Below are 226,022 nucleotides of genomic sequence, written 5' to 3'. Positions count from 1 at the left end.
TGCCGGCGAGGGGGATGGACTTCGCCATCTGCGCGTAGGCCAGGGCCGTGAAGATCATCGCGACGAGGCCGACGATGTAGACGAGCGGCACCATGCCGCTCGATGCGTTGTAGACGGTGCCGAAGATCGCCCACGGGGCGATCGGCACCATGAAGACGAGCCCGTACACGAGCAGGTCGGTGGTGGAGACGGAGCGGTCGAGCTCCTGCTTGTAGCCGTAGGCCTCGAGCTGTTGCTGTGCGGAGAGCTCGCTGTGCTGCTGCGACATGTCGGTTCCGTTTCGGGGAGGAGGGACGGTGCAGGGGGTGGGTGTCCGGACGGGAGGCGCGGCACGGGTCGGTGTCGGGCCTCCTGTCCGGCGCACGGCCGGCCGGGGTGGTGCCGGCGGTGTCAGTCGGTGGGGTGGGCGTCGTGCTCGGCGAGGAACGCACCGATGACGCGGCGGAACTCCTCCGGCTGCTCCAGGTGGGTGCAGTGGCTGGCGCCGGGGAAGACGTGCTGGCGGGCCCCGGGGATGCGCTCCACGAACGGCTGCCAGGTGGCGGGGGTGGCCTCGTCGTGCTCACCGGCGACGACGAGGGTCGGGACGTCGACCTGGTCCAGGCGGTCGATGACGGACCAGTCGCGCAGGGACCCGATGACGTGGAACTCGTTCGGCCCGTTCATGGTGTGGTAGACCGTCGGCTCGGCTTCCATCTGCTCCTCGGACGCGACGAAGTCGGCGGGCATCGGGACGACGCGGCAGACGTGGCGCTCGTAGAACACCTGCGTCGCGGCGAGGTACTCCGGGTCCTCGGTGGTGCCGGCGGCCTCGTGCCGGGTGAGCGCGTCCTGCACGTCCTCGGGCAGGCGGCTGCGCAGTTCGGCGGCACCGTCGACCCAGAGCTGCATCGACGCGGGGGAGTTGCAGATCGACAGGCTGGCGATGCCACCCGGACGGCGGACGCCGATCTCGGCGCCGAGCATGCCGCCCCACGACTGCCCGAGCACGTGGTGGTCGCCGAGGCCGAGGTGGGCGACGAGCGCGCGGTACTCGTCGACGAACAGCTGCGGTTGCCAGAAGTCGGCGGGGGCGTCCGGACGGTGGCTGCTCCGACCGCAGCCGAACTGGTCCGAGTGGACGACGGTGCGGCCGGTCTCGTCGGCGAACGCCTCGAGGTTCCGCAGGTAGTCGTGCGCCATGCCGGGGCCGCCGTGCAGGACGACGAGGGGCAGCGCCCCCGGGACGGGGCGGTCGGGCTCGGTGATCCGGTACCAGGTCTCGCCGTCCAGGAACGGCATCGTGCTCTCGGTGATGCGGGACATGGGGTGAGCATGGCCCGTCGAAAGGTCCCAGGCAAGACCTTTTCTGCTCGTTTAACGTGGCCGTAACAGCGCCGGCTCACGGAGGGCCGTCGAGAGGGGTGCCGTGACGGATCGCGCGACGGAGACGCGGGTGGACGAGGTCGAGGACCGGCTCGTCACCGCGCTCGCCGTGGGGGAGTACCTGCCCGCGGCGCGACTCCCGCCCGAACGCGAACTCGCGGCGTTGCTCGGCGTCGCGCGTGTCACCGTGCGGAGCGCACTCGCCCGCCTGGTCGACCGCGGGTTGCTCGAGACCCGACGCGGCCGTGGTGGCGGCACGTTCGTCCGGACGCAGTGGCCGGCGAGCTCGTCCGAGTCGGTCGGCCGGACCCTGCTCGCCCGGTGGGCCGGCATCCAGGACACCGCCGACGCGATCGCCCTGCTGCACGGGGCCCTGGCCGCGGCGGCAGCCGAGCGGATCACCCCGGCGGAGGCGGCCGCGCTCCGGGACCGGCTCGACGCCTTCCGGCAGGCCTCGAGCGGCGCGGCGAAGCAGCAGGCGGACGCCGTCCTGCATCGGAGCATCATCGACGCGGCGCGCAACGACGTCCTCCGCGCGACCCTCGCGACCCTCGAGGCGCAGATCTCGATCGCGGCACCGGCACACCTCTGGGGGACCGAGGAGGGCATGGCGGACATGGAGGCACGTGCCACGCGGGACCACGAGGTCCTCGTCGAGGCGGTGTGTGCGGGGCGGGCGGCGGAGGCCGGCGAGGTCGCACGCCGGCATGTCGGCATCGACGTGGAACTGCTCGAACAGGCGATGCTGCGCGCGGGGCAGGTCCCGACGGCGGATCCCGCACCACGGTGACGGACGGGAGGCCCGCGGCGGACTCGCCACGGGCCTCCCGTCGGCAGCGACCGCTCACCGGTGTGCCGGTGTGCCGGTGTGCCGGTGTGCTCAGACGTCGCGGCGTCGCGCGACCACCATCGCGAGGGCGTTGACCACGACCACCTCGGCGAGGAGGACGCCCGCACCGCTCCACCCGTTCAGGTCGGAACCGCCCTCGGCCGTCGCCGTCGCCGGGGCTCCGGTCGCGCCCGCGGGTGCGTCGGACGCGTAGGCGTACAGCTGCCCGCCGGCTGCGTCGGGCAGGTACCCGGCGGCCGTGCCGAGCCAGTCGATGCCCGCGAGCACGGACACCAGGCTGAGCACGATCGGCAGCACCAGCAGGATGCCGAGCGTGATGGCGATGCCGCCGGCACTCGAGCGGACGAGCAGGCCGATGCCGAACGCGAGCAGTGCCACGAGCGTCACGTACACGGACGCACCGAGGAGCGGCATGAAGACCGCGGGGTCGGCGAGGTCCGGGTGGACCCCCTTGCCCGCCTGCAGCGCGGTCGAGATCGCGACGCCGATCCAGGTGGCGACGACGCTGACGAGGAACGTCGAGACGGCGAGCACGGTGGCCTTGGCGAGCAGGGCGCCGAGGCGTCCGGGGTCCGCGGTGAAGGTCGACCGGATCTGCCCGGTGGTGTACTCGCCGGAGATGATGAGGACACCGAGCACCCCGACCACGAGAGCGGACAGGTACACGCTGATCGTGTTCATCCCGACGATGGTCTCGTTCGCCGCGTCGGTGGTGGTGGTCGCGCCGGCCTCGGCCAGGGCACCGAGGAGGGTCGCCAGGCCGATCGTCAGCACGGCGATGACGGCGAAGCACCAGAACGTCGACCGGATGCTCCAGAACTTGATCCACTCGCTGCGGACCAGTCGGGCGAACCCGAGGCGCTTGCCCTCCAGGGAGGCCTTGCCGCGGTGGCGGTGCTGCTCGGTCCCGCGGTGGTCGGTCTGCTGTGGCGCGCTCATCGCGTGCCCTCCGATCGGTACTCGACGTCGTCGCGGGTGAGCGCCATGTAGGCCTCCTCCAAGCTGGCACCGGTCGGGGTGAGTTCGTGCAGGACGACACCGGCGCGGGCGGCGATGTCACCGACCGTCGGTGCGTCCGGCCCGACCACGAGGAACGACTCGTCCTCACGCTGGGTGACGGTGGCAGCCGGGCCGATCGCGGCGAAGAGCTGGTCCGGCATCGGGGTCCGGACGACGACCCGGGCGAGTGCCGTGCCGCCGGCGGGACCACCGGCGCCGGCGACGAACTCCGCGATCGGGGCGTCGGCGAGCACCTTGCCGCGACCGAGGACGACCACGCGGTCGGCGGTCTGCGCCATCTCGCTCATGAGGTGGCTGGAGAGGAAGACCGTGCGCCCCTCCGCCGCCAGACGGCGAGCGAGCTGACGGACCCAGAGCACCCCGTCCGGGTCGAGGCCGTTCACCGGCTCGTCGAGGATCAGCGTGTGCGGGTCACCGAGCAGTGCCGCCGCGATGCCGAGCCGCTGGCCCATGCCGAGCGAGAACCCGCCGACCCGCTTGCGGGCGACCGACTCGAGGCCGGTCATCTCGATGACCTCGTGCACGCGCTGCTTCGGGATGCCGTGCGTCGCCGCGAGCGCGAGCAGGTGGTTGTGCGCGCTGCGCCCGGAGTGCACCGCCTTCGCCTCGAGCAGGGCCCCGACCTGCCGGAGCGGGTCGCGGAAGTCCTGGTACGGCCGCCCGTTCACCGTCGCGCTGCCGGAGGTGGGGCGGTCGAGCCCCATGATCATCCGCATGGTGGTCGACTTGCCGGCGCCGTTCGGGCCGAGGAAGCCGGTCACCATCCCGGGGTGCACGACGAACGAGACGTCGTCGACCGCGGTCTTCGGGCCGTAGCGCTTGGAGAGGTGCTGTACTTCGATCATCGGTGGCCACGCTAGGGGAGCCCGTCCGGCCGGTGCCTCCCCCTCGAGGAGGAGATCGGCGCCTCCTGGAACGATCGTTCCGATGCAGGTGTCACGTCACACGGTCGTCACACAGGGGAAACGGGCGGTGCGACCGGGGTCCGTAGCTTCCTTCCCAGGCAGACGCCGACCTCACCCTCTCCCACTCCGGAGGACGTCATGGCAACCGAAGTCGCGGCACCCGTCGCACCGCCCCACGCCCCCGTCACGTCGACCGCCCCCGCGGGCGCCGGCCTGATCAAGCCCGGGTACGACCCGGCCCTCACCAACGAGGACCTCGCACCGCTGCGGAAGCAGACCTGGTCGAGCTACAACGTGTTCGCGTTCTGGATGTCCGACGTGCACTCGGTCGGCGGCTACGTCACGGCGGGGTCGCTCTTCGCGCTCGGCATCGCGAGCTGGCAGGTGCTCGTCGCCCTGGTCGTCGGCATCCTCGTGGTGCAGGTCTTCGCGAACCTCGTCGCGAAGCCGTCGCAGCGGACCGGGGTCCCGTACCCGGTGATCAACCGCGCGGTGTTCGGCGTGCTCGGTGCGAACGTCCCGGCGATCATCCGCGGTCTCATCGCGATGGCCTGGTACGGCGTGCAGACGTTCCTCGCGGCGCAGTCGCTGAACATCGTGTTCCTCAAGTTCATCCCGGGTGCCGCGGCCCTCCTCGAGCCGTCCTTCCTGGGCCTCGACGCGCTCGGCTGGATCTCCTACGCCGTCCTGTGGGTCGCACAGGGCGCCCTGTTCTGGATGGGCATGGACGCGATCCGGAAGTTCATCGACTGGGCAGGGCCGGCGGTCTACGTCGTCATGATCGCCCTCGCGGTGTACCTCGTCGCACGGGCCGGCATCGGCAACATCTCGCTGACGCTCTCGGTCGGCGAGCCGATGTCCTTCGGGGAGAGCATCCCGGTGATGCTGTCCGCGATCGCCCTGGTCGTCAGCTACTTCTCCGGCCCGATGCTCAACTTCGGCGACTTCTCGCGGTACGGGCGGTCGTTCGCGGCCGTGAAGCGCGGCAACCTGCTCGGGCTGCCGGTCAACTTCCTGTTCTTCTCGATCCTGACCGTGCTCTGTGCGAGTGCCACCGTGCCGGTCTTCGGCGAGCTCATCACCGACCCGATCGCGACCGTCCAGGCGATCGACGCCCCCTTCGCGATCCTGCTCGGTGGGCTGACGTTCGTCATCGCCACCGTCGGCATCAACATCGTCGCGAACTTCATCAGCCCCGCGTTCGACTTCTCGAACGTGTCGCCACGCCGGATCAGCTGGCGGGCGGGCGGCATGATCGCGGCGGTCGGGTCGGTGCTCCTCACCCCGTGGAACTGGTACGGCAACGACCAGGCGATCCTGTACACCCTGGGCGTGCTCGGTGCGCTGATCGGTCCGCTGTTCGGGATCCTCATCGCGGGGTACTACATCGTCGGGAAGCAGCGCGTCGCGGTCGACGACATGTACTCGATGGACCCGTCCGCGCGGTACTGGTACCGGAAGGGCTTCAACCCGAACGCGATCTGGACGCTCGTCACCACCGGGGCGGTCTCGGTCGGCAGCGCGGTGCTCCCGCCGGCCCTCGGCGTCCTGCCCTGGCTGAGCACCTACAGCTGGTTCATCGGCTGCGGACTGGGGCTCGTCGTCTTCTGGGCGCTGGAACGTCGGTCGCCGCGGATGCCCGCGCTCGCCGCGGACGACCCGACGGTCGACGACGGCGCCGCCTCCGGCCGCGCCTGACCGGGCGGCCTCTCGTCCACAGGGGCACCGGCGCAGCCCCCTGAGCCGGTGCCCCTGTGGACAGCCGGGAGGCCCGCCTCCGGTCCGTCGAGGATCGTCACCACCCAGCACCACCAGCTCCATCGGAAGGACCCGCGATGCGCATCCGTGTCGTCAACCCGAACACCACCGCGTCCATGACGGCGGCGATCGGCAGGGCCGCGGCCGCCGTCGCCGGCCCGGGCACGGTCGTCGAAGCCGTGCAGCCCACGATGGGGCCGGCCTCGATCGAGAGCCACTACGAGGAAGCGCTCGCCGTCCCGGGGCTCCTCGAGCAGATCGCCGCGGGCGAGCGGGACGGGGTCGACGCCACCGTCGTCGCGTGCTTCGGCGATCCCGGCATCGACGCGGCCCGGGAGCTCGCCAGCGGCCCGGTGATCGGCATCGCCGAGGGCGCCTACCGGACGGCGGCGCTGCTCGGGCGGCGGTTCGGGGTCGTCACGACGCTCGCGCGGACGACCGGGCGCGCACGGGAACTCGCCGAGCGCTACGGGTGTGCAGCGCTCCTGACGGAGGTGCGGGCGTGCGAAGTGCCCGTGCTCCGGCTCGAGGACCCGACGTCCGGCGCGCGGGACCTGGTCGTCGCCGAGTGTCGCGAGGTCATCGCGAACGGCGCCGACGCGATCGTGCTCGGCTGCGCGGGCATGGCTGACTTCTGCGCCTCCGTGTCCGAAGAGATCGGGGCCCCGGTCGTGGACGGGGTCAGCGCGACGACGCTGCTCGCCGAGTCGCTCGTCCGCCTCGGGCTGACGACCGGGAAGCACGGCGAGTACGCCCCGCCGCCACCGAAGCCGTTCTCCGGGGCGCTCGCGTCCTTCGCGCTCGCGGACGCCCGTGTGACGGTGGGGGCGGGCGCATGACGAGCCTCGGGTCCGTGACGGTGGACGAGGGCCTGGCGCCCGCCGACCTCGTGCTCCGCGCGCAGCGCGCCTGGATCGACGGTGCCTTCCGCCCCGCGTCGGTCGTCGTCCGTGACGGCCGGATCGTGTCCGTCGGACCGGTCGACGCCGCGGTGACCGGGCAGCGTGACGAGACGGTGCCGGACGGGCACGTCCTGCTGCCGGGCCTCGTCGACACCCACGTCCACGTCAACGAGCCCGGCCGCACCGAGTGGGAGGGCTTCGCCTCCGCCACGCGCGCGGCCGCACTCGGTGGTGTCACGACGATCATCGACATGCCGCTGAACTCGATCCCGGCGACGGTCGACGTGCCCGCCCTCGCCGTCAAGCGGGCGAGTGCGGCCGGCCGGGTGGCGGTCGACGTCGGCTTCTGGGGCGGCGCGGTCCCGGGCAACGCCGGTTCCCTCGGCGACCTGCACGACGCCGGGGTCTTCGGCTTCAAGTGCTTCACGGCACCGTCCGGCGTGGACGAGTTCCCGCACCTCGACCCGGGTGCTCTGCGGCAGGCGATCGGCGAGGTCGCTGCCCTGGACGCGTTGCTCATCGTGCACGCCGAGGACCCGGAGCACCTCGTCGACCACGACGCGCTCGGCGGCCGGTACCGCGACTTCCTCGCCACCCGACCCGCGCAGGCCGAACGCTCGGCCATCGCCCGGGTGATCGACGGCGCACGGGAGACCGGCGCCCGGGTGCACGTCCTGCACCTCTCCGACGCCGGCGCCCTCCCGATGATCCGTGCGGCGAAGGACGACGGCGTGCGCATCACGGTCGAGACCTGCCCGCACTACCTGGCGTTCGAGGCCGGGTCGATCCCGGACGGGGCCACCGCGTACAAGTGCTGCCCGCCGATCCGTGACGACGCGAACCGCGACGCGCTCTGGGCGGGGCTCCTCGACGGCACGATCGACATGGTGGTCTCCGACCACTCACCGTCGACCGCCGACCTCAAGGTCGACGACTGGGGTCTCGCGTGGGGCGGCATCGCCGGGCTCCAGGTCGGGTTCCGCGCCGTGTGGACCGAGGCCGTCCGCCGTGGCCTGCCGCTCGACGCGGTCGTGCCCGCGGTCACGACCGGACCGGCGGCGCTCGCCGGCTTCACCGACCGCGGTCGGATCGCGCCGGGCGCCCTCGCGCACTTCGCGGTGTTCGACCCCGACGCCGAGTCCACGGTCCGGGCCGACGCGCTCGCCCACCGCAACCCCGTCTCCGCCTTCGATGGGCTGTCGGTACGCGGTCGGGTCACGGGGACCTGGCTGCGGGGGAGGCGGATCACCTCCACCGCGGACGACGTCACGACCGTGGACGCGGTCGCCGGAGAGCTGGTGGACCGTGCCTGAGACGCTCGCCGCAGCCGACGTGCACCTCGGCTCCACGCCCGACGACGTCCTCTGGGGACGGCTGCCGAGTCGGGACGACGAGCCGGTCCGCACCGTCGCCCCCGGGACCGTCGTGACGATCGACACCGTCAGCCACGAAGGCCTGCTGCCCGACCAGGGGTCCGACCCGGTGGCGTTCTTCGGGCGGCACGGCGTGGCCGCGGCGGACGTGCTGGCGGACGCGGTCGACATCGTCCGGCACGTGGAGCGCGACGCGGCCGACGGTCCGCACGTGGTGTCCCGCCCGGTCGCCGTGCAGGGGGCCGAGCCCGGCGACGTCGTCTCCGTCACGGTGCTGGACGCCGTCCCGCGGGTGCCGTACGGCGTGATCTCCAACCGGCACGGTCGCGGAGCGCTGCCGGGGGAACTCCCGCGCGGGGACGAGCCCGTCTCGGTCTTCGCGGACGTCGTGACCCGTGACGGCGTCGACTTCGGGCGGTTGCCGGTCGTGACGGGCGGGCCCCGGGTGGTCACCTTCCCACTCCGGCCGTTCCCCGGCATCGTCGGCGTGACCGTCGACAGCGAGGTCCGGCCGCACTCCGTCCCACCGGGGCCGCACGGCGGGAACGTCGACATCGCCCTGCTCACCGCCGGCGCCACACTGCACCTGCCCGTGCAGGTGCCCGGGGCCGGCGTCTCCGTCGGCGATCCGCACTTCGCGCAGGGGGACGGCGAGGTCGCGCTCACCGCGATGGAGGCCTCGCTCCGGCTGACCCTGCGCCTCGACGTGGTCCCGCGGGCCGTGGCGCTCGCGCGCTTCGGCGCGCTGGTCGGACCCCTGGCGGAGACCACGGAGTACCTCGTCCCGACGGGCATGGACGCCGACCTGGACGACGCCGTGCGCCGGTGCGTCCGTGCCGCGATCACGCTGCTCCGGGCGCGGTGGGGCGTGGAGGAGCACCTGGCGTACGCCTACCTCAGCGCCGCGACCGACTTCCGGATCTCGCAGGTCGTCGACCTCGTGTGCGGTGTGCACGCGACGGTGCGGAAGAGCGACTTCCAGGCGGTACCGACGTGCGGGTGACCGGGACGTGGCCGGACGGACTGGAGACGGCGTTCCGGGCCTACGAGGACGCCCTCATGCGGGACGACACCGCGGTGCTGGACGCGCTGTTCGAGCCCGGCCCGGACACGTTGCGCGGCGACGGAGCCGGGTTGCTCCGCGGGCACGACCGGATCAGCGCGTTCCGGTCCGCCCGTGGCGGTGTCGCCCGCCGCACGCTCGTCGGCGTCGACGTGCAGGAACTGGCCGCGGACGAGGTCCTCGTCGTGGGGGAGTCGCGGTTCACGGACGGTGGGCGCGGCCTGCAGACGCAGCTCTGGCGTCGCACGGCGGGCGCGTGGCGGATCCGGACGGCGCACGTGACGGGCCGTGCGGTCGCCTTCGACCGGACGGTGTGGCGGGCCGTCGGGGACCCGCTCGTCCGCGGCGCCGGTGCCGGTGCCGCGTCCGGTGCGGAGGCGGTCGCCGGTGCGTCCGACGCCCGTCCGCTCGCCGGGGTCCGGGTGGCCGTCAAGGACCTCTTCGCCGTCGCCGGCCACGTGATCGGCGCCGGCAACCCGACGTGGGAGTCCGCAGCCCGCGTCGAGACGGAGCACGCCCCGGCCGTCTCGGTGCTCCTGCAGGCCGGGGCCGACGTGACCGGGATCGCCCGCACGGACGAGTTCGCCTACGCGCTCGCCGGGCGGAACGCCCACACCGGCCCGCCGCAGAACGGGGCCGATCCGGCGCGCATCAGCGGTGGCTCGACCTCCGGCCCCGCGACGGCCGTGGCGCTCGGGCAGGCGGACGTCGGACTCGGCACCGACACCGCCGGCAGCATCCGCGTCCCCGCCTCGTACCAGGGGCTGTGGGGTCTGCGGACGACCCACGGACTCGTGTCGCGCGACGGCGTCCTGCCACTCGCGCAGAGCTTCGACACGGTCGGGTGGCTGACACGACGGCCCGACACGCTCCGAGCGGTCGCGACGGTGGCGGTCGGTCCCGCGGTGCGGCGCCTCGCGACGCCGCTGCTGGTCTGCGAGGCCCTGCTCGCTGCGGCGGACCCCGCCACGAGACGCGCGTTCGAGGACTGGCTGGCACGGACCGGGACGGGCGTCGCGGTCGTCGACCTGCCGGACCTCGACGACCTCGCCGAGACGGTGCGGATCGTGCAGGGTGCCGAAGCACACCGGAACCACGGGGCGTGGGTCGCCGCGCACCCCGGTGCCCTGGGCCCGGACGTCGCCGATCGGTTCGCGGCGGCCGCCCGGATCACCGCCGAACAGGAGGCCGCTGCGCGGGACGGGCTCGGGCGACTGCGCTCCGCGGTCCGGGCCGTGGTCGCCGACGGCGCGCTGGTCCTCCCGACGGTGCCCGGCCCCGCGCCGCTCCGGACGGCCGATGGCCCGGCAGTCCTCGGCACACGGCGGTCGACCCTGCGGATGACCGCGGTCGCCGGCGTCGGCGGCCTGCCGGCGGTGAGCGCTCCGCTCCTGGTCGTCGACGGAGCCCCGGTGGGCGTCTCCCTCGTCGGTCCGGTCGGGTCGGACCTGGCGCTCGTCGACCGTGCTGCCGGACTGGCCGTCGCAACACTGCTGTAACAAGCGTTCCAATAGGATCGTGCAAGGAACGGAAGGTACGAACATGCATCCCGTCAACCCGCCGACACGGCTCCTCATGGGGCCCGGGCCGATCACCGCCGACCCCCGCGTGCTCCGCGCCCTGTCCACAGCGCTCGTCGGCCAGTACGACCCGTGGATGACCGAGACCATGAACCGGACGCAGGAGCTGTACCGGCAGGTCCTCGGCACGCGGAACGACGCCACCGTCCTGGTCGACGGCACCTCGCGCGCCGGCATCGAAGCCGCCCTCGTCTCCCTCCTCGCCCCGGGCGACGCGGTGCTCGTGCCGGTGTTCGGACGGTTCGGGCACCTGCTCGCCGAGATCGCCGGACGAGCCGGTGCCACCGTGCACACGATCGAGACCGAGTGGGGGCAGGTGTTCCCGACCTCGGTCATCGAGGACGCGATCGCCCGTGTCCGTCCGAAGGTGCTGGCGATCGTGCAGGGCGACACCTCGACGACGATGAACCAGCCGCTCGACGAACTCGGCGCGATCTGTGCCCGGTACGGCGTGCTCTACTACACCGACGTCACGGCCTCGGTCGGCGGCAACCCGCTCGAGGTGGACGCGTGGGGCATCGACGCGGTCAGCGCGGGCCTGCAGAAGTGCCTCGGCGGTCCGTCCGGCAGCGCGCCGCTGTCGCTTTCCCCGGCCGCGGTCGCCGTGCTGGACGCCCGTCGGAGCATCGAGGCCGGCATCCGCGAGCCCGGCGACGACGTCTCCGACGACCCGATCCGGTCGAACTACCTCGACCTCGCGATGATCCTCGACTACTGGGGTCCCCGGCGCCTCAACCACCACACCGAGGCGGCGTCGATGCTCTACGCCGCGAACGAGTGCGCCCGCATCCTGCTCGAGGAGGGCCGCGACGCCGTCGTCGAGCGGCACGCGCTCGCCGGGCGGGCGATGCTCGAGGGCGTCCGCGGACTCGGCCTGACGATCTTCGGCGACGTCGGCCACAAGATGCACAACGTCGTCGCGGTGGAGATCCCGGACACGGTCAGCGGGGACGCCGTCCGCGCCGCGATGCTCGAGGACCACGGCATCGAGATCGGCACCTCGTTCGGACCCCTGCACGGGCGCGTCTGGCGGATCGGGACGATGGGCTACAACGCCCGGAAGGACACCGTCGTGACGACGCTCGCCGCCCTCGAACAGTGCCTGCGGCGCGGCGGGGCGGCCGTTCCGCAGGGCGGCGGCGTCGACGCCGCGCTCGACGTGTACGCGGCAGCGGCCGACAGCGCACCCGCGGCCGTGCCCCCGATCCCGGACGCAGCGACGTTCGTCCCCGCCGGAGCGCCCGCGTGAGCGCCGTCGTGCAGGTGCCGCTGGCGAGCGATCGAGCGCGGGCCGCGGCGGACACCATCATCGCCCGCTGTGACGAGCTCGCGGACGTCACCGAGACGCCCGGGCGGATCACCCGCGTGTACCTGTCGCCCGAGCACGCCCGGGCGAACGAGACCGTCGGGGCCTGGATGCGGGACGTCGGGCTGCGCACCTGGCAGGACGCCGCCGGCAACCTGCACGGACGCGCCGCGGGGGCGACACCGGACGCGCCGGTGCTCCTGCTCGGCTCCCACCTGGACACCGTCGTGGACGCCGGTCGCTACGACGGCGTCGTCGGGGTCCTCATGGCCGTCGAGGTCGTCGCCCGCCTGGTCCAGGACCACGGGGCGCTGCCGTTCGCCCTCGAGGTGATCGCGTTCTCCGACGAGGAGGGAACCCGGTTCGGCAAGGCGCTGCTCGGGTCCTCCGCGGTCGCCGGCGTCTGGGACGAGGCGTGGTGGGACCTGCAGGACGCGCACGGCACCACCCTCCGGTCCGCCTTCGAGTCGTTCGGCCTCGACCCCGGCCGGATCGCCGAGGCCGCGGTCGCACCGGCGTCCCTCGTCGGGTACCTCGAGGCGCACATCGAGCAGGGACCGTACCTGGAGCAGGCCGACCAGGCGCTCGGTGTCGTGACGAGCATCGCGAGCGCCCGGCGCTTCACGGTGGAGGCGGTCGGGGAGGCCCGGCACGCCGGCGGGACGCCCTACGAACGACGCCACGACGCACTGCTCGCCGCCGCCGAGGCAGCACTCGCCGTCGAACGGATCTGCCGTACCGAGCAGCACATCGGCACGGTCGGCACCATGACGGTGGAACCCGGGGCCGTCAACGTCGTCCCGGGCCTGGCGACCTTCGCGGTCGACCTGCGCGGCGAGTTCGACGACGGACGGGACCGCGTGTGGGACGCCGTCGCCGACGCCTTCCGCGAGATCGGGGAGCGCCGCGGGGTCGACGTGACACCGACCGAGGTGCACCGTGCCCCCGCGGTGTTCTGCGCGCCGCGGCTCATGGACGCCGTCCGGGCCGGCATCGTCGCGACCGGCGAACCCGCACCGCTCGAACTGTTCTCGCGTGCCGGACACGACGCGATGTCCCTCGGCCTCGTCACCGACGTCGCGATGCTGTTCCTCCGCAACCCGGACGGCATCAGCCACCACCCGGACGAGTTCGTCTCCGCGGCGGACGTCGCCCTCGGCCTCGACGCGCTCGCCACGGCGGTCGAACGGCTCGCTGACGAGCACCTCCTCGCCGACGGAGCGGACGCGTGACCGTCCCGGACGTCCGCGGGCGGATCGACCGGGTGTGGGAGCGCCTCTCGCCCGCGGAGCGCCGGGTCGCCGCGATGATCCGACACGACCCGGAACTGCTGCTCGTCGGTACCTCGGCGCAACTCGCCGCGGAGTCCGGGACCTCGAAGGCGACGGTCTCGCGGCTCGTCCGGTCCCTGGGCTTCCAGGACGCCGCCGAGGTCCGGCAGAACCTGATGTCCGCCCGCGGCACCGGGTTGCCCTGGGCCGCTGAGGACGCCGCCCACGTGGACCAGCGCGCGGTGGAGGCGCGGAACCTCGACGCCGCCTTCGCCTCGCTCGCCCGGGCCGACCGTCCCCGGCTCGCCCGCCGCGTGATGCGCGCCCGCCGGGTCCTGGTGGTCGGCGAGCGCGGTGCGTACCCGATCGCCCTGCAACTGCGCGCGCAGCTCGCGCAGGTCCGTCCGGACGTCCGCATCGGTCCCTCGCCGGGGCAACGTCTCGGCGAGGAGGTCGCGGACCTCGACCGCCGGGACCTCGTGTTCATCGTCACCGTGCGACGGCACGCGGCCGGGGTCGACCGCGTGGTGCGGCACTGCGTCGGGACGGGCGCCGACGTCGTCGTCCTCGGCGACCCGACCGCGGCGCTCATCGCGGCACCGGCGGCCACCGCGGTCCTGTGCCCGGTCGACTCGCCGTCGGCCTTCGACTCCATGGCGGCCCTGTTCGCCGTGGTCGCGGCGATCACGAACGACGTCTACGAAGCGTCCGGACCAGCCGGACGGACGCGGGTCGAAGCCGTCGCGGACGCCTACGACACGCTCGGCGAACTCGCCGGGTCCTGAGGGCCGCGCTCCTGTGCCTCCCGCGGCTCCTGCGTCTGCCGGGACTCCCGTCCGGCTCGGAGCTCCGCCACGAGGGAGCGGTTCCGCTCGACGATGAGCGCCCGGAGGTACCGGCGCAGCACGAGCCCCTCGGCGATCGTCCCGAGCGGCCCGAAGGGGGCACGGAACGCGATCTCGTCCACCATCCGGGTCCCGTCCGCCGTGCGCTCGAACCGGTGCTCGTGCCGGAACCGGGCGAACGGCCCACGCACCTGTTCGTCGACGAACCGGTGCGGCGCCTCCAGGACGGTGACCTCGTTCGTCATCCGCCAGACGATGCCGAGGTGACGCGCGCGCCACGTGACCGACTCACCGAGCCCGATCACGCCGCTCGTCCGTCCGGCGACCGCCTGCTCCCCGCTCGCGGCCATCGACCGCAGGTGCGCGCCGATGTCGAGCGAGAGCGCGAAAGCGCGCTCCGGCGGCACCGGCAGGTCGGTCACGATCCGGAAGACAGCGCTCACGCGACGATCCTGCCGTACGGGCGGCAGGATGGTCACGTGACCGAAGCCGCCGTGCGCCCGCTGGACCGAGCCGGGAGGCTCCTGCCCGGACTCGCACTCGCCACCGGCATCGCCTTGGTCGCCACCGTGATCGGGCGCTTCCTGCCCGTCGTCGGCGCTCCGGTCAGCGGCGTCCTCATCGGGGTCGTCATCGGGACGATCCGTCGTCCGGGCGCGGTGTTCCGGCCGGGCATCTCGACCGCGAGCAAGACCGTCCTGCAGTGCTCGGTGGTGCTCCTCGGCGCCCAGCTGTCCCTGCTGCAGGTCGCGCGCGTCGGGGTGGCGTCGTTGCCGGTGATGCTCGGCACCCTCGTCGTCTGCCTGCTCGCAGCGTGGGGCATCGGTCGCGCGCTGGGCGTCGTCGGCAACCTGCGGACGCTGATCGGGGTCGGGACGGGGATCTGCGGCGCCTCCGCGATCGCCGCGGTGTCCCCGGTGATCGCCGCGGTGTCGATCGAGGTGGCGTACGCCGTGTCGACGATCTTCCTGTTCAACGTGGCCGCGGTCGTCGTCTTCCCCGTGGTGGGGCACGCGCTCGGGATGAGCCAGCACGCGTTCGGTCTGTTCGCGGGAACCGCGGTGAACGACACCTCGTCGGTCGTCGCCGCGGCGAGCACCTACGGGGCGGGCGCTGCGGACTCCGCGGTCGTCGTGAAGCTCGTCCGCACCCTGATGATCATCCCGGTCGTGCTCGGGTTGGCCTGGTTCGTCGGGCGTCGTTCGGACCCCACGACGGCCCCGATGACCACGCCGCCGCGCTGGTCGCCGCGTCGGGTGACCCGCCTCGTGCCCTGGTTCCTCATCGGCTTCGTGCTGGCCGCCGCGGTGAACTCCACCGGTCTCGTCCCCGGTCCGGCGCACCCGGTGATCGCCGCGGTCGCCGCGTTCCTCATCACCGTCGCGCTCAGCGCCATCGGGCTCTCCACCGACCTGGCCGGGTTCCGCCGGGCCGGGTTCCGCCCGCTGCTGCTCGGCGGCGCCCTGTGGGTCGTGGTGTCCCTGTCCAGCCTCGGCCTGCAGGCCCTCACCGGCAGCCTCTGACCCGCCGCCGAGCTGCCGCTGACCTGGCGCTACGGTCGGGGGATGGACCTCGACGCCCTCGCCTTCCCCGTCATCGACGGACACAACGACCTGCCGTGGGAACGCCGCGACACGCACGCATCCGGTCTGGACGGCATCGACTCCGAGACCGACTCCCTCCACACCGACCTGCCGAAGCTCCGGGCCGGTGGGGTCGTCGGACAGTTCTGGTCGGTCTACGTACCCGTCGAGGAGCCGGACCCGGTCCGGACGACCCTCCAGCAGATCGACCTCGTGCACCGCATGGTGGACCGGTACCAGGACGACCTGGCGCTCGCCCGCACGGCGGACGAGGTCCGCGCCGCCGTCGCCTCCGGCCGCATCGCCTCGCTCCTCGGCGCGGAGGGCGGCCACTCCATCGGGGACGACCTCGCGGTCCTCCGCGACTTCGCCCGGCTCGGCGTCCGCTACATGACCCTGACGCACACCGAGGACACTCCGTGGGCCGACTCGGCCACGGGAGCGCGGGCGCACGACGGACTGACCGATCGCGGACGAGAGGTCGTCGCCGAGATGGAACACATCGGGATGCTCGTCGACCTGTCGCACACCGCCCCCGCCACGATGCGGGACGCCCTCGACGTCGCCACACGACCGGTCGTGTTCAGCCACTCGTCGACCGTCGCGGTCGCCGACCACCCGCGGAACGTCCCCGACGACGTGCTCGCCCGCCTCGCGGACAACGGCGGCGTGGTCATGGTGACGTTCGTGCCGGCGTTCGTCTCGCGGGCGTGGGCGGACTGGGAGGAGAGCGGGTCGGTCGGGGAGCCGCCGCACGTGACCGTGGCTGACGTCGCCGACCACGTCGAGCACGCTCGGGACGTGGCAGGAGCCGCGCACATCGGGCTCGGTGGCGACTACGACGGCACCCCGGTGCTGCCGCCGGACCTGCGGGACGTGTCCCGGTACCCGGTGCTGGCCGAGGAGCTGCGCCGCCGCGGTTGGGGCGACGCGGACCTCCGGGCACTCGCCGGCGGCAACGTCCTGCGGGTACTCGAGGCCACGGATGAGCGCTTCGCGCGGACGGCGCACCTCGCGGTCGCTCCGCGCTGACGGACGGGAGGCGCGGGTCGTCGGTACGCTCGGCACCGCTCCGCGCAGCGTGCCGTCACGGAACAGGGCCGCCCTGGGTGCGGTCGCTAGGATCGCGAGCGCACCGCGCCTCCACGGGAGGGGCTGCGGCAACCGACGTGAGGACGGAACCGATGAGCGGCACCATCTACGACGACATCACCCAGGCCTTCGGCAACACCCCGCTCGTGCGGCTGAACCGTCTGCCGCAGGAGGGTGGGGCCGAGGTCCTCGCCAAGCTCGAGTTCTACAACCCCGGTGCGAGCGTCAAGGACCGTCTGGGTGTCGCGATCATCGACGCCGCCGAGGAGTCCGGCGAGCTGAAGCCCGGCGGCACGATCGTCGAGGGTTCGTCGGGCAACACCGGCATCGCCCTCGCCCTCGTCGGTGCGGCCCGCGGGTACAAGGTCGTCATCACGATGCCCGAGACCATGAGCGTCGAGCGCCGGGCCGTGATGCGCGCGTACGGAGCGGAGATCGTCCTGACCCCGGGCTCCGAGGGCATGAAGGGCGCCGTCGAACGCGCCGGTCAGATCGTCGACGAGACCCCGGGCGCGATCCTCGCCCACCAGTTCGAGACGACCGCGAACGCGGCGATCCACCGCCGGACCACGGCGCAGGAGATCCTCCGCGACACCGAGGAGCACGTCGACGTGTTCGTCGCGGGTGTCGGGACCGGCGGCACCATCACCGGTGTCGGGCAGGTCCTCAAGGAGCGCGTCCCCGGTGTGCAGGTCATCGCCGTCGAACCGGCCGACTCGCCCCTCCTGACCAAGGGCACGGCCGGGCCGCACAAGATCGCCGGCATCGGGGCGAACTTCGTCCCCGAGGTGCTCGACCGTTCGGTGATCGACGAGGTCATCGACGTCGAGCTCGACGACGCCCTGCGGGTCGCCCGCGCGCTGGCCACGGAGGAGGGCATCCTGTCCGGCATCTCCTCGGGTGCCATCATCCACGCAGCCCTGCAGGTCGCGGCGCGGCCGGAGAACGCCGGCAAGCGCGTCGTCGCGATCGTCTGCGACACGGGGGAGCGCTACCTGTCGACGGTGCTCTTCGAGGGGCTCTCTGCGTGACGACGGCCCCCCGCCGCGGCGTGCTGCGGACGGTCCGGGAGGACCTCGCCGCAGCACGCCGCGGTGACCCCGCCGCGCGCGGGGACCTCGAGAACGCAATCGTCTACTCGGGCCTGCACGCCGTCTGGTCGCACCGCGTCGCGCACCGGTTGTGGCACGCGCGCGGCCTGCCCGGCTCCCGCACCGTGGCGCGCATCCTGGCGCAGGCCACCCGGACCCTGACGGGGATCGAGATCCACCCGGGTGCACGGATCGGACGGCGGTTCTTCATCGACCACGGCATCGGCGTGGTGATCGGGGAGACGGCCGTGATCGGTGACGACGTCCTCGTCTTCCACGGCGTGACGCTCGGGGGTCGAGGCGGAGGTCCGGGGCCGGGTTCCAAGCGCCACCCGACGGTGGGCGACCGGGTCGTCCTGGGGGCGGGCTCCGCCGTCATCGGCGGGATCACGGTCGGCGACGACTCGGTCGTCGGAGCCGGCACGGTCGTCACGAAGGACGTGCCGCCCGGCTCCGTCGTCACCGGCGTCGCCGGGACGGCCCGGCCACGTTCCGGTCACGAGGGCGTGCCGGAACTCTGAACCGTCCCGCCCGGCCGGCCCCGGTGCGCGTCGGAGCGGTCAGCTCTTCTCGCAGGCGATCCCGTCGGCGTCGCGGTCCATCTTCTTGTTCGCGTTGTAGAGCGCGTCGTCCTTCTTCACGGTGCCCTTGAGTGCGCGGTACGACGTCTTCCCGGCGGAGGTCACCTTGTTCTTCGTGACCGACTTCTTCGCGATGCCGCCCGAGTACACCTTGTGGACGGCGGTGCAGTTCGCGTAGGTCTTCGGGGCCGCGGAGGCGCTGGTCGCGGTGCCGACGACGCCGCCGACGGTGAGCGCGAGCGCGAGGGCGGTGACGCCGAGGGTGCGGGTGGTCTTCATGGCGGTTCCTCCGGAGCGATGACCGGCGTCGGGTACGCAGGCAGGACGAGGGTACTGCGAATCGATGAGGCATCTTCACCCCCCGATCGAGGCATGCACCGACCCGGCCTCGACACCGCGACCCGTTCCGTCCCGTCGGTGTCCCTGGTCCCCGTCATCATGGGTGCATGGAAGGCAGCACCCTGCAGTCGGTCGCCGCACGGACGGCGATGGCCCTCCCGGCAGTGACCGAGACGCAGCCCTTCGGCGAGGGCACGGACGTCTACAAGGTCGTCGAGAAGATGTTCGTGATGACGACCGAACTCCGCGGCGTCGCGATCGTCACCCTCAAGTGCGCGCCGCCGCACGGCGCCGCGCTGGTGCGGGACCTCGCCGAGGTCACGCCGGGCTGGCACATGGACAAGCGCCACTGGATCACGCTCTCCCCGGGACCCGGACTCGACGAGGCGTTCGTCGAGGACCTCGTCGCGAACGCGTGGGACCTCGTCGTCGCAGGCCTGCCCCGTGCCCGTCGTCCACTCGACCCGACCCGCGGTGCTCAGCAGCCCTGACCCGGCCGTCCCCGGTCAGACGGCGGCGCGCCGGAGCGCGAGCTGGGCCTCCCGGACGACCTTCGGAGCGAGCCCGTCACCCGAGGCGAGTACGGCAGCTGCCTGGTCCGCGCTGAGTCCGGCGAACATCTGCCCGATCGTGACGCCGTGCTCGGGGCGCGCCAGCACCGTCACGGTGTCGCCCGCGGCCACGGGGCCGGAGCGCTTGACGCGGAAGTACGCACCGGGGCGGCCCTCCTCCGCGAAGCGCTTGACCCACTTGTCGACCCCCATCCGCCGGGCGAAGGTGCCGCACGGGGTCCGCGGGATCGTCGCCTCGAGTTCCAGGACCTCGCCGATCCGCCACCGCTCGCCGATGACGAGGCCGGTGACGTCGATGCCGGAGGTGCGCAGGTTCTCGCCGAAGAGCCCGGGCGGGATCGGTCTGTCGAGCTGTCCGGCGAAGTACGCGGCGTCCTCGTCGGCGTACACGTAGACGGCCTGGTCCTCACCGCCGTGGTGCTTCCGGTCCGCCTGCACGTCGGCGTGCAGGCCGAGGGGACGGACGCGGACCGGACCCGGCACCGGTCGCTTGTCGATCGCGGTGATGCCGATCGTGCCGGAGTCCCGGAGCAGCTGGTCGACGCGGCAGACGGCGGTGACGACGGACATGGGGACAGCCTGCCGTACGTCGGCCCGGGCGCGCACCCGTGCGCATCGGGCACGCCGGATCCGGTGTGACGATCCGGCGCCGGCGTCCGTCTCATCGGTGTCCGAGCGCTCCGGACCGCCGACACGCGGGCCGTTCGCAACCGCTCCCAGTAAAAGGAAACTGTGCAGCCGCAGCAACACCGGACGGATCTCGTCGACCTCGACGACGAGGTGCTCGCCGACCGTGCCACCGACGGTGACGTCCGGGCGTTCGAGGTCCTCATCCGACGACACACGCCGCTGCTCCGGGCCTACGCGCGACGCACGCTCGGGTCGACGGACGAGCTCGACGACGTGGTCCAGGAGACCTTCATCACCGCCTGGAACCGACTCGACGGGCTCGAGGACCGCCGGCGGGTCAAGGCCTGGCTGATGCGCATCCTCAGCCGGAAGTGCCTGGACCGCATCCGGTCGCGCCGGGACCACGACGACGTCACCGAACTCGAGGTCGCTGCACCGTCCGACGCGGCCCCCGAGCGGGTCGCCGAGGCGCACTCCCGCGAGGACGCCGTCGACCGCGCTCTCAGCGCACTGCCCGTCGACCAACGCCGGTGCTGGGTGATGAAGGAGGTCCTCGAGTACCGCTACGAGGACATCGCCGAGGAGCTCGGCCTGCCGACGTCGACCGTCCGCGGGATCCTGTCCCGCGCCCGGAAGAACATGATCCGACTCATGGAGGGATGGCGATGACCGCCGCACCCGAACCGACCGCCGCGTCCGGACCGGACGGTGCGCCCGGACCGGACGGCGCGCCCGTGCCGGACGAGCCCGGCCTCGCGACCCTCGAGCCCGAGGACCTGGACGGGCACACGATCGACGAGCTCTCCGACTACCTCGACGCCGGGATGCAGCCGGCGGACCCCACCATCGACGACAGCCCCGCGTGCCAGAACGCCCTCGCCGCCATCCTGCGGGTGCGACACGCCTCGCTCGCGTCGCTCGACCAGGCGGCCGAGGCCGAGCCGCCCGCCGACGAATCCTGGATCGGCGGCGTCCTGGCGAACATCTCGCTCGAGGTCCGCGCCGGACGGGACATCCCGCTGCGCGCCGCGGCCCCGACCGAGCGCCCAGTCCTGACCGAGGGTGCCGTCCGGTCACTCGTCCGTCGTGCCGGCGACGAGGTCCCCGGCGTGGTCGTCTCCCGCTGTCTGCTCGACGGTGACGTGACGGCGCTCGCGGCACCAGTGCGGGTCTCGGTGGAGATCGCCGTGGTCGCCGGCCACCGGCTCGTCCCGACCGCGGACGCCGTGCGGCTGGCCGTCGAGGAGGCACTCGCCACGCAGACCGACCTGACCGTGGTCGCGGTGGACGTCGTCGTCCGTGACCTCATCACACCCCGGACGACGGACGAGCGGACCACGGACGAGGAGACCTCGCGATGACCGACCAGACCACCACCGGCGGCGACGTCACCGACGAGACCGCCACACCCTGGACCGCGGAGACGCTCCTAACGGTCGAGGCCGCCGTGCTCGCCGTCCCCGGCGTCACCGACCTCTACCGGCCGCGGCCGACCATCGGCAGCGCCGTCGCGGCCGTCCGGCGCCTCGCCCCCGGCGCTGCCGGTGCGGGCCCGGCCGGTGCGCGCGTCGGCGTCGACGGTCCGGTGCTCCACCTGGTCATCGGGACGGACGGGAGCGCGCCGGCCCCCGCCGTCGCACATGCCGTCCACGACGCCGCGCTCGCGGCCGCGTCCGCCGCAGGTCGGACACCGACCCGCATCGACGTGCGGGTCGCGCGCATCGGCTGACGGTCGTCCTCGGCCCGGGCTGCGCCGGACGGGAGGCCCGACACCGGCCCGTCGCGTCGCTCGCTCGCCACCCGGTCGGCCCGGGTCGTCTGGCGGTCGCGTCAGCGGGCTGCCCGGTTCAGTACCAGTTGACCGCCTGCGAGTGCGACCACGCGCTGCACGGGGTGCCGTAGGAGGCGTCGATGTAGCGCAGGCCCCAGGTGATCTGGGTGCTGGCGTTCGTCTGCCAGTCGGCGGCGACCGAGGCCATCTTCGAGCCGGGGAGCGCCTGCGGGATGCCGGTCGCGCCGCCGTCCGGGTTGACGGCCTGGTAGTCCCAGCCGGACTCCTTCGTCCACAGGCTGTCGAGGCACTGGAACTGGTCCGCGCCCCAGCCGTACTCGGACGCCGCCATCGACGCCGCCACGGTCTTCGCCCCGGCGGGGGTGTTCGCGCGGGCCTGCGCTTCGGCGGCAGCCCGTTCCGCCGCGGCACGAGCGGCGGCTGCCTCCGCCGCGGCCGCCCGGTCGGCAGCCCGCTGCGCTGCCGCCTGCCGGTCGGCGGCGTCCTGCGCGTCCTGGTCGGCGCTCGCCTGAGCGACCTCCTGCGTGGTGTCGACGGTCGCGGCGATGCGTTCGGTCAGCGCCGAGCCGGACAGCGAACGGATGTCCGCCAGCGATGCGATGTGCTGCTCGAGCTCGGCGGTGTCGGTCTCGTCGTTGGCGTCCTGCACGACGGTGCGGGCGGTCGCGACCGTCGCTGCGGCCTGGGCCCGGCCGAGGTCGGTGCCGCTCAGGCCGGAGGTCGCGGAGGCGCTGGGCACGCCGAGCGCGTCGCCGAGTGCGGGCTGCGTCACGGTGAGGGCGCCGCCGGCGATCGCGACGACCGCGGCCCCGCCGGCGAGGAGGACGCCGTGCTTGCGCAGGGTCCGACGCATGCGACGGGAGGGGGTGTCGAGGGCGGCACGGCGGGTGCCGGGTGCCGGGGCACCGGTGCGGGGAGTGGTTCGCGTCATGGTTTCCGGGGATCGGCCGGCTCGTGGTGCGGGTCCTCGGTGGACGGCTGTCCGGACGGGTGCGCGGGTCGGGCGCACGCCGGACACCGGTGCGGCCGAGCGTCGGGGACGGTCGGGCGCACCGGGGAGACGACAGGGGTGGGGGCCCTGCCGTCCGCGTCGTCGCGTGGACCCGCGAGCCGGGGGAGGAGCGGACGGTGGTGTGGGGCCCGTCCGTTCCGCCGCGGCGCGGTGACGCTCAGGTCACCCGCGGGGCGAAGCCGCCACGATGACCCGTGATCCTGGACGTGTCGTCAGCACCTGCGCACCGGAGACCGGCCGGAGGCCCGGTAACGGTTCGGTAACGAGGCGCGAGCGCTCAGGAGGACCCGGCCGCCCGGGCGGTCGGACTCTGGGCGACGCGCTCCAGTGCGTCGAGGGCGCGGGCGATCGCGTCGACGTCGTCGGGGGACAGTTCCGCGATGAGGCCGGCGACGATGCCGGTGCGCTCCGAACGGGCCGCGTCGACGGCGTCCACGCCGGCGGGTGTCGCACTCACCATGAAGGCCCGGCCGTCGCGCGGATCGGCGTCGCGCTCGATGAAGCCGCGCTGCTCGAGCTCGGTCAGGATGCGGGTCATCGTCGGCTTGGTGACGACCTCGATCCGCGACAAGTCGCCGGGGCGGAGGGGGCCGTGCTGCACGATGGAGGCGAGTGCCGACACGATGCCGTAGCCGAGTGACGCGGAGTCGGTGCGCGCCCGCCGGTTGATCCGACCGACCGCCGCGGCGAGTCGTGCGGCGACCTCGGTGCGGTCCGGGTCGAGGTCGGTCATGGCTGCTCCGCAGGGATCGGTCGGGTGGTGAGCACGATCGTAGCGGTCGCCGGGGCGGTGCAGATCGGGGGACACGAGCGTGACCGCCGGGATCGGCGGGACCGTGTCCGGTGACGAGGCCAGGCCCTGCTCCCGGTCGGCCCGCCCCGACCCTGTGTGGACGTTCAGGGAATCGACGGCGACGGGGTCACCGCTTCTCGCCCGGGAGGAGGTGGATGGCCTCGGTGGCGAGCTCCGCGGCGACGTTGTCCCCGTCGGCCGTGGCCGTCCGGAGCCGCCGGAAGTCCTCGGTCATCCGGTCCCAGTCGACGAGCCGGTCGAGGTCCGGCAACCGCAGCCGGAAGGCCAGGCCGTCCATCGTGTCGCGGCAGACACGCTGCAGGTCCGCGTTGCCGCACTCGTCGACGTACAGCGCGAAGACCCCGAGGGCGCCACGGTTCACCGCCGGGACGTCGTGTGCCTCGAGCTCGGTGACGGTCGTGTCGAGCGCCGACAGGATCCGCTTCCGCGCGGCCACCGACAGACGCGGCACGGCCAGCCGGACGACGCCGCCGAACAGCACGCCGAGCGTCTGCATGGCCTCGACGACCTGCGCCGGGTCCGGGGTCGTCACGCGCGTGTACCGGTTCGGTGCCATCTCGATGAGCCCTGCCCGGGCGAGCTGGCTGAGGGCCTCGCGGATGGGGGTCCGGGAGACGCCGAGCCAGGCGATGAGCTCCTCGTCGTTCAGGCGCTCCCCGGGCTCGAGGGTCCCGTCCATGATCGCCTCGTGGATCTTCTGCCGGACGGTGTCGCGGAGCAGCTTGTGCTCGGTCGGGGCGGTGCTGGGGATCGGCATGCGAGGACCTTCCGGATCGGGGGCGGGGGCCTCCTCACCGTACCTGATGTGCTACCGGCAGGATGTGGTCAGCCCAGGTCGAGCAGGCGCAGCGTCGCGGGGTCCTCGTGGCCGTCGAACCACCGCTCCAGGACGGCCCGGAACGGTGCCGGGTCGTCGGCGGCACGGGCGAACAGGGTCATCGACGACCGGGCCTTCACGGCGTCGATGCCGCCGAACAGGTCCTCGGCCGAGTCCGCCGGCGCGTCGACGGCCGCGGCCGCGGCGTCGAGCAGTCGCGGTCCGAGCACCGGGTGTGCGAGGACCGCCCGGGCTTCCGGCAGGCCGGTCACCGCGTAGTGGCGGGCGGTCGAGCTCCGACCGAGGCCGGCGACCTGCGGGAACACGAACCACATCCAGTGCGACCGTTTCCGCCCGGACCGGAGCTCGGCGAGCGCGGTCTCGTGCACGCCGTGTTGGGCCGTCACGAAGCGGTCGAGGTCGAACGGGTCGTCGCCGTCCGACCCGTCGTGCACGGTGCTCATCGGACGACGTCCCCCCAGGCGTAGCGGACAGTGGTGCCGTCGACGACGAGCACGGAGTCGGGAGCCCGGTCGAACAGGCCCGGCAGGCCGACCGCGTCGGGCAGGTCGCCCTCGAGCCGTTCGAGTCGGGCGGACCGCACGGTGAGCGGCGGGTGCTGGCGCTGCCAGAACAGGGTCTGCGCGAGCAGCCGTGCGTGGATGCCGGCACGGGTGGTCAGCTCGGCGGCCAACGGTGAGCGGTCGACCTCGCCGGCGACGGCGCGCACCGAGGCGGCGTGCCGGACGGTGGACGGGCCTGGCGTCCGGCGGGCCGCGCGGGCCAGGCGGACCGCACGGATCGGGTGCCGCACGCGCCCGGGGTGCCGGACGGACCGGTGGCCGACGGTCTCGCCGCGGCGACGGGAGCGTGCCCAAGCGAACGTGTACGGCACGCCGAGCAGCGCGTGGGCGGCGACGATGGCGGGGACGTTCGGCGTGTCCACGGTCAGGTACGCGATCCCGCGGCGGCCGGCGTCGTCGACCGTGAGGACCTCGATCGTGACCTCGGTCATCCTGCCGAGGCGGGTGGACGGCGGGAACGGTGGGACCTGCGTCTCACGGAACACGTAGGCGACGAGCCCGACCCAGGCGCTGCCGTCGACGACGTCCGGACGGGTGCCGCGCGGGACCAGCCGTGCGAGCGTCTCGGGTTCGCAGCGCCAGTGCGCGAACACGATGTCGTCCCAGGCGTGGACCGTGACCGGTCGGTGCAGCAACGCGACGGAGGCCCGGGACCGCGGTGCACCCCGTCCCGGCGCCGGCGTGGGCGCGGCCTCGCTCATCGGCGTGGGGCGTGTCGGGCCACCCGCACGGCCCACGCGACGAGCGGGGCCTGCAGGGGCAGACGGAGGACGGCGACCAGGCGTGCGGTCCGGCTGGACCGGGGGCTGTCGAGCAGGTCCCCGGCCATCTTGAGGTTCGCGGGGAAGACGGCGAGGAAGAGCGCCGCAGCGGCCCACCCGGCACCGCGTCGGGTCGCCGGGACGAGGAGCCCGGCGGCGATGCCGAGCTCGGCGACGCCGGACGCGAGGGTGGTCGTCCGTGGCGGGAGGGCGTCCGGCACGATGCGGTCGTACCCGCGGGGCCGGAGGAAGTGCGTCACGCCCGCACCGCCGAGGATGAGGGCGAGGACACCGGCGGTCCTCGTCGCACGTCGTGCACGTCTGGTCCGCCGTCGCATCGCTCCATCGTGCCCGTCGTGCCCCGGCGCACGCCCAGGTCGGTCCGGGGTCGGCATCGCGGGTCGGGAGGCGCGCGTGCCCCGGACGGCGGCACCACTCAGGTCAGCGCGGTCGCGACCAGGTCGAGGACGGCCGTGGCGACGTCGGCCTTCGACCCGGAGGTCTCGCGGACGACCTCGCCGCCGGGCACCAGGACCTCGATCGCGTTCTCCTCGCGCTCGAAGCCGTGCGACCAGCCGACGTGGTTGACGACGAGCAGGTCGGCCGGCTTCCGGGCGATCTTCGCGCGCCCGAGCTCGATGCGCGCCTCGCGGTCGGGTTCGGTCTCCGCGGCGAAGCCCACGATGACCTGCCCGACCCGCCGGGCGGCGACGAGTTCGGCCAGGACGTCCGGGTTCTTCACGAGTTCGAGCGTCATCCGGTCGCCCTGCTGCTCCTTCTTGAGCTTCGACTCGAGCACCTCGGCCGGCCGGTAGTCGGCGACCGCCGCGGTCATCACGACGACGTCGGCTGCGGGCGCGGCGGCGTGCACGGCAGCGGCGAGCTCCTGCGCCGACCCGACGCGCACGACCTCGACGGGCAGGTCCGCGGTGAGCCCGGGGTCGGTGTTCGCGGCGACGAGGGTCACGTCCGCGCCCCGGCGCGCGGCCTCCGCGGCGAGCGCGATGCCCTGCCGGCCGCTCGACCGGTTGCCGACGAACCGCACCGGGTCGAGCGGTTCGCGGGTCCCGCCCGCGCTGACCACCACGCGGACGCCGGCCAGGTCGCCCTGCTCGCCGCGGGCGCCGGTGTGGAGGCTCGGTGCCGCTCCGGCCATCTCGGCACCCCCGTGCGCGTCCCCGCTGTCCGTCCCGTCGAGCACGGCGAGTGCGGCCCGCACGATGTCCTCCGGTTCGGACATCCGGCCGATGCCGGCGTCGTCGCCGGTCAGGGCGCCGACGACGGGACCGACGACGTGCACGCCACGGGCGCGGAGTGTCGCGAGGTTCGCCCTGGTGGCCGGGTGCTCCCACATCTGCGGGTGCATCGCGGGGGCGACGACGACGGGTGCCTCGGTCGCGAGCAGGGTCGTGCCGAGCAGGTCGCCGGCCAGGCCCGCGGCCATCTTCGCGAGGCTGTCCGCGGTGGCGGGGGCGATCACGACGAGGTCGGCGCGACGGCCGAGTGCGACGTGCCGCACCTCGGCGACGTCGTCCCAGACGCTCGTGGAGACGGGGTTGCGGCTGAGCGCCTCCAGGGTCGGCAGCCCGACGAACCGCAGCGCGCCCTCGGTCGGGACGACGTGCACGTCGTGGCCGCGCTTCACGAGGTCGCGGACGACGCCGACGGCCTTGTAGGCGGCGATCCCGCCGGTGATGCCGACGACGACGGTGCGGGGACGGACGGTCTGCGGGGCTGCCTCGTTCACGGCGCTCACGCTACCCGCCGAGCGGACGCGTGCGGCCGTCGCACGGGCGACCGGCGGGGGAACGTGCGAGCAGCGACCCCGGAGAGCGCCGGCGGTGGCGGGGAACACCGACGCCGGGTGGCAGGATCACCGTCATGTGCACCGTCGTCGTCCGTGTCGATCCCGCCGCGGCCTGGCCCGTGACCATGCTCGCGCTGCGGGACGAGTCGCCGAACCGGCCGTGGGACCCGCCGGCGGCGTGGTGGCCGGACCGCGATCCCGGGGTCCGGGGCGTCCGCGACCAGCAGGCCGGGGGTGCGTGGCTGGCCGCGTCGGACCGTGCCGGGCTCGCGGTCGTGCTCAACCGGTGGGAGGACACCCCGGGAGTCGACGGGTCCTGGACGACCCGTGGCACGCTGCCGCTCGACGCCGTGGTCGACGGCGTCCTGCCGGGCGCGGCCGGCACCGCGCCGACGAGCCGGGCCTTCAACCTCGTGCGCGCGACGGCCGACGGGGCCGAGGTCGTCACCTGGGACGGGGCGGCCGTCCGCACGACCGTGCTCGGGCCCGGCGTGCACATGGTCACGCACGGCGAGCCGGACGACCCGGCGGCGCCCCGGATCGGCCGGTGGCTCGCCGCGTTCCGCGCCGCGCCGGCGCCGACGGGTCCGCCCGCTCGGGACCCCTCCGACGAGGTGGACCGCACGGGGCCGGCTGCCGACGAGGACGGCTGGGGTCCGTGGTTCGACGTGCTCGACGGGTCGACCGTCCTGCCAGCCGACGACCCGGACGCGATCCTGCGGGACACGGTCGAACCCGAGGGGCACTTCGCGACCCTGTCGATCGTCGCCGCGGCGGTCGGACCGGAGCGGACGGTGCTGCGTCACACCCGGCTCGCACAGCCGGGGGTCCTGCACGGGCCGCTGACGCACGACCACGCGTAGTTGACCGTCCTCGGAGGGCTCAGGACGGGCCTCCCGGCGGGGGGCGGTTGGTGCGGTGTCCGCCGGGAGGCCCGTCCCGGGTCCCGCGCGCCGGCGTCAGTCCGGCAGTCGGGTCCCGGTGAGGTCCTCGGCGACCGCCCAGAGCGAGCGCGCGAGGTCGACGCCCCGTGCCGAGCGCGGGATCGGTGCGAGCGTCGTCGGCCCGGTGAGGCCGAGCGGCCCGGCCGGTCCGTAGTAGGCGCCGGACACCGCACCCGGTCCCACGGCGGCGTAGAGGAGCGGCTCAGACCCCTGCTCGACGCCCTGCGTCCAGGGGAACGCCCGGTCGCTCGCGTGGACGGGGCGGTCGCGGCCCAGGGAGCGGCCCGCCGCCTGCAGGTTCGTCCGCGTGAAGCCGGGGTGCGCGAGCGTCGAGCTGAGGCCCCACTCCCGCGTGATCGCGACCTGGTGCAGGTGCAGCCCGAGGAGCAGGTCGGCGAGCTTCGACTGCGCGTAGGCGAGCCACGGCTGGTAGCCGCGCTGCCACTGCAGGTCGTCGAAGTGGATCTTCCCCGGCACCGCGGCGATGCTCGACATGGTCGTCACGTGGGGCGCCTCGGCGCGGAGGAGCGTCGGCAGGAGCAGGTTCGTCAGGGCGAAGGGGCCGAGGAAGTTGGTCCCGAACTGCAGCTCGAACCCGTCGACGGTCTCGAAGCGCTCCCGCGGGGCCATCACGCCGGCGTTGTTGACGAGGACGTCGAGCGGTCGGTCGTCGGCGATGACGCCGTCGGCGAAGCGGTGCACGCTCGACAGGTCGGCGAGGTCGAGCTCCCGGACCTCGAGGTCGGCGTCCGGGTGCTCACGACGGATCTCCGCGGCGGCGTCCTCGCCCTTGGACGGGGTGCGGACCGCGAGCACGACGCTCGCGCCGGCCCCGGCGAGCCGGCGGGCGGCCTCCTTGCCGGTGCCGCTGTTGGACCCGGTGACGACGATGCGTCGGCCGGTCTGGTCGGGGAGGGTCGAGGACTGCACCATGGGGTGGACCGTACACAGCGGCGCTGTGCCCGGCTCGCCCGCGGCAGGGGGTGCGGTCGGCGGCCGATCGTGCTAGTTTTCATGCGTTCGCATTGATCGACTGCGAGATCCGGGAGGGTCCCATGAGCAACGCCTTCGGCACGGACCGACCCTCGGACGTCCCGCCGCCCGCACCCGATCGGGTCGGCCCGGTGCAGCTCGGCCTCGACACGTTCGGCGACGTCACCGACGGTCCTGCCGGCAGCCCCCTCACCCACGCGCAGACGCTGCGGAACCTACTCGACGAGGCCGTCCTCGCCGACCAGGTGGGCATCGACTTCATCGGCGTCGGCGAGCACCACCGCGCCGACTACTCCGTGAGCGCCCCCGAGGTCGTCCTCGCAGCGATCGCCGCCCGGACCGAGCGCATCCACCTCGGTTCCGCCGTGACCGTGCTGTCCTCCGACGACCCGGTCCGCGTGTACGAGCGCTTCGCCACCGTCGACGCGATCTCCAACGGGCGCGCCGAGGTCGTCCTGGGCCGCGGGTCCTTCACCGAGTCCTTCCCGCTGTTCGGCTTCGACCTGCAGGACTACGAGGTGCTCTTCGAGGAGAAGCTGCAGCTCTGGAGCGCCCTCCGTGGCGGCGACACCGTCACGTGGCAGGGCACGAAGCGCGCCTCGCTCGTCGAGCAGGACGTCTTCCCGAAGCTCGAGCACGGCCCCATCCCGACCTGGATCGGCGTCGGCGGGTCCCCGCAGTCGGTCATCCGCGCCGCGTCCTACGGCATGCCGCTGTTCCTCGCGATCATCGGGGGGCAGCCGGCGCAGTTCGCCCCGTACGCCCGGCTCTACCGCCAGGCGCTCGACCAGCTCGAGCTCCCGCAGCAGCCGATCGCGATGCACTCGCCCGGGTTCGTCGCCGAGACCGACGAGGAGGCCGCCGAGCGCTACTGGCCGTTCGACAAGGCCGTCACCGACCAGCTCGGTCGTGAGCGTGGCTGGCCGCCCCTCGACCAGGTGGGTTACCGCGCCGGGCTGTCCGCGGGCGGGTCGCTGTACGTCGGGTCGCCGGAGACCGTCGCGCGCAAGATCGCGCGGAACATGCGCATCCTCGGCGTCACCCGGTTCGACATGCGGTACGCGACCGGTCGCCTGCCGCACGAGGACATGATGCGGTCGATCGAGCTGTACGGCACGCGGGTCGCGCCGCGCGTCCGCGAGCTGCTCGCGGAGCCGGTCCCCGTCCCCTGATCCACCACCGGACGGGCTGACCCGTCGCCGGACGGGCTGACCGGTCCGCCCGGCGGTTCCCGGGCTGCTCCGCGTACCGTCTGCCGCATGTCGCCGAGCAACGAGACCACCGAACGACGGTTCCGCGGACGGATCCTCGGCGCCGGGAGCACCTCCGGCGTCCGGTTCGTCGTCGGCATGTGGGAGTCGTCCCCGTTCGGCGCGTTCACCGACGTGTTCGTCGAGCTGCCCGACGGGTCGAGCGTGCTCCTCGCGCCCGACGAGATCGTCGCCGCCTACGTCTCCGGCACCTACCGGTTCGACGCGGTGTCGGTCGTGGACATCAGCGCCCGACGCACCGCGCGCGGACTCGAACTCGACGCCGGGCCCCTCGTCGCCTCGGTCGACGTCGGCACGATCTCCCCGCTCGGTCGGGTGCTCCGCATCGTCCCGAAGCGCATCGCCCGCGACCCGCGGTGGCTCACCGTGATCGACCCCGTCGCGAAGCTCGTCGCTCCCGGAGCGGGCACCGCCGGCACCGCGGGGGGCGGCCGCCGCGAGTACTACGGCGTCACCGGGGCGCACGACGTGGTCGGTGTCCGTGGCACCTGGGCGGGGGAGCCCCTCGGGGAGCTCGCGCCCCTGGACCCGCCGGTGCGGTTCGGCTTCGCGTCGCTGCCGCGGATCCCGCAGGTGGTCGACGTCGAGACGACCATCCGCGAGCGCGCCTGACCGCTGCCGTCCGCGCCGACGCGGCCGGAGCGGCGTCGCGGGGGTGGGACGGGCCTCCCGGCAGATGTCCCTCGCGCATCCCGAGCCGATCGGGGCAGACTGGAGGGAACGGTTCGCGTCACGGAGCCGGCCTCGTGCCGGCAGTCGGGGCGCACGACGCAAAGGAGCATCATGACCGACACCCAGACCGACCACCGCGCCGCCATCTCCGACATCGTCCACGGAGCACGGACGGCACTGCTCACGACCGTCAGCGAGGACGGCCAGCTGCACGCCCGACCCCTCGCCGTGCAGGACAAGTCCTTCCACGGGACGCTGCGGTTCCTCGTGCAGGACGGCAGCGAGAAGGTCGAGGACATCGCCCGGAACCCGCACGTCAACGTCGCCATCGAGTCGCAGGGCGGGTACCTCTCCATCGCCGGCACGGCGACCGTCACCGAGTACCGCGCGGTGGTCGACGAACTCTGGTCGCCGTTCGCCGAGGCGTGGTTCCCGGACGGGCGCGACGACCCGTCGATCCGGCTGCTCACGGTGCAGGGCGTCTCGGTCGAGTACTGGACGCAGGACGCCGGTCCGGTCGGGGGTCTCGTGCAGACCCTCAAGGCCGCGATCGGGCACCAGTCCCAGCCGGACGTCGGCAGTCACGGCACGCTCGAGGTCTGACGCACGTCGCCGCCCGGGTCGTGTCCGACACGAGCCCGGGCGTCGGCGACGGTCCCGTCAGGGCGGGCCGAGCAGCCAGAGGAGCGCGACGAACACCGGCTGCAGCACCAGGGCGCCGGCCACCAGCGTCCACCGCAGTCCCGGCTTCGCAACCAGCTCCGGCGACCCCATCAGCGGCGCGAGGGGCATGAGCAGCCGGGGCGTGGACGCCATCGGCAGCGACACCGCGAAGACGTACAGCGCGTACCCCGCGGCGAACATCACCGTGGTGGTCCCGAGCTGCCGGGTGGAGCGGCGCGACAACCACAGCGGGTAGAGGACGAGCAGGAGCACGACGAGGAGCACGCCGCCGACGCCGAGCCACTTCGCGGTGGTGAGGAACCACGGCGACAGCGGCACGAAGTGCACCCGGCCGATGAAGTTCACCCACCAGGACATCTCGGTCGCGAGGTACGCGTCCGGACGACCGGTCGCCCAGGCCGCGATGACCGGCCACGCCGATCCCGCCGCCGCCATGACGAGCCCGGCGACGACGACCTTGACCCGCTCCGCGACCGGGAACCCGTCGAGCGACCGGGCGCCCGTCCGCCGCGCCGCGAAGTACCGGAGGAGCGCGAGCACACCGAGCGTCAGCGGGATGGCGAGCGCACCGGGACGGGTGAACGCGGCGACGACCCCGAGGACGGTGAGCAGCCCGTACCGCCGTCGTTCCATCGCCAGCAGCGCCCCGAAGGTCAGCGCCAGGAAGGCGGTCTCGGCGTACCCGACCTGCAGCAGGAACGACAGCGGACCGCACGTGAAGAAGAAGACCGCCCACAGTGCCGCGGTCGCACCGGCGTGCTCCTGGACGAGGCGGTGCAGCAGGAACGTCGCGACGAGGCCGGCGACGATCGCGACGGTCGGGGCGCCGATGGTGAACGGCAGACCGGTCGACACGGTGAGGAGCCGGATGGTGAACGGGAACGCGGGCAGGAACGCCCAGGCGTTCTGTGCGACGTGTCCGGTGGCGTCGATCGGCAGGACCGAGGGGTACCCGTGCAGCGAGATCGCCTCGTAGTACTGCCCGTCCCACGACGTCAGGAACGCCGTGAACCCGTGGTCGTTGCCCCAGATGGCGTTGTCCGGCTGCACGCGCGAGACGAGCGGGTAGACGACCATCAGCCACATCGTGGAGACGAGGCGCCCGACGGTCCAGAGCAGCAGGACCGCCGACCACGCCGGCAGGCTGACGACCGTGTCGACCACGCGGCGACGACCCGCGGCGACCGAGCCGGTGAGGACCCCGTCCAGGCGGCTCATGCGCGCGGTCCGCAGAGGTCGGGGTGGGCAGACGGCACGACTCCACGGTAGTCGTCACTCGCTGGGGAGGGGGGACACCTCGCGTCACGGATGACGCAGCGGTCGGACTAGCATCCGGAGCGATGACGACGACGACACGACGGACGAGCAGCACGGCGGTCGCCGTGCTCGTGGCGGGCACCTTCTTCATGGAGCTCCTGGACGGGACGATCCTGGCCACGGCGGCACCGGCGATGGGGCGCGACCTCGGCGTCGACTCCGCCGCCGTCGGTGTCGCGATCACCGCCTACCTCGTCACCCTGGCCGTGTTCATCCCGGTCAGCGGGTGGATCACCGACCGCGTCGGGTCCCGCACCGTCTTCGTGGGCGCGATCGCGCTGTTCACGCTCGCCTCGGCGCTCTGCGCCGCCTCGACCGGACTCGTCGAGCTGACGCTGTGGCGGATCCTGCAGGGCCTCGGCGGTGCGCTGATGGTGCCGGTCGGGAGGCTCGTGGTGCTCCGGAGCGCGGGTCGCGACCAGCTCGTCACGGCGATCGCGATCCTGACGTGGCCCGCGCTCGCGGCGCCGATCATCGCGCCCTTCCTCGGCGGGGTGCTCGTCGACACGCTGTCCTGGCACTGGATCTTCCTCGTCAACATCCCGTTCGGGGTGGTGGCCGTCGTCGCGGCGCTCGTCCTCGTCCCGCAGGAGCGTGCGCCGGAGCGGGTGCCGTTCGACTGGCGCGGGTCGGTGCTCGCCTGCCTCGGGCTCGGCGCGCTCGTCGTCATGGCGTCGTTGCTCGCCCTCGAGACCGTGCCCGTCGTGCCGGCCGTCGTCGCCGGCGTCGTCGGTGCGGGATGCACCTGGCTCGCGATCCGGCACTTCCGCCGGGCACCGCACCCGATCATGGGGCTCGACGCGTTCCGGCTCGAGACCTTCCGTGTCTCACACGCGGGCGGCAGCCTGTTCCGCCTGGCGGTGTCCGCGGTGCCGTTCGTGCTGCCGCTGCTCTTCCAGGACGCCTGGGGGTGGACCGCACTCGAGGCCGGGTCCGCCGTCCTCTGGGTCTTCGTCGGCAACCTCGGCATCAAGCCCGCGACCACGCCGTTCCTGCGCTGGTGGGGGTACCGTCCGGTCATCGTCGTGTCCTCCGCCCTCGCGGCGCTGTCCGTCCTGGCGATGGTGTTGCTCACACCGGAGACGCCGTTCTGGCTGCTCGCGGTCCTCCTCGTCGTCAGCGGCGCCGCACGGTCGGTGGGCTTCACCGCCTACAACACCATCGCGTTCGCGGACGTGGAGCAGCCGGACATGACCGCCGCGAACACGCTGTCGTCGACGCTGCAGCAGACCGCGGCCGGGTTCGGGGTCGCCGTCGTCGCCGTCGTGCTCCGTGCCGCGTCGGGCCTCGGCGGGGAGGGTCTCGCCGGTACGGCGCCGTACGCGGTCGCCTTCGGCGTGATCGCGGTCCTGCTGCTCGTCGCCTGCGTCGAGGGGCTGCTCATGAGCCGGACCGCGGGGGAGACCGTCCGTCCGACCCGCCGGGTGCGGGAGCCGGCGGGGCGCTGACGGGGCGGTGCGGCGCGCCAGCGGCGGGGTCGTCCGGCACGCGGTCGGGTCGTCACCGATCGTCCACCGCCACGTCACGTGTCCGCGATCCGCACCGCGCTACAGTCTCAGCAACCTGCTGCGGTGTCCGAGTACCGTGACCGCCGCAGGAGAGAGGGCCGATCGGGCCCGGAACGGAAGGCAGCATGGCGGCGCCACAGGAACAGGCAACGACAGACTCGACCACCGAGGTCCGGCAGACCGCCCTGCGCGTCGTGAGCTACAACCTCCGTGAGCACACCGCGAACAGCGAGCTCGCGGCCCTCGCCGAGTCCTCGCAGGCCGACGTGCTCTGCGTGCAGGAGTGCGACAGCACCGACCTCGCCACGTCCGTCGGCGGCCTGACCCTCGCCGCGTCCACCCAGGCGAACCGGCTCGGCCTCGCCATCTACAAGCGCGACGACCGGTTCGACGTCCGCGACCTCGGCATCCACTCGCTGCAGAAGTCCCTGCACGACCGGGTGCTGTCACCCGCGCACGAGCGCCTCATCGCCATGCACCTGTACGACCGGGAAGCCGACACCGAGGTCATCGTCGCGTCCTTCCACGCCTCACCCCTGACGGCGACGAACTCGCTGCGCCGCAAGCAGATCGAGGCCGCGCACGACTTCGTCCGCGACCTGTCGAGCGAGGCCCCGGCGATCATGGTCGGCGACTTCAACTACCCGTGGTTCCAGACGAACCTGCGCCGGAAGATCGAGGAGTCCGGCTTCGCGCTGTCCCTGTCCGACCAGCCGACGTACCTGCGCTACCGCAAGTTCACCGGGCACTTCGACTTCGCCACGAGCGTCGGCCTGCACATCGCCGGTGTCGAGACCCTGCCCGCGGGCATCTCCGACCACCGGCCGATCCTGGTCCGTGCGGACTACGAGGAGCCCGCCGCGGTGGACGCTCCGGCCGCGGAGGACGCGCCCGCCGCGTAGCCGCACGACGCGCTGCGCACTTGCGCGGGGTCGCACGACCTGCCGCTGCCCCTGCCGGTCGGCGGCACATCGTGCGACCCCACCGGTCCATCTGGCGGGCCGACGGCGGTCCCGTGGCGGAGGCGGGGCCTCCAGGCCGCGTCAGCGCCCGCGGAGGTCGCACGACATGCCGCGCGCGTGCCGCCGAGGTTCCGGGATCCCGGCATCTCGGCGCGCGAGATGCCGGAATCGCGGAACCTGGCGGGCCAGCGAATCGGCTCAGCGGCGGAGCGTCGCCCGCGCCAGCCGGTTGCCGACGAACTGGCCGAGCTGGACGATCACGACGATCGCCGCCACGGACACGTAGACGACCCACCAGTCGTACCGCTGCGACCCGTACGTGATCGCGTACTCACCGAGGCCACCGCCACCGACGAGCGCACCCTGCGCGGTCATGTCGACGATGCCGATGTAGATGAACGTGTAGCCGAGGATGAGCGGCCCGAGGCCCTCGGGGATGAGCACCGTCAGCAGGATCGACACCGGGTGCGCCCCGGAGGCCCGTGCCGCCTCGACGACGCCGGGGTCGACCGCCAGCAGGTTCTGCTCGACGATGCGCGACACCGCGAACGCCGCCGCGAGCGAGATCGCGAACGTCACCGCGGGGACACCGATCGTCGTCTGCACGACCACGCGGGAGAGCGGGGCGATCGCGGCCAGGAAGATCACGAACGGGATCGGTCGCACCAGGTTCACGACCAGGTTGATGACCGTGTACGCGCCGCGGTTGCCGAGCAGGTTGCCCGGTCTGGTCGCGTAGAGCAGCAGGCCGAGCGCGAGTCCGATGACCCCGGCGATGACGAGTGACACGAGGGACATGACGATCGTGTCGCGGATCGCGGCGAGGAACACGTCGAAGGTGTCGATGACGCTCTGGAACGAGTTGTTCATGCGCGTGCCTCCTCGTCGACGGTGATGCCGCCGGCTCGCAGTGCTGCCACGGCTCGGTCGGTGGCGGTGTCGGACCCGCCCAGTTCGTAGGTGAGCGACCCGATCCGGCGCTCCCGGATCTCGGTGACCCCGCCGAACACGAGCTCCGCGGTGACCCCGGCATCGCGGAACGCCTGGTCGATGCGCGCCTGCAGACCGGTCTCGTCGGTGATCCGCACGGACACGAGGCGTCCCGGGTGGCGCTCGCGCAACCGTGTGACGGTCTCGGCGGACGGGCGGTCGTGGAGTGCGGTGCGCACGAAGCGCTGGGCAGCGCCGGTGGTCGGGGCGGAGAACACGTCGTACACGTCCCCGACCTCGACGACCCGGCCCTGCTCCATCACGGCGACCCGGTCGGCGATCCGGCGGACGGCGTCCATCTCGTGCGTGATGACGATGATCGTCACGCCGAGCTCGCGGTTCACGCGGCGGAGGAGCGCGAGCACCTCGGACGTGGTCTCCGGGTCGAGGGCGCTCGTGGCCTCGTCGGCGAGGAGCAGCTCGGGGTTCGAGGCGAGGGCCCGGGCGATGCCGACGCGCTGCTTCTGACCGCCGGACAGCTGTTCCGGGTAGGCGTGTGCCCGGTCGAGCAGACCGACGAAGTCGAGCAGCTCGGCGACGCGGCGGTCGCGTTCGGCCTTGGCGACGCCGGCGACCTTGAGCGGGTACGCGACGTTGCCGGCGATCGTGCGGGAGCGGAACAGGTTGAACTGCTGGAAGACCATCCCGATCCGACGACGTGCGGTGCGCCGGTCGCGCTCGGGGATCGCGGTGAGTTCCTGACCGGCGACCGTGACCGTGCCCGAGGTGGGCAGCTCGAGTGCGTTGACGAGTCGGACCAGGGTGGACTTGCCGGCACCGGAGTAGCCGATGACGCCGAGGACCTCTCCCTGGTGGACGTCGAGGTCGACACCCTCGACCGCGGTGACGGTCTCTCCGGTGTCGGCGCGGCGGTAGCTCTTGGTGACGCCGCGGAGTTCGACGAGGGCGGCCACTACTCCGCTGCCGCCTTCGCGTCCTGCTCGACCGTGGCGAGCTCGTCCTGCAGCTCGGCGGCGTCCTGGTCCCGGGAGACCGCGTCCGGGTAGTCCTGCTTGAACGCCTTCTGCACGGCGTCGTCCTGGAACAGCTCGGCCAGTTCGAGGTACGTCTTGTTCGTCTTGTCCTCGTTGCGGACCGCGAAGACGTTCACGTACGGGGCGGCGGATGAGCTCGTCGGGTCGTCGGTGAAGACCTTGTCCGACGCGGGGAGCCCGGCGGCGGTCGCGAAGTTGTTGTTGACCACGGCGGCCTGCACGGAACCCTGCTGCAGGGCGTTGGCGGTCTGCGAGGCGTCGAGCGGCTGCACGTCGACCTTGGCCGACTCGATGTCGTCCGTGGTCGAGAAGGCGCTGCCGCCGTCCTGCAACTCGAGCAGCTTCGCGGCCTGCAGCACGAGCAGGGCGCGGGCCTCGTTGATGGCGTCGTTCGGGATGGCGACCTTCGCGCCCTCGGGCAGGTCGGACGGCTCGTCGACCTTCGTCGCGTACAGCGGGAGCGGGTAGACGGCGGTGGAGCCGATCGGCTGCAGGTCGTCCTTCGAGGTCACGTTGTAGTTCGCCAGGTACTGGATGTGCTGGAACTGGTTGATGTCGACCTGCCCGTCCTTGAGCGCGGGGTTCGGCAGCGAGTAGTCGGCGAAGTTCGTCAGCTCCACGGTGACGTTCAACCGTTCCTTCGCGAGCTCCGTGTAGGTCTTCCAGTAGGGCAGCGCCTTGTCCGCGACGCCGATGGTGACGGTCTGGGCCTTCCGGTCGGACCCGGACCCGGCGGCTCCGGCCTGCTCGGAGCCGCCACCGCGGACGGCGACGACCACGAGGGCGACGACGATCGCGACGACGACGACTGCGGCCGCGACGATCCACCCGATGGGGCGCTTGCGCTTCGGACGGTCGGGCAGGACGGGTGCGGCGGTCATGGGTGCTCCTCGTGAGGGGGTCGCCCTGGTGGCAGGGACGGGTGCTGTCGGGTCCTCGGTCCGGTGTCGTCCGGCGGGGACTCCACGAGTGTGCACGGCGACGCGGACACGGTCGATTCGCGTTCCGTCGTGTTACGGGCGGCGTCCCCGGCGGGCAGGCTCGGAGTGTGCGCAGCATCGAACTCGTCCTCGACCCGGCCGCCGAGCGGGCCGTGCGCGACCTCTGGGATGCGCTGGTCGACGCCGACCTGCCGAGCATGGGCCGCCACACCTCGGCGACGAACGCGCCGCACGTCACGCTCGCGGCCGGGGACACCCTGCCCGTGCCGCCCGGCTTCGACGTGGCGCTGCCGTCGACCGTGCGCCCCGCCGGGCTCCTGCTCTTCCCGGCCGGCCCCGGTCGGCACGTGCTCGGGGTCGGCGTCGTGGTCGACCGCGCGCTCGCCGCCTTCCACGAGGCGGTGCACCGCGTGGCCCCCGGTGGCGTCGACACCTCGCTGCCCGGCCGGTGGGCACCGCACCTGACGCTCGCCCGGCACCCGCGGGACGTCGACCTGCCCCGGATGCTCGAGGTGCTCGCGGCCGTGCCGCTCCCCGAGGAGCTCGGCGTCGCCGGGGTGCGTCACTGGGATGGGGAGACGAAGACGGTCACCACCGTCGGCTGACGCCTGCGACCGGTCGCAGGCGCTCCGTCAGGTCGCCGCAGCCGACGCACCGGTCGCGCCACGGGCCTCCCGGGAGGCACGGCTCAGGTCCCGAGCACCCGCTCGCCGAACGCGGACGCGAACTTCCGGTCCGGGTCGCGGGTCGCGACCAGGGCGCGGAAGTCCGGCAGTCGTGGGTACAGCGCCGCGACCGCCGTGGCGTCGAGGGAGCTCATCTTCCCCCAGTGCGGTCGACCGCCGAACGCGGCGAGTCGCGCCTCCAGGTCGGGCAGCAGGGCGGCGACCTCCGCGGGGTGCTTCTTCCAGGTGAACGCGATGCAGAGCACGTCCTCGCCCTGTGTCGGGCTGAGCCAGAGGTCGTCCGCGGCCATGGTGCGGAGCTCCGACACGTGCAGGTGCGGCTGGATCCGGTCGGCCAGCCCGCGCAGGGCGTCGAGGGCGGCGGCGGCGTGCCGGAGCGGGACGAAGTGCTCGCTCTGCACCTCGGACCCGACGGAGGGCACGGCGTCGATCGGGAAGTGCGGCAGGCGGTCCCACCACGGCCCGACCGAGCCGTCCCGCGCGGTGTGGTGGCCGTCGCCCGGGGCACCCGGCAGACGTGGGGCACCGAGGAGGTCGGCGGGGACCCCGACGTCGTCGGCACCGTCCGGCACGCGGGACTTCACGAGCACCTCGGAGACGGTGTCGCCGAACACCGTGTACGCGCAGACCGAGTACCCGGCGGCGAAGACCTCGGCGGCACCGGCCGTGAAGGTGTCCCAGGCGATCGGGCCGTACGTGTCCTGCCGCATCCGGTACGAGGGCTGCACGTCGACGGTGACCCGCGTGACGATGCCGAGCAGGCCGAGGTGGATCGCGGCGCCCTGCATCGCCGGGTCACCGCGACGGATCGTGCTCGTGGTGCCGTCCGGTCCGACGACCTCGAGGGCGGCGACCGCGGTGCTGAGCGACCCGAGCGCGGTGCCGGAACCGTGCGTCCCGGTCGCGACCGCACCACCGAGCGAGATGTGCGGCAGCGAGCCCTCGTTGTGCAGGGCGACGCCGGCGGCGTCGAGGTCGGGTGCGACGACGCCGTACCGGGTGCCGGCTCCCATGGTGGCCGTGCGGCGGTCCTCCGCGACGACGAGGTCGGTGGGCACGGCGGTGAGGTCGAGCAGGACGCCGGGGGTGTCCGCGACGTCGTTGAACGAGTGCCGTGTGCCGATCCCGTGGACGCGCGGGCTCCGGGCGACGAGGTCGGCGACGTCGTCCAGCGAGGTCGGCCGGACGACGCGCTCGGCCGTGTAGGTGACCGTGCCGGACCAGTTCAGCTCGCTCGTCGTCGACCGCATGCGCCCACGATGCCACGGCGTGACCCGGCATCGCGCCCCCGGACGCACATCGCGCCCCGTCGGGACGGGGCGCGATGTGCGTGCCGGGGCGCGTGGTGCGCCTCGTGTACGGTCGGGAGCGTCAGTGCATGACGGGTGCCGGGGCGCCCTCGGGGGTGACGGGCTTCCGGACCATCGACGAGGCGACGATCCCGAACAGGGAGATCACGGCGCCGACCAGGAAGGCCAGGTGCACTCCGGACGCGGTGGCCGTCGCCGTGTCCGCGGCGTCACCGCTCGTGGCCGCGCTGGTGGCCCCGATGGTGAGGAGCGTGACGAACAGTGCCGTGCCCGCGGCGCCCGCGAGCTGCTGGGCGGTGCCGAGCACTGCGCTGCCGTGCGAGTACAGCCGCGGCGGGAGTCCGCCGAGCGCCGAGGTGAACAGCGGCGTGAAGGTGAGCGCGAGGCCGAGGCTCAGCACGACGTGGGCACCGAGCACGAACCAGACGCTGGTGTCCGCCGTGACGGTCGAGAGCGCCCAGAGCACGGCGCTGATGATGACGGAGCCCGGGACGAGCAGGACGCGCGGTCCGTGGCGGTCGTAGATGCGACCGACGATCGGGGACAACAGGCCCATGAGCAGCCCACCCGGGAGCAGCAGCAGGCCGACGCTGAGGACCTCGAGACCGAGCACGCGCTCCAGGTAGATCGGCAGCAGGATGAGCGTGCCGAACATCGCCATGAAGCTGATCGCCATCGCGACGATCGGGATCGTGAAGCCCTTCGTGCTGAAGGTGCGGAGGTCGAGGAGGGCGGCGTCGCGACGCTGCAGTCGGGTCTGGCGGACGATGAACACCGCGAGGGCTGCGAACCCGACGACGAGCGAGGTGATCGGCAGCGCCGGGCCGGTGGTGCCGCTCTCGCCGATGCTCGACAGGCCGTAGACGATCCCGCCGAACGCGAAGGCCGACAGGATGACCGAGGCCACGTCGATGGCCGACTTGCGGGGTGTCGAGACGTTGCGCACCTTGACCATGCCGAGCACGAGCGCGGCGAGCGCGATCGGGAGCACGAAGCCGAACAGCCAGCGCCACGAGAAGGCGTTGAGGATGAGGCCGGAGATCGTCGGCCCGATCGCCGGGGCGACCGAGATGACGATGGAGATGTTGCCCATCACGCGGCCGCGGTGCGCGGGCTCGATGAGGGTGAGGACGGTGGTCATGAGCAGCGGCATCATGATCGCCGTGCCGCTGGCCTGCACGATGCGCCCGACGAGCAGCATCGTGAATCCCTGCGCGAGCAGCGCGACGAGGGTGCCCGCGGAGAACAGGCTCATCGCCCAGACGAACACCGGGCGGGTGTCGAACCGCTGCAGCAGGTAGCCGGTGACCGGGATCACCACGGCCATCGTCAGGAGGAAGCCGGTGGTGAGCCACTGACCGGTCGCGGCGCTGATGCCGAGGTCGTCCATGAGCCGCGGCAGCGCCACACCCATGATCGTCTCGTTGAGGATGACGACGAACGCGGAGACGAGCAGCAGCCCGATCACGAGTCGGGTGCCGGCGGGGGAGGGGGCTTCGAGGCTCCCGGTACGGGGCGCGGAGTCGACGGCCTGGGTCAAGGGGGCTCCTGGAGGATCGTGGTGTGGCGCGCACCCGGACGGACGGGTACCGAGGCTGGAAGCACTGGCGGGTCCCGATCATTCCCGAGTCGGGGAACGTCGGGTGGAACGGCGTGTGGACGGTCAGTGCAGGATGCGGAAGCCGTCCTCGTCGCCGTGCGGCGCGACCTCCCGCACGGCCACGTCGGTGACGCTCGCCGAGGGCGGGCCGGAGCGGAGCATGACGACCAGCGCGTCGACCGCGGGAGCGGGGCCCTCGGCCTCGACCTCGACGGTGCCGTCGAACAGGTTCCGGGCGTACCCGGCGAGTTCGAGTCCGTCGGCCTTCCGCGCGGTCCACCACCGGAACCCGACGCCCTGCACCGTGCCACTGACGACGGCGTGCTTCCTCGTGGTCGTGCTGCCCATGACGCGATGCTAGGTGCGGCGTGTTTCCCTCACGTTCCCGGTGCGTTCCGGTCCCGTGACCGCCGTGATACGGTCATCAGTACCCGAACAGATCGGGTCAGCATGACCTGAACACGAGGAGCGGGGATGGCAGAGCACGGCATCCGCGTCGCGGTCTCCACCGTGATCGTCGCGCTCCGCCCACATCCCGACACCGGCGTCCCCGCACTCTGGATGCCGCTCGTCCGCCGCGTGACCGAACCGCACGAGGGCTCGTGGGCGCTGCCGGGCGGATGGGTGGGCGCGGACGAGGGCCTCGACGACTCCGCGGCCGCGCGCCTCCGCGAGACGACGAAGGTGCAGCCGCGGTACCTCGAGCAGCTCTACGCGTTCGGGGACGTCGGCCGCTCCCCGAGCCGGGTGGTGTCGGTCGTCTACTGGGCGCTCGTGCACCCGGACGAGGCGAACGTCGTTCCCGACGACTGGAACGTGCGGTGGTTCCTCGCCGACGAGCACCCGCCGCTCGCGTTCGACCACGACCGCATCGTGGAGTACGCCCTCTGGCGGCTCCGGAACAAGGTGTCGTACTCGCGGATCGCGCAGGCGTTCCTCGGCGACCGGTTCACCCTCGCCGAGCTCCGCGGTGTCTACGAGGCCGTGCTCGGCCGGACGCTCGACCCGGCGAACTTCCGGCGGCAGGTCGCGCAGAGCAACGCGGTCCTGCCCACCGACGAGACCACGAGCGGCGACCGGCACCGACCGGCCCGCCTGTACCGCTCGAACCCCGACCTGTCGTACGCGGACAACGGCCCGCTGACGACCCGACCCACCACCGCGCACTGAACGGGGACGGAACCGTGTCCATCGCGACCACCATCGAACTGATCTCGAACGGCCGGGCGGCCGGCACCACCTGCACGCCCGACCTCGCCGCTCCCACCTGGGACTTCGACGCCGTGCCCGGGTACGGCCCCGGGTCGTCGATGTCCGACGTCATCCCGACGACGGCGCCCCGCCAGGGTGTGCTGCCGGACGAGTACAAGCACGCGCCCGACGAGGAGCTGCACGAGCGGATCGAGCGGGCGAAGGCGACCCTCGGCGACCGGGTGGTCGTCCTCGGGCACTTCTACCAGCGGGACGAGGTCGTGCGCCACGCGGACTTCCTCGGCGACTCGTTCCAGCTCGCGAACGCCGCCCTGACCAAGCCCGACGCCGAGGCCATCGTGTTCTGCGGTGTGCACTTCATGGCCGAGACGGCGGACATCCTGGCGCGGGACGACCAGCGCGTCATCCTGCCGAACCTGGCAGCCGGGTGCTCGATGGCGGACATGGCCGACATCGACAGCGTCGAGGCCGCCTGGGCGGAGCTGACCGCGCTGTACGGCTCCGAGCCCGACGCCGACGGCCGTGTCCCGGTCATCCCGGTCACGTACATGAACTCCGCCGCCGACCTCAAGGCGTTCTGCGGTCGGAACGGCGGGATCGTGTGCACGTCGTCGAACGCAGCGACGGTGCTCGAGTGGGCGTTCGAGCGGGGGCAGCGCGTGCTGTTCTTCCCCGACCAGCACCTGGGCCGGAACACCGCGAAGGCGATGGGGATCAGCACCGACCGGATGCCGATGTGGAACCCGCGCCTGGCCGGGGGCGGCAACACCGCCGCCGAGCTGCTCGACGCCCAGGTGGTCCTGTGGCACGGGTTCTGCTCCGTCCACCGCCGCTTCACGGTCGACCAGATCGAGCAGGCCCGCCGCGAGGACCCCGACGTGCGCGTGATCGTGCACCCGGAGTGCCCGATGGCCGTGGTCGACGCCGCGGACGTCGCCGGCAGCACCGACCTCATCCGGAAGACCGTCGCCGCGGCCACCGAGCCGACGTCGTTCGCGATCGGCACCGAGGTCAACATGGTCAACCGGCTCGCCGCCGAGTACCCGCAGCACACGATCACGTGCCTCGACCCGGTGGTGTGCCCGTGCTCGACCATGTACCGCATCCACCCCGGCTACCTGGCGTGGGTGCTCGAGGCGCTCGTGGACGGTGTCGTGCTCAACGAGATCGTGGTCCCCGCCGACGTCCAGGTCGACGCGAAGGTCGCGCTGGAACGCATGCTCGCCGCGAAGCCCCGCCCGCTGGGGACCCGGGCCTGATGCACGTCGTCGTCGTCGGGTCGGGGATCGCCGGCCTGACCGCCGCGATCCGCGCGAGCACCGAGCACGACGTCACCCTCGTCACGAAGGGCACCCTGACCGACGGCGCCACGGCGTCCGCGCAGGGTGGCATCGCGGTCGCCCTGGGGGCCGACGACACCGCCGCCCTCCACCAGCACGACACGCACGTCGCGGCCGCGGGCACGGCGGACGCCCGCGCCGTCGACGTCCTCTGCACCGACGGTCCGGCCCGCGTGCGCGACCTGCTCGCCCTCGGGGTGCCGTTCGACCGGACGGCGGACCCGGCCGCACTCGACCGGTACGGCGACGACCTGGCGCGGGGGCGCGAGGCCGCCCACGGGCGCTGGCGCATCCTGCACGCGGGCGGCGACGCGACCGGGGCCGCGGTCGAACGGACCCTCGTCGCCGCACTGCACCGCCGGCACGTCACCATCCTCGAGCGGACCTGCCTCACCGACCTCGTCGTCCGCCACGGACAGGTCGTCGGCGTCGACGTCCTCGACCTGCTCGGCGAACCGCGGCGGATCGACGCGGACGCGGTGCTGCTCGCCTCGGGGGGAGCCGGCCACCTGTACCGCGAGACGACCAACCCGCTCGTCGCCACCGGGGACGGTGCCGCCGCGGCCTGGCGGGCCGGCGCCGTGCTCGCCGACCTCGAGTTCGTCCAGTTCCACCCGACGCGTCTCGCCGTGCCCGGCGGTGGGCTGGTCTCCGAGGCCGTCCGCGGTGAGGGAGCCGTCCTGCGGGACGAGCGCGGGCACCGCTTCATGCGCGACGTGCACCCGGACGCCGAGCTCGCGCCGCGGGACGTCGTCGCGCGGGGGATCGCGAGCGCCATGCGTGCCCAGGGCGGGCGCCCCGTGCTCCTCGACGCGACCGGGCTCGACCCCGCGTTCCTGCTCGCCAGGTTCCCCGGCCTCACCCGGGCCACACGGGCGGCCGGCGTCGACTGGACCCGGGAGGGCGTCCCGGTCGCACCCGCCGCGCACTACGCCATGGGCGGCGTCGCGACCGACACCGAGGGCCGCACCAGCCTGCCCGGGCTCTCCGCCGTCGGGGAGGTCGCCTGCACCGGGGTGCACGGCGCCAACCGCCTCGCCTCGAACTCGCTGCTCGAGGGCCTGGTGTTCGCGGTCCGCGCCGCCGACGCACTCGGGTCCCCCCGCCCCGACCGGCCGCGGCTGCGCGGCGACGCGACGCTCGCGCCGACCGTCGTCGCCGATCCGCCGGACGGCAGGCGGGCCTCCCGTCCGGTGGACGGCGTGCGTCTGTCGGTCGGCGACCGGCCGGGAGGCCCGGGCCGGGTCGGCACCGACACCGCCGTCCGCGACACGGTCCAGGCCGTGATGACCGAGCACGTCGGCCTGCTGCGCGACGCCGCCGGGTCGGCGGAGGCCCGGCGGGTGCTCGCCGCGGTGCCGGCGCCGCTGCCGACGACCGTGCGTGGTGCCGAGGACCGGGCGCTGCTCGACCTCGCCCGGGTGACGGCGCTCGCCGCCGAGGCCCGGACCGAGTCCCGCGGTGCGCACGCCCGGACCGACCACCCTGACACCGACCCGACCGCGCCGATGACGACCGCATGGGTCCGGGCACGACCGGCCGGACCGTCCGACGCCGCGCCCACCGCCCTGCAGGAGGTACTCGCATGACCGCTCCCACCGCCCAGGCCGCTCCCACCGCCCCCGCCGACACCGACCCCGGCACGGTCCCGCCGCACGTGCTCCGGCGGGTGATCGACACCGCGCTCGAGGAGGATGCGCCGTGGGGTGACGTCACGAGCGAGACCCTCATCCCCGCGACGGCGACCGCGGCCGCGACCCTCGCGGCGCGCGAGCCCGGCGTGCTCGCTGGCGGCGAGGTGTTCATCGCCGTGATGCACGCCGTCGACCCCGACCTCGCCGTGTCCGTGGCACTCCGCGACGGGGACGTCTTCGCCGCGGGGGACGTCATCGCGAGCGTGACCGGGTCGGCGCGGTCCGTGCTCCGTGCCGAGCGGGTCGCCCTCAACCTCGTGCAGCGCATGTCCGGGATCGCGACCCTCACCGCGCAGTACGTCGCCGCCGTCGCCGGGACCGGTACCCGGGTCGTCGACACCCGGAAGACCACGCCCGGTCTCCGCGCGCTCGAACGACACGCGGTGCGCTGCGGTGGCGGCCACAACCACCGGACGTCACTGTCGGACGCGGTCCTGGCGAAGGACAACCACCTCGCGGTGCTCCTGGCCGGCGGCACGGACATCGGCGACGCGATCCGGGCCGCACGACGGCGTCTCGGGCACACCGTGCACCTCGAGGTCGAGGTGGACCGCATCGACCAGATCGAACCCGTCGTCGCCGCGGGCGTCGACACGGTCATGCTCGACAACTTCACCGTGCCGATGCTCGAGGAGGGCGTGGCCCTCGTGGCGGGCCGCGCGCTCGTCGAGGCGTCGGGCGGGGTCTCGCTCGACACGGTGGCCGCGATCGCCGCGACCGGGGTCGACCTCGTGTCCGTCGGCGCCCTCACGCACTCGGCGCGGGCGCTCGACCTCGGGCTCGACGTCGACGTCCGCCCGGTCTGACGCCGTGTTCTACCTCGACCGGGCCGCGACGACGCCCGTCCGCCGCGAGGTCCTCGAGGCGATGTGGCCGTACCTGACCGGCACCTTCGGCAACCCGTCCTCCACGCACGAGGTCGGGGACGCCGCGGCCCGGGGCCTGGCAGGTGCGCGCTCGGCGGTCGCCCGCGCCCTCGGCTGTCGGCCCGGCGAGGTCGTCTTCACGAGCGGCGGCACCGAGGGTGCGAACACCGCGGTGAAGGGCATCGCGCTCGGTGCACCCCGCGGGCGGCACGTCGTGACGAGCGCCGTCGAGCACGAGGCCGTCCTCGAGAGCTGCCGGTACCTCGAACGGCACCACGGCTTCACGGTCACGGTCGTGCCGGTCACGGCGGACGGCACCGTCCTGCCCGAGACCCTGCGCGCCGCACTCCGCCCGGACACGACGCTCGTGACCGTCGCGCACGCGGACAACGAGATCGGCACGGTGCAGGACGTGCGGGCACTCGCCGAGGTCGCGCACGCCGTGGGTGCGCGGTTCCACACCGACGCCGTGCAGTCCGCACCGTGGCTGCCGGTCGGGCTCGACGTGCTCGGGGTCGACGCGGTCTCGGTGTCCGGGCACAAGCTCGGTGCGACGAAGGGCATCGGGGCCCTGGCGGTCCGGGCCGGTGTCGCGCTCGAGCCACTCCTGCACGGCGGTGGACAGGAGCGCGGCCGACGTTCGGGCACGGAGGACGTCGCGGGTGCGGTCGGTCTGGCGGCGGCGTGGGGGAGTGTCCTCGCCGGACGGGACGCAGCCGCGGGAACGGCCACCACGGTCCGGGACGCCGTCGTCGCCGGGGTGCTCGCCCGGGTGCCCGGCGCCGTGCTGACCGGGTCGCCGGACCGCCGACTGCCGGGACACGCGTCGTTCTGCTTCCCGGGCGTGCTCGGCGAGACGGTGCTGCTCGAACTCGAGCGCCGGGACGTCGTGTCGTCGTCGGGGAGCGCCTGTGCCGCGGGCAGCACCGAGGCGTCACACGTGCTGACGGCGCTCGGCCTGCCGGAGGACGTGGCCCGCTCGGCGGTGCGGTTGACCTTCGACGAGACGCTGACCCGGGCGGACGGCGAGCAGGTGGTGGACGCCGTCGTGGCGGCCGTCGCGGCGGTCCGGATGCTCGGTTGAGCGGGTGTACTAGACGTTCTACTCCAGCTCTGGGGCCGTGTCCCCCCTTCTGCGGACAGGAGGTGTCCGGCAGAGTGGTCACATGGCCAACGTGACGATCCGACCGGCGACGCAGGACGACCGCTTCCGAGCTGTCCAGCTCCTGCCTGCGCCCGCCACGGTCCTCGCGCTGGCAGTCGGCGCAACACACGGTCTCGATGCGCTGCCCCTCGGCGTCATCGCCGTCGTCGGTGCCCTCGCCACCCTCGCGAGTGCCCTGCTGCCGGCGCACCTGGACCGGGCTGGACGGTCCATGGCGGCGCCGACGGAGGCCGACCGGTACCGGGAGGGCCGGCTCCACCCCTGACCACCCGAGGTCTGCACCGCCGTGCTGGCGGTGCGCTGGACCGGACGCACCCCCTGATGCGCGTCCGGCCGGGACGCCGGCCCCTGCCGTGCTGCTCCCGGAACGACCGGGCCCGCTGCGGATCCGGGACGATCGACCCCTGAACGATCGCTCCCGTTCCCCCTGAGATCTGCGGCGGGTCCGGTCCCGTCAGGCCGAGGTGCGGTGCGCCACGGTGCCGGGCCAGTGGTAGTCCAGGTCGTCCGGGACGTCGGGGAACAACGGTCGGTAGTGCTCGGGCGCCTTCTGCACGAGCTTGGACCGGTGCGACAGGTGCACCCGCTCGTCGGTGTTCCACGACGGGACCTCGAAGTCCCCGCGTTCGTACGCCACGAGGTCCTCCGGCACGAGGGCCAGGTCCGCGAGGGTCTTCTCGAGGCACGTGTCCGCATGGCCGCGCTCGAGCCAGACCCGGCACGTCGCGTCCTGGTACGCCATCAGCGCCGGCCGGAAGCCGCGCCACATCGCCGTGACCGGGTGGTGCTGCCAGCCGTAGTCCGGCAGCGTCAACGCACGCATGACCTGCAGCGTCTCGACCCGCTGCTTGCCGAGACGCTTGTCGTCGAGCACCTCGGCAGAGGCACGGAAGTCCGCGAACGGCAGGAAGGTCTGCATCTGTCGGACGGTACGCCGGCGGGCCGGGAACCGACACAAGTCGTCACAACGACACCCTGCTCGGCGGGCACGTGTGAGCATCGAGCGCATGAGCGGAACCCTCGTCGTCGGTGTCAGCGGCAGCCCATCGGACCCGTCCCGTACCTCGACGCTCGTCGGGGCGACGGTGGAGCGGCTCGTGGCCGAGCTGCCCGACGCCGAGTCCGTCACCGTGGAGATCGGGCCGCTCCTGGCCGACCTCGGTGCCGCCGCCGGGCGGGAGCAGATGGCCGCCGAGACCCAGGCCGCACTGGCGGCGGTGGAGGCGGCGGACGTGCTGGTCGTCGGGAGCCCGGCGTTCCGCGCCGCGTACTCCGGTGCGTTCAAGCTGTTCTTCGACTGGATCGGCCAGTACGACCTCGTCGACACGCCGGTGCTGCTCACGGCGACCGGCGGCAGCGACCGCCACGCGCTCCTCGTCGAGCACCAGATGCGACCGCTGTTCGGGTTCTTCCAGTCGACGACGCTCCCGCTCGCGGTGTTCGGGAACGAGCGCGACTTCACGAAGCGGGCCGGCGGGTACGACATCGCGAGCGTCGACCTCGAGCTGCGGATCGACCAGGCCGTCCGTCGGGCGCTGCCGATCATCCGCGGTGGCTTCGTCGCCGCCGGCGTCGACGACGTGCGGCGGCCGGCCGACTTCTGACGGGCCTCCCGGCCGGCTCGCGGAACGCCCCCGTCACGGTGAGACGCCCCGGGAGGCGCGAAACGGCTCCGGATCCGGCGGCGCCGCGACGACGTGGCGGCGTCTCGGCGGGACGCCGCCGTCAGCGGGGCAGCAGCGACGCGAGGTGCGCGACGGCCAGCCGGTACCCGTCGGCGCCCGCGCCGGCGATGACGGCGGTCGCCGCGGTGGCGACGTGGTCGACGTGCCGGAACGGCTCGCGCTTCCACGTGTTCGACAGGTGCACCTCGATGACGGGGACGCGCAGTGCCTCGACGGCGTCGTGCAGTGCGATCGAGGTGTGCGCGTACGCCGCGGGGTTGATGACGACGCCCGCGAAGTCGTCGAGCGCCTCGTGCAGCCACTCGACGAGTTCACCCTCGCGGTTCGTCTGTCGGAAGTCGGCCTCGAGCTCGTGCACCGCGGCCTCGGTGTGGACGATCGCCTCGATCTCGGCGAGCGTCACCGTGCCGTACTGCTCCGGGTCACGGCGGCCGAGGATGTCCAGGTTCGGGCCGTTGAGGACGAGGATGCGCATGCTCCGAGCCTAGCGAGCGGCCGTGGCCGGGGCGGTTCCGCCACGGAACGGTTGCGCGAGCGGGCACGAGGGGTCAGGTTGGTCTCGACGAAGGGACCGCACATGTCGACCATGGTGTTCATCAACCTGCCGGTGTCCGACCTGGACCGGGCGACCGGGTTCTACCGGGCACTCGGCTACCCACTGAACCCGGTGTTCAGTGACGACACCGCTTCGAGCATCGTCATCAGCGACACCGTGTACGTGATGCTCCTCACGCACGCGAAGTTCTCCGAGTTCACGGACAAGACCATCGCCGCGTCGGACACGATCGAGGTCATCAACTCCCTGAGCGCCGAGACGAAGGACGAGGTCCACCGGATCGTCGACGCCGCGGTCGAGGCCGGCGGGACCGAGGACCGACCGGAGATGGACCTCGGGTTCATGTTCCAGCGCAGCTTCGTCGACCCGGACGGCCACCGCTGGGAGTACGTCTGGATGGACCCGGCCGCGGCCGAGGACGGCCCGCACGCCGACTGACGCCGCACCGGTCGTGCCGTCCGCCAGGATGGGACGATGACGACGGATCTCGTGACCGGCGAGGACGGCCGCGCCCGACCGCTGTGGGCATCGGTCGACCCGATGCTGCGGGAGTACTACGACACCGAGTGGGGCATGCCCGTCCGGGACGAACGAGGCGTCTTCGAGCGGCTGTCGCTCGAGGCGTTCCAGTCCGGCCTGTCGTGGCGGACGATCCTGGCCAAGCGCCCGGCGTTCCGGGCGGCCTTCGCGGACTTCGACCCTGACGTCGTCGCCGGGTTCGGGGAGGACGATGTCGCACGGCTGCTCGGTGACGCGGGCATCGTCCGGAACCGGGCGAAGATCGCCGCGACGATCACGAACGCCGGGGCGACCATCGCGCTCCGTGCGGACGGCGGACTGGCGGACTTCGTCTGGTCCTTCCGGCCCGCCGACACCCCGAGGCCACGGACCGTCGCCGAGGTCCCGACCACCAGTCCCGAGTCGACCGCGCTGTCGAAGGCGCTGCGGAAACGCGGGTTCGCCTTCGTCGGACCGACCACCATGCACGCGCTCATGGAAGCGCTGGGGATCGTCGACACGCACCTCGTCGGCAGCCACCGCCGGGGGACGTCGGGCGTCTGGCCCGACTGACGAGCCCGTCCGCACCGGCGTCAGCCGAGCGGGAGCCGCATCTGCAGCGAGGCGACCTCGTACCCCAGCTGTTCGTAGAGCTCGCGCGCGCCGGTGTTGTAGCCGAAGACGTTGAGACCGATGCTCGTCGCGCCCTCGCTGCGGGCGACCTCGTGGGCGAGCTCGAACGCCCGTCGCGCGTGCCCCTGCCGGCGGTGGTCGACGTCGACCTCGATGTCGAACACCCACCAGTCGCTGCTGCCCGGGGTGAACGGGCCGATCCAGAGGTGCCCGACGACCGTGTCGTCCTGGTCGGTCAGCTCCCACACGTGGTGCCCCGCCGCGGGTGACCCGCCGGGGAACCAGGTGTCGAGGGAGCGCTGCTTGTTGGCCTCGGCCTGCTCGCGGCTCTCACCGGACCGCACGCGGGACTCGACGTACTCCGCCATGGAACGGTCGAGCCACCCGGGGAGTCGGTCCGCGGGCATCGGCACGAGGCGGACGGCACGCATCGGCCGCTCCGCTCGCCCGTCGTCCGGGGCCGTCACCGGTTGCCCTTCGAGCCGCGCTTCGGCTTGCCGGACATGCCGCGCGGCGTCCGGCCGCGTCCCGTGGAGTTCTTCCCGCCGCCGCTCTTCGCGCCGGTGCCCTTCGTCGCACTCCGCTTGGCGACGGTCTTCGCGTTGGACGCCGTGGCCTTGCCACCGCCCTTCGCCGGGCGGGCACGGTCCGCGGTGTCGGGATCCGGGCCTCCCGGCTGGTCCGCCTGGTTCCGAGAGCTGTTGGCGGTGCGGCCGCGGACCACGCCGATGAACTCCTCGGTCAGCTCGGAGGCGTCCTCGTCGCGCCAGACCAGGGCGACGCGGGTGCCGGGGGAGCCGGCCAGCGGTCGGGACACGAGGTCCTTCCGGCTCGCCGCGCGGAAGAGCGACTGCGGTAGGACGACGACGCCGACGTTCGCCTCGACCAGGTCGAGCGCAGCGGACACGTCCGGCGGCACCGGGCCGGCGTCGAGGACCGTGACGTCGGCGAGGTCCGCCTCGGTCACCTCGTCGAGGTCGGCGAGCGGGGAGTCCTTCGGGGCAGCGACGACCGCGGTCTCGGTCCAGAGCGGGATCGCGTGGTGCTGCTCGGGCACGGGCATCCGGGCGAACACCATGTCCGCGTCGCCCTCGATCGCCGCGGTGACGCCGTCGGCCTCCACGGGCAGGAGCACCAGGTCGACGTCCGGACGACGCTCCCGCCACACCCGCACCCACTTGGCGGGGGAGACCCCGGGTACGAAGGCGATGGCGAGCGCGGTCATGCACCCGAGCATACGGGCCGTACCCTTGTCACCATGGCCCAGGAACAGACCATGAAGCCCGAGACCGCTGCCAAGAAGCTCGGCGTCCTCCTCTCGGCGACCCCGGAGTCGTTCCGCGCGGGCCCGATCGCTCGCACGACGTTCGACGAGTTGCAGAGCGAGCCGCCGACGTGGCTCCAGGACCTCCGTCGCGACGGGCCGCACCCCCGCCCGGTCGTGGCCGCGCGCCTCGGCGTCTCGATCTCCGGACTCGCCCGCGCCGGCGTCGACGACGTCCTCACCACCGAGCAGATCAAGCAGCTGCTGCAGGAGATGCCCGAGTGGCTCGTCCGCGAGCGCTCGACGCAGGCCGCGGTCCGCTCCGAGAACGTGCGCGTGAAGCAGGAGCGCGCCGCCCGCACCGAGGGCTGACACCCCCGATGCACGCGACCGTCGCCGACGCGGTGCTCGTCGTGCCGCAGTTCGCCTCGGTCTGCTGCATCGTCGGGGACCGGTACCGCCCGCGGCCCGGGGTCATCGTGCCCGCGGCGGTCATGCTCGTCGCCATGCTCATGCCCGTGGTCCAGGCCGGGCCGTCGTGGACGATCCTCGCCGCGGCGCTGCTGCTGTTCCTCGCGCCGCTGCCCGTCGTGCGACGGCGTCGGGGTGACGGCCGTCGCGCGGAACCGATGGACGTGCACCGGGCGCTCTCGGCGGTGGTCATGGCCGGCATGCTGTTCATGGGTCACGCCTCCGAACTCGTCGGCGGTGCCGTGCACGCGCACGCGCTCGTCCTGACGGCGGTGCTCGGTGCCGGGGTGATCGGGTACTGCGCCTTCAGCGGCTGGCTGCTCCGGTACGAGTGGGCCCGGGAGGACCGCCGTGCCGTCCGCAGCGGCGAGGTGTTCGCCATGACCGTCGCCGTCGTCGGGATGACCCTGGCGATGTGACCCGGTACCGCCGACGCGGTTGCCCGGCGTCACGGGAGCACCGCGTTACGGTTGCGTGGTGTCCGACCGCATCGTCCGCCGCCCCGACGCTCCGTCGCCCCGACTCGACGAGGTCGACGAGCGGATCCTCTGGGTGCTGGCGGCCGATGCCCGGATCCCGAACAACCGGCTCGCAGCAGCGGTCGGCATCGCACCGTCGACGTGCCTGGTCCGGGTCCGAGCGCTCGAGGACGCTGGCGTCATCGCGGGCTACCGGGCCGACGTGAACATCGCCCGACTCGGGTTCTCGATCGAGGCGATGGTGTCCGTGCGCGTGCACGCGGCCGCACGCCACGAACTCCGGGAGTTCGCGAAGCGCCTGCTCCGGGTGCCGGTGGTGCTCGACGTGTCGTTCCTGGCCGGCGACAAGGACTTCCTCGTGCACATCGCGTGCACGTCCACCGAGCAACTGCGGGACTTCGTCGCCGACGAGCTGAGCGGTGACCCCTCGGTCGCGACGACGCAGACCTCGATCGTGTTCGAGCGGTTGGTCGCCGACCGGGAGCACCAGGCCCGCTCGTACGGCGAGCTGCGCCGCTGGCAGGCCTAGCGCCGCAGCCGCTCCGGCCGGGTCAGCGCGTGCGGACCATGGGGGTGTGCGGGATGGCGTCCTCGAGGAAGTCCTCGCCCGAGCGCACGAAGCCGAACTGCGCGTACCACTCGCCCAGGTGTGCCTGCGCGTTGATCGCGATGCTGGGGGACCGGCTCTCGGCGATCGCCGCCGTCATCAGCGCCGCCCCGAGCCCCTTGCCGCGGGCGTGCGCCGCGGTCGCGACGCGGCCGATCCGCTCGGTGCCGTCGGGCTCGCGGAGGAGTCGCAGGGTGGCGTCGACGGACCCGGTCCCGGCCCAGAACTGCACGGTGCCCGGCTCGAGGTCGCGGCCGTCGATGTCCGGGTAGGCGCACTCCTGCTCGACCACGAACACGTCCTGCCGCAGACGGAGGATCTCGTGCAGCGTGACGATGTCGAGGTTGCGAGTGGGGGCACTGAAGGTCGAGGTCACGCCGTTCCTGACTGTTCGATGTGAATGAGGAGCAGGGCACCGGTGCTGGTCTACCGTGCCGGTCAACCACTCTACGTGCGCAGCCGAGATCAGGAGGTGAGCGCATGGACGCGATGATGCGTGCACCCTGGCGCACGGTCCTGCGATGGGCGCTCATGGCCTGCGGGATCGTCGCAGCCGTCGTGCTGCTCTCGATCGTCCTCGGCGCCCGACCGGCTGCCGCTGTCGGTGGTTCCCTGCTCGGGAGCGGGGCGCAGACCCAGGCGGCACCGCGGCCCGACGGCCTGGTCGGCGGAGTGGTCTCCGGCGTCGGCAGTGCTGCCCAGCGCGTGACGAGCGGGGTCGGCGACGTCGTCGACCGCGCCGTGGCACCGGTCCGCAGCGCCGTTCCTGCCCCCGTCCCGCCGGCTCCGCGCCCGGTCACCCCGGCACCGGCCGCTCCGGCTCCTGTGGCCCCGGCCCCCGTCGCGCCGGCCGCTCCGGCACCCGTCGCATCCGCCCCGGCGGCACCTGCGCCGGCTCCCGTCACGCCGGCCCCCGCTGCCCCCGTCACGACCCCCGTGGCCGAGGCGACGCCTGCAGCACCGACGACCTCCCGGCCGGTCGGGGACGACTCCGGGCCCGCGCCAGTGGCACCCGTGACCACCGCCGCCGGCACTCCGGCGGAGCACACGAGCCGTCCGGGCCCGTCCCGTCCGGACCCGTCCCGTCCGGACCCGTCCCGTCCCGACACGTCGCTCGTCGACGGCCTCGTGTCGGACGTGACCAGTGCCTCCCGGCCGGTCGCGGACGGCGTCTCCGGGGCACTGGCCCCCGTCACCGGGACGGTGCAGACCGTGACGGCCGTCGGCCCGGTGACCTCCATCGTGGCGACCGTCGACCGGGTGGTCGGGAGCCTCCCGGTCGTCGGCACGCTGCTCGGCGACGACGCCTTGGGCGGGGTGACCGACCCCGTGACCGGCATCGTCGACGGGACCCTCGGCACCGTCGGGGACACCGTCGGCGTCGTGCCGGACGTGGTGGCCGGGGTGCCCGAGGTCGTCGGCGGGCTCCCGTCCGTCGGTGGTGGGCTCCTGCCTGGAGGCCCGCTCCCCGTCGTCGACGTCCCCGTCCGCCCGGTGCTCCCCGGCTCCGGCGGTGCGCTGCCGGGGGCCCCGGTCGTCGGGCCCCGGCCGGCCCCGACCTCGGCCCCGACCCTCCCGGTCGACCGCGAGGGTCCTGTCGGCCGCGACGGCGGCGAGGTCGGGGCCGTCGTGCCGTCGGTGGGGACGACGGACGATGCGTCCGTGACACCCGCTGCGGGACAGCGCTCGGCGACCGCCGTCGCCGTCGCAGCAGACAATTCGTCGCGGTCGATGGTCGGGACGGTCGCTGACGAGGTCCTCGTCCCGGCTCCCGCGACGGCGACGTTCGGCGGCGAGGCCCTCGTCCTCCCCGAGGGCGGCGCACCGGCGCACACGCCCTTCGACGGCGGCACCGTGGGCGCCACGGGCGGCAGCACCTCCGGCGGCTCCGCCGGCGCGAACATCCTGGGCACCGTCGGTGTCGAGGACCACACCACCCCCCTCGCCGCGGGCCTCCGCGGCTCGGTCTCCGACGACGCCGTGCCGGCTTCGCTCGTCGGCGACCACGACGTCGCTCCCGATTGAGATCGGCGCACCTGCCCGTCACGGCAGGACGCGCCACCGACCGCCTCTGTGTGCGGTCGACCATCCATCTCGATCAGGAGTGAACGACCATGAACAAGAACGTCTCCCGAGGGCTGTGGTTCGCCCTCTGTGTGGGCGGGCTGACCTTCGGTGGAGCCGTCGCGGCGAACGCGGCGACGACCACCGGTGAGGACGGCACCGTCTCCGGAACCCAGGTCGCGCCGACCGTCGACGCGCCCGTCTCCGTCACCCGCAACGCCTTCGGCATCGTCGGCGACGCGGTCTCCACGACCGCTCCGGCTGCACCTGCGCCGGCTGCACCTGCACCGGCGGCACCTGCGCCGGCACCCGCGGAGCCCGCGCAGGCAGCACCAGCGCCCACCACCAGCGGGGCCGACGGCCTCGCGTCCGGCACCCGGGTCGTACCCGACGTCAGCGCTCCCGTCGACGTGACCGGCAACGCGGTCGCCGTCGTCGGGGACGCGGTGGCGGCTCCGGCCCCTGCGCCGGCTGCCCCGGCTCCCGCGCCGGCTGCTCCCGCTCCCGCGCCGGCTGCTCCGGTGGCCTCCTCGCCCACCACGTCCGGCGAGGACGGCGTGCTCTCCGGCACCCAGGTCGCCGGTGCGGTGGACGTGCCGGTCACGGCGACCGGCAACGCCGTCGGTGTCCTCGGTGACGCTGCCGCCACCGGCACGCGTTCCGGATCGTCCTCGGCTCCGGCAGCTCCGGCCGGTGACACGACGACCGCCTCGACCTCCGGCGAGGACGGCGTGCTCTCGGGCACCCAGGTCCTGCCGGACGTCACGGTCCCCGTCACGGTCTCGGGCAACGGTATCGGCGTGCTCGGAGACGGATCAGCCACCGGGACCTCCGCGGCCCCGGCAGCTCCGACCAGTGGCACGACGAGCGGCTCGACCTCCGGGTCGGACGGGCTCATCTCCGGCACGCAGTTGCTCGGGACCGTCTCGGTCCCGATCACGGTGACGGGGAACGGGATCGGTGTCGTCGGTGACGGCACGAGCACCGGTGGCTCGACGACCGGCTCGACCCCAACGACCGGTACCGCCCCGACGGCTGGTGGGACGACCTCGGGCGAGGACGGCATCGGTTCCGGCACGCAGGTCTCGCCGGTGGTGTCGGTCCCGGTGACGGTCGGCGGCAACGGGATCGGTGTCGTCGGTGACGGCACGAGCACCGGTGGCTCGACGGGCTCGACCCCAACGACCGGTACCGCCCCGACGGCTGGTGGGACGACCTCAGGTGAGGGCGGCATCGGTTCCGGCACCCAGGTCTCGCCGGTGGTGTCGGTCCCGATCACGGTCGGCGACAACGGGATCGGTGTCGTCGGTGACGGCACGAGCACCGGTGGCTCGACAACCGGTTCGACCCCGACGACGGGTACCGCTCCGGCGGCTGGTGGGACGACCTCGGGCGAGGACGGCATCGGTTCCGGCACGCAGGTCTCGCCGGTGGTGTCGGTCCCGGTGACGGTCGGCGGCAACGGGATCGGTGTCGTCGGTGACGGCACGAGCACCGGTGGCTCGACGGGCTCGACCCCAACGACCGGTACCGCCCCGACGGCTGGTGGGACGACCTCAGGTGAGGGCGGCATCGGTTCCGGCACCCAGGTCTCGCCGGTGGTGTCGGTCCCGATCACGATCGGCGACAACGGCATCGGTGTCGTCGGTGACGGCACGAGCACCGGTGGCTCGACAACCGGTTCGACCCCGACGACGGGTACCGCTCCGGCGGCTGGTGGGACGACCTCGGGCGAGGACGGCATCGGTTCCGGCACGCAGGTCTCGCCGGTGGTGTCGGTCCCGGTGACGGTCGGCGGCAACGGGATCGGTGTCGTCGGTGACGGCACGAGCACCGGTGGCTCGACGACCGGCTCGACCCCGTCGACCGGTACCGGTCCGGCGGCTGGTGGGACGACCTCGGGTGAGGACGGCATCGGTTCCGGCACCCAGGTGATCCCGGTCGTGGACGTCCCGATCACGATCGGCGACAACGGCATCGGCATCATCGGCGACGGCTCCACGACCCCGATCGTGACGGCGCCGGGCACCGACCCGGGCACGACGCCCGGCACCGACCCGGGTACGACACCCGGCACCGACGCGGGCACGACGCCGGGCACCGACCCGGGCACGACGCCGGGCACCGACCCGGGTACCGTCCCGGGCTCGACGCCGAACACCGGCACCACCCCCGGCGGCACGGGCAGCACGCCCGACGTCGGCACGGACCCGGTCGTGGGCACCACTCCCGGCGTCCGCACCACCCCGGTCACCGACACCGTCCCGATCGTGGACGCCGGCACCACCCCGGTCCTCGTGACCGACGGGGTCCGGTCGACCGCGACGCTGGTCACCGCAGGTCCTGCGGCACCGGCAGCGACGGCCGACCGTGCGACGGCGGACGCCGACGGTGCCCTCGCCTACACGGGCGCGGACGACCCGGCGTTCCCGGCACTGGCGGCGCTCCTGCTGCTGCTCGCCGGCCTCGGGACGCTCGCCCTGCGACGCCGCCACTGACGGCCCGATGAGAGCGGGTGCGGAGCGCCGGGTGACCGGCGCTCCGCACCCACTTGCGCTCCGGCCGATGCCGCGTCCGGTGCATCGCGACCGAACGTGACGCCGGGTCACGTCGTCCGGAGGCGCGACCCGGGTGCATGGCAGCGGGTCGCGCCTCCAGGACGGTCGCTCGGACCGGCGCACGTGAGGCGGGACACACCTCGAGGACGGCCGCTCCGGCCGCCGCCCGCGACGCTGTGTGACGTCCGGTGCAGCGCCGGAGGCAGCGGTCGGGAGCCTGGGGTATCGTCGGGAGCACGCAAGCGCTCCGGGGTCGGTGCAAGTCCGAACCGGTGGTGACAGTCCACGAGCGCCGCGCCGGGTCCGCCCGGTGCGGGGTTGACCTGGTGCAATCCCAGGACCGACGGTGAGAGTCCGGACGGGAGGAAGCGCTGACGGAAGGTGACGGTCGTTCCGCGACCCCAGCCTCCCGTCCGCCGATGACCGTCGCGCGCACCCGGAGTCCCGTTGAGAGGACACCAGTGTTCACCGGCATCATCGAGGAACTCGGCACCGTCACCGCCGTCGACGAACGCGGCGACTCCGTCGCCCTGACCGTCCGCGGTCCGCTCGTCGTCTCCGACGCTCGGCACGGCGACTCGATCTCGGTCTCGGGCGTGTGCCTGACCGTGGTCGAGCAGACCCCGGAGACCTTCACGGCGTTCGTCATGAAGCAGACGCTCGACATGAGCGCGCACGGGTCGTTGCGGTCGGGCGACCGCGTCAACCTGGAGCGAGCGGCCTCGGTGGGGGACCGGCTCGGTGGACACATCGTGCAGGGACACATCGACGGCACCGCGACCGTGCTCGGGACCGACGACGGCGACGGCTGGCGACGGGTGCGCTTCGCGCTGACCCCGGAGCTGAGCCCGCTCGTGGTCGACAAGGGGTCGGTCGCGATCGACGGCGTCTCGCTCACCGTGAGCGCCGTGTCCCCGGAGTCGACCGCTCCGGATGCCGCGTGGTTCGAGGTCAGCCTGATCCCCGAGACGCTCGCGGCGACGACCCTCGGCGCACGGGTGCCCGGCGACCGGGTCAACATCGAGACCGACGTCCTGGCACGGCACGTCCGCCGCATGCTGCGCCTCGACGCCGCCGCGGCGGCACCAGGCGTGGTCGGCGCCGGAGCGGAGGCCCGGTGATGACCGCCGAGACCGCCCCCGTCACGAACGCCGGGCCGACCACGGGTGCGCGCCCGACCGGATCCCGGCCGACCTCCGGACTGTCGACCGTCGAAGATGCCCTCGCCGCGATCGCCGCAGGCCGACCGGTCATCGTGGCCGACGACGAGCGCCGCGAGAACGAGGGCGACGTCGTCCTCGCCGCCGAGCTCGCGTCCCCGGAGTGGATCGCCTGGACCGTGGCGCACTCGTCCGGCTTCATCTGCGCGCCGGTCAGCGCCGCGATCGCCGACACCCTCGACCTGCCGCCGATGGTGGAGCACAACGAGGACGTCCGCGGGACCGCCTACACCGTGACCGTGGACGCCGCCGTCGGGGTCACCACCGGCATCAGCGCCCACGACCGGGCGCGGACGCTCCGGGTGCTCGCCGACCCGGCGTCCGTCCGGGACGACCTGCACCGCCCGGGGCACATCGTCCCGCTGCGTGCGCGACCGGGCGGCGTCCGCGAGCGCGCGGGGCACACGGAGGCAGCCATCGACCTGGTCACCGCCGCGGGGTTGCGGCCGGCCGCGGCGATCTGCGAGATCGTCGACGAGCGCGGGGACATGATGCGTCTGCCGCAGCTCGTCGGACTCGGGGAACGCGAGGGCGTCCCCGTCATCACCATCGCCGCGCTGGCCTCCTGGCTGGACGCGGCCGACCGGACGGCGGACGACGCCGCCCACACCGAAGGGACACACGCATGAGCGGAGCAGGAGCGGCGGAGCGCGAGCACGTCGACGGCAGCGGCATCCGGGTCGCGATCGTCGCCGGCCAGTGGCACGACGTCATCGCGGCGGGGCTGCTCGACGGCGCCCAGCGCGAGATCGAACGGCTCGGAGCGACCGGCCAGGTGTTCCCCGTCCCCGGGAGCTTCGAGCTGCCGGTCGTCGCGAAGGCCGCCCTCGAGGCCGGCTACGACGCGGCGGTCGCCCTCGGCGTGATCATCCGCGGCGGGACCCCGCACTTCGAGTACGTCTCGGACGCGGCGACGAGCGGCCTGACCCGGGTCGCGATCGACACCGGCAAGCCCGTCGGATTCGGGGTGCTCACCCTGGACGACGAGCAGCAGGGGATCGACCGCGCCGGGCTGCCCGGGTCCAAGGAGGACAAGGGCGCCGAGGCCGCGCACGCCGCGGTCGCCACGGCCGTCACGCTGCGCGGGCTGCGCACGCCCGCGTAGCGCCGCCGGTCCTGGCTCGGACCTGATTCCGGACCTGGACTCCGGTCCGGACGACGCAGAACGGCCCCGCACCGGACGGTGCGGGGCCGTTCTGCTGCGGGAGGTGACTACCGCTTGCCGAACACGTGGATCGGCAGGAAGAAGGAGAGGCTCATCAGGAGCACACCGGCGATGAACACGAAGCCCTGCCCGGAGTCGAGCTGGAACGCGAACCCGAACAGGTACATCGACACCAGCAGCAGCAGGATCGAGAAAACAGCGGCGAGGACGCGGCCCACGGTGGTACCTCCGGGAATCAGCGGGTGGATCGCATCCAGTCTATCCCCAGGACCGGGCGCGACGGTTCACCGGGACGGTTTCGTCGCGATCAGGCGGTCGACGACCTCGAGCAGGGCGGCCATGTCGACGGTGCCGCGGTCGGGCCGGACCTCACTCGCCGCCCCGAGTGACGCGGCGTGGTACAGCCCGTCACCGAGGAGCTTCACCGCCTGCGCGGTCGGCACGTCCCCGAGGGCGTCGACGAGGGTCGCGAGCCAGGCGTTCTCGGTCTCGTCGAGCGTGCGGCCGGCTTCCTCGTACCCGGCCTGCTGCAGGCGGGACGCGGCCAACAGCGCGAGGTCGAGTTCACTGCCGACGAACTGGCAGTTCTCGACGAAGTAGCGGGCGGGTCCGTCCTCGGCCGCACGCATGCGCTCGACGTCGAGTGCGGAGAGGTCGGCGAGCCGCTCGCACAGCCCCTCGACCAGGGCCGCCTTCGACCCGAAGTGGTAGAGCAGTCCACCCTTCGAGACACCGGCGCGTGCGGCGACGGCATCGAGCGTCGCGGGACGTTCACCCTCTTCGCACACGATGGCGACGAAGCTGTCGAGGACGCGGTCGCGAGCACTGGCCATGCGCTGAGTCTAGGGACACCCGGCGCTCCGCGGCGCCCGGAGACGGACACACGCCGTGGCCGTGCCGGTCGGGGGCGGATAGCCTCACCGAGACCGTCGAGGTCCACCACGAACAGGAGCCGCATGTCAGCGCAGACCGCGACCACCCCGAGCCCGACCCCGCCCGCGGACCCCCGATGGGCCGTCCTCGGTCCCGGCAGCATCGCCCGACGTTTCCTGTCCCAGCTCTCCGCGAGCGGCGGGGTGCTCGTCGCCGCCGGGAGTTCCTCGGTCGAGCGTGCCCGGGCCTTCGCGGCGGAGGCCGGGGAGCACGGCTTCCCGGACGTGACCGCCGGCACCTACGACGAGGTCCTCGCCGACCCCGACGTCGACGCCGTGTACATCGCGACCGTGCACACCGGGCACGCCGACCTGGTGCTCGCGGCGCTGCGGGCGGGCAAGGCCGTGCTGTGTGAGAAGCCGCTCACGCCCGACCACCGCACGACGACGGTGCTCGTCGACGCGGCCCGCCGTGCCGGGCTGCCGCTCGTCGAGGCGTTCATGTACCGCTTCCACCCGCAGACGGCGGCGCTGCTCGACCTCGTGCGGGACGGCGCGGTCGGTACGGTCACCCACGTCGACGCCGCGTTCGCGTTCCGGGTCGAGGAACGCTCCGGGCGCCTGTTCGACGTCGCCACCGCCGGCGGCGGCATCCTCGACGTGGGGTGCTACCCGGTGACGATGACGGCCGCGATCGTGCAGGCCGCCACGGGGACGGCGGCCGCCGAGCCGGTGGAGCTCTCCGCCGTCGGGACGATCGGTCCGACCGGGGTCGACGAGTGGACCGTGGCGAATGCGACGTACGCGTCGGGCATCACCGCGAGCCTCCGCACCGGCATCCGCGTCGAGGACGCGAACGCCGTCGTCGTGCACGGGAGCCGGGGCACCATCACCCTCCGGGATCCGTGGACCATCGGCGGGGAGCCGGTCATCGTCGTGCAGACCGTCGACGACGCCGGCACGGAAAGGTCCTTCCCGGACGTGGCCCCGTACGGACTCGAGGCCGCGGCCACGATCGACGCCCTGCTGGCCGGCCGTGTCGACGCACCGCAGATGACGACCGACGAGACCCTGGCCACCGCGCGGACGCTCGACCGCTGGCGCGCGGCGATCGGGCTGCGGTACCCGTTCGAAGCGGAGGCGGCGGAGGACACCCCCGCGGACGGGGAGGCCTGACGGTCCGCTGACGCCGCGGGCGCGACCGCCTGCCGGACGGGAGGCACGGGACGGCTCGCCACCGGGCCTCCCGGCCGTCAATTGGTTGCATTTGCAACCGTCACCGTCCGGACGGTACACTAACGGGACCCTGACGGGACGCGTGACGACTTCCGCGTCCCGTCTCGTCTGCGCCGGTCCGGAGGACCAGCGGCGCGACATGCTCGAAGTCCTGGAGTCCGCCATGTCCGCACTGCTCACCAGCCCCGTCGCCACCCGGATCACCGCGAGCCGCGCCTCCCGGTTCGCGGCGCTCGCGGTGCTCATGCTGCCGGTGCTGCTCATCTCGGTCGACAACACCGTCCTGAGCTTCGCGCTGCCCTCCATCGCGCGCGCCCTGCACCCCGACGCGACCACGCAGCTCTGGATCGTCGACGCCTACCCGCTCGTCCTCGCCGGCCTGCTCGTCGTCATGGGCAGCATCGGTGACCGCATCGGTCGCCGTCGGATCCTGGTGACCGGAGCGACCGGTTTCGCGGTGCTCTCCGTCGCCGCCGCGTTCGCGACCGAGGCCTGGATGCTCGTCGCCGCCCGGCTCGCGATGGGCGTCTTCGGCGCGATGCTCATGCCCGCCACGCTCTCGATCATCCGGAACGTCTTCCCGGACGCGGGGGAGCGGCGCCTCGCGCTCGCCGTCTGGTCGACCATGTTCGCCGCGGGCAACGCCCTCGGCCCGCTCGTCGGCGGCGTCCTGCTCGCGCACTTCCACTGGGGCAGCGTGTTCCTGGTCGCCGTGCCGATCCTCGTCGTGATGCTCGTCGCCGTGCCGTTCTGCGTGCCGGAGTCCCGCGACCCCGAGCCCGGGCCCGTCGACGTCCCGAGCATGCTGCTCTCCCTCGGCGCCCTCGGCCCGCTCGTCTGGGCCATCAAGTCGCTCGTGCACCCGGAGGAACGCGGTCTTGCCGTCGCCATGGTCGCGGTCGGTGTGCTGTGCGGCATCGCGTTCGTCCGGCGGCAGCTGCGTACCCGCACGCCGATGCTCGACATGCGCCTCTTCCGCAGCACGGCCTTCACCGGCAGCGTGCTCATGAACATGGCCGCGATGTTCTCCCTCACCGGCTTCCTGTTCTTCGTCGCCCAGCACCTGCAGCTCGTCGCCGGCCTGGACCCCTTCGCGAGCGGGCTCGTCCTCGTGCCGGGTGCGGTGCTCACCATCGTCGCCGGGCTCGTCGTCGTACCGGTCGTCGCCCGGGTCGCGCCGCGCTGGGTCGTCTCGGCGTCGCTGCTGTTCTCCGCGGTCGCGTACGCCCTCGTCGCCGGGCTCGGGCACCACGCGACCATCGCCGCGCTCGCCTTCGCCTTCGTGTTGCTCGGCATCGGCATCGGTGCGTCCGAGACGGTCACGAACGACCTGATCATCTCCACCGCCCCGGCGGACAAGGCCGGAGCGGCATCGGCCATCTCGGAGACCGCGTACGAGATCGGCGCCGTGCTCGGGACCGCCGTCCTCGGGACGATCCTCGCGTCGGCGTACCGGGCGAACGTCGTCGTCCCCGAGGGGCTGTCGTCCACCGCGCACACCGCGGCGGGGGAGACCCTCGGCGGAGCGGTCGCCGCGGCCGCCGAACTCGGTGGACCGGCGGGGCAGGCGCTGCTCGAGTCCGCGCGGGCCGCCTTCGACTCGGGCGTGACCACGACGGCGGGCGTCGCCGCGGCGCTCATGGTCGTCGCGGCCGCCGGTGCGGTCGTGATGCTGCGGCGGCACTGAGCTCGTCGGCTCGTGCGGGCCCGAGCCGGCAGCCCGAGCCGGCAGCCCGAGCCGTCGGCCCGCGCCGCGCCGCCGTCCGGTGCGGTCCCGAGCGGGCAGCCCGAGCCGTCGGCCCGCGCCGCGCCGCGCCGTCGTCCGGTGCGGTCCCGAGCGGGCACGGCCGCGTGACGGCACGCCCGGGATGGGCCGAACCTGTGAATCATGGACCCGCACCATGCCGCAGGTCCTACGTTGGGGGATGGCTGCGACGTCCGCGGCCGTCCCCCCGAACGAGGAACGACCACGACTGACATGCCCGACGCCGCCGACCTCCCGCAGGCAGACGTCCCCCAGGCCGACATGGCCGCCGCGTACAAGGCGGCCTTCCGCGGACACCCCGCCGGTGTCGCGGTCATCACCGCGGAAGGCCCGGACGGTCCGACCGGTCTCACCGCCTCGAGCGTCGCCTCCGTCGCGGTCGACCCGCCGGTCCTGGTCTTCTCGCTCTCCACGAACTCCGGGTCCGCCGGCGTCGTGCTCGGTGCCCCGGTCTTCGTGGTGCACCTGATGGACGCCCGCGGCGTCGCGCTGGCCAAGCGCTTCGCGTCGACCGGCAGCCCCGCCGCGGACGACCCGATCTGGGGTGCCCTGCCGAGCGGCGACCGCTACCTGCCCGACGCCGCCAGTGCCCTGCGCTGCCGTCCGCTGTCGACGACCCCGATCGGCAGTTCGACCGTCGTCGTCGCCGAGGTGCTCGACATCGTCGTCGGCCTCGACCGCGGCGAGCCGCTGGTCTACCACAACCGGGAATTCCACTCCCTGACCGATCGTTCCCGGCTCTCGTGAGCCGCGGAACCCCGCACCGCACATCACCGATCGAAAGGACCGCACATGGCTGAGTACACCCTGCCCGAGCTCCCCTACGACTACGCCGCCCTCGAGCCGCACATCAGCGGCAAGATCATGCAGCTGCACCACGACAAGCACCACCAGGCCTACGTGACCGGTGCCAACACCGCGCTGCAGCAGCTCGGCGAGGCCCGCGAGTCCGGCAACTTCGCGAACGTCAACAAGCTCGAGAAGGACCTCGCGTTCCACCTCGGTGGCCACGTCAACCACTCGATCTTCTGGACCAACCTCGGCCCGGACACGAAGGTCCCGGAGGGCGAGCTCGCCGCCGCGATCGACGAGTTCTTCGGCTCGTTCGAGAAGTTCCAGGCGCAGTTCGCCGCGGTCGCCAACGGCATCCAGGGCTCCGGCTGGTCCGTCCTGGCATGGGACGTCGTCGGCCAGAAGCTGACGACCTTCCAGCTGTTCGACCAGCAGGGCAACATCCCGTTCGGTCTCGTGCCGATCTTCATGCTCGACATGTGGGAGCACGCCTTCTACCTCGACTACCTCAACGTCAAGGCGGACTACGTCAAGGCCGTGTGGAACATCGTCGACTGGGAGAACGTCGCCGCCCGCTTCGAGAACGCCAAGTCCCAGAGCTTCGTCACGCTCTGAGCACCACCACGCTGAGCACCGGGACCTCGTGGACCACGTGCTGACGTGACGGTGCGGGTCGTGGAATGCGACCCCGCGACGGACGGGAGGCCCGGTACCAGCTGGTACCGGGCCTCCCGTCCGTCGTCCTCGTCCCTGCGCCCGGACTCAGGAGCGGACAGCGCCGACCCGGGACGCCACGGTCTCGCCGACGTGATCGGCCTCGTTGGGACGGGTGCACGGGTCGAGGGCGCCGATCTCGGCTGCCAACCGGCGCGCGGCCTCCCGGAGGGTGACCTCGACGGCGGTGACGTCGCCGTCGAGGACGGCACCCCACTGGGCCCCGCGACAGGCGAGGACCGCCGCGCTCGCGGCCCGGAGCGCCGTACAGCCGTCCGCTCCGTGTGCCCGACACCATGACGCGATGGTCTCGACGTGTGCCCGGTGCTGGCACCGGTGCCGGTCGTGCCCGGTCAAGGCCTCCACGGCGCCGAGTTCGAACGTCAGCCGGGCTGCGAGGAAGCGGTCCGGGTCCTCGAGGCCGCCGAAGACCGCGAGCAGGTACTCCGTCAGCACCTGCTCGTCGGCGTCCGGGTCGAGGCCGATGCCGGACACGTGCCGGCTGAGGTGCTCCACCACGGCGTCGATGAGGCCGTCACGCGACCCGAAGTGGTACACGATCGGGTACGCGCTCGTCCCGAGGACGCGACCGAGGCTCCGCACAGACACGTCCTGCAGACAGGTGCCGTGCAGGTGGTCCGTGACCTTGGCGACGATCGCCGGCTTCAGGGACGGGTCCGGTTGACGAGGCATGGTCTCTCCCGAGCGAGGAACAGGCGGACGACCGCCACGAGGCCGAGCGGACATGCAGCATGTTACCGGACACGTCCGCGGCCGCGTTCGAACCGGTTGCGGGAGGGGGGGCTCCGAGACGACGGGATCAGGCCGTCGGGTCTGGTGCCACCGGCTCGGTCGGCGCTGCCGCCGGGTCGGTCGGTGCTGCCGCCGGGTCGGTCGGTGCTGCCGCCGTGTGCGCGGGTACTGCCGCGGCCTCCGCGGGCACCACCTCGTCCGGTTCCGCCCGCACGACGAGGGTCTGCACGAGGCCGGACGCGAGCGGGGCGAGTCGGATCTCCACGCGGAGCCGGCCGCGGGCGCCCGGCACCCACCAACGCAGGTGCGTCGGCGTCACGGATCGTTCGGCCAAGGGCGGTGCGGACAGGTCGGCGGCGACCTCCGCGACGGCGCGGTCGATCGCTGCTCGTCGACGGTGCCACGGGACGTCGAGCGGGACGTTCTCGGCGCAGACCGCGCCGGCCTCCGCATCGGACCAGTCCGCCAGCAGACGCGTCACGGACCGTTGCGCAGCACGCGTCGACGGCAGGACCGGTTCGCTGCCGGGAGCTCGTTCGTCGTCCCGCGACCGGGTCACGGGCGCGCCGGTCGCGGCGGGGACCGCGTGCGGGACCGCGACACCCGGGACGGCGTCCGCGAGGAGGAGGTCGAGTGCCCGCGTCGCGGCCACGGAGACCTTCGCCTGCGTGGCGTTCTCGAACGCGACCACGCCGAGTCCGGTCGAGACCGACCAGCGCATGTGGGCGGAGAACCCCGGGTAGCCGCCGGAGTGGGACACGATCGGGCCGACGGCCGGGTCGTGCTCCACGAACAGGCCGAAGCCGTAACCGGCGGTCCGGGTCGACCCGGGCAGGCTCCCGGGCGGGAGGACCCGCATCGCCTGCTGCATCGCGCGACGCTCCGCCGTGGTGAGGGGTCCGACGTCGGATCCGGCACTGCCCGCCTCCGCGAACGGTGCGGCGGTCCCGTCGAACGCCGCCGCGAGCCACCGACCCCACCGGGCCAGGTCCCGCACGGTCGAGAACAGGCCGCCGATCGGCGAGAACGCGCCCGGGCCGGTCGTCGTCAACGCCTCCCAGTCGTCGTCGACGCGGCGGTGGCCGGTGACCACGAGACCACGGGCGTCGGCCGCGGCGAACACGGTGTCGTCGAGCCCGAGCGGGCGGAGCACACGTTCGGTCGCCGCGGTCGGGAAGGGCGCCCCGGCGACGACCGACACCGCCCGACCGAGGAGTGCGTAGCCGAGGTTCGAGTAGGCGAACCCGGTCCCCGGCACGGAGTCGAACAGCAGACCGCTGCGGAGGACGTCGTCCAGGTCCTGGTCCCGGAGCGCCTCCTGTCGGTCCGCCCACGGGTCGTCCGTCGGGAAGCCCGCGGACATCGTGAGGAGCATCCGGAGGGTCGGGACGGGGGAGTCCGCGGTGGGCAGCCGGACCGCGGCGAACGCGGGGACGAACTCGGTGACCGGGGTGTCGAGGGACACCAGGCCGTCCGCGACGAGGCCGAGCAGGGTCGCGGCGGTGACGCTCTTCGTGCACGAGGCGATGCGGTAGACGGTGTCGGCATCGGGTGCCCGGGCGTCCCCGCGGTCCCCGTGTCCGCCCGAGGCGACGAGCCCGTCCCGGTCGAACACGCCCCAGACGCTGCTCGGCGCGATGCCGTCCAGGACGCGCTGCCGGTGCATCGCGTCGACGGTGCCGAGCACGCCCGGACCCGGCCGGCTCATGCCCGGCGCATCTCGGCGTAGGCGTCGAGTGCCCGCTGCCGACTCGTCTTGAGGTCGAGCATCGGCTCCGGTCGGTCCTCGTCCGCGGGCACCCACCGGCGGACGTACTCGCGGTGCGGGTCGAACCGTTCGAGCTGACGGTCCGGGTTGAACACCCGGAAGTACGGCGCGGCGTCGAAGCCCGAGCCCGCCACCCACTGCCAGTTCGCCGCGTTGTTCGCCGCGTCGGCGTCCACCAGGGTGTCCCAGAACCACTGCTCGCCGATGCGCCAGTCCACGAGCATGTTCTTGACCAGGAAGCTCGCCGTGGCCAGGCGCACCCGGTTGTGCATTGCGCCGGTGTGCCAGAGCTCACGCATCCCTGCGTCGACCAGGTCGAAGCCGGTCGTGCCGTGTCGCCACCGGTCGAGTTCGGCGTCCGAGGCCTCCCGCCACGGGAACGCGTCGAACTCCCGCCGCACGTTCGTCCGGGCGATGTCGTCGCAGTGGAAGTACTCGTTCCAGTTGAACTCCCGCCAGGCGAGCTGCCGGAGGAAGGCCGGTGCCGCGCGGCGCTGGTCGGGTTCGAGCGTCTCGTGCAGGCGGTGCCAGACCTGGTACGGGCTGATCTCGCCCCAGCGCAGGTGCGGGGAGAGACTGCTGGTCGCTGCCTGCGCGGGCTCGTCCCGCTGGTCGTAGTCCGCGAGCGCCTCGTCGATGAACCGTTCCATGCGGTCCCACGCGCCGTGCTCGCCGGGCGTCCAGGCATCCCGCATGCCACCCGCCCAGTCCGGCGCGGTCGGCAGGAGTGCCCAGTCCTCGAGCGTGTCCGAGGCGACGTCCGCAGGCGGGGCGATCGTCTCCGGCTCGGGCCAGGGGTGCCGCGGCTCCGGCATCGCCTGCGCGGCGCGCCAGAACGGCGTGAACACCTTGAACGGTTCGCCCTTCCCGGTCAGGACCGTCCACGGTTCCCAGAGCAGGGTGCCGGCGGAGCTGTGCGCCTCGACGCCGCCGGCGACGAGGCCGGCCTTGATGCCCGCGTCGATCTCCCGTTCGACGCGGCCGTAGCGACGGTTCCAGAACACGGCGTCCGCGCCGGACTCCGCGACGAGGTCCGCGATCACGTCGGCCGCGGCACCCCGCCGGAGCACGAGCGCGGTGCCGTGCGCGCGGAGGTCGGTGTCGAGTGCGGCCAGGGACTGGTGGAGCCACCACCGGGCCGCGGCGCCGTGCGGGCGGATCCCCTCGCTCTGTTCGTCGAGCACGTAGACGACCGTGACCGGGCCCCCGCGGTCCACCGCCGAGCGGAGCGCCGGGTTGTCCGCGATCCGGAGGTCGTCGCGCAGCCAGACGACCGAGCCGCTCATGCCGACGCCCGATCCGGCACGGTCGCGACCGACCTGCGCGTCGCGGGTGTGGCGGCGGCGGCGACGCGGAGCTTCGTGCAGAGCTCGGTGAGCGTCCGCAGCTCGGCGTCGTCGAGCCCGGCGCCGACCTGCGCCGCGATGGTGGCCGCGTGCTGCACGGCGACGGTGCGGTACACGTCGTAGCCGTGCGCGGTGAGGGCGACGATCACCCCGCGCGCGTCGGTCGGGTCGGGCTGCTTCTCGACGATGCCCTTGGACGCGAGGCGGTCGACCAGGCGGCTGACGCTCGGCTGCGTCAGGAGCAGGTGGCCCGTCAGGTCGCGCATCCGGCAGCGGCGGCCGGGTTGGGTCGACAGGTTGAAGCAGACGTCGTACTCGTTGAAGGAGATCTCGGCCGAGGGGAACTCGGTGTTGAGGTTCCGCATCACGGTGACCTGGGCGCGGAACAGTGACTCCCACGCCGCGACCGCGGTGGCCTTCTCGCTGCGGTGATCGCTCACGGTTGTGTCCCTCCGGTCGGTGGACCCCCACCCTACCGAGGGGTACCGACGAGGAACGCGGGCCGGCCGCCCGAGTGGACGACCGGCCCGCTCCCTTGCACCGGGAGATTCCTGCAATCACATTCCACAGCCGGTGCCACAGCAAACACCGACTGCACGTCCGACTGTATAACGAAGCGGTAACGCCAGGGAAGGCGGCCACGCCGCCTGTTCCTGCGAGTTGCCCGAGCGCTCGTCGAGCGTCGGTTCAGAAGAGGTCGGGCGACGGCGTGGAGGCGTAGCGCACGGAGACGTCGGCGTGCCGGTCGAAGCGGTACCCGACACCGCGGACCGTCCGCACGATCTCCTCGAAGGCGCCGAGCTTCGCCCGCAGACGGCGGACGTGGACGTCGATGGTGCGCTCGTTCGGCGTCTCGTCGTCGCCGGCGGACCAGAGGCCCTCGATGATCGCCGAACGGTCGACCGTGCGCCCCTCGCGGAGGACGAGGAACTGCAGCAGCTCGAACTCCTTGAAGGTCAGCGGCGCGGTCTCGCCGTCGAGGACGACCCGCTTGCGCGAGATGTCGATGACGACACCGGTCTCCTCCGGTTCCGGCTTCTCGGTCTGCTTGCGCGCGGCCACCGCCGACCGGTCCTGCAGCGCCAGCCGGACCACGTCGACGTCCCGTCCGCCGGACCCCTCCGCGGCGACGGCGACGGCGGCGTAGGTCTCCGCCGACGGCACGAGCTGAGCGGTGAGCGCCTTGAGCTGCTCGACGACGGCAGCCAGGGTCGTACCGGCTGCAGCTGCCGCGGCCTCGTCGAGTCCGACGTACAGCGCGAACCCGCGGGCCTCCGTGCCCTCCGGCAGTGCGCGGTTGCGCTGCGGGGCGACGACGGGGCTGGTCGGGACGGCCGTCCGGTCGGCGGCCGGCCGCACGGGCTGGGCGACCGGAGTGCGACGTGTTGCGATCGGCGTCACGCTGCCGAGGTCGGTGGGTGCGGACGCGGTCGTCCGGAGCCCGGCGACGCTCCGGTCACGGGCGGCGTCGGTGTGGGCGGTGCGGGGCTGGGCGATGGTGAGCGACATGGTGCGGTCTCCGGGTGGTGCGGCCGAGCGGAGTGGTGGAGCATCGGCCGGTGTCGAATGCGTCGGCCCGGGTCGGCGGTACGCCGATCTGCCCTGCGGTCCCTGTGCGGGACCGGGGCTCATCCGGGGGAACGGGGTCCGACCTCGTGACGGTGGTGCGCGTCGTCGACGGGGTCGTCACCGCGGGATCACGCTCGCGCGACGGGGGTGGTGTCGCGGAGGATCCGGCTGGAACGGGTACCGATCAGGCACACATTCGACAACGCATGACCGCCGTGGTCGGCATCATCATGCCGACGGTCCCCTTGGCCTCGCGGAGGGCTCGGGTGGACGGGATTGCAGTCATGGCCCGAGTATCCGTGGTGTACCAACGCCGTGTCAACCGTCCGCACGGACGGTGACGTGCGCGGACAGTGCCGCCACGTGACGGACGGGAGGCCTTCCATCCGTCCGATGGAGTGCCTCCCGTCCGTCAGGTGGTGCGGTCGCTAGTCGGCCAGACCGTAGAGGCGGTCGCCCGCATCGCCGAGGCCCGGGACGATGTACCCGTTCTCGTCGAGGCGCTCGTCGAGCGCGCCGAGGACGATCGTGACGTCACGGTCGCCGACCGCCTTCTCGAGGGCGGCGAGGCCCTCGGGCGCGCCCAGGATGCAGACGCACGTGACGTCGACCGCACCGCGGTCGAAGAGGAACTCGATCGCCGCGGCGAGGGTCCCACCGGTCGCGAGCATCGGGTCGAGCACGAAGCACTGGCGGTTCGACAGGTCGTCCGGCAGCCGCTCGGCGTAGGTCTGCGGCTCGAAGGTCTCCTCGTCGCGGGCCATGCCGAGGAAGCCGACCTCGGCCGTGGGGACGAGCTTGACCATGCCCTCGAGCATGCCGAGTCCGGCGCGGAGGATCGGCACGACGAGCGGACGGGGCTTCGCGATGGCCACGCCCATGGTCTGCGCGACCGGCGTGCTGATCGGCGTCGCCGTGACCCGGACGTTGCGCGTGGCCTCGTACGCGAGGAGCGTGACGAGCTCCTCGGTCAGGGCACGGAACGTGGGGGAGGGAGTGGTCCGGTCGCGGAGCACCGAGAGCTTGTGGGTGATGAGCGGGTGGTCGGCGACATGGACTCGCATAGGGTCGAGCGTACCGCGCCGCACCCCGACCGGCGGTCGCGGCCGTCGTCGGCGTCGGGGTGGAGGACGTGTGGAGCACCCGGCCGGACGACCGTTCGTCCCCGCCATGGAGCTGGCGCTGGCGGAGGCGCGGGCGTGCCTGGCCACCGGCGACGTCCCGGTCGGTGCCGTCGTGCTCGACGCCGCGGGGGACGTCGTCGCCGTGGGTCGCAACGAACGGGAGGCCCGTCAGGACCCGACCGCGCACGCCGAGGTCCTGGCGTTGCGCGCGGCCGCCGCGGTCACGGGGGACTGGCACCTGACCGCGCACACGCTCGTCGTCACGCTCGAACCGTGTCCGATGTGCGCCGGGGCACTGCTCGCCGCGCGCGTGCCACGGATCGTCTTCGGAGCGTGGGACCCCAAGGCGGGCGCGAGCGGCAGCGTCTACGACATCGCCCGTGATCGTCGGCTCCCACACCGCGCCGAGGTCGTCGCCGGGGTGCTCGAGCAGGACTGCGCGGCGCTCCTCGACGCCTTCTTCGCCGGGCGCCGCTGACGAGCCCGGGCGGCCGCCGGGACCGGTCCGTCAGTCGGCGGCGCGGAGCACGATCGCCTCGGTCGACGGGTGCGGCCCGTCCCGTCGGACGTCCGGCTCGATGTAGATGACCCGGGCGATCGGCACCGCGGCGCGCACGCGCTCCTCGACCGTGTCGATGCCGGCGGCCACGTCCCCGAGACGACGGTCGCCGTCGACCGCCACCTTGACGCCGACCATGAGCTCGTCCGGACCCAGGTACAGGGTCTTCAGGTGGATCACCGAATCGACCTCGGGGCCGTCGAGCACGGCCTGCTTGATCCGGGCGACGTCACCGGAGCTGGCGCCCTCGCCGACGAGAAGGCTCTTCGTCTCGACACCGAGCACGAGCGCGACGGCGATGAGCAGCACCGCGATGAGCACCGTGCCGATCGCGTCGAAGACCCCGTTGCCGGTGAGCACGGTGAGGCCGACGCCGAAGAACGCGAAGACGAGGCCGATCAGGGCCGCGGTGTCCTCGAGCATGACGACCGGCAGCTCCGGGGCCTTCGCGCGGCGGACGAACTGCACCCACGACTGGTCGCCCTTGTGCGGCCGTGCCTCCCCGAGCGCCGTGCGCAGCGAGAAGCCCTCGAGCCCGATCGCGATGACGAGCACGGCCATCGGCAGCCACCAGTTCTCGAGCGGGTGCGGGTGGGCGAACTTCTCGATGCCCTCGTACAGCGAGAACACGCCGCCGACCGAGAAGAGCACGATCGAGACGACGAAGGCGTACACGTACCGCTCACGGCCGTGACCGAAGGGGTGCTCCTCGTCGGCGGCCTTCCTCGCCCGCCGGCCGCCGAGCAGCAGGAGCAGCTGGTTCGCGGAGTCGGCGAGGGAGTGCACGCCCTCCGCGAGCATCGACGCGGACCCGCTGATCGCCGCCGCGATGAACTTCACGATCGCGATCCCGACGTTCGCACCGAGTGCGGCGAAGATCGCCTTGGTCCCTCCGGAAGCGCTCATGTGGCTGTCCGACCCCTTCTCGTACCGACCTCGACCACGATACTGGGCCGCCGGCCGTCGAGACGGTCCCGGTCGTCGGTAGGGTCGGGCCATGACCATCGCACTGCCCCGCGTCGCCATGCTCGGCGTCGGTTCCATGTCCGGCGCGGTCCTGCAGGGGCTCCTCGCCGCCGGGGTCTCGCCGGACTCCGTGGCCGTCACCACCCGGTCCGAGGCGTCCGCGTCGGCACACCGGTTCACCGGGCTGCACGCCGTCGCGTCCGAGGTGGATCCGGACGCGAACCGGGCCGCCGTGCGCGGGGCCGGCGTCGTGGTGCTCGGCGTGAAGCCCTTCGGCGTCGTGGACCTGCTCGACGAGGTCGCCGCCGACCTCGAGCCGGACGCGGTCGTCGTGAGCGTCGCCGTCGGCGTGACCACCGCCTCCATGGAGGCCCACGTGCCTGCCGGCGTCCGTGTCGTCCGTGCCCTCCCGAACACGCCGATCGGGGTCGGCCTCGGGGTCACCGGGATCAGTGCCGGCGCGTCGGCCGACGCCGAGGCGGTCGCCCTCGCATCGTCCGTGTTCGCCGTGTCCGGGGACGTCCTCGACGTCCCGGAGGCGCAGCTCGACGCGCTGTCCGCGGTGTCCGGGTCGGGCCCCGCCTACGTCTTCCTGTTCGTCGAGCAGTGGCAGCGGTCCGCGGAGGCGCTCGGGTTCAGCCCCGACCAGGCACGGACGATGGTGCAGGGCACGGTCCGCGGGGCGGTCGAGCTCCTCGCGCGGTCCGGCAGCGAGCCGGCCGACCTGCGCCGCGCGGTGACCAGCCCGAAGGGCACGACCGAGCGTGCCGTGGCCGTGCTGCAGGACGCCGACCTGGCCGACGTGCTCGAACACGCCGCCCGGGCCGCGATGGCCAGGGCCGAGGAGCTGTCGCGGCTCTGAGCCCGACCCCCGGCGGGGCTACTCGAGCGCCGCGAACCGTTCGAGGTCCGTTTCCGTGCCCGAGACGATGATGACGTCGTCCTCGCCGATGACACTGTCCGGCGTCGCCGGCACGAACGCCTGACCGGGCGGCTTGATGCCCAGCACCGTCAGACCGTGCCGCGTCCGGATGACCGTGGTCGCCAGGTCCCGCCCGCGGACCGCCCGCGGCGGGAACATCTTCACCACGGCGAAGTCGTCGTCGAACTCGATGAAGTCGAGCATCCGACCGGACACCAGGTGTGCCGTGCGCTCGCCGGCCTCCCGCTCGGGGTAGACCACGTGGTTCGCGCCGATGCGGCTGAGGATCGTGCCGTGCGACCGGCTGATCGCCTTGGCCCAGATCTGCGGGACGCCGAGGTCGACCAGGTTGGCCGTGATGAGCACGCTCGACTCCAGGTCCGAACCGGTGCCGACGACCGCGATGGCGAAGTCCTGCGCGCCGATCTGCTTGAGCGCGTCCATGTCGGTCGCGTCGGCCTGGACCGCGTGCGTCACCCGGTCCGACCACTTCTGCACGAGCGCGGCGTCCGTGTCCACGACGAGGACGTCACGCCCCTGCCGTTCGAGCTGCCCGGCGGTCGCGGCACCGAACCGCCCGAGACCGATCACGAGGACCGGGGCGTCGTGGCTGACGGGACCCTGCTGGGCGTGCGGACGGTGTCGGTCAGCCAACGATCGGCCTCTCCTCGGGACGGCGGAACAGCTGCCGGCTCTGACTGGCGGCGAGCGCGGCGGCGATGGTCACTGTACCGACACGACCGAGGAACATCGTGGCGGCGAGCACGTACTTCCCGGACTCCGGCAGGTCGGCGGACACCCCGGAGGACAGCCCGCACGTCGCGAAGGCCGAGATCACCTCGAACAGGACGCGGTCGAGCGGCTCGTGCGTGATCTGCAGCAGCACGACGGTGGCGACCGCGACGATGGTCGCCCCCCAGAGGACGATCGCGACCGCCACGCGCAGGACGTCGCTCGGGATCCGACGGCCGAACGCCTCCATACTCTGCCGGCCACGGGCTTCCGCGACGGCTGCGAGGAAGAGCACGGCGAGCGTGGTGACCTTGATGCCGCCGGCGGTGGAGGCGGAGCCGCCACCGATGAACATGAGCATGTCGGTGACGAGCAGGCTCGAGCCGTTCAGTTCGTCGAAGTCGACGAGCGAGAACCCACCCGACCGCGTCATCGTCGACAGGAAGAGCGCCTGGAACGCGGTGCGCCCGGCGCCCTCCTGTCCGAACGTCTCGGGGTTCGACGCCTCGAGGGCGATGTACGCCGCCGTGCCGCCGAGGAGCAGCACGAGGCTCGTCGCGAGCGTGAGCTTCACGTGGATGGGCCAGCGGCGGGGGGACCGGAGCTGCTTCGTCAGGGTCCGGATGACCGGGAACCCGATCGACCCGGCCACGACGCCGACCATCAGGAGGCTGAGGAACCAGTAGTCGTGGGCGTACGGGTCGAGACCGTCGGCGTTCGGCGCGAAGCCCGTGTTCGTGAAGGCCATCGCCGAGTAGTAGAAGGAGTCGCCGACCGCCGTCCAGAACGGCACACCGGTGACGAGCACGCTCGGCAGGAGCAGCAGACCGATGACCACTTCGATCGTCAGTGTGCTCACCGCGACGGTGAGCAGCAGCGTGCCGACGTCGCCGAGGCGGACCGCCTGGCCCTCCGGCACGGCGCCGTGGTGCGTGCGCAGCGGGTTCGAGTCCCCGGCCGCGATGAGCTTGGCGCGCAGCCCGAGGCGGCGGGTGACCACGAGCCCGAGGATCGAGGCGAAGGTGAGCACGCCGAGCGCACCGATCTGCGTCCCGATGACGACGAGGACCTTGCCGAACACCGACCAGTGCGTCGCCATGTCGACCGTCGCCAGGCCGGTGACACAGACGACGCTCGCCGCGGTGAACAGGGCGTCGGAGAAGTGCGTCACGGTCCCGTCCGCCGACGCCATCGGGGTCATGAACAGCGCCGTGAACAGGAAGATGAGCACGATGAAGACGAGGATCGCCAGCCGCGAGGGCGACGAGCGCAGGGCCGTCACGAGCTTCCCCGGGCGGCGCTGACCCGACAGGTCCCCGACGGTGGGGACCGGCTCGGTGCGGTCGAGCATCGTATGCCTCCGGGGACATGGGCGGGACGGTTCGTCATGGTACATCCGCACGGCCGCCGTTAGCCTTGCCGCATGGCCGACATCTTCAGCGTCGTCGCGGACCCGACGCGCCGGGCGCTGCTGGGCGAGCTCCTCACCGCCCTCGGTGCCGACGCGACCGGTGGCGAACTGAGCGTCGGGCAACTCGTCCTGCGACTCGGGGTCAGCCAACCGACCGTCTCGAAGCACCTCCGCGTCCTCCGCGACATCGGTCTCGTGACCAGCCGCGAGGAGGGGCAGCACCGCTACTACCGGCTCGACCCGGAGCCCCTGCTCGGCATCGAGGAGTGGGTCGTCCCCTTCACGACCGCCGTGGACGCCGACGGCACGCCCGCGACCACGTCGTGGACGCCGGACGGTCAGCCCGTGTCCGTCCGGAGGAGCGGTGCGGCCGGCAAGGCGACCGTCGAGGTGGGCACCGAACTCGGGCGGGTGATGGCCGAGGCGTCGCACCGCGCGACGGTCGCGATCACCGGTGCGCAGCAGGGCTGGGAGCGGGTCGTGGACCGGAGCCGGCGTCGCTTCACGAAGCGGCCCGAGGACGACTGAACAGTTGCTGGACACCGGGCTGCACGCGCCCCTACAGTGACCAGGGACCACACAGGTCACACCACGAGCCAGCCCGAAGGCGGACCATGACCGGCAGTTTCGACGACGTGCGCTTCCTCACCGTCGCGGAGGTCGCCGAGATGATGCGCGTCTCCAAGATGACGGTGTACCGCATGGTCCACGCGGGGGAGCTCCCCGCCATCCGCTTCGGCCGCTCCTTCCGGGTGCCGGAGTCGGCGGTGGCGGAACTCCTGCGCGGCGGCATCGCCGACGTCGGCTGACCCGCACGCAGCACGACCGTTCCACACCGGGCGTCCACCGTCCGTTCCGGCGCCGTTCGACATCGCAGCAGCCAGCCGGTAGACTCGGGCAGGTTGATTTTCCGCGGCTTCATCGGCCCGGTGTCCGTACATCAGCATCAGTCCGAGCGAGGTCCACATGGGTTCTGTCATCAAGAAGCGTCGCAAGCGCATGGCGAAGAAGAAGCACCGCAAGCTCCTTCGCAAGACGCGCCACCAGCGTCGCAACAAGAAGTAGGTCGAGAGACCCGCAGCAAGAGCCCCGGTCCGCCGGGGCTCTTGCGTTTCCCGGGTCCGTCGACGACCGCACCGGGACGTCGCCGCCGGACACGCCGCCTGGAGGCCCGTCGGCACATCGTGAGTGCCCGCACCGGCGCGGGTAGCCTGGTCGCATGCCAGCCGTGACGCTCCTCACCAAGCCCGGATGCCACCTCTGTGACGACGCCCGTCCGATCGTCGAACGTGTCGTCGCCGACCGTCCCGGGGTCACGTTCGAGGAGCGGTCGATCCTCGACGACGACGCCCTCCGCCTGGAGTACGCGGAGGACATCCCCGTCGTGCTCGTCGACGGACGGGTGCACAGCAACTGGCACGTCGATCCCGAGCGACTCGCCCGGGCGCTCGAGCAGGCCGAGGCCCGCGCATGATCCGCCACGTGGTCTCCTGGACCCTGCGCGAGGACCTGGACCGCGACGACGCCGTGGCCCGGATCCGGGAACTCCTGACGGGGCTCGTCGGGGTCATCCCGTCCATCAAGTCGCTCCAGGTGGTCGAGAACGTCGCCTACCCGGGGAAGAACCAGGACGTCGCCGTCGTCGCGGAGTTCGACGACCTGGCCGGTCTCGACGAGTACCAGGTGCACCCCGACCACCAGACGGCCGCCGCCGAGATCCGCGGTCTCGTCACCGCGCGGGCGGCCATCGACTGGCAGGACTGAGCGGCGCGGGTCGCCGCTGTCGGCGCGCGTCGCTGCTGTCGGCGCGCGTCGCTGCTGCCAGCGCGCGTCGCTGCCGGCGCGCCGCTGCTGCCAGCGCGCCGCTGCTGCCGGCGCGCGTCGGACAGGCCCAACGAGAACCGGCTCGAACCACGGACGTCCGTGGTTCGAGCCGGTTCTCGTTGTGCGGCGCCGGTCCGCGCCACGCGGCGCCGGTCGGCGCCACGCTGCGCGGCGCCGCGCCCTGCGGCGCCGCGCCCTGCGGCGCCGGTCGGCGCCGCTCCCGCGCCGGTCGGCGCCGGTCGGCGGCGCTCCGCGCCGGGCTACGGCGTGAGGCGCGCTACGGCGTGAGGCGCGTCGGGCCGCGGAAGAGGTACGTGACCTCGCGGATGGACGGCTCGCCGAGCATGAGCATCAGCACGCGCGCGAGGCCCATCCCGAACCCACCGTGCGGCGGGACGCCGTAGCGGAAGAAGTCGAGGTACCAGCCGAGCTCGGCGGGGTCCAGGCCCTTCTCCTCCGCCTGTGCGGTCAGCACGTCGACGCGGTGCTCGCGCTGCGCGCCCGTGGAGATCTCGGCACCGTTGAACAGCAGGTCGTAGCTGTTCGTGAGCGTCGGATCGTCGGCGTGACGCATGTGGTAGTACGGCCGGATCGAGGCGTCGTAGTCGGTGACGAAGACGAACTCGGAGCCGTGGTGCTCCTTCGCCCATGCGGAGACGCGGCGCTCGCCCTCGGGGTCCAGGTCACCGTCAGCGCGGACGACCTCGTAGCCGCTGTCCGCGACGATCTTCCGCGCTTCGGCGAGGGTCACACGGGGGAACGGCGTCGTCGGGACCTGCAGTTCGAAGCCGAAGACCTCCTCGATCGCGGTGCCGTACTTCTCCTTGACGGCCGTGATGCCGGCGACGAGGACCTCCTCGTGCATCGCCATGACGTCGGCGTGCGACTCGATCCACGAGAACTCGGCGTCGACGCTGGTGAACTCCGTGGCGTGCCGGCTGGTGAACGAGGGGTCGGCGCGGAACGCGTCAGCGATCTCGAACACGGCGCCGAAGCCCGCGGGCTGTGCCATCTGCTTGAAGTTCTGCGGCGACTGCGCCAGGTACGCCGTCGTCTCGAAGTACTCGAGCTGGAAGAGCTCGGCGCGGGACTCCGACGCGGAGGCCATCAGCTTCGGGGTGTGGATCTCGATGTAGTCGCGCTCGACCCAGTACGTGCGGAACGCGTGCTCGAGGGTCGTCTGGATGCGGAAGATCAGGTTCTGCTTGCGGTTGCGCAGGTCGAGGAAGCGCCAGTCGAGGCGCTTGTCGAGCGAGGAGTCGTCCGCGATCGGGGTCTCGGGGATGGCGGCACTGACGACGGTCAGTTCGCCGACCTTGACCTCGAGCCCGCCGAGCTTCACGCGCTCGTCCGCCTTGAGCGTGCCGGCGACGTGGATGAACGAGCCGTGCGCGAGTCCCGAGATCGTCTCGGTGGTCGCGAGGGCCGCAGCGGACGCGTCGTCGCCCTCGGTCGCTTCACGCGTCGCGGGGTTCACGAGCTGGACGGCGCCGGTCTCGTCGCGCAGCACGACGAACTGCACCTTCTTCTGATCGCGGACGGTCTCGACCCATCCGGCCACGGAGACGGGGCCGTCGGGGAGGCTTGCCAGGTCGGCGATGCGGGTGCGTTCGATCACGGTCGTCGAGTCTACCGGCCGGGCGCGGGAACGGCGTCGCCTGTGCAGAACCCGGGTCCGGGAGGTGGCCTTCTGTCCACAGCCGCGACTCGTCGCTCGGTTGTCCACAGTCCGGCCGGGAGGCCCGTGCCGGCCCGGCGACGTCCGTAGCGTCGTCGTCGTGGCCAGGTCGGAGGACGAACGGGGCGGTACCCGTGACGGAGGGTCCGGGAAGGTGCTGCGGCCTGGTCACCCCTCCCGCTCGTGCCGGACGAGCGCGCCCGCGTCAGGCGGACGTCCCAGCAGACGGGAGAGGACGGATTAGGGCAGCGAGGCGCGCAAGGACCCGAGGGTGCCGATGAACTCCTCGGCCATGGCCGCCCGCTCCAACAGCTTCGCGTGCCGGGCGGTGGCGTCCTCGAGGAACGCGTCGAGCCGGGCGGCGAGGTCCGCGGCCTCGGCAGGGTCGCCGGCCGTCAGTCCGTCGACGACGCGGAGGAGCCCGGCCATCTCCTCGAGCGTGAACCCGAGCGGCTTCATCCGCCGGATGACGAGCAACCGCTCCAGGTCACCGGCCGTGTAGACGCGGAACCCGCCGGCGGTGCGGCCGCTCGGGACGAGGAGCCCGACCTCGTCGTAGTGCCGGATGGACCGGAGTGACATCCCGGTGCGCTCGGCGAGTTCGCCGATGTGCATGGTCGCGGGGACGTCGGGAACGGTCATGTCCGACATCGTGGCAGAGCCCGGTGGGTGGGAGGCTGACCGCGCGGCCGCGCCCGCCAGCGGGACGCCCGGCCGCGCTGCCCTCCCGCTGGTCGCCGCGCTCCTGCTGTCGAGGCCTCGTCATCCCTACCCTCACGTGAGGGTAGGGTTGCGGCGATGTCGATCTCCACCGCTGCTCCCGTCACGCCGAGCGTCCGCACCGCCCTGCGGTCCCCGCGCCTCCTCACCCGGGAGGTCCTGGCGGGGGTCGTCACGGCGCTCGCCCTCATCCCGGAGGCGATCTCGTTCTCCGTGGTCGCGGGCGTCGACCCCGCGGTCGGCCTCTTCTCGAGCGTCGTCTTCGCGATCGTCATCTCGGTCGTCGGCGGCCGGCCGGCGATGATCTCCGCCGCTGCCGGATCGGTCGCGCTCGTGATCGCACCCCTCGTGCGGGACCACGGCGTCGCGTACCTCGTCCCGGCGATCGTGCTCGGCGGCGTGTTCCAACTCGTGCTCGGGTTCCTCGGCGTCGCGCGGCTGATGCGCTTCATCCCGCGGAGCGTCAACCTGGCGTTCGTCAACGCGCTGGCGATCCTCATCTTCACCGCGCAGCTGCCGAACCTCCTCGGCGACGGAGTGCCACCCGTCGTGTGGCCCCTGACCGCCCTCGGCGTCGCGCTCATCGTCGGCGTCCCGTTCCTCACCAAGGCCGTCCCGGCACCGCTCATCGCCGTCGTCGTCGTGACGGCGATCACGATGGTGTTCGGCATCGCGGTCCCCACCGTCGGCGACGAGGGCTCGCTCCCCACCGCCCTGCCGGGGTTCACCGGCATCACGGTCCCGTTCACCCTGGACACCCTGCGGATCATCGCGCCGTACGCCTTCGGTGTCGCGATCGTCGGCCTCATCGAGACGCTGCTCACCGCGCAGCTCGTCGACGCCGTCACCGAGACCCGCTCGAGTGCCTGGCGGGAGTCGTGGGGTCAGGGGATCGCGAACGTCGCCTCGGGCTTCTTCGGCGGCACCGGCGGGTGCGCGATGATCGGGCAGACCGTCATCAACGTCAAGACCGCGGGTGCCCGCACCAGGGTCTCGACCTTCGTCGCCGGGGCAGCGGTCCTCGTCCTGACGATCGTCCTGCACGACCTGGTCGCACAGATCCCGATGGCGGCGCTCACCGCGGTGATGCTCATGGTCTGCGTCGCCACGTTCGACTGGCACAGCATCCGGCCGCGCACCCTCCGCCGCATGCCCCTCGGCGAGACCGCCGTCATGGTCATCACCGTGCTGGTCGTCGTGGCGACCGAGAACCTCGCCACCGGGGTCCTCGTCGGGGTCGTCGTCGCAGCACTGGTGTTCGCCCGCCGGGTCGCCCACGTCGTCGAGGTCGTGCGCGAACCGGTCGACAAGCGCACGGTCCGCTACCGGGTGCGCGGGGCACTGTTCTTCGCGTCCTCGAACGACCTCGTCAACCGGTTCTCCTACGCCGAGGACCCCGAGTACGTCGTCGTCGACATGTCCGAGGCGCACGTGTTCGACGCGAGCACGGTGGCCGCCCTGGACGGGGTCGAGCAGCGGTTCGCGAAGCACGGGTCCACGGTGGAGGTGGTCAACCTGAACACCGGTTCGACCGCCCTGCACGGTCGGCTGTCCGGGCACCTCGACTGAACGGTCCCGAAGTCCGTGGATCCGCTGTGGGGCCGGTGGACGAGCGGGACCGACCTACACTGGAACCCATGCCCGCGACCAAGATCCACCTCGTGCGGCACGGCGAGGTCCACAACCCCGACCGTGTCCTCTACGGGCGGCTCCCGGGCTTCGGTCTGAGCGAGCTCGGCACCCGGATGGCCCAGGCCTCGGCCACCGCCTGGAAGGACGCCGGCATCGACGTCCGGGCGATCGTCGCCTCGCCGTTGCAGCGCACGCAGGAGTCGGCCGCGCCGTGGGCGGCGGTCTACAGCCTGGACGTCCGCATCGACGAACGGCTCATCGAGCCGACGAACCGCTACGAGGGCCAGCCGCCGGGGTTCACCAAGCGCTCGGTCCGTCGGCCGAGTGAGTGGCCGTGGATCGCGAACCCCATGCGCCCGAGTTGGGGCGAGGCGTACGAGTCGATCGCCAACCGGATGCTCGCCGCCGTCACGACCGCGTGGGAGAGCGTCGACGAGGGCGATGTCGTCCTCGTGAGCCACCAGCTGCCGATCTGGATGGTGCACCGTCGGCTGGCGGGGGAGCCCCTCTGGCACGACCCCCGGAAGCGCCGGTGCGACCTCTCGAGCATCACGACCCTCGTGCGGACCCCCGGCACCGCGGCCGTCCGGTTCACCGAGGTCGGGTACGCGGACCCGGCGGCAGAGCTCCGCGCCTCGGCCATCGACGAAGGAGCAGTGTGATGCGCACAACCCGCACCCGGACCCGGACCCGGACCGCCGGTGCTGCAGCGATCGCGATCGCGACGGTGCTCGTGCTCGTCGGCTGCTCCTCGAGCAACGACTCCCTGTCGAAGCAGTACGGGAACGGCAGCACCCAGAACTACATCTCCGGGACCGGTGCGGTGACCGAGGTCGCGGCAGCCGACCGCTCCGACCCCGTCGACTTCACCGCCGAGTCGATCACGGGCGACGAGCTGTCGTCGAAGGCGATGCGCGGCGACGTCGTCGTCATCAACTTCTGGTACGCCGGCTGCCCGCCGTGCCGGGCAGAAGCGAAGCACCTCAACACCGTGCACGACCGGTTCGCCGACGACGACGTGCAGTTCGTCGGCGTCAACGTCCGTGACGAGGCCGGTACCGCGGAGGCCTTCGAGCGCAAGTTCGGCGTCGACTACCCGACGGTCCTCGACGCCCGGACCGGCACCATGCAGCTCGCGCTCTCCGGTGAGATCGCCCCGAACGCCGTGCCGACGACGATCGTCCTCGACGAGCAGGGCCGGGTCGCAGCGCGGGTCCTCGGTGCGGTCGACGGACCGGGCATCCTCACCACCCTGGTGGACGACGAACTGACCGGCAAGGCGTCCTGACCGGTGTCCAGCGGCAACCCCTTCGCCGACGCGATCTTCAGCGGGCAGCTCCTCGTCGGGCTGCCCGTGGCGGCGCTCGCCGGGCTCGTCTCGTTCCTGTCGCCGTGCGTGCTGCCCCTCGTGCCGGGCTACCTCGGGTACGTGGGCGGGATCGCCGACGGCTCGCGGCACTCGCGCGGCCGCGTGCTCCTCGGCGTGCTCCTGTTCGTGCTCGGCTTCACCGTCGTCTTCGTCCTGGGGTCCGCCGCGGCGGGCGCGGTCGGCTTCTGGCTCGTGCGCTGGCGGGACCTCATCGTGCAGCTCATGGGCATCGTCGTGATCGCGATGGGCCTGGTCTTCATCGGACGGTTCACGTTCCTGCAGCGGACCGTCAAGTCGTCCTTCACCCCGCGCACCGGGCTGCTCGGCGCCCCGCTGCTCGGCATCGTGTTCGCGCTCGGGTGGACGCCCTGCATCGGCCCGACCCTGGCGGCGATCAACCTCATCAGCTTCCAGTCCGGCAGCGCCTGGCAGGGCGTCGTGCTCGGCATCGCGTACTGCATCGGACTCGGCGTCCCGTTCCTGCTCGTCGCACTCGGCGCCGGATGGGCCTCGGGCGCGATCGGCGTCGTCAAGCGGCACATGCGCACCGTCAACATCATCGGAGGAGCGATCCTGATCGTCATCGGTCTGCTCATGGTCACCGGCATCTGGTCGGCCGTCATGTCGAGCGTCGGGGCGGTGATCCAGAGCTTTGTCCCCGCGGTCTGAGCGCAACGAGGACGACCTGGTCGACGAGGCCGGGACCGGTGCCGACCGCACGTCGGACCCCCAGCGACCGTCCGACCACGTCGACGGGACCCCGGCCGCGTCGAGCGCCCGGGACGACGGGATCGCGCAGCCGAAGCTCGGTGTCGTCGGGTACCTCCGCTTCGCCTGGCGTCAGCTGACGAGCATGCGCACGGCGCTCTTCCTGCTCATGCTGCTCGCCCTCGCGGCCATCCCGGGGTCGCTCGTGCCGCAGCGGCAGGCGGACCCGAACGGCGTCGTGCAGTACGAGAACGACCACCCGACGCTCTTCCCGGTGCTCGACAAGCTGCAGGTGTTCGACACCTACACGTCCGTCTGGTTCTCGGCGATCTACCTGCTGCTCTTCGTCTCGCTCATCGGCTGCATCGTGCCGCGCACCCGCCACCACTGGCAGGCGCTGCGGACACGGCCCCCGAAGACGCCGGCGCGACTCGGTCGGCTCGCCGGCTTCCGCACCGTCGCGGTGACCCCCGAGACGGTCCGTGCCACCGCGACCGGTGCCGGCGCGGAGGGCGTGGCCGCGACCGCCGGGGCGGACGCCGCCCCGGGCCTCCCGTCCGTCGACCACGCCGTGACGTCCGCGATGGCGCAGCTGAAGCGCTCCGGCTACCGCGTCGAGCGGTTCGGGGACTCCGTCAGCGCCGAGCGCGGGTACCTCCGCGAGACCGGCAACCTGGTGTTCCACGCGGCCCTCGTGGGTGTGCTCCTGGCCGTCGGCCTCGGTGGCGGGTTCAGCTACACCGGCCAGCGACTGCTCGTCGAGGGGCAGACCTTCACGAACGTCCTCGGCTCGTACGACTCGTTCAACCCCGGCCGCTGGTTCTCGCAGTCGGACCTGCAGGGCTACAACCTGACGCTCGACGACTTCGAGACGAAGTACGAGGAGACCAACCTCGACGCGCTCGGGCAGGCGACCGACTACTCCGCGACCGTGACCGGCCGGACCCGGGACGGCGCGGAGAAGACGAGCCGACTCGGCGTGAACGAGCCGCTCGCGATCGGCGGGACGAACGTGTACCTGCTCGGCAACGGCTACGCGATGCAGGTAACGGTGCGGGACGGCGAGGGCGACGTGGCGTTCCAGGACGTCGTGCCCTTCCTGCCCGAGGACGCGAACTACACCTCGACCGGCGTCATCAAGGTCCCGGACGCGTCACCGGACCAGCTCGGCATGATCGGGTTCTTCTACCCGACCGCGGTGAAGCAGAGCACCGGTGCCTTCGCGTCGGCGTACCCGGACACCGAGAACCCGATGCTGTCGCTGCAGGTCTACACGGGCGACCTCGGCCTGGACGACGGTGTCCCGCAGAGCGTCTACCAGCTCTCGACGAAGGGGCTGACGCAGATCGCGGGCCGGCAGGCGGACACCCCGAGCATCTCGATGAAGCCCGGCGAGACGAAGCAGCTCCCGGACGGCGCCGGGTCGATCACCTTCGACGGCGTGAAGCGCTACGTGTCCCTCGACGTGCACCACGACCCGTCGCAGCTCTGGGTCGCCGCCTTCGCGATCCTCTCCGTGCTCGGCCTGCTCACCTCGCTGTTCGTCCCGCGCCGACGCGTGTGGGTCAAGGCCGTGCGGCGGACGGGTGCGGAGCACGGGGAGTTCGACCTCGAGTACGCGGGTCTGGCCCGCGGTGAGGACCCGAACCTCGAGCGGGCGGTGGCGGACATCGCCCAGCGGCACATGTCGGACCTCGGAGTTAGGATCGCCCAGTGAACACGACAACCCTCGCCACCTACTCGGTGGTCCTGACGTACTCCGCGATGGCGGTCTACGTCATCGCGTTCATCTCGTTCGCGCTCGACATGGCCAAGCGCGCCGGAGACGTCGGCGCGGCCGGCTCGGCGACCGGAACCGCCTCGCGTGACGGGGCAGCGGCCACGGTGGCGACCGTGCAGGGCGGCACCGTCGTCCTGGAGCGCGTCGAGCAGCAGAGCCCGGGCGGCGGTCAGCGCGGATCCCGGTTCGAACGGGTCGGCATGGCCATGACGGTGCTCGCCCTCGTGGTGCACGTCGGCGCGATCGTCCTCCGGGGCATCGCGGCCGAGCGGGTGCCGTGGGGCAACATGTTCGAGTTCTCGCTCACGGGCACGGGGCTCATCATCCTGGTGTTCCTGCTCGTGCAGTTCTGGCAGGACCTCAAGTTCCTCGGTGTGTTCATCACCGGCCTGACGATCATCCTGCTCGGCATCGCGACGGTGAACTACTACGTGCCCGTCGTGCCGCTGCAGCCCGCGCTGCAGTCGTACTGGCTCGTCATCCACGTCTTCGTCGCCATCGCCGGCACCGGGTTCTTCGCCCTCGGCGCGGGACTCGCGGTCGCGCAGCTCGTCCAGACGTACCGCCTGGGACGTCCGGAGTCGCGGAAGCTGCGCTTCATGGCGACGCTGCCCGACGCGGACCGCCTCGAGGTCCTCAGCTACCGCGTGATCCTGGTCGGCTTCGTGCTCTGGACCTTCACGCTCATCGCCGGCGCGATCTGGGCCGAGCGCGCCTGGGGCCGGTACTGGGGGTGGGACACCAAGGAGGTCTGGACCTTCATCATCTGGGTGCTCTACGCCGGGTACATCCACGCCCGCGCGACCCGTGGGTGGCGTGGTGCGCGCTCGTCGTGGCTGGCGCTCATCGGCTTCGCGGCCGTGATGTTCAACTTCTCGGTGGTCAACGTCTTCTTCAAGGGGCTGCACAGCTACTCCGGGCTCTGACACCGGCGCGTCGACGACGCGGCTCCGGACGGACGGGAGGCCCGACACCAGCTGGTGTCGGGCCTCCCGTCCGTCGTGTGGGCGGCGTGGTCACCGCGCGGTCAGGAGCGCGTGCACCCGACGCAGTCGCGCCTCCCACCACGCGGTGCGGTCGGGAGCCGCAGCCCAGCGTTCGAGCAGGGCGGTGTCCGCCTCGACCCGGCGCACGGCGATCCGCCCGTCGACGGGCACCAGCGGGTCGGCGGTCACGTCGCCCGTGAGCATCACGCCCGTGCCGAGTCCGGCGGCGTAGCCGGGGGCCATCGCAGCGGCGGCGAGGAACGCGCCCATCCCGAGCCCGACGGAGGTGTCGAGCGCGCTGGAGACCACGCAGGGCAGGCCGGCCTCGGCGATCACCGCGCGTGCCGCGGTGACGCCGCCGAGTGGCTGCGCCTTGACCACGAGGACGTCGGCGGCTCCGGCCCGGGCCACGGCCAGCGGGTCCGCGGCCTTGCGGACGCTCTCGTCGGCCGCGATCAGGACACCGAGGCCCGCCACGCGCGACCGGAGGGCGGCGAGGTCCGCGACCGAGGCGACCGGCTGCTCGGCGTACTGCAGGCGGAACGGAGCGAGCCGTTCCAGGGCGCGGGTCGCGTCGTCGAGCGACCAGAGCCCGTTCGCGTCGACGCGGACGGCGGCGTCCTCGCCCATCGCGCGGCGGACGGCGGCGACCCGGGCGACGTCGTCCTCGATGCCCGTCCCGGGCTCGGCGACCTTCACCTTCGCGGTGGTGCACCCGGGGTAGCGCCGGAGCAGGTCGGGGACGTCCGCCGCGGCGATCGCGGGCACCGTCGCGTTGACCGGGACCGAGTCGGCCGCCGGTCGGTGCGGCGTCCACCCGAAGTCGATGGTGGCGCGGAGCCACGCGGCGGCCTCGGCGTCGTCGTACTCGACGAAGGGGGAGAACTCGGTCCACCCCTCGGGGCCGCGGAGGACGAGTGCCTCGCGCACGGTGATGCCGCGGAAGCGGACCCGCATCGGCAGGGCGACGACCCTGGCGGTCGCGAGCAGGTCGTCCAGGTCGGGGACGGCGGCCGTGGACGACGGCGGTGCGCCGTGGTCGGACGGTGATGACGGAGTGGTCGGCGGGGTCACATCGGGCACGCGGCCATCCTCGCAGCACGCTCCATGGGTCCTCCCGGCTGTTCCGAGGGGACCGCCAGGGCAGCGCACTACCATCGCTCCGGTCGACCACCGGTCGGCCGGGTCGGCACCGTCCACGGAGCTGACCGTGGAGCGACAGGTGGATCGACGAGGAGGCTCGGTGGCGACCGACGAGTTCGCGCGGCTCATGCGCCAGGGCACCGTCGACGTCCGCCGTCAACCTGCCGACCGCCGTCGCCGCAACCCCGTCATCGGGAAGATCGCGCTCGGCCTGGCCGTCGTCGCCGCGGCGGTGGACGCGAGCGCCTTCGCCGTCTTCATGGGCGGGGACACCACGTTCGCGTTCGGCATCTGCTTCGTGGTCGTCTTCCTCACCCTGGTCGCGGCGGTCCTCGGGTTCATCTCGGCCGTCGGGTCGTTCGGCCGCTGGTACGGGGTCGTCGGGGTCGTGCTCGCCTTCTTCGCGAACCCGGTGATCCTCATCGTGCTCGTCGTCATCGTCGCGCCGGAGATGCTCGCCGGCATGCAGTAGGAGCGGTCCGACCGGGCGGGAGCGGACCTGGCCACCGGGGCCCGCGGTAGGTTCGGGACATGCCCTCTGCCGTCTCCGACCTGTTCGACCCCGACGTCTGGACCGCTGCTCCGATCGCCGAGCGGTTCACCGACATCACGTACCACAAGCACGTCTCCGGCGGCATCGTCCGGGTGGCGTTCGACCGCCCCGAGGTACGGAACGCCTTCCGCCCGCGTACGGTCGACGAGCTCCACCGGGCACTGGACGACGCCCGCCAGGACCCCCGCGTCGGCGTGGTCCTGCTCACCGGCAACGGGCCGAGCCCGAAGGACGGCGGATGGGCGTTCTGCTCCGGCGGCGACCAGCGCATCCGGGGCCGGAGCGGCTACCAGTACGTGGGCGACGAGGGCGCACCGCCGGAGGGCGTCGACCCCGCTGCCGCCCAGGCGTCGATGGGACGGCTGCACATCCTCGAGGTGCAGCGCCTCATCCGGATGATGCCGAAGGTCGTCATCGCGGTCGTCCCCGGATGGGCGGCGGGCGGCGGGCACTCGCTGCACGCGGTTTGCGACCTCACCATCGCGAGCGCGGAGCACGGGAAGTTCAAGCAGACCGACGCCGACGTCGGCTCCTTCGACGGTGGCTACGGCAGCGCCTACTACGCGAAGCAGATCGGCCAGAAGCTCGCGCGTGAGGTCTTCTTCCTGGCCGAGGAGTACTCCGCCCAGCGTGCCTACGAGATGGGCGCCGTGAACAAGGTCGTGCCGCACGAGGACCTGGAGCGCGAGGCCATCCGCTGGGGTGAGACGATCCTGGGCAAGTCGCCGACCGCGATCCGGATGCTCAAGTACGCCTTCAACGCGGTGGACGACGGCATGGTCGGTCAGCAGGTCTTCGCCGGCGAGGCCACGCGGTTGGCGTACGGCACGGACGAGGCCGTCGAGGGCCGCGACTCCTTCCTCGAGAAGCGCTCGCCCGACTGGACAGCGTTCCCCTGGCACTACTGATGCCGCGTCCGCTGGTCGCGACGAGCGCGGCCGACCCGCTGGTCGTGCTCCGCGGACTGGAGGCCGCCCTGACCGGCGGCCCCGCACTGCTCCCCGTCGCGGTGGACGGTCCGCCGTTGCCGACGCGCGCGCCGACCCACGTCCCGCAGGGGGTCGCCCTGGTCGTCGAGACGAGCGGCTCCACCGGGACGGGCAAGCGCGTGGCGCTGTCGTCGGCGGCGCTGCTCGCCGGTGCCGCCGCCGCGGACGCAGCCCTCGGCGGTCCGGGCAGCTGGGTGCTCGCCCTGCCGACCCACTACATCGCGGGCCTCAACGTGCTGACCCGGTCGATCGTCGCGGGCACGACCCCGGTCGTCGTCCCGCCCGGGCACTTCGACGCCGGGGCGTTCGCCGACGCAGCGGACCGGCTCGAGGTCGGCCCGGCAGGCCCGCGTCGGTACACCTCGCTCGTGCCCGTCCAGCTCGCGCGCGTGCTCGACGACCCCCGGGCCACCGCGGCCCTGGCGCGGTTCGACGCGGTGCTGGTCGGCGGGCAGGCGACCCCCGCCGCACTGGCCGACCGGGCGCGCGGTGCCGGTGTCCGCGTCGTGACGACGTACGGCGCGAGCGAGACGAGCGGGGGCTGCGTCTACGACGGCGTCCCCTTCGACACCGTCCACGCCGAAGTGCTCGACGGCGAGCTGCAGCTGACCGGACCGATGCTCGCCGAGGGGTACCTCGGTGACGACGAGCGGACGGCGGCCGTCTTCACCGAGCGTGACGGCCGCCGCTGGTACCGCACCGGCGACGCCGCGACGATCGAGGACGGACGCGTCCGGGTGTCCGGTCGACTGGACGACGTGGTCGTCTCCGGCGGGGAGAAGGTCCCGCTCGGCGCGGTGGAGCGGGTCGTGCGCGAGCTGCCGGGCCAGGACGGCGCGGTCGTGACGCGCCGGGCGTCGGGGGAGTGGGGCGAGGTGCCGGTCGTGGTGACGGAGCGGGCCGTGCCGCTCGAGGTCGTCCGGGCCCGCGTCGGCGACGCACTCGGCCGTGCCGCACGTCCCGCCGCGGTGCTCGTCGTGGACCGCATGCCGATGCTCCCGTCGGGCAAGCCCGACCGACGAGCCGTCCGCGCGCTGGCCGACCCGGACGCCTGAGCAGCTCGCGCTCCTGACCCGCCGGGTCGTCCCACCGGTGGTGGTCGTGCGACGGACGCACCACGCGCGGATACGATGGGCGGTCGTGGCAGGAGCGAAGAAGACGACACGTCCCAAGGGCAGGTCCGGCAACCCGGCGAAGGCGGCAGCGCCGCAGCGGAACACCCGCCGCGCGACCGCGAGCGACTGGATCGGCGGAGCACGGCTGCGGACCCTGACGCTCGGCGTCGTCCCGGTGGTCCTCGGAACCGGGGTGGCCTACGTCGACAGCCGGGTCCCCGGTGACTTCGGGTCCTTCCTGTCGGCGGACGCACGCGTCGCCATCGCGCTGCTCGCCCTCGCCGTGGCGCTGTTCCTGCAGATCGGCGTCAACTACAGCAACGACTACTCAGACGGGGTCCGCGGCACGGACGAGTTCCGGGTCGGTCCGGCCCGGCTCACCGGATCGGGGCTCGCCCGACCGCGGACGGTCCTGACGGTGGCGCTGACGTTCTTCGGTCTCGCGGCGGTCGCCGGCCTCGTCATCGTGCTGCTCACCCAGCTGTGGTGGCTGCTCTTCGTCGGAGCAGCAGCCATCGTCGCCGCCTGGTTCTACACCGGTGGGAAGAAGCCCTACGGGTACAACGCGCTCGGCGAGGTCTTCGTCTTCGTGTTCTTCGGGCTGGTCGCGGTGCTCGGCACCCAGTTCGTGCTCATCCGTCAGGTCACCCTGAGCGGCTGGGCCGCAGCGGTCGCCGCGGGCCTGTTCGCGTGCGCCGTCCTCATGGTGAACAACATCCGTGACATCGACGAGGACACCGCGGCGGGCAAGCGCACCCTGGCGGTCGTGGTCGGTCGGCCGGTCGCCCGCGTGCTGTTCGCGCTCTTCCTGATGCTGCCGTACGTCGTGCTCGTCTGGTTCGTGTTGCTGTACTTCCGGAGCGGGTACACGTACTTCTCGCTCCTGCTCGCGCTGCCGGCGCTGGCGATCGGCGTGTCCTCGCGCAAGCCCCGGGAACTCATCACGGCGTTGCAGCTGTCGTCGTTCTCGGCGCTGGCGTTCGGTGTCGTGCTCGCCGCGACGCTCGCCGTCCAGCCGTAGCGGACGGACGCTTGCGCTGCCGCTACTGCTTCGCGGTGTCGGTGCCGCCCGTGCCGGTGTGGCCAGCCTCATGGGCGGGATCGGAGTCGGCGGCGTCGACGAAGTCGTCCTCGAAGTCGCTGTCGGCGTCGCGCTCCGGGCGGGCCCGGCGCTGGGCGATCGACGAGGTCACGGCGCTCCGGAGTCCGGGCAGCGCGATGTACGACACGAGCAGGCCGATCAGGGCTGCGCCGATCGCCGCCCAGTACCAGGGCAGGCCGACCAGCAGCAGCAGGAGGAGCGCCGCCGCGAAGATGCCGAGCCGGGCGAGGGTGTAGACGAGCCACGCTTTCACCCTGCAAGTGTACGGACGCACGGCTCGGCGTCGCCGTGACGGTCGGAGGGCGGTCACAGGCTGTCGACCTAGACTCCGGAGATGGTCAGACTGTGGCTCGTCATCGTCGTCGCCGCCGTGGCGTTCACGGTGTTCGCGCTCATCGACTGCGCCACCATGCCCCGGTCCCGCGTGCGGTCGCTGCGGAAGGGCATCTGGATCCTGCTCGTCCTCGTGCTCCCGGTCGTCGGCGGCGTGCTGTGGTTCCTGCTCGGCCGAACGCCGGCACGCGGGCAGCGCGGTGGCGGGGGCGGCGGTGCCGGGTACCGTGGTCCCGAAGACGACCCGGACTTCCTCGGGGGCACGACGCCTCCCGGGCTGCTGAGCGATGACAAGGACCAGGACGACGCGACCCTCCGATCCCTCGAAGAACAGTTCCACGACGGCGACGACGACGGCCGCCCCGATCGCTGACGGACCGTCCGCCGACGGACCGTCCGCCGACGGCAGCGTCGCGTCCGGCAGCCCCGCGACCGACTTCGCACTCGCGTTCCTGCAGGAGCTCGCGCGGGCCGGCGTGACCGATGTCGTCGTGAGTCCCGGTTCCCGTTCGCAGGCCCTGGCACTCGCGGCCGTCGCCCTCGAGCGCGCGGGCGGCATCAGCGTTCACGTGCGGCTCGACGAGCGGACGGCCGGGTTCTTCGCGCTCGGTCTCGCGGTCGAGTCCGGTCGACCCGCTGCGGTCGTCACGACCTCGGGCACCGCGGTCGCGAACCTGCACCCTGCCGTGCTCGAGGCACACCACTCCGGCGTGCCGATGATCGTCGTCTCGGCCGACCGGCCCGCCGAACTCCGCGGGATCGGCAGCAACCAGACCACCGTGCAGCCGGGCATGTTCGGGTCGGCCGTCGACTTCGTCCGGGACGTCCAGGCGCCGAGCACCCACGGGGTGGACGACGACGTGCGCGCCACCGTCCGGGCCCTGGTCCGGGAGGCCGTGGCCGCTGCCGCCGGTCACGCAGGGCAGCCCGGCCCGGTCCAGCTCGACCTCGCGTTCCGCGAACCGCTCTCCGCCGGACTCGACGGCGTCGAGGGCGTCCCGGACGACGAGGTCGACCGCGAGTACGCGCTCCGCCGCACGGCCGCAGCGCTGCCGGCGGCGGAACTCGCCCCCGACGACGAGCCGGCCACGGTCGTGATCGCCGGGCACGACGCCGGCGTCGACGCCGAGCGCATCGCGTGGGAGCTCGGAGCGCCACTGCTCGCCGAGGTCTCCAGCGGGGCGCGCTTCGGACGCAACGCCGTCGCGGCCTACCGGGACCTCCTCCGGGACGAGTCCTTCGGCGGTCGTGTGCGCCGGGCCGTCGTGCTCGGGCACCCGACGCTGAGCCGCGAGGTGCCGGCGCTGCTGCAGCGCGCGGACGTCGAGACGATCGTGGTCCGCGGAGCCGGTGCCGACGTGTACGACCCGGCACGGGCCTCCCGGCCGTCGGCGTCCACGCAGGTCGTCTCGGACGTCCGCGTGACCGGACCGACCGGCCCCGCGCACCGCGCCTGGGTCGGACGCTGGGTGGCGGCGAGCCGGTCGCTGCTCGGCGGCGGCGACGCCGGACCGGACCTCGACGCGAAGCGGTCCGCGGACCGCGCCGAACGGAACCGCTTCCTCAAGGACGAGGTCGCGCTGCGCCGTCGTCCGGTGGACCGGGCCATGCTCGCCGCGGCCGTGTGGGGCGTGACGTGGCCGCACGACCGACTGGTCTTCGGGGCGTCCCAGATCATCCGCGAGGCCGACATGACCGTCCCGGGCAAGAAGATCCGGGTGCACGCGAACCGGGGTCTGGCGGGCATCGACGGGACGATCTCGACGGCGCTCGGCATCGCGACCGCGCTCGAGGCCGCGGCCGGCACGGTCGGCACGACCCGCGTCGTCGTCGGGGACCTCACGTTCCTGCACGACCTCGGGGGTCTCGTCACCGGGACCGAGGAACACCGCCCTCGGCTCCAGGTCGTCGTCGGGAACGACGGCGGCGGCGCGATCTTCCGCGGACTCGAGGTCGCCGCGACCACGGCACCCGAGGACATGCGGCGGATGATGACGACGCCGCAGCACGTCGACCTCGAGCGCGTCGTGACCGGGCTCGGGTGGGAGTACCGGCGCGCGGCGACGTGGGGGGACCTGGAGCGCGTGCTGACCGACCCCGCCGGACGTGTGGTCATCGAGGTGCCGCTGGCAGACTGACGGGGTCCGGGGGGCGCCGTTCCTGAGGCCAGCCAGCCCGGCGGCCCCGACGCCCGGCCGGTCGTCCCGGCGCTCAGGCCAGGGCGTCCGTGATCGGTCGGAACTTCAGCCGCGTCTCCGCCACCTCGCGCGCCGGGTCCGAACCGGCGACGATCCCGGCACCGGCCCAGGCACGGACGGTCCCGTCGTCCTCGATCTGCGCGCTCCGCAGGGCGAGCATCCACTCACCGTCACCGGAGGCCCCGAGCCAGCCGACGGGACCGGCGTACCGACCGCGGTCCACGCCCTCGAGCTCGGCGACCAGGCGGACGGCGACGTCGGTCGGGGTGCCCGCGACGGCGGCGGTCGGGTGCAGCGCGTCGGCCACGTCGAGCGCGGTGACCCCGGCGGGCAGCACGGCCTCGACGTCGCTGGCGAGGTGCCACAGGTTCGGCAGCTGCAGCCGGAACGGTTGCGGATCGACGCGGAGGTCGGCAGCGATCGGACGCAGCGAGGCGACGAGGCTCGAGATCGCGAAGGCGTGCTCCTGCAGGTCCTTCACGCTGGCGGCGAGCGTCTCCGCGGCCACGCGGTCGCTCTCCGCGTCGGCACCGCGGGCAGCGCTGCCGGCGAGCACCCGTGCGGTCAGCGTCCGGCCCTCGGTCCGGGCGAGCGTCTCGGGGGTGGCGCCGACGAGCCCGTCGACCGCGAAGGTGACGCAGGACGGGTACGCGGCCGCCAGGTCGAGCAGGACCGCGCGGCGGTCGGCGCCGGGCGGCAGCGTCCCGACCAGGTCCCGCGCCAACACGACCTTCTGCGCGCGGCCGTCCGCGATGGCGCCGACCGCGGCGGCGACCGAGGCGGCGTACGCGTCCTCGTCCACCGCACCCGGGCGGAGCGGCACCGAGACGTGCGGGCCGACGCGGGGGACCGGGACCGACGTGCTCGAGAACGGCAGGGGTGCGGGCGAGTCCGTCGTGTCGATCGCGGTGATCCACGCGCGACCCCGCCGACGGCCGACCACGACACGCGGCACGATGAGCACGCTCGTCGCGTCGGAGTCATCCGCGAAGGCGAACGTCCCGAACGCCACCAGTCCGCTGCCCCGCATGCGCACCGGGTCGTCGACGGTGGCGGCGGCGGTGACGTCGCGCCAGACGGCGGACGCCTCGCGCATCCGACCCGGGCCGGAGAACTCGAACCGGAGCGCCTCGCCGATGCCGACGATCCCGTCCCCGTTCCGCACGAAGGCCAGCGGGTGTTCGGCGAGGGTGTGGCGGAGCACGGCGCCCGGGTCGTCGAGGATCCGGGTCGAGACCGTGAGCGGCTGCACCGCTGTGGCGGGACGGGTCACGCACCGATGCTACGCGCCGACCCGCACGGCGGCCGCCGGGTCCCGGGGCGGGTGTGCACACCGCCGCGCCCGTGCGGGACGCGCCCGGAGTGCTCCACTCCTGCACGGCTGCCGGGAAGCGCCGGGTCGCGGGCTCTAGGATGACCGGGTGAGCAGAGCGGACATGCACAAGCGGCCGGACGAAGTGGCGGCCATGTTCGACGACGTCGCGGCGAAGTACGACCTGACCAACGACATCCTGTCGGCCGGCAACGCCCCGCTGTGGCGCGTCGCGACGGTCAAGGCCGTCGACCCCCAGCCGGGTGAGCGCGTGCTCGACCTCGCGGCGGGGACGGGCACGAGCTCGGCTGCCCTCGCCAAGAAGGGTGCCGAGGTCACGGCACTCGACCTGTCGTCCGGCATGATCGCGGTCGGTCGTGAGCGCCACCCCGAGATCACCTTCGTGGAGGGCGACGCGGAGCACCTGCCGTTCGAGGACGAGTCCTTCGACGCGGTCACGATCTCGTTCGGGCTGCGCAACGTCAACGACCCGATGCAGGCACTCACCGAGATGCTCCGCGTCCTCAAGCCCGGTGGCCGGCTCGTCATCTGCGAGTTCTCGACGCCGCCGTTCGCCGCACTCCGGTTCGGCTACAACACGTACCTCAAGCGCGTGCTGCCGGGCATCGCCAAGCTCTCCAGCAGCAACCCGGCCGCGTACCGCTACCTGGCCGAGTCGATCGAGGCATGGCCCGAGCAGCAGGTCCTCAGCCAGTGGCTCCGCGGCGTCGGCTTCACGATGGTGGCGCACCGCAACCTGACCGCCGGTATCGTCGCGCTGCACCGCGGCCGGAAGCCCGTCGCCGGCAGCGTCCGCGAGTCGGCTGCCCGTCGTGCGAAGGCGCGTCGGGACCACCAGCCGACGGGCGAGCAGCCCCGCGTCGAGCCCGAGGCCCAGGCCTAGGCCCCGCGGCCCAGGTCCCCACCGCCACCTGCGAGTACGGAGCAGCAGTTGAACCCGAGTGTCCCGGTCGCACGACGCGCGCCGAGTCTCCGAGCCTCCCTGGGCATCGGGGAGCGGCTGTTCGCCACCCCCGCGGACCGGCGCTTCATCGCCGCGGTCGACGACGGTCTCGAGCTCGTCGAGCAGGGGCTCGAGGACGCAATGCGCTCCGCCGACACGCTGGCGGACACGACCAGCCGCTACCTGCTCTCCGCCGGCGGCAAGCGCATCCGCCCGACCCTGACGCTCCTCATCGCCCAGCTCGGCGACGGCGTGACCGACCACGTCGTGAAGGCCGCGGTGAGCGTGGAGATGACCCACCTGGCGTCGCTCTACCACGACGACGTCATGGACGAGGCGCCGGTGCGCCGCGGTGTCCCGGCCGCCCACGTCACGTACGGCAACAACATCGCGATCCTGACGGGCGACCTGCTCTTCGCCCGCGCCTCGCTCATCACGGCGGACCTCGGGCCGGAGGGCATCCGCATGCAGGCGGAGACCTTCCAGCGCCTCTGCATGGGGCAGCTGCACGAGACGACGGGCCCGCAGCCCGACGACGACCCGGTCGAGCACTACATCCAGGTCCTCAGCGACAAGACCGGCTCGCTCATCGCCACCGCAGCCCGGGCCGGCGTGATGTTCTCCGGGGCGGACCGCTCGCTGCTCGACGCCGTCGGCACGTTCGGGGAGAAGGTCGGCGTCGCGTTCCAGCTCGTCGACGACGTCATCGACCTCGCCCCGGCGAAGGACAAGACCGGCAAGATCGCCGGCAACGACCTCCGCGCCGGTGTCGACACGCTGCCGCTGCTCCAGCTCCGCCGTCGCGCCTCGGCCGACCCGGGCGCAGCGGCGCTGCTCGCGCGCATCGAGCGCGACGTGCGGGACGCCCCCGACGACGCCGTCCACTCGGAGGCGTACCAGAGCGCGGTCGCCGAACTCCACGACCACGAGGCGACCCGGGCCACCCGGGCCCTCGCCGCCGGTTGGGCCGACGAGGCGGTGGCCGCACTGGCCCCGCTGCCGGACGGCACGGTGAAACGAGCCCTCACCCGGTTCGCGGAGACGGTCGTCGACCGCAGCCGCTGACCCGCGGCGGCGGTCCTCGGCCGCGTCCGCTGACCTGAACGAACTGGAGACCGATCAGTGCCCACCCTCCGACTCGCCATCGTCGGCGCCGGTCCGGCCGGCATCTACGCCGCGGACATCCTCCTGCGGGAGGCACGTGGCTTCGACGTCTCGATCGACCTCTTCGAGCAACTCCCGGCCCCGTACGGGCTGGTCCGGTACGGCGTCGCGCCCGACCACCCGCGCATCAAGGGCATCGTCAACGCGCTCCGCGACGTGCTCGACCGGGGTGACATCCGGATCTTCGGCAATGTGCGGTTCGGTCAGGACATCACCCTCGACGACCTGAAGCGGCACTACAACGCGGTCGTCTTCTCGACCGGCGCCATCAAGGACGCCGACCTCGACATCCCGGGCATCGACCTGGACGGGTCGTACGGAGCCGCGGACTTCGTCAGCTGGTTCGACGGGCACCCCGACGTCCCGCGCACCTGGCCGCTCACGGCGGAGAGCGTCGCGGTGATCGGCAACGGCAACGTGGCCCTCGACGTCTCCCGCATCCTCGCCAAGCACGCCGAGGACCTGCTGCCCACCGAGATCCCGGCGAACGTGTACGAGGGGCTGCGCTCCTCGCCGGTCACGGACGTGCACGTGTTCGGTCGCCGTGGACCCGCGCAGGTGAAGTTCACGCCGCTGGAGCTCCGCGAGCTCGGCGAACTCCGCGACGTCGACATGGTCGTGTACGACGAGGACTTCGACCACGACGAGGCCTCGAAGCTCGCGATCCAGACGAACAAGCAGGTCACCGTCATCGACCGTGTCCTGCAGCAGTGGCGGAAGCGCGAGGTCGGCACGGCCAGCCGCCGCCTGCACCTGCACTTCTACGCGAAGCCACTCGAACTGCTCGGTGACGAGGACGGGAAGGTCCGCGCCATCCGCTACGAGCGCACCCGTCCGGACGGGCAGGGCGGCGTCGAGGGCACGGGGGAGGTCCGGGAGCTGCCGATCCAGGCGCTGTACCGCGCCGTCGGGTACGTCGGTTCGCCGCTGCCCGGCGTCCCGTTCGACGAGCGCTACGGCGTCATCCCGAACCACGAGGGTCAGGTGCTCGACGCCGACGCCACCCCGATCCCGGGCGTCTACGCGACCGGCTGGATCAAGCGTGGTCCGGTCGGCCTCATCGGCCACACGAAGTCCGACGCGATGGAGACCGTGCAGCACATCGTCACCGACCAGGGCAGCTGGTGGACGCCGGAGGACCCGTCCGAGGAGGCCGTCCCGGCGCTCCTCCGCGAACGCGGCGTCGACTTCACCGACCTGGACGGATGGCACGCGCTCGACGAGCACGAGATCGCGCTCGGCGAGGCGGAGGGCCGCGCACGCGTCAAGGTCGTGCCGCGGGACGAGATGATCGACGTCTCGCTCCGCCGCAGCCGCGCCGGGTCCCAGGGCTGACCATGACCGGAACGCGCCCGGCACCCCACACCGGGGTGCCGGGCGCGCCGTCGTCCGGGCGCCTGGTGGGTGTCGACGTCGCCCGTGCGGTCGCACTGCTCGGCATGATGGCGGCGCACGTCGGCGACGTGACCGAGCAGGTCGACTGGGCCGACCCGGCGAGCTGGGGCGCCGTGGTGAACGGGCGCTCGGCGGCGCTGTTCGCCGTCCTCGCCGGGGTGTCGATCGGACTCGTCAGCGGCCGGGAGGCGCCTCCCGGCCCGCCGACGATCGGACGCATCCGGGCACGCCTGGCGCTCCGGGCCGTGGTCGTGGTCGCCGTCGGGCTGCTGCTCATGACGCTCGGCACGCCGGTCTACGTGGTCCTGCCGACGTACGGCGCGCTGTTCCTGCTCGCGCTGCCCGTGCTCCGCTGGCGGCCGTGGGCGTTGTTCGTGCTCGCCGCGGCGTGTGTGCTCGCGTCCGCACCGGTCGTGATCGCGGTCCTGCCCGTGTACGCGGATGCCGGGATGGCCGGGGTGCAGCTCGGACTCGTCTACCCGGTGGTCACGTTCGCCGCGTACGTGTTCGTCGGCCTCGCCGTCGCGCGCACCCGCTCACGAGCGGACGGGACCGACACGGTGCGACAGGTCGTGCTCCTCCTGTCGGCCGCCGGGGTCGCCGCTGCCGCGTACGTCGTCGGTGCGGTGGCCGCGCCCGTGCCCGCGGACACCACCGGTGCGTTCCCGGGGGTGCCCTTCGTGCCGGCTGGCTCGGACACCGGGCAGGCGGTCGCGCAGGTGTTCCTGTCCCCGCGGGACCACTCGTCCTCGATCGTCGACGTCGTCGGCACGGCCGCGGTCGCCGTCGCCGTGATCGCCCTGTGCCGCCTCGTGTTCGACGGACACGGTCCGGTCCTCGCGCGGGTCGCGTTCCCGCTGGCCGCCGTCGGGTCGATGCCGCTCAGCGTCTACGCGCTGCACCTCGTCGTCATCGCGGCGTGGCCGGACCTGCCGCACGGGCCGACGACCTGGTGGGCGTTCACCGTCGGGGCCGTGCTGTTCGCGATGGCCTGGCGGACCTTCCTCGGCCGCGGACCGCTCGAACGGCTGACCGCGGCCGTCGCGTCGGTGGTGCCCCTCCGCCCCGCTACTGCAGCGCTGCGGTGAGCCGCGCGATGTTGTCGAACACCCGCGACCGGCGGGGCCGCGCGAGCCACTCGTCGAGCGTGAGCTCGCGGCTCGCGGCTCGGTAGTCGTCCTGCACCCCGCGCAGGGCCTGGACGAACGTGCGGCCACGCACCATGACGGAGATCTCGAGGTTCAGCGTGAAGGAGCGCATGTCCATGTTGCTCGACCCGATCACGGCGACGTCGTCGTCGATCGTGAAGTGCTTCGCGTGCAGCACCGTCGGCGCGCGGTACAGCCAGATCCGCACGCCCGCTCGCAGCAGCCCCTCGTAGTAGGAGCGCTGGGCGTGCCAGGTCATGGCGTGGTCGCCGATCTCCCCGACGAACAGCTCGACCTGCACCCCGCGCTGGGCCGTCGTCGTGATGGCGTACAGCATCGAGTCGTCCGGCACGAAGTACGGGGACGTGATCGTCACCCGCTCCTGCGCCGAGTACAGCAGCGCGTTGAAGAGGCGGAGGTTGTTCTCGCCGTCGAACCCGGGACCGGACGGGACGACCTGGCAGTCGAGGGCGTCCGCGCGATCGGCACGGTGCACGGGATCGCTCTCCCGCAGCAGGAGTTCGTCGGTCTCGCTGTACCAGTCCGTGACGAACAGCGCGTTGATGCCTGCGACGACCGGACCCTCGAAGCGGGCGAACAGGTCGCGCCAGCGCAGGCCACGGTCGATGTTCGCCTTGAGGTCGTACGACCGGTCGATGAGGTTCTGGGACCCCGTGAACGCCACCGAACCGTCGACGACCAGGATCTTGCGGTGGTTGCGGAGGTCGGGACGCTGGAACTTCCCCTGCAGCGGCTGCAGCGGCAGCATGAGGTTCCACTCGATGCCGGCCGCGTCGAGGAACGCGAGCGTCTCCTTGAAGTGCGGGTAGCTCTTGCTCGCCCAGTGGTCCATGAGGAACCGGACGGTCACGCCGCGAGCCCGCGCCCGCGCCAGGGACTCGAAGAACGGCCGCGTGGTGGGGTCGAGCGAGGCGATGTAGAACTCGACGTGCACGAACCGTCGCGCGTCGTCCACGGCGGTGGTCATCTCGGCGAACGCGTCGTCGTAGTGCGGGTACAGCTCGGCCTGGTTGCCACCGACCAGCGGCATCGCTCCGAGCTGACGGTTCAGGCGGGTGATGCTCTCGAGCCACGCCGGCCACAGGTGGTCGCGGCGGACGCGCTCGATGCCCTCGGTCTGCTCGAGGATGTAGCGGTTGATCTCGGTCTGCTTCTCCCGACGGGAGCGGGGCAGCTTCGTCGACCCGAGGACGAGGAACAGGATGAACCCGATGTACGGGATCAGGAAGATGGCGAGCAGCCAGCCGGTCGCGGTCTGCGGCTTGCGGTCGATCGGGACGTAGATGAGCGAGAACGCCCGGATCGCCAGGTCCAACAGGATGAGGACGACGACGAGTGCGACGACGAGCCAGTGCTCCACGGTGTCGGGTGCGGGGAGGGGCGGGCGGTCAGCGGAAGTTGATGAACTGGAGCGGCACGTCGAACTCTTCGCCCTTGAGCAGCTGGATCGTCTGCTGGAGGTCGTCGCGGCTCTTCGAGGACACGCGGAGCTCGTCGCCCTGCACCTGGCTCTTCACGCTCTTCGGCGCTTCTGCCCGGATGAAGGCGCCGATCTTCTTGGCGACGTCCTGCTCGATGCCGTTCTTGAACGACACGTCGATGCGGAACTCCTTGCCGGACGGGTACGGGTCACCCGCGTCGAGGCTCTTCAGGCTGATGCCGCGCTTGATCGCCTTCGTCTGGAGCACGTCGAGGACGGCCAGGGCACGCTCCTCGGTCGAGGCCTTGATGAGCACGTCCTCGCCGCTGAACGCGACCGATGCACCGACTCCCTTGAAGTCGTAGCGTTGCTCGATCTCCTTCGCCGCCTGGTTGAGGGCGTTCTCCGCCTCCATCTTGTCGACCTTGCTGACCACGTCGAAGGAGCTGTCTGCCATGCCCGACAGCCTATCCGGCAGCAGGACGCCGCGTTCCTCCGGGCCGCACGGCTGTGGAGGACGCCGGTCCGGTCCGCGACCGGTGGCGTGGTGGCCCGGCACACCCCCGGACGGGCCGCCTGGAGGCCCGGTCCGCCCCCGCCTCGCGGCTGCGGCGGCGACCGTGGTCGCGAGCACCGCCGGACATCGGCTATGCTCTTCACCGCGCCTTCGGTCGGTGACGACACGGGCCGGGTGCGCACATGGCGAGTTACCCAAGCGGCCAAAGGGATCTGACTGTAAATCAGCCGGCGTATGCCTCCGGGGGTTCGAATCCCTCACTCGCCACCGTCCAGCAGGAAGCTGGGAGCACGGCCCCGTCTCCGGACGGGGCCGTTCGTGTTCCCGCCCCCGATCGTGATCCCGGTGCCATCCGTGTCCCCGCGGCTCTCCTCGATCGCGGTCCGTCCGCGTTCCGATGCGGTCCGTGTCCCGGTGCGGTCCGTGTCCCGGGCACGGCTGGTCCGCGGGCGGCCTGGGGCAGGATCGAGGGCATGACAGACGCCCAGATCGTCACCGACGCCCCTGACACCCTCGCCGACCTGGCCGAGTCGATCGCCCGCGAGGCCGCCGCGCTCGCCGTGCGTCGACGCGCGGAAGGCGTCGAGGTCGCCGACCGCAAGTCGAGCATCGCCGACGTCGTCACCGCCGCCGACCGGGAGGTCGAGACCCTCATCCGGCGACGCATCGCCGAGGCCCGGCCCGACGACGCCTTCCTCGGCGAGGAGTCCGGGGCCGCCGCCGGTGCGTCCGGCCTCACCTGGGTGGTCGACCCGATCGACGGCACGGTCAACTACCTGTACGGCAGCCCGGCCTACGCGGTGAGCATCGCGGTCGTGCGCGGTGTCCCCGACCCGGCACTGTGGGAACCGGTCGCCGGGGTCGTCATCGCGCCCGCGACCGGGCAGGTGTACCGCGCGGTGGCCGACGGCGAAGCGACCCTCGACGGGCGGCCCCTCGCGGTCGCCGCCCCGGCGTCCCTGGCGGAGACCCTCGTCGCGACCGGCTTCGGCTACACCGCCGACCGGCGGTGGGAGCAGGCCGCGGTCCTCGCCGGGCTCATCACCGAGGTGCGGGACGTGCGCCGCGGGGGAGCGGCCGCGCTCGACTGCTGCGCGGTCGGGGCCGGGACGGTCGACGCCTACTACGAGCGGGGCATCAACCCGTGGGACATGGCGGCCGGCTCGATCGTCGCCGCTGCCGCGGGGGCCGTCGTCCGGACGTGGGAGGCCGGCGACACGCGGTCCTTCCTGTTCGCCGCGCCGAGCATCGCGGAGGACCTCGTCACCCTCGTCCGCACGCTCGAGGAGGACGTCCTCGGGGACTGAGCGACGCCACCCGCTCTGGGGGTCCTGCACGGACGACCACACGACTGGCGGGGAGCACCGACCTTTGCTAGCGTTCTGGAGTCCCGTTACCTGCTCGTTACCGACGAGCGCCCGTGCCTCGAACTCAGGATCGCTACCGAACACATGCTCGACTCCTCGCAGACGCCCACGACCATCGACCGCGACGCCTCCCAGGCGACGCCGTCCGTGCACCTGACGAGACGAGCTCGGATCGAAGCCGAACGCGCTGCCGCCAAGCCGAGCCGTCGTCGGAACGATGCTGTCCGTCCCGCAGCGACCGCGTCGAACGGATCGACCTCGCAGGACTCCGGTCCGGTGACCCCGCCGGCTCCCTCGTCCCCGGTGCTCCCCGCCTCGAGTGCGGCACCCCGCACCCCGCCGGCGCCGGCGTCCCCGGTGGTCGCTCCGCTGGCGGAGGCCGCCCCGGTGTCCCGTCGTGCCGCCACGGCTCCGCTCGGTGCCGTGTCCGACCGCCCGACGTCCTCGGAGCGGTCCGCCGCCCGGGAGCGCGGCGTCGGCGCGCAGCGTTCCTCCGGAGCGAAGCGTGCCGGACGTCCCGTCGGACCGAAGCGCGCCGCGAGCACGACGGCGCCTGCAGCGGTTCGGACGACGCCCGCCGCCGGTGCCCGCGTCGACCGGGCCACCCGGCACATCGCCCGCTCCACCGCGGCGACCCCGCGTCCGGGCCACGGCGCCTCGTTCCGCCGGACGGCCTCGGGCGTCACGGTCGTCGGTGCGCTCCTGTTCACCGCGGGGCTCGTCGTGTCGACCTCGCTCCCCGCGCAGGCGCTCTACGTGCCGCAGCCCGGCGCCGCGACCGTCCGTGCCTCCGTGCAGGAGGTCCAGTCACTCTCCGTCGGCGACGCCGTCGAGGGCTCGGTCGACCGCGACGCCTACACGGTCTCGCAGGTGCAGCGCGTCGTCCGCCCGAAGTCCGGCGTTGCCACGAGCGGGGTCGCCGGCGCAGCGGGGGTGGCCACCGCTCCCGGCACGAGCGTCGCCGGGGACACGTCGGGCGCCATCCGCTGGCCGTTCCCGACGGCCGTGCCGATCTCCTCCGGCTTCGGCGGTCGCCAGGTCGCCGGTTGCTCGTTCTGCTCGACCTTCCACCAGGGTGTCGACTTCGCTCCCGGGGCCGGCACGCCGATCGGCGTCGTCGCGGACGGCACCGTCATCAAGGTCCAGGCGAACGACGGTGCGTTCGGCAACGACGTGTGGGTCGAGCACGACGTCGCTGGCAAGAAGTTCGTCAGCGTCTACGGACACATGCTCGACAACTCGTTCGAGGTCGTCCAGGGCCAGCAGGTGAAGGTCGGGGACATCCTCGGTCTCGTCGGCAGCACGGGCAACTCGACGGGCCCGCACCTGCACCTCGAGATCCGCATCGACGGCGTCCCCGTGGACCCGCTGGCGTGGCTCGAGGCCAACGCGGAGTAGTCCGCACGGACGCCGTCCGCACGCACGACGTGCACGCGGTCGGTGTCCACGAGGACGGCGCGCCCGGGCGTCACGGTCGGTTCCAGACCAGCGTCGGGGGTCTGCTATCCTCGTGTGGTGCCGCTCGCGGTACTCGCCCCGATAGCTCAGTGGTAGAGCACTTCCATGGTAAGGAAGGGGTCGTCAGTTCAATCCTGACTCGGGGCTCCGACTCGCAGTGTGATCACTCCCGCAGTGCTGATCACCGCGGATCCCTGGCGGGGTAGCTCAGTTGGTTAGAGCACACGGCTCATAATCGTGGTGTCGCGGGTTCAAGTCCCGCCCTCGCTACCAGTGGTACCGGCACGGTCGGTACCGTTCAGAACGATCGCAACGACGGGAAGCCCGGCGCACCAGCGCCGGGCTCTCGTCGTTGCCGGCTCTCCGACCCCAGGTCGCGCCGGCGCGTCGGCGGTCAGTAGTCGCGGACCGTGATGCCGGAGGTGTCCAGCCGGTCCGTGCGGTGCACCAGGACCCCGCCGTCGTGCAGGCTCGCCTCGACCAGGGCGGCCGTCCGGTGCCAGGCTGCGTGGCGACGTCGGGCGCCGATCGGTCCGCCGGCCACCGCGGCGCCGTGGTCGGCGTGCCGCAGCGTCAGCACGGCGTGCCCCGGGGTCGACGACAGCGCGAGCTCGTACCGGCGGTACTGCCGCGCGGGGTGCACGAGGGCGCCGAGGAGCGCGGTGAGGACACGGTCGCCGCTCGACACGACGAGTCGGTCGCCCCCGTGGGTGACACGATGGCCGTCGGCGCGCAGGGCCGTCCCGACGAGTTCGACGGCGGTGCCCCGGTCGTCCTCGCGCACCGCGTACTCGGTCGTCGTCTCCATGGCCACTCCCGCCGGACCCGCCCGGCCGCCCCCCGACCGGTGTCGCCAGCATAACCGATGCAAACTCATCTAAGCCCCGTGTCCGAGCGGCTCGGTAGACTGCCGTGGTGTCAGTGAACCCCGAGCTCGTCGGCAGGACGTTCCCGCCGGCCCCGCCGTACCTGGTCGGTCGTGAGAAGGTGCGTGAGTTCTCCCGTGCCGTCTTCGCGACGAACCCGATCCACTCCGACCCCGAGGCCGCCCGTGCTGCGGGTCACGCCGACGTGGTCGCGCCGGCGACCTTCGCGGTCGTCGTGCAGGAGGCCACGCTCGCACAGCTCCTCGCCGAGCCGGACGGTGGCATCGACTTCTCCCGTGTCGTGCACGGTGCGCAGGAGTTCGCCTACGAGCGTCCGATCGTCGCCGGGGACGAGCTCACCGCCACACTGCGGGTGACGAGCGTGAAGACCCTCGGCGGCAACGCCATGGTCACCGCCGAGTCCGCGGTCGTCGACGCGGACGGCGCGCCCGTCGTCACCGCCACGTCCACCCTGGTCGTCCGAGGAGATGACGCATGACCGACACCACGTCCGGGCTCGAGGTCGGTGCGGTCGTCGCCGAGCGGCAGGTCCACCTCACCCGCGACTCGCTCGTCCGCTACGCCGGGGCCTCGGGGGACTTCAACCCCATCCACTACCGGGACGACGTCGCGGCGGAGGTCGGCCTCCCCGGTGTCCTGGCGCACGGCATGCTGACCATGGGCCTCGCGGTCCAGCCGGTGTCCGAGTGGCTCGGTGACCGCGGCTGGGTCGCCTCCTACGGCGTCCGTTTCACCCGCCCCGTCGTCGTCGACCCGCGGGACGGTGCCGACGTCGGCGTCGTCGCGAAGGTCGGCACGCTCGACGAGCAGGGCCGCCCCCGCCGCATCGACCTCACCGTGACCGCCGCCGGGCAGACCGTGCTCGGCAAGGCGCAGGTCACGGTGGCGTTCCACTGACCGTGGCGGAGACGACGCTCGCCGAGCTCACCACCCTGCGCGTCGGCGGTCCCGCCGGCCGCCTGCTCGTCGCCGAGACCACCGAGGACCTCGTCGCGCACGTGGTCGACGCCTGGTCGGACGACGACTGGCTCGTGGTCGGCGGCGGCAGCAACCTGCTCGTGGCCGACGGGGGCTTCCCCGGGACCGTCGTGGTGGTCCGCACGCGGGGCGTCACGCACGAGGCGGACGAGGACGGCGTCACCGTGCGCGTGGCGGCGGGGGAGCCGTGGGACGAGTTCGTCGCCACCACCGTGGCGCGCGGGTGGACCGGACTGGAGGCCCTGAGCGGCATCCCGGGCACGGTCGGCGCGTCCCCCGTGCAGAACATCGGTGCTTACGGAGTCGAGCTGTCCGACGTGCTCACCGCGGTCGAATTCCTCGACGCCGAGACCGGCGAGCGGTCCTGGGTCCCGGCGGCCGAGCTCGCGCTCGGCTACCGCACGAGCACGCTCAAGCACGGGCGGCGCGGCGCCGTCCTGACGGTCGAGTTCCGGCTCGGGACCGCGACCGCGGACGGTGTGCCGGTGCGCTACGCGCAGCTCGCCGGGTCGCTCGGTGTCGAGCTCGGCACCCGGGTCGCGCCGGCCGACGTCCGGGCCGAGGTCCTCCGTCTGCGCTCCTCGAAGGGCATGGTCCTCGACGACGCCGACCCGGACACCTGGAGCGCCGGGTCGTTCTTCACGAACCCGATCGTCTCGCGGGGCTTCGCCGAGACCATGCCGCTCGACGCGCCGCGGTGGCCCGCCGGGGACGACGTGAAGCTCAGTGCCGCGTGGCTCATCGAACACGCCGGCGTGCACCGCGGCTACGGCGTGCCGGGCTCCTCCGCGGCGATCTCCACGAAGCACACGCTCGCCCTGACGAACCGCGGGGGAGCGACGGCTGCCCAGGTCGCCGAGCTCGCCCGCTACGTGCAGGTGACCGTGGCGAACCGCTTCGGCGTCACCCTGGTGCCGGAGCCGGTCGTCGTCGGGGACCTGCTCGACTGAACGAGCGCGTCCCCGACGGTCAGCCGAAGAGCCGGGCCAGGCGCGCCACGCCCTCGGCGATGTCGTCGTCGCCGAGGGCGTAGGACAGGCGGAGGTACCCGGACGGACCGAACGCCTCGCCCGGGACCACCGCGACCTCGGCGTGCTCGAGGACGAGATCGGCCAGCTCGAGCGTGGTCGTCGGCGTCGAACCGGCCCACTCACGACCGAGCAGTGCCGTGACGTCGGGGTAGACGTAGAAGGCGCCCTCCGGCTCCGGCGTCACGAACCCGGGGATGGCGTTGAGCCCGGCGACGATGGCCTTCCGGCGACGGTCGAAGGCGTCGCGCATGGCGGTGACCGGCTCCTGCGGCCCGGTGAGCGCCGCGATCGCCGCACGCTGCGAGACGTTCGACACGTTCGAGGACAGGTGCGACTGCAGGTTCGACGCGGCTTTCACGGCGTCGGCCGGGCCGATCATCCAGCCGACCCGCCAGCCGGTCATGGCGTAGGTCTTGGCGACGCCGTTCACCAGGATCGTGGTGTCCGCGAGCGCGGGCACCTGCTCGAGGATGCCGGAGAACCGGATGCCGTCGTAGACCAGGTCCTGGTAGATCTCGTCGCTGATCACCCAGATCCCGTGCTCGAGCGCCCATTCGCCGATGGCGCGGGTCTGCTCGGCGGAGTACACCGCGCCGGTCGGGTTCGAGGGGGAGCAGAACAGCAGGGCCTTCGTCCGCGGGGTGCGCGCGGCCTCGAGCTGCTCGACGGTCACGAGGTAGCCCTGGTCGCTGCCGGCGAAGACGTCGACGGGCACACCACCGGCGAGACGGACCGCTTCGGGGTAGGTGGTCCAGTACGGCGCGGGGAGGAGGACCTCGTCGCCCTCGTCCACGACGGTCTGGAACGCCTGGTACACCGCCTGCTTGCCGCCGTTCGTGACGATCACCTGGGCGGGGTCGACCGTGATGCCGGAGACGCGGGCCGTCTTGTCGGCGATCGCACGCTTGAGCTCCGGCAGGCCCGTCGCCGGTGTGTACCGGTGGTTCGCCGGGTCCTGTGCCGCCGCGACGGCCGCGTCGACCACGTGCTGCGGGGTCGCGAAGTCCGGCTCACCGGCAGCGAAGGAGATGACCGGACGGCCGGCGGCCTTGAGCGCCTTGGCCTTGGAGTCGACCTTCAGCGTCGCCGACTCCGCGATGGCGGCGATCCGCGACGCGATGCGCGGCCGATCGGTGGTCGGGGCCGCGTCGGTGGTCGGGCGGTCGGTGGGCTGCGGGTTGACGGCGTCGGTGCTCACGGGGCCAGCCTAGCGACGCGCCGCGCCGGAGCACCCGCCAAGTGGACACCGTCGCCGCGACTCCCGTACACTGTCCTGCGGCGGTCGAAGTCCGCCGGATCATGCGCTCCGTCGCAGATCCGGAGGCCCCTCCCGGGTCGACGGACTCGCCACCAGGAACATCCGGCACCCCCCGGGGTGGGTCGTTCCGAAGGGCGGTGGCTCAATTGGTAGAGCAGCGGTCTCCAAAACCGCAGGTTGCAGGTTCAAGTCCTGTCCGCCCTGCACATCGGGAAGGGTAGAAGTGGCGAGCAAAGAAGTGGAGACGACGGACGACGTCGTCGCCCAGGCGAAGGTCGATCGCGCTCAGCGGCGCGGTCCGTTCGCCGCGATCGCGCTGTTCATCCGCCAGGTCTTCGGCGAGCTGCGCAAGGTCGTCACCCCGACCCGCAAGGAACTCTTCAGCTACACGGGCGTCGTGCTCGTGTTCGTCGTCGTCATGATGATCCTCGTGTCGGTCCTCGACTTCGTGTTCGGTCTCGGCGTCGGCTACGTGTTCGGCAACGGCCCCACGGCCTGACCCAGCCGGCATGAACCCCGGCGCACCGGATCCCTGGCGCGCACGGACTGACCGCAGGTCCGACCGTTCCGGTCCTCCTCGGGGTACGGTCTCCCGGAGACGGCGACCCGTTCCCCGCCCGGAACGCGAGTGCCAACCCGATCCGCACCATCGAACGGAAAGAACCGACTGTGTCTGACTACTCCCGCGACGACATCGACCTCGCGACCGCTGCCGAGCAGTCTTCCGAGGTCGAGGAGAACCAGGAAGGCGACGTCGAGACGAGCGAGCTCCGTTCGACGGACTCCGCCGAGGAGCGCGCGATCTCCGTCGACGACGAGGACGACGAGTCCCTCGGCCTGAGCGACGAGCCGGACGACGGCACCGTCGCCGCCGAGTTCGACGAGACGCTGGGCGCCCTGGCCGAGGCCCGCGACCCCGAGGCCGACGCGGTGGTCGACGACGCGCTCGAGATCGACACCGCCGACGAGGCAGAGGCCGCCGTCGAGGCCGTCGAGGACGAGGAGGAGTCCGAGCTCGAGGACGAGACCGCTGCGGAGGCGAACGCCACGATCGCGGCCGAGGAAGCCGCCGACGCGCTCGAGGACGACGCGGACGCCGAGCCGGTCGAGGCCGACCCGTACGACGCCTTCAAGGCCGAGCTCCGGATGAAGCCGGGCAAGTGGTACGTCATCCACTCCTACGCGGGCTTCGAGCGCCGCGTGAAGGCGAACATCGAGAACCGCATGGTCTCGATGTCGATGGAGGACTACATCTACCAGGCCGAGGTCCCGATGGAGGACGTCGTCGAGATCAAGAACGGGCAGCGCAAGCTGGTCACCCGCGTCCGGATCCCCGGCTACGTGCTCGTCCGCATGGACCTCAACGAGGACTCGTGGTCCGTCGTCCGGCACACCCCGGGTGTCACCGGCTTCGTGGGGAACGCCCACAACCCGACGCCGCTCCGTTTCGACGAGGCGTTCGGCATGCTGAAGTCCCTGGTGCAGGTCGCCGAGGCCGCTCCGACCAAGGGCGGCTCGAAGTCCGGCGGTGCCGCGCAGGCCCAGCCGCAGGCCGAGGTCGACTTCGAGGTCGGCGAGACCATCACCATCAAGGAAGGCTCGTTCGCGGGCCTGCCGGGTTCGATCTCCGAGATCAAGCCGGAGAGCGGCAAGCTCACCGTCCTCGTCTCGCTGTTCGAGCGCGAGACCCCGGTCGAGCTCAGCTTCGACCAGGTCACGAAGCTCTAGTACTGGCGAACGTCCAGTACACTGTCTGAGTTTGGGTCCGCGCGCCTCGTGCGCTGCGGATCCGTGACCGCGATCCGGATCCGCCGGAGACGCGGGAGAGTGCACGGGTCCCCGTGCGTTCGAATCCAGGAGGAAACGGAACATGGCACCGAAGAAGAAGGTCACGGGCCTGATCAAGCTGCAGATCAACGCGGGCGCCGCCAACCCGGCACCGCCGATCGGTCCGGCGCTCGGTCAGCACGGCGTGAACATCATGGAGTTCTGCAAGGCGTACAACGCCCAGACCGAGTCGCAGCGCGGCAACGTCATCCCGGTGGAGATCACCGTCTACGAGGACCGTTCGTTCACGTTCATCCTCAAGACCCCGCCGGCCGCCGAGCTGATCAAGAAGGCAGCGGGTGTGAACAAGGGTTCCGCGACGCCGCACACGGTGAAGGCCGGACGCATCACGGCGGACCAGATCCGTCAGATCGCCGAGACCAAGCAGGCCGACCTGAACGCCAACGACATCGAGCAGGCGACGAAGATCATCGCCGGCACCGCTCGTTCGATGGGCATCACGGTCGAGGCCTGAGCCTCACCCCACACACCCCAGTACTCACCGTGGGAGAGCCGCGCCGGCTCGCCAACCACGTATCTCGCAAGGAGACCACCATGGCGAAGAAGTCCAAGGCGTACCGCGTCGCGGCCGCGAAGATCGAGGCCGACAAGTTCTACACCCCGACCGAGGCAGTCGCCCTCGCGAAGGAGACCGGCTCGGCGAAGACCGACTCCACCGTCGAGGTCGCGCTGAAGCTCGGCGTCGACCCCCGCAAGGCGGACCAGATGGTGCGCGGCACCGTCATCCTCCCGCACGGCACCGGCAAGACCGCCCGCGTCATCGTCTTCGCGACGGGTGCAGCCGCTGAGGCCGCCATCGCCGCCGGCGCCGACGAGGTCGGTGGCGACGAGCTCATCGCGAAGGTCGCCGAGGGCTACACCTCGTTCGACTCCGCGGTCTCGACCCCGGAGCTCATGGGCAAGGTCGGTCGTCTCGGCAAGGTCCTCGGCCCGCGCGGTCTCATGCCGAACCCGAAGACCGGCACCGTGACGCCGAACGTGGCCCAGGCCGTGAACGACATCAAGGGCGGCAAGATCGAGTTCCGCGTCGACAAGCACGCGAACGTGCACTTCGTCGTCGGCAAGGCCTCGTTCACCCCGGAGCAGCTCGACGAGAACATCACCGCCGCGCTCGACGAGGTCGTCCGCCTCAAGCCGAGCGCTGCCAAGGGCCGCTACATCATGAAGGGCGCCGTCTCGACGACCTTCGGCCCGGGCATCCCGCTGGACGTCAACGTCCTGGCCTGATCCACGGCTCCACACGAACGGCCCGCACCGGAAGGTGCGGGCCGTTCGTCGTTCCACACGCCCTCGGGGTCCCCGCTACCGTTGTGGGGTGCGGACCTTCGTGAACAGCCTGCGACTCGTGGTCGCCGTCGTCGCCGTCGCCGCGGTGGTGACCGACCTGCAGGGCGCGCTGCGCGACGACTTCGTGTTCTGGGACTTCTTCGGGTACTTCACGAACCAGTCGAACCTGCTCGTCGCGGTGGTGTGGACGCTGACCGTCGTCGCGGCGTTCGGCGACCGTCCGACCGGCCGTCGGCTCGACCTGTTCCGCGGTGCGGCCACGGTGTACATCGCGACGACCGGGCTCGTCTACAACACGCTCCTGGCAGAGGTCGGCCAACCGCTGGGGGCGTCCTGGTCGAACGACGTCGTGCACCGCTGGGTGCCGCTGATCGTGGTGCTCGACTGGGTGCTGTTCTCGGACCGGAGCCGGCTGCTGTTCCGGGACGTGTGGTGGTTCCTCGTCTACCCGGCGGTCTGGCTCGTGGTCGTCGTCACCCGCGGCGCCACCGACGGTTGGGTGCCGTACCCGTTCCTCGACCCCGCATCCGGCTACGGGGCCGTGGCGCTGTACTGCCTCGGTGTGGCCGTGTTCATCGGGCTGATGGGACTCGTCGTCGTGGCGCTGAGTCGGCTCCGGGTGGTGCGGGTCAGCGAGCGTCGCGCAGGCGGTCGAGCACGAGGTCGGCGAGCACGATGAGCCCGCGGATCGCGTCGTCGTCGCGGTCGATCCAACGGCACTCCGGCTCGTCGGCGACCGGCACGAAGTCGTCGTGCGTCTCCCAGACGAACAGCGTGCGGTCCGCGCCGAGCACGTACTGCTGCCACCAGACCTGTCGCATGTAGTGCCGTGGGACGCGCTTCCAGCCGGACGAGGTCGTCTTGATCTCGGCGAGGAGGAGCCGGCCGTCACGGTCCTGTCCGACACCGTCGGGCGTCGCCAGGTGCGCTCGGTTCGTGGCGGCGTGGAACAGGTGGGCCGACGGCAGGATCCCGTGCGTGGCGGCCACCCACGAGGCGATGACGGGCTCCCGCTCCTTGCCGTGCTCGGTGTAGACGTTGCCGGCGAACCGGGAGCCGTAGCGCTTGTCCGCGACGACGGCGTCGACGGCGCGGAGCGAGGCGAGGCGTGCGACGTCGGTGGCGGTGATCCCCATCGCCCGCGCGCGGAGCCAGGCGACCCGGTCCGACGAATGCGCGACGATGCGCTCGGTGTGCCCGCGCAGGGACGTGAACGCGTTGCGGCTCGGCCGTGCCGGCGCGGACGGTGACGTGCCGGAGCCGGGCTGGGCCTCCCACCCGTCATCCAGGTCGCCCCACAGGGTGGGCTGCACGATCGTCACCGGATGATTGTCCACCCGACCACCGGCACCGGCGAAACCGGCGCGCGGCCGATCCGGCGCGCTGGCAGGTCACCGCGCTCAGGAAACGAGCTGCCGCCCCTCGGACAGGGTGACCAGTTCGTCCACGCCGGCGGGGGAGAGGGCGTACGCGATGGCCAGGGCTGCCGCGCCCTGCAGCGCGGCGATCGAGCCGGCGCGGGACTGCGCGATGACGAGGTGTTCGGTGGCGAGCGGCATCGACCGGGAGTACACGACCTCCCGGACACCCGCGAGCAGGTGCTCTCCGGCCTGCGTGATCGAGCCACCGAGCGCGATGACCGACGGGTTGATCAGCGAGACGCACGTGGCGAGCACCTCCCCGATGTCGCGGCCGGCCTGCCGGACGGCACCGATCGCGTCGATGTCCGAACGGCCCACGAGGTCGATGACGTCCGCGCTGGTGTGCACGTCGTGTCCCTTGGCGCGGAGGGCCCTGGCGATCGCCGGGCCGGAGGCGACGGCCTCCAGACACCCGGTGTTGCCGCAGTGGCACGGCACGTCCCCGGCGCGCGAGACCCGGACGTGCCCGATGTCCCCGGCGGTGCCCTGGGCGCCGCGTTGCAACCGTCCCTCGGACACGATGCCCGAGCCGATGCCGGTGGCGACCTTCACGAACAGCAGGTGGTCGAGGTCCGGCCAGCCGTGCGCCCGCTCGCCGAGTGCGGCGATGTTCACGTCGTTGTCGACGAGCACGTGCGCGCGGACGTGCTGCCGGAGCCAACCGGGCACGTCGAAGCCGTCCCAGCCCGGCATGATCGGCGGGTTCGCAGGACGACCGGTGGAGAACTCGACGGGACCCGGCAGGCCGATGCCGATCGCGATGACGTCGTCGCGTGCCCGGCCGACCGAGTCGAGGAGCTCGTCGACGACGCCGATCAGCCACTCGAGCGTCGGAACGGGTCCGGCCGCGATGTCGATGCTCGCGTCACGCGTCGCGAGCGGGGTGCCGACGAGGTCCGTCACCGCGACCCGGCCGTGCGAGGCGCCGAGGTCGGCCGCGACGACGAGCCGCGCGGCGGGACGGAGGGCGATCTGGGCGGGTGGACGACCGCCCGTGGACGCCGCGGTGTCGACCGCCCCGACGAGTCCGACGTCGGCGAGGGCGTCGAGCCGCACGCCGATGGTCGAGCGGGCCATCCCCGTCAGGGCGGCGAGCTCGCCACGGGTTCGCGGCACACCGTCACGCAGGATCTGGAAGAGCTCACTCGTCCCGACCGGCGGCGACGTTGCCGTCCGAGTCATGTCGACCATGTCCGGAGTGAACCACACATCCTCCGAGCCACGCAACGAAGGTCGTCGAACTCGTTCGAACTTCTGCTTGACCGCCGACAGAAGCACCCATAGTGTGACGATCGGTCAGTGACGACCACGTCTCGATGAGGAGAACACACGGTGACCCAACCGCTCTCGGTCCAGCTGTACACAGTGCGTGACGCGCTGTCGGCGGACCTCCCCGGAACCCTGGCGACGATCGCCGACATCGGTTTCACGAACGTCGAACTCTTCGGCTTCGTCGACCGTGCGGACGAGTACGCGGCCGCCCTGCAGCAGGCCGGCCTGGTCGCGCCGAGCGGGCACGCACGTCTCCTGGACGCCGACGAGCAGGACCTCGAGCGCATCCTGGCCGCGAGCGTCACGGTCGGCCTCGGCACGCTCATCGACCCGCACGTGGACGAGGCCCGCTGGACCACCCGCGAGGACGTCGAGGCGATCGCCCGCCAGTTCAACGAACTGGTCCCGCGCGCCGCCGACCGTGGCCTCGTGCTCGGCTACCACAACCACGCCTTCGAGTTCTCGAACCGCATCGACGGCACGAGCGCCTTCGAGGTCTTCGCCGGCGCCCTCGCCGACGACGTCGTCCTCGAGCTCGACACCTACTGGGCGAAGGTCGGCGGGGACGACCCGGTGGCCGTCCTCGGGCGGCTCGGCGACCAGGTCCGCTTCCTGCACGTCAAGGACGGCGACGGCTCGCACGACGACAAGCAGCAGGTCGCCGTCGGCACCGGCGTCATGCCGGTCCGGGACATCATCGCGGCCGCGCCCGAGGCGCAGCAGGTCATCGAGCTCGACGACCACGACGGCGACGTCGTCCAGGCCGTCCGCGACTCGTACGCCTTCCTCGCCGGAGCGGACGCATGAGCGCCGCGGGCCGCGTGGGCGTCGGCGTCATCGGCGCCGGGGTCATCTCCGACCAGTACCTGTCGAACCTCACCGTCTTCCCCGACGTCGAGGTGCTGTTCATCGCCGACATCGACCTGCCCCGGGCGGCCTCGCAGGCCGAGAAGTGGGGCGTCGCCGGATCGGGCACCGTCGAGGAGCTCCTGGCGATCGACGACATCGAGATCGTCGTGAACCTCACGATCCCCGCGGCGCACGTCGAGGTGGCGCTGCAGGCGCTCCGCGCCGGCAAGCACGTCTGGGGCGAGAAGCCCTACGCGCTCGACCGGCAGAGCGCGGCGGAGCTGCGCGACGCCGCGGTCGCGGCCGGCCGCACCGTGTCGGTCGCGCCGGACACGTTCCTGGGGGCGGGCCTCCAGACCGCACTCCGCACGATCCGCGACGGTCGCATCGGCACGCCGCTGAACGGGCTGACCCTCTTCCAGAGCCCCGGCCCGGAGTCCTGGCACCCGAGCCCCGAGTTCCTCTTCGCCTACGGCGCCGGCCCGCTCTTCGACATCGGTCCGTACTACATCACGACGCTCGTGCAGGCGTTCGGACCCGTCGCGAAGGTCACCGCCACCGCGTCCAGGTCCCGCGCCACCCGCACGATCGGCTCCGGGCCGAAGGCGGGCACCGAGTTCCCCGTCGAGGTCCCGACGAACCACTCCGCGCTCATCCAGTTCGAGAACGGCGGGAGCGCGCAGAGCGTGTTCTCGTTCGAGTCCGACCGCGGCCGCACCGGCTTCGTCGAGATCGCGGGGGAGACCGGCACCGTCGTGTTCCCCGACCCGAACGAGTTCGACGGCGACACGAAGCTGTACGCGCTCGGCGCCGAGGAACCCGAGACGATCCCGGCCGTCGGGTCCACCTACTCGCGGGGGACGGGCGTGGTCGACCTGGCCCGCTCCCTCCGTGCCGGCGAAGGGAACCGGGTCCCCGGCGCCCTCGCCTTCCACGTCCTCGACGTGATGGTCTCCATCGCCGAGGCCGCCGAACGTGGTGAGACCGTGCTCGTCGAGAGCACCGTCGAACCCTCCCCGACCCTCCCCGAGGGCTGGGACCCCGCGGAGCAGACCCTGGTCTGACCAGCCTGCCCCACCCTCCACAGCAGCACCCAGCACGATCCAGCACCACCCAGCACGATCCAGCACCACTTCCTGCACCATCTCAACGACGAGAAAGTAGAGAGTCATGCGCACTGCCATCCGCGCACTGGCCATCACCGCGGCCGCGGCACTCACCGTGTCGGGCCTCGCCGCCTGCTCCTCCGGGTCCTCCGGCGCATCGGGCGACTCGAAGACGCTCACCTACTGGGCGTCGAACCAGGGCACCTCCCTCGAGAACGACAAGGAGGTGCTGACCCCCGTCCTCAAGAAGTTCACCGACGAGACCGGGATCAAGGTCGACCTCCAGGTCATCGGGTGGAACGACCTGCAGACGAAGATCCAGACCGCCGTCACCTCGGGCCAGGGCCCGGACGTCGTCAACATCGGCAACACGTGGGCGACTTCGCTCCAGGCCACCGGCGCTTTCCAGGAGTTCGGTGACGCGGAGATGAAGGCCATCGGCGGTGCCGACAAGTTCGGCAAGGTCGCGCTCTCGACCGGTGGCGCACCGGGTCAGACCGTCACGAGCGTCCCGCTCTACGGCCTCGCGTACGGCCTGTTCTACAACAAGCAGATGCTGGCCGACGCCGGCGTCGAGCCGCCCACCAACTGGGAGGACCTCGTCTCGGCCGCCGAGAAGCTGACGACCGACGGCAAGTACGGCTTCAGCCTCGCCGGTGGGTCCTACACCGAGAACGCGCACTTCGCGTTCATCAACTCGGCGCAGAACGGCGGCGAGTGGTTCGACAAGGACGGCAAGCCGACCTTCACGTCGAAGGAGAACGTCGAGGGCATCAAGCGCTACCTCGACCTCATGCAGGACAGCAAGGCGGCCAACCCGTCGAACGCGCAGTACGACAACGCGAACCAGTCGGTCGCGGACTTCGCGAACAAGAAGGCCGCGATGATCCTCAACCAGAACAACGCGAACACCACGATCGAGTCGCTCGGCATGAAGTCCGACGAGTTCGGCGTCGTGCCGCTCCCGGCGCCGACCGGTGGCGAGGACATCGCCAGCTTCCCGGCCGGCATCAACCTGTCGATCTTCAAGAACACCGACAACAAGGACGGCGCGCTGAAGTTCGTCAAGTACATGACGAGCATGGACACGCAGACGACGCTGGACAAGCCGTACTCGGCCCTGCCGGTGCTCGCCGAAGCTGCTGACTCCGTCTCGGACGAGCAGACGAAGACGTTCCTCGACATCTACAACAACAAGGCGAAGCCGCTCCCGCTGGTCCCCGCCGAGGACCAGTTCGAGTCCACGGTCGGCAAGGCGATGAACGAGATGTTCGCCAAGATCGCCACGGGTTCGACGGTGTCCGAGAAGGACATCGAGGACGCCCTGCAGACGGCCCAGGACCAGGTCTCCCAGGCCGCAGGTTGACCTTGACGGGAGGCCCGGTCCGCGTCCGACAGGTCGCGTCCGGGCCTCCCGCCCCCCTCCTCGAACCCTCCCACCCAGCCGGAAGGCCTGCCCATGTCCACGACGGTCCTGCCAGACTCCGAGGCCATCGACCTGACGCACACCAAGGCGCCGACCCTCTCGGGTCCGTCGCCCCGCGGGAAGCGTGGCGTCACGTGGCTCCCGTACGCGCTCGTCGGTCCCGCGATCCTCTTCGAGCTGCTCATCCACATCGTGCCGATGCTCGTCGGCATCTGGATCAGCTTCGTGCAGCTCACCAAGTACTTCATCGCGAACTGGGGTGCCGCCCCGTTCGCCGGCCTGCGCAACTACTCCGTCGCGGTGGACTTCGACCAGGCCATCGGGCGCGGACTGCTCAGCTCGTTCCTCATCACCTGCGGGTTCACGATCCTGGTCGTCGGCCTGTCCTGGGGCTTCGGCATGGCCGCCGCGGTCGCACTGCAGAAGCCGTTCGCCGGCCGCGGGCTCTTCCGCACGCTGTTCCTCATCCCCTACGCCCTGCCGATGTACGCGGGCGTCATCACGTGGAAGTTCATGTTCCAGCGTGACTCCGGTGCCATCAACCACGTCCTGGTGGACCAGCTGCACCTGTTCGGCAGCGGTGCCCCGTTCTGGCTCATCGGCAACAACGCCTTCGTGGCCGTGGTCGTCGTGGCCATCTGGAAGACCTGGCCCTTCGCGTTCCTCATGCTCATGGCGGGCCTGCAGTCCGTCCCGGCCGACGTGTACGAGGCCGCCTCGGTCGACGGTGCGAAGCCGTTCCGACAGTGGCGCTCGATCACCCTGCCGATGGTCCGCCCGGTCAACGTCACCCTCGTGCTCGTGATGTTCCTCTGGACGTTCAACGACTTCAACACGCCGTTCGTGCTGTTCGGGTCGACCGCGCAGCCCCCGGCCGCGGACCTGCTGAGCTTCCACATCTACAACGCCTCGTTCATCACCTGGAACTTCGGGTCCGGCGCCGCGATGAGCGTGCTGCTGCTCCTCTTCCTGCTCGTCGTCACGGGCATCTACCTGGCCGTCACCAACCGGAGGTCCGTCCGTGCGTGAAACAGTGGGCGCAAAGTCCTTCAAGATCATCGTCATCGCGCTGCTCACCGTCTTCACGGTGGTGCCGCTCTACGTGATGGTCACGACCGCGATCAAGCCGCTCGGCGACGTGCAGGACGACTTCACCTGGATCCCGTCGAACATCACCATCCAGCCGTTCATCGACATGTGGTCGACGGTCCCGCTGGCGCGGTACTTCGTGAACTCCCTCGTGGTGTGCACGGTCGCCACGGTGTTCTCGCTCATCATCGCGACGTTCGCCGCCTACGCGGTCTCGCGCTGGAACTTCAAGGGCAAGAGCGCCTTCACGACGACGGTGCTGTCGACCCAGATGTTCCCCGGCGTCCTGTTCCTGCTCCCGCTGTTCCTGATCTTCACGAACCTCGGCAACTCGCTCGGCATCCAGCTCGTCGGCAGCTGGCTCGGGCTCATCATCACGTACCTGACGTTCACGCTCCCGTTCTCGATCTGGATGCTCGCGGGCTACTTCGAGACGATCCCGCGCGAGCTCGACGAGGCCGCGATGGTCGACGGGTCCGGCCCGATGGGTGCCCTGTTCCGGATCATCCTGCCGTCGGCCCGCCCGGGTCTCGTCGCGGTCGGGATCTACTCCTTCATGACCGCATGGGGCGAGGTGCTCTTCGCCTCGGTCATGACGAACGGCCTCGGGTCGACGCTCGCCGTCGGTCTGCAGCAGTACTCGACGCAGACGAACGTGTACTGGAACCAGATCATGGCGGCCTCGCTCGTCGTGTCGATCCCGGTCGTGATCGCGTTCCTCGTGGTCCAGCGCCAGTTCGTCGCCGGCCTGACCGCCGGCGCGGTGAAGTAGCCGCGACCCCCTGACGGGAGGTGCCGTGTGGGTCTGCCCGCACCGCACCTCCCGTCCGTGTTGCCCGACGAGACGACAGGATGGACGCATGACGGAGACCCGCGGGCGGCAGCTGCTGCCCGGACAGACCAGCCGCGTGCACGTGTACGACGTCGAGGGACGGAGCGCCCGCCTCGTCTTCGAGTCCCGTTCCGTGCTCGTCGAGGCGCCGAACGTCCTCGACGCGGACACCCTCGTGCTGAACGGCGACGGCGACCTGTGGCTCCTGCCGGTGCCGCCGCCCGGGACGGTGCTCGACGAGACCGCACTCGTGCCGGTGCCGATGGACGGCGTGCCGGAGATCAACAACGACCACGTGCTCGATCCGTCGGGGGAGTCGGTCGTGGTGAGCGCCCGCGACGGTGAGCTGTACCGCGTGCCGCTGCCGGCCGGCGGTCCCGGGTCCCGCATCACCGACACGGCCGCGGCCCTGCCCGTGGTGCGGAAGTACTACCTGCACGGCATCGCTCCCGACGGTTCCGCCCTGGCGGCGATCGTGGGCGAACGGACCGAGGCCGGCGTGTGGACGACGGACGTCGCCGTCGTCGACCCGGGTACCGGAGCGACGACGTTCGTGACCCGCGACGAGCACCCCGACGACGGCTGCGCCTGGACGCCCGACGGCGGCACGCTCCTGTTCAACACCGAGCGGTTCACGCCCGGCACCGCACAGATCGCGGCGCTCCGGACCGGACCGGACGGAGCCGGATCGACCGGCCCCGTGCCGATCACCGGCGACGAGCGGGTGAACTGGTTCCCGCACGTCTCCCCGGACGGCGCGCACCTGCTCTACCTGTCGTACGAGCCGGGCGTGCAGGGGCACCCGGCCGACCACCGCGTGGAGCTCCGACTGCTGCCCGGTGTCCTGGCCTCCGGGGCACGCATCGCGGTCCTGCCGGAGACGCTCGTGGCACTCGACGGCGGGCAGGGGACGGTCAACGTGCCGCCGTGGGCGCCGGACTCGTCGTGGTTCGCCTACTGCGACTACCCGGTCGCCGACTGAGCGCTGCCCACCGCCCGGACGCTCGGCTACGCGTCACGCACCCGGCCCTGCGCGATGTGCAACCGGCGCTCCGCGCGCCGCGCCACCCCTGAGTCGTGCGTCACGATGACGACCGTCAGCCCGCGGTCCCGCCACTGCCGCTCGATGAGGCCCATGATCTCGTCGCGCGTCCCCTCGTCGAGCGCCCCGGTCGGCTCGTCCGCGAGGAGCACGCTCGGGTCCTTGACGAGCGCGCGGGCGATCGCGACCCGCTGCTGCTGCCCGCCGGAGAGCTCGGCCGGCAGGTGGTCGAGGCGCTCACCGAGGCCGACCTCGCGCAGTGCGGCGGTCGCCCGCTCGCGGACCTCGGCGCGCGAGCGGTTCGCGAGGGACCCGGCGAACGCGGTCTCCACGTTCTCGAGGGCCGTCAGCGTCGGGATGAGGTTGAAGCCCTGGAACACGAAGCCGATCTCGGTGCCCCGGACGTCCGTGAGTGCCCGGTCGCCGAGCGTCGCGAGGTCCCGGTCGCCCAGCTGCACCGACCCGGTGCTCGGCCGGTCGAGCGCGCCGAGCATCTGCAGCAACGTCGACTTGCCGCCACCGGTCGGCCCCTGCACGGCGACGAGCTGCCCCTGCGGGATCTCGAGGTCCACCCCCGCCAGGGCGGTGACGGTCCGGTTCTTCTGGCGGTAGGTCTTCGTCACGCCCGACAGGCGGTACGCGGGCCGGGAGGCGGTGGGCACGTCGCCTGTGGCGGGTGCGCTCTCGGTGGTGGTCATGGATGCTCCTGGGGTAGTCGTCGAGGGTGCTGGTGGGGAGGTCGGGGTGATGGGAGGTCGCGACATCAGGCGACGCTCCGCAGCGCTTCCGCCGGGCGGAGCCGGGATGCCCGCCACCCCCCGATCGCGCCGGCGAGCAGCCCGCCGAGGACCGCCAGTCCGATCGCGAGCAGGATCACCTCGACCGTGACGGGTGCGTGCAGGACGACGTCGGTGGTCGCGGCGCTCTGACCGCCGCCGCCGAACCCGCCGGCTGGAGCGCCCCCGCTCGTGCTGCTGCCCGCTGCCGCGCTCGCCGCGTTGCCCGGCATGCCGCCGCCCGCGCCGGGACCGGTCCGGCTGCTGCTGGCCGCGCTCGCCGAGACCGTGGGGGCGATCACGTTCACGACGAGGATGCCGACGAGTCCGGCTGTCGCGCCGATGACGCCGCCGATCAGGCCCTGCACGAGCGATTCGCCGGCGACCTGTCGGGTGATGCGGCCGTTCGACCAGCCGATCGCCTTGAGGGTGCCGAACTCACGCGTCCGTCGGGTGACGCCGGAGATGGTGAACAGGATCGCGATGAGGAAGGCCGCCGCCAGGACGACGATCGACAGCCACCGACCGAGGTTCGACACGAGGGTCGATGCCGTGGCGAGGGAGCCGGAGACGCTCGAGGCGAGGTCGGACTCGGTGGACACGGTCGCGCTGCTGAGCTCGTCCTGCAGCGCGGTCTTGATGGTCGCGACGTTCGAGGACGACCCGGCGGAGACGTAGATCGAGGTCACCTCGCCGTCGAGGTCGGCGAGCTCCTGCGCGGTGTCGAGCGGGACGTACGTGTTCGATCCCGTGGTCGACGCGGAACCGGTCGAGGCGACGATGCCGATGACGTCGAAGTCCTCGCCGCCGATCGCGATTGTGTCACCGACGGCCTTCGACTCGCTCGTCGCGTACGCGGAGTCGAGCACGACGACGTCCTCGCCGGCGTCCGCCGTGGTGAAGGTGCGGCCCTTCGTGGTCTCGGTGCTGGTGAGCGGGCCGACCGTGTCGCCGGACACCGGGATGCCGGTCACGGTGAACGAGTCGACGCTGAACGAGCCGCCGCCGAACCCGCCACCGCCCTGGCCACCGTCGCTCGGCGGGGCACCCTGCGCCGCACCGCTGCTGTCGCTGCTGTCGCTCTGCTGCACCTGCCCGGAGAACGTGCTGTTCTCGAGCGTCAGGACACCCGTCGCAGCCGCGACGCCGTCGGTGCCGGCGACCGTCTCGACATCCGCGGCGCTCAGTGTCCCGGCTCCGCGGGAGACGGTCAGGCGGGACTGGGACAGGTCCGTCGAGCCGCTGTCGTCGGTGGACCCGCCGTCCGACGCGTCAGCGTCCGACGAGTCAGCGCCGAAGTCGAACGACGGCCGTCCGGTGCTGCTCGACGTGGGGGTCTCGGTCTTCGTGACGGTGATGTCGGTGCCGACGCCGTACACGGACTGCAGCACGCTGGACTGGGCGGACTGCACGCCGCTCGCGATGGACGACACGATCACGACGAGCGCGATGGCCAACGCCATCCCGACCGCGATGACGACCGTCTGCTTCCTGCGGTTCGTGAGTTCGCGCCTGAGGTAGGTCAGGAACATGGTTCTCCTCGGTGGGGGTCGGCTCCGGGAACACCGGTCACGCGGATCGCGCGGCGGGGGCCGACGGGGAGAACCTAGGAAGGGGTGCCAAGGGCCTCCATTCCGTGCCCTATGAGGATCGTGAGGGGCCGAGGTCGCGTCGCCGGAGGTGTGGCGGAGCCGCTCGGCTCGGCCCCGTCCCCCGCCGACCCTCGGGTCGGTCTCCCGTTCGATCCGCAGGGCGCATCGGGATGCGCCACAGGGGGTTCATAGGAAGCTCTCCATACTCAGAGACGTGACCATCTCCCAGCCCTCAACAGCCCCGCGCCTCACGCGTGCCGACGGTTCGCCGTTGCGCATCCTCGTCGTCGACGACGAAGCCAGTCTCACCGACCTGCTCTCGATGGCGCTGCGCTACGAGGGGTGGGACGTGCGGAGTGCGAACGGCGGCCAGGATGCCCTGACGAAGGCCCGCGAGTTCCGGCCCGACGCGATGGTGCTCGACGTGATGATGCCGGACCTCGACGGGTTGCAGGTGCTCAGCCGACTGCGTCAGAACCACGACGACACCCCGGTGCTGTTCCTCACCGCGAAGGACTCCGTCGAGGACCGCGTGACCGGGCTCACCGCGGGCGGGGACGACTACGTCACGAAGCCGTTCTCCCTCGAGGAGGTCGTGGCACGCCTGCGCGGGCTCATCCGGCGCTCGCAGATCTCGGTGTCCGAAGCCGGCGACTCGCGCATCGTCGTCGGCGACCTGGTCCTCGACGAGGAGTCGTACGAGGTCTCGCGCGCCGGGCGGACGATCGAGCTCACCGCGACCGAGTTCGAGCTGCTCCGGTTCCTCATGCGCAACCCCCGGCGTGTGCTGTCGAAGGCGCAGATCCTCGACCGCGTGTGGTCGTACGACTTCGGGGGCAAGTCGTCGGTCGTCGAGATCTACATCTCCTACCTGCGCAAGAAGATCGACGCCGGCGAGCAGCCGATGATCCACACCGTGCGCGGGGTGGGCTACGTCATCAAGCCGACCTCCTGACGCGGGTCCGCGCATGACCCTCCGTCGTCGGCTCGTCCTGAGCATCGTCGCGCTCGTCGTCGCCGTCAGCGCCGTGATCGGGGGCGGCAGCATCATCGCGCTGTTCTCCATCCAGCGCTCCGCCATCGACGAGCAGCTGCAGTACGCGACGAGCCGCGCCCAGCGGTCCGTCGAGCAGGAGGGGCCGAACGGTGCCGAGTTCGGGCGACCCTCGGGCCAGGCGGCCGGCACGCTGACCGTGTACGTCCTCGACGGGAACGTCGTCGTCGGCAACGTGCTCGACAACGCTGGACGGGTCGACCGGCTGCGGGCGGACGTGGTCGACCCCCTCGGCGGACTCCGGCTCGACGGACGGGCGCACACCATCGACCTCGGTGCGGACCTCGGGCGCTACCGGGTCACGGCCGCCACCGTCGGCCCGGCCGTCCTCGTCGTCGGGCTGCCGCTCGGCCCGGTCTACGAGAGCGTGTGGAAGCTGTTCGGCGTGGTGCTCGTGGTGACCGGGCTCGCCCTGCTCGCCGCGACCCTCGTCGCGACGGCCGCCGTCCGTCGCGCCCTCCGGCCGCTCGACCGCGTCGCCGAGACCGCGTCCGCCGTCGCCGGGATGCCGCTCGAGCGCAGCGACGCGCTCGTCGGCGTGCGGGTGCCCGACGCCGACCCCGCGACCGAGGTCGGCCGTGTGGGCACGGCCTTCAACCGGATGCTCGGACACATCGCGGGGGCCATGCAGGCACGTGAGCGCTCCGAGCAGAAGGTGCGGCAGTTCGTCGCCGACGCCTCGCACGAACTCCGGACGCCGCTCGCGTCCGTCCGCGGGTACGCGGAACTCACCCGGCGGATCGGCGGGGACCTGCCGCAGGACGTCGTCTACGCGATGAGCCGCATCGAGTCCGAGTCGATCCGGATGACCTCCATGGTCGAGGACCTGCTGCTGCTCGCCCGACTCGACGAGGGCCGGGAGATCCAGTTCGCGGACGTGGACCTGACCGGCCTGGTGCTCGACGCGGTCAACGACGCCCACGCCGCGTCGCCGGACCACCCGATCGAGGTCGACCTGCCGGACGAGCCCGTCGAGGTCCTCGGCGACGCGGCCCGGCTGCACCAGGTGATCGTCAACCTCGTCACGAACGCCAGGACCCACACGCCGGACGGCACGCGGATCACGGTGGGGATCGCTCCGGTACCGCTGGCGGACGGCGGCGGCGTCGACCTGACGGTGCGCGACGACGGGCAGGGCATCGACCCGGCCTTCCTGCCCAAGCTCTTCGAGCGGTTCGCGCGGGCGGACAGCTCGCGCTCCCGGACCGCCGGGTCGACGGGACTCGGCCTCGCGATCGTCGACGCGGTCGTGCAGGCGCACGGCGGTCGGGTGAGTGTGACGAGCGAGCCCGGAGACACGGTGTTCACGGTGCACCTGCCGGACCGGACACGGCAGCCGGTGGGAGCACCTGCGGGTTCCGGCACGTGACCCTGGTGTGGTACGGTTCTTCTCAGCCAAAGACCGCTGGTCGTCGCTGCCGTGCTCACGCTCGGACAGTGGCCGAAGGTCCTCGTCACGAGGCAGCCCGCGCAGGTGTTCAGAACCACTCCCACTCATCGAGCGGGAGCAGCTCCGAGCCTCTGCGCCGGAGCTTTCTTCATGTGCGGGTTGTGTTCACCACAGCCATGGGACCCGGGGCTGCCAGCAAGAACCCCAAGGAGAACCATGGCGAACAAGGAAGCTGCGGTCGCCGAGCTCACGGAGTCCTTCCGTAGCTCGAACGCCGTTCTGCTCACCGAGTACCGCGGTCTCACGGTCGCGCAGCTCAAGGAGCTCCGCAACTCGATCCGTGAGCACGCCACGTACGCCGTGGTGAAGAACACGCTGACCAAGATCGCGGCCAACGAGGCAGGCATCACGTCGTTCGACGACGAGCTCGCCGGTCCGTCCGCTCTCGCCTTCGTCCACGGTGACACCGTCGCCGTCGCGAAGTCGCTGCGTGCATTCGCCAAGGCGAACCCCGAGCTCGTGGTGAAGGGCGGTTACTTCGACGGTAACCCGCTCACCGCGACCGAGGTGGACAAGCTCGCCGACCTCGAGTCCCGTGAAGTCCTGCTCGGCAAGCTCGCCGGCGCCTTCAAGGCCTCGCTGTTCGGTGCTGCGTACCTGTTCCAGGCACCCCTCTCGCAGGCCGTCCGCACCGTGGACGCCCTCCGTGAGAAGCAGGAGTCCGCGGCCTGACCAGGCACGCGTTCCACAACCACACCACGCATCAGTAAGTAGTAGGAGAAAATCATGGCGAAGCTTTCGCAGGACGAGCTCATCGAGGCCTTCAAGGAGCTCACGCTCATCGAGCTCTCGGACTTCGTGAAGAAGTTCGAAGAGGTCTTCGAGGTCACCGCTGCTGCCCCCGTCGCGGTCGCCGCGGCCGGTGGCGCTGCTGCCCCCGCCGAGGAGGTCGAGGAGAAGACCGAGTTCGACGTCGTGCTCAAGTCGGCCGGTGACAAGAAGATCCAGGTCATCAAGGAGGTCCGTGGCCTCACGTCGCTCGGCCTGGGCGAGGCCAAGGCGCTCGTCGAGACCGCCGACGCGAAGATCCTCGAGGGTGCGAACAAGGAAGCTGCCGACAAGGCGAAGGCTGCCCTCGAGGCCGCTGGTGCCACCGTCGAGCTCGTCTGAGTCCGACCTTCTGGTCACGAAGGCCGCTGCCCCTCGGGGCGGCGGCCTTCGTCGTGTGCGCGGCGCGGCGGCGGGCGCGGGCGCGGGCGGGCGCGGGCGCGGGCGCGGCGGGTCGGTTCGCGCTGAGCGACACTGATCGGCCCCGAGCGGACGAGGACTGTCGCTGAGCCCGAAGTGATGGTCGTGGGTCATGACCCGAGCACGATGCCGTGACTCCGGAACAGGGCACGGAGCCGGTCCGGGTCGACCAGATGCCACCAGGTGACCCGGACGACCGCGCGGACCTCGGGCAGCGCACGGATCCTGTCCTCGCGGAGTTTCTCCCGCCAGAGGACGTCGGCCGGATCGGCGCCGCCCGTCATCGACGGGTCGCGGTACTTCTGCCGACCGTCGAACTCGATGACGACTCCGAGGCGGGGGAGCCAGAAGTCGACACGACTCATCCCGCCGTCGGGGTGCCGGAACTCGTGCTGCGGCTCGACGTCCACGTCGCCGAGCTCGACGAGACGGACGGCGGTGAAGGACTCTCCGACGGATTCGTGTCGGGGGTCGAGTGCTGCGCCGACCGTCCTCGCTCTCCGCGACCCATGCTCCGGAGGCCGTGGGAGTGCGCCGAGCAACTCCGGGAGGGTCAGCGTCGCCGAACGGACCGCGTGGTCGAGTGCGACGGCAGCGACCGACGGGGTGGTGCACCTGACGATCGCCACCGCGGTGGCGAGGACGTCGGCCACGCGGACCCCGTCGAACGAGTGCGGGGTGAGCCCGGGCAGTGGTCCGGCGTGTCGCACGATGCCTGACCGGTGCGCGGTGGTCATGGCATGGTCGTCGATGACGTGGACCCGCTCGGGCGGCGGGGCGATCAGCGGCCATCCATGCACGAGAGCAGCGGTCTGGTGGGAGAACGCGGTGGTCAGCGGGAGCGCCGGCGCGACCGCCCGCGCGAGCGCGAGGTGGCGTGCCGCCGGGTCCAGGCTCTCCCACACGGAGCGGTCGAGGAAGACACCCGGTCGCAGCCGCACGAGTCGGCCAGCTCGGTGTCCCCGCTGCAACGCCCTGGTGGCGGCCGGGTCACCGGCGGCGGCGCGGAGCAGGGGCGGGCGATCGTTCGTGACGTGCATCGTCCGAGCGTGACGGCCTCCGTGCACGCGTGCAGCCCGGGCAGGCTCACCTGTGCACCACGGCCATCGGCCCAGCTGTGTGGAGGAGAGGCTTTGTTCGCGGTGCGCGTCGAACTCCGCGCCGCAAGACACGAAGGGTGTCGCTCAGCGCGAACGGGGCCCGGGCGACCCGCCTACGCGAGCGTGCTGTGGCGGCGGCCGTAGGCCAGGTACAGCACCGCGCCGGCGACCATCCAGATGCCGAAGGCGATCCACGTGCCCGCGCCGAGCGTCACGGCGAGGAACAGGCAGAACAGCACGCCGAGCACCGGCACGACCGGGAAGAACGGCACGCGGTACGAGCGGTCGAGGTCCGGCTGCGTCCGGCGGAGCACGATCACCGAGATGTTCACGAGGGCGAAGGCGATGAGCGTCCCGATGCTCGTGGCGTCCGCGAGTTCCCCGAGCGGGACCAGCGCGGAGACGATCGTCACGACGATGCCGACGATGAGCGTGTTCGCGATCGGGGTGCTCGTCCGGGGCGACACCCGCCCGAACACCTTCGGCACGAGGCCGTCCCGAGCCATCGACACCAGGATGCGGGTCTGTCCGTACAGCACGGTGAGGACCACGCTCGCGATCGCGACCACGGCCCCGATCGAGAACACGAGGGCGACGACGGGCTGCCCGGTGACGTCGACGACGATGCGGACGAGCGAGGCTTCGTCAGCGGAGAACGACGTCCAGGACCGAGCACCGATGGCGGCGACCGCGACCAGGATGTACAGCGCGGTGATGAGCGCGATCGACCCGATGATGGCGCGCGGCAGGTCGCGGCGGGGGTCCTTCGCCTCCTCGCCGGCGGTGGAGGCCGCGTCGAAGCCGATGTACGAGAAGAACAGCCGGGAGGCAGCCGCGCTCACCCCGGCAGCACCCATGGGCGCGAGCGGCTCGAAGTTCCCGGCGCGGAACGCCGAGAACGCGACGACGACGAAGAACACCAGGAGGGCGATCTTCACGAGCACCATGAGGGTGTTCACCCAGGCGCTCTCCTTCGCCCCGGGGAGCAGGACGAGCATCGCGATGACGACGAGCGCAGCCGCGGGCAGGTTCACGAAGCCGCCGTCGCCTGGAGGCGCGGACAGCACGGTGGGCAGGTGCAGCCCGAAGACCCGCAGCGTCTCGTCGACGTACTCGCTGGCGCCGACGGCGACCGCCGCGACCGACACCGCGTACTCGAGGACCAGACACCACCCGCAGACCCAGGCGATCCCCTCGCCCATGGTCGCGTAGGTGTAGGAGTAGCTCGACCCGGACGTCGGGACGGCGCCGGCCATCTCGGCGTAGGACAGCGCCGACAGGAGCGCCGCCACACCCGCGATCACGAACGAGATCCAGACGGCGGGTCCGGCGAGCGGGACGGCCGTCCCGAGGACGACGAGGATGCCGGTGCCGAGCGTCGCGCCGACGCTGATCATCGTGAGGTGCCAGACCCCGAGTGTCCGTCGGAGCGGCTGCCCGTCGACGCCTTCGGCAGCCTCCGCGCGGAGCTGGTCCACCGGCTTGCGCCGGAGGAGCTGGTGGGCGAGTGACGGCGCGGACGACATGGGACCTCACGGGGGCGCTTGCGGTGGACGCGACATCGTCCCACGGCCCTCGGACGGGGTCCAAACCAGACGGTCCCTCCCTCCACACGGGAGGCCCGGACCGCCTCCGTCCACAGCCCTCGGCGAACGCGTCGGGCCGGGCCCGTCCGCGGGCGTACATTCATCCGAGGACGGCGCCGGGCGGCGCGGAGAGGGTGCGGATGAGTCGGATGGACGCGGTCGCCGGCGGCGGCGGGATGCGCGGTGGCGGCGGCGGTGGACCCCGCGGCCGGATCTCGAGTGGCGACCCGGACGCGCAGCGCGCGGCGAACGCCGAGGCGCCGCAGATCCCGCACCTGCTGCGTCGCATCGCCGGACTGTTCGTCCCGCACCGGCGCGCGATCGTCCTGACGGTCGTGCTCGTGCTCGTCGGGGCCGCCCTCTCGGTCATCCCGCCGCTGCTGACCCAGCAGGCGTTCGACCGCGGGTTGTTCCCGCCGGAGGGCAGACCGGACGTGCCGGTGCTCGCCGTGCTGGTCGCAGCCATGATCGGGCTGTGGATCGCGAGCGCCGGGATCGGCGTGTGGCAGACGTACCTGACCGCCACCGTCGGCAACAAGGTCATGGGCGCGATGCGGATGCGGTTGTTCGGGCACCTGCAGCGGATGGAACTCGCGTTCTTCACCCGGACGAAGACCGGCGTGATCCAGAGCCGCTTGCAGAACGACGTCGGTGGCGTCGCGAGCGTCCTGAACAACACGATCTCGTCGGTCCTCGGCAACACCGTGACGGTCATCGCCGCGGTCGTCGCGATGCTGCTCCTGAGCTGGCAGATGACCCTGGTGGCGGTGGTCCTGCTGCCCCTGCTCGTCATCGCCCAGCGCAAGGTCGGCAAGGTCCGCGCCCGCATCGCCGCGCAGACCCAGGAGTCCCTGTCCGACATGACCGCGATCACGCAGGAGACCCTGAGCGTGTCGGGGATCCTGCTCGCGAAGAGCTTCAACCAGCAGCGTGCCGAGATCCACCGCTACGGGGACGAGAACCGCAACCAGATCGGGCTGCAGGTCCGACAGCAGATGTCCGGTCAGTGGTTCTTCGCCATCGTGCAGATCTTCCTGTCCATCATCCCGGCGGTCATCTACCTCGTGGCCGCGTACCTCGTCCTCGGCGGCGTCCCGATCACGGCGGGCACCATCGTGGCCTTCACGACCGTGCAGTCCCGGCTGCTGTTCCCGACCGTCGGCCTGCTCCGCGTCGTGCTCGACCTGCAGACGTCGGGGGCGCTGTTCGCCCGCATCTTCGAGTACTTCGACCTGAAGCCGGCGATCACGGACGCGGCCACCGCGAAGCCGGTCGACGAACGACGGGTGGGACACGTGGCGTTCGACCACGTCTCGTTCTCGTACCCGGACGGCGAAGCCGACAAGCCCACCCTGCGCGACGTCTCGTTCGAGTTGCAGCCCGGACAGTTCGCGGCCTTCGTCGGACCGTCCGGCGCGGGCAAGACGACGATCTCGTACCTGGTGCCGCGGCTGTACGAGGCGACCGCCGGTTCGGTCCGGTTCGCGGGGCAGGACGTCCGCGACCTCGTGCACGAGGACCTCATGGCGCACATCGGCATCGTGAGTCAGGAGACCTACCTGTTCCACGCGACCATCGGTGACAACCTCCGGTACGCCAAGCCGGGGGCGACCGACGCCGAACTCGAACGGGCGGCCCGTGCCGCGAACATCCACGAGACGATCGCCTCGTTCCCGGACGGGTACGACACGGTCGTGGGGGAGCGGGGCTACCGGTTGTCCGGCGGGGAGAAGCAACGCATCGCCATCGCCCGCGTGCTGCTCAAGGACCCGCCCGTCCTCGTGCTCGACGAGGCGACGAGCGCGCTCGACTCCATCTCCGAACGGGTCGTGCAGGCGGCACTGGACACCGCGGCGCGGGGACGGACGACGATCTCGATCGCACACCGCCTGTCGACCATCCGGGACGCGGACGTGGTCTTCGTGCTCGACCACGGGCAGATCGTCGAGCAGGGGACGCACGACGAACTCATCGCCCTCGGCGGTACCTACGCGACCCTGCACGAGCAGCAGAGCGACCCGGTGGTGGCCGCCCGCGAGTGACCGACGGCCCTCGTGTGCGCTGCTGGTCCGGCGCGCTCTGCCGGACCAGGCGGGTCGTTCGTTCGCCCTCGGCTGACACCGGCTGGGTGTTCGTCGCGGGACGTCGCACACCGGGGCACGCGACCTAGACTCTCCTGGTGCGTTACGCGAACTCCGTCATCGATCTCGTCGGCGACACACCGCTCGTCAAGCTCAACCGTGTCACCGAGGGGATCCGGGCCACCGTCCTGGTGAAGGTCGAGTCCTTCAACCCGGGTGGTTCGGCCAAGGACCGCATCGCGACGCGGATCCTCGACGCGGCCGAGGCATCCGGCGAGCTGCTCCCCGGTGGCACGATCGTCGAGCCCACCTCGGGGAACACCGGCGTCGGCCTCGCGCTCGTCGCCCAGCAGCGCGGCTACCGGTGCGTGTTCGTCCTCCCGGACAAGGTCGGCGAGGACAAGCGCAACGTCCTCACCGCGTACGGCGCCGAGATCGTCGTGACGCCGACCGCCGTCGCGCCCGACGACCCGGAGTCCTACTACTCCGTGTCCGACCGGCTCGTGCGCGAGATCCCCGGCGCGTACAAGCCGAACCAGTACGCGAACCCGAACGGTCCGCGCAGCCACTACGAGACGACCGGGCCGGAGATCTGGCGCGACACGGAGGGGCGCCTGACACACTTCGTGGCAGGTGTCGGCACCGGCGGCACGATCTCGGGCACCGGCCGCTACCTCAAGGAAGCGTCCGACGGCGGCGTCCGCATCATCGGCGCCGACCCGGAGGGCTCGGTGTACTCCGGCGGGACCGGCCGCCCCTACCTGGTCGAGGGCGTCGGTGAGGACTTCTGGCCCGCCGCCTACGACGCCGGCGTCCCGGACGAGATCATCGCCGTGTCGGACGCGGACTCGTTCGCGATGACCCGCCGCCTGGCGCGCGAGGAGGGTCTGCTCGTCGGTGGCTCGAGCGGCATGGCCGTCGTCGCCGCGCTGCGGGCCGCGGAGGACCTGACCGAGGACGACGTCGTGGTGGTGCTGCTGCCGGACGGCGGCCGCGGGTACCTCGGCAAGATCTTCAACGACCGGTGGATGCGTTCCTACGGCTTCGCGGAGACCGAGGACGAGCGGAGCGTCGGCGACCTCATCGCCGGCAAGGACGGACGGCTGCCGGACCTCGTGCACGCCCACCCGTCGGACACCGTCCGCGACGTCGTCGACATCATGACGAAGTACGGCGTCTCGCAGATGCCCGTGCTGAGCGCCGAGCCGCCCGTCGTCATGGGCGAGGTCGTCGGGGCCGTCGAGGAGAAGACGTTGCTCGAGCACGTGTTCACCGGTGCCGCGGGGATGGCCGATGCGCTCACCCCGTTCGTCGGCGACCCGCTGCCCCTCATCGGGATCGGGGAGTCCGTGTCGGCCGCACGCCGGGCCCTCGAGTCCGCGGACGCCCTGCTCGTCGTCGGCGACGGCAAGCCGGTCACGGTGCTGACGCGCCACGACGTGCTCACCTACCTCTCCGAGTGACGGCGGGCGGCACCGCCGCGCCCGCGTCGCCGACCACGGACCACAGCCGATGTCGGCCTCGCCGGTACGGGACGTGAGCGACGCACCGCCGAGTTCCGCCGACACGGGCACGAGCGACGGCCGTCCGGCCCGCCGCCGACCCACCCACAGCGAGACGACCACACAGACCGCACCGAGCCTCCAGGAAGGGGCACCCGCGACATGACCGAGTTCAGCACCCGCGCCATCCACGCCGGCCAGGAGCCCGACGCCGCCACCGGCGCCGTCATCCCGCCGCTGTTCCTGACCTCGACCTACGTGCAGGACGGCGTCGGCGGCCTGCGCGGCGGGTACGAGTACTCCCGCTCCGGCAACCCGACCCGCGACTCGCTGCAGACGCTGTTGGCCGACCTGGACGGTGGCGTCGCCGCGTACTCGTTCTCGTCCGGGCTGGCGGGGGAGGACGCCCTCCTCCGTGCCTACCTGGAGCCGGGAGCACGGATCGTGATGGGCAACGACGTCTACGGCGGCACGCACCGGCTCGCGAACCGACTGCACGTGCCGTGGGGGATCGAGCTCGTCACGGTCGAGATGAGCGAGCCGGACCGGGTCCGCGCCGCGCTCGCCGACAGCCCCGCGAAGACCGTGCTCTGGGTCGAGACGCCGACGAACCCGCTCATGAAGATCGCGGACATCGAGACCCTCGCCGCGATCGGACACGAGGCCGGCGCGCTCGTCGTCGTGGACAACACCTTCGCCTCGCCGGCCCTGCAGCAGCCGCTGTCGCTCGGCGCCGACGTGGTCGTGTACTCGACGACGAAGTACCTCGGCGGCCACTCCGACGTCGTCGGCGGCGCGGTGGTGCTGCGTGACCGGGAGCTGGCCGACGCGGTGCAGTTCGTGCAGTTCGGCGGCGGTGCGATCTCGTCGCCGTTCGACGCCTGGCTGACGATCCGCGGGATCAAGACGCTCAGCGTCCGGATGGAGCGCCACTCCTCGAACGCGCAGGCCGTCGCCGAGGCGCTGCTCGCGCACCCGGCCGTCGAGCACGTGTACTACCCGGGCCTGCCGGAGCACCCCGGCCACGACATCGCGGCGAAGCAGATGCGCGGCTTCGGCGGCATGCTCTCGGTGGCGCTCACCGGCGGTGCCGAGGCGGCCAAGCGCTTCGCCGAGTCCACGGAGCTGTTCGCCCTGGCGGAGTCGCTGGGCGGTGTGGAGTCGCTCATCGGCTACCCGAGCGAGATGACGCACGCGTCGGTGAAGGGCACCGAGCTGGCGGTGCCGGAGAACGTCGTCCGCCTGTCGGTCGGCATCGAGGACGCCGGCGACCTCGTCGCGGACGTGCAGCAGGCGCTCGACCGCTGACCTCGGGACCGTGGTCCTCGGGGCCCCGCACCGCGGGGCCCCGCACCTCGGGACGCGGGACCCGGCGTCCTACGATGACCGGGTGACCTCCACGACGGCGACCCGGACGAGCGTGTTCGCGCCGCGGTACCTCGTGGCGACGATCGGCATGGTCGCGATCGTGGCGGTGTCGGCGTTCCAGAACCTGGCGATGACGACGATCATGCCGGTCATCTCCGAGGACCTGCACGGTGAGACGCTGTACTCGCTGAGCTTCGCCGCGCCCCTCGCCGCCGGTGTCCCCGGCATGGTCCTCGCCGGGAACTGGACGGACCGCGCGGGCGGGCGGGTCGTCGCGTGGGTCTCCGCGTCCCTGTTCGCGATCGGCACGGCGGTCGTCATGGTCGCTCCGACGATGCCGGTGTTCCTGGCCGGTCGACTCGTGGAGGGCTTCGGCGCGGGTGCGATCGACGTCGTGCTCTACGTCCTCGTGGCCCGGGTCTTCCCGGCCGACCTGCACGGCTCGGTGTTCGCCGGGTTCGCGGCCGCCTGGGTGGTGCCCGCCCTCGTCGGACCGGCGGTGGCCGGCATCGTGACGGACGCCGTGGGCTGGCACTGGGTGTTCGCCGGGGCCCTCGTGATCGCCGTCGTCGCGTTCGCGTGCCTGGTCCCGACGCTGCGGCACCTGCGGCCGCCCGCACCGGAGGCCCGACCGCCCTGGCAGGGTCGGCGCATCGCCTGGTCGGTGGCCGCGTCCGCCGCCGTGCTCCTGCTCAACACCGCTCCCGACCTGCCCCTCGCCGTCCGCTTCGTGGCGGTCGGGGTGGGACTGGTCGGCGCGTGGACGGCGCTCCGTCCGCTCCTGCCCCGGCGCACGTTCACGGGCGGCGCGGGCCTGCCGTCGGTCGTGCTCCTGCGCGGGGTCCTCGCCGCCGGGTTCTTCGGCAGTGAGGCGTACGTCCCCTTCCTGCTCCAGGCGCAGCACGGCCTGGAACCCTCGGCGGCCGGACTCGCGCTCACCGTGGCCGCCCTGAGCTGGGCCGGTGCGAGCTGGTTGCACGGCCGCCTGGGGGAGCAGCGCCTCCCGGCCACACGGGCCTTCGGCGCCGGACTGGGGCTCGTCCTGGTGAGCCTGCTGTCCGCGCTCGCGGTCGCCCTGGTGGACCTGCCCGTGTGGGTGCTCGTCGCCGGCTGGTTCGTCGGCGGCGCCGGCATGGGGGTGGCGTACCCGCGGACGTCGATGCTCACGCTCCGGTTCTCGCGAGAGGGCGACGACGGATTCGCCAGTTCCGCCCTGACGATCGCGGACGCGTCCGGCAGCGTCGTCGGGTTGGCGATCGCCGGTCTGCTGTTCACCACCGCGGGCGGCCGGGAGGAGCCGACGGCCTTCGCGCTCGTGTTCGCCGCGATGACGGTGGTCGCCCTCGTCGGGCTCGTGGCCGTGCGGCGGCTCGGACCGGTCCCGCCGCCGCCGCGGTCGCCGTCACCGGAGGCACCGGGCGGGTAGCCTGGCAGACCCGGACCGAGGAGGACCCGTGCGTCGCACCGCAGCAGTCGTGCTGACCGCCACGCTGGCGGTCGGTGCCCTCGTGTTCACGGGGTGCAGCGGGACGACCACGACGGCTCCGACGCCGGTGCGGAGCACCGACCTCACGAGCTCGGACGGCGGGTTCGCCGAGGACGCCGTGATCGGGGTCGTGCTGACGGCTGACGCGGCGACGCCGACCGACTCCGGTGACGGCCGTTCGCTGGCGACCCGGTTCCGCGAGGAACTCACCGAGGCCGGGTTCCGCCCGGACGTCCGGGTCGCGGGGGCCGACCAGCCCGCCCGACAGCGGGCGGCCGTGCACGACCTGGTCCGGACCGGCGCCAAGGCGCTCGTCGTCCGGGCAGCGGACCCCGACGCGCTCCGCACGGAGCTCCGGGACGCGCACGACGCGGGCGTCGTGGTCGTGGCGCTCGGCGGTGCCCTGCCGTCCTCGGGCGGCGGGAACGACGGACTCGCGTCGGACTACCGCATCGACGGCGCGGACTCGGACGCCGACCTCGTCAGCCGGAGCGTCGCGATGGTGTCGTCACTGCAGCGCGGCGAGGAGCCGCGGGACGGGGACGACCCCGCGCAGTAGCGCCGCGTCCGACCGCCGGCGCGGTGGGCCGGGAGGCCCGTGGGCGGTCCGCGACGTCGGGACGGGGCAGTGTGCCACCAGGGCGTTCAAGCAGCGCCTCCAGGGGACAGGCCGGCGACAGGGACGCGTCAGCGCCACCAGGCCGGGAACGAGCGCGTGATCGTCTCGACGAGGGCCTTCCGGGAGCGTCGAGGACCGCCGAGCCACGCCTCGATCGCACCGACGAACCCCTGCGCGACGAAGCCGGCGGCCACCTCGTCGATGATGTCCGGCTTCGCGGCGGGGTCGAGCTCGTCGATGTGCATGGCGCTCGACACGGTGAAGTGCCCGACCAGCAGACGGTGCAGTGAGGCGTCGTTCGGGTCGGGGAGCGCGAGGGCGTAGACGTCCCGGTGGGCCGTCACGTGGTCGATGACGGCCTCGATGCCGCGGCGGGTGATGGTGGCGAGCTCGTCGGGACCGGCTCCCCGCTCGACGGCTGCGCGGTGTGCCTCGGCGTCGTCGGCACGGATGCGGTCGAGTTCGGGTGTGAGCACGTCGGCGAGCAACGACCCGGGGGACACCGCGTGCGAGTAGAACGTCGCACGGTTGATGCCGGCGGCGCGGGTGACGTCCGCGACCGTGATCTGCGACACCGGGCGGTCGGCAGCGAGTCGGAGCACGGCCTCCTTGAGGGCAGCCGTCGTGTGCAGGATCCGAGCGTCGACCATGACGCTCCTCCCATCTCGTTCGCGGTGCTCCCGGCGCACCTCGGCCGGGAGTCCGACGCTACCGCACCGTCGGGCCGCGCCACCGGTCCGCCGCACCCTCGTGTGGACGCGCGCCGGGCCTCCCGACCGGGGGAACCGGAGCCGAGCGACGGCCGCGCGTCCGGTCCGCGCGTCCGGTCCGCGCGGACGTCCGCGTCCGCGGTTGTCGTCGTGTCGCACCGACCCGTACCATGGTGGAACGGACCGAATCGATTCGAGCGGCCGATCCCACCCCACCGCCTGCCTTTCGGAGGATCTCGTCGTGTCCGCGCCTGCGACCACCGGCTCACTCAAGGTCATCCTGCACCCGGGCGACTCGCTCACCCGTGCGCAGCGACTCGTCTACGTCTTCGTGCTCGGCGCGCTCACGGCGCTCGGACCGTTCACGATCGACCTCTACCTGCCGGCGTTCCCGTCGCTCGAGCGGGACCTCGGCATCTCCGCCGGCGCGGTGCAGCTCACGCTCACCGCGACCACCATCGGCTTCGCGATCGGGCAGCTCCTGGTCGGTCCGTGGAGCGACAAGGTGGGCCGCCGACTCCCGCTCATCATCGCGACGAGCCTGCACGTCACCGCCTCGGTCTGCGCCGCCCTCGCGCCGAACGTCGAGGTCCTCGCGCTGTTCCGTGTCCTGCAGGGCATGGGCGCCGCGGCCGGTGGCGTCGTCGCGATGGCGACCGTGCGTGACCTGTTCGGCGGGAAGCCGCTGGTGCGCATGCTGTCGCGACTGGCGATGGTGAACGGGCTGGCCCCGATCCTCGCGCCGCTCATCGGCTCGCAGATGCTCCGGTTCTTCCCGTGGCGCGGGATCTTCGTGTTCCTCGCCTGCTACGGCCTGGCGGTCGTCATCGCCTCGATCCTGCTCATCGTCGAGACGCTGCCGAAAGAACGCCGGCAGGAGGCCGGGCACTCGACCATCGGCCAGCGGTACCGCGCGCTGTTCTCCGACCGGATCTTCGTCGGGGTGGCACTCATCGGTGCGATGGTGTTCAGCGGGTTGTTCTCGTACCTCAGTGCGTCGCCGTTCCTGTTCCAGGGGGTGTTCGGCCTCGACGCGCAGCAGTACGGCCTGCTCTTCGCCGTGAACTCGGTCGGCGTCGTCCTCGGCGTGCAGATCTCCTCGCGGCTGGCGCAGCGCGTCGGACCGCAGTGGATCCTGGCCTGTTCGACCGCGACGCTCTTCCTGGCCGCGCTGGCGATCGTCGTGCTGGACCAGCTCGACGCGGGTCTGGTCGGCGTGCTCGTCCCGCTCTGGTTCTACATCGCGGCGTGCGGGTTCTCGTTCCCGCTCGTGCAGGTGATCGGTCTCGCGTCGCACGGCAAGGAGGCCGGCACCGCGGCGTCACTCCTCGGCGCGCTGAACTTCGGCGTCGCCGGGATCATCTCGCCGGTCGTGGGTCTGCTCGGCATCTCGACGGCCACCCCGATGGCCATGGTGATGGGGACGACCGCGTTCGTCGCGATCCTCGTGCTGTGGTTCGTCGTGCGCCCGAGGACGGTCCCGGCCCTCACCCACTGAGGGCAGGCGGTGACCCGGCGGTCACTTCCGGACGAGGCCGACCGTCTCCGCGACGAGCAGTCCGCCGACGGTCAGCACGGCCGCTCCGCCGACCACCACCACCGCCGCAGGTCGCTCGTACCACTGGCGCAGGCGGGGCCAGCGACGGGAGAACTCCCGGGCCGACATCGTGCCGGGGAGGCGCTCCGTCCGGACGTCGAACCGATCGACCAGCCGCTCGACACCGTCGTCGCCCCACACGTCGCCCCGGACACGGAACAGCGCTTCGCCCGCGGGGTCGAGCGCGACGAGGTCACGGCTGGCGCGGTCCGCCGAGGCGCCGTGCCGGGTGACGAGCAGGACGTCGTGCACGCGGGAGCGGGCGACCGTCCGGGTGCCGGTGAGCACGCCGCGGATCGTGACGCTGTCCTGGTGGACCGCGACGAACGCGGTGCGGAGCCGGAGGTACGCGGCGGCGACCACCGCGGCGAGCAGGAGCACGACCACGGCGACCACGGCCCCGAGTCCCGTCGGAACCGCCGACCAGACGACCGCGACCGCGATCGGCAGGGCGGAGAAGCCGATGCTCAGTCCGGTGGAGCGGACGAGTGCCGCTCGCGGTCGCACGAGTTCCTCGGCCGTGCTCGTGTCGAGCGGTGTCGCTCGCGCCGTCGTGTCCCCCACGGCAGGTCTCCTCGTCCCCGGAGTGCACGGGCGCGGCGGAGCGCCGGGCCCGCGACGGCGCCCCTGCCGTCCGATGCTGGTCGAGTGCGTCGGGTCCCTCCGGCGCGCTCGTCCGGTCAGCATAGGGGAGCGGTCGCGGCGGGGACAGGCGGTCGGCCGCTTTCCGGAGGGTCGGTCCGTGACGGGGTGCGCGCGGGTCCGCCGGCTGGGGGACCAGCGGGACCAGCGGGGCCAGCGGGACCACCCGGATCGACGCCGGCGGAACCGACGGGACCAGCGTGACCGGCCTGGCGGGCGCGCCCGGGGCCTCCCGGCGCGGCCACCGCCCGCGGTGATGAGCCGGAACGACGGAACCCCCGCACAGGGCGGGGGTTCCGGTTCGTGGTGCGGAGGATGGGGGATTCGAACCCCCGAGGGCTTGCACCCAACACGCTTTCCAAGCGTGCGCCATAGGCCACTAGGCGAATCCTCCGGGCGCCACCTCGCGGTGACGACACCCCATGGTACAGGTCCCGGAGGGTGCTGACGACCACCCCCGTCGGGCGTCCGTCGGACCCGTCCTCGACCGAGGTCGAGCGCCCCGGGTCCGTCCGGGGACGAGGGCTACCCTGGGTCACGTGTCGAGCCGCATCTACATCACGTCAGCAGAGGGACACACCGGCAAGAGCACCGTCGCACTGGGGGTGCTCGAGACCCTCGCCCGGACCGTGGGGCGTGTGGGGGTCTTCCGACCGGTCGCGCGGTCGGTCGACGAACCCGACTACGTGCTCGAGCTGCTGCTCCAGCACAAGGGCGTCGACATCCCCTACGACGACGCCGTCGGTGTGACGTACGACGACGTGCACGCGGACCCGGACGCCGCGCTCGCCACCATCCTCACCCGCTTCGCCGGGGTCGAGCGCCGCTGTGACGCCGTCGTCGTCCTCGGCTCCGACTACACCGACGTCGGCAGCCCGACGGAGCTGTCGTTCAACGCCAAGGTCGCGGCGAACCTCGGCGCACCCGTGCTGCTCGTGCTCGGCGGGCGCGACTCGGCGGAGCGCGCAGCCCGATCGGCGGACGGCATGGCGCAGGTCGCCGACGTCACGACGAGCGAACTCCGCGCCGAGCACGCCCAGCTCCTCGGCGTCGTCGTGAACCGCGCCGACCCGGACGCCCTCGACGCGATCGTCGCGAGCGTCAGCACCGCCGTGCACGACCACCACCCGGACGCCCCCGTGTGGGCGATCCCGGAGGACGCGGTCCTGGTCGCCCCGACCGTGCGCGCGCTCCTCGCGGCCACCGACGCGACGCTCGTCCGCGGCGACGAGGCGCTGCTCGACCGCGAGGCCCTCGGCACCGTCGTCGCCGGCATGAGCATGGAGAACGTCCTGCCGCGGCTCATCGAGGGCGGCATCGTCGTCGTGCCGGGCGACCGGAACGACGTCCTCATCGCCACACTGCTCGCGAACCAGTCGGAGACGTTCCCGAGCCTGGCCGGCGTCATCCTCAACGGCGGGTTCGAGACCGCCCCGCAGGTCTCCCGGCTGCTCGAGGGCCTGTCGAGCTCCCTGCCGATCGCGCAGAACGCCCTGGGCACGTACGACACGGCGCTGCGGATCACGCAGACCCGTGGTCGACTCGCAGCCGACTCCCCGCGCAAGGCCGACCTGGCACTGGCGCTGTTCGAGCGGCACGTCGACGCGGAGGCCCTGCGCGCCCGTCTGCAGCTCACGCCGTCGGGTGTCGTCACACCGCTCATGTTCGAGCACGGGCTCATCGACCGGGCCCGCGAGCACCGGAAGCACATCGTCCTGCCGGAGGGCGACGACGACCGCATCCTCCGCGCGGCCTCGACCCTCCTGCAGCGACAGGTGTGCGCGCTCACGATCCTCGGCGACCCGGGCGCGATCCGGGCGCGAGCGACCGAGCTCGGGCTCGACCTCGAGGGCGCCCAGCTGCTGTCCCCGTTCGACCCCGAGCTCCGCGAGCGCTTCGCGCAGGAGTACACGGCGCTGCGGGCGCACAAGGGCATGAGCGTCGAGCTCGCCCGCGACACGGTGACCGACGTGTCGTACTTCGGGACGATGATGGTGCAGCTCGGGCTCGCCGACGGCATGGTCTCCGGCGCGAAGCACACCACGGCCCACACCATCCGGCCGTCGTTCGAGATCATCAAGACCCGTCCGGACACCTCCATCGTGTCGAGCGTGTTCCTCATGGCCCTCGCCGACCGGGTCCTCGTCTACGGCGACTGCGCGGTGATCCCCGACCCGACGAGCGAGCAGCTCGCGGACATCGCGATCTCGTCCGCCGAGACCGCGACGCAGTTCGGCATCGAGCCGCGCGTCGCGATGCTCAGCTACTCCACCGGCGACAGCGGGTCCGGCGCCGACGTGGACAAGGTGCGCGCGGGCACCGCGTTCGTGCGGGAGCGTCGGCCGGACTTGCTCGTCGAGGGGCCCATCCAGTACGACGCCGCAGCCGACCCGACGGTCGCGAGCGCGAAGATGCCGGGTTCCCCCGTGGCCGGTCAGGCGACGGTGTTCATCTTCCCCGACCTCAACACGGGCAACAACACGTACAAGGCCGTGCAGCGGTCCGCCGGCGCCGTCGCGGTCGGTCCCGTCCTGCAGGGGCTCCGCAAGCCGATCAACGACCTCTCGCGCGGGGCCCTCGTCAGCGACATCGTGAACACGGTCGCGATCACCGCCATCCAGGCCGGCACCGCGGCCCCCGCACCCCGCACAGAAGGTGACCCCTCGTGAGCGCAGCACTCGTCGTCAACTCCGGCTCGAGTTCGTTCAAGTACCAGCTGATCGAGCTCGAGGACGAGCGCACCCTCGCCTCCGGCCTGGTCGAACGGATCGGCGAGTCGACCGGCTCGTGGAAGCACACGAACGCGCTGACGGGGGAGACCTCGTCGAACGACAGCGCCGAGGTGCCCGACCACGCCGCCGGCTTCCAGGCGATGATCGACGCCTTCCGGAAGGTCGGCCCGTCCTTCGACGAGCACCCGCCGGCCGTCGTCGGGCACCGCGTCGTGCACGGCGGCACCCGCTTCGACGCCGCCACGGTCGTCACCGACGAGGTCGAGCAGCAGATCGACGACCTGTCGAGCCTCGCACCGCTCCACAACCCGGCCAACCTCGAGGGGATCCGGGCCGCGAAGCAGGTGTTCTCGGACGTCCCGCACGTGGCGGTCTTCGACACCGCGTTCCACCAGACCATGCCGCCGCACGCCTACACCTACGCGATCCCCGCCGACCTGGCCGAGCAGTACCAGATCCGCCGCTACGGCATGCACGGCACGAGCCACAAGTACGTGTCCGAGCAGGTCGCGGTGTTCCTGGACCGGCCGTTGTCCGAGTTGAAGACGATCGTGCTGCACCTCGGCAACGGGGCGTCCGCCGCGGCGATCGACGGCGGGAGGTCGATCGAGACGTCGATGGGTCTCACCCCGCTCGAGGGTCTCGTCATGGGCACCCGCTCGGGCGACCTCGACCCCGCCGTGCTCGTGCACCTGCACCGCGAAGCCGGCATGTCGTTCGAGGACCTCGACACGATGCTCAACAAGCGGTCCGGTCTGCTCGGCCTGACCGGCAGCGGCGACATGCGCGACGTGCAGGACGCCGCGACGAAGGGCGACGAAACGGCCGAGGCGGCGCTCGCCGTGTACCGGCACCGGATCCGTCGCTACGTCGGCGCGTACACCGCGCAGCTCGGCGGGCTGGACGCGGTCGTCTTCACCGCGGGTGTGGGGGAGAACAACGCGCTGCTCCGGCGTCGTGTGCTGGCCGGTCTCGAACACCTCGGCATCGAGGTCGACCCGGACCGCAACGAACTCCACTCGAAGGAGGCACGACGGATCTCCACGGACGCGTCCCGCGTCGCCGTCCTCGTCATCCCCACGAACGAGGAACTCGAGATCGCCCGGCAGTCGGCGGCCGTCGCGCTCTGACGCGCGGCCGGCCTCAGCGGCGTCCGCAGCGGACGGCCAGGAGGCCCGTCCACCGGTCCGGTGGTGGACCTCCTGGCCGTCGTCGGGTCGGCTCGGTCAGCCGAGCGCGTGCAGGGCCGCCGGGATGGGCGTGTCCCCGCTCGTGACCTCGAACTGCTGGCCCACCGCGCTGTCGTCGAGGAGTGCGTGCAGGACCACCGCCGCCACGTCGGCGCGGGGGATCGAGCCACGCGGCACCGTCCTGCCGACCGAGACCGTGCCCTGCGGCGGGGTGTCGAGCAGGGCACCGGGACGGACGATCGTCCACCGGAACCGGCGCATCCGGACGTTGGCGTCCGCCTCCGCCTTCGCGCGGAGGTAGACCTGGAAGACGCCGTCCTCGTCCTCGGCGGGCAACCTCGCGGCCTCGGGGTCGTACGAGTCGGCGCCCATCGCCGAGATCATCACGTAGCGGTCGATGTCGAGGCGCACCGCGGCCTCCGCGAGCAGCACGGCCGCGTCCCGGTCGACCGAGAGCTTCCGCTCCGCGCCGCTGTTCGGCCCGGCACCGGCGGCGAAGACCACCGCGTCGAAGCCGCGGAGGCGGAGGGCGAGGTCCTCCTCCGACAGCTGCTCGAGGTCGGCGACGAGCGCCTTCGCGCCCGTCTGTTCGACGTCGGCGACGTGTGCTGGGTTGCGGACGATGCCGACGGCGTCGTGGCCGGCTTCGGTGATGAGGCGTTCGAGGATCAGGGCGATCTGCCCGTGGCCTCCGGCGATGGCGATCTTCATGCGTTCGATGCTGCTCCTCGCGTCCGGTAGAGTGTTCAGCGGCTCCTCACGTGACGCCATCCAGGCCAACTCCCCCAGGGCGGAAACGCAGCAAGGGTAACCGGGCTCTGGCGGGTGCGTGAGGAGTCTTCTTCATTTCCTGGGGCGGCGTTGCGGGGAACCGGGGCTGTGCCGGTTCCGTGCGTGAGGAGTCTTCTTCGTCTTCCGAGGAGTCGTTGCGGGGGAACCGGGGCTGTGCCGGTTCCGTGCGTGAGGGGTCTTCTTCATTTCCTGGGGCGGCGTTGCGGGGGAACCGGGGCTGTGCCGGTTCCGTGCGTGAGGAGTCTTCTTCGTTCCCCGAGGGAGCCGTTGCGGGGGAACCGGGGCTGTGGAGAGCGGTGCCGAGGTGTCGGCGGCGCCGACTACCCTGGTCGCGTGGTCACCGCCCTGTATCGCCGTTACCGGCCCGAGAACTTCGCCGAACTCATCGGGCAGTCGCAGGTGACGGACCCTCTCCGCACGGCGCTCCGGACGAACCGCGTCAACCACGCGTACCTGTTCAGCGGGCCGCGCGGCTGCGGCAAGACCACCTCGGCGCGCATCCTCGCGCGCTGCCTGAACTGCGCCGAGGGCCCGACCGACACACCCTGCGGCGTCTGCCCCAGCTGCGTCGAACTCGCCCGCGGCGGCGGGGGATCGCTCGACGTCATCGAGATCGACGCCGCGAGCCACAACGGCGTCGACGACGCCCGCGACCTCCGCGACCGTGCGGTCTTCGCGCCCGCTCGCGACCGTTACAAGATCTTCATCCTTGACGAAGCGCACATGGTGACGCCGCAGGGGTTCAACGCCCTGCTCAAGCTCGTCGAGGAGCCGCCGGAGCACGTGAAGTTCATCTTCGCGACGACCGAGCCCGAGAAGGTCATCGGCACCATCCGCTCGCGCACCCACCACTACCCGTTCCGGTTGGTCCCGCCCGCGACGATGCTCGAGTACATCGAGCAGCTGTGCGCGCAGGAGTCGGTGTCGGTCGCGCCGGGCGTGCTGCCGCTCGTCGTGCGCGCCGGCGGCGGGTCCGTGCGCGACACCCTGTCCCTGCTCGACCAGCTCATGGCCGGCAGCGAGGACGGTGCGATCGCCTACGAGCGGGCGGTCGCGCTCCTCGGGTACACCGACGCCGCACTGCTCGACGACGTCGTCGACGCGCTCGCCGTGGCCGACCCGGCATCGGCGTTCTCGGCGATCGACCGCGTCGTGCAGACCGGACAGGACCCGCGGCGCTTCGTCGAGGACCTGCTCGAACGCCTCCGCGACCTGATCGTCGTCGCGGCCACGAACGAGAGCGCGGGGGCCGTGCTGCGCGGCGTCTCGCCCGAGGAGCTCGACACCATGTCCCGGCAGGCCGGGGTGTTCGGCGCGACGGCGCTGTCCCGCGGAGCCGACATCGCCAACCGTGCCCTCACCGAGATGACCGGGGCGACCTCGCCGCGACTGCACCTCGAACTCATGGTCGCGCGCATGCTCGTGCCGGAGTCCGACGACACCCAGCGGGGTGCGCTCGCACGTGTCGAACGGCTCGAGCGTCGCGTCGGCGTCGGTGACGCCGGGGGACACCAGGCCGGACCGGCGGACCTGCCGACGGCCGCTCCCGCCGCCGTCGCACCTGCTGCTGTTCCCGCCCGGCCGGCGACGGCCGCGCCGGCCACGACGGCACCGGCGACGACGGCCGCACAGGTACCGGCGGCACCCGCGACGGCGGCACCCGCGACGTCGGCACCCGTGTCGGCGGCCCCCGGTTCGACGACCAGCACGACCGCTCCGGTCGCCGGGTCCGCCCCTGCCGCAGGGACGTCCGAGCAGGCCGGGTCGCCGCAGCCAGCCCCGACCGTCGACGCCGCCCGGAGCGCGGCGGCCTCGTGGGCTGCCGCCGTCCCCGAGAGCACTCCTGCGCCGGCGGCGTCCCCGTCCCCGCAGACCAGCGATGGCCAGGCGTCGCCGTCGTCCACCGGTGTCGGCACCGTGATCGGTGACGAGCCGGCCGTGCGGTCGGTCACCCCGGTCGGCCTCCAGCAGATGCGCGACACCTGGCCGCAGATCGTCGAGCACGTCCAACGGGCCAAGCGCTCCGCGTGGGCGGTCGTCGCGACGGCGCAGGTCACCGCGCTCAAGGACGACGTCCTCACGCTGACCTTCCCGAGCCAGCAGGACGTGGCGTCGTTCAAGGAGATGAGCGACCCGAACACGAGCGTCAGCGAGCACCTGCGTGCCGCGATCAACGACGTGCTCGGCTTCCGGGTGAAGTTCGTCGCCCGCGGGCCCGGAGGCGGTGCAGCCGGAGCCGGTGCGACGCGACCGCCGAGCCCACCGACGCAGGCCGCGCCGACCCAGGCTGCTCCGTCGCAGGCTGCTCGGACGCAGGCTGCTCCCCAGGCTGGTGCGGGGCGAGCCGAGGCACGTCAGGCAGCTCCGGCGCAGTCCGCCCGGACGCAGGACGCTCCGGCGCAGGCGGCGCCCGACCGACAGGGCGACCCGAGCGGCGCCCCGGTGTCCCGCTCCCAGCAGGAGACGCCGAGCGCCGGTGCCTCGGCGCCGTCCGCCGGATCGCGACCCGCCGCCCGCCAGGGCACGACGGCGGACCGTCCGTCGGGCTCCGGCTCGACACCGGCCGTCGACCGCTCGGAGGGCCGGCCGACGGAGCGCACCGCCCCGCAGCGGGACGCCACTGCCCGGCAGGACGCCGAGCCGCGGGACGCAGCTCCGCAGGACGCCGGCCCGGTCACGGAGTGGGCCGTCGCGACCATCCCCGCCTCGGACCCGACGGCCGGTGCCGTCCCCGAGGACATCGAGCCGTCGTGGGCCGCCCCCTTCGGTACCGTGCCCGCCGACGCAGCCGTCGCGCCAGCCGAGCGGACGGCGCAGCAGCCGGCGCCGGACGCTGCTCCCGCCGCCTCGGGTCCGGTCGGTGCACCTGCCCGAACCGGGAGCGACGACCAGGCGATCCGTGCCGACGTGGTCACGCAGGGCGGGCCTCCCGGCCGAGACGCGCCCCGGACCGCAGCCGGCGTCCCCTCGGATGCCGTACCGGTCGACGACTACCCGCTCGACGACGAGCCGTTCGACGACGGTGCGCCGTTCCCGGACCCCGGTCCGGGTGGTGGTCGCCCGGCGCAGACGGCTCCGCAACAGCAGACCGCTCCCCGTCAGCAGTCGGCGCCGCCGCGGACGGCGCAACCGTCCGGTGGCCAGCAGCAGCCCACCGCGCAGCCGCGGCAGCAGGGGCAGCAGGCCGCCGGCAACCAGTCCGGTGTCCGCCGGACCGCCGTGCCCGGGCGCTACGGCGAGGCCGTCGTGCGTGAGATCCTCGGCGCGCAGTTCATCGAGGAGACGTCGCTGACCGAGGGGGGTGTCTGATGTACGACGGCATCGTGCAGGACCTCATCGACGAGTTCGGGCGTCTGCCCGGCATCGGGCCGAAGTCGGCACAGCGCATCGCGTTCCACATCCTGCAGACCGAGTCCTTCGACCCGACCCGGCTGTCCGAGCTCCTCGGCACGGTGAAGGAGAAGGTCCGGTTCTGCGAGGTGTGCGGGAACGTCACCGAGAACGTCCGGTGCAGCATCTGCCGCGACCCACGTCGGTCGCCGAGCACGATCTGCGTGGTCGAGGAGGCCAAGGACGTCGCGGCGATCGAGCGCACGCGGGAGTTCCGCGGGCTCTACCACGTGCTCGGCGGTGCGATCAGCCCGATCGACGGCGTCGGCCCGGACGACCTGCGCATCCAGCAGCTCATGGTGCGGCTCGCGGACGGGACCGTGGACGAGGTCATCATCGCCACCGACCCGAACCTCGAGGGCGAGGCGACGGCGACGTACCTCAGCCGCCTCCTCGTGCCGATGGGCATCCGGACGACCCGCCTGGCGTCCGGTCTGCCGGTCGGTGGCGACCTGGAGTACGCCGACGAGGTGACGCTCGGCCGCGCGTTCGAGGGTCGACGGGTCGTCGGCGGCTGATCCGACCGCGCGGGATCGTTGCGTCGCGACCCGCTCCGACGCAACATCCGAGGAACACCGGCTACGATCGTCGAGCCGCGTGACGTCGCGGTGAACCGTCCCCAGGAGTGCGTGCCCGTGGCCTTGATCGTGCAGAAGTTCGGTGGTTCGTCCGTCGCGGATGCCGAGAGCATCAAGCGCGTCGCGAAGCGCATCGTCGAGACGAAGAAGGCCGGCAACGACGTCGTCGTGGCGGTGTCCGCGATGGGGGACACCACCGACGAACTCGTCGACCTGGCACACGAGGTCACCCCGATCCCGGCCGGGCGGGAACTCGACATGCTCCTGACCGCGGGCGAGCGCATCTCGATGGCGCTCCTCGCGATGGCGATCAAGAGCCTCGGGGTCGAGGCCTCGTCGTACACGGGCAGCCAGGCGGGCATGCTCACCGACGCGCAGCACGGCAAGGCCCGCATCGTGGACGTCACCCCGAAGCGGGTGCGTGAGGCGCTCGACGCCGGCCACGTCGCGATCGTCGCGGGCTTCCAGGGCTTCAACCGGACCACCGGTGAGATCACGACGCTCGGACGCGGTGGTTCGGACACGACCGCCGTGGCCCTCGCGGCCGCGCTCGACGCCGACGTCTGCGAGATCTACACCGACGTCGACGGCATCTTCACCGCCGACCCGCGGATCGTCCCGAAGGCCCGGAAGATCGACCGCGTCACGACCGAGGAGATGCTCGAGCTCGCGGCGTCCGGCGCGAAGGTCCTGTACATCCGCGCCGTCGAGTACGCCCGACGGCACGGCGTCACCCTGCACGTCCGTTCCTCGTTCAGCAACGTCGAGGGCACCATCGTCTACAACCCTGCCGAGGGGGAAACCGTGGAAGAACCGATCATCACCGGCATCGCCGGAGACCTCTCCGAGGGCAAGATCACCGTCGTCGGCGTGCCCGACCAGCCCGGGAAGGCAGCCGAGATCTTCACGATCGTGGCGCGCGCCGGGGCGAACATCGACATGATCGTGCAGAACGTGTCGGCGGCCTCGACGGGGCGGACCGACATCTCCTTCACGCTGCCGAAGGACCAGGGCCAGAGCGTCCTCACCGCGCTCGAGGTGTCCAAGTCCGACATCGGGTACGAGGGCATCCAGTACGACGACCAGATCGGCAAGCTCGCACTGGTCGGTGCCGGCATGCGGACCAACGCGGGTGTCTCGGCGCAGCTCTTCCGGGCACTGCACGACGCGTCCATCAACATCGAGATGATCTCGACCTCCGAGATCCGCATCTCGGTCGTCACCCGCGCCGACACCCTCAACGAGGCGATGCGCGTCGTGCACGAGGCGTTCGGGCTGGACGCCGACAACGAGGCCGTCGTCTACGCCGGCACCGGCCGCTGAACCGAGCAGGAGCACGACCATGACCGACACTCAGCTCACCGTCGCCGTCGTCGGCGCCACCGGACAGGTCGGCGCCGTGATGCGTCGGCTGCTCGAGGAGCGCGACTTCCCGGCCACCACGGTCCGGTTCTTCGCCAGCGCCCGTTCGGCCGGCACGACGCTGCGCTTCCGTGGCGAAGAGATCGTCGTCGAGGACTCCGAGACGGCCGACCCGTCCGGCATCGACATCGCCCTGTTCTCCGCGGGTGCGACCGCGTCGCGCTCCCTCGCGCCGCGCTTCGCCGCCACCGGCGCCCTGGTCATCGACAACTCCAGCGCGTGGCGGATGGACCCGCAGGTCCCGCTCGTGGTCAGCGAGGTGAACCCGGAGGCGATCGACGACGCCGAGAAGGGCATCATCGCCAACCCGAACTGCACGACGATGGCGATCATGCCGGTCCTCAAGGTGCTCGACACCGAGGCCGGCCTCCGTCGCCTCGTCGCCACGACGTACCAGGCCGTGTCCGGCAGTGGCCTGGCCGGGGTCGAGGAACTGCTCGGCCAGGCCCGCGCGGCGCTCGAGCAGGACACCGCGGCGCTGACCCACGACGGCTCCGCCGTCACCTTCCCGGAACCGGCGAAGTACGTCCGGCCGATCGCCTTCGACGTGGTCCCGCTCGCGGGCAGCATCGTCGAGGACGGCGAGGGTGAGACCGACGAGGAGAAGAAGCTCCGCAACGAGAGCCGGAAGATCCTCGGCCTGCCGGACCTGCTGGTCGCCGGCACCTGCGTCCGTGTTCCCGTCTTCACCGGCCACTCGATCTCGGTGAACGCCGAGTTCGACCGTCCGCTGTCGCCGGAGCGCGCGACCGAGGTGCTCGCCGCCGCCCCCGGCGTCGAGCTCTCCGACGTCCCGACGCCGCTGCAGGCGGCGGGGCAGGACCCGTCCTTCGTCGGACGCATCCGTGCCGACCAGTCCGCGCCCGAGGGACGCGGCCTGGTGCTCTTCGTCAGCAACGACAACCTCCGGAAGGGCGCCGCGCTCAACGCGGTCCAGATCGCCGAGACGGTGGTCGCCAAGCGGACGGTCACCGTCTGACCCGACGGCCGCACGACGGACGGGAGGTGGGCCCCGCCGGCCGGTACCGGCGCGACGCGCCAGCGGCGCGACGGCCGTGCCTGGAGGGACGGTGCCGGCTGGTACCGCGCCTCCCGTCGTCGGACAGGCAGCGGCGGTAGGCTCGACGGGTGGCAGTGAAGCAGGTGGACCCCATCGATGTCGTCCTCGTCGGCGGAGGGATCATGAGCGCCACGCTCGCTGCGATCATCCACCGGCTCGAGCCGGACTGGACGATCCGCGTGTACGAGCGGCTGGGCAGCGCGGCGCAGGAGTCCTCCAACCCGTGGAACAACGCCGGGACGGGCCACTCGGCGCTCTGCGAGCTCAACTACACGCCCGAGCTCCCCGACGGCCGCGTGGACATCGCGAAGGCCGTGACGGTCAACGAGCAGTTCCAGGTGTCCCGGCAGTTCTGGTCGCACCTGGTCGAGGACGGGACGTTGCCCGACCCGACGAGCTTCATCAACCCGACGCCGCACATCTCCTTCGTGTGGGGCGCGGACAACGTCGCGTACATGCGCGCGCGCTACGACGCCATGAAGGACCACCCGCTCTTCGCCGGGCTCGAGTACAGCGAGGACGCCGAGCAGATCCGGAAGTGGGCACCGGCCCTCATCCCGGGGCGCAAGAAGGACCAGCCGATCGCGGCGACGTACTCGGCGGCGGGCTCCGACGTCGACTTCGGGTCCCTCACCCGGCAGCTCTTCGACCAGCTCGAGATCGACGGCCTGCAGTTCGAACCGTCGCACCGCGTGACGAAGATCGCCCGCTCGAAGGTCTCCGACGGCTGGGTGCTCGACGTCCGCAACGAGGTCGGTCGCTCGAAGCAGCGCATCGCGGCGAAGTTCGTGTTCGTCGGCGCCGGTGGCGGGGCGCTGCAGCTGCTGCAGAAGTCCGGCATCCCGGAGATCCGCGGCTACGGCGGCTTCCCGGTGTCCGGCGAGTTCCTGCGCACCGACGACCCGGAGGTGGTGCAGAAGCACGCGGCGAAGGTCTACGGCAAGGCGAGCGTGGGGGCTCCGCCGATGTCGGTGCCGCACCTGGACACCCGCATCGTCGACGGGCAGGCGTCGCTCATGTTCGGACCGTACGCGGGGTTCAGCCCGAAGTTCCTCAAGCAGGGGTCGGTGCTCGACCTGTTCACGTCGATCCGCCCGCACAACCTCCGACCGATGCTCGCCGTCGCGTTCTCGAACTTCGACCTGGTGAAGTACCTGGTCGGGCAGCTCCTGGCCTCGAAGCGCACGAAGTTCGACGCGCTCCGCGAGTTCATGCCGAGCGCACGGCCGGAGCACTGGCACCGCATCACCGCGGGGCAGCGGGTGCAGGTCATCAAGCCGGACCCCGAGAAGGGCGGTGTCCTGCAGTTCGGCACGCAGGTCATCACGTCCGGGGACGGGTCGATCGCTGGCCTGCTCGGTGCCTCCCCGGGAGCGTCCACCGCGGTCCCGATCATGCTCGGGCTGCTGCAGCGGTGCTTCCCGGACCGGTGGGACGGCTGGCAGGCGTCGGTGCGCGAGATGGTGCCGACGTACGGTCAGGACCTCGGCGACGACGCGGCCCTGGCGAGCGCCATGTTGGACCGTACGGCGGCGGTGCTGGGCCTGCACCGCTGACATCCCCCTCCTTGCGCCTCGTTCGAACATGTGTTCGAATGGGAGCATGCGTTGGGACGGGCAGGCGATCACGGCCGAGCGGAGCGACATGCTCCCCGGACTCGAGTCGAACAGCGGGTTCGTCCGGAGCGTGACGACCCCCGAGTTCGTCGGGGTGACCTTCCACGAGGTCCTGGCGAAGTCCGCGCTGAACAAGGTCGGGGGAGCGGACGGCGGCACGTGGGGGTGGACGATCAACCCCTACCGCGGCTGCAGTCATGCCTGCGTGTACTGCTTCGCCCGTCCGACCCACACCTACCTGGAGTTCGACGGCGGGGCGGACTTCGACCAGCAGATCGTCGTGAAGACGAACGTCGCCGACGTGCTCACCCGGGAACTCGCGAAGCCGAGCTGGGACCGGCACCCGGTTGCCCTCGGCACGAACACCGACCCGTACCAGCGCGCAGAGGGACGGTACCGGCTCATGCCGGGGGTCATCCGCGCCCTGGCCGACTCCGGCACGCCCTTCAGCATCCTCACCAAGGGCAGTCTGCTCCGACGGGACATCCCGCTCCTGGTCGAGGCCGCGAAGTCCGTCCCGGTCGACATCGCGATGTCCGTCGCGGTGTACGACGACGACCTGCAGCAGTCCGTCGAGCCCGGCACCCCGACGACATCTGCACGCCTGGCCACGGTACGGGCGGTCCGCGACGCCGGGCTCGACTGCTCGGTGTTCCTCATGCCGGTCCTGCCGTACATCACGGACACGCGGGCGCACCTGCAGGACGCGGTCGGGCGCGCGGCTGCCTCCGGTGCGACGAGCCTGATGTACTCGGCGCTGCACCTCAAGCCCGGCATCAAGCCGTGGTGGTACGAGTGGCTGGGCCGGACGCACCCCGACCTCGTGGGGCGCTACCGGGCCATGTACCTCGACAACACGTACGCGCCGAAGGACTACCGGCGCTGGTTGGCCGAGCGGGTCCGGCCGATCCTGCACGAGCACGGCCTGTCCCTGGGGAAGGTCGACCCGGCGACCGGATCGATGGGGTTCTCGGACGACGCCGTGCCCCGGACGTCGGACCAGTCGCCGCTCAAGCGCGCGGACCCCGGGTACGCCCACCGCGCCGAGTACCGGCCGTCGAACGGGCTCGGCCCGGGCGCCGGGGCCCCCGGTGTGGCCGCTTCTGCCCCGGCCTCGGCGGGGGCGGGTCGGCCGACGGGCCCGACCCGGCTGACGGAGGCGACCCGTCCGACGGGTGCGGTCCGCGAGACGGGTGCGGTCCGCACGGCGGAACCGCGTCTCTTCTGATCGTCGATCCCGCTTCCGGGGGACAGTGGCCCGTCGGTGGTCGCCGTTACCATGGACGAGTCCGCCGCCTGGCGATCTGATCGGGGTACACACCAGCACCCATCGTGGTTGGATCGAAGACGGCGCCCCCGCCGCTGACGGACCACCCCACGGTCTGACGCGGCGGTGAGCACTCGGAGTCCGAGTGCTCCGTGTCCCCTCGACCGCACGGAAGGACAGCCCCGGTGCTCGGCATCCCCACGCATCTCGCCCCACGGGTGAACGCGTGGTCGACCGTGCGCGCCTTCCACGCAGCCGCGATCGGGTCCCTCGTCGCCGCTGCGCTCCTGCTGCTGCTCTACCGCGTCGACGCTCCGACGGACCACGTCCTCGGCGCGGTGCTCGCCGTGGTCCCCATGCTCGTGATGATCGGTGTGCACGTCCACGTCGGCACCTGGCGGTCGGCGGCTGCGTTCCTCGTCGTCGGGGGGATCTGCGCGTACTGGTTCGCGACCGTCGTGCAACGCGAACTCGCCGGGGTCCCGTGGGTCACCTCGTACCTGCTCTCCCTGGTCGTCGTGCCGCTCGTGCTCATCGGCGGCACCGGCAGCGGGACGCTCCGCGTGGTGCTCTGGTCGGTGTCCGGCTTCGTCGTGGGCCGGGTCGTGACGTCGGTCGTCGCCGCGCAGGCCGGCGGCCCCGACCACCCGCTCGTGCTCGCGTGGGTGACGCTCGGGTTCGTCATCGGTCTCGTGGTGGCGGTGAACCGGTCGACCAGGCGGTCCGAGCGCATCCAACCCGAGCTGCTGCGGTCGGCCCGCGAAGAGCACGTGACGGCGTACCGGGCGGGGATCGAGGCCGAAGCCGCGGCGATCCTGCACGACACCGTCCTGAACCACCTCAACGCGATCGCGTTGGCGCCGGCCGGTCCGATGGACGAGCACCTCGTGCAGACGATGGAGGCGGACGTCGCGATGCTCACCGGGCGTGCCTGGCTCGCGGCGGACGGTCCAGCGGCGGACGACGGCGCCGACGACACGACCACGGTCGCGGTCGCGGCCTTCGACCGCATGCTCGACGAGCAACGATCCACGGGGTTGCAGATCACCGTGACCGGTGACCCGGTGTCGGTCGCCCGGCTCGACCCACAGGCGATGACCGCGGTGCTCCGTGCGGTCGCCCAGTGCCTGACGAACGTCCGCAAGCACGCCGGCACCGACGCGGCCGAGGTCAGCGTCTTCGACGACGGCCTGGCGTGCACCGTGATGGTCGTGGACGACGGGCGCGGGTTCGACGAACAGGCCACCGGAGCCGACCGCATGGGGCTCCGCAACTCGGTCCGCGAGCGCATCGGCCGGGTCGGCGGGGACGTGCAGGTGTGGTCCTCGCCCGGGTCGGGGACGAGCGTCATGATGAGCGTGCCGTACGCGTCGGCGAACGCCCCCGTGCCCATCCGACCGCACGACGACGACGTGGAGCGGGCCTCGTGAGCCGCACCACGCGCCGCAGTCCGGGACGACGGACCGCGCAGCAGTACGACCCGCTCGGCGCGATGGGGTCCCGACCGCTCGCGGTCGTCCTCGGTGCCGGCGGCGTGCTCTGGGCCTCCCTCGTGTCGATCCTCGACCGTGACGTGGTCGGCGCGCCGACGTTGAGCGCCCTGACCGTCCTGTTGCTCGCCGCCTCCGCGGTCGTCGTGTTCACCGCCTCCAGCCCGTTCCGGGCGCCCTTCACCCGGTGGGCGTTCGTCGCCCACGTCGCACTGCTCGCGCTCGCGACCGTGACCGCGGCGGCCGCGCAGTGGGGTCCCGACCGGTCGCTCGTGAACGACTTCATGGTGCTGCTCGGTGCCATCGGCATCGTGGTCGTCGCCCCGTACCGTCCGTGGACGGACCTCGTCGCGGGCGGTCTCGCCCTCGCCGTCGTGGGGGCCGCCACCGGTGGGGCGGTCGCGTTCGCGCACCCCGCGGGCGTCCCGGTGCCGGTCGCCGCGTTCCTGGCCGCCGCTCCGACCCTCGTCCTCACCGCCGCGTCGGCCGTGTTCGCCCACACCTTCGCCGGCCTGGCGGAGCGCGTGCAGATCCGTGCGGGGTCGTACTCGGTGGAACGTGCCGAACGCGACGGCATCACGTCGAGCGTGCAGCAGGACCGGTCGACGATCCTCGCGCGGGACGTCGCTCCCTTCTTCGCCGAGCTCCGCACGCGGACGACGCTGACGGACGCGGACCGGGCGCGGGCACGGGCCATCGCCGACGGCATCCGGCAGGTCATGGTCGCCGAGGCGGACCGCACGTGGTTGGAGTACGCCGTGCGCATCGCGGGGGACCCCGCCGCCACCGTCGTCGACCCGCTCGGCCTCGCTGCGGCGATGGACGCCGACCAGCGGACCGTCGTCCGGACCTTCGTGCGCGTGGTGCTCGCGGCCGACACCGTCGACCCGGCCGGCGTCCGGGTGACGGTCGCGCCTCCCGACCCGTCGGCTGCGGGCAGCGCGGTCACGATGACCTTCGACGTCGCCGTGGCCGACTCCGACGTCGGCATCCACCGGGCGTTCGATCCGTACGTCGCCGTGCTCCGCGTGACGTTCCCGGACCTCGACGTCGCCGTCCGACCATCGTCCCTGACATTAAGGTTCTCGTATGACCAGCACTGACCCGACCCGGTTCCCGGAGGGCGGTCCCGCCATGCCGGCCCCGGGTTCCCGCCGGGTGCGTTTGGCCATCCTCGACGACCACGAGGTCCTGCTCGACAGCCTGTCGAGCTGGATCGCGGTGAACGCCTTCGACTTCGACCTGGCCCTCACCGCACACACCTGGCTCGAGATGGTGCACAGCGACAGCTTCCCGACCGACCTGGTGTTCCTCGACTTCCAGCTCAAGGAGCCGGTGTCGATCGAGGCCCGCGTGCGCACGTGCCGAGCAGCCGGGGCGAAGGTGATCGTCCTGTCGAGCGTCGACGCCCGCGAGTCCCGCGACCGCTCCCTCGCAGCCGGTGCGGCGGCGTTCCTCTCGAAGTCCCTGCCGATGCGCGAGGTGATGGACATCGCGCGTGAGGTGATGGGCGTCGCGCGCGAGACGCCGGCACAGCGCGAATGGCGTCCGCTGCCGACGGGGGCGAGCGCCCACCAGCGTCCGAAGCTCAGCCACGGCGAGGAGGAAGCGCTCCGCCTGTACGTGTCGGGCTACTCGACGAACGAGGTCGCGGCGCAGATGAACGTGCAGTACGAGACCGCCAAGACGTACCTCCGCCGTGTCCGTGAGAAGTACGCGAAGGTCGGCCGTCCGGCGTCGAAGAAGTCCGACCTCATCCGTCGCGCGGCGGAGGACGGGTTCCTCGCGTAGTGGCCAAGCTCTACTTCCGCTTCGGCGCGATGAACAGCGGCAAGAGCACCGGGCTCCTGCAGGCCGCGTACAACTACGAGGAGCGCGGCCAGCGCGTCCTGCTCGCCAAGCCCAGCGTCGACACCAAGGGCGACCGCGAGATCGTCTCGCGGCTCGGTGTGACGCGGACCGTGGACGTCGTGCTCCCCGCCGAGGCGGACGTCCGTGCTGCGGTGGCCGAGGCGGGCGCGACCGATCCGGAGTCGGCAGCACTCGACGGCATGGTCCGGCCGGTCAGCTGTGTGCTCGTGGACGAGGCGCAGTTCCTCACGCCCCGGCAGGTCGACGACCTGCTCCGGATCGCCGTCCTCGACGAGATCCCCGTCCTCGCGTACGGCATCCGCACCGACTTCCGCACCGAGGCGTTCCCCGGCAGCCGTCGCCTCCTCGAAGTCGCGCACTCCCTCGAGGAGCTCAAGACCATCTGCCGCTGCGGGCGCAAGGCCGTGTTCAACGCCCGGAAAGTCGACGGCCGGTTCGTGTTCGACGGGTCACAGGTCGCGATCGACGGCGTCGACGTCGAGTACGAGTCACTCTGCGCCAACTGCTACCTCACCGAGTCCGGCGGCCGGTTGGACGGCGAGACCGGACACTGAGCCCGGTCCGGACAGGAGAGCCCGGTCCGGACAGGAGGCGCAGACCGGACCGATCCCGGGCCTCCCGTCCGACACGTGTCCCGGAATGGGCGCGCGACGCGGCGCGTTGGTGTGGACATGAGTGACGCACCCCTGCACCTTTCCGTCCTCGACCTCGCGACGCGCGAGTACGGGCAGTCGAACACCGAGGCCCTGCAGGGCTCGATCGACATGGCCGTCCGGGCCGAACAGCTCGGCTACGAGCGCTTCTGGGTCGCGGAACACCACGGCATGCCGGGCATCACCTCGTCCGCGCCGGCGGTCCTGCTCAGCGCCGTCGGTGCCGCGACCTCCACCATCCGCATCGGTTCCGGTGGCGTCATGCTGCCGAACCACGCCCCGCTCGTCATCGCGGAGCAGTTCGGCACCCTCCGAGCGCTGTACGGCGACCGCGTCGACCTCGGCATCGGCCGCGCGCCCGGGACGGACGGCGCGACCGCGATGGCCCTCCGGCGGACGGACCGGCTCGACGTCGACGACTTCCCGCAGCAGCTGGCCGACCTGGTCGGCTTCTTCACCGGTATGGAGGAGTCGAACCCGCTCGCCCGCATCCGTGCTGTGCCCGGCTACGGCGACGTCCCGGAGTTCTGGCTGCTCGGCTCGTCGGGCTACAGCGCACAGGTCGCCGGGGCGCTGGGGATCCCGTTCGCCTTCGCGCACCACTTCGCGTCCGACAACACGGAGGCGGCGCTCGCGCTGTACCACCAGGCGTTCCGACCCTCGCGTTTCCGTTCCGAGCCGCTCGCGTTGATCGGCGTGCAGGTCGTCACCGACGAGGACCCGGCCGTCGTGGACGAGCAGAGCGCGCCCGGGATGATCTCGTTCATCCGCATGCGTCAGGGCGCGAAGCCCGAGCCGGTCTCGACGGAGGAAGCGCGCGCGTACGAGTTCTCCGACCTCGAGCGACGGTTCATCGCCGCCCGGACGGAACGTCAGGCGTACGGCTCCCGCGACCAGGTCGCGGCGAAGATCAACGAGTTGGTCGAGTCGACCGGCGCCGACGGGGTGATCGTCGCTCCCGGGGCCGCGCAGGCACGCTACCGGCACCAGGCGCTCGAGGTCGTGGCGGGGCTGCACGCCGAGGGGCGGCTCGTCCGGCCGGGCGTCGCCGTCGCCTGACGCCGCGCGGACCGGGTGCGCGTCAGCGCGCAGCTTGGACCGTCCGCACGACGCAGGCGTCGTACGACGCGGGCTTGCACGGCGCGTTCCGGACGTGCACAACAGGAACCGGCCCGAACCACGGACTCCCGTGGTTCGGGCCGGTTCCTGTTGTGCCGACGAAGTCCGGCGGCGCCGGAGAACTCCGGGAACGGCGAAGGCCCCGGCTTCCTGAGAAGCCGGGGCCTTGTGTGTCGGGGTGACAGGATTTGAACCTGCGACCTCGTCGTCCCGAACGACGCGCGCTACCAAGCTGCGCCACACCCCGCGGTGTGATCACTCCGTTCCCGGAGCAACCCCAGAAGTCTATCCGATGATCGGGGGTGCTCACGACCACGCGGTGTCGGCCGGGCGCGTCGCGATCGACGGGGGAGCGGTCAGCTGCGGGCCGTCAGCGTGACGACGACCGCCTCCGGCCGGGCGGCGAACCGCACGGGCGCGTAGATCGAGGTCCCGAGTCCGGCCGACACGTTCAACCAGGACCAGTGCGTGCGGTTCTGCCACTGGTGCAGGCCGCTCGCGTACCGGCGCGGCAGGTCCGAGTTCGTCACGAGCGCGCCGACGCCCGGGACGGCCACCTGGCCGCCGTGCGTGTGCCCGGCGAAGACGATGTCCGCGCCCTGTGTCACGAAGGCGTCCAGGACGCGACGGTAGGGCGCGTGCGTGACGCCGATGGAGACGGGGGAGGAGCCGCTCTCGTCCTCCGACCACGGCACCTCGGAGCGCATCTCGTCGACGTTCGCCGGCAGGAGGTCGAGCCGGTCCCAGTCGCGGTGTGCGTCCGACGTGCCGAAGAGCTCGAAGCGTGACCCGCGGATCTCGACGGCACGGGCGTGGTCGTTGAGGTCCAGCCACCCGAGGGACTCGAAGAAGGCCGTCTGGCGGTCCACGTCGAGCTTCGCCGGCTCGGCATGGGCCCGCATGGTGCTCGGCCCGGCGAGGTACTGCGCGGGGTTGCGGGGTGACGGTGCGAAGAAGTCGTTCGACCCGTAGACGAAGGCGCCCGGGATCCCGCGGAACGGCTCGAGGGCGTACTCGACGGCGGCGTTCGCGGTCGCGTGGCCGAGGTTGTCGCCGGTGTTCACGATGAAGTCCGGCTCGACCAGGCTGAGGTCGCGGATCCACTGCTGCTTGTCCGCCTGCCACGGGGCCATGTGGATGTCGGACAGGTGCAGGACGGTGACGTCCCGGGAGCCGACCGGCAGCACCGGGACGGTCTCCCAGCGGACCGTGTACGCGCGGCGCTCCACGAGGGAGCCCCAGGCGGCGGAGGCGACTCCGAGCGCGGCGCCCGCGGCGAGGACGCCGAGGGCACCACGCGCTCGGGTCACCGGCAGCCCTTCGGCGACTTGCCGTTCTTGTTGCCGTACACGGACAGGGTGATCCCGGTGTCCTTCGACACCGCCGTGCCCTGGCCGGGGTCGACCGCGGCCACGAGGCACTCGTTGTCGCCGTTCCCCTCGGGGTAGTCCTTCGACACGGAGACGTTCGTGAACCCGGCGTCGGCGAGGGCGTCCTGGGCGTCGCCGATCTGCTTACCGGTCACCTCGGGGATGGCGGCCTGTGAGCCGTCGGTCGTGTACACGGTCACGCTCGACCCCTTGGAGAGCTGCAGCCCGGCTGCCGGGTTGGTCGAGAGGACCGTGCCCGGCGTACCGCCGCCGGCCTGGACGCCGCCGTCCACGTAGGTCAGGCCGGCTGCTGCGATCGCTGCCCGAGCCGCTTCCGGGGTCTGACCCTGGACGTTCGGCACGGCGACGCTGTTGCCGCGGATCGACGCGGGCGACGGGTCGGCGAACTGACCACCCGGGTACTGGGTGTTCACGATCGTCTGCGCCTGGCGCCACAGTGCCGTGCGGGAGCCGGCGTAGGAACCGTTCGGACCGTAGACGAAGCGGAGGTTCTGCTTGCCCTGGATGTTGCCCATCCAGGTCGCTGTCGCCACCTTGGTCGTCGCACCGATCAGCCAGATCTGGTCGGCGTCGTTCGTGGTACCGGTCTTGGCGAACTCGTCGAAGCCCTCCGGCGTACGTCCGCCGCCGGCGGTTCCGATGGTCAGCACCTTCTTCAGGGCGTAGATCGCCGTCGCGGCGACCTGCGGGTCGATGGCCTGCGTGCAGTCCTTCGCCTGGCCGCCGAGGGACTTGCCGTCCGCGTTCGTGACGTTGTCGATCGCGATCGGGCGGCAGAACGTGCCGTTGTTGGCGATGCCGGCGTAGGCCGCGGCCATCGTGAGCGGGGCGATGTAGTTGTCACCGAGAACGGAACCGGCGTAGAGCTCGAGGTTCCTCGTGGTCTTCTTCGACATGTCGTCGCCGAATGCGGCGACGGGTTCCCGCGGCGCCGCACGATGGACACCGAGGGAGTATGCCGTCTTGGCGATGTCGCAGTAATCGAGCTTCTGAGCCATGTTGATGTAGGACACGTTGACCGAACGGTACGTCGCGTTCTCCACCGTCATGTTGCCGCCCTCGCCGGCCGAGTCGTTCTTCGGCGTGTAGTTCGTCGGTGACTGCGATCCGCACAGCGGGTACGACGTGAACGTCCGTGGTGTCCCGTTGACGATCTCGCCGAGGCCGTGGCCGTTCTGCAGCCAGTTCAACAGCGTGAACGGCTTGAACGTCGAACCGGTCTGGAAGCCTTCACCGCCGCCGTACTCCTGGTCGACGCTGAGGTTCAGGCCGGAGTCCGTAGCGGGGGCGCAGGCGTTCGGGTCGGCGCCCTCGGTCCCGCAGCCCGCGAGCTGGTTGTAGTTCTTGTTCTGGACCATCGTGAGCACGCGGCCGGTGTCGGCTTCGACCGAGTTGATGACGCCGCCGAGGGCGAGCCGGGCCTCGGTGTTCGGCGCGTAGGCGTTGATCAGGTCCTTCTGCGCGTTGTTGAGGTCGAGGTTCAGCGTGGTCTGGATCGTGTAGCCGCCGTTGCGCCAGGCGGCGTCGCGTGCCTTCTGGGTCGAGCCGAGCTGGGACATCTCCTTGACGACCTGCACCGCGTAGTCGCAGAAGAACTGGGATCCGTTGCCGGCGGCGGCCTTGCAGCCCTGGGTCGGGTCGGTCAGGTGCACGTAGTCGGCGGGCTTGGAGGCGATGGCCTCATTGAAGTCCTTGGTGTTGATGTGCTTCTGGGCGTACATCGACTTCAGGATCACGTCACGCCGGGCGACGTTCGCTTCGTAGTACTTCGGGTCGGACAGGTTGCGCGTGTTCGGGGACTGCACGATCGCCAGGATCGAGGCGGCCTCGGCGGCGGTGAGGTCGGTGGCGCTCTTGCCGAAGTAGTGCTGCGCCGCGGCCTGCACGCCGTACGTCTGGTCACCGAAGTAGGCGATGTTCAGGTAGCCGGTGAGGATGTCCTTCTTCGGGTACTTCTTCGCGAGCCCGATCGCGAGCTTCATCTCCTCGAGCTTGCGGGAGACGGAGACCTTGGTCGCCTCGTTGTAGGCCTTGATCCGCTGCTCCTGCGTGGGGAGCTCGAGTGCCTGCTGCATCTTGATGTTGCGGACGAGCTGCATGGTGAGCGTCGACCCACCGCCGGAGTCGCCGAGGCCACCCCCGGCGACGGTGCCGACACCGGCGCGGACGAGCGAGGTCATGTCGACGCCGCCGTGGTGCCAGAAGCGCTTGTCCTCACCGTCGATCGCGGCGTTCTTGAGGTTCTCGCTGATCTGGTCGTACTTCAGCTCCTGGCGGTTCTGGTCGTAGACCGTCGCCAGGTGGGTCGGCTTGCCGCCCGAGTACGCCAGCACCTCGTTGCGCTGGGGCAGGTCGCCGAGCTCGATGTACTCGGGCAGCGACTCGAAGACGCCGATCGTCGAGGTCGTCGTGACACCGGCGACCGCGATCGCCGGCGTGACACCGATGGTGACGAGCAGGCCGGCGAGTGCGCTGAAACCGACGAAACCGACGAAGGCGCCGACTGCGGAGACGGGCTTGGTCCGGCGGGCAGACGTCTTCTGGGCAGACATAGGATGCAGCCTAAACGACACCTCGGACTGGAAGGCTGGCAAGGAACCGCATGAGCCGCTGGGAATACCTCACGACCCCGTTGATCATCCACAACACCACCGCCATCCTCAACAACTTCGGTGAGCAGGGCTGGGAACTGGTCCAGGTCGTCACCGGCCCGGAGGGCGGGCTCGTCGCCTACCTGAAGCGTCCGAAGGCCGAGGCATGAGCGTCGCCGAGCGCCTGACCGAGCTCGGCATCACGGTGCCGGAGGTCGCGGCTCCCGTCGCCGCGTACGTCCCCGCCGTCGTCTCCGGCGCACACGTCTTCACCGCGGGGCAGCTGCCGTTCGTCGACGGCGCCCTGCCGGTGACGGGCAAGGTCGGGTCAGCGGTCGACGCCGAGACGGCGACGGCGCAGGCCCGGGTGGCGGCGCTCAACGCCCTCGCCGCGGTGCAGAGCGTCGCCGGGTCGCTCGACCGGGTCGCCCGGGTCGTCAAGGTGACGGTCTTCGTCGCCTCCGATCCCTCGTTCACCGGGCAGCCGGCGGTCGCGAACGGCGCGTCGCAGCTCGTCGGCGACGTGTTCGGCGAAGCGGGCGTCCACGCGCGCAGCGCGGTCGGCGTCGCGGTCCTGCCGCTGGACGCGCCGGTCGAGGTCGAGTTGGTCGTCGAGCTGACGGCCTGACCACCCGCGGACGCGACGCGTCCGTGGGACGCAGGAAGGGCCTCCCGGCCGGTGTGACGGGAGGCCCTTCCTGCGTCCGTCCGGCTACATCAGGTCCGCGATGGTCGCCATGATCGTCGGGTCGGCCAGCGTCGTCGTGTCGCCGATGCGACGCCCCTCGGCCGCGTCGCGGAGGAGGCGGCGCATGATCTTGCCGGACCGCGTCTTCGGCAGCTCCGGGACGATGACGACCTGACGGGGCTTCGCGATCGGGCCGATCCGCTTGCCGACCCAGGAGCGCAACTCGGCGGCGGAGGCCTCGCGGTCGACGCCCTCGGCCGCCTCGGCGGTGAGGATCACGAACGCGACGACGGCCTGCCCGGTCGTCTCGTCGGCGGCACCGACGACCGCTGCTTCGGCGACTCCCTCGTGCCCGACGAGCGCGGACTCGATCTCCGCGGTGGACAGTCGGTGCCCGGAGACGTTCATCACGTCGTCGACGCGTCCCTGCACCCAGATGTCGCCCTGGCCGTCGAGCCGGGCGCCGTCGCCGGCGAAGTAGCGGCCCGGGAACCGTGACCAGTACGTCTCGACGAAGCGGTCGTCGTCGCCCCAGATGCCGCGCGCCATCGACGGCCACGGCTCGGTGACGGTGAGGTAGCCGCTGCCGCCGGGACCCACGGGGGTGCCGTCCTCGTCCACGATCTCGGTGACGATCCCCGGCAGCGGGGTCTGTGCCGCGCCGGGCTTGAGCTTCGTCACGCCGGGCAGCGCCGAGATCATGATCGCGCCGGTCTCCGTCTGCCACCACGTGTCGACGATCGGGGTCCGGTCGTGGCCGATCACCTGCCGGTACCACTGCCACGCCTCGGGGTTGATCGGCTCGCCGACGCTGCCGAGCAGCCGGAGCGACTCGAGGCTGCGCGCCTCCGGGATCTGGCGACCGGCCTTCATCGCGGCGCGGACCGCGGTCGGTGCCGTGTAGAGGACCGTGATCCCGTACGCGTCCACGATGTCCCACCAGCGACCGGGCTGCGGCTCGTCCGGCGTGCCCTCGTACAGGACCTGCGTCACGCCGTTCGCGAGGGGACCGTAGACGACGTACGTGTGACCGGTGATCCAGCCGATGTCGGCCGTGCACCAGTAGACGTCCTTCTCCGGGTGCATGTCGAAGACGTTCCGGTGCGTGTAGGCCACCTGGGTGAGGTACCCGCCGGAGGTGTGCACGATGCCCTTCGGCTTCCCGGTCGTGCCCGAGGTGTACAGGATGAACAGGGGCGTCTCGGCGGGGAAGGCCTGCGCCTCGTGGTCGGGAGCGGCGGCGGCGAACTCGTCGTGCCACCACCGGTCGCGCTCGGTCCAGGCGATCTCGTTGCCGCCGCGCTGCACGACGAGCACATGCTCGACGCTGCCCGTGCCCTCGCCCTGCAGGGCCTCGTCCACGGCGGGCTTGAGCGGGGAGACGGCACCGCGACGCCATCCGCCGTCCGCGGTCACGACGACCTTCGCGCCGGCGTCCTCGATCCGGGCACGGAGGCTCTCGGCGCTGAAGCCGCCGAAGACGACGGAGTGGATCGCGCCGAGCCGGGCGATCGCGAGCATCGTGACCACGGCCTCCGGGATGAGGGGGAGGTACACGACGACACGGTCACCACGCCCGACGCCGAGACCCTGCAGCATGTTCGCCGCGCGCTGCACGTCCGCCGTCAGCTCGGCGTAGGTGATGGTGCGGGTGTCGCCGTTCGCGCCCTCGAAGTGGATCGCGACGCGGTCGCCGTTGCCTGCCCGGACATGCCGGTCGAGGCAGTTCTCGGCGACGTTGAGCTCCCCGTCCGCGAACCACCGGGCGAACGGTGCCCCGGACCAGTCGAGCGTCGTCGTGAAGGGCGTCCGCCAGTCCAGCAGGGCTCGGGACTGCTCCGCCCAGAACGCCACCCGGTCGGCGCTCGCGGCGTCGTGGAGGCCCTGGTCGGCGACGGCGTCCGCGACGAACTCGGGCGACGGAGGGAACGTCGTCGCGTCGTCGGAGGTGTCGGCCTGCTGTGGAGCGGCCTGCTGCGGAATCGTCATCGATGTCCTTTCGTCTCGTCCGCCCGGGACGCGGTCGGACCACCGAGGCAGACGACGACCGGGCGCAGTCGGAGACTACTCCCGACCGCGCTCCCGGCGGAGGACCCGGCCCGGTGCCGGCAGCGAGCGCCGTCCTGCGGTCCGGCCCGTCACCGCGGACCTGCCGGCGCGCAGCGGGACAGTCGATCCGCGCAGGTCCTCGCGTTCCGCGTCCAGGAGTGTCGGCGCATCCCCTTCGTGGGGTACAGTGTTCCCTGCCGGGCTCGTTCCCGGTGGCACCGGTCACGATTCCCCCCAATCACCCCGGTGTCCAGGCGGCACCCGTTCCCCCCAACAGGTGCCGCCTCTTCTTCTTCCCGGCCGGACCGCACGGGCGCGTCGGACGGAACGGGCGCGACGCCGCCGATCGGCAGCAGGACGCGGCCGACGTGGACAGACCGGTCGGCCCAGTCCCGCGCCCCACGCCGGTCTCGTCGCGCTCATCGGGACCCACTCGTCCCGGTCCGCCCTTCGGCGGACCCGCGACCTCGGCGCCGGATCGCTGCAGCACCCGGACATCCGGAACGGGGTACGAGGGCGATCGTCGGGGTACAAATCGCTCACGGTCGTGACGTCGGGCAGGGCTGTCCACCGGTCCGGCCGGGAGGCGCGGATCACCTGAAGCGCGGCCGTACCGTCGCCGCCATGCACCGCCATCGCGCTCCGTTCCTGCCCGGGTCTCCGCCTCCCCACCATCGGCGGCGCGCCGCGTCGTTGGTCGACTTCGAGGAGCTCGCGCCCCTGGTCGCCGACGACCGCGTGACGGACGTACTGGTCCTGGGCGGACGGGGCGTCTGGACCGACCGGGGCGCCGGGTTGGTCGTCGTGCCGGGACTCGTCCTGCCGGAGGACCGCGCCCGCGACCTCGCCCGTGCCCTGGTCGCCCGCGGCGGACGGCACGTCGACGAGACCACACCCTGCGCCGACGTCCGGCACGGAGACGGGATCCGTGTGCACGCGGTGCTCGCTCCGGTGTCCGTGCACGGGACGGCGATCTCCGTCCGGCTGCCACGTGACGAGCGACCCACGATCGACCGCCTGGCCGACCGAGGGTTCTTCGAGCGGGTGCCGCGCCGGCTCGTCGAGCGGGCCGTGCACGAACGGCAGAACGTGCTCGTGACGGGGGCCACCGGGAGCGGGAAGACCACGCTCCTCGCAGCGATGCTCGCGCAGGTGCCGGCCGGCGAACGCATCATCACGGTGGAGGACGTCGCCGAACTCCGGGTTGACCACCCGCACGTCGTCGCGCTCGAGGCCCGGCAGGCGAACGCGGAGGGCGCCGGCGAGCTGGGTCTCGGTCGACTGCTCCGCGAAGCGCTCCGGATGCGACCAGACCGGATCGTCGTGGGGGAGTGCCGGGGCGCCGAGGTCCGGGAGCTCACGTCGGCCCTCAACACCGGGCACGACGGGGGCGCGGGGACCGTGCACGCGAACGGCCTCGACGACGTCGCCGCGCGACTCGAAGCGCTCGGTGCGCTGGCCGGGCTCGGACCCGAGTCGCTCGCGCGGCAGGCAGCGAGTGCGTTCGACCTGGTGCTGCATGTGGAGCGCCGGCACGGGGTGCGGCGGTTGGCAGCGGTCGGTCGGATGCACGTCGACCGCGCCGGACGGTTGGTGGTCGCCGATGTCGAGGCCGTGCCGAGACGGGTGGCGTCGAGCCGGGGCGCGCCGAGCCGGGTCGTGCCGAGCCGGGTCGTGCCGAGCAGCGGGGACCGGGTGGCGGCACCTGAGTGCGCGAGGACGGGCGGGCCGGCCCGGATCGACGGCTGCGGCTCGTCGGCGCCCCGCAGCGGCTCCCGACCCGCGGGCGACGCGCGACGTGATGCGCGGCGGGTCGACGACGAGCAGTGCCGCCCGAGGACAGGCGGGGCGCATCGACGTCACCGAGACGGCTCGTGACGACGCCCCGCGCACGGACCGGTGATCGCGCCGGACCGAGGACCGCACCCCTCGGCCGACCGCTGGACCTCGCACGGACGCTGGACCGGGTCGCCGTGCTGGTCACTGCCGGCGTCCCACCGCCGCGGGCGTGGGCACTCGTGACCGAGGCGGCAGCCGCACCGACCCAGAGGCGGTCGTACCCGGCCACTGGCCAACCGGAGCCGCGCCGGGGCCGGGCGGGACTGGTCCGACGCCGGACCCGTCCATCCCGCAGGACGGTACGAGGACGCGGCCCGGCGGGCGGCGGTCGCGGGTCGTGGGACCCCTCGACCGAGCGGGACGTCGAGGGGGTGCTCGCCGTCGCGGCCCGGACGGGGGCGCCGGTGGCACCGACACTCCGGGCGCTCGCAGCGTCCCTGCGCGATGCCGAACAGACGGCACGGTCGATCCGCACCGCGCTCGCCGGTCCACGCGCGAGCACACGGGTCGTGTTGACGCTCCCGGTCTTCGGGGCGCTGCTCGGGTGGGCCTGGGGTGTCGACTCGCTCGGCGTCCTGGTGGGCAGCCCGGTCGGCTCGGTCTGCCTGGTCACGGCGGTGGTGCTCGTCGCGGTCGCGCACCGGTGGACGCAGCGACTCGTGGCCTCCGCTGCGGAGAACGAGCCGATGCCGGGGCTGCTGCTCGACGTCTGGGCCGTGGCGCTCTCCGGCGGTGGCGCCTGGACCGACGCCGGCGCCACCGTCGACGCCGTGTTCGCCGACCGGTCCTGGCCGCAGCCGGACCGTGACCGGCTCGCGGAGACCCTGGCGCTCGCCGGACGAGCCGGGGTCCCGGCCGCCGGGCTCCTCCGCGCGTGCGCCCTCGACCGGCGGGCGGACGCCGCTGCCGAGGGTCTCGCGCGCGCCGAGCGGCTGGGGGTACGGCTCGTGCTGCCGCTCGGGGTGTGCATCCTGCCGGCGTTCGTACTGGTGGGGGTGGTGCCCGTGGTCGTGGGCATCCTCTCCTCCACATCGGGTGCCGTCGGCTGACCCCTCCACGGACGGTCGCGGGTGCCGATGACACGACCGGCGCCTCGCCGAGACTGGGACCACGGCCCGCTGGTCCAGCAACCGCGGGTCCGAGACCGTTCGGCCGGGACCGACGGGCCCGGATCGGACACACGAGACAAGACAGAAGGAAGGACACCACATGGAGAAGGACATCCCGAGTGCGGACCTGCCGCCGGCGGCGGCGCGACCGGCGCGTCGGAGGACGCGGCTGCGCGACGACGACGGCTCCGCCACGGCGGAGTACGCGGTGGTCATCCTGGCGGCCGTGGCCTTCGCCGGCGTCCTGGTCGCGGTGATGCGGTCCGGCGAGGTACAGGCCCTGCTCACCGAACTCGTCCGCACCGCGCTCACGCCGTGAGGCCGCGGCGGACCCGCCCGCCCGCCGGCGAACGCGGATCGGTCACCGTCGAGTTCGCCGTCGCGCTACCGGTCGTCGCCGCCATCCTGGCCGCGGGGATCGGCGGCGTGCGGGTCGTCGACGTGCAGGGCCGTCTGCAGGCCGCCGCGGTCACGGCCGCCCGGGCGTTCGGACGCGGCGACGACGACGCGGGCCGCCGGGCGCTCCGGACGGCGGGAGCCGGGTCGTTCCGCATCGACCACACCCAGGGCTTGGTCTGTGTGCACGCCGGGCGGGCTGCGGGGAGGGGTCCGTTCGCGGCGCTCGTGCTGCGGGGTAATGCCTGCTCGGTCGACGAGCGTGACCCGGCCGAGCACGACCTGGGTGACCACGTCGCGGACGGGCTGGCCGAAGACGGGCCCGACCGCGGCGGCCCGTCGTGACCCGGCCGATCCGGATCGCTCCCGGTGCCCGGTCGGGCGGAGCGGCGTGCCTGTCCGTTCGGTCTCGACCGTCGGTCGCCGGGCGGGCAGACGACGGAGGATCGGTGGCGGTCGTGCTCGTCGCGGTCCTCGCTGCCGTCTCGCTCGTCGTCGTGTCGGCGCTCGCCGCCGCCGGCCTCCGCGTCGCATCGGCTCGGGCGCAGGGGGCAGCGGACACCGCGGCACTCAGCGCAGCGGCCGCGACGGTCGGACTGGCGCCGGGCCCGCCGTGCGCTGCTGCTCGCCGCTCCGCCCGGGCCGTCCGGGCCGAGGTCCGCACCTGCTCCGTCACCGGGGCCGTCGCGCGTGTCGCCGTCGTGGTCGGGTCCGGGCCGCTGTCCGTCGGGGCCGTGGCGGTCGCCGGACCGCACGGCGGCGCAGACGCCTCGGCCGGGGCGACGGACACCGGCCGTGTCGTCCAGCCGGAGGTCGCGGACCACCTCCGGCTCCGCCGGGCATCCCCACCGGAGTGTGTATGGTGTGCCTGTCGGCCCGCCGGTCACCGAGTTCCCGGTCGACCCGGACGCATCCACGACGTCCGTCGGCTGACCAGCACCATCGATCAAGGAGACACGTGCCAGGCACGAAGAAGCTCGTGATCGTCGAGAGCCCCGCGAAGGCCAAGACGATCGCGCAATACCTCGGCGACGGATACGAAGTCCAGGCGTCCGTCGGACACATCCGCGACCTCGTCGAGCCCAAGAACCTGCCCGCCGAGCTCAAGAAGGGCTCCCTCGGCAAGTTCTCGGTCGACGTCGACAACGGGTTCGAGCCGTACTACGTCGTCTCCGATGCCAAGAAGAAGACCGTCGCCGACCTCAAGCGCGCCCTGAAGGACGCCGACGAGCTCTACCTCGCAACAGATGAAGACCGCGAGGGCGAGGCCATCGCGTGGCACCTGCTGCAGGTCCTGAAGCCCAAGGTGCCCGTCAAGCGCATGGTCTTCCACGAGATCACCAAGGAAGCGATCCAGCGCGCGCAGGAAGCCACGCGGGAACTCGACACCGCGCTCGTCGATGCGCAGGAGACCCGTCGCATCCTCGACCGTCTCTACGGGTACGAGGTCTCGCCGGTCCTGTGGCGCAAGGTCGGCCCGGGCCTGTCCGCCGGCCGCGTGCAGTCGGCCGCGACCCGACTCGTGGTCGACCGGGAGCGCGAGCGCCTGGCCTTCGTCTCGGCGAACTACTGGGACCTGACCGCCCGGTTCGAGAAGGCCGACGACGGGACGTTCACCGCACGCCTCGCCCGGATCCACGGGAAGCGCGTCGCCTCCGGACGCGACTTCGACGACCGCGGGGCGACCACGTCCGACGTCGTCCGGCTCGACGAGACGTCGGCGAGTGCGCTCTCCGCGGTCCTCGAGCGCGCCGGCGACGCGGTCGTCCGCAGCGTCGAGTCGAAGCCGTACACCCGCCGACCGGCCGCGCCGTTCACGACGTCGACCCTGCAGCAGGAGGCGGCACGCAAGCTCCGCTTCTCCGCGCGGCAGACGATGAGCGTCGCGCAGGGCCTGTACGAGAACGGTCACATCACCTACATGCGGACCGACTCCGCCTCGCTCTCGCAGCAGGCGGTCTCGGCGGCGCGGAAGCAGGCGACCGCGCTCTACGGTGCCGACTCCGTCCCGGCGAAGCCGCGCTCGTACGCCGGCAAGAGCAAGAACGCGCAGGAGGCGCACGAGGCCATCCGGCCCGCGGGTGACACCTTCAAGACGCCGTCCCAGATGGAGGGCGTCCTGCGCGGCAACGACCTGCGGCTGTACGACCTCATCTGGAAGCGCACCGTCGCCTCGCAGATGGCGGACGCCAAGGGCTCGACCGCGTCCGTCGTGCTCGGCATCACCTCGACCGAACCGGTGGAGGGCCTGGCGTCCACGGCGTCCGGCACCGACGTGGAGTTCACCGCGTCCGGCACGGTCATCACCTTCCGCGGGTTCCTCAACGCCTACGAGGAAGGTCGCGACGAGGAGCGCGCCGCGGGGGACTCCGCCGACGACGCCAAGCTGCCGCAGATGACCGAGGGCGACCACCTCGGCGTCCACGACGTCGCCGCCAAGGGGCACGACACCTCGGCACCGCCCCGTTACACCGAGGCGAGCCTGGTGAAGACGCTCGAGGAGCTCGGCATCGGCCGTCCCTCGACGTACGCCGCGATCATCTCCACGATCATGGACCGCGGGTACGTCACGCAGCGTGGAACGGCCCTCGTGCCGAACTGGATCGCGTTCAGCGTCGTCCGACTCCTCGAGGAGTACTTCGGCGACCTCGTGCAGTACGACTTCACCGCCGAGATGGAGAGCGACCTCGACCGCATCGCGAGCGGTGACGAGGACCGGGTCGACTGGCTCAAGGGCTTCTACTTCGGCGGCGACGACCAGCGCGGCCTCCGGACGGTCATCGACAACCTCGGTGAGATCGACGCCCGCGAGATCAACTCGGTCGAACTCGCACCGGGACTGACCCTCCGCATCGGACGGTACGGCCCGTACATCGAGACGCCGAGCGACGACCCCGAGAAGCCGCGGCGGGTGAACGTCCCCGAGGAAATCGCCCCCGACGAACTCACGCTCGAGAAGGCGCGGGAGCTCGTCGAGGCACCCGTGATCGGTGACCGGGTCGTCGGCATCAACCCGGAAACCGGCAAGGAGGTCCTCGCCAAGGACGGCCGCTTCGGTCCGTACGTGACCGAGCGCACCCCGGAGCCCGAGCCGACGGTCGACCCGGCGACGGGCGAGGTCCTGCCGGCGACGGCCGAGTCGGACCCGTCGGCGGCAGCGGAAGCCACCACGACGACGACCACCACCACGAAGACCACCGCGACGAAGACGGCGGCCAAGGGGAAGACCCCGGCGGCGAAGAAGACGACGAAGAAGGCGGCAGCAGCCCCGAAGGAGCGCACGGCGTCCCTGTTCAAGTCGATGGACCCGCAGACCGTCGACCTCGAGACCGCGCTCAAGCTCCTCGACCTGCCCCGCACGGTCGGCACGGACCCGGAGTCCGGCGAGGAGATCACGGCGCAGAACGGCCGCTACGGTCCGTACCTCAAGAAGGGCACGGACACCCGGACGCTCCCGAGCGAGGACGCGATCTTCGACGTCGACCTGCCCGGCGCACTCGAGTTGTTCGCGCAGCCGAAGTACGGCGCCAAGCGTGCCGCCAGCGCGGCGCTGAAGGAGTTCGACGCCGACCCGGTGTCCGGCAAGCCGATCAAGGTGAAGGACGGCCGTTTCGGTCCGTACGTCACCGACGGTGAGACGAACGCGACGATCCCGCGCGGCGAGGAGGTCGAGGCGGTCGACTTCGAGCGCGCGGTCCAGCTCCTCGCCGACAAGCGCGCGAAGGGTCCGGTCAAGAAGAAGGCCCCCGCCCGACGCGCCCCCGCCAAGAAGAAGTGACGCCGGACGCCGCCGTGTCCGGACCGTCACCCGTCGCCGCCCGCGGGTGGTTCATCACCCTCGAGGGTGGCGACGGCGCCGGCAAGACCACCCAGGCCGAGCGCCTCGAGCAGTGGCTCGTGGACCACGGCCTGGAGGTCGTCCGGACGCGGGAGCCGGGCGGGACGCCCCTCGGGCAGCGCATCCGCGAGATCGTGCTGCACGAGCGTGGTCACGTCGCCCCGCGCGCCGAGGCACTGCTGTACGCGGCCGACCGAGCGCACCACGTCGAGACCGTCGTCCGTCCGGCACTCGCCCGTGGTGCGGTCGTGCTCCAGGACCGGTACATCGACTCCTCGGTGGCCTACCAGGGCGTCGCACGCGGCCTCGGTGCGGAGCAGATCCGGACCGTCTCGGACTGGGCTGCCGACGGCCTGACGCCGGACCTCACCGTGCTGCTCGACCTCGACGTGTCCGTCGGACGGGCCCGGGTCGCCGCGGCCCGCGGCGACGTCTTCGACCGCCTCGAGTCCGAAGCGGAGACGTTCCACGAGACGGTGCGCGCGGCCTTCCTCGCGATGGCGGGGGCGGAGCCCGAGCGGTTCCTCGTCGTCGACGCCGCCGAACCCGCCGACACGGTGCAGGGACACATCCGCGCAGCGGTCTCTGGCCGCGTCGGGGTCTCCTGATGCCCGCGACCGGTCGGCCGTCGGTGGCGGCTGGGAAGATCGCCCCGTGAGCGTGTGGGAGGGCCTGACCGGGCAGGAGGAGTCCGTGGCAGCACTGCGCAGTGCCGCGGAGTCGACCGACGGCACCGGGGGCATGACCCACTCGTGGCTCATCACCGGTCCGCCCGGGTCGGGACGGTCGAACGTCGCCGCCGCCTTCGCCGCAGCACTCGTGGGGAACGGTCCGGACGACGACCACACGCTGCGGCTCATCGCCGCGGGCACGCACCCGGACGTGTCGCGGCTCACCACCCAGCGGGTCATCATCACCATCGACGAGATCCGGGCGCTCGTCACCTCGTCGCACTTCTCGCCCTCGGTCGGCCGCTACCGCGTCATGATCGTCGAGGACGCCGACCGGATGACCGAGCGCACCTCGAACCTGCTGCTCAAAGCGCTCGAGGAACCGCCTGAGCGCACCGTGTGGATCCTGTGCGCGCCGAGTGAGGCGGACCTCCTCCCGACCATCCGGTCACGCGTCCGCTCCGTGCGCCTGCGGGTGCCCGGGATCGAGTCTGTGGCCGACCTCATCGTCGCCCGCACCGGTGTGGACCGGGTCCTCGCGACCGACGCCGCCCGGCAGGCGCAGAGCCACATCGGGATGGCCCAACGGCTCGCCACCAGCGAGGACGCCCGTGACCGCCGCCGTCGCACCCTGACGACCGTGCTCGGGATCCGGAGCGTCGGCGACGCCGTGAACGCCGCGGCCGCGCTGCTCGCCGTGGCGGACGAGGACGCCAAGGCGATCACGCTCGAACGTGACGCCGAGGAACGCGACGCAGCGCTCCGGTCGCTCGGCGTGCAGCCGGGCGGGACGGTGCCGCCGGCGCTCCGGTCCCAGCTGCGTGCGCTGGAGGAGGACCAGAAGCGGCGCGCGACCCGGAGCCTCCGTGACGGGTTGGACCGTATCCTCGTCGACGTCTCCTCGCTCTACCGGGACCTGTTGCTCCTCGGTCTCGGCGCACCGGCGGAACCGGTGAACCTGACGATCCGGCACGAGCTCGAGCGGGCGCTGCCGTCCGTGCCGCCGGCCGCCGCGCTGGAGGTGCTCGACGCGATCGCCACCGCACGACAGCGGATCGGCGCGAACGTCGCGGCCCTCCTGGCGCTCGAGGCCCTGCTCGTCACGGTGGCCCGCGCCGTGCGCTGACCGCGCCTCCCGTTCCCGCGCGTCCTCTCATGCCGCCCGCTGCGGTGCGCGTGCGAGGATCGTGCCCATGACCGATGCCGAACCGGGCCTCCGCGAGCGGAAGCGCCGCGCCACCCGACTGGCGATCCAGCAGGCGGCGCTGCACGTCGCGCTCGAGCACGGTCTCGCCGCGGTCACCGTCGACGAGGTGTCCCGCCGTGCCGACATCTCGCCCCGCACGTTCTTCAACTACTTCCCGAGCAAGGAACAGGCGATCCTCGGCGACGACCCGACGCTGCCGCAGGGGGAGGAGGTCGAGGTCTTCGTCGCCGGCGGTCCCTCGGGCGACCTGCTGTCCGACCTCGGCGCCCTGCTCGTGCACTCGGCGCGCGAACTCGTCGAGGAGCGCGGTCTGATCGGGGAACGGCAGCAGGTCCTCCGTGCGAACCCGGAACTGTTCAGCCGACGGATGGCCTCGATGCAGGAGTTCCAGGCCGAGCTCCAGACGGTGGTGGAGCGGCGGCTCCAGCGCGAGGCCACCCTGAGCGGTGACGAGGCCACCGCGGACGCCGATGTCCCTCCGGCCCTCCGCCGACGCGCCCGGCTCGCGACGCTCGTCGGACTGGCGGCACTCCGGCACGCCTGGTGGGAGTGGTCCGAACCGGGGTCGGCGGTGCACCTGACCGACGAGCTGGAGCGGTCGTTCGACGATCTCGGCGCGCTCGTTTCGCGCTCGCTCGTCTGATCCTGTACAGTTGTTTCTCGTGCCGCTCCGGGTCATCCGGAGCGTCCGCCGCCTTAGCTCAGTCGGTAGAGCGATTCACTCGTAATGAATAGGTCGTCGGTTCGATTCCGACAGGCGGCTCCGACCACCCCCTCGTTCCTCCGGGAACGAGGGGGTTCGTGCTTCCCGGGGCGGCCCGCGTCGAGCCGGGTCGCGGGCCGGGTCGCCGGCCGGGAGGCCCGTCACCGGCACACGTGCACGCGCGCCTCCCACGGACGCAACATCCCGGTCGAGCCCGGCTCCCCGAGGTTCCCGAGCACGAGGTCGCCCGTCCGCCCCGCGATGCCCTCGGGCAGGACGAGGTCCGACGACGACAGGTTCGCGACGACGACGAGCGGTGGGTCGTCCTCGTTCCCGGTCGACCCGTCCGGGAGTGCCCGCGTGAACGCCCACAGCACCGGGTGCTCCGGCTCGAGGAGCGTGAAGGTGCCGAGCTGCACGGTCCGCGACCGGTGCCGCAGCGCGATGAGCCGCCGGTGGTGTTCGTACACGGACCGGTCCCCGGCGGCGCGGTCCGCCGCGACGGTGACGTGCGGCCAGCCCTGCCCCATCCCGATCCACGGCTCCGCGGTCGAGAACCCACCGGCAGGCTCGCTGTCGTCCCAGGGGATCGGCGTCCGGGCGTTGTCACGACTGCGGAACGCCAGTGCCTCGAGCGCCGACGCGGCGGACATGCCCCGGCCGACGGCCCCGCGGAACCAGTTCACCGACTCGACGTCGCGGTACTGCTCGATCGTGGTGAACCCCGCGTTCACCATGCCGATCTCGTCGCCCTGGTAGACGTACGGCGTCCCGCGGTGCAGGTGCAGCACGGTGGCGAGCAGCGTCGCGGACTCGTAGCGGAAGGCGAACGGGTCGTCCGACTCCGCCCGTGCCGCCGCCCCGAAGCGCGACACCGGCCGCGGCTGGTCGTGGTTCGACAGGTACAGCGAGTTCCAGCCGCGCTGCTCGAGCCCCGTCTGCCACCGCGCGAGCGAGGCCTTCAGCGCCGGTAGGTCGGTCTCCTGCCGGGTGAACTTCGACGCCGGCGCGTGGTCGAGCCCGACGTGCTCGAACTGGAACACCATGTCGAGTTCGTGCCGCTCCGGGGCGGTGAACAGCACGGCGTCCTCGACCGAGACGCCCGGCATCTCGCCGACGGTGAGCAGCGCGTCCCGGCCGGCGAACACCCGGTCGTGCATCTCCTGGAGGTGCTCGTGGACCCGCGGCTGCATGACGTAGGCGTCGCTGTCGCCGGACAGGGCGTCGTCGTCCTTCGCGATGTGGTTGATGACGTCCATCCGGAAGCCGTCGACACCGCGGTCGAGCCAGCGGTTCATCATGTCGTACACGGCGGCACGCATGTCCGGGTTCTCCCAGTTCAGGTCCGGCTGCTGCGGCGTGAACATGTGCAGGTAGTACTGGCCGGTGCCGGGGTCCCACGACCATGCTGGGCCGCCGAACGCGGCGCGCCACCGGTTCGGCTCGTGCCCGTCGACCGGGTCCCGCCAGATGTACCAGTCGTGCTTCGGGGCACGTCCGGGAGCGGAGTGCCGCGCGGAACCAGGGGTGCTGGTCGCTGGTGTGGTTGACGACGAGGTCCATGACGAGCCGCATGCCCCGCCGGTGCACCTCGACGAGCAGCGCGTCGAACTCGTCGATCGTGCCGAACAGCGGGTCGATGTCCTCGTGGTCCGAGATGTCGTACCCGTTGTCGACCTGCGGTGAGCGGTAGACGGGGGAGAGCCAGACGACGTCGACGCCGAGGTCGGCGATGTGGTCGAGGTGCCGGCGCAGCCCGGCGAGGTCACCGACGCCGTCGCCGTTCCCGTCGGCGAAGCTCCGTGGGTACACCTGGTAGACGACGGCTCTCGTCCACCACGGTTCCGGTCCGGTCACGGCGCCTCCTCGCGTCCGGTCCGTGCGCTCGGCGCGCGGACCAACCACCTGTCGGACTGGAGGCCCGTCACCCGCCCGGTGCGGGCCTCCCGTCCGTCTCCTGGTGGACAGCACGGTACGCCGCGCGTCCTGACCGGGCACGGACCGACGGGTGCTCGGTGCAGGCGACACCGGTCCGGTCACGGTGCGCCTGGTAGACAGGCCGCATGACCGTTCGATGGGGAGTGCTCGGGACCGGTGGCATCGCCCGGTCCTTCGTGGTGGACTGCACCGCCGCGGGGGTGGAGTTCGTCGCGGTCGGGTCCCGTACCGAGGAGGGCGCCCGTGCCTTCGCGGAGGAGCACGGCATCCCGCGTGCTCACGGCGACTACGCGTCCCTCGTCGCCGACGACCAGGTGGACGCCGTCTACGTGGCGACGCCGCACTCCCGGCACGCCGAGGACGCCCTCCTCGCGATCGCGGCCGGCAAGCACGTCCTCGTGGAGAAGGCCTTCACGATCACCGCGGCCCAGGCGCGGCGGGTCCGCGACGCCGCACGCGAGCGCGGAGTCCTCGTCGTCGAGGCGATGTGGACCCGGTTCCTGCCGCAGACCGCGATGATCCGCCGGGTCCTCGCCGAGGGGCGGATCGGGACGCCGCGGTTGGTCGAGGCGACCCACCACCAGGCCCTCCCGACCGACCCGCGGCACCGGCTCAACGACCCGGCGCTCGGTGGCGGCGCCCTCCTCGACCTCGGGGTGTACCCCGTCTCGTTCGCGGTCGACGTCCTCGGCGTCCCGACCGGTCTCGTGGCGGCCGGCACGCTCAGTGACCAGGGCGTCGACACCCAGATGGGGATCGTGATGACGCACGAGGGCGGTGCGCAGTCGACCGTGCACTTCGCGCTCGACGTGCGGAGCCCGAACAGCGCGTCGATCATCGGGACGGCTGGGCGGATCGACATCGACCCGACCTGGTACACGCCGACCACCTGGCGCATCCGGGACGCGGACGGGGCAGTGATCGAGGAGTTCGACGGGCGCGAGGAGCTCGCCGGCTACGCGCACGAGGCCCGTGCGCTCGAGGCCGCGGTCACGGCGGCGCCCGCCGGGGGCGGACCGGTCGAGACCGCGGAGGACGGTCCGGCCGGCATCGACCACACCGTCGCGGTGATGGCGGTCATGGACGAGGCACGTCGCCAGGTGGGCGTCCGCTACGCGGCCGACGACGCCGACTGACCGGCCGTTCCCGCACCGGACGGCCGGTCCCCCACCAGACGGCCGGTCCCGCCCTGGAGGCCCGACCGCGCGTCTCGTAGGATCGTCCCGATGTCCGAGCAGTCACCCGAGCCGTCCGCCGGCGGTCCCGTCTCCCGTTCCGTCGCCGCGCTCCGTGCCTCCGCGAACCGCCGACCGGTCCCGTGGGCGATCGGCGGGCTCGTCGCGGTCCTCGTCGTCGGGCGGCGGCGCGGTCGCCGTGGGTGCTGCGAGCGGGGAGCAGCCGCGAGCCGCGGTGTCCGCCAGCGCCGCCCGGACGCCGACCGCCAGCGCGACGCCGACCGTGAGCCCCTCGACGTCCCCGGAGCCGACCGCGACCGTCACGCCCACCGCGAAGCCGACCCCGACCCCGACGCCGAGCGCCCGTGCCGCCGCGCGGACCTGCTCGATCGCCGGTGCCGCCTCCGCGAGCGGCCTCGGTCGGTTCGAGGGGTACGTGATGAACGCGACCACCGGTGAGGAACTGTTCTCCCGCGACGGCGGCACCCCGGCCCAGACCGGCAGCGTGATGAAGACCCTCACGAGCGCGACCGCGCTCGCCGTGCTCGGCGGCGACCACACCATCCCGACGACCGTCACCGACGAGGGCGACGGCACGATCGCCCTCGTCGGGCACGGTGACGCGACCCTGTCGGCGGGCAACGGCACCGTCTACCCCGGTGCACCCACGCTGCAGCAGCTCGCGCAGCAGGTGAAGGCCCGCCTCGGCGACGCGCCCGTCCGGTCGATCGTCGCGGACGGCACGTGGTGGAGCGAGGCCGACGCCTGGCACCCCACCTGGCCGGTGAGCGAGCGCACGATCGGCTACCAGCCCGAGGTGACCGCGCTCATGGTCGACGGTGACCGTGCGAACCCGGCCGCCGCCACCTCACCGCGCTCCGAGGACCCGATCGGCCGGGCCGGTGACGCGTTCCGGACGGCCCTGGTCAACGCAGGGGTCGTCGGGGCCGCGACGGCACCGGTCACGAAGCGCGCGACGACCTCGCAGGCCACGATCGCGCAGGTGCAGTCGCAGCCGGTCTCGACGCTCATCGGGCAGATGATCCCGAACTCGGACAACACGCTGGCCGAGATGCTCGCGCGGGTGTCCTCGAAGGAGGCCGGTGCGGGCGGGACCGCGGCGTCGCTCACCGGTGTGTACGCCTCCGCCCTGCGCGGCTACGGGGTCGACCCGGCCGGGATCACGATCATCGACGGGTCCGGGGAGAGTGCGGCCAACGCCGTGTCGCCGTCCTTCGTCGCCCACCTCATGGTCCCGGTGACCCGGGGTGAGCGAGGGCTCGGGACGCTCGCATCGGTCCTGCCGGTGTCCGGCGTCTCCGGCACGCTGTCGAGCCGCTTCACGGGGGCGAACGCCGACGCCCGGGGCAAGGTCCACGCCAAGACCGGGTGGATCGACAGTGCGAACACCCTGGGCGGCTTCATCGACGCCGCGGACGGCACGAAGCTGACGTTCGCGTTCTACGCCATCGGGTCGTCGCGGGCCGCCGCGTTGCCGGCGCTCGACGCCGTGACGGCCGCCGCCTACCGCTGCGGCGGGTCCCTCGCCGCCTCCTGACCCGGCGCTCGCTGCGTCCTGACCCCGGCGTACCTGGCCGGACGGGTGCCCCGTCAACGGGTGCTCTGGTGCCAGGTGTTGGATGGGGTCATGGCTCGGGCACTGCTCATCATCGACGTCCAGAACGACTTCACCGAGGGCGGCGCGCTCGCGGTCGACGGAGGAGCGGCGGTGGCCGGACGGATCACCGCCTTCCTCCGACGGCACGCCGACGAGTACGACCTCGTCGTCGCCTCCCGCGACTGGCACGACGCCACCGGGGACAACGGCGGGCACTTCGCCGGCCCGGACGGCCCCGACTTCCGGACGACCTGGCCGGTGCACTGCGTGGCCGACAGCCCGGGCGCCGAGTACCACCCGGCGCTCGACCTGTCCGCCGTGGACGTGCACGTGCGGAAGGGGCAGGGCGAGCCGGCCTACTCGGCGTTCGAGGGGACGACCGACACCGGCGCGGACCTGGTGGACGTCTTCTTCGACCGCGAGGTCCACGCCGTCGACGTCGTCGGCATCGCCACCGACCACTGCGTGCGGGCATCGGCGCTCGACGGCGTGCACGCGGGCCTGGACGTGTTCGTGTACGAGGACCTCGTCGTCGGCGTCGACCGCGCGGCCAGCGAGGCGGCGCTCGAGGAGGTCCGGGACGAGGGCGGCCACACCGGACGCAGTGACATGGACGAGGGGCGGCAGCGCCCCGGAGGAGCGGTCCTGTGACCGACACGACCGACACGACCGACACGACCGTCGCCGACGAGCACGTCAGCGTCCCCGGCGTCCCCACCGGCCTGTTCATCGGGGGCTCCTGGCGACCGGCCTCGGGCGGCGCGACGTTCGACGTCCGCGACCCGTCGACTGGCACCGTCCTCGCGAGCGTGGCCGACGCCACACCGGAGGACGGCATCGCCGCGCTCGACGCCGCGGTCGCCGCACAGGAGGAGTGGGCCGCCACCGCCCCGCGCCGCCGCTCGGACCTGCTCCGCCGCGCCTTCGACCTCGTGCACGAGCACGCCGACGACATCGCCGCGGTGATGACGCTCGAGATGGGCAAGCCCCTCGCCGAGTCGCACGGCGAGGTCGTCTACGGCGCCGAGTTCCTCCGCTGGTTCTCCGAGGAGGCCGTCCGCATCGGCGGCGACTACCGGACGAACCCGGAGGGCACCGGTCGTGGCATCGTGCTGAAGCGCCCGGTCGGTCCGGTCTACGCGATCACCCCGTGGAACTTCCCGCTCGCGATGGCGACCCGGAAGATCGCACCGGCCCTCGCCGCCGGCTGCACGGTCGTGCTGAAGCCCGCCGACCTCACTCCGCTGACGACCCTGTACCTCGTCGAGCTGTTCCGCCGGGCCGGACTGCCGGACGGCGTGCTCAACGTCGTGCCGTCCTCGGACGCGAAGGCACTGTCCGCACCGGTCATCGCGGACCGTCGACTCCGGAAGCTCACCTTCACCGGCTCGACGCCGGTCGGGTCCGCGCTCCTCAAGCAGGCGGCCGACACCGTGCTGAAGACGAGCATGGAGCTCGGCGGCAACGCCCCGCTGCTCGTGTTCGACGACGCCGACCTGGACCGTGCGGTGGACGCCGCCATGCAGGCCAAGTTCCGGAACGTCGGGGAGGCCTGCACCGCCGCGAACCGGTTCTTCGTGCAGGAGGGCATCGCGGACGCGTTCACGGCGGCCCTGACCGAACGGATCGAGGCACTCCGCATCGGGCGCGGTACCGAGGACGGCACCGACATCGGCCCGCTCATCGACGGCCGGGCCGTCGACAAGGCGGCCGGGCTCGTCGACGACGCCGTCGAGCGTGGCGCCACGCTGGTGACGGGTGGTCGGCGGGTCGATCGTGTGGGCACGTACTACGCGCCGACGCTCCTCGACGACGTCCAGCCGGGGTCGGACATCCTGACGACCGAGATCTTCGGGCCCGTCGTCTCGATCACGCGGTTCGCCACCGAGGAGGAGGGCATCCGGCTCGCGAACGACACCGAGTACGGGCTCGTCGCCTACGCCTTCACCGAGGACATGCGGCGCGGGCAGCGCCTGGCCGAGCGGTTGGAGACGGGCATGCTCGGCTGGAACACCGGCGTGGTGTCGAACGCCGCGTTCCCGTTCGGCGGCGTCAAGGCGTCCGGCCTGGGCCGCGAGGGCTCGCACGAGGGCCTCGAGGAGTACCTGGAGACCGTGTACGTGCTCACCCCGGACCCCTTCGCCGCCTGACCCTGCGGGGCGGGGCGGGGCAGGGCGCTCAGACCAGCAGCTGGTGCTTCGCCAGGTCGCGGTAGAGCGGGGTGCTCTGCACCAGCTCGGAGTGCGTGCCGATGCCGACGACGCGGCCGTGCTCGAGCACGACGATGACGTCGGAGTCCACGACGGTCGACAACCGGTGCGCGATGACGAGCAGCGTCCGGTCCTCGGCCACCGCGTCGATCGCCAGCCGCATCTTCTGCTCGTTCACCCCGTCGAGCGAGGACGTCGACTCGTCGAGCAGCAGGATCGGGGGAGCGGCGAGGAGCGCCCGGGCGATCGCGAGCCGCTGGCGTTCACCGCCGGAGAGCATCACACCGTCCTCGCCGACCTGCGCGTCGAGTCCGCGCGGGTCGCGGTGGAGCACGTCGCCGAGGTTGACCGCCTCGAGCACCCGGACGCACTCGGACTCCGGGGCGTCCGGCGAGCCGAGCAGCAGGTTCGCGCGGATGGTGCCGGCGAGCACCGGGGCGTCCTGTTCGACGTAGCCGATCTGGGCACGGAGCTCGGCCCGGTCGAGGCCGCGGACGTCGAGCCCGCCCAGGCGGATGACGCCCTCGGTGGGGTCGTAGAAGCGCTCGATGAGGGCCAGGGTCGTGGACTTCCCGGCGCCCGACGGTCCGACGAGGGCGACCCGGGTGCCACGAGGCACGCTGAACGACACGTCGTGCAGGACGGCCTGTTCGCCGGCGCCGGCGGTGGGAGCGGGGGCACTGACGTCCCCCGACCCGACCGCGCCGTCCGCCCCCACGGCGTCCGGTGTCGCGGCGTAGCGGAACGTGACGTGCTCGAAGGTGATGGCGTCGTCGGTCGCGACCGCGGCGGCGGGGTGGACGGCAGCGTCGTCCTGGTCCTCGGTCGGCAGGTGGAGGATCTCCTCGATGCGTCCGAGCGCGCCGAGGGCCTGCGCCACGGCGACGACCGCGCCGAGCGCCTGCCCGAGCGGCATGATCATCATGAAGAGCAGCAGGATGAACGTGATGAGGGTGGCGATCGTGATCGTCCCCGCCGCCACCTGCGCGCCGCCGATGCCGAGCACCGCGATGAACGCGACCTGCATGACGATGCTCGCGACCGGGACGACGAAGGCGGACATGCGCGCGATGACGAGCCCACGGCGGTAGGCCTCGGTCGCGTGTGCGTCGACCTCGCTGACCTCGCGGGCGGTGGCCCCGGCGGCGCGGATGGTCCGGACGGCGCCGATGCCCCGCTCGACCGCCGCCGTGAGGTCGCCGACCTTCTCCTGCGCGGCCTTCGAGGCGACCCGGATGCGTCGGCTGAGGCCGCCGACGACGACGACCGCGACGATGACGATCACGACGACCACGACGAGCAGCAGCGGGTCGATGACGGCCATCGCGACGACCGCGCCGATGAAGGTGAGGGCACCGCCGATCGACTCGATGAGGCCCTGGGTCAGGACGGCGCGGAGGAGCGTGGTGTCGCTGCCGACGCGGGACACCAGGTCGCCGGTGCGGCGGACGTCGAACTCCGAGATCGGCAGGTTGAGGATGCGGGCGATGAGCTTCCGCCGTGTCGACAGCACGACGCCCTCTCCGGCGCGCTGGAGCAGGAAGTGCTGCACACCGTTCAGGACGCCGGCGACGAGCACGAGGACGACGAGCGCCCACACGAGCGTCGACATGCCGGTGCCCTGCTGGACCGCCGTGACGACCTGGTTGACGAGCAGCGGCTGGGCGAGGGACGCCGCGGCACCGAGGATGCTCAGCACGATGATGACGACCATCGCCGGCTTGTTCTCGAACAGGTAGGACAGCAGGCGGCCGAAGGTGGCACGGGGCCCGTCGGTCGGCTTCGGGCGTGCGAACGGGTTGCTCATCGTGCGTCGATTCTCTCACCGCTGCACCGACAGACGGACGGGAGGCTGTCCCCGGTCCGGTGGGCAGCCTCCCGTCCGATCAGGCCGCGGTCAGCGCGCCTCGCGTCCGGCCGCGACGGCCTGCCGCGCCTCGGCCTCGTCGAGGTCGGTACCGCGCGTCTCGCGGACGAGCAGGAGCGCGACCAGGGTGACGACCGCCGCGATCGTCAGGTACAGGCCGACCAGGAAGATGTCCCCGTCCGGCTTCCACAGCGCGACGGCGATCGTCGGGGCCAGGGACGCCCCGAGGATCGACGCGAGGTTGTAGGCGAGCGCGGAGCCGGTGTAGCGGACGTTCGTCGGGAACAGCTCCGGCAGCAGGGCGCCCATCGGCCCGAAGGTCAGTCCCATCAGCGACAGCCCGACGATGAGGAACGTGACGACCGTGATCGGGCCCTGCGACGCGGCGAACCACAGCTGGAAGGTCAGCCCGAAGAGCGCGATGCCGATCGTGGTCGGGATGAGCGTGCGACGACGTCCGAACTTGTCCGCGAGGATCCCGGCGACCGGCGTGAAGATCCCGAAGAACACGACGCCGATCATGAGGAGGGTGAGGAACTCACCGCGCGTGTACCCGAGGCCCACCTTCGGGACCATCGAGGTCGCGGTGGTGCCGTACGCCAGCGTGAAGGTCGTCATGAAGTAGAAGAGCACGTACGTGGCGACCATGCCGAAGGTGCCGACGACGACGGCCTTCCACGAGGTGCGGAACACCCGGGCGAGCGGGACCTTCGCGACCGAGCCGGTCTCCTGCACGCCGCGGAAGGCGGGCGACTCGACGAGCCGGAACCGCACGTAGAGGCCGATGAGCACGAGCACGGCGGACAGCAGGAACGGGATGCGCCATCCCCAGGCCTGGAAGTCGGCGTTCGGGGTGCCGTCCGCACCGGCCGGCATGGCGGCGTTGATCGCGATGAACAGACCGTTCGCCAGGAGGAACCCGATCGGGGCGCCGAGCTGCGGCATCGAGCCGAACACCCCGCGCTTGCCCTGCGGCGCGTTCTCGGTCGCGAGGAGCGCGGCGCCGGACCACTCGCCGCCGAGGCCGACGCCCTGCGCGAAGCGCATCACGGCGAGGAGCACGGGCGCCCAGATGCCGATCGTGTCGAAGGTCGGCAGGCAGCCGATGAGGAACGTCGCCGTCCCCATCACGAGCAGCGAGGCGACGAGGGTGGTCTTCCGGCCGATGCGGTCCCCGAAGTGGCCGAAGAGGACGGAGCCGACCGGGCGGGCGAAGAACGCCAGCGCGAAGGTGACGAAGGAGGACAGCTGCGACGCGGTCGGGTCCTCGTTCGGGAAGAAGAGCGTCGGGAACACGAGGACCGCGGCCGTCGCGTAGACGTAGAAGTCGTAGAACTCGATGGAGGTGCCGACGAGGCTCGCGATGACGACGCGCGAGCGCGGGTTCGTCTTCGGGGCGGGCGTCGGGGTGGCCGGTGCGGCGGTCATGGGCGTGAGGGCACTTTCGCGGTGCGCGCGCTCGCGGGGGAGCGCAGCGTGGGGCCGGACTGCGGACGCCGACCGGTTCGCGCGGGGTGGCGCGGACACCGGGTCGGGTGCGTTCGGGGTGGTGGTCCCGCTCGTGACGGGGTCCTCAGTGTACGACGGATGTCGCCCACCTGCGAATCCGCCCGGAAGGAGCCGTCAGTTGGCCGCGCCGGTCGCGAGGTGGTCGGGGAGCGTGTGGCCCATCCGGTCGCGCTTCGTGTCGAGGTACCCGGCGTTCTGCGCGGAGACACCGACCACGAGGGGGACCAGGGCGTCCACCGCGATGCCGTGCTCGACGAGCTGCCGACGCTTCTCGGGGTTGTTCGTCAGCAGTCGCACGCGTGTGATGCCGAGGTCGGCGAGGATGCCGGCCGCGCCGCCGTACTCGCGGGAGTCGGCGGGGAGCCCGAGCGCGAGGTTGGCGTCGAGGGTGTCGAGCCCGTCCTCCTGCAGGCGGTACGCCTTGAGCTTGTTGATGAGCCCGATGCCGCGCCCCTCGTGCCCGCGCAGGTACACGACGACCCCGCCCTCGGCCGCGATCGTGTCGAGGGCCGCGTCGAGCTGCGGACCGCACTCGCACTTCAGCGACCCGAACGCCTCACCGGTCAGGCACTCGGAGTGCACCCGCACGAGCGCCCCGTCGGTCGGTGCCGACCCGTCCGGAGCGGTCGCGATGACGGCGACGTGCTCCGCGCTCGTCACGAGGTCCCGGTAGGCACGCATCTCGAACGTGCCGTGCGTGGTCGGGACCTTCGTGGCGACCTCGAACTGGACCGGGCTCCCGGGGGTGGCGGAGGTCAGTGCGTCGGTCATGGGGTGCTCCGGTCGGTGGGGGCCCCGTCGACCGCGTGACCGGACCGCTGGGGGACCGGACGGGCGCGGACCAGCAGATCGGGGCCGAGGCTGGACGTCGACAGTACACGCAACATCCGCGCTCCCTGGATGCTTCCCACCCCGATGTCGTCGAGTGCCACCCGGGGGCCGCCGAGCAGCACGGGGGCGAGGTAGACGAGCAGCTCGTCGGCGAGCCCGGCCGCGATGAACGCCGACGCGACGGTCGGCCCGCCCTCGACGAGCACGCTGTGCACCCCCTGCTCGCGGAGGGACCGGAGTGCGCCGTCCAGGTCGTGGCCGGGGATCGTGACGAGACCACGGGGGTGCCGGTGCAGGGCCGCGTCGGCAGGCAGCGGCCGGTCGCCGAGGACGACGGGCAGGGGCTGGTCGGCGAGGAACTCCCCGGCGTCGCCACGGGCGGTCAGGCTCGGGTCGTCCGCCAGCGCGGTCCCGGTGCCGACGAGAACGGCGTCGTGCGCGGCACGCTGCTCGTGCACGTGCTGCCGGGCGGCGGCACCGGTGATCCACCGGCTCGACCCGTCCGCCGCCGCAGCGCGGCCGTCGAGGCTGGAGGCCCACTTCACCGTCACCCAGGGTCGCCCGAGCCGGACCGAGAGCAGCCACCGCTCGAGGAACGCCTCGGCGTCGTCGGCGAGGACCCCCGACACGACGTCGACGCCGGCGGCACGGAGCCGGTCCGCCCCGCCGTTTGCCGCCGCCCCCGGGTCGTCGACGGCGTACACGACCCGGCCGACGCCGGCGTCGATGAGCGCGACCGAGCAGGGCCCGGTCCGGCCGGTGTGGTCGCACGGCTCCATGGTCACGACGGCGGTCGCACCGCGGAGCAGGGCCGGATCGACCTTCCGCATCGCGTCGACCTCGGCGTGCGCGGTACCGGCGCCCTTGTGCCAGCCCTCTGCCAGCACGTCACCCGCGGGGGAGAGGAGGACGGCGCCGACCCGGGCGTGGTCGCCGACGGCGGGGCCGCGGGCGGCGAGCTCGAGCGCCCGGCGCATGGCGCGGACCTCGACGTCGCGGACCCCGACGTCGCGGACCGGGGTCGTGTCGGGTGCGGAGTCGCTCACGGAGCGAGACTACCGGCGGGGCCCGTCATCGAGTCGGGCGGCCAGGGCAGGTCCGACGCCGGGGTGCCGTCCGCCCGACGGAGCCCCTTCCACGCGGCGGCGGGGGACCCGTCCCGGTTCGGGACGAGGGCGTCGCCGGTGCCGGTGTACGCGAAACCGGCGCGCCGGGCGACCGCGGCCGAGGCGGTGTTGCCGACGTAGCACTCCCAGTACACGTCGGGCGCGCCCCGGTCGAACGCGAACCCGACGACGAGCTCGACGGCGTCGTGCACGAGCCCGAGGCCCCGGGCGGACGGGTCGAGCCAGAACCCGAGGTCCCGCCGGGCGGTCCGGTAGCTGATCACCCCGTCGAGCCAGGTCGAACCGGGTCGACGGATCGCCCAGGTGTACTCACGGTCGGAGGCCCACCCCGGCCCGACCAGCGCGTCGACGAACGTCGTGGCGTCCTGCTGTCGGTAGGGCTGCGGGATCGTCGTCCAGCGCGCGATCTCCGGGTCCTGGCATGCCTGCGTGATCGCGGCCGCGTCGGTGCGGGTGGGGACGTCGAGCCGGACCCGCGCCGACTCGAGCGTGACGGGGAGCACGGGCGCTCAGCGGGCGCGCGGCACGAAGCCGATGGCGTCGTAGACGCGGGCGAGCGTGGCGTCCGCGATCGCCTCGGCGCGCTCGGCACCGACGGCCAGCAGGCGGTCCAGCTCGGCCGGGTCGTCGAGGAGTTCGAGGGTGCGGGCGCGCACCGGTTCGAGTTCGGCGACGACGGCGTCCGCCACCGCACCCTTGAGGTCGCCGTAGCCCTTGCCGGTGAACGACGTCTCGAGGTCGGTGACCGCGGTGCCGGTGAAGGCGGAGAGGATCGCGAGCAGGTTCGTCACGCCCGGCTTCGCCTGCCGGTCGGCACGGATCTCGCGCTCGGTGTCCGTCACGGCCGACCGGATCTTCTTGGCGGTCCGCTTCGGGTCGTCGAGCAGGCGGACGAGGCCGTTGTCGGACGCGGCCGACTTGCTCATCTTGCTGGTCGGGTCCTGCAGGTCGTAGATGCGAGCGGTCTCGGAACCGATCCGGGCCTCCGGGACGACGAACGTGTCGCCGAAGCGCGAGTTGAAGCGCTGGGCCAGGTCGCGCGTCAGTTCGACGTGCTGGCGCTGGTCGTCGCCGACCGGGACGACCGCCGTGTCGTAGAGCAGGATGTCCGACGCCATCAGGATCGGGTACGTGAACAGGCCGACCGAGGCGGCTTCCGCACCCTGGCGCGCCGACTTGTCCTTGAACTGGGTCATCCGGCTCGCCTCGCCGAAGCCCGTCAGGGTGTTCAGCACCCAGGCGAGCTCGGCGTGCGCGGGGACGTGCGACTGCACGAACAGCGTCGACTTCGACGGGTCGATGCCCGAGGCGATGTACTGCGCCGCGGTCGCCCGGGTGCTCGCCCGCAGTCCCGCGGGGTCCTGCGGGGAGGTGATCGCGTGCATGTCGACCACGCAGTAGATGGCGTCGTGGTCGTCCTGCAGGTCGCGCCACTGCATGAGGGCGCCGATGTAGTTGCCGAGGTGGAGCGAACCGGCCGAGGGCTGGATGCCGGAGAAGATGCGCGTGCTGGTCATGCGGAGAGTCCTGGTGCTGGGGAGCGAGCGGGGGATCAGAGGTCGTAGTCGACGACCACGGGGGCGTGGTCGGACCATCGCTGGTCGTACGCGGCGGCGCGGTCCACGGCGTACGAGGTCACGGTCGCGGCGAGCTCGGGCGTCGCGACCTGGTAGTCGATGCGCCACCCGGAGTCGTTGTCGAACGCCTGACCGCGCCAGGACCACCACGTGTACGGGCCGTCGACGTCGCCGGCCTGGGCGCGACCGACGTCGACCCAGCCGAGACCCGGACCGGTGGAGCCGTCCGCCCCCTCGACCTGCTCGCCCTCGGCTCCGAAGAACCGGCTGAAGTAGGCGCGCTCGCGCGGCAGGAAGCCGGCGCGCTTGACGTTGCCCTTCCAGTTCTTGATGTCCCGCTGGTCGTGGCCGACGTTCAGGTCACCGACCACCACGGCGAGCGGGTTGTGCGCGCGGAGCGCGGGCAGGCGCTCGGTCATGGCGTCGAGGAACTTCCACTTCTCGACCTGCTTCGGGGTGTCGACCTCGCCCGAGTGCACGTAGGTCGACACGACGGTGACGGTGCGGCCACCGATCTCGTAGTCGGCCTCGAGCCAGCGGCCGGCGGAGTCGAAGTCCTCCGCCCCGAGCTCGACCCGGTGCAGGTGGGCCCGGTGCCGCGAGGCGATGGCGACGCCGGCGCGGCCCTTGGCGGTGGCGGGGTCGTGCACGACGTCCCACTCGTCGCCGAGCAGGCCGGTCAGGTCCTCGGTCGAGGCGCGCACCTCCTGCAGGGCGAGCACGTCGACGTCGCGCTCGGCGAGCCAGTCGCCCATGCCCTTCCGGAACGCGGCACGGATGCCGTTGACGTTGACGGTCGCGAGGCGCAGGCGTGTCATGCACCAACCCTACCGGCGCGCCCCGACGCCCCGGACGTGACCGCGGGAGGGGCGACCGGACGACGGACGGGAGGCCCGTCACCAGCTGGTGACGGGCCTCCCGTCTGCACGGCGACCGTGTGGTCGCGCGGACGCCGGACGCGCGTCAGGCCGCGTCGTGGTCCGTCTGCAGGAAGTCGACGAGGCTGTCCGCGGTGGTCTCGGCGTCGTCGCCGGACACGGTCAGCACGACCTCGTCGCCGTTCTCCACACCGAGGCCGAGCAGGCCGAGGATGCTGCCGGCGTTGGCCGACTTCTCACCCTTGGCGATCGTGACCTGGTGGCCGGACGCGGTGACGTTCTGGACGAACAACGAGGCGGGGCGGGCGTGCAGGCCGGACGCGCTCGCGACGGTGACGGTGCGGGTGGCTTCGGACATCGATGGACTCCTGTCGATGGGTGGTGCGCTCATGCTAGCGAGCGCCTGGCGGGTGGTTCCCGGGTCTCGTGGACGCGGGCGGCCGACGTGCGGGGACGGTCAGTCGCGCCCGGGCCAGAAGACCTCGGTGCCGGCGGCCTCGACCTCGCGGACGAGGTCCAGGTTGACGCCGGGGTCGGTGATGATCGTGTCGATCGCGGCGAGCGGGGCGACCCGACCGAACTCCTCACGGCCGAACTTCGTGTGGTCGGCGAGCAGGATGCTCCGGCGGGCGGACTTGATCATGGCGCTCTTCACGGCCGCCTCGGCCATGTTGTGCGTCGTCAGGCCGCGCTCGGGCGTGATGCCGTTGATGCTGACGAACGCGACGTCGACGCTCACCATGCCGATGAGCTGGTGCGTCCACGTGCCGACGCCTGCGAGCGAGTCGCTGCGGATGTTGCCACCGAGCAGGTGCAGGTCGATGCCGGGCCGGTTCGCGACGGCCATCGCGACGGGGAGCGAGTGCGTGACGACGGTGAGGCCGCGGTCGGTCGGCAGCAGCTCGGCGAGGCAGATCGTCGACGTGCCGGCGTCGATCATCACCGACCCGTTCTCGGGCAGCTCCTCGAGCGCGGCCTCGGCGATGACCATCTTCTCCGTCTGGTTGATGCCGCCGCGGTCACCGACGCCCGGGTGCAGGGTGACCCGCTCGACGGGGATCGCACCGCCGTGGGCACGCCGGACGAGCCCGCGGCGCTCCAGGCTCGTCAGGTCGCGTCGGATGGTCTCCGGCGTGACGGCGAGCAGTTCGGCGAGGTCCTTCACGTCGACCCGGCCGTGCGCGCGCGCCTGTTCGACGATGCGCTGGTGGCGTTCTGGTGCGTACATCGGTGCCTCGTCGGATCGGAACGGACAAGCTCGGGCACGATCGCCGCGAGTGACCCGCGGCCGGACGTCCCGGCAGACGCAAACGGGCATCTGTTTCTGCATTTTTATCCCCGGATGTGTTTGTTTGTCAACGCGGGGCGATGTATGGTGCTGCAAGGCCGTCCGGATGCAGCACGCCCCGGATGCAGCACCGCCCCCGAACCGCCCACCGCTGCTGCGCGTGAGATGAAGGAGTCTCCCCATGTCCGATCTGCTCGGAACCGGCGTCGGTCGCGGCGTTGCCCACGGCCCGGTGCTCCGGATGGCGGACCCGCTGGGAGAGCCGTCGACCACCCCGCTCGAGGGCTCGGCCGAGGACGCGAAGCAGGCGGTGCACGCCGCGCTCGCCGCGGTCGCCGAGGACCTCACGAAGCGCGGCCAGCTCGCAGGCGGCGACGCCCAGGCCGTGCTCGAGGCGCAGGCGCTCATGGCGCAGGACCCGACCCTCCTCGACGACGTGCACGCGCGCATCGACGGCGGCACGAACGCCGAGCGTGCCGTGTACGAGGCGTTCGCGCAGTTCCGCGACCTGCTCGTCGGCATGGGCGGCTACATGGGGGAGCGCGCGGCCGACCTCGACGACGTCGCCCAGCGCATCGTCGCGAAGCTCCGCGGCGTCCCGGCCCCCGGCGTCCCCGAGTCGGACGCCCCGTTCGTGCTCGTCGCCCGCGACCTCGCACCGGCCGACACCGCGCTCCTCGACCTCGACAAGGTCCTCGCCCTCGTCACCCGTGACGGCGGCCCGACCTCGCACACCGCGATCCTCGCCCGCGCCAAGGGCATCACGGCCGTCGTCGGCGTGAGCGGTGCCGACGACCTGGTCGAGGGGCAGCAGGTCGTCGTCGACGCCGTCGCCGGCACCGTCGTAACCGACCCCTCCGCCGAACTCGTCGCCGACGTCGAGCAGCGCATCGCCGACCGGCGCGCCGCCGCCGCCGCACCGCTCACCGCGGGCGCGCTCGCCGACGGGCACGTCGTCCCGCTGCTGGCGAACCTCGGCAGCCCCGCCGACGCGCAGGCCGCGGTGGACCTCGGCGCCGAGGGCGTCGGACTGTTCCGCACCGAGTTCCTGTTCCTCGACGCCCCGACGGCCCCGACGGTGGAGTCGCAGCAGAAGTCGTACGAGCAGCTGCTCGCCGCGTTCCCCGGCAAGAAGGTCGTGGTCCGCGCGCTCGACGCCGGTGCCGACAAGCCGCTCCCGTTCCTCACCGACAAGGACGAGGAGAACCCGGCGCTCGGTCGTCGTGGCCTCCGCGCCCTGCGGAACCAGGAGCAGGTCCTCCGCGACCAGCTCACCGCGCTCGCCCGGGCCGACGCCGCGACCGAGGCCGACCTCTGGGTGATGGCCCCGATGGTCGCCGACGCCGAGGAGACCGAGTACTTCGTCGGGCTCGCCCGCGAACTCGGCATCCGCACCGCCGGCGTGATGGCCGAGGTGCCGTCGCTCGCGCTGATGGCCGAGCAGGTGTTCCGCTCCGCCGACTTCGTGTCGATCGGCACGAACGACCTGACGCAGTACACGATGGCCGCCGACCGGATGCTCGGCACCGTCGCGAGCTACCAGGACCCGTGGCACCCCGCCGTCCTGCGCCTCGTCGCGCAGCTCGGTGCGGCCGGTGCCGACGCCGGCAAGGCGGTCGGCATCTGCGGTGAGGCGGCAGCCGACCCGCTGCTCGCCGTCGTCCTCGTCGGACTCGGCGCCACCACCCTCTCCATGACCCCCGCGGCCCTCGCCGACGTGCGTGCCGAACTCGGCCAGCACACCCTCGACGAGGCCCGCGAGATGGCGACGGCAGCACTCGCCGCGAGCACGGCAGCGACCGCCCGGTCCGCCGCCGCAGCCGCGGTGCACGCCGCCTGACCCGCCCCCTCCCGCACCACTCCCGATCCCTGCAGCAGCACACACACAGAGAGTCAACGCACATGACAACGTCGTCCGTTGCAGCGCCAGACACCCGCGACAAGTCGCGGGGTGGCGCTCGCGTCGCCGTCCAGAAGTTCGGCACGTTCCTGTCCGGCATGGTGATGCCCAACATCGCGATCTTCATCGCGTGGGGCCTCATCACCGCGTTCTTCATCGAGACCGGCTGGACGCCCGTCGGCGTCCTCGGCGGCTTCGGCGAGACGGACGGCGTGGCCAACATCGGCCTCGTCGGCCCGATCCTGACCTACCTCATCCCGCTCGCGATCGCCTTCCAGGGCGGCCGGATGGTCTACGACACCCGCGGCGCGGTCGTCGGTTCGATCATGGCCATGGGCGTCATCATCGGCGCCAACGGCACGATCATGATCCTCGGCGCGATGATCTGCGGCCCGCTCGGCGCCTGGCTCATCAAGCAGATCGACAAGATCTGGGACGGCAAGATCAAGCCCGGCTTCGAGATGCTCGTGAACAACTACGCGGCCGGCATCCTCGGCTTCGTGCTCGCGCTGATCGGGTTCTTCTGGCTCGCCCCGCTGTTCAAGCTCATCGCCGAGGGCCTCGGCGCCGCGGTGAAGTTCCTCGTCGACAGCTCGCTGCTGCCGCTCGCCAGCGTCATCATCGAGCCGGCCAAGGTCTTCTTCCTCAACAACGCGATCAACCACGGCGTGCTCGACCAGCTCGGTGCGCAGCAGGTCCAGGACTCCGGCAAGTCGATCCTGTTCCTCCTCGAGGCGAACCCCGGCCCCGGTCTCGGCATCCTCCTCGCCTTCACCTTCTTCGGTGTCGGCATCGCCCGCTCGACCGCTCCCGGTGCGATCCTCATCCAGTTCTTCGGTGGCATCCACGAGATCTACTTCCCGTACGTGCTGCAGAAGCCGATCCTGTTCGTCGCCGTCATCCTCGGTGGCGCGACCGGTGTCGCCACGAACGTCGCCTTCCAGTCCGGCCTCGTCGCCCCGGCGTCCCCCGGTTCGATCATCGCGGTCCTCACCGCGACGGCGAAGGACAGCTACGTCGGCGTCATCCTCTCGGTGGTCCTGTCGGCGGCCGTGTCCTTCGCGGTGGCCTCGTTCTTCCTCCTCGCCAGCCGCAAGCGTGACCTCGCTGCGGGCAACGCCGGCGACATGAGCGCCGCCATGGCGAAGCTCCAGCAGAACAAGGGCCGCGACGTCAACGCCGCGACCTCGGGCCTGCTCGGCGACAACTCCCCGGCCAACGAGGAAGAGGCCCAGGCCTCGCTCGGCGGCGTCGGTTCCGCCAGCACCGCCACGGCGACGCGCGTCGAGAACGTCGTCTTCGCCTGCGACGCCGGCATGGGCTCGAGCGCCATGGGTGCGAGTGTCCTGCGGAACAAGATCAAGAAGGCTGGTATCGAGGGTGTGACGGTCGTCAACAAGGCGATCGCGAACCTCTCGGGTGACGAGGACCTCATCATCACCCAGGAGGAGCTCACGGACCGCGCGAAGCAGAAGAACCCGAACGCCCAGCACGTCTCGGTCGGCAACTTCATGAACGCTCCGCAGTACGACCAGGTCGTCGACCAGCTCAAGAACCAGTAAGACAAGAGCACGATGGGAGAGGGGACGGGCGACCGTCCCCTCTTCCGCCGTCACCCACGAACAAGGAGACCCCGAATGCCCGTCCTGCAGGAGAGCCAGATCCGCATCCACACCGAGGACGCCGCGCCGACCAAGTCGGAGGCGATGAAGGAGGCGGCTGCGATCCTCCAGGACGCCGGTGCGGTCACCGCGGACTACTACCCCGCCATGCTCGAGCGCGAGAAGAGCGTCTCGACCTACATGGGCAACTTCCTGGCGATCCCGCACGGGACGAACGACGCGAAGGACGCCATCAAGGCGTCGGCGCTCTCGTTCGTCCGGTACGCCACCCCGATCGACTGGGACGGCAACGACGTCCGGTTCGTCGTGGGCATCGCGGGGGTCAACAACGAGCACCTCGACATCCTCAGCAAGATCGCCATCGTGTTCTCCGACGAGGACCAGGTCCAGGCCCTGACCGAGGCGCCCGACGCCGCGGCCGTCCTCGCGATCCTCGGTGAGGTCAACGAGTGAGCACCGCCGTCCACTTCGGCGCCGGCAACATCGGCCGCGGCTTCGTCGGCCTCCTGCTGCACCAGGCCGGCTACGAGGTCGTCTTCGCCGACGTCGCCGCACCGCTCATCGACGCCCTCGCCGCCGCCGACTCGTACACCGTGCACGAGGTCGGCGCAGGTGCGCAGGACCACGAGGTCACCGGCTTCCGCGCCGTGAACAGCGCGCAGGACGAGGCCGGCGTCGTCGCCGAGATCGCGACCGCCGACATCGTCACCTGCGCGGTCGGCCCGACCGTCCTCAAGTTCATCGCACCCGTCATCGCGAAGGGCCTGCAGGAGCGCTCCGTCGACGCCGCCCCGCTCGTCGTGATGGCGTGCGAGAACGCGATCAACGCGACGGACCGCCTCCGCGAGTTCATCGTCGCCGCCCTGCCCGAGGACGCGCGCGAGGGCGCGCTGGCCAAGGCCGTGTTCGCCAACACCGCCGTCGACCGGATCGTGCCCGCTCAGCCCGCGGACGGCGGCCTCGACGTCACCGTCGAGACCTACTTCGAGTGGGCCATCGACCGCACGCCGTTCGCCGGTGCCGAGCCGACGATCCCCGGCGCGCACTACGTCGACGGCCTCGCCGCCTCGATCGAGCGCAAGCTCTTCACCGTGAACACCGGCCACGCCACGGTCGCGTACCACGGCTTCCTCGCCGGCGCGGACAAGATCTCGGACGCCGTCGCCCTCCCGGCCGTGCGCTCGGCGCTGGAGGCTGTGCTCGCCGAGACGAGCGACCTGCTCGTCCGTCGGCACGAGCTCGACCCCGAGGTGCACCGCGCCTACGTCGAGGCGATCATCGCCCGCTTCGAGAACCCGCACCTGCCGGACACGGTCACCCGTGTCGGTCGGCAGCCCCTCCGGAAGCTCTCGCGCGACGAGCGCTTCGTCTCCCCGGCGGCGGCCCTGGCGGAGAACGGCTCCGAGCCGACCGCACTGCTCGACGCGATGGCAGCGGCGCTCCGCTTCGACGTCGCGGACGACGAGCAGAGCGTCGAACTCCAGGCACTGCTGCGGTCCGACCGGTCGGACGCCGACATCGCGTCCGAGATCACCGGTCTCGGCGGTGAACACCCGCTGCACGCGTCCTTCACCGGACGGGTCGGAGCGGCGCGCGCCTGAGCGCTCGCGACCACGAGACGGACGGGAGGCCCGGTACCAGCTGGTACCGGGCCTCCCGTCCGTCTCGGCATCGCCTGTCGACCGAGCGATCGGCGCCGAGTACCGTCGCGGCCATGACGAAGCAGTGGGTGGCGACGCGTCCCGGTGGCAGTGAGACCTTCGAACTGGTGGACGTCGCGGTGCCGGCGCCCGGTCCCGGTGAGGTGACCGTCAGCGTCCGGGCCGCCGGTGTGAACCCGGCCGATGCCAAGCACACCCAGGACGGCGACCCCGCCGACTTCCCGCTCCCGATCGGGTACGAGGTCGCGGGCGTCGTCACGGCGGTCGGGCCGGACACGGACATCGCCTCGGGCCCGGTCGCACCGGGCGACGAGGTCCTGGCGTTCCGGGTGCGGGGCGGATGGGCCGAGGCGGTCACCCTGCCGGCCCGTGACGTCTTCGCGAAGCCGCCCGCGATGAGGTTCGCGGAGGCCGCGAACCTGCTGCTCGCCGGCACGACCGCTGCGGACCTCATCCGGGTGACCGACGTCGCCGCCGGTGAGACCGTGCTCGTGCACGGAGCCTCCGGGGCCGTCGGCGTCAGCCTGCTGCAACAGCTCCGGATGCTCGGGGCGCGAGCGATCGGCACCGCCTCCGCCGCGAACACCGACACCGTCCGCCGCTCTGGCGGCGAGTGGGTCCCGTACGGCGACGGCCTGGAAGCGCGGGTCCGCGACCTCGCGCCGCATGGCGTCGACGTGGCCCTGGACTGCGTCGGTTCCGACGAGGCCGTCGACGTCTCGCTCGCGTTGGTCGCCGATCGGGCACGCATCGCGACGATCGCGGCCTTCACCCGCGCGCCGGACGCGGGCATCACGGCCATCGGCGGGTCGCAGCCGGAGAGTGCGGCCTTCCGCGACGCCGTCCGGCAGCGGCTCGTCGACCTGGCCGGTCGAGGGGAACTCGTCGTCCCGGTCGCCCGGACGTTCCCGCTCACCGAGGCACGCGCGGCGCTCGACCTGCTCGAGTCCGGGCACCCGGGCGGGAAGATCGCCCTCCTGCCCTGAAGTCGGTCGTCGTCGGACATCGAGCACTGGCACACTGGGTGCAGCGCGCCGGGCCAGCGTGCGGGGGAGTGGGGCGGCCGTGACCGACGTCGCGGAGGTCCAGCCTCCGCAGACCGCTGGACGCTTCCGGGCGTCTCGTCACCGTCTTCGGAAGGAACCCCGTGAGCGACCAGTACCCACCGCAGGACCCCTACGGCAAGCGACCCGGCGACGGGCAGTCCGACGGGCAGCCGCCGTACGGACAGGCCTCGGGCGGGCAGTCGCCGTACGGACAGCAGCCGTACGGGCAGGCCTCGGGCGGGCAGTCGCCGTACGGACAGCAGCCGTACGGGCAGCCCTCGGGTGGGCAGTCTCCGTACGGGCAGCAGCCGTACGGGCAGCCCTCGGGCGGGCAGTCGCCGTACGGGCAGCAGCCGTACGGGCAGCAGCCGTACGGATCTGGCCAGTACGGGCAGCAGCCGGCGCAGCAGCAGCCCTACGGGCAGCAGCCGGTGACGCAGGGTGAGCCGCCGCTCTGGGCGCCCTGGTACGGCATCCCGTTCCCCAAGGCCTTCACGCGGTTCTGGAAGAAGTACGTGCGCTTCGACGGCCGCGCCAGCCGGAGCGAGTTCTGGTTCTGGGCACTCTGGTGGGCGATCGGCAACATCGTCACGGGCACGATCGACACGGTCATCGGCGGGAGTGACTCCAACGTGGTCGGTGGCCTCTGGGCGCTCGCGACGCTCGTCGGCTTCATCGCGCTGACGGTGCGACGCCTGCACGACGTCAACATGTCGGGCCTGCTCGCCCTGCTGTTCATCATCCCGCCGGTGGGCGCCGTCTTCGCGCTCGTCATCGGGCTCCTGCCGTCCGTACCCGCCGGCACACGGTTCGACGAGCCGCACCGCGGCTGACCACTTCCGATCATCGACACCCTGGGGGACCTCGTGACCGATCACCATCCCGTGCCGGACGCCGGCGGACAGCCCGGCAGCCAGCAGCCGTACGGGAAGCAGTCGTACGGCGAGCAGCCGTACGGCGAGCACCAGTACGGCCAGCCGCAGTACGGCCAGCCGCAGTACGGCCAGCAGACGCCGGGTGCAGCGGCTCCCGTCGGGCCGGACGGGCAGCCGCCGCTCTGGGCGCCCTGGTACGGCATCTCACTGCCGAAGGCCGTCGGCCGCTTCTTCCGGAAGTACGCGACCTTCAGCGGCCGTGCGAGCCGCAGCGAGTTCTGGTGGTGGACGCTCGTCACCGCCGTCGTCTCCACGGTGCTCACCGGCGGTGGATTCCTGCTCGCCGCCGCCCTCGCGTCGACCCGGACGGTCCAGACGGACTACGGCACCTACGAGGTGCAGAACCCGGCACCGCCGATCGCCTTCGTGTTCCTCATCGCCGGCCTGCTGTGGGCGCTCGCGACGCTCGTGCCGTCCCTCGCGCTCGGCTGGCGTCGGTTGCACGACGCGAACCTGTCGGGTGCACTGTGGATCATCGCGCTCTTCGTCGGGATCGTCGGCATCGTCTTCGGCGTCCTGCCCTCGAACCCCGAGGGCGCACGGTTCGACCGACCCGGGGACCGCTGAGCGCCACCTGGATGCGTCACGACGGCGCCCTCCATCCACGAAGAGGGCGCCGTCGTCGTGTCGGCGGTTGGCCGGGCGCCGCCAGCCCGTCCTCCCGCCTTGCTGACGCGGTCAAACGGGTCTTCCGGAAGTACGTCCGGTTCGACGGGCGTGCGAGTCGGAGCGAGTTCTGGTGGTGGTCCCTCGCCCAGACGATCGTCATCGGCGTGCTCTACGTCCTCATCGGCATCGGGGGAGCGACGTCGGACCTCCGGACAGACCCGGCCACGGGGACGACCTCCGGAACGCCGAACGCGCTCTACTGGATCGCCGCGGTGCTCCTGGGGCTCTACTCGCTCGCGTCGATCATCCCGAACCTGGCGGTCGCCTGGCGTCGGCTCCACGACGCGAACCTCGCGGGGCCCTTCTTCTTCTTCCTGTCGGTCATCCCGTTCTTCGGCGGGATCATCCTGATCGTGCTGACGATCCTGCCGTCGAAGCCGGAGGGGCAGCGGTTCGACCGCCCCGAGCGCGGCTGACGTCCACCACACGACGGAGCCCTCCTGCCCGATCGGGCAGGAGGGCTCCGTCGTGTGCCGAGCGGGTCAGACGACCCGGACCCGCGCGAGCGATCCGTCGACGACCAGGTCGCGGATCGTCGTCGCCGGGTCGGCGATCTCGAAGCGGAGCGCGCCGCCCGGCTGGTCGAACCACGGACGCACGAAGCGGACGGTCACGAGGAACGGGCGCTCGACCACGTAGCGGTGCACCTCGGGGGAGACCGTGGCGTGCGGCGGCAGGGACCGGGCGTGGAGCGGGGTCTCGATCGGGTGCAGCAGGTACCCGTCCGGGCCGCCGATGCGGTCCACCGGCACGCCGGCCGGGATCTGGATCGTCAGACCGGCGTCCCCGGTCGCCGCGACCTGCTGCGCCAGCTGCGGGTAGGTCGACGCCGACCGGTCACGCATCTGGTCGAGGTCGGACCGGCGGATGTCCCGCGCGTCCGGGAAGGGACGGTTCAGGAACCGGCGGAGCATCTCGACCGCGTCGTCCTCACCGCGTGCGGTGGCGAGCCGTCGTGCGGTGCCGTAGTCGACGACCTCGATGGCGAACGAGTCGGCGTCCGCGGGGACGATCCGCAGCGCACCCTCCACCGGCGGCTCGTGCAGGGTCTCCCCGGGGAGCTGCACGTACCGGACCGTGTAGCCGAGCTGATCGAGGATGGGCCGAGTGTCCGCGAACGTCATGAGCGGGAGCCTAGCGCGCCCGCCCATGACGTTCCTGGCGGAGTCGATCCGCTAGCCACGGCCGCGCATCACGGCCTGCTTGACCTCGGAGATCGCCTTCGTCACCTGGATCCCGCGGGGGCAGGCGTCGGTGCAGTTGAAGGTCGTCCGGCAGCGCCAGACGCCCTCCTTGTCGTTGAGGATGTCGAGGCGCACGTCGGCCGCGTCGTCCCGCGAGTCGAAGATGAAGCGGTGTGCGTTCACGATCGCGGCGGGCCCGAAGTACTGCCCGTCGGTCCAGAACACCGGGCACGAGGACGTGCAGGCGGCGCAGAGGATGCACTTCGTCGTGTCGTCGAACCGTGCGCGGTCGGCGACGGACTGGATGCGCTCCTTGCCCTTCTCCGGTGCGGACTTCGGCTGCAGGAACGGCTGGACCTCGCGGAAGGACGTGAAGAAGGGCTCCATGTCCACGATGAGGTCCTTCTCGAGCGGCAGACCCTTGATCGCCTCGACGTAGATCGGCTTCGAGATGTCGAGGTCCTTGATCAGGGTCTTGCACGCCAGACGGTTGCGCCCGTTGATCCGCATCGCGTCCGAGCCGCAGACGCCGTGCGCGCAGGAGCGTCGGAACGTCAGCGATCCGTCCTGCTCCCACTTGATCTTGTGCAGCGCGTCGAGGATGCGGTCGGTCGGCAGCATCATGACGTCGAAGTCCTGCCAGCGCGGCTCGTCGTCCACGTCCGGGTCGAAGCGGCGGACGATCACCGTGACGGAGAACGATCCGGGAGGCGCGTCCTGCACGGTGTCGGTGCGGGGTGCGTCGGAGACCAGGGTGTCGGTCATCTCAGTACTTCCTCTCCATCGGCTCGTAGCGCGTCATGACGACGGGCTTCCAGTCGAGCGTGATGTGGTCGTCGGCGAGTGACGAGTGCGGATCGCCCGTCAGGTACGCCATGGTGTGCTGCATGTAGTTCTCGTCGTCGCGCTTCGGGTAGTCGTCGCGCATGTGCCCGCCGCGGGACTCCTTGCGGTTCCGGGCGGAGTACACGACGACCTCGGCCAGGTCGAGCAGGAAGCCGAGCTCGACGGCCTCGAGCAGGTCGGTGTTGAAGCGCTTGCCCTTGTCCTGCACGGACACCTGCATGAACCGGTTGCGGAGCGTGTGGATCGTCTCGGTGACCCGTGCGAGCGACTCGTCGGTCCGGAACACCTGCGCGTTCTTGTCCATCTCCTCCTGCAGCTCCTTGCGGAGCACGGAGACGCGTTCCGTCCCGGTGGAGGCCCGGAGCTGCTCGAGCATGCCGCGCACGTTCGCCGCGGGGTCCTCGGGCAGCGGCAGGAACTCGGCGGTCTGCACGTACTCGGCGGCGTTGTTGCCCGAGCGCTTGCCGAACACGTTGATGTCGAGCAGCGAGTTCGTGCCGAGACGGTTCGACCCGTGCACCGAGACGCAGGCGCACTCACCCGCGGCGTAGAGGCCCGGGACGACCGTGGTGTTGTCGGCGAGGACCTCGGCCTTGACGTTCGTCGGGATGCCGCCCATCGCGTAGTGCGCCGTCGGCATCACCGGCACGGGTTCGACGACCGGGTCGACGCCCAGGTAGGTCCGGGCGAACTCGGTGATGTCCGGCAGCTTCGTCTCGAGCACCTCGGCACCCAGGTGGGTGCAGTCGAGCAGCACGTAGTCCTTGTTCGGGCCGGCGCCGCGCCCCTCGGCGACCTCCTGCACCATGCACCGGGCGACGATGTCACGCGGCGCGAGGTCCTTGATCGTCGGTGCGTACCGCTCCATGAACCGCTCGCCGGAGGCGTTGCGGAGGATCGCGCCCTCGCCGCGGGCGCCCTCGGTGAGCAGGATGCCGAGCCCGGCCAGCCCGGTCGGGTGGAACTGGAAGAACTCCATGTCCTCGAGCGGCAGGCCGGTGCGCCACACGATGCCGACGCCGTCGCCGGTCAGCGTGTGCGCGTTCGACGTGGTCTTGAACATCTTGCCGAAGCCGCCGGTCGCGAAGATCATCGCCTTCGCGTGGAACACGTGCAGCTCGCCCGTCGAGAGCTCGAAGGCGACGACGCCGGCGGGCTGCTTGCGCGTGACCCCGTCGTCCCCGACGACGTCGACCATGATGAGGTCGAGTGCGTAGAACTCGTTGTGGAACTCGACACCGAGCTTCACGCAGTTCTGGAAGAGCGTCTGCAGGATCATGTGGCCGGTGCGGTCGGCCGCGTAGCAGGCGCGGCGCACCGGTGCCTTGCCGTGGTCACGCGTGTGACCGCCGAAGCGGCGCTGGTCGATCTTGCCCTCGGGCGTGCGGTTGAACGGCAGACCCATGTTCTCGAGGTCGATGACCGCGTCGATCGCCTCCTTCGCCAGGATCTCGGCAGCGTCCTGGTCCACCAGGTAGTCGCCGCCCTTGATCGTGTCGAAGGTGTGCCACTCCCACGAGTCCTCTTCGACGTTCGCGAGCGCTGCCGCCATGCCGCCCTGCGCCGCGCCCGTGTGGGAGCGCGTCGGGTAGAGCTTCGAGATGACCGCGGTCTTCGCCTTCGGCCCGGCCTCGATGGCGGCTCGCATGCCGGCGCCTCCCGCGCCGATGATGACGATGTCGTACTGGTGGTGGTGAACGGTGATGTCGGTCACAGGGGTCTTTCGATCAGGAGGTGGAGCGTGCGGGACGTCGTGCGCGAGGCGTCGCTACTGCGCGGGGCAGAACGACGGCAGGTCCGCGGCGGCGGCGCCGGCGGGGCACGGGTCGAAGGTCCAGCACACGAGCGTGCCGAGGACGATCAGGAGCACGCAGGCGAGGAGCACCGCGCCGAGCAGGGTCTTGCGGACGCCGGGCTTGGCCACGTAGTCGTTGATGATCGTCCGCATGCCGTTCGACCCGTGGACGAGCGCGAGCCAGAGCATCGCGGTGTCCCAGATCCGCCAGAACGGGCTCGCCCACTTGCCGGCGACGAAGGCGAAGTCGATCTGCTTGACGCCCTCGCCGGCGACCATGTTGACGAAGAGGTGGCCGAAGATGAGCACGACGAGCAGGACGCCCGACGCGCGCATGTAGATCCAGCCCCACTTCTCCCAGTTGGTGGTGCGGCGGGCAGCGTCGGCGCTGCGGGGCGGAGCGATGGTCTCGGTGGTCATGACGGAGCCCTCAGTTGAAGTCGGCGACGAGGTTCATGAGCTGGCGCGGCAGGAAGCCCGCGATCGCCACGGCCCAGAGCACGAGGACGACCCAGAACATGGCCCGCTGGTACTTCGGACCCTTCGACCAGAAGTCGATGAGGATGATCCGCAGCCCGTTGAACGCGTGGAACACGATGGCGCCGACGAGGGCGATCTCGCCGAGGTTCATCAGCGGCGTCTTGTACGTGCCGATCACGGCGTTGTACGCCTCGGGGGAGAGCCGGACCAGTGCCGTGTCGAGGATGTGCACGAGCAGGAAGAAGTAGATGGCGACGCCGGTGATCCGGTGCAGGACCCAGGACCACATCCCGATGCTCCCGCGGTACAGCGTTCCCTGCGGGACACGCGTCCGAGGTGCGTCGATCGACGTACCGTCGATGGTCACCTGCGGTGCGGCTGTCGCCGTCCCGCCTGCGGTCTGCTCGGCCATGAGCTCGCCTTCCCGTAGGGCCGGCGCACCGATCGGCGCGCCGTTGCCGTCGTGTTCGTGTGGAACACCTCCATCCTACGTCCGAGCACCGACCTTCTCGTTCCACCCCGTCCGGGCGGTGCGCGTGGGGGCCGGGGGAGCGCCGATCGTGCGGGCCGTCTCGTGGTGCGCGAGCAGTTCGTCGCCGACCGCCTCCCACGTGGTGCCCTCGACGCGGAGGCGGCCGGCGGACCCCATCCGCTCGGCCAGCGCCCGGTCGGCGTGGAGCCGGGCGACCGCGGCGCGCAGGGCCAGCGGGGCATCCGGGTCGTAGAGCTCGCCGTCGAGCCCGGGGGCGACGAGGTCGAGCGGTCCGCCGGAGGCCGGGGCGACGACCGGCAGGCCGGCCGCGTGGGCCTCCTGCAGTGTCTGCCCGAACGTCTCCGCCGCACCCGTGTGCACGAAGACGTCGAGCATCGCGTAGGCGTCGGCCAGGTCGGCACCGCGCAGCGGCCCGGTGAACGTCACGTCCAGGTGACGGAGTCGACGCTCGAGGAACGGCCGGGAGGGTCCCCCTCCTGCGACCACGACCCGGATGCCCGGCATGCCGCCGAGTTCGGCGAGCCGCTCGACCTCCTTCTCCGGTGCCAGCCGTCCCACGTAGCCGACGATGGTCTCGCCGCGCGGCGCGATGCGGCGGCGCATCGCGCGGACGTGGGCAGACGTCCGGCGAGCGGGGTGGAACAGCGCCGTGTCGACGCCCCGGCCCCATCGGGCGACCCGCGGCACGCCCTCCTCGGCGAGCATCGCCGCGGTCGCGGAGGACGGCGCGAGCGTCAGCGAGGCGCCGGCGTGGATCCGCCCGAGGACCCGGCGGACCAGCGGGGCGGCCGCGGAGAGGCCGTTGCGGCGGGCGAACCCGGCCACGTCGGTCTGGAAGACGGCGACGGAGGGGATGCCGAGCCTCCCGGCCGCCGTGATCGCGCGGCCCCCCAGCAGGAAGGGACTGGCTGCGTGGAGCACGTCGGCGCCGGAGGCGGCGAGGATGGTGTCGAGGACCGGGTGCGGGAGTGCGACGGGGAACTGCCGGTACGCGACCGCGGGGATGCGGTGGACGTCGAACCCGAGGTGCCGCTCCTGTTCCGACCGCGACCGCCAGGCGGCGAGACCCGGGGTGTCCGGGGCGATGACCACCGCCCGGTGGCCGCGTCGGCGGAGGTGTTCGAGCACCGCGAGGACGCTCGTGGTGACGCCGTTGAGGGTGGGCAGGAAGCTCTCGGTCACGACGGCCACGGTCCGGGGGGACTCGGTGCCTCGCTCCACGCTGCGTGCGTTCATGGCACGGCCCATGTTCCGGGCGGCGCGTGGACGAGCGGGGGGTGCGACGTGAACGCGGCGCACGCGAGGGGTGAACAGACCGTGCGTCGCCCCGGGCAGCCGTCCACGACACGTCCAGGTCGCACGCAGCTGCTTCCCCGGGCCGCCGGTACGGTGGGCGCGTGACGGACGCACTCGACGACTTCTACGCGATCATCCCGGCCGGCGGCATCGGCTCCCGCCTGTGGCCGCTCTCGCGCGCCGACGCCCCCAAGTTCCTGCACGACCTGACCGGTTCCGGTTCCTCGCTGCTGCGACAGACCTGGGACCGCCTGGCGCCGCTCGCGGGACCGGACCGGATCATGGTCGTCACCGGGCGGGCGCACCGTGCCGCCGTCGAGTCCCAGCTCCCCGGCGTCCCGGACCACAACGTCGTGCTCGAGAGCGAACCGAAGGACTCCACCGCGGCGATCGGCCTCGCCGCGGCGATCCTGCACCGTCGTGAGCCGGACGTCGTGATCGGCTCCTTCGCCGCCGACCACGTCATCGGTGACGCCCGCGGGTTCCGCCGGTCCGTGCGCGAGGCCGTCGCGGCCGCCCGGGCCGGGTACATCACCACGATCGGCATCACGCCCTCCGAGCCCGCGATCGGCTTCGGGTACATCCACGCCGCTGACGACGCCCTCGGCGCCGACGGTGCACCGACCGCACACGCTGTCCGGTCCTTCGTCGAGAAGCCCGACCTCGCGACCGCGGAGGCGTACCTGCGGAACGGCTCGTACCTGTGGAACGCCGGCATGTTCATCGCCCGCGCCGACGTGCTGCTCGCCGAGATCGGACGCACCGAGCCGGAGCTGCTGGCGGGCATCGCGGAACTCGCGGCCGCCTGGGACACCCCGGCCCGCGGTGTCGTCGTCGACCGGATCTGGCCGGGGCTGAAGAAGATCGCGATCGACTACACCGTCGCGGAGCCCGCAGCCGCGGCAGGGCGGATGGCGGTCGTGCCGGGCGACTTCGACTGGGACGACGTGGGCGACTTCGCCTCGCTCGCCAAGCTCCAGTCGGGCGGGCGGAAGAACAACCTCGCGGTGCTCGGCGACAACGCCCGCATCCTGGCCGACTCCGCGAGCGGCATCGTCGTGTCGCAGAGCAACCGGCTCATCTCGCTGATCGGCGTCGAGGACATCGTCGTCGTCGACACCCCGGACGCGTTGCTCGTGACCACGAGTGCGAACGCGCAGCGGGTCAAGGGCGTGGTGGACGCGCTGAAGATCAGCGGGCGGGACGACGTGCTCTGACGAGCGGGGTGCGATGGCCCGGGTTGGGGCGACCGGACGGGGGAGCGGCGGTATCGTCGTCTCGGGGGAACTGCGAGCGGGGGAGCGAGCATGGCGGACATCGAGTACGACCCGGGGGACGCATCCGCGCTGAGCCGTGCGCTGCGTACCGCCGACAGCGTGCTCCGCGGGCAGGCGAGCAAACGCTCGGGAGCGGTGACGACGGGTCTGCGGGACTTCTCCGGTGCGTACGCCGACCGGTTCCGCGAAGCCGGCCTGACCGAAGCGGAGGACCGAGGCAAGCTCGCGGGGGTCCTCGCCGACTTCGCCGACGACATCGACGCGGTGAGTCGACAGGCCGAGGAGGAACGGCAGCGGATCAGCGACCACGACGCGTGGAAGCAGCGCGAGGTGCAACGAAACGCCTTCCTTGAGTCGTCCGGTGGGATCACGGGGCTCGCAGTGCCGCTCTGGGAGTTCGCCACCGACCGTGAGCCCTCGACCACGCCGATCACCCCGAAGCCGCTGACAGCTGCCTTCCATGCGCGGCAGCGTCCGCACTCGGCCGGCGGCGGTGACGGCAGTGGGAAGAGTTCTGCGAATCCGACCCACCTGCGCACGTTCGTGTCCACCACCCGATCTGCTGATCACGACGGCGACACGGAGTTGCAGCGGCTCAAGGCCGCCTGGTCGACCTTCAAGTCGTCGTGCTCATGGGCTGTCGTCGACGGGCAGAGCGCACTCAACGGATTCCGCCAGTACCTGGACCACAACGCGTCGGACTGCTCGTGGAGCGAGCACGTCGCCACCGCGTTCGAGCAGGCCGGGGGAGTCGGACCGCTGCCGGACCTCGTACTCGCCGTCGCCACGAACGGCCGGACACCACCGGTGCTCGACGCGTTGTTCGCCGAAGGGCTGACACCGGCCGAGGTCGCGGAGCGATGGACAGCATTCGGGTTGTCGAAGGCCGATGCGCCGGCACTCCGCGCGTTGCCGCGGTCGGTGCTCGAGCAGCTGGGCAACCTCGAGGGCGTTGCCTACTGGGCGCGGGACACGGCGAACCGGTCTGTGCTCGGGCTCCGCATCGACCAGGTTCAGAGCCAGTTGGCGACGGCGCACACCGGGTCCGCCTGGTCCGGTCAGTACGGCACGCCGTTCCAGCAGGAGATCGTCTCGCTTGAGAAGGAGCTGAATGCCCTGCTCAACATCGAGGCCACCCTGGGGAAGAAGGGTGACGGCCCACGTTCCCTGGTCTCCTTGACCGACGACGTCCCACCGCTCGCGGCGGTCTCGATCGGCGACCTCGACACAGCGGACAACGTGACCTGGGCAGTGCCGGGGATGAACACCACGACGGCGGACATGACGTCGTGGACGAACGCTGCCCAGAACATCTACAACCAACAGATCGTCGCCGACGGCGATCGCCACCGTGCGGTGATCTCCTGGATCGGTTACGAAACCCCGGAAGAGTTGACCGTCCTCGGGACAGCAAAGGCAGAAGCCGGCGCCGAGAAGCTAGCAGCCTCGGTGCGCGGCCTGGACGCCGTCCGAGCTGACGACGTCCCGACGACCAACATCGTGGCGCACTCCTACGGCACGACGACGGCAGGCGTGGCGCTCTCTCGATCGGACATCCACGTCGACCGGTTCGTGGCCCTGGCCTCCGCTGGTCTGCCGGACACGGTCGACTCAGCCGATGACCTGCACGCAGGCGAGGTGTACGCCGGACAAGCACGGAACGTGCTCTTCGACGAAGCAGGCAAGGGGGACGAGTTGGCGACTGTTGGTCGGAGCTTCAGCCGGGGGCACAGCGTCGACCCGTCGAAGCCGGGCTTCGGTGCCACGACGTTCGGAGCGAACGGCGGTACGGCGCCAGACGGCAGCACGACGAACCCGGTGTTGCACCACGATCCGTTGAACGCAGACGGTGGCGGGTACCTCGACCAGAACACTGAAACGCTCTACAACGTGGGCGCGGCTACGACCGGACGAGAAGACAAACTGACGGAGTTCGATCCGACGCCGCCGACCAAGCGGGACCAATGGCTGTTGGGCGTCAGAGAACCCGACGGTGGAGAGTGATGTCGATGCGTAGTCATGGTGGTCGCGTGGCCGGAGCGGTTCTCCTGCTCGCGCTGTTCACCGGATCGGCGGTCGGCTGCACACAACGTCCGGCCCATGAACCGCAAGCAGAGAGGACGCCCGCGGTGGATCCCGAGAGCGCGCAGCAAAGGATGGTCGACGTCGTGAAGGACGCGACGGAGAGCCTCGGCGGCGAGTGGCGAGTGCGTTCCGGACCGGACTACGCCGAAGCCTGCGAACTGCCGGATGGCGATCGCGGATCGAAGTGGACCTACTTCCTCACCCGAGCACAGATCGGCGACGTCGCCTCGGACGTCGCGAAGGTCGAAGCGCGATGGAGAGAGCAGGGCATGTCCGTCGATCGCTGGGGAACGAAGACGGAGCCGACGGTCGTGGGCCGCGGTGGCGCTCGCACCGACTCCGTCAGCTTCTCCGTTGCACCGAACCTGTACGTGATCCAGGGTGTCTCGTTGTGCTTTCCGGGCGACGCCGACGAGTTGTGACGGACTTGTTCAGCCCTCTTGCTTCCGGGGCAGGGCGCTCTGCTCGTGTGACCGCTTGCACTTTCGACGCTCGCCGGTTGTGCCCCAACGGTAGAGAACGCGCCTGTCCCGTCCGTTCTCTCGCGCGAAGCGGAGGAACAGGTGATCGACGCTATGAACGGCACGACCGGGCGGCTCGGCGCCGAGTGGCGACCGATCACTGGACCGTGCCCGCGGGAGTGCGATGCGCCGGAGGGTGATCTCGGCGCGCAGCGGCGGCACGTCGTCGGACGATCTGAAGCGGGGACCGCTGTCGGACACCAGCACGTTGGAACCACCATGTTCAGGGTGACGACGTCCGCTCTGGTGCTCGTGATGATCGTGACCGTGATCACGGGATGTGCTGAACAACCCGCGAAGAGGAAACCACCCGTGGACTCCGTGACCGCGCAGCGCCAGATGGTCGATGCGGTCGACGACGTCACCAGTCATCTCGGCGGCACGTGGAAGCCCCGAACTGGGCCCGACTATGCCGAAAGCTGTCGGCTGTCGGGAGGCGAGGACGGCGCGCAGTGGGTGTACCTCACCGGACGGACTGCTGGAGGCGACCCGGAGCGAGACGCTGCGGGAGCGGCCGATCGCTGGAAGGCTCAAGGTTTGAACGTCGAACGGTGGGGCGACGCGGCTCGACCTGCGGTCGTGGGGCGTGGTGGCAAAGCGGTCGATTCGATCAGCCTGTACGCCTACCCCGGCAACTACACGGTGCAGGCCGTGTCAGTCTGTTTCCCCGGCGACGCGGACGAGCTGTGAAGCGCGGAGGATCACCATGAACGGCACCCTGCGACGGACTTCAGCATGCGCGCTGGCGCTGTCGACGCGTACCCGGGCGACTCGACCGTCCGAGCGGCTCACTCTGCGCCCGTGGCGAGGCAAACCCACCGCCGAGCGCGCCGCTCGGGCGTCGGAGGAGCGGTGACGGCGGGCGCCGCCACCGTCGCTCTGCTACTGACCGGGTGCGCTCCAGCGGGAGCGCCCGAATCGAGACCGTCGCCGACGCCAGCGGTGACCGAGCGGGGCGCGGAACAACAGCTGATCGACGCTGTCGACGACGCCACGACGCGTCTCGGGGGCTATTGGAGATCGCGCACCGGTCCCGACGACTAGGTCGAGGGCTGAACGCTCTCGGACGGTGCGCAAGGCGCGCAGTCGCGGTACCTCGTCGGGAGCGGTTTCCCCTTGATCAGCGTCTACGCGTACTCCGGGAACCACACAGTCTAGGCCGTGTCCTCGTGTCGCCCAGGCGAAGGAGACGAGTTGGGAGCCAGCGACGGATGAACCCGCGATCTCGCTGCCCCGGCGTGAGCGCGGTGTTTCTCAGGCAACGCGGACGACAGCTCCTGAACCATTTCGCGGACCGGCGGGTGTGCGGCATGCGTGCGCGATCCTCCAGGCCGCAGCCCGTCTGTAGCGCTCCATCACGAAACCCCTCGAACTGGGGCCACGACCCACGCGCAGCGTTTCCGGCGCGTTACAGCGCGGTCGCGATCACGTAACCGATGCGGGAGGGCGTCCAGAGGGGTCCTGCACCGCCCGGCCGGTCGTGTACTGTCCTCACGATCGCCCGGTGCGCAGTGACTCCGGGCCGACTCCCGATCTCCCCGGAGGAACCCCCCGTGTCATCTCGTTCCCGTCGCATCGCCATGAGCGGCCTCGCGCTCGTCGGCACCGTCGCCGTGCTCGCCGGCTGTGCGTCCGCCCCGTCCGAGTCCACCTCGTCCAAGAAGTCCGACTTCCTGCCCTGCATGGTGTCCGACGCCGGTGGGTTCGACGACAAGTCGTTCAACCAGCTCGGCTACGAGGGCATGATCTCGGCCGCTGACGACCTCGGCGCCCAGACCAAGAAGGCCGAGTCCAAGGACGCGACCGTCTACGACTCGAACATCCAGCAGCTCGTCAGCCAGAACTGCAACCTCGTCATCACGGTCGGGTTCAACCTCGCCGCCTCGACGAAGAAGCAGGCCGCGGCGAACCCGGACACCGACTTCGCGATCATCGACGACAACTCGATCGACGCCAAGAACGTCAAGCCGATCACCTTCGACACCTCGCAGGCGGCCTTCCTGGCCGGCTACGCGGCCGCGTCCTACTCGAAGTCCGGCGTCGTCGGCACCTTCGGTGGCATGCAGATCCCGACCGTCACCATCTTCATGGACGGCTTCGCGGACGGCGTCGAGTACTACAACGAGCAGAAGAAGAAGGACGTCAAGGTCGTCGGCTGGGACGTCGCGAGCCAGAAGGGCTCCTTCACCGGTGGCTTCGAGGCCGGCACCCAGGCGAAGTCGGTCGCGCAGTCGCTGCTCGACCAGGACGCCGACGTGATCCTGCCGGTCGGTGGCCCGATCTACCAGAGTGCCGCCGAGGCCATCAAGGACGCCGACAACGGCTCCGTCCTGATCGGCGCGGACAGCGACCTCTACGAGGCCGACCCCCGCTACAAGGACATCGCCTTCACCTCGATCGAGAAGGGCATGAAGCCCGCCGTCAAGGACGTCGTCGAGCAGGCCGCCAAGGGCGACTTCGCGAAGACCCCGTACGTCGGCACGCTCGAGAACGACGGCGTTGGCATCGCGCCGTTCCACGACTACGAGTCCAAGGTCGACTCGGGTCTGCAGGGTGAGCTCGACGAGATCAAGGCCGGCATCATCGACGGTTCGATCAAGGTCGAGACCGAGGCCACCGTCAAGTAGTCCGTCGAACGCGGGCGGGGGAACACTCCTCCGCCCGCGTTCTCGCGCGCACGGGGACCGTCGCGCACCCGAGACAGAAATAGACTCACCGACATGAAGCTCGAACTCCGCGGCATCACGAAGCGGTTCGGCACCCTGGTCGCCAACGACCACATCTCGATCACCGTCGAACCGGGCGAGGTGCACTGTCTCCTCGGCGAGAACGGTGCGGGCAAGTCGACCCTCATGAACGTCCTCTACGGCATGTACCAGGCCGACGAGGGCGAGATCCTGCTCGACGACGTCGTCCAGCACTTCGACGGGCCGGGCGACGCCATGCGCTCCGGCATCGGCATGGTGCACCAGCACTTCATGCTCGTGCCGGTCTTCACCGTGGCCGAGAACGTCATGCTCGGGCAGGAGGAGACGTCGTTCGGCGGGCGTCTCGACCTCGCCGGCGCCCGGAAGCGCGTGCGGGAGATCTCCGCCCGGTTCGGGTTCGACGTCGATCCCGATGCACGGGTCGGCGACCTGCCGGTCGGTGTGCAGCAGCGCGTCGAGATCATCAAGGCGCTGTCCCGTGACGCCTCGGTCCTGGTGTTCGACGAGCCGACGGCCGTCCTCACTCCGCAGGAGACCGACGAGCTGATGGGCATCATGCGCCAGCTCCGCGAAGCCGGCACCGCCATCGTCTTCATCACGCACAAGCTCCGTGAGGTCCGCGAGGTCGCCGACCGCATCACTGTCATCCGCCTCGGCAAGGTCGTCGGCGAGGCGTCCCCGACGGCGTCGAACAGCGAGCTCGCGGCGCTCATGGTCGGCCGCAGCGTCGAACTCGTCGTGGACAAGGCCCCGGCCGCCCCGGGGGAGGCCGCGCTCGTCGTCGAGGACCTGACGGTCACCGACGCGGACGGCATCGTGCTCGTCGACGACGTGTCCTTCACGGTCCGTCGTGGCGAGGTGCTCGCCATCGCCGGCGTGCAGGGCAACGGGCAGACCGAGCTCACCGAGGCGATCATGGGCCTCGAGCCCGTCCGCTCCGGCCGCATCACGCTCGACGGGCGCGAGGTCACCGGCCGCAGCGTCAAGCAGATCCTCGACGCCGGCGTCGGGTTCGTGCCCGAGGACCGCAAGGAGGACGGGCTGGTCGGGGAGTTCACGATCGCCGAGAACCTCATGCTCGACCGTGCCGACGCCACCGAGTTCGTCCGTGCCGGCACCATCCGCGCCGCCGAGCGGGACACGTTCGCCGACGAGAAGATCGCCGAGTTCGACATCCGCACGCCCGGACGCACCACGGCAGCCGGTCGGCTCTCCGGCGGCAACCAGCAGAAGATCGTCCTCGCCCGCGAACTGAGCCGGCCCCTGCGGCTCTTCGTCGCCGCACAGCCCACGCGCGGCATCGACGTCGGGTCGATCGAGTTCGTGCACAAGCGCATCGTCGAGACCCGCGACAGCGGCGTCCCGGTGATCGTCGTCTCCACCGAGCTCGACGAGGTCGTCGCGCTCGCCGACCGGATCGCCGTGATGTACCGCGGCACGATCGTCGGCATCGTCCCGGCGTCCACACCCCGCGACGTCCTCGGACTCATGATGGCGGGCGAACTGCCCGCAGGAACGGAGCTCGCCGCGTGAGCGACACCACGCCGGAGCACGGCGGCGCCACCCCGCCGTCGAACCGCAGCACGACCCCCGTCGACGGGACCACGGGCCTCCCGGCCGGGTCCGATGCCACACCGGCGGTCGACGACCGCCTGCAGGAAGTGGCCGGACCGCCGCACCTGATGACCGACTCGGCAGCCGACAGCGAACGCCGTGAGGGCGGCGACGGGCGCTGGAGCGACGCGATGCGCAGCATCGTCAACGGCTCCGTCCTCACCACCGTGCTCGCGGTCGTCCTCGCCCTCGTCGCGAGCGGTGTCCTCATCGCGCTGACCGACAAGGACGTCCAGGCCGCGGCCGGGTACTTCTTCGCCCGACCGACCGACATGCTGCGCGCCGTCGGCACCGCGGTCGGCGGCTCCTACTCGTCGCTGTTCCAGGGTTCCGTCGTCAACTTCGGCGCCCCCTCGTTCGCGAGCGCGATCACGCCGATCACCCGCTCCGTCGACTACGCGGTGCCGCTCGTCGTCGCCGGGCTCGGCGTCGCCGTGGCCTTCCGCGCGGGCCTGTTCAACATCGGCGGCCAGGGGCAGGTCCTCATCGCCGCCGCGGCAGCTGGCTGGGTCGGGTTCTCGTTCGACCTGCCGGCCGCGGTGCACATCCCGCTGACGATCCTCGCCGGCATCGTCGGCGGCGCGGTCTGGGCCGGGCTCGTCGGCGTCATCAAGGCCCGGACCGGTGCCAACGAGGTCGTCCTGACGATCATGCTGAACTACGTCGCCCTCTACCTCCTCTCCTTCATGCTCCGGACCCCCGGGCTGCTGCAGGCCGGTGGGAGCCCGAACCCGATCTCCCCGGCGACCAAGGACAGCGCGCTGCTCCCGGCGCTGTTCGGGCCGCGCTTCGGCATCAACGTCGGCTTCGTCGTCGCGGTCATCGCGGTCGTCGTCGTCTGGTGGCTGCTCAACAAGTCCTCGCTCGGATTCCGCTTCCGGACCATCGGCGAGAACCCGCGGGCCGCTCGCGTCGCCGGCATGAGCGTGCCGAGCCTGACCATCTGGGTGCTCGTCATCTCCGGTGGACTGATCGGCATCGCCGGCGCCTACCAGGTCGAGGGCGCGGTCACGACCGGGTTCACGTCGGGCATCGACGCCGGCATCGGGTTCGACGCGATCACGGTCGCGCTCCTCGGGCGCTCGAAGCCCTGGGGGACCTTCTGGGCGGCGATCCTGTTCGGCGTGCTGAAGAACGGCGGCTACGCCATGCAGGCCGCCAACGGGATCCCGATCGACATCGTCGACGTCATCCAGGCCCTCATCGTCCTGTTCATCGCGGCCCCGCCGCTCGTGCGCGCGATCTTCCGGATCCCGCAGCCCGGCGCCCGTCGTCGCACCAAGCAGAGCACCAAGCGGAAGGCGGTCGCCGCGTGAGCACCCTCAGCCCCACCGCCGTCCCGGCGTCACCCGTCCCGGACCGCCCCGTCGAGACCACGAGGAGCTGGAAGGCGCCCGTCGCCTTCGTCGTCTTCTCGGTGCTCGCCGCCGTGCTGTTCCTCGGCGTCAACCGGGGTGGCACGACCACGTTCCGGCTCGCCAACGCCGGCGACTTCGTCCAGCTGCCGGACGTCGGCCTGCCCGCGTTCGCGACCGGCGTCGTCGTCGTCGTGGTCCTGTCGCTCCTCACGGCCGTCTCGTTCGTCCTGGTCGGCCGGTACCGTCCGGTGCCGCTGTGGCTGACGAGCGTGTTCGCCGTCGTGTTCGTCATCGGCTTCCTCACATGGGCGGCCGCGGACAAGACGGTCCCGCTGCCCGGCCTGCTCGTCGGTGCGATCGGCCTGAGCGTCCCGCTCGTGTTCGGTGCGCTCGGCGGCGTGATCTCCGAGCGGGTCGGTGTCGTCAACATCGCCATCGAGGGGCAGTTCCTCGCCGGTGCCTTCACCTCGGCGCTCATCGCGTCGCTGACCGGGTCCGCGTGGGTCGGTCTCGTCGGCGCCCTCGTCGCCGGTGTGCTCGTGTCGTTCGTCCTCGCGGCGTTCAGCATCAAGTACCTCGTCGACCAGGTCATCGTCGGCGTCGTCATCAACGCGTTCATCTCCGGGCTCACCGGCTTCCTGTACTCGCAGGTGCTGTCGCCGGACGAGGAGCGCCTGAACGTCGGTGTCACCTTCCCGCGCTTCGAGATCCCGGTCCTGCACCAGATCCCGGTGATCGGCCCGGTGCTGTTCGAGCAGACCGTCATCGTGTACCTGGCGTACATCGCGGTCGCCGTCGTGACGTTCGCCCTGTTCAAGACCCGCTGGGGTCTGCGGCTCCGCGCGGTCGGGGAGCACCCGGAAGCGGCGGACACGGTCGGCATCAACGTCACCGGGACGCGGTTCTGGAACGTCTCGATCGCCGGTGCGATCGCCGGCCTGGGTGGTGCGTACTTCACACTCGACGCGGTCGGACCGTTCACGAAGGACATGACGGACGGTGCGGGCTACATCGCCCTGGCCGCCGTCATCTTCGGGCGGTGGGACCCGATCCGGGCCACGCTCGCGGCGCTCCTGTTCGGGTTCGCCTCGAACCTGCAGAACACCCTCGGCGCGATCAACTCGCCGGTGCCGAGCGAGTTCCTGCTCATGCTGCCCTACGTCGTCACGATCTTCGCGGTCGCCGGTCTGGTCGGGCAGTCGCGGGGACCGGCGGCCGCCGGCAAGCCGTACATCAAGAACTAGCCGGGAGGCACGGCACATGACAGACACGAACGCTGCGGGACACGACGGGGTGGGGACCGACCCCGCGACCGGCGAGCCGGCCTGGACGGACCCGGCCACGACCCTCCCGGCCGACCCGGAGGCGCGGATCGACGGGAGCACGGCGGCGGCCGCCGACGGCGACGTCGACTGGGACGCGCTCCGCGAGGCCGCCACCACCGCGATGGGCCGCGCCTACGTGCCGTACTCGTCCTTCCCGGTGGGCGCCGCGGCACTCACCGACGACGGCCGGATCGTGTCCGGCTGCAACGTCGAGAACGCCTCGTACGGTGTGACCCTCTGCGCCGAGTGCTCGCTCGTGTCGCAACTCTTCATGACCGGCGGCGGCAAGCTCGTCGCGTTCACCTGCGTGGACGGCGACGGGGCGACCCTCATGCCGTGCGGCCGCTGCCGGCAACTGCTGTTCGAACACTCGGCCGAGGGCATGCTCCTCGAGACCGTCTCGGGCATCCGCACCATCGACGAGGTCCTGCCGGACGCCTTCGGCCCCCGGACCCTCGTCACCTACCAGCAGGAGCACTGACCATGGCAGTCGAGCCCTTCGACACCGTCGACCTCATCCGCACGAAGCGCTCGCACGGCGCCCTCTCCACGCCGGAGATCGACTGGCTGGTCGACGCCTACACGCGCGGCTACGTCGGGGACGAGCAGATGGCCGCGTTCGCGATGGCGGTCTTCCTGAACGGCATGGAGCGTCGGGAGATCAAGGACCTCACCCTCGCGATGATCGCGTCGGGGGAGCGGATGTCGTTCGGCTCGCTCGGCAAGACCACGGTCGACAAGCACTCCACCGGCGGCGTCGGCGACAAGATCACGCTGCCGCTCGCGCCCCTCGTCGCGACGTTCGGCGTCGCGGTCCCGCAGCTGTCCGGGCGCGGCCTCGGCCACACGGGCGGCACCCTCGACAAGCTCGAGTCGATCCCGGGCTGGCAGGCCGCGATCTCGAACGAGCGCATGACGGAGATCCTCGACCAGGTCGGCGCCGTCATCTGCGCCGCCGGCTCGGGCCTGGCCCCGGCCGACAAGAAGCTCTACGCCCTGCGGGACATCACCGGCACGGTCGAGTGCATCCCGCTCATCGCGTCGAGCATCATGTCGAAGAAGATCGCCGAGGGCACCGCGGCGCTCGTCCTCGACGTGAAGTTCGGCTCCGGCGCCTTCATGGAGGACTTCGAGCAGTCGAAGCTCCTCGCACAGACGATGGTCGACCTCGGCAAGGACGCGGGCGTCGCCACCTCGGCGCTCCTCACCGACATGGAGGTCCCGCTCGGCCTGACGATCGGCAACGCCCTCGAGGTCCGCGAGTCCGTCGAGGTCCTCGCCGGTGGCGGCCCCGCGGACGTCGTCGAGCTCACGGTCGCGCTGGCGGCCGAGATGCTGCGTCTGGCGGGGCAGCCCGACGCCGACCCCGCGGCGGCACTGGCCGACGGCCGGGCGATGGACACGTGGCGCCGGATGATCGAGGCCCAGGGCGGCGACGCCTCGGCCGCGCTGCCGGTCGCCGCGGAGACCCACGTCGTCACCGCGACCGAGTCCGGTGTCCTCGCCACGCAGGAGGCCCTGCCCTTCGGCATCGCGGCCTGGCGCCTCGGTGCCGGTCGTGCCCGCGCCCAGGACCCGGTGCAGGCCGGTGCCGGCATCGAGCTGCACGTCAAGCCGGGCGACACCGTCACGGCCGGCCAGCCCCTGTGGACGCTGCACACCGACGAGCCCGCGCGGTTCGAGCGCGCGCTCGAGTCGCTCGAGGGTGCCTGGTCGATCGGGGACTCCGCGCCGGAGCGCGGTCCGATCGTGCGCGAGCGGATCCAGTAGCGACGCGACCAGCAGCCGGACGGGAGGCCCGCCACACGTGCTGTGGCGGGCCTCCCGTCCGTCTCGTCCACCGTGGGGACGCGGTGGTCCGTCGTCCACGGTCCCGTGGGTCCGCGACTGCGGTGGCGCGTCCGCGACCGGTAGCCTTGGACGCATGAGCGACGCCGCCACGACCTACCGCCTGCCCGACGCCGGAGCGGTCATCAACGACCTGCCGAAGGTCTCGCTGCACGACCACCTGGACGGCGGACTCCGTCCGGCCACCGTCATCGAGCTCGCGGCGACCGACGGGGTCGACCTCCCGACCACGGACCCGGCCGAACTCGCCACCTGGTTCGCGGACCAGTCGAACTCGGGCTCCCTGGTCGAGTACCTGAAGACCTTCGACGTGACCACCGCCGTCATGCAGACCGCCGCCGGGCTCACCCGCGTCGCCCGCGAGTTCGTCGAGGACCTCGTCGCGGACGGCGTCGTCTACGGGGAGATCCGCTGGGCCCCCGAGCAGCACCTGCAGCGGGGGCTCACCCTCGACGAGACGGTGGAGGCCGTGCAAGCCGGCATCGAGGAGGCGGTCGACGCCGCCGGCGGGTCGATCCGCATCGGGCAGCTCGTCACGGCGATGCGGCACGCCGACCGGTCGATGGAGATCGCCGAACTCGCCGTGCGTCACCGCGACCGCGGCGTCGTCGGCTTCGACATCGCCGGGGCCGAGGCCGGCTTCCCGGCCTCGAACCACCGGGCGGCGTTCGAGTACCTCGCCTCCGAGCTCTTCCCCGTGACGGTGCACGCTGGCGAGGCCGACGGCCTCGCCTCCATCCGGTCGGCGCTCGTCGACGGTCGCGCCCTCCGCCTCGGGCACGGCGTGCGCGTGTTCGAGGACGTCACCCTGACCGACGGCGGTGACGGGTCCATGCTCGCCACGCTCGGCGAGGTCGCATCCTGGGTGCGGGACCGCGAGATCCCGCTCGAGGTCTCCCCGTCGTCGAACCTGCAGACCGGTGCGGTCGCCGCGTGGGGCGACGACCTGGCCGACCACCCGATCGACGTCCTGTACCAGCTCGGCTTCCGCGTCACGGTGAACACCGACAACCGCCTGATGAGCAACACCTCGCTGTCGAAGGAGCTGGCGCTGCTCGCCGGCACGTTCGGCTACGACCTCGACGACCTCGCCGCGTTCCAGATCAACGCGGCGCTCGGGTCGTTCCTGCCGCTCGAGGACCGCGAGGAGATCATCGCCGCGATCACCGCCGGGTACGCGGAGGCCTGATCCGATGGGGCTGCCGCCACTGCCGGACCCGGCCGTCGTGCTCGGGGCGTCCGCGTCCTCGTGGCGGGACGCGCTGCGGGCGGTCGGCGGCGCCCTCGTCGCATCGGGAGCGACCACCGAGGCGTACACCGACGCCATGACCGCCATGGTCGAGGAGCACGGGCCGTACATCGTCATCTCGCCGGGGCTCGCGTTCGCGCACGCCCGGCCGGGGTCGAGCGTCCTGCGGGACGGCCTGGCGGTCGTCACGCTGGCGTCGCCGGTGGTGTTCGGGCACCCGCACAACGACCCGGTGTCGGTCGTGCTCGGGCTCGCCGTCGCGGAGGTCGGCACACACCTCGAGTCGATCGGCGCGATCGCCAACCTGTTCAACGCCCCCTCGGTCACCGGGCGGCTCGCTGCCGCCGCCACGGCCGACGAGGTCCGGGCCATCATGGGAGTGACGACGGCATGAAGATCGTGACCATCTGCGGTGCCGGCATCGGCGCGAGCGCCATCCTCAAGGTCAACGCGGAGAAGGCGCTCGCCTCGCTCGGACTCACGGCCGAGGTGGTCGCGGCGGACGTCGCCTCCGTGCGGCAGGTCGCCGACGACGCCAACGTCATCCTGACGAGCCAGGAGTTCGTCGAGACCATCGGGACGACGTACGCCGAGGTCATCGTGATCCGGAACCACTTCGACCAGAGCGAGATCACGGCGGCTGTGGACAGGGCGCTCGGGTAGGGGTCGGGCCGGTACGATCGGCGCATGGTCAGCACCGACAACCCCCTGAACGACCCCGCCGTGGACCCCTTCGACGTGGCCCGTGACGCCGCAGCCGTCATCGCGTCCCGGTCCGGCATCGAGCGGCACGACGTCGCCCTGACGCTCGGCTCCGGCTGGGGGAAGGCCGCCGACCTCCTCGGGGAGACCGTGTCCGAGATCCCCGCGGCGGACGTCCCCGGCTTCAGCGCCTCGGCTGTGCCCGGACACTCCGGCACCGTCCGCTCCATCCGGCTCGCCGACGGCCGGCACGCGCTCGTCATCGGCGCTCGCACGCACTACTACGAGGGCCACGGCGTCCGTCGGGTCGTGCACAGCGTCCGCACCGCCGCCGCGACGGGTGCCTCGGTCATGGTGCTCACGAACGGCGCCGGTGGCATCAAGGAGACCTGGACGCCCGGCACGCCGGTCCTCATCAGCGACCACATCAACCTCACCGCCGACAGCCCGCTCGAGGGCGCGACGTTCATCGATCTGACGGACCTGTACTCGGCCCGTCTCCGCGCGGTGGCGAAGTCGATCGACCCCTCTCTCGACGAGGGCGTCTACACGCAGTTCCGCGGGCCGCACTACGAGACCCCGGCCGAGGTCCAGATGGCCAAGGCGATCGGCGGCCACATCGTGGGCATGTCGACCGCGCTCGAGGCCATCGGCGCCCGGCAGGCCGGCATGGAGGTCCTCGGCTTCTCGCTCATCACGAACCTCGCCGCGGGCATCCAGAAGACCCCGCTGTCGCACACCGAGGTGCTCGAGGCGGGCAAGCAGGCCGAGCCCGTGATCGCGGACCTGCTCGCCCGCGTGGTGGCCGCACTGTGACCCCCTACGACGGCCCGAGCGACGGTGCCCTCGCGGACGGCGACCTCGTCGACGGCGGCGACCTGGGGAACGGTGGCGACCTGGGGAACGGTGGCGTCCTGGGCGACGGTGGCGACCTGGGTGACAGGGGTGCGCCGGACGTGCTGGCGACCGCCCGTGCGTGGATCGAACAGGACCCCGACCAGGAGACCCGCGCGGAACTGCAGGAGCTGGTCGACGCGGCGGACACGGACGAACTGACAGCACGGTTCGCCGGTCGGCTGCAGTTCGGGACCGCCGGTCTCCGCGCCGAACTCGGTGCCGGTCCGCTGCGGATGAACCGAGTCGTCGTCACGCAGGCGGCCGCCGGTCTCGCCCGCTTCCTCATCGACTCCGGTCGTGACCGCAGCGTCGTGATCGGGTACGACGGTCGCGTCAACTCGGACGTCTTCGCTCGGGACTCCGCCGAGGTCATGCGCGGCCTCGGGCTCGACGTCACGCTGCTCCCGAGCGCGCTGCCGACGCCGCTCGTCGCGTTCGCCGTCCGGCACCTCGACGTCGGGGCCGGTGTCATGGTCACGGCCAGCCACAACCCGCCGCGGGACAACGGCTACAAGGTGTACCTCGGCGGTGCGGACGCGGGCTCGCAGATCGTGCCGCCGGTCGACGCCGAGATCGCCGCCGCGATCGACGTCGTCGCAGCGGGGGACATCCGGTCGCTCGACCGGGCGACGGACTACACCGTCGCGGACCAGACCCTCGTGCAGGCGTACGTCGACGCCACGGCCGCGACCGTGCCGGCCCCGCTCCTCGCGGTCGAGGCGCAGCCCTCCGTCGTCTACACGGCCATGCACGGCGTCGGGTGGGAGACGGCCCGGGCCGTGTTCACGCGTGCCGGCTTCCGTGAGCCCGCGGTGGTGCCCGAGCAGATCGAGCCGGACGGGGCGTTCCCGACGGTGTCCTTCCCGAACCCGGAGGAGCCGGGCGCGATGGACCTGTCGATCGCGCGCGGTGTCGAACTCGGAGCGGACCTCGTCATCGCCAACGACCCGGACGCCGACCGCCTGGCGCTCGCGATCCCCGACGGTGCCGGCTCCTACCGTCGACTCTCCGGCAACGAGGTCGGCTGGCTCCTCGGCTGGCGTGCCGCGGCCCGTGCTGCCGCCGCCGGCTCGACCGGGGTACTCGCCGCATCGATCGTCAGCTCGCCGGCGCTGTCCCGCGTCGCTGAACAGCACGGCCTCGGGTACCGCGACACCCTCACCGGGTTCAAGTGGGTCTCCCGCGTCCCCGACCTGCTGTTCGGTTACGAGGAAGCGCTGGGGTACCTCGTCGACCCGCAGGTCGTGCGCGACAAGGACGGCATCTCCGCCGCACTCGAACTGCTGTCGCTCGCGACCGAACTCGCTGCCGACGGGAGGACCATCGCCGACCAGCTCGATGCGTTCGCCGAGCGGTTCGGGGCGTTCTCCTCCGGGCAGGTCTCGACCCGCGTCGACGACCTGTCGCGCATCGGGGAGATCATGGCCTCCCTGCGATCGTCCACGCCGACGGAACTCGGCGGCATCACGATCACCTCGGTGACTGACTTCCTGGACGGCGTCGAGGGCTTCCCGCCGTCCGACATCCTGCGCTTCGACCTGGAGGGCGGGGCGCGGGTCATCGTCCGCCCGAGCGGCACGGAGCCCAAGGTGAAGGTCTACATCGACACCGTCGCGGCCACGTCGGCCGAGGCCGGCGCCATGACCGACCGCCTGGCGGCGGCGGTCCGCCCCCTCGTGTCGTAGCGCGCTCCGCACCGCGCACGCGCACGGTGCGCACCCGCACGCGGCGCACCCGCACAACGAGAACCCGCTCGAACCACTGGATCCAACGGTCCGAGCGGGTTCTCGTTGTGTCGGTGCGACCGGAACCGGGCTAGTCCTCCACGACGGGCGGCTTCCACGCTGGTGTCCACAGGTGGGTGGAGTCGATCGTCGCCGGACGGGCAGCGCACGAGGCTGCAGGGATGCAACGACTCCACATCATCAGGGGTGGCACTGCCGACCCCACCGGTCGACGAGGAGCCGACCTCGTCGCGGCTGCCGACCGAGGCGTCCTCGTCCGGCTCGCTCCCGGCAGGTACGTCGAGGCCGAGCGGTGGCGAGCGGCCGACGCCCGGACCCGTCACCTCGCCCGGATCGACGCGATCGACGACCGGATCGCGCAGCGGCTCGTCGTGTCCCACGTCTCGGCCGTCGCTCTGCACGGACTGCCCTGGAGCGGGGAACTGCCCGAGGTGGTCGACGTCATCGACCCGCACCGCGAGACCGCCCAGTCGCTCCGACTGCTGCGGAAGCACCCCGGGAAGGGGCGGGCGACACGCGT

Annotated in this window: 219 protein-coding genes, 7 tRNA genes, 1 other RNA gene, 3 pseudogenes and 1 riboswitch (2 of these 231 cut by a window edge); of the genes and pseudogenes, 151 read left to right on the top strand and 79 right to left on the bottom strand. The window is 72.1% G+C overall.

The features are described from left to right. Together DEI84_RS06420 and DEI84_RS06415 are read right to left on the bottom strand one after the other, a co-directional pair. Positions 1-268 carry the beginning of an APC family permease gene (locus DEI84_RS06420; RefSeq protein WP_258371708.1) on the bottom strand. 1,181 nt of this gene lie to the left of the window's left edge, so the window shows 268 of its 1,449 coding nt (coding positions 1-268); it begins with the start codon at positions 266-268; its stop codon lies off the left edge, out of view. A gap of 122 nt (positions 269-390) precedes the next feature. After that, complete coding sequence (locus tag DEI84_RS06415) at positions 391-1,305, bottom strand: proline iminopeptidase-family hydrolase (protein ID WP_110890098.1); 915 nt, start codon at positions 1,303-1,305, stop codon at positions 391-393. A 103-nt stretch (positions 1,306-1,408) separates the two neighbouring features. On the opposite strand from DEI84_RS06415, the gene DEI84_RS06410 reads away from it, so the two are divergent. Continuing rightward, positions 1,409-2,155, top strand: a complete 747-nt coding sequence (locus tag DEI84_RS06410) for a FadR/GntR family transcriptional regulator (protein ID WP_110890097.1) — start codon at positions 1,409-1,411, stop codon at positions 2,153-2,155. Positions 2,156-2,245: 90 nt separating this feature from the next. Here the strand turns inward: DEI84_RS06410 and DEI84_RS06405 are convergent, their stop codons facing one another. Both DEI84_RS06405 and DEI84_RS06400 read right to left on the bottom strand, forming a co-directional pair. Then, positions 2,246-3,154: an ABC transporter permease gene (locus DEI84_RS06405; protein WP_110824726.1), complete on the bottom strand. Its 909-nt coding sequence runs from the start codon at positions 3,152-3,154 to the stop codon at positions 2,246-2,248. After that, positions 3,151-4,080: an ABC transporter ATP-binding protein gene (locus DEI84_RS06400; RefSeq protein WP_110890096.1), complete on the bottom strand. Its 930-nt coding sequence runs from the start codon at positions 4,078-4,080 to the stop codon at positions 3,151-3,153. Before DEI84_RS06400 ends, DEI84_RS06405 begins: the two co-directional genes overlap by 4 nt. 198 nt (positions 4,081-4,278) lie before the next feature. Between DEI84_RS06400 and DEI84_RS06395 the strand changes: the two genes are divergently transcribed. The 8 genes from DEI84_RS06395 (at position 4,279) to DEI84_RS06360 (ending at position 14,178) form a co-directional block, all read left to right on the top strand. After that, positions 4,279-5,838, top strand: coding sequence for an NCS1 family nucleobase:cation symporter-1 (locus DEI84_RS06395; RefSeq protein WP_110890095.1), 1,560 nt, complete (start codon positions 4,279-4,281; stop codon positions 5,836-5,838). Between the two features lie 137 nt (positions 5,839-5,975). Beyond that, on the top strand, positions 5,976-6,737 hold the full coding sequence (locus DEI84_RS06390) for an aspartate/glutamate racemase family protein (protein WP_110890094.1): 762 nt from the start codon (positions 5,976-5,978) through the stop codon (positions 6,735-6,737). After that, a complete protein-coding gene (gene allB / locus DEI84_RS06385) occupies positions 6,734-8,113 on the top strand; it encodes an allantoinase AllB (RefSeq protein WP_110890093.1) in 1,380 nt (459 codons plus the stop codon). Before DEI84_RS06390 ends, allB begins: the two co-directional genes overlap by 4 nt. Beyond that, positions 8,106-9,176: an acetamidase/formamidase family protein gene (locus tag DEI84_RS06380; protein WP_110890092.1), complete on the top strand. Its 1,071-nt coding sequence runs from the start codon at positions 8,106-8,108 to the stop codon at positions 9,174-9,176. The genes allB and DEI84_RS06380 overlap by 8 nt, the downstream gene beginning before the upstream one ends. Then, complete coding sequence (locus DEI84_RS06375; RefSeq protein ID WP_258371707.1) at positions 9,173-10,735, top strand: AtzH-like domain-containing protein; 1,563 nt, start codon at positions 9,173-9,175, stop codon at positions 10,733-10,735. The genes DEI84_RS06380 and DEI84_RS06375 overlap by 4 nt, the downstream gene beginning before the upstream one ends. A 43-nt stretch (positions 10,736-10,778) precedes the next feature. Beyond that, complete coding sequence (locus DEI84_RS06370; protein WP_110890091.1) at positions 10,779-12,065, top strand: alanine--glyoxylate aminotransferase family protein; 1,287 nt, start codon at positions 10,779-10,781, stop codon at positions 12,063-12,065. Further along, the gene (locus tag DEI84_RS06365; protein ID WP_110890090.1) at positions 12,062-13,354 is read left to right on the top strand and encodes an allantoate amidohydrolase; all 1,293 of its coding nucleotides are present in this window, start codon (positions 12,062-12,064) and stop codon (positions 13,352-13,354) included. The genes DEI84_RS06370 and DEI84_RS06365 overlap by 4 nt, the downstream gene beginning before the upstream one ends. Further along, on the top strand, positions 13,351-14,178 hold the full coding sequence (locus DEI84_RS06360) for a MurR/RpiR family transcriptional regulator (protein ID WP_110890089.1): 828 nt from the start codon (positions 13,351-13,353) through the stop codon (positions 14,176-14,178). The genes DEI84_RS06365 and DEI84_RS06360 overlap by 4 nt, the downstream gene beginning before the upstream one ends. Here the strand turns inward: DEI84_RS06360 and DEI84_RS06355 are convergent. Further along, the gene (locus tag DEI84_RS06355) at positions 14,145-14,681 is read right to left on the bottom strand and encodes an SRPBCC family protein (protein ID WP_110890088.1); all 537 of its coding nucleotides are present in this window, start codon (positions 14,679-14,681) and stop codon (positions 14,145-14,147) included. The genes DEI84_RS06360 and DEI84_RS06355 overlap by 34 nt on opposite strands. 36 nt (positions 14,682-14,717) lie before the next feature. Between DEI84_RS06355 and DEI84_RS06350 the strand changes: the two genes are divergently transcribed. The 4 genes from DEI84_RS06350 (at position 14,718) to epsC (ending at position 18,525) form a co-directional block, all read left to right on the top strand. Then, positions 14,718-15,761, top strand: coding sequence for a YeiH family protein (locus DEI84_RS06350; protein WP_110890087.1), 1,044 nt, complete (start codon positions 14,718-14,720; stop codon positions 15,759-15,761). Between the two features lie 42 nt (positions 15,762-15,803). Continuing rightward, the gene (locus tag DEI84_RS06345; RefSeq protein WP_110890086.1) at positions 15,804-16,853 is read left to right on the top strand and encodes a dipeptidase; all 1,050 of its coding nucleotides are present in this window, start codon (positions 15,804-15,806) and stop codon (positions 16,851-16,853) included. A 152-nt stretch (positions 16,854-17,005) separates the two neighbouring features. After that, on the top strand, positions 17,006-17,944 hold the full coding sequence (gene cysK / locus DEI84_RS06340) for a cysteine synthase A (protein ID WP_110890085.1): 939 nt from the start codon (positions 17,006-17,008) through the stop codon (positions 17,942-17,944). Then, positions 17,941-18,525 carry a serine O-acetyltransferase EpsC gene (epsC, locus tag DEI84_RS06335; protein WP_258368414.1) on the top strand — a complete coding sequence of 195 codons (585 nt, stop codon included), beginning with the start codon at positions 17,941-17,943 and terminating at the stop codon, positions 18,523-18,525. The genes cysK and epsC overlap by 4 nt, the downstream gene beginning before the upstream one ends. A gap of 39 nt (positions 18,526-18,564) precedes the next feature. Here the strand turns inward: epsC and DEI84_RS06330 are convergent, their stop codons facing one another. Beyond that, a complete protein-coding gene (locus tag DEI84_RS06330) occupies positions 18,565-18,864 on the bottom strand; it encodes an excalibur calcium-binding domain-containing protein (RefSeq protein ID WP_110824712.1) in 300 nt (99 codons plus the stop codon). Positions 18,865-19,031: 167 nt separating this feature from the next. On the opposite strand from DEI84_RS06330, the gene DEI84_RS06325 reads away from it, so the two are divergent. Continuing rightward, positions 19,032-19,415, top strand: coding sequence for an MmcQ/YjbR family DNA-binding protein (locus DEI84_RS06325; RefSeq protein ID WP_110890084.1), 384 nt, complete (start codon positions 19,032-19,034; stop codon positions 19,413-19,415). Between the two features lie 15 nt (positions 19,416-19,430). Here the strand turns inward: DEI84_RS06325 and DEI84_RS06320 are convergent, their stop codons facing one another. Next, entirely contained in the window at positions 19,431-20,066 is a 636-nt protein-coding gene (locus tag DEI84_RS06320) for an MOSC domain-containing protein (RefSeq protein WP_110890083.1), read from the bottom strand. Between the two features lie 162 nt (positions 20,067-20,228). Here DEI84_RS06320 and DEI84_RS06315 point away from each other — a divergent pair, with 162 nt between their 5' ends. The 3 genes from DEI84_RS06315 to DEI84_RS06305 are packed head-to-tail and all read left to right on the top strand — an operon-like array spanning position 20,229 to position 21,855. Continuing rightward, positions 20,229-20,795 carry an RNA polymerase sigma factor gene (locus tag DEI84_RS06315; protein WP_110824709.1) on the top strand — a complete coding sequence of 189 codons (567 nt, stop codon included), beginning with the start codon at positions 20,229-20,231 and terminating at the stop codon, positions 20,793-20,795. Then, positions 20,792-21,487: a hypothetical protein gene (locus DEI84_RS06310; RefSeq protein WP_146236318.1), complete on the top strand. Its 696-nt coding sequence runs from the start codon at positions 20,792-20,794 to the stop codon at positions 21,485-21,487. The genes DEI84_RS06315 and DEI84_RS06310 overlap by 4 nt, the downstream gene beginning before the upstream one ends. Then, positions 21,484-21,855 (top strand): hypothetical protein, encoded by a 372-nt coding sequence (locus tag DEI84_RS06305; protein ID WP_110890081.1) that lies wholly within the window; start codon positions 21,484-21,486, stop codon positions 21,853-21,855. Before DEI84_RS06310 ends, DEI84_RS06305 begins: the two co-directional genes overlap by 4 nt. Before the next feature lie 118 nt (positions 21,856-21,973). Here the strand turns inward: DEI84_RS06305 and DEI84_RS15615 are convergent, their stop codons facing one another. From DEI84_RS15615 to DEI84_RS06270, 7 genes are all read right to left on the bottom strand, one after another. After that, on the bottom strand, positions 21,974-22,849 hold the full coding sequence (locus DEI84_RS15615) for a phospholipase (protein ID WP_181420364.1): 876 nt from the start codon (positions 22,847-22,849) through the stop codon (positions 21,974-21,976). Positions 22,850-23,207: 358 nt separating this feature from the next. Then, entirely contained in the window at positions 23,208-23,663 is a 456-nt protein-coding gene (locus tag DEI84_RS06295; protein ID WP_110890080.1) for a MarR family winged helix-turn-helix transcriptional regulator, read from the bottom strand. Positions 23,664-23,850: 187 nt separating this feature from the next. Then, entirely contained in the window at positions 23,851-24,501 is a 651-nt protein-coding gene (locus DEI84_RS06290; protein ID WP_110890079.1) for a GntR family transcriptional regulator, read from the bottom strand. 68 nt (positions 24,502-24,569) lie between these two features. After that, on the bottom strand, positions 24,570-25,025 hold the full coding sequence (locus DEI84_RS06285) for a DUF1810 domain-containing protein (protein WP_110890078.1): 456 nt from the start codon (positions 25,023-25,025) through the stop codon (positions 24,570-24,572). Beyond that, positions 25,022-25,846, bottom strand: coding sequence for a YqjF family protein (locus DEI84_RS06280; RefSeq protein WP_110890077.1), 825 nt, complete (start codon positions 25,844-25,846; stop codon positions 25,022-25,024). The genes DEI84_RS06285 and DEI84_RS06280 overlap by 4 nt, the downstream gene beginning before the upstream one ends. Beyond that, complete coding sequence (locus DEI84_RS06275; protein ID WP_110890076.1) at positions 25,843-26,244, bottom strand: hypothetical protein; 402 nt, start codon at positions 26,242-26,244, stop codon at positions 25,843-25,845. The genes DEI84_RS06280 and DEI84_RS06275 overlap by 4 nt, the downstream gene beginning before the upstream one ends. A gap of 98 nt (positions 26,245-26,342) precedes the next feature. Beyond that, entirely contained in the window at positions 26,343-27,653 is a 1,311-nt protein-coding gene (locus DEI84_RS06270) for a phosphopantothenate--cysteine ligase family flavoprotein (protein WP_110890192.1), read from the bottom strand. A 134-nt stretch (positions 27,654-27,787) separates the two neighbouring features. On the opposite strand from DEI84_RS06270, the gene DEI84_RS06265 reads away from it, so the two are divergent. Next, the gene (locus tag DEI84_RS06265) at positions 27,788-28,576 is read left to right on the top strand and encodes an NRDE family protein (RefSeq protein ID WP_110890075.1); all 789 of its coding nucleotides are present in this window, start codon (positions 27,788-27,790) and stop codon (positions 28,574-28,576) included. A gap of 96 nt (positions 28,577-28,672) precedes the next feature. Here DEI84_RS06265 and DEI84_RS06260 read toward each other — a convergent pair whose 3' ends face one another. Next, positions 28,673-29,590 (bottom strand): SDR family oxidoreductase, encoded by a 918-nt coding sequence (locus tag DEI84_RS06260; RefSeq protein ID WP_110890074.1) that lies wholly within the window; start codon positions 29,588-29,590, stop codon positions 28,673-28,675. A 122-nt stretch (positions 29,591-29,712) separates the two neighbouring features. On the opposite strand from DEI84_RS06260, the gene DEI84_RS06255 reads away from it, so the two are divergent. The 3 genes from DEI84_RS06255 to DEI84_RS06245 all read left to right on the top strand — a co-directional run bounded on the left by DEI84_RS06255 (position 29,713) and on the right by DEI84_RS06245 (position 32,196). Next, entirely contained in the window at positions 29,713-30,822 is a 1,110-nt protein-coding gene (locus tag DEI84_RS06255; protein ID WP_110890073.1) for an LLM class flavin-dependent oxidoreductase, read from the top strand. An 87-nt stretch (positions 30,823-30,909) separates the two neighbouring features. Then, positions 30,910-31,533 carry a hypothetical protein gene (locus DEI84_RS06250; protein WP_110824698.1) on the top strand — a complete coding sequence of 208 codons (624 nt, stop codon included), beginning with the start codon at positions 30,910-30,912 and terminating at the stop codon, positions 31,531-31,533. A gap of 171 nt (positions 31,534-31,704) precedes the next feature. Next, positions 31,705-32,196 carry a pyridoxamine 5'-phosphate oxidase family protein gene (locus DEI84_RS06245; RefSeq protein WP_110890072.1) on the top strand — a complete coding sequence of 164 codons (492 nt, stop codon included), beginning with the start codon at positions 31,705-31,707 and terminating at the stop codon, positions 32,194-32,196. A gap of 57 nt (positions 32,197-32,253) precedes the next feature. On the opposite strand, the gene DEI84_RS06240 is transcribed toward DEI84_RS06245, so the two are convergent. Further along, positions 32,254-33,495 carry a hypothetical protein gene (locus DEI84_RS06240; RefSeq protein WP_110890071.1) on the bottom strand — a complete coding sequence of 414 codons (1,242 nt, stop codon included), beginning with the start codon at positions 33,493-33,495 and terminating at the stop codon, positions 32,254-32,256. Positions 33,496-33,617: 122 nt separating this feature from the next. Between DEI84_RS06240 and DEI84_RS06235 the strand changes: the two genes are divergently transcribed. Together DEI84_RS06235 and DEI84_RS06230 are read left to right on the top strand one after the other, a co-directional pair. Then, positions 33,618-35,042, top strand: coding sequence for an MFS transporter (locus tag DEI84_RS06235; RefSeq protein WP_110890070.1), 1,425 nt, complete (start codon positions 33,618-33,620; stop codon positions 35,040-35,042). Between the two features lie 185 nt (positions 35,043-35,227). After that, positions 35,228-36,004, top strand: a complete 777-nt coding sequence (locus tag DEI84_RS06230) for an endonuclease/exonuclease/phosphatase family protein (protein WP_110890069.1) — start codon at positions 35,228-35,230, stop codon at positions 36,002-36,004. Positions 36,005-36,262: 258 nt separating this feature from the next. Here the strand turns inward: DEI84_RS06230 and DEI84_RS06225 are convergent, their stop codons facing one another. Genes DEI84_RS06225 through DEI84_RS06215 form a run of 3 tightly spaced genes read right to left on the bottom strand, consistent with a single transcriptional unit; the run spans position 36,263 to position 38,930 of the window. Beyond that, entirely contained in the window at positions 36,263-36,934 is a 672-nt protein-coding gene (locus DEI84_RS06225) for a methionine ABC transporter permease (RefSeq protein ID WP_110824693.1), read from the bottom strand. After that, positions 36,931-37,968, bottom strand: coding sequence for a methionine ABC transporter ATP-binding protein (locus DEI84_RS06220; protein ID WP_110824692.1), 1,038 nt, complete (start codon positions 37,966-37,968; stop codon positions 36,931-36,933). Before DEI84_RS06220 ends, DEI84_RS06225 begins: the two co-directional genes overlap by 4 nt. Further along, the gene (locus DEI84_RS06215) at positions 37,968-38,930 is read right to left on the bottom strand and encodes a MetQ/NlpA family ABC transporter substrate-binding protein (RefSeq protein WP_110890068.1); all 963 of its coding nucleotides are present in this window, start codon (positions 38,928-38,930) and stop codon (positions 37,968-37,970) included. Before DEI84_RS06215 ends, DEI84_RS06220 begins: the two co-directional genes overlap by 1 nt. A 167-nt stretch (positions 38,931-39,097) precedes the next feature. Between DEI84_RS06215 and DEI84_RS06210 the strand changes: the two genes are divergently transcribed. Then, positions 39,098-39,595 carry a 2'-5' RNA ligase family protein gene (locus DEI84_RS06210; RefSeq protein ID WP_110824690.1) on the top strand — a complete coding sequence of 166 codons (498 nt, stop codon included), beginning with the start codon at positions 39,098-39,100 and terminating at the stop codon, positions 39,593-39,595. An 83-nt stretch (positions 39,596-39,678) separates the two neighbouring features. Here the strand turns inward: DEI84_RS06210 and DEI84_RS06205 are convergent, their stop codons facing one another. The 3 genes from DEI84_RS06205 to DEI84_RS06195 form a co-directional block, all read right to left on the bottom strand. Then, positions 39,679-40,926 (bottom strand): D-arabinono-1,4-lactone oxidase, encoded by a 1,248-nt coding sequence (locus DEI84_RS06205; protein WP_110890067.1) that lies wholly within the window; start codon positions 40,924-40,926, stop codon positions 39,679-39,681. Between the two features lie 121 nt (positions 40,927-41,047). Next, on the bottom strand, positions 41,048-42,526 hold the full coding sequence (locus tag DEI84_RS06200) for a DHA2 family efflux MFS transporter permease subunit (protein ID WP_110890066.1): 1,479 nt from the start codon (positions 42,524-42,526) through the stop codon (positions 41,048-41,050). A 123-nt stretch (positions 42,527-42,649) separates the two neighbouring features. Further along, complete coding sequence (locus DEI84_RS06195; RefSeq protein WP_110824687.1) at positions 42,650-42,934, bottom strand: acylphosphatase; 285 nt, start codon at positions 42,932-42,934, stop codon at positions 42,650-42,652. A gap of 126 nt (positions 42,935-43,060) precedes the next feature. On the opposite strand from DEI84_RS06195, the gene DEI84_RS06190 reads away from it, so the two are divergent. The 6 genes from DEI84_RS06190 (at position 43,061) to DEI84_RS06165 (ending at position 49,128) form a co-directional block, all read left to right on the top strand. After that, positions 43,061-43,756: an NUDIX domain-containing protein gene (locus DEI84_RS06190; RefSeq protein ID WP_110890065.1), complete on the top strand. Its 696-nt coding sequence runs from the start codon at positions 43,061-43,063 to the stop codon at positions 43,754-43,756. Between the two features lie 14 nt (positions 43,757-43,770). Then, on the top strand, positions 43,771-45,057 hold the full coding sequence (gene nadA, locus DEI84_RS06185) for a quinolinate synthase NadA (RefSeq protein ID WP_110890064.1): 1,287 nt from the start codon (positions 43,771-43,773) through the stop codon (positions 45,055-45,057). Beyond that, positions 45,057-46,727 (top strand): L-aspartate oxidase, encoded by a 1,671-nt coding sequence (locus tag DEI84_RS06180; RefSeq protein ID WP_110890063.1) that lies wholly within the window; start codon positions 45,057-45,059, stop codon positions 46,725-46,727. Before nadA ends, DEI84_RS06180 begins: the two co-directional genes overlap by 1 nt. Further along, positions 46,724-47,638 (top strand): carboxylating nicotinate-nucleotide diphosphorylase, encoded by a 915-nt coding sequence (nadC, locus tag DEI84_RS06175; RefSeq protein WP_110890062.1) that lies wholly within the window; start codon positions 46,724-46,726, stop codon positions 47,636-47,638. Before DEI84_RS06180 ends, nadC begins: the two co-directional genes overlap by 4 nt. Positions 47,639-47,642: 4 nt before the next feature. Next, complete coding sequence (locus tag DEI84_RS06170; RefSeq protein ID WP_110890061.1) at positions 47,643-48,782, top strand: cysteine desulfurase family protein; 1,140 nt, start codon at positions 47,643-47,645, stop codon at positions 48,780-48,782. Positions 48,783-48,864: 82 nt separating this feature from the next. Continuing rightward, positions 48,865-49,128 carry a hypothetical protein gene (locus DEI84_RS06165; protein ID WP_110890060.1) on the top strand — a complete coding sequence of 88 codons (264 nt, stop codon included), beginning with the start codon at positions 48,865-48,867 and terminating at the stop codon, positions 49,126-49,128. 189 nt (positions 49,129-49,317) lie between these two features. On the opposite strand, the gene DEI84_RS06160 is transcribed toward DEI84_RS06165, so the two are convergent. Continuing rightward, a complete protein-coding gene (locus tag DEI84_RS06160; protein ID WP_110824680.1) occupies positions 49,318-49,782 on the bottom strand; it encodes an MSMEG_6728 family protein in 465 nt (154 codons plus the stop codon). Between the two features lie 88 nt (positions 49,783-49,870). Between DEI84_RS06160 and DEI84_RS06155 the strand changes: the two genes are divergently transcribed. Then, positions 49,871-50,467 carry an NAD(P)H-dependent oxidoreductase gene (locus tag DEI84_RS06155; RefSeq protein ID WP_110824849.1) on the top strand — a complete coding sequence of 199 codons (597 nt, stop codon included), beginning with the start codon at positions 49,871-49,873 and terminating at the stop codon, positions 50,465-50,467. 121 nt (positions 50,468-50,588) lie between these two features. Here the strand turns inward: DEI84_RS06155 and aroQ are convergent, their stop codons facing one another. Then, entirely contained in the window at positions 50,589-51,023 is a 435-nt protein-coding gene (gene aroQ / locus DEI84_RS06150; RefSeq protein WP_110890059.1) for a type II 3-dehydroquinate dehydratase, read from the bottom strand. Between the two features lie 102 nt (positions 51,024-51,125). Between aroQ and DEI84_RS06145 the strand changes: the two genes are divergently transcribed. Beyond that, a complete protein-coding gene (locus tag DEI84_RS06145) occupies positions 51,126-51,542 on the top strand; it encodes a VOC family protein (protein WP_110824848.1) in 417 nt (138 codons plus the stop codon). A 36-nt stretch (positions 51,543-51,578) separates the two neighbouring features. Continuing rightward, positions 51,579-52,175, top strand: coding sequence for a DNA-3-methyladenine glycosylase I (locus tag DEI84_RS06140; RefSeq protein ID WP_110824678.1), 597 nt, complete (start codon positions 51,579-51,581; stop codon positions 52,173-52,175). A 20-nt stretch (positions 52,176-52,195) separates the two neighbouring features. Here the strand turns inward: DEI84_RS06140 and DEI84_RS06135 are convergent, their stop codons facing one another. Together DEI84_RS06135 and DEI84_RS06130 are read right to left on the bottom strand one after the other, a co-directional pair. Then, a complete protein-coding gene (locus DEI84_RS06135) occupies positions 52,196-52,666 on the bottom strand; it encodes a GNAT family N-acetyltransferase (RefSeq protein ID WP_146236317.1) in 471 nt (156 codons plus the stop codon). Between the two features lie 32 nt (positions 52,667-52,698). Further along, complete coding sequence (locus DEI84_RS06130; RefSeq protein ID WP_181419556.1) at positions 52,699-53,460, bottom strand: LysR family transcriptional regulator substrate-binding protein; 762 nt, start codon at positions 53,458-53,460, stop codon at positions 52,699-52,701. Between the two features lie 33 nt (positions 53,461-53,493). Here DEI84_RS06130 and DEI84_RS06125 point away from each other — a divergent pair, with 33 nt between their 5' ends. The 3 genes from DEI84_RS06125 to DEI84_RS06115 are packed head-to-tail and all read left to right on the top strand — an operon-like array spanning position 53,494 to position 54,978. Then, complete coding sequence (locus tag DEI84_RS06125; RefSeq protein ID WP_110824675.1) at positions 53,494-53,871, top strand: DUF5997 family protein; 378 nt, start codon at positions 53,494-53,496, stop codon at positions 53,869-53,871. An 8-nt stretch (positions 53,872-53,879) separates the two neighbouring features. Continuing rightward, positions 53,880-54,389, top strand: coding sequence for a hypothetical protein (locus tag DEI84_RS06120; RefSeq protein ID WP_110824674.1), 510 nt, complete (start codon positions 53,880-53,882; stop codon positions 54,387-54,389). A 58-nt stretch (positions 54,390-54,447) separates the two neighbouring features. Beyond that, positions 54,448-54,978 carry an Lrp/AsnC family transcriptional regulator gene (locus DEI84_RS06115; RefSeq protein WP_110890191.1) on the top strand — a complete coding sequence of 177 codons (531 nt, stop codon included), beginning with the start codon at positions 54,448-54,450 and terminating at the stop codon, positions 54,976-54,978. Between the two features lie 22 nt (positions 54,979-55,000). On the opposite strand, the gene DEI84_RS06110 is transcribed toward DEI84_RS06115, so the two are convergent. After that, positions 55,001-55,432 carry a GNAT family N-acetyltransferase gene (locus DEI84_RS06110; RefSeq protein ID WP_110824673.1) on the bottom strand — a complete coding sequence of 144 codons (432 nt, stop codon included), beginning with the start codon at positions 55,430-55,432 and terminating at the stop codon, positions 55,001-55,003. Positions 55,433-55,536: 104 nt separating this feature from the next. Here DEI84_RS06110 and DEI84_RS06105 point away from each other — a divergent pair, with 104 nt between their 5' ends. The 5 genes and pseudogenes from DEI84_RS06105 to ribH all read left to right on the top strand — a co-directional run bounded on the left by DEI84_RS06105 (position 55,537) and on the right by ribH (position 62,003). Next, entirely contained in the window at positions 55,537-57,081 is a 1,545-nt protein-coding gene (locus DEI84_RS06105) for a hypothetical protein (RefSeq protein WP_110890057.1), read from the top strand. A gap of 89 nt (positions 57,082-57,170) precedes the next feature. Beyond that, on the top strand, positions 57,171-59,618 hold the full coding sequence (locus DEI84_RS16015; protein WP_110890056.1) for a hypothetical protein: 2,448 nt from the start codon (positions 57,171-57,173) through the stop codon (positions 59,616-59,618). 300 nt (positions 59,619-59,918) lie between these two features. Further along, a riboswitch (FMN riboswitch) is annotated at positions 59,919-60,052 on the top strand. Positions 60,053-60,139: 87 nt separating this feature from the next. Next, positions 60,140-60,799 (top strand): riboflavin synthase, encoded by a 660-nt coding sequence (locus tag DEI84_RS06095; RefSeq protein ID WP_110890055.1) that lies wholly within the window; start codon positions 60,140-60,142, stop codon positions 60,797-60,799. 80 nt (positions 60,800-60,879) lie between these two features. Continuing rightward, a pseudogene (ribB, locus tag DEI84_RS06090) lies at positions 60,880-61,482 on the top strand (3,4-dihydroxy-2-butanone-4-phosphate synthase); the annotation flags it as partial. Between the two features lie 41 nt (positions 61,483-61,523). Further along, positions 61,524-62,003 carry a 6,7-dimethyl-8-ribityllumazine synthase gene (gene ribH, locus DEI84_RS06085; RefSeq protein ID WP_110824669.1) on the top strand — a complete coding sequence of 160 codons (480 nt, stop codon included), beginning with the start codon at positions 61,524-61,526 and terminating at the stop codon, positions 62,001-62,003. A 107-nt stretch (positions 62,004-62,110) separates the two neighbouring features. Here the strand turns inward: ribH and DEI84_RS15610 are convergent, their stop codons facing one another. Both DEI84_RS15610 and DEI84_RS06080 read right to left on the bottom strand, forming a co-directional pair. Further along, complete coding sequence (locus DEI84_RS15610) at positions 62,111-62,281, bottom strand: hypothetical protein (protein WP_181419557.1); 171 nt, start codon at positions 62,279-62,281, stop codon at positions 62,111-62,113. A gap of 66 nt (positions 62,282-62,347) precedes the next feature. Then, positions 62,348-62,896, bottom strand: a complete 549-nt coding sequence (locus DEI84_RS06080) for a TetR/AcrR family transcriptional regulator (protein WP_110824668.1) — start codon at positions 62,894-62,896, stop codon at positions 62,348-62,350. Between the two features lie 123 nt (positions 62,897-63,019). Between DEI84_RS06080 and DEI84_RS06075 the strand changes: the two genes are divergently transcribed. From DEI84_RS06075 to DEI84_RS06060, 4 genes are all read left to right on the top strand, one after another. Continuing rightward, positions 63,020-64,111, top strand: a complete 1,092-nt coding sequence (locus DEI84_RS06075; RefSeq protein WP_110890053.1) for a Gfo/Idh/MocA family protein — start codon at positions 63,020-63,022, stop codon at positions 64,109-64,111. A gap of 223 nt (positions 64,112-64,334) precedes the next feature. Next, a complete protein-coding gene (locus DEI84_RS06070) occupies positions 64,335-65,858 on the top strand; it encodes an MFS transporter (RefSeq protein WP_110890190.1) in 1,524 nt (507 codons plus the stop codon). Positions 65,859-66,149: 291 nt separating this feature from the next. Next, positions 66,150-66,683 (top strand): flavin reductase family protein, encoded by a 534-nt coding sequence (locus tag DEI84_RS06065; RefSeq protein ID WP_258365926.1) that lies wholly within the window; start codon positions 66,150-66,152, stop codon positions 66,681-66,683. A gap of 45 nt (positions 66,684-66,728) precedes the next feature. Then, entirely contained in the window at positions 66,729-67,343 is a 615-nt protein-coding gene (locus DEI84_RS06060) for a superoxide dismutase (protein WP_110890052.1), read from the top strand. A 147-nt stretch (positions 67,344-67,490) separates the two neighbouring features. Here the strand turns inward: DEI84_RS06060 and DEI84_RS06055 are convergent, their stop codons facing one another. The 6 genes from DEI84_RS06055 to upp all read right to left on the bottom strand — a co-directional run bounded on the left by DEI84_RS06055 (position 67,491) and on the right by upp (position 73,942). After that, complete coding sequence (locus DEI84_RS06055) at positions 67,491-68,135, bottom strand: hypothetical protein (protein ID WP_110890051.1); 645 nt, start codon at positions 68,133-68,135, stop codon at positions 67,491-67,493. Between the two features lie 127 nt (positions 68,136-68,262). Then, positions 68,263-69,903, bottom strand: a complete 1,641-nt coding sequence (locus DEI84_RS06050; protein WP_110890050.1) for a serine hydrolase — start codon at positions 69,901-69,903, stop codon at positions 68,263-68,265. Continuing rightward, the gene (locus DEI84_RS06045) at positions 69,900-71,249 is read right to left on the bottom strand and encodes a deoxyribodipyrimidine photo-lyase (RefSeq protein ID WP_110890049.1); all 1,350 of its coding nucleotides are present in this window, start codon (positions 71,247-71,249) and stop codon (positions 69,900-69,902) included. The genes DEI84_RS06050 and DEI84_RS06045 overlap by 4 nt, the downstream gene beginning before the upstream one ends. Beyond that, positions 71,246-71,749 (bottom strand): MarR family winged helix-turn-helix transcriptional regulator, encoded by a 504-nt coding sequence (locus DEI84_RS06040; RefSeq protein ID WP_258368902.1) that lies wholly within the window; start codon positions 71,747-71,749, stop codon positions 71,246-71,248. The genes DEI84_RS06045 and DEI84_RS06040 overlap by 4 nt, the downstream gene beginning before the upstream one ends. A 247-nt stretch (positions 71,750-71,996) precedes the next feature. Next, entirely contained in the window at positions 71,997-72,818 is an 822-nt protein-coding gene (locus DEI84_RS06035) for a winged helix-turn-helix domain-containing protein (protein ID WP_258371706.1), read from the bottom strand. A gap of 488 nt (positions 72,819-73,306) precedes the next feature. After that, positions 73,307-73,942 carry a uracil phosphoribosyltransferase gene (gene upp / locus DEI84_RS06030; protein ID WP_110890048.1) on the bottom strand — a complete coding sequence of 212 codons (636 nt, stop codon included), beginning with the start codon at positions 73,940-73,942 and terminating at the stop codon, positions 73,307-73,309. Between the two features lie 106 nt (positions 73,943-74,048). On the opposite strand from upp, the gene DEI84_RS06025 reads away from it, so the two are divergent. After that, entirely contained in the window at positions 74,049-74,480 is a 432-nt protein-coding gene (locus DEI84_RS06025) for a nucleoside deaminase (protein ID WP_110890187.1), read from the top strand. Positions 74,481-74,510: 30 nt separating this feature from the next. On the opposite strand, the gene DEI84_RS06020 is transcribed toward DEI84_RS06025, so the two are convergent. After that, positions 74,511-75,467 carry a cation diffusion facilitator family transporter gene (locus DEI84_RS06020; RefSeq protein WP_110824661.1) on the bottom strand — a complete coding sequence of 319 codons (957 nt, stop codon included), beginning with the start codon at positions 75,465-75,467 and terminating at the stop codon, positions 74,511-74,513. Positions 75,468-75,558: 91 nt separating this feature from the next. Here DEI84_RS06020 and proC point away from each other — a divergent pair, with 91 nt between their 5' ends. Continuing rightward, positions 75,559-76,389 (top strand): pyrroline-5-carboxylate reductase, encoded by an 831-nt coding sequence (proC, locus tag DEI84_RS06015; protein ID WP_110890047.1) that lies wholly within the window; start codon positions 75,559-75,561, stop codon positions 76,387-76,389. Positions 76,390-76,407: 18 nt separating this feature from the next. Here proC and DEI84_RS06010 read toward each other — a convergent pair whose 3' ends face one another. Both DEI84_RS06010 and DEI84_RS06005 read right to left on the bottom strand, forming a co-directional pair. Then, positions 76,408-77,103, bottom strand: a complete 696-nt coding sequence (locus DEI84_RS06010) for a TrkA family potassium uptake protein (RefSeq protein WP_110824659.1) — start codon at positions 77,101-77,103, stop codon at positions 76,408-76,410. Further along, positions 77,096-78,532 carry a TrkH family potassium uptake protein gene (locus DEI84_RS06005; RefSeq protein ID WP_110890046.1) on the bottom strand — a complete coding sequence of 479 codons (1,437 nt, stop codon included), beginning with the start codon at positions 78,530-78,532 and terminating at the stop codon, positions 77,096-77,098. The genes DEI84_RS06010 and DEI84_RS06005 overlap by 8 nt, the downstream gene beginning before the upstream one ends. A 72-nt stretch (positions 78,533-78,604) precedes the next feature. On the opposite strand from DEI84_RS06005, the gene DEI84_RS06000 reads away from it, so the two are divergent. The 5 genes from DEI84_RS06000 to DEI84_RS05980 all read left to right on the top strand — a co-directional run bounded on the left by DEI84_RS06000 (position 78,605) and on the right by DEI84_RS05980 (position 80,356). Continuing rightward, positions 78,605-79,120, top strand: coding sequence for a helix-turn-helix transcriptional regulator (locus DEI84_RS06000; RefSeq protein ID WP_110890045.1), 516 nt, complete (start codon positions 78,605-78,607; stop codon positions 79,118-79,120). Positions 79,121-79,206: 86 nt separating this feature from the next. Then, positions 79,207-79,401 (top strand): helix-turn-helix domain-containing protein, encoded by a 195-nt coding sequence (locus DEI84_RS05995; RefSeq protein ID WP_058729786.1) that lies wholly within the window; start codon positions 79,207-79,209, stop codon positions 79,399-79,401. Between the two features lie 157 nt (positions 79,402-79,558). Next, entirely contained in the window at positions 79,559-79,657 is a 99-nt protein-coding gene (locus DEI84_RS05990) for a 30S ribosomal protein bS22 (protein ID WP_003792170.1), read from the top strand. Between the two features lie 154 nt (positions 79,658-79,811). Further along, the gene (locus tag DEI84_RS05985) at positions 79,812-80,066 is read left to right on the top strand and encodes a glutaredoxin family protein (protein ID WP_110824655.1); all 255 of its coding nucleotides are present in this window, start codon (positions 79,812-79,814) and stop codon (positions 80,064-80,066) included. After that, positions 80,063-80,356, top strand: a complete 294-nt coding sequence (locus DEI84_RS05980) for a Dabb family protein (protein ID WP_110890044.1) — start codon at positions 80,063-80,065, stop codon at positions 80,354-80,356. Before DEI84_RS05985 ends, DEI84_RS05980 begins: the two co-directional genes overlap by 4 nt. A gap of 337 nt (positions 80,357-80,693) precedes the next feature. On the opposite strand, the gene aspS is transcribed toward DEI84_RS05980, so the two are convergent. Together aspS and DEI84_RS05970 are read right to left on the bottom strand one after the other, a co-directional pair. Continuing rightward, complete coding sequence (gene aspS / locus DEI84_RS05975) at positions 80,694-82,034, bottom strand: aspartate--tRNA(Asn) ligase (protein ID WP_110824653.1); 1,341 nt, start codon at positions 82,032-82,034, stop codon at positions 80,694-80,696. Positions 82,035-82,334: 300 nt separating this feature from the next. After that, a complete protein-coding gene (locus DEI84_RS05970) occupies positions 82,335-82,736 on the bottom strand; it encodes a MerR family transcriptional regulator (RefSeq protein ID WP_110890043.1) in 402 nt (133 codons plus the stop codon). A gap of 156 nt (positions 82,737-82,892) precedes the next feature. Here DEI84_RS05970 and DEI84_RS05965 point away from each other — a divergent pair, with 156 nt between their 5' ends. The 6 genes from DEI84_RS05965 to ccsB all read left to right on the top strand — a co-directional run bounded on the left by DEI84_RS05965 (position 82,893) and on the right by ccsB (position 89,229). Then, positions 82,893-84,383, top strand: a complete 1,491-nt coding sequence (locus tag DEI84_RS05965; RefSeq protein WP_110890042.1) for a SulP family inorganic anion transporter — start codon at positions 82,893-82,895, stop codon at positions 84,381-84,383. Between the two features lie 68 nt (positions 84,384-84,451). After that, positions 84,452-85,108, top strand: coding sequence for a histidine phosphatase family protein (locus tag DEI84_RS05960; protein WP_110890041.1), 657 nt, complete (start codon positions 84,452-84,454; stop codon positions 85,106-85,108). Further along, positions 85,108-85,734: a TlpA disulfide reductase family protein gene (locus DEI84_RS05955; protein WP_110890040.1), complete on the top strand. Its 627-nt coding sequence runs from the start codon at positions 85,108-85,110 to the stop codon at positions 85,732-85,734. Before DEI84_RS05960 ends, DEI84_RS05955 begins: the two co-directional genes overlap by 1 nt. A gap of 3 nt (positions 85,735-85,737) precedes the next feature. Continuing rightward, positions 85,738-86,484 carry a cytochrome c biogenesis CcdA family protein gene (locus tag DEI84_RS05950; protein WP_110824648.1) on the top strand — a complete coding sequence of 249 codons (747 nt, stop codon included), beginning with the start codon at positions 85,738-85,740 and terminating at the stop codon, positions 86,482-86,484. Beyond that, the gene (locus DEI84_RS05945) at positions 86,468-88,240 is read left to right on the top strand and encodes a cytochrome c biogenesis protein ResB (protein WP_110890039.1); all 1,773 of its coding nucleotides are present in this window, start codon (positions 86,468-86,470) and stop codon (positions 88,238-88,240) included. Before DEI84_RS05950 ends, DEI84_RS05945 begins: the two co-directional genes overlap by 17 nt. 47 nt (positions 88,241-88,287) lie before the next feature. After that, positions 88,288-89,229, top strand: coding sequence for a c-type cytochrome biogenesis protein CcsB (gene ccsB, locus DEI84_RS05940; protein ID WP_110824841.1), 942 nt, complete (start codon positions 88,288-88,290; stop codon positions 89,227-89,229). Positions 89,230-89,319: 90 nt separating this feature from the next. Here the strand turns inward: ccsB and DEI84_RS05935 are convergent, their stop codons facing one another. Continuing rightward, positions 89,320-90,288: an o-succinylbenzoate synthase gene (locus tag DEI84_RS05935; RefSeq protein WP_258371717.1), complete on the bottom strand. Its 969-nt coding sequence runs from the start codon at positions 90,286-90,288 to the stop codon at positions 89,320-89,322. A gap of 244 nt (positions 90,289-90,532) precedes the next feature. Here DEI84_RS05935 and DEI84_RS05930 point away from each other — a divergent pair, with 244 nt between their 5' ends. The 4 genes from DEI84_RS05930 (at position 90,533) to DEI84_RS05915 (ending at position 94,110) form a co-directional block, all read left to right on the top strand. Further along, on the top strand, positions 90,533-90,904 hold the full coding sequence (locus DEI84_RS05930) for a hypothetical protein (RefSeq protein WP_110824646.1): 372 nt from the start codon (positions 90,533-90,535) through the stop codon (positions 90,902-90,904). A gap of 59 nt (positions 90,905-90,963) precedes the next feature. After that, entirely contained in the window at positions 90,964-91,893 is a 930-nt protein-coding gene (locus DEI84_RS05925; RefSeq protein WP_110890038.1) for a 1,4-dihydroxy-2-naphthoyl-CoA synthase, read from the top strand. Beyond that, the gene (locus DEI84_RS05920; protein WP_110890037.1) at positions 91,893-93,029 is read left to right on the top strand and encodes an AMP-binding protein; all 1,137 of its coding nucleotides are present in this window, start codon (positions 91,893-91,895) and stop codon (positions 93,027-93,029) included. Before DEI84_RS05925 ends, DEI84_RS05920 begins: the two co-directional genes overlap by 1 nt. Positions 93,030-93,114: 85 nt before the next feature. Next, positions 93,115-94,110, top strand: coding sequence for a 1,4-dihydroxy-2-naphthoate polyprenyltransferase (locus DEI84_RS05915; protein ID WP_258371705.1), 996 nt, complete (start codon positions 93,115-93,117; stop codon positions 94,108-94,110). 22 nt (positions 94,111-94,132) lie between these two features. Here the strand turns inward: DEI84_RS05915 and DEI84_RS05910 are convergent, their stop codons facing one another. After that, on the bottom strand, positions 94,133-94,444 hold the full coding sequence (locus DEI84_RS05910) for a DUF4229 domain-containing protein (protein ID WP_110890036.1): 312 nt from the start codon (positions 94,442-94,444) through the stop codon (positions 94,133-94,135). Positions 94,445-94,525: 81 nt separating this feature from the next. Here DEI84_RS05910 and DEI84_RS05905 point away from each other — a divergent pair, with 81 nt between their 5' ends. Next, positions 94,526-94,897: a PLDc N-terminal domain-containing protein gene (locus DEI84_RS05905; protein WP_110824642.1), complete on the top strand. Its 372-nt coding sequence runs from the start codon at positions 94,526-94,528 to the stop codon at positions 94,895-94,897. Further along, positions 94,812-96,662: a 2-succinyl-5-enolpyruvyl-6-hydroxy-3-cyclohexene-1-carboxylic-acid synthase gene (gene menD / locus DEI84_RS05900; protein ID WP_110890035.1), complete on the top strand. Its 1,851-nt coding sequence runs from the start codon at positions 94,812-94,814 to the stop codon at positions 96,660-96,662. Before DEI84_RS05905 ends, menD begins: the two co-directional genes overlap by 86 nt. Before the next feature lie 73 nt (positions 96,663-96,735). On the opposite strand, the gene DEI84_RS05895 is transcribed toward menD, so the two are convergent. Beyond that, entirely contained in the window at positions 96,736-97,995 is a 1,260-nt protein-coding gene (locus DEI84_RS05895; protein WP_110890034.1) for an isochorismate synthase MenF, read from the bottom strand. A 148-nt stretch (positions 97,996-98,143) separates the two neighbouring features. Between DEI84_RS05895 and DEI84_RS05890 the strand changes: the two genes are divergently transcribed. From DEI84_RS05890 to DEI84_RS05875, 4 genes are read left to right on the top strand one after another with little or no spacing between them, the layout of a single operon-like run. Next, positions 98,144-98,938 carry a demethylmenaquinone methyltransferase gene (locus DEI84_RS05890; RefSeq protein ID WP_110824639.1) on the top strand — a complete coding sequence of 265 codons (795 nt, stop codon included), beginning with the start codon at positions 98,144-98,146 and terminating at the stop codon, positions 98,936-98,938. A gap of 48 nt (positions 98,939-98,986) precedes the next feature. Continuing rightward, positions 98,987-100,063, top strand: coding sequence for a polyprenyl synthetase family protein (locus DEI84_RS05885; RefSeq protein WP_110890033.1), 1,077 nt, complete (start codon positions 98,987-98,989; stop codon positions 100,061-100,063). Positions 100,064-100,120: 57 nt separating this feature from the next. After that, a complete protein-coding gene (locus DEI84_RS05880) occupies positions 100,121-101,497 on the top strand; it encodes an FAD-dependent oxidoreductase (RefSeq protein ID WP_110890032.1) in 1,377 nt (458 codons plus the stop codon). 2 nt (positions 101,498-101,499) lie between these two features. After that, positions 101,500-102,645, top strand: coding sequence for a heparan-alpha-glucosaminide N-acetyltransferase domain-containing protein (locus tag DEI84_RS05875; RefSeq protein WP_181420363.1), 1,146 nt, complete (start codon positions 101,500-101,502; stop codon positions 102,643-102,645). On the opposite strand, the gene cls is transcribed toward DEI84_RS05875, so the two are convergent. Next, entirely contained in the window at positions 102,626-104,086 is a 1,461-nt protein-coding gene (cls, locus tag DEI84_RS05870; RefSeq protein ID WP_110890030.1) for a cardiolipin synthase, read from the bottom strand. The genes DEI84_RS05875 and cls overlap by 20 nt on opposite strands. A 28-nt stretch (positions 104,087-104,114) precedes the next feature. Continuing rightward, positions 104,115-104,603: a YajQ family cyclic di-GMP-binding protein gene (locus tag DEI84_RS05865; protein ID WP_110890029.1), complete on the bottom strand. Its 489-nt coding sequence runs from the start codon at positions 104,601-104,603 to the stop codon at positions 104,115-104,117. Positions 104,604-104,847: 244 nt separating this feature from the next. On the opposite strand from DEI84_RS05865, the gene DEI84_RS05860 reads away from it, so the two are divergent. The 5 genes from DEI84_RS05860 to DEI84_RS05840 all read left to right on the top strand — a co-directional run bounded on the left by DEI84_RS05860 (position 104,848) and on the right by DEI84_RS05840 (position 107,761). Next, positions 104,848-104,930: transfer RNA gene (locus DEI84_RS05860), tRNA-Tyr, on the top strand. A gap of 206 nt (positions 104,931-105,136) precedes the next feature. Continuing rightward, positions 105,137-105,970, top strand: a complete 834-nt coding sequence (locus DEI84_RS05855; RefSeq protein WP_110890028.1) for an inositol monophosphatase family protein — start codon at positions 105,137-105,139, stop codon at positions 105,968-105,970. A 144-nt stretch (positions 105,971-106,114) separates the two neighbouring features. Beyond that, positions 106,115-107,428, top strand: coding sequence for a M23 family metallopeptidase (locus DEI84_RS05850; protein ID WP_110890027.1), 1,314 nt, complete (start codon positions 106,115-106,117; stop codon positions 107,426-107,428). 135 nt (positions 107,429-107,563) lie between these two features. Continuing rightward, positions 107,564-107,635: transfer RNA gene (locus DEI84_RS05845), tRNA-Thr, on the top strand. Positions 107,636-107,684: 49 nt separating this feature from the next. Continuing rightward, a tRNA-Met gene (locus DEI84_RS05840) sits at positions 107,685-107,761 on the top strand. 121 nt (positions 107,762-107,882) lie between these two features. Here DEI84_RS05840 and DEI84_RS05835 read toward each other — a convergent pair. Then, entirely contained in the window at positions 107,883-108,296 is a 414-nt protein-coding gene (locus tag DEI84_RS05835; RefSeq protein WP_110890026.1) for a hypothetical protein, read from the bottom strand. A 107-nt stretch (positions 108,297-108,403) separates the two neighbouring features. On the opposite strand from DEI84_RS05835, the gene DEI84_RS05830 reads away from it, so the two are divergent. From DEI84_RS05830 to DEI84_RS05820, 3 genes are read left to right on the top strand one after another with little or no spacing between them, the layout of a single operon-like run. Further along, positions 108,404-108,853 (top strand): MaoC family dehydratase N-terminal domain-containing protein, encoded by a 450-nt coding sequence (locus DEI84_RS05830; RefSeq protein ID WP_110890184.1) that lies wholly within the window; start codon positions 108,404-108,406, stop codon positions 108,851-108,853. After that, positions 108,850-109,272 (top strand): MaoC/PaaZ C-terminal domain-containing protein, encoded by a 423-nt coding sequence (locus DEI84_RS05825; protein WP_110824630.1) that lies wholly within the window; start codon positions 108,850-108,852, stop codon positions 109,270-109,272. Before DEI84_RS05830 ends, DEI84_RS05825 begins: the two co-directional genes overlap by 4 nt. Before the next feature lie 2 nt (positions 109,273-109,274). Then, entirely contained in the window at positions 109,275-110,303 is a 1,029-nt protein-coding gene (locus tag DEI84_RS05820) for a UDP-N-acetylmuramate dehydrogenase (protein ID WP_110890025.1), read from the top strand. 19 nt (positions 110,304-110,322) lie between these two features. Here the strand turns inward: DEI84_RS05820 and DEI84_RS05815 are convergent, their stop codons facing one another. Then, positions 110,323-111,504, bottom strand: a complete 1,182-nt coding sequence (locus tag DEI84_RS05815) for a pyridoxal phosphate-dependent aminotransferase (RefSeq protein ID WP_110890183.1) — start codon at positions 111,502-111,504, stop codon at positions 110,323-110,325. 269 nt (positions 111,505-111,773) lie between these two features. Here DEI84_RS05815 and DEI84_RS05810 point away from each other — a divergent pair. The 6 genes from DEI84_RS05810 to DEI84_RS05785 all read left to right on the top strand — a co-directional run bounded on the left by DEI84_RS05810 (position 111,774) and on the right by DEI84_RS05785 (position 115,456). Further along, positions 111,774-111,846: transfer RNA gene (locus tag DEI84_RS05810), tRNA-Trp, on the top strand. Positions 111,847-111,865: 19 nt separating this feature from the next. Further along, a complete protein-coding gene (gene secE / locus DEI84_RS05805; protein ID WP_110824628.1) occupies positions 111,866-112,141 on the top strand; it encodes a preprotein translocase subunit SecE in 276 nt (91 codons plus the stop codon). 170 nt (positions 112,142-112,311) lie between these two features. Further along, complete coding sequence (gene nusG / locus DEI84_RS05800; RefSeq protein ID WP_110824627.1) at positions 112,312-113,370, top strand: transcription termination/antitermination protein NusG; 1,059 nt, start codon at positions 112,312-112,314, stop codon at positions 113,368-113,370. Between the two features lie 142 nt (positions 113,371-113,512). After that, positions 113,513-113,944 (top strand): 50S ribosomal protein L11, encoded by a 432-nt coding sequence (gene rplK / locus DEI84_RS05795; RefSeq protein WP_110824626.1) that lies wholly within the window; start codon positions 113,513-113,515, stop codon positions 113,942-113,944. An 80-nt stretch (positions 113,945-114,024) separates the two neighbouring features. Beyond that, positions 114,025-114,717 (top strand): 50S ribosomal protein L1, encoded by a 693-nt coding sequence (rplA, locus tag DEI84_RS05790; RefSeq protein WP_110890024.1) that lies wholly within the window; start codon positions 114,025-114,027, stop codon positions 114,715-114,717. Positions 114,718-114,805: 88 nt separating this feature from the next. Further along, the gene (locus tag DEI84_RS05785) at positions 114,806-115,456 is read left to right on the top strand and encodes a Pr6Pr family membrane protein (RefSeq protein ID WP_110890023.1); all 651 of its coding nucleotides are present in this window, start codon (positions 114,806-114,808) and stop codon (positions 115,454-115,456) included. On the opposite strand, the gene DEI84_RS05780 is transcribed toward DEI84_RS05785, so the two are convergent. Then, positions 115,407-116,099 carry a YqaJ viral recombinase family protein gene (locus DEI84_RS05780; protein WP_181419559.1) on the bottom strand — a complete coding sequence of 231 codons (693 nt, stop codon included), beginning with the start codon at positions 116,097-116,099 and terminating at the stop codon, positions 115,407-115,409. The two genes, DEI84_RS05785 and DEI84_RS05780, sit on opposite strands and share 50 nt — an antisense overlap. 78 nt (positions 116,100-116,177) lie before the next feature. Continuing rightward, positions 116,178-117,389 carry an ROK family transcriptional regulator gene (locus DEI84_RS05775; protein ID WP_258365934.1) on the bottom strand — a complete coding sequence of 404 codons (1,212 nt, stop codon included), beginning with the start codon at positions 117,387-117,389 and terminating at the stop codon, positions 116,178-116,180. A 141-nt stretch (positions 117,390-117,530) separates the two neighbouring features. Between DEI84_RS05775 and DEI84_RS05770 the strand changes: the two genes are divergently transcribed. The 6 genes from DEI84_RS05770 (at position 117,531) to DEI84_RS05745 (ending at position 123,754) form a co-directional block, all read left to right on the top strand. Further along, complete coding sequence (locus DEI84_RS05770; RefSeq protein WP_110890022.1) at positions 117,531-118,277, top strand: sugar phosphate isomerase/epimerase; 747 nt, start codon at positions 117,531-117,533, stop codon at positions 118,275-118,277. Further along, a complete protein-coding gene (locus DEI84_RS05765) occupies positions 118,274-119,383 on the top strand; it encodes a Gfo/Idh/MocA family protein (RefSeq protein WP_110824622.1) in 1,110 nt (369 codons plus the stop codon). Before DEI84_RS05770 ends, DEI84_RS05765 begins: the two co-directional genes overlap by 4 nt. 106 nt (positions 119,384-119,489) lie before the next feature. Continuing rightward, positions 119,490-120,791: an ABC transporter substrate-binding protein gene (locus tag DEI84_RS05760; protein ID WP_110890021.1), complete on the top strand. Its 1,302-nt coding sequence runs from the start codon at positions 119,490-119,492 to the stop codon at positions 120,789-120,791. A 93-nt stretch (positions 120,792-120,884) separates the two neighbouring features. Further along, entirely contained in the window at positions 120,885-121,880 is a 996-nt protein-coding gene (locus DEI84_RS05755) for a carbohydrate ABC transporter permease (protein WP_110824620.1), read from the top strand. Continuing rightward, a complete protein-coding gene (locus DEI84_RS05750; protein WP_110890020.1) occupies positions 121,873-122,712 on the top strand; it encodes a carbohydrate ABC transporter permease in 840 nt (279 codons plus the stop codon). Before DEI84_RS05755 ends, DEI84_RS05750 begins: the two co-directional genes overlap by 8 nt. Before the next feature lie 88 nt (positions 122,713-122,800). Then, positions 122,801-123,754, top strand: a complete 954-nt coding sequence (locus DEI84_RS05745; RefSeq protein ID WP_110890019.1) for a hypothetical protein — start codon at positions 122,801-122,803, stop codon at positions 123,752-123,754. 26 nt (positions 123,755-123,780) lie between these two features. Here DEI84_RS05745 and DEI84_RS05740 read toward each other — a convergent pair whose 3' ends face one another. Both DEI84_RS05740 and DEI84_RS05735 read right to left on the bottom strand, forming a co-directional pair. Beyond that, the gene (locus DEI84_RS05740; protein ID WP_110890018.1) at positions 123,781-124,512 is read right to left on the bottom strand and encodes an ABC transporter ATP-binding protein; all 732 of its coding nucleotides are present in this window, start codon (positions 124,510-124,512) and stop codon (positions 123,781-123,783) included. A 65-nt stretch (positions 124,513-124,577) separates the two neighbouring features. Then, positions 124,578-126,122: an ABC transporter permease gene (locus DEI84_RS05735; protein WP_110890017.1), complete on the bottom strand. Its 1,545-nt coding sequence runs from the start codon at positions 126,120-126,122 to the stop codon at positions 124,578-124,580. A gap of 274 nt (positions 126,123-126,396) precedes the next feature. Between DEI84_RS05735 and DEI84_RS05730 the strand changes: the two genes are divergently transcribed. The 4 genes from DEI84_RS05730 (at position 126,397) to rplL (ending at position 129,796) form a co-directional block, all read left to right on the top strand. Next, complete coding sequence (locus DEI84_RS05730) at positions 126,397-127,137, top strand: response regulator transcription factor (protein WP_181420362.1); 741 nt, start codon at positions 126,397-126,399, stop codon at positions 127,135-127,137. A gap of 13 nt (positions 127,138-127,150) precedes the next feature. Beyond that, entirely contained in the window at positions 127,151-128,605 is a 1,455-nt protein-coding gene (locus DEI84_RS05725; RefSeq protein ID WP_110890016.1) for a cell wall metabolism sensor histidine kinase WalK, read from the top strand. A gap of 237 nt (positions 128,606-128,842) precedes the next feature. Beyond that, positions 128,843-129,358: a 50S ribosomal protein L10 gene (gene rplJ, locus DEI84_RS05720; RefSeq protein ID WP_110824615.1), complete on the top strand. Its 516-nt coding sequence runs from the start codon at positions 128,843-128,845 to the stop codon at positions 129,356-129,358. 54 nt (positions 129,359-129,412) lie between these two features. Next, positions 129,413-129,796: a 50S ribosomal protein L7/L12 gene (gene rplL, locus DEI84_RS05715; RefSeq protein ID WP_110824614.1), complete on the top strand. Its 384-nt coding sequence runs from the start codon at positions 129,413-129,415 to the stop codon at positions 129,794-129,796. 188 nt (positions 129,797-129,984) lie between these two features. Here the strand turns inward: rplL and DEI84_RS05710 are convergent, their stop codons facing one another. Next, on the bottom strand, positions 129,985-130,914 hold the full coding sequence (locus DEI84_RS05710) for a hypothetical protein (RefSeq protein ID WP_110890015.1): 930 nt from the start codon (positions 130,912-130,914) through the stop codon (positions 129,985-129,987). Between the two features lie 173 nt (positions 130,915-131,087). Then, positions 131,088-132,500 carry an APC family permease gene (locus tag DEI84_RS05705; protein ID WP_110890014.1) on the bottom strand — a complete coding sequence of 471 codons (1,413 nt, stop codon included), beginning with the start codon at positions 132,498-132,500 and terminating at the stop codon, positions 131,088-131,090. A 209-nt stretch (positions 132,501-132,709) separates the two neighbouring features. Between DEI84_RS05705 and DEI84_RS05700 the strand changes: the two genes are divergently transcribed. From DEI84_RS05700 to DEI84_RS05680, 5 genes are all read left to right on the top strand, one after another. Beyond that, positions 132,710-134,602, top strand: a complete 1,893-nt coding sequence (locus DEI84_RS05700; RefSeq protein WP_258367397.1) for an ABC transporter ATP-binding protein — start codon at positions 132,710-132,712, stop codon at positions 134,600-134,602. A gap of 137 nt (positions 134,603-134,739) precedes the next feature. Then, positions 134,740-136,104 carry a cystathionine beta-synthase gene (locus tag DEI84_RS05695; RefSeq protein WP_110890013.1) on the top strand — a complete coding sequence of 455 codons (1,365 nt, stop codon included), beginning with the start codon at positions 134,740-134,742 and terminating at the stop codon, positions 136,102-136,104. A gap of 201 nt (positions 136,105-136,305) precedes the next feature. Next, positions 136,306-137,451, top strand: a complete 1,146-nt coding sequence (locus tag DEI84_RS05690) for a cystathionine gamma-synthase (protein ID WP_110890012.1) — start codon at positions 136,306-136,308, stop codon at positions 137,449-137,451. A gap of 82 nt (positions 137,452-137,533) precedes the next feature. Next, on the top strand, positions 137,534-138,937 hold the full coding sequence (locus DEI84_RS05685; RefSeq protein ID WP_146236315.1) for an MFS transporter: 1,404 nt from the start codon (positions 137,534-137,536) through the stop codon (positions 138,935-138,937). 28 nt (positions 138,938-138,965) lie between these two features. Further along, positions 138,966-139,556 (top strand): substrate-binding domain-containing protein, encoded by a 591-nt coding sequence (locus DEI84_RS05680; protein ID WP_181420361.1) that lies wholly within the window; start codon positions 138,966-138,968, stop codon positions 139,554-139,556. Between the two features lie 128 nt (positions 139,557-139,684). Here DEI84_RS05680 and DEI84_RS05675 read toward each other — a convergent pair whose 3' ends face one another. Next, a complete protein-coding gene (locus DEI84_RS05675) occupies positions 139,685-140,266 on the bottom strand; it encodes a TetR/AcrR family transcriptional regulator (RefSeq protein WP_110890009.1) in 582 nt (193 codons plus the stop codon). A gap of 301 nt (positions 140,267-140,567) precedes the next feature. Here DEI84_RS05675 and DEI84_RS05670 point away from each other — a divergent pair, with 301 nt between their 5' ends. Then, complete coding sequence (locus tag DEI84_RS05670) at positions 140,568-141,824, top strand: multidrug effflux MFS transporter (RefSeq protein ID WP_110890008.1); 1,257 nt, start codon at positions 140,568-140,570, stop codon at positions 141,822-141,824. A gap of 21 nt (positions 141,825-141,845) precedes the next feature. On the opposite strand, the gene DEI84_RS05665 is transcribed toward DEI84_RS05670, so the two are convergent. Together DEI84_RS05665 and DEI84_RS05655 are read right to left on the bottom strand one after the other, a co-directional pair. Next, complete coding sequence (locus tag DEI84_RS05665; protein WP_110890007.1) at positions 141,846-142,487, bottom strand: hypothetical protein; 642 nt, start codon at positions 142,485-142,487, stop codon at positions 141,846-141,848. A 387-nt stretch (positions 142,488-142,874) separates the two neighbouring features. Then, positions 142,875-142,959: transfer RNA gene (locus DEI84_RS05655), tRNA-Ser, on the bottom strand. 145 nt (positions 142,960-143,104) lie between these two features. Here DEI84_RS05655 and pta point away from each other — a divergent pair. Further along, a complete protein-coding gene (gene pta / locus DEI84_RS05650) occupies positions 143,105-145,234 on the top strand; it encodes a phosphate acetyltransferase (protein WP_110890005.1) in 2,130 nt (709 codons plus the stop codon). Then, complete coding sequence (locus DEI84_RS05645; RefSeq protein ID WP_110890004.1) at positions 145,231-146,427, top strand: acetate/propionate family kinase; 1,197 nt, start codon at positions 145,231-145,233, stop codon at positions 146,425-146,427. Before pta ends, DEI84_RS05645 begins: the two co-directional genes overlap by 4 nt. A gap of 96 nt (positions 146,428-146,523) precedes the next feature. On the opposite strand, the gene DEI84_RS05640 is transcribed toward DEI84_RS05645, so the two are convergent. After that, positions 146,524-147,198 carry an NAD(P)H-binding protein gene (locus DEI84_RS05640; protein WP_110824603.1) on the bottom strand — a complete coding sequence of 225 codons (675 nt, stop codon included), beginning with the start codon at positions 147,196-147,198 and terminating at the stop codon, positions 146,524-146,526. A gap of 37 nt (positions 147,199-147,235) precedes the next feature. Between DEI84_RS05640 and ffs the strand changes: the two genes are divergently transcribed. From ffs to DEI84_RS05580, 12 genes are all read left to right on the top strand, one after another. Beyond that, an RNA gene (gene ffs, locus DEI84_RS05635) (signal recognition particle sRNA small type) lies at positions 147,236-147,332 on the top strand. A 280-nt stretch (positions 147,333-147,612) separates the two neighbouring features. Continuing rightward, a complete protein-coding gene (locus DEI84_RS05630; protein ID WP_110890003.1) occupies positions 147,613-150,588 on the top strand; it encodes a DNA polymerase III subunit gamma and tau in 2,976 nt (991 codons plus the stop codon). Then, positions 150,588-151,187 (top strand): recombination mediator RecR, encoded by a 600-nt coding sequence (recR, locus tag DEI84_RS05625; protein ID WP_110890002.1) that lies wholly within the window; start codon positions 150,588-150,590, stop codon positions 151,185-151,187. Before DEI84_RS05630 ends, recR begins: the two co-directional genes overlap by 1 nt. A gap of 117 nt (positions 151,188-151,304) precedes the next feature. Further along, positions 151,305-152,570 carry an aspartate kinase gene (locus DEI84_RS05620; protein WP_110824600.1) on the top strand — a complete coding sequence of 422 codons (1,266 nt, stop codon included), beginning with the start codon at positions 151,305-151,307 and terminating at the stop codon, positions 152,568-152,570. Positions 152,571-152,589: 19 nt separating this feature from the next. After that, the gene (locus tag DEI84_RS05615) at positions 152,590-153,648 is read left to right on the top strand and encodes an aspartate-semialdehyde dehydrogenase (RefSeq protein ID WP_110890001.1); all 1,059 of its coding nucleotides are present in this window, start codon (positions 152,590-152,592) and stop codon (positions 153,646-153,648) included. A gap of 149 nt (positions 153,649-153,797) precedes the next feature. Next, positions 153,798-155,285 carry a malate:quinone oxidoreductase gene (locus DEI84_RS05610; RefSeq protein ID WP_110890000.1) on the top strand — a complete coding sequence of 496 codons (1,488 nt, stop codon included), beginning with the start codon at positions 153,798-153,800 and terminating at the stop codon, positions 155,283-155,285. Positions 155,286-155,331: 46 nt separating this feature from the next. After that, positions 155,332-156,573, top strand: coding sequence for an Rv2578c family radical SAM protein (locus DEI84_RS05605; protein WP_110889999.1), 1,242 nt, complete (start codon positions 155,332-155,334; stop codon positions 156,571-156,573). Positions 156,574-156,797: 224 nt separating this feature from the next. Next, complete coding sequence (locus DEI84_RS05600) at positions 156,798-158,042, top strand: sensor histidine kinase (protein WP_110889998.1); 1,245 nt, start codon at positions 156,798-156,800, stop codon at positions 158,040-158,042. Next, positions 158,039-159,205 (top strand): hypothetical protein, encoded by a 1,167-nt coding sequence (locus DEI84_RS05595; RefSeq protein ID WP_110889997.1) that lies wholly within the window; start codon positions 158,039-158,041, stop codon positions 159,203-159,205. The genes DEI84_RS05600 and DEI84_RS05595 overlap by 4 nt, the downstream gene beginning before the upstream one ends. Next, entirely contained in the window at positions 159,192-159,893 is a 702-nt protein-coding gene (locus DEI84_RS05590; RefSeq protein ID WP_258365935.1) for a response regulator, read from the top strand. The genes DEI84_RS05595 and DEI84_RS05590 overlap by 14 nt, the downstream gene beginning before the upstream one ends. Then, entirely contained in the window at positions 159,893-160,528 is a 636-nt protein-coding gene (locus DEI84_RS05585) for a thymidine kinase (RefSeq protein ID WP_110824594.1), read from the top strand. Before DEI84_RS05590 ends, DEI84_RS05585 begins: the two co-directional genes overlap by 1 nt. Before the next feature lie 117 nt (positions 160,529-160,645). Further along, positions 160,646-161,686 carry an LLM class flavin-dependent oxidoreductase gene (locus DEI84_RS05580; protein ID WP_110890180.1) on the top strand — a complete coding sequence of 347 codons (1,041 nt, stop codon included), beginning with the start codon at positions 160,646-160,648 and terminating at the stop codon, positions 161,684-161,686. Positions 161,687-161,919: 233 nt separating this feature from the next. On the opposite strand, the gene DEI84_RS05575 is transcribed toward DEI84_RS05580, so the two are convergent. The 3 genes from DEI84_RS05575 to DEI84_RS05565 form a co-directional block, all read right to left on the bottom strand. Then, positions 161,920-161,993, bottom strand: a tRNA-Pro gene (locus tag DEI84_RS05575). 109 nt (positions 161,994-162,102) lie between these two features. Further along, positions 162,103-163,056 carry a metallophosphoesterase gene (locus tag DEI84_RS05570; RefSeq protein WP_110889996.1) on the bottom strand — a complete coding sequence of 318 codons (954 nt, stop codon included), beginning with the start codon at positions 163,054-163,056 and terminating at the stop codon, positions 162,103-162,105. Beyond that, positions 163,053-165,689, bottom strand: coding sequence for a transglycosylase domain-containing protein (locus DEI84_RS05565; protein ID WP_110889995.1), 2,637 nt, complete (start codon positions 165,687-165,689; stop codon positions 163,053-163,055). The genes DEI84_RS05570 and DEI84_RS05565 overlap by 4 nt, the downstream gene beginning before the upstream one ends. A 50-nt stretch (positions 165,690-165,739) precedes the next feature. On the opposite strand from DEI84_RS05565, the gene DEI84_RS15605 reads away from it, so the two are divergent. Further along, complete coding sequence (locus tag DEI84_RS15605) at positions 165,740-165,898, top strand: hypothetical protein (protein ID WP_181419563.1); 159 nt, start codon at positions 165,740-165,742, stop codon at positions 165,896-165,898. Further along, on the top strand, positions 165,895-166,356 hold the full coding sequence (locus DEI84_RS05560; RefSeq protein WP_110889994.1) for a RidA family protein: 462 nt from the start codon (positions 165,895-165,897) through the stop codon (positions 166,354-166,356). Before DEI84_RS15605 ends, DEI84_RS05560 begins: the two co-directional genes overlap by 4 nt. Positions 166,357-166,440: 84 nt before the next feature. Here the strand turns inward: DEI84_RS05560 and acs are convergent, their stop codons facing one another. Then, the gene (gene acs / locus DEI84_RS05555) at positions 166,441-168,405 is read right to left on the bottom strand and encodes an acetate--CoA ligase (RefSeq protein WP_110889993.1); all 1,965 of its coding nucleotides are present in this window, start codon (positions 168,403-168,405) and stop codon (positions 166,441-166,443) included. A 684-nt stretch (positions 168,406-169,089) separates the two neighbouring features. Between acs and DEI84_RS05550 the strand changes: the two genes are divergently transcribed. The 9 genes from DEI84_RS05550 (at position 169,090) to DEI84_RS05505 (ending at position 178,288) form a co-directional block, all read left to right on the top strand. Beyond that, complete coding sequence (locus tag DEI84_RS05550) at positions 169,090-170,343, top strand: CpaF family protein (protein WP_110889992.1); 1,254 nt, start codon at positions 169,090-169,092, stop codon at positions 170,341-170,343. Positions 170,344-170,708: 365 nt separating this feature from the next. After that, the gene (locus DEI84_RS05545; protein ID WP_146236314.1) at positions 170,709-171,353 is read left to right on the top strand and encodes a type II secretion system F family protein; all 645 of its coding nucleotides are present in this window, start codon (positions 170,709-170,711) and stop codon (positions 171,351-171,353) included. Between the two features lie 160 nt (positions 171,354-171,513). Further along, complete coding sequence (locus DEI84_RS05540; protein WP_110889990.1) at positions 171,514-171,732, top strand: DUF4244 domain-containing protein; 219 nt, start codon at positions 171,514-171,516, stop codon at positions 171,730-171,732. Beyond that, a complete protein-coding gene (locus DEI84_RS05535) occupies positions 171,729-172,154 on the top strand; it encodes a TadE family protein (RefSeq protein ID WP_110889989.1) in 426 nt (141 codons plus the stop codon). The genes DEI84_RS05540 and DEI84_RS05535 overlap by 4 nt, the downstream gene beginning before the upstream one ends. 613 nt (positions 172,155-172,767) lie before the next feature. Next, a complete protein-coding gene (gene topA / locus DEI84_RS05525) occupies positions 172,768-175,587 on the top strand; it encodes a type I DNA topoisomerase (protein ID WP_110889987.1) in 2,820 nt (939 codons plus the stop codon). After that, positions 175,584-176,255, top strand: a complete 672-nt coding sequence (gene tmk / locus DEI84_RS05520) for a dTMP kinase (protein ID WP_258371704.1) — start codon at positions 175,584-175,586, stop codon at positions 176,253-176,255. The genes topA and tmk overlap by 4 nt, the downstream gene beginning before the upstream one ends. A gap of 46 nt (positions 176,256-176,301) precedes the next feature. Beyond that, positions 176,302-177,444: a DNA polymerase III subunit delta' gene (locus tag DEI84_RS05515; protein ID WP_110824583.1), complete on the top strand. Its 1,143-nt coding sequence runs from the start codon at positions 176,302-176,304 to the stop codon at positions 177,442-177,444. 67 nt (positions 177,445-177,511) lie between these two features. Further along, a complete protein-coding gene (locus tag DEI84_RS05510; protein ID WP_110889986.1) occupies positions 177,512-178,168 on the top strand; it encodes a TetR/AcrR family transcriptional regulator in 657 nt (218 codons plus the stop codon). A 47-nt stretch (positions 178,169-178,215) separates the two neighbouring features. Further along, positions 178,216-178,288 (top strand) — tRNA-Thr (locus tag DEI84_RS05505). A 101-nt stretch (positions 178,289-178,389) separates the two neighbouring features. On the opposite strand, the gene DEI84_RS05500 is transcribed toward DEI84_RS05505, so the two are convergent. After that, positions 178,390-179,700 (bottom strand): alpha-amylase family glycosyl hydrolase, encoded by a 1,311-nt coding sequence (locus tag DEI84_RS05500; protein ID WP_375537645.1) that lies wholly within the window; start codon positions 179,698-179,700, stop codon positions 178,390-178,392. Between the two features lie 100 nt (positions 179,701-179,800). Continuing rightward, positions 179,801-180,040 (bottom strand): annotated as a pseudogene (locus DEI84_RS16070) (alpha-amylase family glycosyl hydrolase); the annotation flags it as partial. A gap of 251 nt (positions 180,041-180,291) precedes the next feature. Here DEI84_RS16070 and DEI84_RS05495 point away from each other — a divergent pair. Further along, positions 180,292-181,302, top strand: coding sequence for a Gfo/Idh/MocA family protein (locus DEI84_RS05495; protein ID WP_110824580.1), 1,011 nt, complete (start codon positions 180,292-180,294; stop codon positions 181,300-181,302). Positions 181,303-181,404: 102 nt separating this feature from the next. Here DEI84_RS05495 and DEI84_RS15925 read toward each other — a convergent pair whose 3' ends face one another. Then, positions 181,405-181,794, bottom strand: a complete 390-nt coding sequence (locus DEI84_RS15925; RefSeq protein WP_258371703.1) for a hypothetical protein — start codon at positions 181,792-181,794, stop codon at positions 181,405-181,407. Between DEI84_RS15925 and dacB the strand changes: the two genes are divergently transcribed. From dacB to DEI84_RS05480, 3 genes are all read left to right on the top strand, one after another. Then, positions 181,781-182,899: a D-alanyl-D-alanine carboxypeptidase/D-alanyl-D-alanine-endopeptidase gene (gene dacB / locus DEI84_RS05490; RefSeq protein ID WP_258371702.1), complete on the top strand. Its 1,119-nt coding sequence runs from the start codon at positions 181,781-181,783 to the stop codon at positions 182,897-182,899. The two genes, DEI84_RS15925 and dacB, sit on opposite strands and share 14 nt — an antisense overlap. Before the next feature lie 90 nt (positions 182,900-182,989). Continuing rightward, positions 182,990-183,610, top strand: a complete 621-nt coding sequence (locus DEI84_RS05485; protein WP_110824578.1) for an isochorismatase family protein — start codon at positions 182,990-182,992, stop codon at positions 183,608-183,610. Further along, the gene (locus tag DEI84_RS05480; RefSeq protein WP_110889984.1) at positions 183,607-185,109 is read left to right on the top strand and encodes an NAD-dependent succinate-semialdehyde dehydrogenase; all 1,503 of its coding nucleotides are present in this window, start codon (positions 183,607-183,609) and stop codon (positions 185,107-185,109) included. Before DEI84_RS05485 ends, DEI84_RS05480 begins: the two co-directional genes overlap by 4 nt. Before the next feature lie 28 nt (positions 185,110-185,137). Here DEI84_RS05480 and DEI84_RS05475 read toward each other — a convergent pair whose 3' ends face one another. The 9 genes and pseudogenes from DEI84_RS05475 to DEI84_RS05435 all read right to left on the bottom strand — a co-directional run bounded on the left by DEI84_RS05475 (position 185,138) and on the right by DEI84_RS05435 (position 194,186). Next, positions 185,138-186,976, bottom strand: coding sequence for an ABC transporter ATP-binding protein (locus DEI84_RS05475; RefSeq protein WP_110889983.1), 1,839 nt, complete (start codon positions 186,974-186,976; stop codon positions 185,138-185,140). A 90-nt stretch (positions 186,977-187,066) separates the two neighbouring features. Next, a complete protein-coding gene (locus DEI84_RS05470) occupies positions 187,067-188,464 on the bottom strand; it encodes an MFS transporter (RefSeq protein WP_110889982.1) in 1,398 nt (465 codons plus the stop codon). 195 nt (positions 188,465-188,659) lie between these two features. Next, positions 188,660-189,283: pseudogene (ribA, locus tag DEI84_RS05465) on the bottom strand (GTP cyclohydrolase II); the annotation flags it as partial. Between the two features lie 29 nt (positions 189,284-189,312). After that, entirely contained in the window at positions 189,313-190,353 is a 1,041-nt protein-coding gene (ribD, locus tag DEI84_RS05460) for a bifunctional diaminohydroxyphosphoribosylaminopyrimidine deaminase/5-amino-6-(5-phosphoribosylamino)uracil reductase RibD (RefSeq protein ID WP_110890178.1), read from the bottom strand. A gap of 65 nt (positions 190,354-190,418) precedes the next feature. Then, positions 190,419-191,006: a GNAT family N-acetyltransferase gene (locus tag DEI84_RS05455; protein ID WP_110889981.1), complete on the bottom strand. Its 588-nt coding sequence runs from the start codon at positions 191,004-191,006 to the stop codon at positions 190,419-190,421. Positions 191,007-191,012: 6 nt separating this feature from the next. Continuing rightward, positions 191,013-192,020: a tryptophan--tRNA ligase gene (gene trpS / locus DEI84_RS05450; protein ID WP_110889980.1), complete on the bottom strand. Its 1,008-nt coding sequence runs from the start codon at positions 192,018-192,020 to the stop codon at positions 191,013-191,015. 35 nt (positions 192,021-192,055) lie between these two features. Further along, on the bottom strand, positions 192,056-192,898 hold the full coding sequence (locus DEI84_RS05445) for an exodeoxyribonuclease III (protein ID WP_110889979.1): 843 nt from the start codon (positions 192,896-192,898) through the stop codon (positions 192,056-192,058). A 145-nt stretch (positions 192,899-193,043) separates the two neighbouring features. Next, the gene (locus tag DEI84_RS05440; protein WP_110824570.1) at positions 193,044-193,316 is read right to left on the bottom strand and encodes an HPr family phosphocarrier protein; all 273 of its coding nucleotides are present in this window, start codon (positions 193,314-193,316) and stop codon (positions 193,044-193,046) included. Positions 193,317-193,415: 99 nt separating this feature from the next. Continuing rightward, positions 193,416-194,186, bottom strand: coding sequence for a DeoR/GlpR family DNA-binding transcription regulator (locus DEI84_RS05435; RefSeq protein ID WP_110824569.1), 771 nt, complete (start codon positions 194,184-194,186; stop codon positions 193,416-193,418). 241 nt (positions 194,187-194,427) lie between these two features. Between DEI84_RS05435 and ptsP the strand changes: the two genes are divergently transcribed. The 8 genes from ptsP to DEI84_RS05395 all read left to right on the top strand — a co-directional run bounded on the left by ptsP (position 194,428) and on the right by DEI84_RS05395 (position 202,495). Beyond that, complete coding sequence (gene ptsP, locus DEI84_RS05430; RefSeq protein ID WP_110824568.1) at positions 194,428-196,086, top strand: phosphoenolpyruvate--protein phosphotransferase; 1,659 nt, start codon at positions 194,428-194,430, stop codon at positions 196,084-196,086. 62 nt (positions 196,087-196,148) lie between these two features. Beyond that, positions 196,149-197,708, top strand: coding sequence for a PTS mannitol transporter subunit IICB (locus tag DEI84_RS05425; protein ID WP_181419564.1), 1,560 nt, complete (start codon positions 196,149-196,151; stop codon positions 197,706-197,708). 75 nt (positions 197,709-197,783) lie between these two features. Continuing rightward, positions 197,784-198,221 (top strand): PTS sugar transporter subunit IIA, encoded by a 438-nt coding sequence (locus tag DEI84_RS05420; RefSeq protein WP_110824566.1) that lies wholly within the window; start codon positions 197,784-197,786, stop codon positions 198,219-198,221. Beyond that, entirely contained in the window at positions 198,218-199,369 is a 1,152-nt protein-coding gene (locus DEI84_RS05415) for a mannitol-1-phosphate 5-dehydrogenase (protein WP_110889978.1), read from the top strand. Before DEI84_RS05420 ends, DEI84_RS05415 begins: the two co-directional genes overlap by 4 nt. A 113-nt stretch (positions 199,370-199,482) precedes the next feature. Further along, positions 199,483-200,415: an NADP-dependent oxidoreductase gene (locus DEI84_RS05410; RefSeq protein WP_110889977.1), complete on the top strand. Its 933-nt coding sequence runs from the start codon at positions 199,483-199,485 to the stop codon at positions 200,413-200,415. A gap of 161 nt (positions 200,416-200,576) precedes the next feature. Next, on the top strand, positions 200,577-201,308 hold the full coding sequence (locus DEI84_RS16010; protein WP_309146381.1) for a DUF805 domain-containing protein: 732 nt from the start codon (positions 200,577-200,579) through the stop codon (positions 201,306-201,308). A 33-nt stretch (positions 201,309-201,341) separates the two neighbouring features. Beyond that, positions 201,342-201,977 carry a DUF805 domain-containing protein gene (locus DEI84_RS05400; RefSeq protein WP_258371701.1) on the top strand — a complete coding sequence of 212 codons (636 nt, stop codon included), beginning with the start codon at positions 201,342-201,344 and terminating at the stop codon, positions 201,975-201,977. A gap of 11 nt (positions 201,978-201,988) precedes the next feature. Next, a complete protein-coding gene (locus tag DEI84_RS05395) occupies positions 201,989-202,495 on the top strand; it encodes a DUF805 domain-containing protein (protein WP_110889975.1) in 507 nt (168 codons plus the stop codon). Positions 202,496-202,561: 66 nt separating this feature from the next. Here the strand turns inward: DEI84_RS05395 and DEI84_RS05390 are convergent, their stop codons facing one another. The 6 genes from DEI84_RS05390 to DEI84_RS05365 form a co-directional block, all read right to left on the bottom strand. After that, positions 202,562-203,203: a TNT domain-containing protein gene (locus DEI84_RS05390; protein ID WP_181419565.1), complete on the bottom strand. Its 642-nt coding sequence runs from the start codon at positions 203,201-203,203 to the stop codon at positions 202,562-202,564. A gap of 51 nt (positions 203,204-203,254) precedes the next feature. Next, positions 203,255-204,028 (bottom strand): succinate dehydrogenase iron-sulfur subunit, encoded by a 774-nt coding sequence (locus tag DEI84_RS05385; RefSeq protein ID WP_110824560.1) that lies wholly within the window; start codon positions 204,026-204,028, stop codon positions 203,255-203,257. A gap of 1 nt (position 204,029) precedes the next feature. Further along, complete coding sequence (sdhA, locus tag DEI84_RS05380; protein WP_110824559.1) at positions 204,030-205,823, bottom strand: succinate dehydrogenase flavoprotein subunit; 1,794 nt, start codon at positions 205,821-205,823, stop codon at positions 204,030-204,032. A gap of 54 nt (positions 205,824-205,877) precedes the next feature. Further along, entirely contained in the window at positions 205,878-206,324 is a 447-nt protein-coding gene (sdhD, locus tag DEI84_RS05375) for a succinate dehydrogenase, hydrophobic membrane anchor protein (RefSeq protein ID WP_110889974.1), read from the bottom strand. A gap of 10 nt (positions 206,325-206,334) precedes the next feature. Further along, positions 206,335-206,796: a succinate dehydrogenase, cytochrome b556 subunit gene (sdhC, locus tag DEI84_RS05370; protein ID WP_110889973.1), complete on the bottom strand. Its 462-nt coding sequence runs from the start codon at positions 206,794-206,796 to the stop codon at positions 206,335-206,337. A 75-nt stretch (positions 206,797-206,871) separates the two neighbouring features. Continuing rightward, entirely contained in the window at positions 206,872-208,059 is a 1,188-nt protein-coding gene (locus tag DEI84_RS05365; RefSeq protein ID WP_309146380.1) for a glycosyltransferase family 1 protein, read from the bottom strand. A gap of 215 nt (positions 208,060-208,274) precedes the next feature. Here DEI84_RS05365 and DEI84_RS05360 point away from each other — a divergent pair, with 215 nt between their 5' ends. The 16 genes from DEI84_RS05360 to DEI84_RS05285 form a co-directional block, all read left to right on the top strand. After that, on the top strand, positions 208,275-209,390 hold the full coding sequence (locus tag DEI84_RS05360) for a mannose-1-phosphate guanylyltransferase (protein ID WP_110889971.1): 1,116 nt from the start codon (positions 208,275-208,277) through the stop codon (positions 209,388-209,390). Positions 209,391-209,480: 90 nt separating this feature from the next. Further along, positions 209,481-211,454: an alpha/beta hydrolase gene (locus DEI84_RS05355; RefSeq protein ID WP_110889970.1), complete on the top strand. Its 1,974-nt coding sequence runs from the start codon at positions 209,481-209,483 to the stop codon at positions 211,452-211,454. Further along, positions 211,454-211,957, top strand: coding sequence for a hypothetical protein (locus DEI84_RS05350; RefSeq protein ID WP_146236313.1), 504 nt, complete (start codon positions 211,454-211,456; stop codon positions 211,955-211,957). Before DEI84_RS05355 ends, DEI84_RS05350 begins: the two co-directional genes overlap by 1 nt. A 153-nt stretch (positions 211,958-212,110) precedes the next feature. Beyond that, positions 212,111-212,746: a hypothetical protein gene (locus DEI84_RS05345; RefSeq protein ID WP_146236312.1), complete on the top strand. Its 636-nt coding sequence runs from the start codon at positions 212,111-212,113 to the stop codon at positions 212,744-212,746. An 863-nt stretch (positions 212,747-213,609) separates the two neighbouring features. After that, complete coding sequence (locus DEI84_RS05340; protein ID WP_110889967.1) at positions 213,610-214,683, top strand: BMP family protein; 1,074 nt, start codon at positions 213,610-213,612, stop codon at positions 214,681-214,683. Between the two features lie 93 nt (positions 214,684-214,776). After that, complete coding sequence (locus tag DEI84_RS05335; RefSeq protein ID WP_110824553.1) at positions 214,777-216,297, top strand: ABC transporter ATP-binding protein; 1,521 nt, start codon at positions 214,777-214,779, stop codon at positions 216,295-216,297. Continuing rightward, a complete protein-coding gene (locus DEI84_RS05330) occupies positions 216,294-217,694 on the top strand; it encodes an ABC transporter permease (RefSeq protein ID WP_375342332.1) in 1,401 nt (466 codons plus the stop codon). Before DEI84_RS05335 ends, DEI84_RS05330 begins: the two co-directional genes overlap by 4 nt. Further along, positions 217,691-218,980, top strand: a complete 1,290-nt coding sequence (locus tag DEI84_RS05325) for an ABC transporter permease (RefSeq protein ID WP_110889966.1) — start codon at positions 217,691-217,693, stop codon at positions 218,978-218,980. The genes DEI84_RS05330 and DEI84_RS05325 overlap by 4 nt, the downstream gene beginning before the upstream one ends. A 127-nt stretch (positions 218,981-219,107) precedes the next feature. Further along, positions 219,108-219,542, top strand: coding sequence for a cytidine deaminase (locus tag DEI84_RS05320; protein ID WP_258367396.1), 435 nt, complete (start codon positions 219,108-219,110; stop codon positions 219,540-219,542). Positions 219,543-219,544: 2 nt separating this feature from the next. Continuing rightward, on the top strand, positions 219,545-220,831 hold the full coding sequence (locus DEI84_RS05315; protein ID WP_110889964.1) for a thymidine phosphorylase: 1,287 nt from the start codon (positions 219,545-219,547) through the stop codon (positions 220,829-220,831). A gap of 154 nt (positions 220,832-220,985) precedes the next feature. After that, the gene (locus DEI84_RS05310) at positions 220,986-222,098 is read left to right on the top strand and encodes an adenosine deaminase (protein ID WP_110889963.1); all 1,113 of its coding nucleotides are present in this window, start codon (positions 220,986-220,988) and stop codon (positions 222,096-222,098) included. Positions 222,099-222,102: 4 nt separating this feature from the next. Continuing rightward, a complete protein-coding gene (locus tag DEI84_RS05305) occupies positions 222,103-222,552 on the top strand; it encodes a PTS sugar transporter subunit IIA (protein WP_110889962.1) in 450 nt (149 codons plus the stop codon). Then, on the top strand, positions 222,549-222,821 hold the full coding sequence (locus tag DEI84_RS05300) for a PTS sugar transporter subunit IIB (protein WP_110824547.1): 273 nt from the start codon (positions 222,549-222,551) through the stop codon (positions 222,819-222,821). Before DEI84_RS05305 ends, DEI84_RS05300 begins: the two co-directional genes overlap by 4 nt. A 24-nt stretch (positions 222,822-222,845) precedes the next feature. Then, positions 222,846-223,676, top strand: a complete 831-nt coding sequence (locus DEI84_RS05295) for a purine-nucleoside phosphorylase (RefSeq protein WP_110889961.1) — start codon at positions 222,846-222,848, stop codon at positions 223,674-223,676. Positions 223,677-223,774: 98 nt separating this feature from the next. After that, positions 223,775-225,442 (top strand): phospho-sugar mutase, encoded by a 1,668-nt coding sequence (locus tag DEI84_RS05290; protein ID WP_375537644.1) that lies wholly within the window; start codon positions 223,775-223,777, stop codon positions 225,440-225,442. Positions 225,443-225,663: 221 nt separating this feature from the next. Further along, on the top strand, positions 225,664-226,022 hold the 5' end (the start) of the coding sequence (locus DEI84_RS05285) for a hypothetical protein (RefSeq protein ID WP_146234082.1). Its footprint extends 592 nt past the window's final position; the window shows 359 of its 951 coding nt (coding positions 1-359); the start codon lies at positions 225,664-225,666; its stop codon lies off the right edge, out of view.

Origin of the sequence: Curtobacterium sp. MCBD17_023, assembly GCF_003224415.1 — a bacterium.
Taxonomy (GTDB): domain Bacteria; phylum Actinomycetota; class Actinomycetes; order Actinomycetales; family Microbacteriaceae; genus Curtobacterium.
Note: the sequence above shows the minus strand (reverse complement) of the source record. Positions and strands in the feature narration are given on the sequence as shown.

What these genes read in the sequence shown, in the direction of transcription:
- DEI84_RS06415 (WP_110890098.1), bottom strand. Translation starts at nt 1,305, where the DNA reads ATGTCCCGCATCACCGAGAGCACGATGCCGTTCCTGGACGGCGAGACC.
- DEI84_RS06405 (WP_110824726.1), bottom strand. Translation starts at nt 3,154, where the DNA reads ATGAGCGCGCCACAGCAGACCGACCACCGCGGGACCGAGCAGCACCGC.
- DEI84_RS06400 (WP_110890096.1), bottom strand. Translation starts at nt 4,080, where the DNA reads ATGATCGAAGTACAGCACCTCTCCAAGCGCTACGGCCCGAAGACCGCG.
- DEI84_RS06395 (WP_110890095.1), top strand. Translation starts at nt 4,279, where the DNA reads ATGGCAACCGAAGTCGCGGCACCCGTCGCACCGCCCCACGCCCCCGTC.
- DEI84_RS06390 (WP_110890094.1), top strand. Translation starts at nt 5,976, where the DNA reads ATGCGCATCCGTGTCGTCAACCCGAACACCACCGCGTCCATGACGGCG.
- allB (WP_110890093.1), top strand. Translation starts at nt 6,734, where the DNA reads ATGACGAGCCTCGGGTCCGTGACGGTGGACGAGGGCCTGGCGCCCGCC.
- DEI84_RS06370 (WP_110890091.1), top strand. Translation starts at nt 10,779, where the DNA reads ATGCATCCCGTCAACCCGCCGACACGGCTCCTCATGGGGCCCGGGCCG.
- DEI84_RS06345 (WP_110890086.1), top strand. Translation starts at nt 15,804, where the DNA reads ATGGACCTCGACGCCCTCGCCTTCCCCGTCATCGACGGACACAACGAC.
- cysK (WP_110890085.1), top strand. Translation starts at nt 17,006, where the DNA reads ATGAGCGGCACCATCTACGACGACATCACCCAGGCCTTCGGCAACACC.
- DEI84_RS06330 (WP_110824712.1), bottom strand. Translation starts at nt 18,864, where the DNA reads ATGAAGACCACCCGCACCCTCGGCGTCACCGCCCTCGCGCTCGCGCTC.
- DEI84_RS06325 (WP_110890084.1), top strand. Translation starts at nt 19,032, where the DNA reads ATGGAAGGCAGCACCCTGCAGTCGGTCGCCGCACGGACGGCGATGGCC.
- DEI84_RS06320 (WP_110890083.1), bottom strand. Translation starts at nt 20,066, where the DNA reads ATGTCCGTCGTCACCGCCGTCTGCCGCGTCGACCAGCTGCTCCGGGAC.
- DEI84_RS06310 (WP_146236318.1), top strand. Translation starts at nt 20,792, where the DNA reads ATGACCGCCGCACCCGAACCGACCGCCGCGTCCGGACCGGACGGTGCG.
- DEI84_RS06305 (WP_110890081.1), top strand. Translation starts at nt 21,484, where the DNA reads ATGACCGACCAGACCACCACCGGCGGCGACGTCACCGACGAGACCGCC.
- DEI84_RS15615 (WP_181420364.1), bottom strand. Translation starts at nt 22,849, where the DNA reads ATGACGCGAACCACTCCCCGCACCGGTGCCCCGGCACCCGGCACCCGC.
- DEI84_RS06295 (WP_110890080.1), bottom strand. Translation starts at nt 23,663, where the DNA reads ATGACCGACCTCGACCCGGACCGCACCGAGGTCGCCGCACGACTCGCC.
- DEI84_RS06290 (WP_110890079.1), bottom strand. Translation starts at nt 24,501, where the DNA reads ATGCCGATCCCCAGCACCGCCCCGACCGAGCACAAGCTGCTCCGCGAC.
- DEI84_RS06285 (WP_110890078.1), bottom strand. Translation starts at nt 25,025, where the DNA reads ATGAGCACCGTGCACGACGGGTCGGACGGCGACGACCCGTTCGACCTC.
- DEI84_RS06280 (WP_110890077.1), bottom strand. Translation starts at nt 25,846, where the DNA reads ATGAGCGAGGCCGCGCCCACGCCGGCGCCGGGACGGGGTGCACCGCGG.
- DEI84_RS06275 (WP_110890076.1), bottom strand. Translation starts at nt 26,244, where the DNA reads ATGCGACGGCGGACCAGACGTGCACGACGTGCGACGAGGACCGCCGGT.
- DEI84_RS06265 (WP_110890075.1), top strand. Translation starts at nt 27,788, where the DNA reads ATGTGCACCGTCGTCGTCCGTGTCGATCCCGCCGCGGCCTGGCCCGTG.
- DEI84_RS06260 (WP_110890074.1), bottom strand. Translation starts at nt 29,590, where the DNA reads ATGGTGCAGTCCTCGACCCTCCCCGACCAGACCGGCCGACGCATCGTC.
- DEI84_RS06255 (WP_110890073.1), top strand. Translation starts at nt 29,713, where the DNA reads ATGAGCAACGCCTTCGGCACGGACCGACCCTCGGACGTCCCGCCGCCC.
- DEI84_RS06250 (WP_110824698.1), top strand. Translation starts at nt 30,910, where the DNA reads ATGTCGCCGAGCAACGAGACCACCGAACGACGGTTCCGCGGACGGATC.
- DEI84_RS06245 (WP_110890072.1), top strand. Translation starts at nt 31,705, where the DNA reads ATGACCGACACCCAGACCGACCACCGCGCCGCCATCTCCGACATCGTC.
- DEI84_RS06240 (WP_110890071.1), bottom strand. Translation starts at nt 33,495, where the DNA reads ATGAGCCGCCTGGACGGGGTCCTCACCGGCTCGGTCGCCGCGGGTCGT.
- DEI84_RS06235 (WP_110890070.1), top strand. Translation starts at nt 33,618, where the DNA reads ATGACGACGACGACACGACGGACGAGCAGCACGGCGGTCGCCGTGCTC.
- DEI84_RS06230 (WP_110890069.1), top strand. Translation starts at nt 35,228, where the DNA reads ATGGCGGCGCCACAGGAACAGGCAACGACAGACTCGACCACCGAGGTC.
- DEI84_RS06225 (WP_110824693.1), bottom strand. Translation starts at nt 36,934, where the DNA reads ATGAACAACTCGTTCCAGAGCGTCATCGACACCTTCGACGTGTTCCTC.
- DEI84_RS06215 (WP_110890068.1), bottom strand. Translation starts at nt 38,930, where the DNA reads ATGACCGCCGCACCCGTCCTGCCCGACCGTCCGAAGCGCAAGCGCCCC.
- DEI84_RS06205 (WP_110890067.1), bottom strand. Translation starts at nt 40,926, where the DNA reads ATGCGGTCGACGACGAGCGAGCTGAACTGGTCCGGCACGGTCACCTAC.
- DEI84_RS06195 (WP_110824687.1), bottom strand. Translation starts at nt 42,934, where the DNA reads ATGGGCAGCACGACCACGAGGAAGCACGCCGTCGTCAGTGGCACGGTG.
- DEI84_RS06190 (WP_110890065.1), top strand. Translation starts at nt 43,061, where the DNA reads ATGGCAGAGCACGGCATCCGCGTCGCGGTCTCCACCGTGATCGTCGCG.
- DEI84_RS06180 (WP_110890063.1), top strand. Translation starts at nt 45,057, where the DNA reads ATGCACGTCGTCGTCGTCGGGTCGGGGATCGCCGGCCTGACCGCCGCG.
- nadC (WP_110890062.1), top strand. Translation starts at nt 46,724, where the DNA reads ATGACCGCTCCCACCGCCCAGGCCGCTCCCACCGCCCCCGCCGACACC.
- DEI84_RS06165 (WP_110890060.1), top strand. Translation starts at nt 48,865, where the DNA reads ATGGCCAACGTGACGATCCGACCGGCGACGCAGGACGACCGCTTCCGA.
- DEI84_RS06160 (WP_110824680.1), bottom strand. Translation starts at nt 49,782, where the DNA reads ATGCAGACCTTCCTGCCGTTCGCGGACTTCCGTGCCTCTGCCGAGGTG.
- DEI84_RS06155 (WP_110824849.1), top strand. Translation starts at nt 49,871, where the DNA reads ATGAGCGGAACCCTCGTCGTCGGTGTCAGCGGCAGCCCATCGGACCCG.
- aroQ (WP_110890059.1), bottom strand. Translation starts at nt 51,023, where the DNA reads ATGCGCATCCTCGTCCTCAACGGCCCGAACCTGGACATCCTCGGCCGC.
- DEI84_RS06145 (WP_110824848.1), top strand. Translation starts at nt 51,126, where the DNA reads ATGTCGACCATGGTGTTCATCAACCTGCCGGTGTCCGACCTGGACCGG.
- DEI84_RS06140 (WP_110824678.1), top strand. Translation starts at nt 51,579, where the DNA reads ATGACGACGGATCTCGTGACCGGCGAGGACGGCCGCGCCCGACCGCTG.
- DEI84_RS06135 (WP_146236317.1), bottom strand. Translation starts at nt 52,666, where the DNA reads ATGCGTGCCGTCCGCCTCGTGCCGATGCCCGCGGACCGACTCCCCGGG.
- DEI84_RS06130 (WP_181419556.1), bottom strand. Translation starts at nt 53,460, where the DNA reads ATGACCGCGCTCGCCATCGCCTTCGTACCCGGGGTCTCCCCCGCCAAG.
- DEI84_RS06125 (WP_110824675.1), top strand. Translation starts at nt 53,494, where the DNA reads ATGGCCCAGGAACAGACCATGAAGCCCGAGACCGCTGCCAAGAAGCTC.
- DEI84_RS06120 (WP_110824674.1), top strand. Translation starts at nt 53,880, where the DNA reads ATGCACGCGACCGTCGCCGACGCGGTGCTCGTCGTGCCGCAGTTCGCC.
- DEI84_RS06105 (WP_110890057.1), top strand. Translation starts at nt 55,537, where the DNA reads ATGGACGCGATGATGCGTGCACCCTGGCGCACGGTCCTGCGATGGGCG.
- DEI84_RS16015 (WP_110890056.1), top strand. Translation starts at nt 57,171, where the DNA reads ATGAACAAGAACGTCTCCCGAGGGCTGTGGTTCGCCCTCTGTGTGGGC.
- ribH (WP_110824669.1), top strand. Translation starts at nt 61,524, where the DNA reads ATGAGCGGAGCAGGAGCGGCGGAGCGCGAGCACGTCGACGGCAGCGGC.
- DEI84_RS06080 (WP_110824668.1), bottom strand. Translation starts at nt 62,896, where the DNA reads ATGGCCAGTGCTCGCGACCGCGTCCTCGACAGCTTCGTCGCCATCGTG.
- DEI84_RS06075 (WP_110890053.1), top strand. Translation starts at nt 63,020, where the DNA reads ATGTCAGCGCAGACCGCGACCACCCCGAGCCCGACCCCGCCCGCGGAC.
- DEI84_RS06070 (WP_110890190.1), top strand. Translation starts at nt 64,335, where the DNA reads ATGTCCGCACTGCTCACCAGCCCCGTCGCCACCCGGATCACCGCGAGC.
- DEI84_RS06065 (WP_258365926.1), top strand. Translation starts at nt 66,150, where the DNA reads ATGCCCGACGCCGCCGACCTCCCGCAGGCAGACGTCCCCCAGGCCGAC.
- DEI84_RS06060 (WP_110890052.1), top strand. Translation starts at nt 66,729, where the DNA reads ATGGCTGAGTACACCCTGCCCGAGCTCCCCTACGACTACGCCGCCCTC.
- DEI84_RS06055 (WP_110890051.1), bottom strand. Translation starts at nt 68,135, where the DNA reads ATGCCTCGTCAACCGGACCCGTCCCTGAAGCCGGCGATCGTCGCCAAG.
- DEI84_RS06050 (WP_110890050.1), bottom strand. Translation starts at nt 69,903, where the DNA reads ATGAGCCGGCCGGGTCCGGGCGTGCTCGGCACCGTCGACGCGATGCAC.
- DEI84_RS06045 (WP_110890049.1), bottom strand. Translation starts at nt 71,249, where the DNA reads ATGAGCGGCTCGGTCGTCTGGCTGCGCGACGACCTCCGGATCGCGGAC.
- DEI84_RS06035 (WP_258371706.1), bottom strand. Translation starts at nt 72,818, where the DNA reads ATGTCGCTCACCATCGCCCAGCCCCGCACCGCCCACACCGACGCCGCC.
- upp (WP_110890048.1), bottom strand. Translation starts at nt 73,942, where the DNA reads ATGCGAGTCCATGTCGCCGACCACCCGCTCATCACCCACAAGCTCTCG.
- DEI84_RS06025 (WP_110890187.1), top strand. Translation starts at nt 74,049, where the DNA reads ATGGAGCTGGCGCTGGCGGAGGCGCGGGCGTGCCTGGCCACCGGCGAC.
- DEI84_RS06020 (WP_110824661.1), bottom strand. Translation starts at nt 75,467, where the DNA reads ATGAGCGCTTCCGGAGGGACCAAGGCGATCTTCGCCGCACTCGGTGCG.
- proC (WP_110890047.1), top strand. Translation starts at nt 75,559, where the DNA reads ATGACCATCGCACTGCCCCGCGTCGCCATGCTCGGCGTCGGTTCCATG.
- DEI84_RS06005 (WP_110890046.1), bottom strand. Translation starts at nt 78,532, where the DNA reads ATGCTCGACCGCACCGAGCCGGTCCCCACCGTCGGGGACCTGTCGGGT.
- DEI84_RS06000 (WP_110890045.1), top strand. Translation starts at nt 78,605, where the DNA reads ATGGCCGACATCTTCAGCGTCGTCGCGGACCCGACGCGCCGGGCGCTG.
- DEI84_RS05995 (WP_058729786.1), top strand. Translation starts at nt 79,207, where the DNA reads ATGACCGGCAGTTTCGACGACGTGCGCTTCCTCACCGTCGCGGAGGTC.
- DEI84_RS05990 (WP_003792170.1), top strand. Translation starts at nt 79,559, where the DNA reads ATGGGTTCTGTCATCAAGAAGCGTCGCAAGCGCATGGCGAAGAAGAAG.
- DEI84_RS05985 (WP_110824655.1), top strand. Translation starts at nt 79,812, where the DNA reads ATGCCAGCCGTGACGCTCCTCACCAAGCCCGGATGCCACCTCTGTGAC.
- DEI84_RS05980 (WP_110890044.1), top strand. Translation starts at nt 80,063, where the DNA reads ATGATCCGCCACGTGGTCTCCTGGACCCTGCGCGAGGACCTGGACCGC.
- DEI84_RS05970 (WP_110890043.1), bottom strand. Translation starts at nt 82,736, where the DNA reads ATGACCGTTCCCGACGTCCCCGCGACCATGCACATCGGCGAACTCGCC.
- DEI84_RS05965 (WP_110890042.1), top strand. Translation starts at nt 82,893, where the DNA reads ATGTCGATCTCCACCGCTGCTCCCGTCACGCCGAGCGTCCGCACCGCC.
- DEI84_RS05960 (WP_110890041.1), top strand. Translation starts at nt 84,452, where the DNA reads ATGCCCGCGACCAAGATCCACCTCGTGCGGCACGGCGAGGTCCACAAC.
- DEI84_RS05955 (WP_110890040.1), top strand. Translation starts at nt 85,108, where the DNA reads ATGCGCACAACCCGCACCCGGACCCGGACCCGGACCGCCGGTGCTGCA.
- ccsB (WP_110824841.1), top strand. Translation starts at nt 88,288, where the DNA reads ATGGCGGTCTACGTCATCGCGTTCATCTCGTTCGCGCTCGACATGGCC.
- DEI84_RS05925 (WP_110890038.1), top strand. Translation starts at nt 90,964, where the DNA reads ATGCCCTCTGCCGTCTCCGACCTGTTCGACCCCGACGTCTGGACCGCT.
- DEI84_RS05920 (WP_110890037.1), top strand. Translation starts at nt 91,893, where the DNA reads ATGCCGCGTCCGCTGGTCGCGACGAGCGCGGCCGACCCGCTGGTCGTG.
- DEI84_RS05905 (WP_110824642.1), top strand. Translation starts at nt 94,526, where the DNA reads ATGGTCAGACTGTGGCTCGTCATCGTCGTCGCCGCCGTGGCGTTCACG.
- menD (WP_110890035.1), top strand. Translation starts at nt 94,812, where the DNA reads ATGACAAGGACCAGGACGACGCGACCCTCCGATCCCTCGAAGAACAGT.
- DEI84_RS05875 (WP_181420363.1), top strand. Translation starts at nt 101,500, where the DNA reads ATGACCGGAACGCGCCCGGCACCCCACACCGGGGTGCCGGGCGCGCCG.
- DEI84_RS05865 (WP_110890029.1), bottom strand. Translation starts at nt 104,603, where the DNA reads ATGGCAGACAGCTCCTTCGACGTGGTCAGCAAGGTCGACAAGATGGAG.
- DEI84_RS05855 (WP_110890028.1), top strand. Translation starts at nt 105,137, where the DNA reads ATGACAGACGCCCAGATCGTCACCGACGCCCCTGACACCCTCGCCGAC.
- DEI84_RS05850 (WP_110890027.1), top strand. Translation starts at nt 106,115, where the DNA reads ATGCTCGACTCCTCGCAGACGCCCACGACCATCGACCGCGACGCCTCC.
- DEI84_RS05835 (WP_110890026.1), bottom strand. Translation starts at nt 108,296, where the DNA reads ATGGAGACGACGACCGAGTACGCGGTGCGCGAGGACGACCGGGGCACC.
- DEI84_RS05825 (WP_110824630.1), top strand. Translation starts at nt 108,850, where the DNA reads ATGACCGACACCACGTCCGGGCTCGAGGTCGGTGCGGTCGTCGCCGAG.
- rplK (WP_110824626.1), top strand. Translation starts at nt 113,513, where the DNA reads ATGGCACCGAAGAAGAAGGTCACGGGCCTGATCAAGCTGCAGATCAAC.
- rplA (WP_110890024.1), top strand. Translation starts at nt 114,025, where the DNA reads ATGGCGAAGAAGTCCAAGGCGTACCGCGTCGCGGCCGCGAAGATCGAG.
- DEI84_RS05775 (WP_258365934.1), bottom strand. Translation starts at nt 117,389, where the DNA reads ATGGTCGACATGACTCGGACGGCAACGTCGCCGCCGGTCGGGACGAGT.
- DEI84_RS05765 (WP_110824622.1), top strand. Translation starts at nt 118,274, where the DNA reads ATGAGCGCCGCGGGCCGCGTGGGCGTCGGCGTCATCGGCGCCGGGGTC.
- DEI84_RS05760 (WP_110890021.1), top strand. Translation starts at nt 119,490, where the DNA reads ATGCGCACTGCCATCCGCGCACTGGCCATCACCGCGGCCGCGGCACTC.
- DEI84_RS05755 (WP_110824620.1), top strand. Translation starts at nt 120,885, where the DNA reads ATGTCCACGACGGTCCTGCCAGACTCCGAGGCCATCGACCTGACGCAC.
- DEI84_RS05745 (WP_110890019.1), top strand. Translation starts at nt 122,801, where the DNA reads ATGACGGAGACCCGCGGGCGGCAGCTGCTGCCCGGACAGACCAGCCGC.
- DEI84_RS05740 (WP_110890018.1), bottom strand. Translation starts at nt 124,512, where the DNA reads ATGACCACCACCGAGAGCGCACCCGCCACAGGCGACGTGCCCACCGCC.
- DEI84_RS05735 (WP_110890017.1), bottom strand. Translation starts at nt 126,122, where the DNA reads ATGTTCCTGACCTACCTCAGGCGCGAACTCACGAACCGCAGGAAGCAG.
- DEI84_RS05725 (WP_110890016.1), top strand. Translation starts at nt 127,151, where the DNA reads ATGACCCTCCGTCGTCGGCTCGTCCTGAGCATCGTCGCGCTCGTCGTC.
- rplJ (WP_110824615.1), top strand. Translation starts at nt 128,843, where the DNA reads ATGGCGAACAAGGAAGCTGCGGTCGCCGAGCTCACGGAGTCCTTCCGT.
- rplL (WP_110824614.1), top strand. Translation starts at nt 129,413, where the DNA reads ATGGCGAAGCTTTCGCAGGACGAGCTCATCGAGGCCTTCAAGGAGCTC.
- DEI84_RS05710 (WP_110890015.1), bottom strand. Translation starts at nt 130,914, where the DNA reads ATGCACGTCACGAACGATCGCCCGCCCCTGCTCCGCGCCGCCGCCGGT.
- DEI84_RS05705 (WP_110890014.1), bottom strand. Translation starts at nt 132,500, where the DNA reads ATGTCGTCCGCGCCGTCACTCGCCCACCAGCTCCTCCGGCGCAAGCCG.
- DEI84_RS05700 (WP_258367397.1), top strand. Translation starts at nt 132,710, where the DNA reads ATGGACGCGGTCGCCGGCGGCGGCGGGATGCGCGGTGGCGGCGGCGGT.
- DEI84_RS05690 (WP_110890012.1), top strand. Translation starts at nt 136,306, where the DNA reads ATGACCGAGTTCAGCACCCGCGCCATCCACGCCGGCCAGGAGCCCGAC.
- DEI84_RS05675 (WP_110890009.1), bottom strand. Translation starts at nt 140,266, where the DNA reads ATGGTCGACGCTCGGATCCTGCACACGACGGCTGCCCTCAAGGAGGCC.
- DEI84_RS05640 (WP_110824603.1), bottom strand. Translation starts at nt 147,198, where the DNA reads ATGAAGATCGCCATCGCCGGAGGCCACGGGCAGATCGCCCTGATCCTC.
- recR (WP_110890002.1), top strand. Translation starts at nt 150,588, where the DNA reads ATGTACGACGGCATCGTGCAGGACCTCATCGACGAGTTCGGGCGTCTG.
- DEI84_RS05615 (WP_110890001.1), top strand. Translation starts at nt 152,590, where the DNA reads ATGACCGACACTCAGCTCACCGTCGCCGTCGTCGGCGCCACCGGACAG.
- DEI84_RS05605 (WP_110889999.1), top strand. Translation starts at nt 155,332, where the DNA reads ATGCGTTGGGACGGGCAGGCGATCACGGCCGAGCGGAGCGACATGCTC.
- DEI84_RS05590 (WP_258365935.1), top strand. Translation starts at nt 159,192, where the DNA reads ATGACCAGCACTGACCCGACCCGGTTCCCGGAGGGCGGTCCCGCCATG.
- DEI84_RS05580 (WP_110890180.1), top strand. Translation starts at nt 160,646, where the DNA reads ATGAGTGACGCACCCCTGCACCTTTCCGTCCTCGACCTCGCGACGCGC.
- DEI84_RS05565 (WP_110889995.1), bottom strand. Translation starts at nt 165,689, where the DNA reads ATGTCTGCCCAGAAGACGTCTGCCCGCCGGACCAAGCCCGTCTCCGCA.
- DEI84_RS15605 (WP_181419563.1), top strand. Translation starts at nt 165,740, where the DNA reads ATGAGCCGCTGGGAATACCTCACGACCCCGTTGATCATCCACAACACC.
- DEI84_RS05560 (WP_110889994.1), top strand. Translation starts at nt 165,895, where the DNA reads ATGAGCGTCGCCGAGCGCCTGACCGAGCTCGGCATCACGGTGCCGGAG.
- acs (WP_110889993.1), bottom strand. Translation starts at nt 168,405, where the DNA reads ATGACGATTCCGCAGCAGGCCGCTCCACAGCAGGCCGACACCTCCGAC.
- DEI84_RS05550 (WP_110889992.1), top strand. Translation starts at nt 169,090, where the DNA reads ATGCACCGCCATCGCGCTCCGTTCCTGCCCGGGTCTCCGCCTCCCCAC.
- DEI84_RS05540 (WP_110889990.1), top strand. Translation starts at nt 171,514, where the DNA reads ATGGAGAAGGACATCCCGAGTGCGGACCTGCCGCCGGCGGCGGCGCGA.
- DEI84_RS05510 (WP_110889986.1), top strand. Translation starts at nt 177,512, where the DNA reads ATGACCGATGCCGAACCGGGCCTCCGCGAGCGGAAGCGCCGCGCCACC.
- DEI84_RS05495 (WP_110824580.1), top strand. Translation starts at nt 180,292, where the DNA reads ATGACCGTTCGATGGGGAGTGCTCGGGACCGGTGGCATCGCCCGGTCC.
- dacB (WP_258371702.1), top strand. Translation starts at nt 181,781, where the DNA reads ATGAACGCGACCACCGGTGAGGAACTGTTCTCCCGCGACGGCGGCACC.
- DEI84_RS05485 (WP_110824578.1), top strand. Translation starts at nt 182,990, where the DNA reads ATGGCTCGGGCACTGCTCATCATCGACGTCCAGAACGACTTCACCGAG.
- DEI84_RS05475 (WP_110889983.1), bottom strand. Translation starts at nt 186,976, where the DNA reads ATGAGCAACCCGTTCGCACGCCCGAAGCCGACCGACGGGCCCCGTGCC.
- DEI84_RS05470 (WP_110889982.1), bottom strand. Translation starts at nt 188,464, where the DNA reads ATGACCGCCGCACCGGCCACCCCGACGCCCGCCCCGAAGACGAACCCG.
- ribD (WP_110890178.1), bottom strand. Translation starts at nt 190,353, where the DNA reads ATGCGCCGGGCGCTCGAGCTCGCCGCCCGCGGCCCCGCCGTCGGCGAC.
- trpS (WP_110889980.1), bottom strand. Translation starts at nt 192,020, where the DNA reads ATGACCAGCACGCGCATCTTCTCCGGCATCCAGCCCTCGGCCGGTTCG.
- DEI84_RS05445 (WP_110889979.1), bottom strand. Translation starts at nt 192,898, where the DNA reads ATGACACGCCTGCGCCTCGCGACCGTCAACGTCAACGGCATCCGTGCC.
- DEI84_RS05440 (WP_110824570.1), bottom strand. Translation starts at nt 193,316, where the DNA reads ATGTCCGAAGCCACCCGCACCGTCACCGTCGCGAGCGCGTCCGGCCTG.
- DEI84_RS05435 (WP_110824569.1), bottom strand. Translation starts at nt 194,186, where the DNA reads ATGTACGCACCAGAACGCCACCAGCGCATCGTCGAACAGGCGCGCGCG.
- ptsP (WP_110824568.1), top strand. Translation starts at nt 194,428, where the DNA reads ATGTCCGATCTGCTCGGAACCGGCGTCGGTCGCGGCGTTGCCCACGGC.
- DEI84_RS05425 (WP_181419564.1), top strand. Translation starts at nt 196,149, where the DNA reads ATGACAACGTCGTCCGTTGCAGCGCCAGACACCCGCGACAAGTCGCGG.
- DEI84_RS05420 (WP_110824566.1), top strand. Translation starts at nt 197,784, where the DNA reads ATGCCCGTCCTGCAGGAGAGCCAGATCCGCATCCACACCGAGGACGCC.
- DEI84_RS05410 (WP_110889977.1), top strand. Translation starts at nt 199,483, where the DNA reads ATGACGAAGCAGTGGGTGGCGACGCGTCCCGGTGGCAGTGAGACCTTC.
- DEI84_RS05395 (WP_110889975.1), top strand. Translation starts at nt 201,989, where the DNA reads ATGCGTCACGACGGCGCCCTCCATCCACGAAGAGGGCGCCGTCGTCGT.
- DEI84_RS05390 (WP_181419565.1), bottom strand. Translation starts at nt 203,203, where the DNA reads ATGACGTTCGCGGACACTCGGCCCATCCTCGATCAGCTCGGCTACACG.
- DEI84_RS05385 (WP_110824560.1), bottom strand. Translation starts at nt 204,028, where the DNA reads ATGACCGACACCCTGGTCTCCGACGCACCCCGCACCGACACCGTGCAG.
- sdhD (WP_110889974.1), bottom strand. Translation starts at nt 206,324, where the DNA reads ATGACCACCGAGACCATCGCTCCGCCCCGCAGCGCCGACGCTGCCCGC.
- sdhC (WP_110889973.1), bottom strand. Translation starts at nt 206,796, where the DNA reads ATGGCCGAGCAGACCGCAGGCGGGACGGCGACAGCCGCACCGCAGGTG.
- DEI84_RS05355 (WP_110889970.1), top strand. Translation starts at nt 209,481, where the DNA reads ATGGCGGACATCGAGTACGACCCGGGGGACGCATCCGCGCTGAGCCGT.
- DEI84_RS05350 (WP_146236313.1), top strand. Translation starts at nt 211,454, where the DNA reads ATGTCGATGCGTAGTCATGGTGGTCGCGTGGCCGGAGCGGTTCTCCTG.
- DEI84_RS05345 (WP_146236312.1), top strand. Translation starts at nt 212,111, where the DNA reads ATGAACGGCACGACCGGGCGGCTCGGCGCCGAGTGGCGACCGATCACT.
- DEI84_RS05335 (WP_110824553.1), top strand. Translation starts at nt 214,777, where the DNA reads ATGAAGCTCGAACTCCGCGGCATCACGAAGCGGTTCGGCACCCTGGTC.
- DEI84_RS05315 (WP_110889964.1), top strand. Translation starts at nt 219,545, where the DNA reads ATGGCAGTCGAGCCCTTCGACACCGTCGACCTCATCCGCACGAAGCGC.
- DEI84_RS05310 (WP_110889963.1), top strand. Translation starts at nt 220,986, where the DNA reads ATGAGCGACGCCGCCACGACCTACCGCCTGCCCGACGCCGGAGCGGTC.
- DEI84_RS05305 (WP_110889962.1), top strand. Translation starts at nt 222,103, where the DNA reads ATGGGGCTGCCGCCACTGCCGGACCCGGCCGTCGTGCTCGGGGCGTCC.
- DEI84_RS05300 (WP_110824547.1), top strand. Translation starts at nt 222,549, where the DNA reads ATGAAGATCGTGACCATCTGCGGTGCCGGCATCGGCGCGAGCGCCATC.
- DEI84_RS05295 (WP_110889961.1), top strand. Translation starts at nt 222,846, where the DNA reads ATGGTCAGCACCGACAACCCCCTGAACGACCCCGCCGTGGACCCCTTC.